This window comes from Acidovorax sp. sif0632 (assembly GCF_019218805.1).
Classification (GTDB): domain Bacteria; phylum Pseudomonadota; class Gammaproteobacteria; order Burkholderiales; family Burkholderiaceae_C; genus Acidovorax; species Acidovorax facilis.
Genome location: NZ_JAHUWW010000004.1, coordinates 1 through 228,802, shown reverse-complemented (window position 1 = coordinate 228,802; position 228,802 = coordinate 1). Strand labels below are relative to the sequence as shown.

The window sequence follows — 228,802 nt, the reverse complement described above, 5'->3', positions numbered from 1 at the left end:
ACACGGGCAACCACCCGTTCTGGTTCCAGGTGTACGTGATGCGTGACCGCGACTTCATCGAGCGCCTGATCGACCGCGCCAAGGCCGCCAACTGCTCGGCGCTGCAGCTCACGCTCGATCTCCAGATCCTGGGCCAGCGCCACAAGGACATCAAGAACGGCCTCTCGGCCCCGCCCCGCCCCACCATCGCCAACCTCATCAACCTGGCCACCAAGCCCCGCTGGTGCCTCGGCATGCTGGGCACCCCGCGCCGCTCATTTGGCAACATCGTGGGCCATGCCAAGGGCGTGGGCGATCTGTCGTCGCTGTCGTCGTGGACGGCCGAACAGTTCGATCCGCAGCTCAACTGGGGCGATGTGGAGTGGATCAAGAAGCGCTGGGGCGGCAAGCTGATCTTGAAGGGCATCATGGACGCCCAAGACGCGCGCCTGGCCGTCAACAGCGGCGCCGATGCGCTCATCGTCAGCAACCACGGCGGCCGCCAGCTCGATGGCGCCCCATCCTCCATCGCCGCGCTGCCCGGCATTGCCGCTGCGGCGGGCAAGGACATCGAGGTGTGGATGGACGGCGGCATCCGCAGCGGGCAGGACGTGCTCAAGGCCCGTGCGCTGGGCGCGCAGGGCACGCTGATCGGCCGCAGCTTCCTGTATGGCCTGGGGGCCTTTGGTGAGGCAGGCGTGACCCGCGCGCTGCAGATCATCCAGAAAGAGCTGGACATCACCATGGCGTTCTGCGGCCACACCAACATCAACACGGTGGACCGCTCCATTCTGTTGCCAGGCACCTATCCGACCTGAGTCTTGCCGACTCGCCCTTGCAAAGGCCGCGCTGCGGCCTTTGTTGTTTCTGGCTTACCGGTGAATCCATCCTCCCTTTTGTGGCGTATTCAGCTACAGCAAAGCCCCGCAAGTCCTTGAAACCCGATCCATCCCAGAGAATGGGCGCATGAGCACCCCCCAACCAGACCGTGAACTGATGGAACTCCTTGACCGCATCGCCGCGCAGGAAGACTCTGCGCTCAAAAGGCTGTACGAGCGCACCTCGTCGCCGCTTTTTGGCCTGGCCTTGCGCATTGTGCGCAACCGCGATGTGGCCGAGGACGTGCTGCAGGAGGCCTTCCTGAGCATCTGGCGCGGCGCCGGCAACTACCGCACATCACTCAGCCCGCCCATGGCGTGGATGGGGCTTATCGTACGCAGCCGGGCGCTGGATGCGCTGCGCAAGCGCAGCAGCGACCGGGCCGACCTGATGAACGAGCTGGACGACGAGCTGGCCCAGACGCTGGAGGGCGATTCGCCCAACCCCATGGACACGGCCGATGCCAGCGAGCAGTCGTTTGCGCTGCACCATTGCCTGGGCAAGCTCGACCACAAACAACGCGAGGTGGTCAGCCTGGCCTATCTGCGTGACCAGAGTCACGGCGAACTGGCCGAGCAGCTCAAGTTGCCGCTGGGCACCGTGAAGACCTGGATCCGCCGGGGGCTGGAGCAACTGCGCACCTGCATGGCGCGTTACGCCTGAGCACGGAAGGTCCACCATGAACATCACCCAACACCCCGACCTGCTCGACCGCCTGGCCGCCAGCTATGCCCTGGGCACGCTGCGCGGCGGCGCCCGCCGCCGCTTTGAAACACTGGCACGCGAACACGCCACCGTGCGCGCCGCCGCCCTGGTGTGGCAGACCCGCTGGTCGGGCCTGACCGAGCTGCAACCTGCCATCGACCCCGCCCCCGCCGTGTGGACCCGCATCGACAACCTCGTGCAGGCCGACAAGGCTGCGGCGGCCATGCAGGCTGCGCGTGTGCCCCCGGCTGCTGCGGCCCCCGGTGGCTGGTGGCGCAACCTGCTGGTGTGGCGCGGTGCAGCCGCTGCGGGGGCCATCGCCACGCTGGCGGCCGTGGTGGTCGGTGTGCAGGTCAATGGTGGCCTGCGTGCCACCACCGGCGCGCAGATTGCCACGCTGCAGCAGCAACTGCAGGCCACACCCCAGATCCAGTACGTGGCCGTGCTGGCCGACGACAAGGCGGACGCGTCGATGCTGGTCACCTTCGACCCCAAGAACAACCAGCTGGTGCTGCAGCGCGTGGGCGGCTTTCAGGAGGGGGCGGACAAGTCGCTGCAACTGTGGGCGCTGCCACCCGGCCAAGGCCCACGCTCGCTCGGTGTGCTGGGGCATGACAAGCTGCTCAAGCTGGTGGCCCAGGAAGGTGATGTGAAGGAAGTGCCCACACTGGCCATCAGCCTGGAGCCGCTGGGCGGCGTACCCAGCGCCACAGGCCCGACCGGGCCGGTGCTGTTCAAGGGCGCACTGATCCGCAAGGCCACCTGAACGGCACGCAGCGGGCTGCTGCATGGGATTGCCGCGTGGGGTTGCCGCATGGGGCGGCGGGACGCCTTCCACAAAGAATCGTCGCAGCCGCTGAATCCAGAGGGTTCTCTTCGCCGTATAGGTGGTGGGGTGCTTGGCACCTCTCTATCCACCTACGAGGAGATCTCCATGCCATTGAGAAGAATCAGTCTGGCCGTGCTGGCTGCCCTGGCGGCCAGCGCAGCGGGCGTCAGCCTGGCGTCCAGCCACCGCGAAGCACCGTTCATCACGACCCAGCCCAAGGTTGACGGCGCCGATTTCTACCTGTTCAACAGCTACGAACCGGGCCGCGCGGGCTTTGTCACCATGATCGCCAACTACCTGCCGCTGCAGGATGCCTATGGCGGCCCCAACTACTTCAGCCTGGACCCGAATGCGCTGTATGAGATCCACATCGACAACAACGGCGACGCGGCGGAGGACATCACCTTCCAGTTCCGCTTCAAAAACACGCTGAACAACGGTGGCAACGGCATCACCCTCGACATCGGCCCTGACGGTGCCCGCAAGAAGGTAGCGATCCCGCTGCGCAACGCCGGTGGCATCAGCGGCGCGGCGGCCGACCCGCTGGCCTACCGGGAAGAGTACGAGATGTTCATCGTGCGCGGTGACCGCCGCACCGGCAAGCGCGAGCAGATCAGCATGGCTGGCGGGGGCACCACCTTCACCAAGCCCATCGATTACATCGGAGAAAAATCCCTGGGCAATGCCGCTGCCTACGACGCCTATGCCAGCAAATATGTGTATGGCATCAACATCCCCGGCTGCTCCACGCCCGGCAAGGTGTTTGTGGGCCAGCGGCAGGACCCGTTCCCTGTGTCGCTGGGCACCATCTTTGACCTGGTGAATGCGCCCGCTGCGGTCATCACCAGCGAGTCGAATGCAGCGGCTTTTGGTGCCGGCCAGATTGCCGACAAGAACGTGACCTCGCTGTCAGTGGAAGTGCCCACCAGTTGCCTCACGGCTGCATCGGGCGAGAAGGTCATTGGCGGCTGGACCACTGCCAGCCTGCGCCAGGCCCGCCTGCTCAACGGCAAGCCGGACTCGGGCCTGCAGGCCAGCGAGAAGGCCGGTGGCGCATGGACGCAGGTCTCGCGCCTGGGCATGCCGCTGGTCAATGAGGTGGTGATCGGCCTGAAGGACAAGGACAAGTTCAACGCGTCCAAGCCCAAGGACGACGCCGCCAACTTTGCGGACTATGTGACACACCCCACGCTGCCCGCGCTGGTCGAGACGCTGTTTGGCGCCAAGGCCCCCACCAACTTCCCACGCACGGATTTGATGACGGCCTTCCTCACGGGCCTGCCCACGGTGAACCGCCCCGGAAACATCACCGGCCTGGGCGCAGGCGGGCCCCTGGCCGAAATGCTGCGCCTGAACACCGGCATTGCGGCCACGCCAGTGGCTGCACAAAGCTCCCTGGGCGTGGTCGCCGGCGATGCGGCAGGCTTCCCCAACGGGCGCCGCCTGGGCGACGATGTGGTGGACGTGTCCCTGCGTGTGGCCATGGGTGCGCTGTGCACGGTGACCGGTGCCTCGGACGCACTCAAGGTGGGCTGCAAGCCCGGTGACGCCCCGGCAGGAGGCGTTGCATTTGTCGATGGCTCACGCACGAAGGCCACCGACTACCGCACAGCCTTCCCCTACGTGAACCCACCGCTGCCCGGTGCCAAGAACTTCTGATCCGAAGGAGCCACACCATGCAAAAAAACCTTCGGATTCAGCACCTGGCGCTCACCTCGGTGGCGGCATTGGCCATCACCGGCTGCGGCGGGGGCGGAGGCGGTGACAACACGGCAGACCCTGGCAATGGGGGCCCCGTGATGGTGAACGCGTTCGCTTACGTGCAGCCCATTGTGGCCAGCGGCGCGTCGGACACCACCGAGCCTCAGGCGGTGGACCAGCTGGTGCTGTCCAGCACCGAGACCGAAGAGCCCGATTCGCGGCTCTGACCTTCGCGCGATGCCCCTGGCAGCGCCCTGAATGGGCGTAACCAGGGGTATCCGTGGGTGAGTCTGCCTCCTCCCATACCCGTTTGTTTTCACGAGCCCATGAAGAAACCTTCCCACCTTGTGTGCGCGGCCCTGCACCTGATGTTCTGGGCTGGCACGGCCGCAGCGGCCTTGCCGCAGGACTTGCCCCCCGGCCTGGATGCCGATGTGGTCGAGCGCCTGCCTGAACGCGTGGCTGCAGCCCCCGCAACCCCCCAGACCGCCGCCACCATCGCCCGGCGCTGGATCAGCTTGTCACGCGAGACGGCGGACCCGCGTTACCTGGGCCGGGCTCAAGCGGCCCTGGCGCGCTGGTGGGGCCAGGCCGATGCCCCCGCCGATCTGCTGGTGTTGCAGGCCACCGTGGAACAAGGGCGCCATGAATTTGCAGCAGCGCGCGCCACGCTGGAGCGTGCCTTGCAGGCCAACCCCGCGCAGGTGCAGGGCTGGCTCACGCTGGCCACGCTGGAGCGTGTGGCCGCGCGCTATGAGGCCGCCGAGGCCGCCTGTCGCAACGTGGCGCGCTATGGCGCCACGCTGCATGCCACCGCCTGCCTGCTTGAAACCCGTTCACTTCAAGGTCAGCACGATGCTGCGCGCAGCGGTCTCACCGCCCTGTGGCAGCAGGCTGCGGGGGATGCCACCCAGCGGGCCTGGATTGGGTCACTGCTGGCCGAGAGCGAAGAGCGCGCAGGGCGCGATGATGCCGCCGACGCTGCCTACCGCCGCAGCCTGGCCGATGCCCCCGACGGCTACACCGCGCTGGCCTATGCCGACCAGCTGTTGCGCCGCAACCGTGCGAGCGCCGCGCTGGAGGTACTCAGGCCCCAGCCCGACAGCGATGCCGTGCTGCTGCGGCGCGCACAGGCCCTGCGGCTGATGGGGGACGCCGCGTGGCAGCCCCTGGCGCGCGACCTGGAAGCGCGGTTTGCCGCCATCGTGGCGCGCGGTGAGGGGCTGGATGCCCATGCCCGTGAGCGCGCCCTGTTGGCGTTGTGGTTGCAAGGGCAACCCGCCGCCGCGTGGAAGGCGGCCCGCACGAATCTTGCCCTGCAAAAAGAGCCACTCGACTGGTGGCTTGCACTGCAGACCTCTGAACAATCGGGCGACGCTGCCGCCCACCAGGCGGTGCGGCAGGCCCTCCTGCAAACCGGGCTGCAGGACGTGCGCCTGGCGCGCTGGCAACCCCGGGGAGGCCAATGATGCGCTGCGAACACTGGACAACGGCCCCCCTGCGAGCCATGGTGGCGGTCGTGTTGCTTGCCGCGGCGCTGGTGCCCAGCGCACGGGCCCACAAGGCCAGCGACGCCTATCTGCGGGTGGCGGATGCCCCGGCGCCTGAGGGCGCTGCAGGGGCAGGCGCATCGGTAGGCCTGGTGCTGTCGGTGGCGTTGAAGGATGTGGACGCCGCGCTGGAGCAGCTCGATGCCGATGGCGACCGCCAGCTCACCTGGGGGGAGGTGCGGCAGTCCGTGCCCGCCATGGCCCAGTGGGTGGGCCATGGCATGTTGTGGCAGTGCGATGGAACGGCGACGGCCCCCGCCTGGCGCTTTGAAGCACTGGAGCAGCGCACCGATGGCCGTTACGCGCGACTGGCTGCCACGCTCCCCTGTGCGCCCGCCCAGGCAGTCACCCTGCGCTACGGGCTGATGCAGGGCATCGACCCCACGCACCGTCTGCTGGTGGGCGGTGTGCTCGGCGGCCAGCCGCTGGCGGCCGTGCTGGCCCCCGATGGGCGCGCCAGCACCGACCTGCGATCCGCAGGCAGCGGTGTCGCACCCCAATGGGAGCCAGGTGCGCAAGGGGCTGGAGGTGCAGACGCCCAGGAGCCCGCATCCCCACGCAGTGGTGTGGCAACACTGCTGCAATTTGTGGCCGAAGGGGTGCACCACATTCTGCAAGGCTATGACCACCTGGCCTTTTTGCTGGCGCTGTTGCTGCCCATTTCGCTGGTGCGACAGCCTCTGCCTCGCAGCCCGCAACCGATGACAAAGCAGCTGCCTGCGTCCCGGACGACTGACGCTCTGGATCGCCGTACCGGGCTGAAGGCGCTTTTGCTCACCGTCACGCTCTTTACCTTGGGCCACTCGGTCACGCTGGCACTGGCGGGCCTGGGCTGGGTGACGGTGTCGGGCAATTGGGTGGAACCTGCCATTGCGATCAGCATTGGTATCTCGGCGCTGCTGAATCTGTTCCCCGTCCGGGGCCTGCGCGGCCACTGGCTGGCGCTGGGCTTTGGCCTGATCCACGGCCTCGGCTTCTCGGGGGTGCTGGTGGAAGCAGGGATTTCAGGCAGCTCGCTGGTGTGGGCGTTGGCGGGGTTCAACCTGGGGGTCGAGGCGGGGCAGCTCCTGGTGGTGGCCCTGTGGTGTGCTGCATCCTTGGTGCTGGCGCGTTGGGCGCTTTACCGCACGGTGGTGGTGCGGGGGGGCTCGGCGGCGCTGCTGGTGTTGTCGCTGTACTGGACGGTGCAGCGGATCGCTTTTTCGGGCTGAGCCACCGCGCCAGCGGCGGCGTGGTTCAAAGACCCTCGGCAGCGCTCTGGAATGTGCATCCGCTGGAGGCGCCCTGACGTACCTCCACCGGTGTAGCATTTATTTACAACCCAGGAGCGACCCCATGAAGAATCCACGCTGGCTTGCGGTGTCCGCCACGCTTGCCTTGGCCGCCACTGTGGCCCATGCCGACACCGGCAAACTGCTGCTCACAGGGGGCGTCAGCACCATCGCCGGGTCGGCCGGTGGCGGGCTCACCCCCTGGGCGGTGATCGGCAGCAACGCCACCGAAGGCGAGGTGGGCTTTTCCGGCTACGCCACGCGCGCCGCCACGCAGGACTACGGCCTCAATGGCTACGGTGTTGCGGTGGGTTTGCATGACCGGGTGGAGCTGTCGCTGGCGCGGCAGGACTTTGACGCATCACCCGCCATCGCGCTCAATGGCATTGCGCCGTTTGGCGTGACCCCCGGGCAGCACATCCAGATGGATATCGTGGGCATCAAAGTCAAGGTGGCAGGCGATGCTGTGCTGAACGCCGACAGCTGGATGCCGCAGATCGCCGTGGGGCTGGAGCACAAGCGCGTGCGCCCTGGCTCCATCGGGTCGGTGCTCGACTTTCTGGGCACCCAAACCATCGGCACCGACGTGTATGTGAGCGCCACCAAGCTGCTGCTGGCGCAGAGCCTGCTGGTCAACGGCACGCTGCGCTCCACCAACGCCAACCAGAACGGCCTGCTGGGCTTTGGCGCTGCCGCACCCGGCAAGAACCGCCGCAGCCTGCAGCCCGAGTTCTCGGTGGCGTACCTCATCAGCAAGAACCTGGCGGTGGGCGCCGAAGTCCGCTTCAAACCCAACAACCTGCAGGCGCTGGGCGCCGCCGCCGGCCTGGGCGCCGCGTTGCGCGAGGACGACTGGAAAGACATCTTCATCGCCTGGGCGCCCAGCAAGAACCTGTCACTGACGCTGGCCTATGTAGACCTGGGCCGCATCGTGCCGGGCATCACCAACCACCGCCGCCAGACGGGCTACTACCTGTCGGCCCAGGTCGCTTTCTGAAGAGACTTTTCCATGACCCACCCCAAAACCCTCATTGCCCTTGCACTCGCCCTGGGCGGCCTGCTGGCCCAGCCAGCGTTGGCCCAGACCGGCGCCGCCAATGCCACGGCCCCTGCAGGCCTCTACCAGGCCCTGGGTGAAAAGCCCGGCATCACGCGCCTGATGGACGATTTTGTGAACCGTCTGGTGGTGGACCCACGCATCGGCGGCCACTTCAAGGACACCAAACCCGCCGCGCTCAAGGAAAGCCTGACCGACCAGATCTGCCAGCTCAGCGGTGGCCCTTGCAAATATGAAGGCGCTGACATGAAATCAGCCCATGCCGACATGGACATCACCAAGGGCCACTTCAACGCCCTGGTGGAGGTGCTGCAAAGCGCCATGGATGCCCAGGGCATACCGTTCGCACAGCAAAACCGCCTGCTGGCCTTGCTGGCGCCCATGCACCGCGATGTGATCACCATCCGCTGAGAATGTACCTATGAAAAATACTATGATTTTTGTAGCTGCTAGCGCTTTGTGGGCAAGCGCTAGCGCCGGAAATGTTCAAATCCAGGTGCTGGACCGCGACGGCAAGCCCGTGCCCGAAGCCGTGGTGGTGGTGTACCCCGGTGGCACGGGCGGCACATCGCCCAGCCTGCTGCAGGCCAACCCCACCATCGAGCAGGAAAAGATGCGCTTTGTGCCCGCCGTCACGGTGGTCGAGCCCGGTGCCACGGTGCGCTTTACCAACCAGGACCGCTGGGACCACCACGTGCGCGGTGCGGCGGCGGGCCTGGCGGCTGCGGCGGGCACAGCCAACAGCGGTTTTGAACTGCGCCTGGCGGGCAAGGCCGACGGCAAGCCTGCCAACTCCTTCGAGGTCAAGCTCGATACGCCGGGGGTGGTGCTGTTGTCATGCCACCTGCACGGCTCCATGCGCGGCCATGTGTTTGTGACGGATTCGGGCTGGACGCTGAAGACCGATGCCGATGGCATTGCCCGCTTTGCGGGCGTGCCGGATGGTGCCGCGCAGGTGCGGGTGTGGCATGCGGAACAGTTGATTGATTTGCCGCGCAAGGCGCTGAACGTGGTGCCGGGACCGGTGCTGGACACCGTGCAGTTGAGCGTGGTGCCGCGCGTGCGGCGGGCGCCACCGGCTGCGCCTCCTACTGCACCTGGAGGGCCGATGGGGGGATACAGCCAGGGGCCTGCCGGGCATCTGCAGCAGGTGGCGCATCGGCATTGATGGGCTGGTGGACCAGGCTCCGACCAGCTCAGCCCAACCGATAGAAACTAGCAATGCGATTTCGGAAATTGCTACTAATTCAATAGCTGCTTGCGCCTACTCAATAAGCGCTAGCACCACATTTACCAACAACAATCCTCACCCCAGGCCCCGCAGCGCCGCACTCCCAGGCGCCAGCTGCTTCAGCTGCGGTCCCAAAGCAGCCGCCTGCTCGCGCCGCCCCGCATGGCATAAGGCCGACACCAGCATGCCCAGCGTCTCGCCCAGCTCGGGGTGCGTGGGGGCAGTCATGTGCAAGGCGTTGAACAGCTTTTCGGCATCGCCCCATTGCTGCGCACGCGCAAAGCGGCGTGAGAGGCGGGCCATGTCGTCCGGCTGCAAACGGGCACCGGGCTTGGCCTTTTCAAAATACGTGCGGTAGCTGGCGTGCTGAAACTGCAGCGTCTGCTCGTCGTGGGCGTGCAGGCGAAAGATGCGGCGCGCGGCGCGGTGGAAGTCTTCGCCGTCGGGCCACAGCGATGCCGTTTTGAACCAGGCGCTGAGCACCGCCTGGTCTTGCGGGCGCAGCTTGGCTGCAGCGCGCCACTGGGCCAGGGCCTGTTCGAACTTCATGCCCTGCGCCAGGCGCTGGGCGTTGGCCACATGGGCGTCAAAGCCGTCGTCGAGCGCGGCGTCCTGCGTCACCGGCACTACCATCGGTTTCTTGCGCAGCAGCATGGCCAGCGCCATCAGCGATGCGCCGGTCACCAGCCCGCCCAGGTGGGCCATGTAGGCCACGCCCTTTCCGCTCAGCCAGTGCTGCAGCAACTCGTTGGCAATCCACGCGGGCAACAGCAGCAACGCCGGTGCGGTCACGTAGTTGAAGTAGAAAAACAGCTGGTAGAAAAACCGCACGCGCCGCAGCCGGTACAGCACCGCGTACATGCCCATCAGGGCCGACACGGCGCCCGAAGCGCCCAGGCCGTAGCTGCCCATGCCCGCATAGGCCCAGCCCGCCAGCAGCGAGCCGCCCAGGCCACCCAGCAGGTAAAACGCCAGGTACCAGCCCCGGCCCAGTGCCAGCTCCACCGAAAAGCCGAACAGAAACAAAAATACCATGTTGCCGATGAGGTGCCCGGTGCTGCCGTGCAAGAAGGTGGCCGTGAGCCAGGTGACGGGGCGCAACTCCGCGTCTTTTTCAAAGTTCTGCGCCCACTTGCGGGTGAAGGGGGCTGGCATCCGGGCTTCGTACTGAGTGCGCGCGGCATTCCAGTCGGTGTACTGCGGGTCTTCGGGTGGCACAAAGCGCGGGCTTTTCAGCCGCTGCTGAAAGCCGTCTTCCTGCTCCATCCAGCGCAACAGCATGCGATGGTCGCCCGCCTTTTGCAGGGCGCGGGCCTCTTTGAGGTGCTTGTCGCCGGTCTCTTCCAGCCAGGCCACAAAACGCGGGACTTCGATGGCGGGCAAGGGGCTGGCCACGTAGAAGGCGGCCGCCCGGTCCTGCGCCTTTTCTTCCGAGCGCTGCGGGCCCCAGAACACGAGCATGTTCACCAGGATCAGCAGCACCGTCATCCAGGGCGGGTTGCGCCAGGTGGGCCGGTTTTCGAGGGGGATGGCGTAGAACATGGATCAGTCTGGCAAGGGCAAAGGAGAGGGTCGCGCCACAAGGCAATGGGCCCTGCAGGATGGGCGCAAGCGTAGCAAACACCGAGAGGCTTTAGCGCACAGGCAACGGGCCATTGCCTGACGACGACGACGCCCGGATGGGGCGGCGTCCTACTCCTCGAAAAGCACGGGGGTCCAACGATGTTGGTTGGTCTTGTTTCATTACCCAGAACCCCCAGGAGCGCCCATGGCCCAAACCCCCACTTCGCGCGGCGCGGCAAAAAAATCGCCGTCTGCCCTGCCCTCTTCCACCCAGTCAGACACATTTCGCGGCAACGCAGGCGAATTGCAGCAGCAAGCCGGGGGCAAGCACCCGGTGCTGACCACGCAGCAGGGCATCCCGGTGGCAGACAACCAGAATTCCCTGCGCCCGTCGCCACGCGGCCCCACGCTGCTCGAAGACTTCGTCCTGCGCGAGAAGATCACGCACTTTGACCACGAGCGCATCCCCGAGCGCATCGTGCATGCGCGCGGCTCGGCAGCCCACGGTTTCTTTGAACTCACGCATTCGCTCAAGCAATACACCACCGCCAAGGTGCTGACGGAAGTGGGCGTGCAGACGCCCGTGTTCACGCGCTTTTCGACCGTGGCAGGCGGTGCGGGATCGGTGGACACACCGCGTGACGTGCGCGGCTTTGCCGTCAAGTTCTACACGCCCGAAGGCAACTGGGACCTGGTAGGCAACAACATCCCCGTGTTCTTCATCCAGGATGCGATGAAGTTCCCGGACCTGGTGCACGCGGTGAAGATGGAACCCGACCGCGCGTTCCCCCAGGCGGCCAGTGCGCACGACACCTTCTGGGACTTTGTCTCGCTGATGCCCGAAACCATGCACATGATCATGTGGGCCATGAGCGACCGCACCATCCCGCGCAGCCTGCGCATGATGGAGGGGTTTGGCGTGCACAGCTTCCGGCTCGTCAATGCTGCGGGCGACAGCACGTTCGTGAAGTTCCACTGGCGCCCCAAGCTGGGCATCCAGTCCACGGTGTGGGACGAAGCCGTCAAGCTGCAATCGGCCGACAACGACTTCCACCGGCGCGACCTGTTCGAAGCCATCGAGGCGGGCGACTTCCCGGAATGGGAGCTGTCGGTGCAGCTCTTTACCGAAGAAGACGCCGAGCGCTTCCCGTTCGACCACCTGGACCCCACCAAGCTCATCCCCGAAGAACTGGTGCCCCTGCAGCCTGTTGGCCGCATGGTGCTCAACCGCTGGCCCGACAACTTCTTTGCAGAAACCGAGCAGGTGGCGTTTTGCCCCGCCAACGTGCCGCCTGGCATCGACTTCAGCAACGACCCGCTGCTGCAGGGCCGCCTGTTCTCGTACCTGGACACGCAGCTGTCCCGCCTGGGCGGGCCCAACTTCACGCAGATCCCCATCAATGCGCCCAAGTGCCCGTTCCACAACATGCAGCGCGACGGTCACATGCAGATGCAGGTGCCCAAGGGCCGCGTTGCCTACGAACCCAGCAGCCTGCAGGGTGACACGCCACGCGCCTCACTGGCACAAGGCTTCCGCCACTTCGCTCAGGCCGACGACGGCGATGGCCGAGGAAAAGGCCGTATCCGCCCCGAGAGTTTTGCCGACCACTACAGCCAGGCGCGCATGTTCTTTCGCAGCCAGAGCCCGCTGGAGCAGGCACACATGGCGTCGGCCTTGGTATTCGAGCTGTCCAAGGTAGCCACCGTGCATGTGCGTGAAGCCGTGGTGGGCCACCTGCAGCATGTAGACACCGACCTCGCCCAGCGTGTGGCCGACGGCCTGGGCATGCAGGCGCTGCCCCCCGCCCCGACTGCCGCCGAGCCAGTGCAGGACCTGCCCCCTTCACCTGCGCTGCGCATCATCGACCGCATGAAGCCCACGCTGCAGGGGCGCTGCATCGGCATCCTGGTGGCCGATGGCTCCAACGGCAACACGGTGGCCAACCTGCGCAAGGCGCTGGAGAAGGTGGGCGCCACCGTCAAGATCGTGTCGCCCAAGGTGGGCGGAGCCGTGCTGAAAGACGGCACGCTGTTGCCCGCCGACGGACAGCTGCAAGGCACGCCATCGGTTGTGTTTGACGCTGTGGCCTCCATCCTGTCGCCCGACATGGGCGCACTGCTGGCCAAAGAGGCCGCCGCCGTGGACTGGTTCCGCGACGCGTTCGGCCACCTCAAGGCGATTGCCGCCTGCAAGGGCACCCAGGCCATCCTGCAAGCCGGTGGCATCGAGCCCGACGCAGGCGTGGTGGACCCCGCCGACGCGCAGGGCTTCATCGCCGCCGCACAGACCCGCCAGTGGGAGCGCGAACCCAAGGTCCGCACTCTCGCATGACGCATCCATCCCGTTGCCAACCCCACCACCCAAGGAGAAACCATGCCCAAAGCCCACTATGACAGCCACCAGCTTGATGATCTTGTGCTCCAGATGATGGAAACCGAACTCGGCGGCGAGCAGGTGTACCGCACCGCGCTCACCTGTGCCGTGAACCCCGATCTCAAGAAGGAATGGGAAAGCTATCTGGAAGAAACCTTGACCCACCAGGACGTGGTGCGCAGCCTGTGCGACACCCTGGGGCTGGACCCCGATGCGCAGTCGCCCAGTCGGGCGGTGGTCAAACACATCGGCGAATCCCTGGTCAAGGCCATGCTGCTGGCCAAACAGGGGGGCAACCCCGCCGCCGCCCAGTTGGTGGCCTGTGAATGCGTAGTGCACGCCGAGACGAAAGACCACGCCAATTGGGAGCTGCTGGGCAAGGTGGCCGAGGTGGCCACGGGCGACGTGGGCCAGACGTTGAAATCGGCCCACAAGGCGGTGGAGAAAGACGAGGACCACCACCTGTACCACACCAAGGGCTGGTGTCGCGAGCTGGCCCTGGAGGCGCTGGGCCTGCCTGCCGTGCTGCCCCCTCCCGAAGAGGTCAAGAACGTGGAGACCGCCATTGGCGCATCGCGCGCCGAGCAACAGCGCGAAACCATGCTCTGACCTCAGCGATGCCGCAAGGCGGTGGCACACCGCCCGGCATTCGCTATTAAAAATATAGCTGCTTGCGCTTTACTGATAAGCGCTGGCAGCTATTTTTCTTTGGCACTTGCCCCCCCATTCCCTATTCCTGTTTGCCTCAACGGATCGTGGCTGGGGGCGCCGACGCCAGTTGGCCCAGTGCAGCCACCCCCACCGGCGGCGTAGCCAGACAGGGCAGCACATAAGTGCGCTGCGCCAGGCCGTTGGCAATGCGCGCGGCCTGCTGTTGCTCGCCGACCAGGCGGGCCTGCAGCAGCGGGTCGCTGGTGCCCGTGGCCGCCACGCTTTTGTTGATGACCCAGGCCCATGGCTCGATGTGGGCGCGGCGCAGGTCGTCCTGCAGCGCTGCCGCCTGGCTCACGGGGGTGACTTCGGGCAGCGTGACGATGACCACATGGGTCATGTCAGCGTCCTGCAGCCGCATGAGCGGGGTGATGATGTGTTTGGAGTTTGCGCTGCCTTCGTACTGCTGCGTCATCTGCCGGTGGTAGGCGCCGGTGGCGTCCATCAGCAGCAGGCTGTGGCCGGTGGGCGCCGTGTCCAGCACCACAAAGGCGCTGCGCGCTTCGTTGACCACGCGGCTGAAGGCATGGAACACGGCCACCTCTTCCGTGCAGGGCGATTGCAGGTCTTCCAGCAGCAGGGCGCGGCCCGCGTCGTCCAGGGCCTTGCCGCGCGTGGCCATGATCTTGTCGATGTAGGCTTGGGTTTCGGCCTGCGGGTCGATACGCCCCACTTTCAGACCCGGCAGGCTGCCGTCGAGCTGGCTTTGCACATGGGCTGCCGGGTCGGTGGTGGTGAGGTGCACGCTGTGCCCGCGCTGCACCAGGCCCACGGCCAGCGCGGCAGCGATGGTGGTCTTGCCCACGCCGCCCTTGCCCATCACCATGATGAGGCCGCGGCCCTTGGCGGCCAGTGCATCAGCCAGGGACGAGAGGGGTTCGGCCTGCAACGACGCGCCGACAACGGCAGAGGGCGCGCTCAATGGCACCGCGCCACCCGCCAGCAAGGCCCTCAGCGCAGGCAAACCCACAGTGTCGAAGGCGCGCAGCGGCACCTCGTCGCGGGGCAGGTGCGCCAGCGCATCGGGCATCTGGTCCATGGCCTGACGGCCCAGGGCCTCGATTGCATCGGCCACGGCGTCATGCCCCGGCTGGCTGGCATGGAACACGCCGTTGATGGCCAGGCGCTGGTTGGCCAGGCCCAGGGCGCGCAGCTCCAGCGCGGTGCGCGCAGCCTCTTGCATGGGGCGGGGGTCGGGGCGGGTGACCAGCACCACGGTGGTCAGGGCCGGGTCGCTCAGCGCGGCCAGGGCGGCGTTGAAGCGCGCCTCCTGCATCTTGAGCCCCGAGTGCGGCCCGAGGCACGAGGCGCCCCGGTCGTTGCCCGCCAGGAATCCGGTCCAGGCCTTGGGCAGGCTCAGCAGGCGCAGCGTGTGGCCGGTGGGCGCGGTGTCGAACACTACATGGTCGAACACGTGGCCGATGGCGCTGCCCTCGCTGGCCAGCAGCGCTGCAAATTCGTCGAACGCCGCGATCTCGGTGGTGCAGGCGCCCGAGAGTTGTTCGCGCACTGTCGCGCGTTCGTCGCTGGTGGCCGTCGACTCCAGCTGCGCCAGCACACGCTGGCGGTAGGCCTCGGCGGCCGTGTCGGGGTCGATGTTGAGCATGTGCAGCCCCGGCACCCCGGGCACGGCCACCGGCTGGTTGGACAGCGGCACGCCGAGCATTTCATCGAGGTTGGAGGCTGCATCGGTGCTAACCAGCAGCACCTGCCGACCAGCATCCGCCAGGGCAATGGCCGCAGCCGTGGACAACGAGGTCTTGCCTACGCCGCCCTTGCCCGTAAAAAACAGAAAACGCGTGGGCTGGGCGAGCAGGCCCAGGGTGGCGGGGGCGGCGTGGGGGGAAGTCATCTCACCAGAATGGCACAACCACCTGGCGCGGCCTTGAGCCAGGTCAAGGGTGTCAGTGCGCGTGCGCCGCGCCGCTCACCAGCGTGACGATCACCATGCCTGCGATCAGCCAGGCGATCTGCGCAATGGTTTCGCGCGCCGTGAGGCGCTTTTGCAGCTGGGGGATCAGGTCGGCCAGCGCCACATACACAAAACTGCTCGACGCCACGGCCAGGAAGTAGGGCAAGAAGTCTTGCAGCTGCCCCACCAGGAAGTAGCCCACCACGCCGCCCAGCGCCGTCACCGCGCCCGCCAGCGACACCTTGACCAGGGCCATGCGGCGGTTGGGGCTGGTCTGGCGCAGCACCACCAGGTCGCCCATGTGGTGCGGCACCTCATGCGCCAGCACCGATACGGCGGCGATCACCCCTAGGCGGATGTCGGCCAGAAAGGCCGAGGCGATCAGGATGCCGTCGCCAAAACAATGCACGCTGTCGCCGGTCAACACGGCCCAGCCGCCCGAGCGCGGGCCATGGTGGTGGTGCGCATGGCCATGGTCATGGCCGTGGTGGGCATCGTGGGAATGCCCATGGCCGTGGGCATGGACCTGCGCGGCTGGCGCAGAGTGGCTGTGCTCATGCCCGTGGTGCCACAGCTCGGCCTTGTCCAGCAAGAAGAAAAACACCACGCCCACCAGCAAGGTGGCAAACAGGTCGTGGGCGCCCGCCTGGCTCTCGAACGCCTCGGGCAGCAGGTGCATGAAGGCCGTGGCCAGCAGGGCGCCCGCGGCCAGGCTCAGCAGGTGCTGGGGGCCCACGCTGTCGGTGCGCCCGCCCAGGCCCAGCCGCATCAGCAGTGCGGCCAGCCACACGCTGCCAATGCCCGCAGCCAGCGTGGCCAAGATGATTGCTACTAAAGTCATAGCTTCTTACGCTTTATAGATAAGCCACAGAGCTTATTTTCGTTCAAATCCCACGCCCCGGACGCGAGATTAAAAAAGCCGCCCCGGTGAGGGGGCGGCTGCGGGCGGATTGCAGGGTACCGGCTCAGAGGCTGAGAGTTTTTTGCCCGAGCCCGAACGGTGCGTCAAAACGCAGCTGATCGAGGCGCAAAGCGCAGCCATAGCTCGGGCTATGGCGAGCATTTGCAACGACGAGCAGCGGTGTTTTGGCGCACAAGGCGGGCATAGGCAAAAGACTCTCAGCCTCTCAGACTACGCCGTGCGTCTTGAACCAGGCCAGCGCCCGCTTCCAGCCGTCTTCGGCGGCTTCCTTGCGGTAGCTCGCGCGGTAGTCGGCATGGAAGGCGTGGGGCGCGTCGGGGTACACCACAAATTCCGATGCCTTGGCCTGCGGCGAGCCACTGGCCAGGGCAGCTTTCATCTTATCAATCGTGTCAAGGGGTATCCCGGTATCTTTTTCGCCATACAGGCCCAGCACGGGGGCCTTGAGGATGGGGGCGATCTCCACGGGGTGCTTGGGCGTCAGCTCACTGGCCTGGCCCACCAGCCTGCCGTACCAGGCCACGCCCGCTTTCACGGGGCCATGGGCTGCGTACAGCCAGGTGATACGGCCGCCCCAGCAAAAGCCGGTGATGCCCATGCGCGCGGCATCGCCGCCGTTGGCAGTGGCCCATTGCACCGCACCATCGAGGTCGGCCATCACCTGGGCGTCAGGCACCTTGGAGACCACTTCGGCCATGAGCTTGGCAATGTCAGTGTACTGCGACGGGTCGCCCTGGCGCGCATACAGCTGGGGCGCAATGGCCAGGTAGCCTGCCTTGGCAAAGCGGCGGCAGGTGTCGGCGATGTACTCGTGCACGCCAAAGATTTCCTGGATCACCAGCACCACGGGCAGGCCCGTCTTGCCGGCAGGTGCCGCGCGGTAGGCGGGCACCTTGAAGCCGTTGACCGTAAAACTCACCTCCCCGGCCGTCAGGCCGTCGCTGGGCGTGGCGATGGCCGTCTGCGCCATGATGGGTGCGGCTGCCGCCGCATAGCCCAGGCCAAGGGCGGTCTGTAGCGCCGTGCGTCGGGTGGCGCCCGCCTCGGTGGTGCGGCCAGGCAAAAGCGCGCGTGCGTCGGAGTGGAGGTCTTCAGTGAGCATCGGTTTCTCCAGGGTGAAAGAAGAGGGGGCCAACAAGGGCGGTAACGGGCGGAAGCCGCAGTCTAGGCGGTTTGGAGCCTTGCCGCATTTGCCGGTACCGCAAACAGGGGCGCACTGCTAGACTTTCTGCGAACCTGGGACCTACCAACCATGCCCCCTGCTCCACCGCCAGCGCGCGAAGAACCTCCGGCTCTGCTGACGGCGGTCGTGTGCGGGGTCTGCGGCATGGGTGGGCTGGGGCTGCTGGCCTGGGCGCTGGCCAGCCATGTGCTGGAGGCGCCAGTGCGCGCTGCGCTGGTGGCTGCCGGGCTGGCGCTGTGGGCCATGGCCGGCCTGCACTGGCAGCTTGCACGGCGTGCGCAGCGCTGCCAGGTGGCGGCAGAGGCTGCACAGCAGGCAGCCCTGCAGGCCAGCGCACAGCTGTCGGCCACGCTCGACATCCTGCCCGACGGCCTGGCCATCTACGACGCGGACGACCGCCTGGTGCTGTGCAACACACGCTACCGCGAGGTGGCCCCGGGCATCACGATGGCGGTGGACTATGGAACACGGTTTGAAGACGTACTGCGCCGGGCCGCCGCTTCGGGCGAGATCCGGGACGCGCGGCCAGACCTGGAAACCTGGCTGGCGGGCCGCATGGAACGCCACCGGTCACCGTCCGGCCCCGAAGTGCAGGAGGTGCGGGGCGACCGCTGGATGCAGCTGACCGAGCGCACGCTCGACGGCGGCGGCGTGGTGGTGCTGCGCACCGACATCACCGACACCGTGCACAAGGAACGCGCGCTGAAACAGGCGCTGGCCGACGCCGAACGCGCAGAGCGCCGCCTGCACGAGGCGGTGGACGCCATGCCCGCCGGCCTCGATATCTATGACGAGAACGACAGGCTGGTGCTGTGCAACAACTTCATGGCCAACCTGCGCCCGCACCTGCCCGTGCAGACATCGCTGGGCAAGACCTATGAAGAACTGCTGCGTGAAGGCCTCCAGCACGGCATTCCCGAAGAAGCGCGCGGCCAGGAAGAGCTGTGGCTGGCCCACGAGCTGGCACTGCGCGGCCACCGCCCTGGCCCCGAGGTGCGCCACTACCCCAATGGTGCATGGATGCACATGCACGAAAGCCGCACCCCCTCGGGCATGACCGTGGTGGTGCGGCTGGACATCAGCGACCTGATCGAGCAGCGCCAAAAGGCAGAGGAAGCCCGCCAGGAAAGCCAGCGCATGCGCCAGTTGCTGGAGCGCGCGGTGGAGGCCCTGCCCGTCAGCATCGAGATCTTTGACGAGCAGGACCGGCTGGTGCTATTTAACCAGCAGCTCTCGCGCATGTACCCCCACATGAACTACGCAGAGCATCTGGGCAAAAGCTTTGCCGACATCCTGCGGTATTCGGTGCAGCGGGGGCTGGTCCCCTCTGCCAACGGCCGCGAGGAAACCTGGATTGCCGAGCGCCTGTCAGAGCACGGCAGCCGCACGTCCAACCTGGTGCAGCGGCTGGCCGATGGGCGCTGGATCAACATTTACGAAACCCGCACCCCTGAAAACTATGTGGTGGCGGTGCGCCTGGACATCACCGACCTTATCGAGCAGCGCCAGGCACTCGAAGCGGCGCAGGACGAAGCCCAGCAGGCGCGGCAACTGCTGCAGGACGCCATCGAATCGCTGCCCGAGGGGTTTGCGCTGTTCGATGCCGACGACCGGCTGGTGGTGTGCAACGCGCAGTACCGACGGCTGTACCCCATCTCGGCACCCATGATCGTGCCCGGTAGCACCTTTGAGCAAATTGCCCGCTACGGCGTTGAGCGCGGGCAGTACCTGGACGCAGTGGGCAACGAAGAGGCCTGGCTGGCCCAACGTGTGGCCGACCACCAGGCCGCCATCCAGTCCGTTTTGCAGCACCTGACCGACGGCCGGTGGGTACAGGCCGACGAACGCCGCACCCCCCAGGGCGGCATTGCCGGTGTGCGCACCGACGTGACCCAGTTGGTGCGCAAAGAGCAGGAACTGGCCGCCGCCAACGCCAAGCTGGCGCTGCTGTCCACCACCGACGGTGTCACCGGCATCGGCAACCGGCGCCGTTTTGACGACCGGCTGGCCACGGAATGGATGCGCTGCGGCAGGCACGGCCTGCCGCTGACCGTCATCCTGATCGACATCGACCACTTCAAGCTCTACAACGACCACTACGGCCACTTGGCCGGCGACGAATGCCTGCGCCGCGTGGCCCAGCTGCTGCAAGCCACCATCCGCCGTGCAGACGAAGTGGCCGCACGCTATGGCGGCGAAGAGTTTGTGCTGCTGCTGCCCGACGTGCCGTTGCCCGAGGCCGTGACCGTGGCACAGCGCTGCATGGACAGCCTGCGGGATGCCGCCCTGGCCCACCCCCGCTCCCCCACGGCGCCCATCATCACGTTCAGCATGGGCATTGCGAGTGTGGTCCCACGCCCGGAGGCCGGGTCTGACACACTGGTGCAGGCGGCCGATGCAGCCCTGTACCGCGCCAAGTATGGGGGCCGCAACCGCTTTGAGGTGTTTGACCCGGGCGCATGAACAGGCCCGGCGCCGCTGGCAGCAGCGGAGCACTCAGCGTTTTTTTCGTGCACCGCTCCAAGAACCCGCACCCGCCGATGACCTTCTTTCCTTTCAAAGGCACTGTTGATGCACATCCTGCTGACCGGCTCCACCGGATTCATTGGCCACACCGTGGCAGCGGCACTGACCCGCGCAGGGCACACGGTGCATGGCGGGGTTTCGCCCCGCCAGCGCACCGCGCAGCCGCTGCAGATCCCCATGGACTTTGCCCGCGACACCACGCCCGATGCGTGGCTGCCACGCCTGGCGGGGATCGACGCCGTCGTCAACGCTGTGGGCGTGCTGCGCGACAGCAGCGCACGCCCTATCGACGCCGTCCACCAGCACACCCCCGTGGCCTTGTTCAACGCCTGTGCTCAGGCGGGTGTGAGACGGGTGGTGCACATCTCGGCGCTGGGCATTGAAGGCAGCACCACGCGCTACGCCAGCACCAAGCGCGCGGCCGACGTGCATTTACAGGCCCTGGCCGCGCGGGGCGCCCTGAACCCCGCCATCCTGCGGCCCAGCGTGGTGTTTGGCAAAGGCGGCGACAGCAGCGCCCTGTTCATGAATCTGGCCCGCCTGCCCGTGGCGCTGTTCCCCGGCCCGATGCTCACGGCGCGCGTGCAGCCCGTGTCGGTGCACGACCTGGCCGCTGCCATCGTTGCCCTGCTGGGACCAGCCATGGCCACCCAGGGCCTCATTGAATGCCCGGGGCCTGAAGCGCTGACCATGGGAGATTTCGTCGCCAGCCTGCGGCAACAACAGGGCCACGGCCCCGCCCGCGTGCTGCGCCTGCCCGACGCGCTGACGCAGCTCAGCGCCCGCATGGGCGATGCGGTGCCCAGCGTGCCCTGGTGCACCGAAACCCTGAGCATGCTGGGCAGCGACAACGTGGGCAATCCGGCCGTGTTCGAGCAGTTGCTGGAGCGCAAAGGCGTGCATTACAGCCAGCTGGTGGCTACGGCCTGGCGTTGAAGGCCCACCCCGCGCGCCACCGTGCCTACTGCGGCACGTAGTCCGACGGGTACTTGAGCGAATCCACCAGCAGGTGCGGCATGCGCATGCCCAGGTTGATGCCTTGGGGCGGAATCGGCTGAGTGAACCACTTGTCATACAGACGGTGCAGCTCGCGGGTCTGGATCAAACGGCGCAGCTCGGCATCCACCACGGCCTTGAGTTCGGGGTTGTTGCGCTCAAACGCCACCGCATAGGGCTCGATGGTCATGGGCTTGCCGATGACCTTCAGGTCCTGCGGCTTGGTGTGGCTGGCGCGCAGGCCGTAGAGCAGCACGTCGTCCATCGCAAAGCCTTCCACCTTGCCACTCACCACCCAGCCGAAGCCTTCGGCGTGATCCTTGGCGGGCTCGATGCGCACGCGCACCGACTTGGTGGCAGCCTCGCGCGCCAGCGAATCAATGTTGGTGGTGCCCGCTGTGGATGCGAGTGTCTTGCCATCCAGGTCTTCGATGCGGGAATAAGGCTTGTCGCTTTGCACCACGATGCGCGACGAGGCAATGAAATGCGCAATGGTGAACGCCACGCGCTCACGGCGCGCGGCCGTGTTGGTGGTGGAGCCACATTCCAGATCCACCTCGCCTTTTTCAATGGCATCGAAACGGCTGCTGGAAGTGACCAGGCGGTAGGCCACCTTGGTCTCGCGCAGCTTGAGATGGCGCCCCAGCGCCTGCGCAACCTGAAGGCAAACATCCACGCTGTAACCCATGGGTGTTCCGTGGGCCACATAGGACATCGGCATGGACGATTCGCGATGGCCGATGACCACCACGCCGCTGGACTGGATGCGTTGTAGCGTCTTCCCCTGGGATGGTGACGACGGCGCCGCCTGCGATGATGCCGCCGCCTGTGCCAGCACCTTGCCGCCACCCGCCATGCCGAACGCAAGCGCAAGCACGGCCGCGCTCATGCTCCCGCCCAGCCTTTTTCCGACCGTCGCAACTGTCATGGTGTTCACCTTCAATCAAGAAGTCGCCACCCCAGGCAGACTGAGGACATGGCAAGAAAAAGGATTCGGCCGCTCACCAAGCCGACGGCAGTGCGCTGGGCTCAGCCCGCAGGATGGATGTGCCAGTAGGCATGCCGGGCCAGGGCCGAGGCCAGCACCACCGAGGGATTCACCAGCGAGAGCCCTTCGAGCCGGGGGTGCTCCGCCAGCGCCAGGGGAATCTCGGTGCAGCCCATGATCAGCGTGGACACGCCGTAGCGCTCCTGCAGCGCAATCGACACGGCCTCAAAGCGCTGTCGCGCCAGCGGATAGTTGCCCGCCTTCACGCCGTCGTAGATTCCCTGCATCAACTGCTCGCGCTCATGGTCGTCGGGTACAAAGCAGGCGATGCGCGCACGCTCCAGCTCACGCTGGTACAGGCCCGCGTCGTAGGCGCCGCGTGTGGCCAGTAGCCCCACGCCCTGCACCTTGCGCGCCGACAGCTCGGCTACCACCTCCTGCACGCCGTGCAAGACCACCATCTGTGGAAACCGCTGCTGCAGGATGCCGTGCCAGGCATGGGCCGTGTTGCAGGCAATCGCCACCACCCGCGCGCCCAGCGCAGCCAGCCGCCCGGTGGCCTGCAGCATGGGGTCTGCGGGCTGGTGCGCGCCGGGGCGCGTGTCGTTCAGCGCGGCCGTGCGGTCCGGTATGGGCACCTGCGCCAGCCAGTGCTCGGGGTAGGCCTGGTCGTGCACCGGAATGCCCAGCACCTCCATGCGGTCGGTGCAGGCCTGCACGAACAGGCGCACAAAGTCAGCCCCGGCGGCCGGGCCCATCCCGCCCAGAATCCCCACCACCTGCGGGGCGTGGGGGTGGCTTGCAGACACTAAAGACATGCGCGCTCCGGCTTACTGTGCGGGCTTGTCGCTTTGGGCCACCAGGTTCTCGCGCAGCTCCTTGCTCATGGCCAGGTTCAGGTTCTGGTTGCGCGGTGGCACGGGCGACATGAACCACTTGGTGTAGAGCTTTTCGAACTCGCCCGACTTCATCATCCCGCCGATCACGCCGTTGACCAGCGCCTGGAACTGCGGGTCGTCCTTGCGCAGCATGCAGGCATAGGGCTCCACCTGCAGCGAATCGCCCACCACCGTCCAATCGGCCGGGTTGCGCTGGTTGCCCATCAGACCGAACAGCAGAATGTCATCCATCGCAAACGCTTCCGCCCGCCCCGTTTCCACCAGCAACACGGAGTCGTCATGGTCTTTGCCAAGCACGATGTCCATGTCGAGGTTGTTATCGCGGTTGTACTTGCGAATCACCTGTGCGTTGGTGGTGCCCGAGGTGCTGGCCACCTTCTTCTTGGCCAAGTCTGCGTAGTTCTTGACGCCCGATGTCTTCTTGGTCAGCAGGCGCGTGCCAGTGTAGAAGTAGTTGATGGCAAATTGCACATCCTTGCCCCGCGCCGTGTTGTTGGTGGTCGATCCGCACTCCAGATCGATGGTGCCGTTGGTCAGCAGCGGAATGCGGTTCTGCGATGTCACCGCCTGCAGTTCCACCTTGAGGGCGGGGTTGTTCACGCGCTTCTTCACGGCATCTACCACCGCGTTCGAGATGTCCACCGCAAAGCCCACCGGGGCACCGGGGCCCGAGAGGTAGCTGAAGGGCACCGATGACTCGCGGTAGGCCAGCGTGATCTTGCCCGACTCGGCAACCTTCTTGAGGGTGTCGGCACTGGCCATGGTGCTGGCCAGCAGGCCGGTGAGCACGATGGCGGCGGAGGTGACGGCGGAGAGCTTCATGGGAATCCCTTTGCGAAAAATCAGGTGGACGGTTGAAAAAGCGAGACGCAGGGGCACTGTAAAAATTCGCGCCGCACTTGAACAATTCATTTGCACGGGTACGTCATGACCAAAAGTTATGCCGCCGATCTGGTGCACACCGCCGCACCATCCAAGTGCCATTTTTCCCATTCCGCGCGGCAGTTCCGTGCTATGTGCCTTCCATCGGTGCACACGCATAACTTCTCGGCATGGCTGCGCATGGCATTGGCATTGTTCAAAGGCCCGCCCTCACCCTACATTGACTTTCAGTCAACCAACAACGTAGAACACACAAGATGCAGGTATGTGTCCTTGGCGCGGGCATCGTGGGCCTGGCCACCGCCTATGAGCTCCACCAGCGTGGCATGCAGGTGACCGTGATCGACCAAGCCCAGCCCGGTGCTGGCGCCAGCGGCGGCAACGGCGCGCAATTGAGCTACAGCTATGTGCAGCCCCTGGCCAATGCCGGCCTGTGGCGCCAGTTGCCAGAACTGCTGCTGTCGCCCCGCTCGCCGCTCAAGATGCGCCCGCAGTGGGACGTGCACCAGTGGCGCTGGGGCCTGGAGTTTTTGCGGGCCTGCAACCGGCGCACGTCCGAGCGCAGCACCCAACACCTGCTGGCCCTGGCCGCACTCAGCCGCCAAGGTTTTGAAGCCATGCTGCAAGCCGAGCAGCTGGACTGCAATTTCTCCAACACTGGCAAGCTCGTGCTGTACAGCACCCCTGCGGGCCTCGCCGCAGCGCAGCAGCAGATGGAACTGCAGCGCGCCTGGGGCAGCGAGCAGGAAGCCGTCTCGCCCCAGCGCTGTGTGGAGATCGAGCCCGCACTGCAGCACTACCAACGCAGCATTGCAGGCGCCATCTACACCCCCAGCGAATGCGCGGCCGATTGCCTGGCGGTGTGCCAGGGACTGCAGCGGCTGCTGGCGGCACGCGGGGTGCGCTTTGTGCTGGGCACGCGCGTGGAGGGCTTTGTGCACCATGCGCGGCGCATTGCAGCCGTCCAGACCAGCGCGGGCGCCATCGAGGCGCAGCAATTTGTGCTGGCTCTGGGGAGCGCCAGCCACCAGGCGGCAAAGACCCTGGGCTTTCGCCTGCCCATCTATCCGCTCAAGGGCTACAGCGTCACGCTGGATACGACGGACGCTGCCGGTGCAGCGCCCCGCGTGAACGTGACCGATGCGGCGCGCAAGGTGGTCTTTGCACGCATCGGCCGGCGCCTGCGCGTGGCCGGCATGGCCGAGCTGGTGGGGCACGACGACCACATTCCCCCCGCGCGCATTCAGAGCCTGTGCGAGGCCGCCCGCGCGCTGTTCCCCGGCTGCAGCGACTTCGGCGAACTGCACCCCTGGACCGGCATGCGCCCAGCCACGCCCACGGGCGTGCCGCTGGTGGGAAGGCACACCCACGCCCCCGGCAACTTGCTGCTGAACACAGGCCACGGCGCGTTGGGCTTTACGCTGGCGTTTGGCACGGCCGCGCAGGTGGCCGAGCTGGTGGTGCCGACAGCCTGAGCAGCCCTCCCCACACGGCGCTATTCGGCCTCCCGCAGACCCACGGACTCCAGCGTCTCGGCCACCGCTTGGCGCATGCACTGCGTCATGGCGCTGGCCAGCAGCGAGCTGGGCCGGTTCACGGTGCGCAATGACTTGATGGGCACGGCAATGTGCGGCGCCAGCGCCAGCACATCCACCTTGCTGCGGTCGGCCGAAGCAGCCGTGCAGGTGTCCACCACCGCCACCGCATGGCCGTGGTGCGCCAGGGCCAGCGCGGCGTGGTAGGTCTGCACCGTGATCGCCGTCTGTAGGCCAACGCCGGCTTCACGGCAGGCATGGCTGACCACCGTGCCGATGGGGTCGCGCACGTCGAGCCGCACGACCGGCGTATCGGCCAGATCGGCCAGGTGCGCCACGCCCGCATCCACCAGCGCCGCACCCAGCATGCCCTTGGGCGCCACACACACCATGCGGCCATCTGCCAGGTGCTCCTGCGTGAGCGCAGGGTGGGCGATGGCGCTGAACACAAAGCCCACATCCGCCTCCTGCAACACCAGGGCCGACACGATCTGCGGAGAATGGAGCGCGTCGATGGTGACCTTCACATCCGGGTGCTTCTGCCGAAAGAACCGCAGCGCGCGTGGCAATACCTCGTAGCTCAGCGCCAGCACGCTGAGGATGTGCAACTCGCCCTCGCGCTGATCGCCCTTCAAGCTATTGGCCAGGCGCTGCACATCGTCCAGCTGGGTGAACAAACGCTCGATGTGCGGGTACAGCGTCTGCGCCTCGGTGGTGGGCACCAGCTTGCCCTTGAGGCGATGGAACAGCGGAAAGCCCAACTGCAGCTCGGCATGCGCCAGGATGCGGCTGACCGCTGGCTGTGTGACGTTGATGAGGCGGGCCGCCGCACTCACGCTGCCGGTGAGCATGACGGCGTTGAAAACTTCTATGTGGCGAAGGCGCATGGGCTAACAATGCAAGGAACAGGCCCGATGCGCAATCCTTGCATCCACCCATTGCGACTCAAACGGGGACTAGTGTGCTGTCCCGTAAATAGCTGCACGAAATGAAATCGGTGGCATCGCGCCCAGGGCAAGGCGCAAACTGCAGTGATAGCCGTAGCTATCGCGAGGATTTGCAACGCAGCCCTGGGGGTGAGGACGCGATTTCATGTGCAGTTATTTGCGGGACAGCACACTAGAGCAGCGCGATGGTTAGAGCGACATCGACGGCCGCTGCGCCATGGCTGCACGCCAGCGCAGCAGGTGCGGGTGCTGCTCGCCGGGCTTGTGCTTGACCACGCGCGCAAAGTCCACCGCCACCACCGCCGTGATGTCGGCCACGCTGAAGCGGTCGGTGGCAATGAAGTCGCGGTCCGCCAAGCGCTCGTTGAGCAACTGAAAGAATTGCCCCACGCGCACCAGCCCCCGCTCGGCCAGCGCCGGTATTTGCGGGTAGTCCACCGCGCCGGGCAGCGCCCGGTTGGCCATGGCGGGTGCGCTGTTGCGCAACGCCTCGGCAATGGCCAACAGGCCCTCGAACTCCATGCGCCAGTTCCAGCTGGCGATCTCGGCCTTTTCTGCGGGCGTTTCGCCCAGCAATGCAGGCTGCGGGTAGCGCGCATCGACATACGCGGTGATGGCCGCGTTGTCGGTCAGCAGCAAACCCTCTTCGGTGCGCAGCGCGGGCACCGTGCACTGCGGGTTGATCTGGCGGTAGGCATCGCCCAGTTGCTCGCCATTGCGCAGGTCCACCTGCACGGTGTCGTGGGCCACACCCTTTTCTGCCAGCAGGATGCGCGCGCGGCGCGGGCTGGGCGCGGTGGCGCAGTCGTACAAAGTGATCATGGTGACGCCTTGCAAAAACACTCAGCGTGCGGGTGAAGAAGCTGCTGCCGCAGCCTCGATCTTGTCCTGCGTCTTGGTGTCAAAGTCGCTGGCGTCATGCCGCTCGCGCAACTGGCTGGCCAGGTCGCCGTTGACGCGGTTGACCTTGCGGCCACGCTGCACCGCCGGGCGCTTGGCCACCTGTTCGGCCCAGCGCACCACATGCGTGTACTCATGCACCTGCAAAAACTCGCCCGCGTTGTAGGCCTGCCCTTTCACCAGCAAGCCATACCAGGGCCAGATTGCAATATCCGCCACCGTGTACTCATTGCCCGCCACGTACTCGGTCACGGCCAGGCGCTGGTTCAGCACATCGAGCTGGCGCTTGGCTTCCATCGCATAGCGGTCGATCGCGTACTCGATCTTGACCGGCGCGTAAGCATAAAAATGCCCAAACCCGCCGCCCACAAATGGCGCACTTCCCATCTGCCAGAACAGCCACGACAGGCACTCCGCCCGCGCCGCGCCCTCTTTGGGCAAAAAGGCACTACCGAACTTTTCAGCCAGGTACATCAGGATGGCGCCGGACTCGAACACCCGCACCGGGTTGGCGGGGTCGGTGCGGTCCAGCAGGGCCGGGATCTTGGAGTTGGGGTTCACAGACACGAACCCGCTGCCAAACTGCTCGCCCTCGTTGATGCGGATCAGCCACGCGTCGTACTCCGCCCCGCTGTGGCCCAGCGCCAGCAACTCTTCCAGCATCACCGTCACCTTCACGCCATTGGGCGTGCCCAGCGAGTAGAGCTGCAGCGGGTGCTTGCCCACAGGCAGCTCTCTATCGTGCGTGGCGCCTGCAATGGGCCGGTTGATGCTGGCGAATTGACCGCCGTTTTCTTTGTTCCATTGCCAGATGGCGGGGGGGGTGTAGGGGGTGGGATCGGGCATGCACAGCTCCAGGCAAATGGTGTGGACAGTGGCAGGGTCGCCAGCGGTTGACGGATGAGTTTAGCGATGCGAATCGGTGTCTGCTGGACTATGGCGAATGGGCTCACAGCGATAAACCGGTTGAACATATCTGGCGCTTCGTTCTGGGCGGGTGGAATGCAGCGATTGCGCGATGCCGACCGAGCGCCGCCAACGCTAACTGGTTCAAGCCCGCTTGCAGCCGCTAGAAATTGCCGCAGCCTAGACTCGCGGTTCCTCGCCTTATCATCACGGAGAGAGGGAGTGCCCAAAATGGACGACAAAACCAAGGGCGCATGGATCATTCACCATGCGCGCAAGCTTCAATCAACGTTGAGCCAAGACTTTGATGCTATCGGCTTTGCCGGCAAGAGTGGCACCCTGCTTTCAGCGATCTCAGCCGAGCAGCAGCTTCAGATTCCGCAGGGCCGTCTCGATGCTTTGGCGAAAGCAAACCACATCAGCCCCAAGACCGAACTACCGGCCATCGTGGCTGAACTTACACGCCAACGCCTCATCCTTCCTGGCGCGGGTGCTGTCGAAGTCATCGGCCTGACCGGACGAGGCGTGCTCCAGTCGACTGCTCGAATCTTCGATGAAAGCAGCCACGAGAAGCACGAAGAAATTGTCATCACTGTCTCAGATGCGGCTTCGGAGAATCCGCTGACGGACGTGTCGGCAGTCGAAGCGCTATCCGATGAATTCAAGTTACCGAACAAAGAGATTTTGGACACCCTCCAGTTGGGATGCAACATTGGCTTTTTTGACTCGGAGACGATTTCGCCGACTGAGAAGCTGCTGTTTATCGGCAATCTTTTCCGCCGTGAGGATGCGCGCAAAATTAACGGCGTGCTGAGTTCCCTTGGTGCCGGCGAAGCAGCAACGCTGAACGAACTAAACGCAAAGCTGCAGGCTTCGGGCTGCCTTCCACTCCAAACCGCCACAGACATGCTCGGTCAGGATCTTTTTGACCGCCTGCATTCCATCGGCATGTTCGACGTGAACGTTGTCGGAAACGACAAGGGCAAGAACTTCTTTGTGACAAGGCCTGCTGCCTTCTCGAAATTCAGCGACTCCATTGCTGACGATGCGCTCGATCTTGCAAAGGCCCTCGTCGCATCGCTGACCTATGGCATGACTATTAGCAGTTACTACCGTGGGCGCATTCAGATGGTTTCCGCCTTAATGAATAAGCTGATTGCTGGTGGCATGGTCGGTCCAGCGACTGCTATCGGCAACGACTATCAAGCACTAGAGTTCAAGGGTGTAGTCGAAGTAACTGCAGCGCGCGGAGGTATGTTCAACATGAAGCTGCTAAAGCCTGAGGTCGGCCGACTGGCCCTCGCCGTGATCCAGCAAGGCGATATCACGGCAGAGGCCGTCGCCAACTTGCCAGGGGCCAAAGTTACGGAGTACCTGGGGCCAGAGGTGACGCGTGAGGTGAAGCGCAAACATTCCACAGAAGCCGTGAAACTCAAGGCGAAGAATTTGCTGCAAGAAATTAGAACAGGTGGGCTTCGCTAATGACCGAACAAATCCCCAAGGGTCCAGCTGCCGAAGAGGCTCTGCGCAACTATTTTCTGAACATCGGCTACTTCGTAGCGCGCGGCTGCAAGTTCACCTACAACCGCTTCGATGTGACCGACGTCGATCTTTGGCTGTACGCCAGGAATTCGCCGCTCAGCCGTGAGCGGGTGAACGTTGACATCAAAAACAAAAAGACGCCTCAGGCCCTCGAGCGAATTTTCTGGGCTAAAGGGTTGCAGACCGTCCTGGGGCTGGACTCTTGCGTTGTCGCCACCACGGACAGTAGGCCTGACGTCCGAGACTTCGGGCTGCAGCATGACGTGAAGGTACTGGACGGCAAATTCCTCGCTCGCCTGACCAAGAGCGCAAAAAGCCAGCAAGACCGAATCAGTGAAGAAGAATTCCTGCAGGAGTTGGACGATGGGGCTCTTGGGCGGCTAACTGGCGACTGGCGCGGCCGCTATGAACTCAGTAAAGCCAGACTCCTGCACTCGTTAAATTTCGACGGCTGCAATGCGTGGCTGGAAAACATAAGCCTGCTGTTGTCGGATATTGGCGCCGGCATTCCACGCTGGAGGCTCCTCTATGTCACCTGCGCACACCTGCTGATCGCAATCGATTTCATTCTTCGTGACCACGTCACCTCGGATCATGATCAACGAAAGGCCATCCTCGATGCCGGCATCCGCTTTGGAGAGTCCGGTCAAGCCTTCACGGAAAAGGTAAGCAGAATCGCAGCATCGCTGGTTGAAAGCGTTGCCGCCCAGCCAGGCTTAGCGTTAACGGTACAGCAAGAAATCGAGGATCAAGCATCACAGGTCAAAGCCGAAATATTGGCTGAGTTCTTTGCCAAAAACACTTCTGGCTTTTTCGACATCGCGCTACAGCTTGAGGGCGCCGCGTTTTCTCCGGCTCTGCCGATGCCCAGCGCACTACCGGCGAGCTGCCAGAGCGTCATTGGCGTGTTGGCCGACTTCTGCGGTGTGGATCGCAAGTTAGCGATTCAATAGGCATGGCAAGATAAAAACCTTCAGTCGTCATGGTTTGCTTGGCGCGAATCGCCTCCATCTCTACGTTCAGCGAACCGCCGCGCATCGCTTCCAAACATATCAAATTTGATAGCAGCTTGCGCTTGCTGAATAAGCGCTAGCGACTAAAAACACTGAATTCCTGGCCCACTACGGCTGCGTCCCAGCGTCAGTGCGCCTTATCCCAATTAGCCCCAACCCCCACCTCCGCCAACAACGGCACCTTGAGCGCAGCCACCTCCGCCATCAGACGTGGGATGTGGGTCTTGAGCCAGTCCACCTCGCCCTCGGGCAGCTCGAACACCAGTTCGTCGTGCACCTGCATGATCATCTGGATGCTGGGTTTGTGGGCATCCAGCTCCTTCTGAACCGCCACCATCGCCAGCTTGATCAGATCGGCCGCCGTACCTTGCATAGGGGCATTGATGGCGGCGCGCTCGGCTCCGGCGCGGCGGGGGCCGTTGGGGGAGTTGATTTCGGGCAGGTACAGGCGGCGGCCAAACACGGTTTCGACATAGCCCATGGATTTGGCGGCTGCCTTGGTCTCGTCCATGTACTGCTTCACGCCGGGGTAGCGCTGGAAGTACTTGTCGATGTACGCGGCGGCGGCCTTGGTTTCGATACCCAGGTTCTTGGCCAGGCCGAAGCTGCTCATACCGTAGATAAGGCCAAAGTTGATGACCTTGGCGTAGCGGCGTTGCTCGCTGGTGACTTGCTCGACCTCCACCCCAAACACTTCGGCGGCGGTGGCGCGGTGCACGTCCAGCCCGGCGTGGAAGGCGTGCAGCAGCGAGTGGTCGCCGCTGAGGTGGGCCATGATTCGCAGCTCAATTTGGGAGTAGTCGGCACTCGCAATCACTCGGCCTGCGGGCGCCACAAAGGCCTCGCGCACGCGGCGGCCTTCGGGGGTGCGGATGGGGATGTTCTGCAGGTTGGGGTCGTTGCTGGACAAGCGGCCTGTGACGGCCACGGCCTGGGCGTAGTGCGTGTGCACGCGGCCTGTGCGTGGCAGCGCCAGCTGGGCCAGCTTGTCGGTGTAGGTGCCCTTGAGCTTGACCAGGCCCCGGTGCTCCAGCAGCTTGGCGGGCAAGGGGTAGTCCTCGGCCAGCTTTTCCAGCACTTCTTCGTCGGTGCTGCGGGCGCCGGTGGCGGTCTTCTTGACCACGGGCATGCCCAGCTTGTCGAAGAAGATTTCGCCCAGCTGCTTGGGGCTGCTCAGGTTGAAGGGCTGGCCTGCAATTTCGTACGCCTCGGTTTCGAGCTGCAGGATGCGCTGGCCCAGCTCGTGGCTTTGGGCGGCCAGCGTGGGCGCGTCGATGAGCACGCCGTTGCGTTCGATGCGGTACAGGGCCTCGCTGCTGGCAATTTCCAGCTCGTAGATGAAGCGCAGTTTGTCGTCGGCCTGCAGCAGCGGCCACAGGGCGTTGTGCACGTCCAGGGTCTGGTCCGAGTCTTCGCACGAATAGGCAGCGGCCTTGTCCACCGGCACTTGCGCAAACGGAATCTGGTGCGCGCCTTTGCCGCACAGGTCTTCGTAGGTGATGCCTTTGCGGCCCGTGTGGCGCTCGGCCAGGCTGGTCAGGTTATGGGGCTTGTGCACTTCGAGCACGTAGCTTTGCAGCATGGTGTCGTGTGTGTAGCCCTGCACCTCGATGCCGTGGTTGGCGAACACATGGCGGTCGTACTTGATGTGCTGCCCCAGCTTGTGGTGCTTGGGGTCTTCCAGCCAGGGCTTGAGACGGGCGAGCACTTCATCCAGCGGCAGTTGCGCGGGCGCATCGGGGCCTTCGTGGCGCAGGGGAATGTAGGCGGCCTCGCCGGGCTGCACACTGAAACTGATGCCGACGATTTGTGCGCGCATTTCGTCGAGAGAGTCTGTTTCGGTGTCGATGGCCGCGAGTGGGGCTTTGTGCAGGCGATCCAGCCACTGGTCGAAGTCCGCCCAGTTGAGGATGGTGTCGTACACCACGGTGCGGTGCTGGGCTTCTTCGGCCACGGTGCTGGCGGAGTGGTCGGCAAACAGATCGCCGCTCTGGCCGGGCATGGCGACGGTGGGGGCTGCTGTGGCCGGGGCTGCAGCACCCTTGATCGCGCTGGCCAAGCCCTTGAAGCCATACTTTTCGTAAAACGGCAGCAGGCCGGCGTTGTCCGGCGTGTCCAGCGTGATGTCGTCAAACGCGGGCAACCCGGGGATGTAGTCGTCCAGCGCGCAATCGGTCTTCATGGTGACCAGCTGGCGGCTCAAGGCCAGTTGGCCGCTGGCGATCGCCTCGCGCAGGTTGTTGCCTGCCACACCCTTGATGGCGTCGGCGTTGGCAATCAGGTTGTCGAGCGAGCCATATTCTTCCAGCCACTTGGCGGCCGTCTTGGGGCCCACCTTGGCAACGCCGGGCACGTTGTCCACGGTGTCGCCCACCAGCGCCTGGTAGTCCACCATCAGCGTGGGTGGCACGCCAAACTCTGCTGTCACGCCCGCCACATCGCGGCGCTTGCCGCTCATGGTGTCGATGATGGTAATGTGCTCGTTGACCAGCTGGCTCAAATCCTTGTCGCCGCTGGACACGATGACCTCAATGCCCTGTGCGGCCGCCACGTGGGCTAAGGTGGCGATCACGTCGTCAGCCTCCACGCCGGGCACGGCCACCACCTTCCAGCCCAGCAGGTCCACCACCTCATGGATGGGCTCGATCTGGCTGCGCAGGTCGTCGGGCATGGGCGAGCGCGTGGCCTTGTACTCGGTGTACAAGGCATCACGGAAGGTGGGGCCCGAGGCGTCGAACACGCACACAGCGTAGTCGGCCACCACCTCTTTGCGCAGGGCCTGCATCATGTTGATCATGCCGCGAATGGCACCGGTGGCAGGGCTTGTGGGGTCGCCCGGCACCGCCCGCAGGTCGGGCATGGCATGGAAGGCGCGGTAGAGGTAGCTGGAGCCGTCCACCAGCACCAGGGTCTTTTTGTCAGTCATGCACGGATTGTGCACGGCCGGACTCCACCCAGGCAGCGCTCTACAATCGCCCGATGCGCGCTCTCTACCTCCTTTTGCTGCTGGGCATTGCCTCCGGCACCGCCCTGGCCCAAAATCCAAGCCAAAATGCCCCTCAGGGCACGACGGACAAGCGCGAAGCGCTCTCAAATCAAGAGCAATCTGCAGGCCGCACCAACCAGCGTACCGAGCGCATCCAGGTGGAAGACGCGGGCAGCCGCGTCGATGAGCTGCGTGTGGGCGGGCAAACACAGACGATTTCGGTGCAGCCCAAGACCGGCAACATGCCCGGCTATGAAGTGCAGTCGCCCGATGGCGCACGCAGCCGCGCAGGCAGCAACAGCGGCGCCGAGACCACCACCGCCCCGCGTGTCTGGAACGTGCTGAAGTTCTGAGGCCCCTGCGGCGACTGCGGTATTTGGCAGCGCCACCGCGCGGCCCCCATGAAGCCGCTGCACGCCCTGCCCTTCTTCTGCCAGTTTTTCATTTCTTTGTAACCCCCCTGAGCGATGGCCGTTTTTACCGAAGTCTCCAACACCGAGGCGCGCGAGCTGCTGCGCCGTTTGCAACTGGGTGAGCTGGTAGAGCTGCGCGGCATTGAGGGTGGCATCGAAAACACCAACTACTTTCTGACCAGCGACCAGGGCGAGTTCGTGCTCACGCTGTTCGAGCGCCTCACGGCCGAGCAGCTGCCGTTCTACCTGTACCTGATGAAACACCTGGCGCACGGCGGCGTGCCCGTGCCCGACCCGCGTGCTGACAAGAACGGCGACATCCTGCACACCGTGTGTGGCAAACCCGCTGCGGTGGTGAACAAGCTGCGCGGCAAAAGCCAGCTCGCACCCCAGGGCGTGCACTGCGCGGCCGTAGGCACCATGCTGGCCCGCATGCATCTGGCGGGGCGTGGGTTTGACCGGCACCAGCCCAACTTGCGCGGCCTGCCCTGGTGGAACGAAACCGTGCCCGTGGTGCTGCCCCACATCGATTCGGCCCAGGCCGCCCTGCTGCGGTCCGAGCTGGCCTACCAGAACCATGTGGCGGCCAGCGCAGCGTATGCCGCACTGCCCAGGGGCCCCGTGCACGCCGACCTGTTCCGCGACAACGTGATGTTCGATGGCGAGGAGCTCACGGGTTTCTTCGACTTCTACTTTGCGGGCGTGGACACCTGGCTGTTTGACCTGGCGGTGTGTCTGAACGACTGGTGCATCGACCTGGCCACCGGCGCGCACGACGCCGAGCGCGCCACCCGCATGCTGGACGCCTACCAGGCAGTGCGCCCGCTCAACGCGGCCGAACGCGAACTGCTGCCTGCCATGCTGCGCGCCGGTGCCTTGCGGTTCTGGATCTCGCGCCTGTGGGACTTTTACCTGCCGCGCGAGGCCTCGATGCTCACGCCGCACGACCCCACCCATTTCGAGCGCGTCTTGCGTGCTCGCCTTGCACACCCAGTGCACGCCTGAGCCCTTGTGCAGTGGCCGGAATGGGCTGCTGGGGTAAATTCCAAGCTATCGCACTGCCATGGGCGGCCTTCTGGCTGCCGGCAATGCCCGGGCGCAGGCCCCACCTTTCTTCAGCAGCACCTTCATGAAACTCCACATCGTCCCCGCCCGCACTGGCATGACCTGGGTCAAGCTTGGTATACGGACGTTCTGGAAGCAGCCCATGGCATTGGCAGCGCTGTTTTTCATGACCATGGCGTCCATGTCGCTGGCCTCCATGATTCCACTGGTCGGCCCTGCGGTGGCGCTGATGCTGTTGCCATCGGCCACCCTGGCCATGATGGTGGCGGCGGCGCAAGCCTCGCAGGGTCGGTTTCCCACACCGGCCGTGCTTCTGGTGGCGTTTCGTACCGGGCAGCAGCGGCTGCGTGACATGCTCGTGCTGGGCGCCCTGTACGCGGCTTGCTTTCTGGCGGTGATGGGCCTGTCGGCCCTGATCGACGGCGGGCAGTTCGCCAAGGTGTACCTGGGCGGTGCCCAGCTCAGCAAGGAAGTGGCCGAAGACCCGGCGTTCCAGAGCGCGATGTGGCTCTCCATGGTGCTGTACCTGCCGCTGTCGCTGCTGTTCTGGCACGCCCCGGGGCTGGTGCACTGGCATGGCGTGCCTCCGGTCAAGGCGCTGTTCTTCAGCATCGTGGCCTGCGTGCGCAACTTCAGCGCATTCCTGGTCTATGGGCTGGGCTGGCTGGGCGTGTTTCTGCTGGGGGGGCTGGTGGTGGCGCTGGTGTCGGCACTGCTGGCCACGGCGGGGCTTGCGGCATCGGCGGCTGGCGGCATCATGGTGGGTGCCGCGTTGATGATGGCGGCGATGTTCTTCACGTCGGTGGTGTTCACCTTCCGTGACAGCTACGAGCCCCCTTCAACCCCAGAACCCGAGCCGCCCCATGACACACCACCACCCGACTCCCCTGCTCCTGGGCCGGACTGACAACGAGCTTCTCTGGCACCGGCGGCGCAGCCTGTTGCAGGCAGCCGCCGCGTGGGTGGCCGCTGGCGGGTGGATGGCCGCACAGGCGCAATCGGGCAGCAACATCGTCGAAGTGCGCGGGGATGTGCTGCGCAATGGGCAGGCGCTGACGGCACAGGGCAGCATCGCCGCCGGTGACCGCATCGAAACGGGGCCGGGCTCCACCGCCATCTTTGCCGTGGGCAACAGCGCTTTCATGGTGCGGCAGAACACACGCCTTGCGCTGGAGGGCGACACGCCGACCGCCGTCAAGGTGCTGCGGGTGCTGACCGGCGCGGTGGCCAGCGTGTGGGGGCAAGGCACCGACCGGCAGGTGATTTTGCCCACCGCCACGGCGGGAATCCGGGGCACCGGTGTGTATGCCGAGGTGTTCCCCGAGCTGGACCACCGGGGCTACTTCTGCAACTGTTATGGAACGGTGGACCTGGCCGCTGGCAACGAAAGCGTGGTCAGCCAGTCGGTCTACCACCAGTCGTTCTGGGCCGAGCCTGCGCCGCGCGACGGCCGCCTTCTGACCCCTGCAGGTGCCATCAACCACACCGACGAAGAGCTGGAGTTTCTGGCTGGCCTCATCGGCCAGCGCACGGCCTGGCAGATTGCCGGGCGCAAGGGCACCAAAGACGGCAGCGGGCAAATGGGCTACCCCGCGCCCGGCGGCACAACGCCAGGAACCACACCGCCGGCACCCACTGCCCCCACCCGCGCCGTGCCACCGCCCCCCGGCGACACCAGCACCTACTGACCGCCGACCGCGCCCCTGGCAACGCGCCCACCGGAACGCACAAGGCCCACTGGCCAGTGGGTTGCCCTGTTGGTGGCAACCCCCTGGCCAGTGGGCCGGGTCGGTCAAAAAACGAACTAGCGGGGGATCAGGTCCCGATCACGCCGCCGTCGTTCTTGGTGATCACGATGGTGGCAGAGCGGGGGCGCTTGCCTGCGCCGTAACCTGCGTTGGCGGGCCACTGGCTCTGGTACTTGGTGGCGTCGCCCACATTGGCCAAGGCGGTGCCTTCACCGGGGTGCTGAATGTTCACGAAGATGGCCTTGCCGTCGGGCGTTTCGGCCACCCCGGTGATTTCGCTGCCCTTGGGGCCGACCAGGAAACGCTTGAGCGTGCTTTCGGTGGCAGCCTTGCCCACGGGGGTCACGATGTCCAGCTTGGTGCCGTCGGTCTTGGTGTAGCTCAGCGTCTTCTTGCCGCCGTCACCCACCTGGCCGGGCACAGCGGCCAGCATCATGCAGTTGGTCACGTCGGTGTAGGCACCGTCGTCGGTCTGGATCCAGCAGATGCCGGTGGCCTTGCTGAAGGCCAGGCCGTCGGGGCTGGAGAAGTCCTGGTCAGCAGTCAGCGACGAGATGTTGACCAGCGCCTTGTCGGCCCCGGCTTCGGCGCCGAACAGGTACACGTCCCAGGTAAAAGCCGAGACCGAGGCGCCTTCCTTCATGCGCACCAGGTGGCCATTGGGGTTGCCGGTCTGTGCCGAGGTGCCCTTCATGTCGGTGTAGGCACGCGGGTTGGCGGCGTCTGGCAGGTACTGGCTACCCGTGGGGTTCACACTGCGGTTGCTGTTGTTGGTCAGCGTGAAGTAGATCTCGCCGTTGGCGGGGTTCACGGCGTTCCATTCGGGGCGGTCCATCTTGGTGGCGCCCACGGCATCGGCCGCCAGGCGGGTGTTGATGACGATGTCGGCTGCATCAGCAAACTTGTAGGCTGCATAGCCGCTGATGGCGGTGTTGGCCAGCGCCAGCTCGACCCAGGTGCCCGTGCCATCGGCATTGAACTTGGCCACATACAGCTTGCCGCTGTCCAGGTACTTGTCGCCCACGGCCATGCGGTCGGCGGCATTGGCATCGGCGGCATTCCACAGCGCGGTGGACACAAACTTGTAGATGTATTCGCCGCGCGAATCGTCACCCATGTACACCGACAGCGGCTTGCCTGCCTCAACCTTGCCAAACGCCGCGCTTTCGTGCGCAAAGCGGCCCAGGCCCGTGCGCTTCTTGGCCATGCGGGTCTTGTCGTAGGCATCGATCTCGACGATGTAGCCCATGCCATTCATCTCGTTGCGGTAGTCATCGCTGCCGTCCACCGAGGTGCCAGTCTTGCTGTTGTTCCAGCGCTGGTACTGGTCGGCGGCACCGCCGCTCTCCCAGCCGTGGCGCGATGCAGCACCCTGGTTGCGGCCATAGCGCTTGAGGGCCGTGACGCTCTTGTCGTTGCCGCGTGCGGCATCGTCGGCAGCGCCACGCGTGAAATAGCCAAACCAGTTTTCCTCACCGGTGAGGAACGTGCCCCAGGGCGTCTTGCCCGTGCCGCAGTTGTTCAGCGTGCCGCGTGTGGTGGTGCCCGTGGGGGAGAACTTGGTGATCATCTGCGCATTGCCACGCGCAGGGCCCGAGATCTCGATGGGGCTCAGTGCCGTGAGGCGGAAGTTGAGCGCAGAGTTCTGCACGTAGGCCCACTTGCCACCCGACTTGGCGACTTCGATCACGGCAATGCCGTGGATCGCCGTTTCCTTGTCGATTTCGGCCGCAGGGCGTGGCAAGGTGGTCGTGCCGCCGTTGGCATGCAGGAAGTGGGACGACAGCTTCTCGTCGGTGGTGGCTTCGTGGTTGATGGCCAGCAGCCCGCGCTCGATGGCGTTGTCGTTGCGCTTGCCGTCAGCCCCCAGGCCAAACCATTCCATGCCGTCGTGGTGATCGCCACCGCGCTTGTCGAAGTCACCATCGGTGCCATCGTTCTTGTAGGCAGCCACGCCTGCTGCAATGGGGTCGCCCAGCGCAAACAGCACGCTGGCGGTGTAGCCCGCAGGCACGGCCACCACGTCGGCCAGGCTCTTGGGCACCGCGCCAAAGCCCAGCAGCTTGGGGCCGGCAGGGGGTGGAGTCACTGCAGGGTCGTCGCTGCCGCCGCAGGCCGACACGCCAAAGCCCGCCAGCAGCGTGGTGCCCACCGTGCCCACGCTGCCCCGCAGAAGGCCACGGCGCGACAGGCGAGCGCCCAGCACCGCATCAAAGCTGGGGTTGGCAGAGGTGTTGGAGTTCTCGTTGTTGAAGTCAATCGCCTGCTCGGGCGCAGCCACACGGTGGTTCATGGGGTTCCTCGGGTTGTTGGTTACAAAACCCATGGAGCGTAGAAACCGTGGGTGACATCGCCGTGAAGCTTTTGCGGCGGTTTGATGACAGTCGGTCCCTGCAAGCTGGTGGTCGCACCAGAGTCGGATATACACAAATACGAATCAATACTATTTGTATAATCAAAACCTGCCCTCGCCCACCCAGCCACGCCCTCGCACCTTGTGGTGCACAGGCTCCCTCAGCCAGTGCGGCCCCTTCGTTGACCACCGCAGCGCCCTTGCAGGCCCACCCGCCTTCCATGCCATGGCCTGCGCGCCCCTTTGCCCCGGAGACCTCTGCATGCCCCATTCCTTTCTGAAGACCTCGGTCCTGGTGGCCGCTTTGGCCCTGTGCACCTATGGCACTCACGCAGCAGCGCAGGCAGGTGGTGCGCCGGCCCCGTCGGCCAACGCACAGGCGGTGAACACCAACATGGTGGCCGCGCACTACGGCCACCTGGTGCATGCCAACTACACAGACACGCTGAATGCTGCCAAGGCCCTGCAGGCCGCAGTGCTGGCATTCACCGCCAAGCCCTCTGCAGAAACGCTGGCCGAAGCCCGCAAGACCTGGTTGGCCGCACGCGAGTTCTACGGGCAGACCGAAGCCTTCCGCTTCTACGGCGGCCCCATTGACAACGACAACGGCCCGGAAGGCCGCATCAACGCCTGGCCCATGGACGAATCGTTTGTGGACAGCGTGCAAGGCAAGGCCACGGCCGGGCTGGTGAACAACCGCAAGTTCACCATCAACAAGAAGAACCTGTCGGCCCAGAACGAGCGCGGCGGTGAAGAAAACATTGCCACGGGATGGCACGCCATCGAGTTCTTCCTGTGGGGCCAGGACCTGTCAGACACCGGCCCAGGCAACCGCAGCTTTGAAGACTTTGTGGATGGCAAGACCCCCAATGCCGACCGCCGCCGCCAATACCTGAACGTGGTGACAGAGCTGCTCATTGACGACCTCACCACGCTGGTGAAGGCCTGGGCGCCAGATGCCAAGAACAACTACCGCGCCCGCTTCGTCAAAGGCGGCCAGGAATCGGTGCGCAAGATGCTGGTGGGCCTGGGCTCGCTGTCGCGCGGCGAACTGGCCGGCGAACGGCTGGAAGTGGCGCTGAACAGCCAGGACCAGGAAGACGAGCACTCGTGCTTTTCGGACAACACCCACCGCGATGCGGTGACCAACGCACTGGGCATCCAGAACGTGTGGCTGGGCCAGTACAAGCAGGCCAACGGCACGGTGCTGCAAGGCCCGTCGCTGCGGGACCTGGTGGCCGCCAGGGACGCCGCGCTGGCCGACAAGACCACGCAGCAGATCGCCGCATCGGTGGTCGCCGCAGAAGGCATTCAGGCCCCGTTCGATCGCGAAATCATCGGCGGCAAGGACGCCCCGGGCCGCCAGCGCATCCAAAAAACTATCGACAGCCTCACACAACAAAGCAAAGACCTGGTCGCTGCCGCCAACGCCATTGGCATCACCAAGTTGACGCTGGTCCAGCCTTGAACATGCAGATCTCGCGAGCCAAACGCCGCCAGCGCGCTGTGCGCCTGGCGGCTGCCAGCACCGCCATCGTCGCACTCGCCGGCTTCGGCAGCCTGGGCATTCCATCGCTGACGGCAGCCCCCCAGCCCGACCCGCAGGGCGAAAAAACCGGCGGTGAGACCACCATATTCGCCACCGGGCGCAATGCCTTCTCGTTCCCAGCCGCCAACCTGACCGATGAGGAACGCACGCGCTTTGTCATCGGCAACTCGTTCTTTCGCCGCAACTGGGTCGAGGCCCCCGCGTCCACCAAGGCCCGTGATGGCCTGGGCCCGCACTTCATCGCGCGCTCGTGCGGTGGCTGCCATGTGCAGGACGGCCGGGGCGAGCCGCCAGCGATCTTCAACCGCCTGGGCGAGACCAAGGACCCGACCGTGGCCCTGCTGATCCGCCTGTCCATCCCCGGCAAAGACGCGCATGGCGGGCCCAAGCCCGAGCCGGTGTATGGAGACCAGTTCAACAACGCGGCCATCCAGGGCGTCAGCCCCGAAGGGCGCGTCACGCTGCGCTACGAAACGATCAAAGGCCAGTTTGCCGACGGTACGCCCTACACACTGCAAAAGCCCGTGTATGGCTTCGCCGACCTGGGCTACGGCCCCATGCACCCGGACGTGATGAGCAGCCCGCGCATTGCGCCGCAGATCATCGGCGTGGGCCTCCTCGAAGCGATTGCAGAGGCCGACATCCTGGCCAACGCAGCCGACCAGGCCGCCGCGCTCGGCCCCATCAAAGGCCAAGCCAACAAAGTGTGGGACGCGCCCTCGGGCAGCATGATGACGGGGCGATTTGGCTGGAAGGCCAATGTGGCCACCATCGCGCACCAGACGGGTGGCGCCTTTCTGGGCGACATGGGCATCACGTCCCGCCACTTCGCGCACGAGACCTGCACCCCCGCACAAAAGGACTGCCTGGCAGCACCCAGCGGCAAAAGTGGCAAGGAGGGCGCCAGCGTGCAAGGCCAGCCGGCTGTGGAGATCGACGACAAGACCCTCGCCGACGTGATCTTCTACCAGGCCACGCTGGCACCGCCCGCGCGCCGTAACGTCAACGACGTGCAAGTGCAACGCGGTCAGGCCTTGTTTGCCCAGGCCCAGTGCGCCACCTGCCACCGGCCCAGCTACGTGACCAAAGAGGGCCCCTTCCCCACGCTGACCAGCAAAGCCCTGAACGGCCAGCGCATCTGGCCCTACACCGACCTGCTGCTGCACGACATGGGCGAACGCCTGGCGGACAGCCGGCCCGACTTTGGCGCCAATGGCCGCCAGTGGAAGACGCCCGCACTGTGGGGCACCGGCCTGATCAAGGACGTGAACGGCCACACGCGCCTGCTGCACGACGGGCGCGCGCGCGGCGTGCTGGAGGCGGTGCTGTGGCACGGCGGCGAGGCCGAAGCAGCCAAGGACCAGGTGCTGAAAATGAAGAAGGCCGACCGCGATGCGCTGGTGAAATTTGTGGAGTCGCTATGAGTATTGACCCCCACGCTCCGCCGCTGCGCGGGTCGCTGCCCCCCGAGGGGGCGCGTTTTCATCTTGGGGCGGCCCGGTGATGAAAACATCCCTCCTTGCTGCCGCCCTGCTGCTAACCGCAATTCCCCCCGTAGCTGCGCAGGCCCAGACAGCGGCTGCCGCCCCCGCCTGGCAGCGCGATGCCGTGCCGTTCTACGACACCGTACACGCGCTGCAGGGCATCTACGGGCATTGGGCCCTGCCCCGCGCCAAAGACTTTGACCAGAGCGCCCGCGCCCTGGCGCCCGCCGTGGCCGCACTGTGCCAGGCCCCGGCCAGTGACAGCAAAACGGCTCTGGCCGCCGCGCGCACAGCCTGGCAGGCCACAGCGCGCGCATGGGAGCAGCTGACCGCTGTGTCGATAGGCCCCGTCATCGCCCGCCGCAGCCAGCGCGCCATCGACTTCACACCCACCCGCCCCGCGTTGATAGAAAAAGCCATCGTCACCCAGCCCCAGGGCGCCAAGGCCTTCGAGCGCATCGGCACCCCCGCCAAGGGCCTGCCCGCGCTGGAATGGCTGCTGTGGACCCGCCCCGTGCAGCCCGGCAGCCCTGCCTGCAGCTACGCACACGAAGTGGCGCAGGACGTGGCCCGCGAATCCGCCGCACTGCATGCTGCCTTCGGCACCGCCGCAGGCACCGACTGGGGCGCCGAGGACGAACAGGAGCAGTCCACCCAAGCCATCAGCGAGTTTGTGAACCAATGGGTGGGCGGCATCGAACGCCTGCGCTGGGCGCAGATGGAAAAGCCCTTGCGCGCCGCTGGATCGGGATCTGGCAGCCGCCCCCCCGACTACCCCCGTTCTTCCAGTGGCGACACCCTGGCCGCCTGGGCCGCCACCTGGGCAGGCCTGCGCAGCGTGACCGCCCTGCCTGCGAACGCCGCCACACCCGCGCCCGGCGAGGCGCTGGTGCCGCTGGAGATGTATTTGCGCGGCAAGGGCCTGAACCCGCTGGCGGACAAACTTCACCAGGCCACCGGCAAGGTGGATGCATCGATGGCGCAGGTGCAAAAAGCGGGCGTGCAGAACAAGGCCACCATCCAGCAGACCGCGAAGGATCTGGCCGCACTCAAGTTTCTGGCCGAATCCGAAGTGGCACCGGCGCTGCAGGTGAGCATTGGATTCTCGGACGCCGATGGTGACTAGCTTGGAAGCGCCCCCTGAGGCGCTGCGCGCCATCCCCCCAGGGGGACGCCACCCGCAGCCCGGCCAAGCCGGTTCTGCGGTGGCCCCAGCCTTGGGCCGCGCCCCCCGCTTCCCGCAGTTCCATCGCCGCCACACGCTGCTCACTCTAGCAAGCCTTGGCGCCTGGTCCATAGCGCCCAACACGGCATGGGCCAGTACCAAAGGCCTTCCCATCCACCTGGCCGCCGCGTGGGAGCGCGAGGGCAGCTTTCACATCGGGCTGCTGTCCACGCAACCGGGCGCCGGGCAGTCGTTGCAGATCCACGCATCGCTCGAGGTCCCCACCCGCGCCCACGGCCTTTTTGTGCTGCCCGATGGCTCGGTGCTGGCCACCGCCCGCCGCCCCGGCGACTGGCTGGTGCGGTGGTGGCCCGGCCAACGCACCAAGCCGCAATGGCTGTGGCAGGACGGTGAGCGCAGCTTCAACGGCCACGTTATCGCCAGCGCAGACGGGGCCCGTTTGTTCACCACCGAAACGGATGCAGAAACCGGCGCCAGCTGGGTCGGCGTGCGCGACGCCCGCACCCTGCAAAAAATGGCCGAATGGCCTACCCACGGCATCGACGCCCATGAGCTGACCTGGGACACGCGCACCACCAACCACGGCGCGCCCACCCTCATCGTTGCCAACGGCGGCGTACCCACCGCGCCCGAAACCGGCCGCGTCAAGCGCGACCTGCAAACCATGGATTCGTCCATCGTGCGGCTGGACGGCCACACCGGCCGCCTGCTGGGCCAATGGCGCCTGCAAGACCAGCGCCTGAGCCTGCGTCATCTGGCCTGGGCCCCCGATGATCGGACCCTGGGCATCGCGCTCCAGGCCGAGCATGACCACAGCACCGCCAAAGACGCCGCCCCCGTGCTGGCTCTGTTCGACGGCACCGCTCTGCGGGTGGTGCCCACGCCCGAGCACATCGCGCAAAGCATCCACGGCTACGGCGGCAGCATGGCCGCCACACCTGCGGGCTGGGCCGTCAGCTGCCCGCGCGCCAATGGCATTGCCACGTACACGCCACAGGGCGAATGGCGCGGGCTGGTGCCGCTGCCCGACGTCTGCCCGCTGGCTGTGCACGGCGGCGCGTTGTGGGCGGGCGGTTTGGGCGCCAGCCTGCAGAACGCGCAGGCCGCAGCGCCTGTGAGCCACGCGCATGGCCGCAGCCTGCGAGGCGTGCGGCTGGACAACCACTGGGTGTTGGCATCGTAGAAAATTGAAGCCAAAAGTGCCTCTAGCGCTTGTTGGATAAGCGCTAGCAGCTATAAATAACTGAGCAAACCGCCTGCACGCCTACGGCTGGCGCGCATAGCGCCCGGGCGCCAGCCCCACATGGCGGCTGAATGCGGTGCTGAAGGTGCTGGCCGAGCTGTAGCCCACGCGCGCGGCCACTTCGTCGATGCCTATGCGGCCGTCGCTGCCGCGCAGCAGCTTCTTGGCCAGCGCCATGCGCCAGGCCAGCAGGTATTCCATGGGCGGCACCCCCACGGCGCGCAAGAAGCGCTCAAAGAATGTGGATCGCGACAACGCCGCCTCGCGCGCCAGCGCGTCCACTGTCCACGACTGCTCTGGCGCGCTGTGCATCAGGCGCAGGCCCACCGCCACGCGGGCGTCTGCCAGGCCGCGCAGCAGCCCGGGGGGCGCACCCGCCTCGCCGCTCGACCGCAGGGCCTCGATCAGCAGCAACTCCACCAGACGGTCCAGCACCAGGTCTCGGCCGGGCAGCATGGCCAGGCATTCCTGCCGCACCAGTTGCACCAGGGTCGGCAGCCGCGCCACCCCGCGCACATGCAGCAGGTCTGGCAGCAGCGACACCAGCAACGCGGCGTCGGGCGAATCAAACTCAAAGTAGCCGCCCAGCATGCGCATGTCCGGCGGTCCGTCGGGCGTGCCATGGCGCAGCCCGTGCTCGCCATCGGGCGCTGGCAAACGGTTGGGGTCCATGGACATCGGCTGCGCCAGTGGCTGCTCCATGCCCGACAAGGTGAACCCCGGCGTCGCTGGCATCAGCACGAAGTCGCCAGCCTCCAGCGTCACCGGCTCTTGCCCCGCCACGGCCAGCACGCACTGGCCTTCCAGCATGGTGCAAAAGCTCGGACTGCCGAACTCCCCATAACGCACGGCCCAGGCGCCCGCGCCGCTGATCACCTTGGAGAACACGGCGCGCGGCCGCAGCAGCGCAATCACTTGGGCGAGGGGATCCACCACAGCCGGACTCCTGCAAACAAAAATTGGACGTTTGATTGTAGTTAATCCAGCCTTGGCCCGATATCGTTGCACCACCTTCCATCTGTTCCCATCCACCATCCCCAAGGAGTTTCACCATGAAGACCATTCTCATCACCGGCTGCTCGTCTGGCTACGGCCTGGCCACCGCCTGCCACTTTCACGCCCAGGGCTGGAACGTGATCGCCACCATGCGCACCCCGCGCGCTGACGTGTTGCCCGCATCAGACCGCGTGCGCGTTCTACCGCTGGACGTCACAGCGCCCAACAGCATCGCCCAAGCATTACAGGCCGCTGGCCCCATCGACGTATTGGTGAACAACGCGGGCCTGGGGCTGTTCGGCGCCTTTGAGGCCACGCCCATGACCACGATGCGTGACATCTTCGACACCAACACCTTCGGCACCATGGCGATGACCCAGGCCGTGTTGCCGCAGATGCGCGAGCGCGGTGCGGGCCTGGTGGTCAACGTCACCTCCAGCGCCACCCTGGCGCCCATGCCGCTGGTGGCGGCGTACACCGCCAGCAAGACGGCCATCGAGGGGTTCACCGCGTCGCTGGCCTTTGAACTGGCGGCGTTTGGCGTCCGCGTGAAACTCGTCGAGCCCGGCTACGCGCCCACCACCCAGTTCACCGCCAACGGCGCGGAGCGCATGCAGGGGTTGATCCCGTCCGCCTACGCTCCCTACGCCCAGTCAATCTTTGCAGCCCTGGGGCAGCCAGCCGCCGTGACGACCGAACAGGATGTGGCCGAGGGTGTGTGGGCGGCGGTGAACGATGCGTCAGACCGCCTGCGGTATGCGGCGGGGGCAGATGCGGTGGCGCTGGCGGAAGCGGCACGTGAGGGATATGCAGGCGGGTTGAAAAGCCCCGCGGGTTGATGTCAGGTCAGCTGCCGACGCTGTTTCGCTGCAGCTGTTGTTGCACCTCCACCAGCAACCGCGCGGCTGCCTGCTCTGCATCCATGCTTGCGGTATCCAACACCAGCCGCTCATCGTTCCGGCGCAAGTAATCGTGCTGCAGCACGGCCTGCCAAGTCGGCGCCAGCAGCCCTGGGACTTCCATGGCCCGCGTTTCCACCCGCCGCTGGTGCTCTGCGGCATTCGAGCAAATCACTTCCACCTCCAGCAGGGGCACCCGCGTATCACGGGCCACAGTACGCCAGGCTTCGCGCGTCACCGGCAGCGGGTTGACGCAGTCCGCCAGCACCGGCAAACCCTGCGCAAGCTGGGTGCGCGCCAGGGCATAGGCCACCCGGTAGCCCGCCGCGCCCACCTCTCCTGCCATCAGCACGCCGGAATCCCGCAGCGCCTGCTCGATGGTGTCGATACGCAGGTACACCGCAGGCCAATGCGCCAGCAGCGCGTGGGCGACCGTGCTCTTGCCCACGCCGGGCAGCCCGCCCAGCACCACCAGGATCGAGGCGGGAGCAGGAGCGGTGGCTGCGCTCAATCCACCACCGTCAACTTGGCCACGCTGAGCGCCAGCCACTTGGTGCCATGGCGCGGGAAGTTGACCTGCGCACGCGCGTCGTCGCCCGTGCCCTCGATGGCCAGCACCTTGCCTTCGCCGAACTTGGTGTGGAACACGTTGATGCCTGCACGCAGGCCGTGGGACGGCGCGGTCTTTTGCACGGGCACCGGTGGGCTGGCGAATGTCTCGGATTTAAAGCCAAATTGGCCTCTAGCGCTTGATGGACAAGCGCTACCAGCTCCTGAATTAGGAGCATACGATCCAAACCCTTGCTGCTTGGGCGTAATCCACTTGAGCGCGGCCTCAGGCAGTTCGTCAAAAAAGCGGCTCTTGATGTTGTAGCGCGTCTGCCCATGCAGCATGCGCGTTTGCGAGTGGCTCAGGTACAGGCGCTTGCGGGCGCGGGTGATGGCCACATACATCAGTCGGCGCTCTTCCTCCAGGCCATCGCGCTCGCTGGCGGAGTTTTCGTGGGGGAACAGGCCCTCTTCCATGCCGCCGATGAACACACCGTCAAACTCCAGCCCTTTGCTGGCGTGCACGGTCATCAGTTGCACGGCGTCTTGCCCGGCCTGGGCCTGGTTGTCGCCCGCTTCGAGCGCGGCGTGGGTCAGGAAGGCGGCCAGGGGTGAGAGGGTTTCGCCGGTGTCGGCGTCCACGATACCCGGCACGGCGGGTTTCAGTGGTTCGTCCAGCACCGGCGCATTGGGGTCCAACCCCTGGCTAACCGGGCTTTGGGCGCTTTGCGTGAGCGGTGTGCCATGTTCGTCTAGCGGCAGGGCCACGGCGTCGCGGCCAAATCCTTCCTGCGTGACAAAACTCTCGGCTGCGTTGACCAGTTCCTGCAAGTTCTCGATGCGGTCGGCGCCTTCCTTCTCCGTGCGGAAGTGCTCTACCAAGCCCGTGGATTCGAGCATCTGCTCGATGATGCCGCGCAGGTTCAGGCCTTGGGTCTGCTCGCGCAGCACATCGACCATGGCGACGAACGCGCCCAGGTTAGCGCCCGCCTTGCCGGGCACGGCGCTCACCGCATCGTGCAGCGAGCAACCTGCGGCGCGGGCTGCGTCCTGCAGCACTTCGATGCTGCGCGCGCCAATGCCACGCGGCGGAAAGTTGACCACGCGCGTGAAGCTGGTGTCGTCGTGTGGGTTCTCCAGCAGGCGCAGGTAGGCCAGCGCATGCTTGATTTCGGCACGCTCAAAAAAGCGCAGTCCACCGTACACGCGGTAGGGCACGCTGGCATTGAACAGCGCCGATTCGATCACCCGGCTTTGCGCATTGCTGCGATAGAGCACGGCGATTTCCTTGCGCTCAAAGCCGTCGTTGCGCACGAGTTGCTTGATCTCATCGACCATCCACTGCGCCTCCGCCAGGTCAGAGCTGGCTTCGTACACGCGCACGGGCTCGCCCGCGCCCTGCGTGGTGCGCAGGTTCTTGCCCAGGCGGCGGCTGTTGTGGCTGATGAGGGCGTTGGCCGAATCAAGAATGTTGCTGTAGCTGCGGTAGTTCTGCTCCAGCTTGATCTGGCGCTGCACGTCGAACTCGCGCACAAAGTCGGTCATGTTGCCCACGCGCGCACCGCGAAAGGCGTAGATGCTCTGGTCGTCGTCGCCCACGGCAATCACGCTGCCGCGCGCCTCAAAGCGCCCGCCCACCTCGTTGCCCGCCAGCTGCTTGAGCCAGGCGTACTGCAGCTTGTTGGTGTCCTGAAACTCGTCCACCAGGATGTGCTGAAACCGGCGCTGGTAGTGCTCGCGGATCGGGTCGTTGTCGCGCAGCAGCTCGTAGCTGCGCAGCATCAGCTCGCCAAAGTCCACCACGCCTTCGCGCTGGCATTGGTCTTCGTACAGCTGGTAAATCTCGACCTTCTTGCGCGAGTCGCTGTCGTGCGCCTCCACGTTGGCAGGGCGCAGGCCTTCTTCCTTGCAATTGGCAATGAAATACGCCAGCTGTTTGGGCGGAAAACGCTCGTCGTCCACGTTGTGCTGCTTGCACAGGCGCTTGATGGCCGAGAGCTGGTCTTGCGTGTCCAGAATTTGAAAGGACTGCGACAGGCCCGCCGCCTTGTGGTGCGCGCGCAAAAGGCGATTGCACAGGCCGTGGAAGGTGCCGATCCACATGCCGCGCACGTTCACGGGCAGCATGGCGGACAAACGCGCCACCATCTCCTTGGCGGCCTTGTTCGTGAAAGTGACAGCCAGAATGCCACCGGGCGTGGCGTAGCCGTTTTGCAGCAGCCAGGCAATGCGGGTGGTGAGCACACGCGTCTTGCCCGAGCCTGCGCCCGCCAGTATCAGTGCGTGGCCTGCGGGCAGCGTGACGGCCGCCAGTTGCTCGTCGTTCAGATTGGCCAGGAGGGGCGATGCAGCCGAGGCCGCAGCAGCGTGTGGGGGCACCAAGGCTTCGGGTGCACCCGGGAACGGGTCTTGTGGGAACATGCGGCCATTGTAGAAAGCGCCCCGGCGCCCTCCCCCACCCGACCATGAAAAACATTGCCCGCACCCTGGCCAGCGTCCTGGTCCTTACCTACACAGCCTCAGCGCTGGCCCAGGCCAGTTGCAGCAGTGACGGCATCCCACAGCCCGTGGCCATTTTCGAGCGCTTCATCAGTGCCGACTGCGAAGCCTGCTGGAGCGATGCGGCCACCCCCGCGCCTTCTGCCACCGCGGACGTGGCGGTGCTGGACTGGATCGTGCCGGGCAAGGCCGGTGACGACGCGCCCTTGTCGGCCGCCGCCACCAACGACGCCCTGGCCCGCCTGCAGACCCTGGGCCGCAAGCCCCCTGTCACCACCGATGTGCACACTGCCGCCATCGAGGCCGCCACGCCCGCCCGCCTGCGCGTGGCCCACGGCATGCCGTTCAACGACTACCTGGGCGCGGCCATCGCGTTCGCGCCCCTGCAGCGCGCTGGGCAGCGCAACGTCGCAACGCCCGGAGCCATGGACTTTTACCTGCTGCTTGTCGAATCCGTGCCTGCAGGCACCGAAGGCACGAAAGTGGCACGAAATATGGTTCGAAACATGCTCCACGGCACGTGGGAAAAGCGCGACAAGCTATCAAAAAAAGAGCTAGTGAAATGGATGGAAACCCGGTCCATGCGCATCCCGGAAGGCGCACAGGCCGAGCGGCTGCGCATGGTGGGCTGGGTGCAGGACGCCCAGGGCAGCGTCCTGGCGGCTGCGCAGTCCACCTGCCGATGACATCGGTGATACCGGTCATACCCGCACGGTTATAGGGTCTGCCAGGCAGGCGGGTAGAATCAATCACCGGGCCCAAGTTTCTTGACGCCCGGTTTTTTGTGCCCGCGCAATCTGCGGGGTTCGGAGCTGGCCACCACGCCAGTGCCCACAAAGCCGGTCCCAAGCCAAGCGCCCACGCCCGCGAAATCCTTCGCAGGCGACCTTTTCAAAGGAGCTTGGAATCTCATGGAAATCTTCGATTACGACAACGTTTTGCTGCTGCCCCGCAAATGCCGCGTGGAAAGCCGCTCGGAATGCGACGCCAGCGTGGAGCTGGGCGGCCGCTCGTTCCGCATCCCCGTGGTACCCGCCAACATGAAAACGGTGGTGGACGAAAAGATCTGTACCTGGATGGCCCAGAACGGCTACTTCTACGTCATGCACCGGTTTGACCTGGACAATATTCAGTTCGTCAAGGACATGCACGCCAAGGGCTGCTACGCCTCGATCTCACTGGGCGTCAAACAACCCGACTACGACACCGTGGACCAGTTGGTGGCCCTGGGCCTCACGCCCGAATACATCACCATCGACATCGCCCATGGGCATGCCGACAGCGTGAAGAACATGATTGGCTACCTCAAGCAGCACCTGCCCAAGGCGTTTGTGATTGCTGGCAATGTGGCCACGCCTGAAGCCATCATCGACCTGGAAAACTGGGGCGCCGACGCGACCAAGGTAGGCGTGGGCCCGGGCAAGGTGTGCATCACCAAACTCAAGACCGGCTTTGGCACGGGCGGCTGGCAGCTATCTGCCCTCAAGTGGTGTGCCCGCGTGGCCACCAAACCCATCATTGCCGACGGCGGCATCCGCAGCCATGGCGACATCGCCAAGAGCATCCGTTTTGGCGCCAGCATGGTGATGATCGGCTCGCTGTTCGCAGGCCATGAAGAGTCCCCCGGCAAGACGGTGGAGGTGGACGGCGCTCTGTTCAAGGAGTACTACGGCTCAGCCAGCGACTTCAACAAGGGCGAGTACAAGCACGTGGAAGGCAAGCGCATTCTGGAGCCCATCAAGGGCAAGCTGGCCGAGACGCTGATCGAGATGGAGCAGGATGTGCAAAGCTCCATCAGCTACGCTGGCGGCACCAAGCTGATGGACGTGCGCAAGGTCAACTATGTGATCCTGGGCGGCGACAACGCGGGTGAGCACCTGCTGATGTAAACCAGCACCCGGGCCGAGATCAACGCGAGGTCAGGCCCGCAGCAGGTTCTGCGCCATGTGGTGCAGGTCGTGCCCCGGCTGGGCCAGGGCATCGACGATGCTGAAGTGGTGCAGTCCGGGTAGTGCCACGCTACGGGGCACGAAGTGGCTGCCCCAGGCGTTCTGCATCAACTGGTTCTGCCGTAGGAACTCGGGGCTTTCATCCGCCCCCACGGCACAATAGAGCGTACCGATGGCGGGCTCCAGCAGGCGCGCCGGGCTGCACTGCAGCACTTGCTGCTCCGTGAGGTTCAGCACCGTCTGGTACATGGGGGTGTGCATGATGGGCTCCAGATCGTGGACCCCGGAGATCGACAGCGCATTGCGCACCAGCCCATCCGGCAGACCGTCACCGATCAGCGGCCACACACTGGTGAGCAGCAGGGCCGCCAGTTGGCCTCCCGCCGAATGCCCTGCCACGGTAATCCGCTTCGGGTCGCCCCCATGGGCGGCAACGTGGTGCCACACCCAACCCAGTGCTTTCTCCATTTGCCGCACGATGTGCGGAATGGTCACCGGCGCCTCGGGGGTGCCTGGGCACAGCGCGTAGTTCACCACCACCACACAAAAACCGGCCTGGGTAAAAGGCGGCGCAATGAACGAGTGATCGGATTTGTCGAGCGACCGCCAGTAGCCGCCATGGATGAACACCAGAACAGGCACCGTCCCGCCCGTGGTACGTGCAGACGGAAACACGTCCAGGGTTTCCCCTGCACCGCTGCCATAGGCCACATCCAGCACACAAGGGACGTTGGCCCGCACCTGCGCAGAATCCCGTGCCCAGCGCTGCAGGTAGTCCATGTGGTCGGGCACCAGAGCACGGTTGTTGTACATGCGCTCCAGCCAGGCGGGGTCATGCAGGGGCAAGGTCATGGGTAGGGTCTCCTGGGGCTGTGCGGCATCATCATTCCAATCTAGCCATGCTGCAAGCTCCGTGACAGGGTGATGCACCAAAAAGGCACATGATGCACACAGAGACAACGATCCCGGATGAATGACGCCATGACCACCACCCCGCTTCGCATTGCAGTCCTGGGCATTGGCATGATGGGCCGCCCCATCGCACGCCGCCTCAAGGAAGCCGGCCATCAGGTCCAGGTGTGGAACCGTACCCGAGCCAAGGCGGAGCCCCTGACAGCGTTTGGCATCACCGTCCATGCCTCGCCCACCGAAGCGGTCCAGAACGCCGATGTGGTGATCAGCCTGCTGGAAAACGGCCCTGTCGTAGGACACGTCCTGTTCGAATCCGGAACGGCCAAGGCGATGCGCAAAGGCGCCCTCTTCATCGACATGGCCTCCATCCAGCCCCGCGAAGCACGGGACCACGCCGCCCGCCTGGGCGAGATGGGCCTGGCCCACCTGGATGCACCTGTATCAGGTGGGACGGTGGGAGCAGAAAACGGCACGCTCGCCATCCTGGTGGGCGGGCGCCCTGAAGACTTTGCGCAGGCCCAGCCCGTGTTCGCCGCCTGCGGCCGCGCCACCCATGTGGGCCCGCACGGCGCGGGCCAGCTCACCAAGTTGGCCAACCAGATGATCGTGGGCATCACCATCGGCGCGGTGGCCGAGGCATTGCTGTTTGCAGCCAAGGGCGGCGCAGACATGGCCAAGGTGCGCGAAGCCATTCAGGGAGGTTTTGCAGACAGCCGCATCCTGCAACTGCATGGCCAGCGCATGGTGGAGCGTGACTTTGCCCCACGCGGCCGCATGGCCGTGCAGCTCAAGGACATGCGCAACGCCCTGGCGACGGCCGGCGAGATCGGCTTCGACGCGCCCATCACAGCCCTGTTCGAGACCCTCTATGCCGAAGGCGTAGATCATGGCCTGGGTGAACTGGACCACAGTGGCCTGTTTGTCGAACTCGCCAGCCGCAATGCCATGCAATAATTTTCTGGGTTGCTTGCCAAGCCACAAAAAACTAGTGCATAATTCGAGGCTCTGCAGCAATGCAGACAGATTTATAAAAAGTTTGGGTTCTTAGCTCAGTTGGTAGAGCAGCGGACTCTTAATCCGTAGGTCGAGTGTTCGAGTCACTCAGGACCCACCAAACAAAAGCCGCAAGGCGCACAAAGCCGGTGCTACTTCAATGTAGCGTCGGCTTTTTTGTTTTTTCTGGCTACGAAAGAGGCACAACACACCCCTTCCTCGGCCGGCTCCGTTCTCAGCAGCATCTTCAGGTTACAAAATAACCTCATCGTGCTCGCACATATGCGCTGTGCACCATAGGCTATCCAGAAGAACCCGTTCCTGTTGGTATTGCAACACGAGGATTTTCATGACTCCAATACTCCTGAGGCGGACAGCACTTCTCACAGGACTGAGCCTGCTCGCGCCCGCCACGCTGTCACGCGTGCAAGGGCAGGAGCAAGCAGTGGCAGGCTTGGCGCGCGGCGGCCAATGGCCTGCATGGGATACCTTCAAGGCCCAATTCACCAGCGAGGAAGGCCGGGTGATCTCGGACGACGGGGAGGGAGGGCGCACCTACTCGGAAGGCCAAGCTTACGGACTTTTCTTTGCCCTGGTCGCCAATGACCGCAAGGGTTTCAGCACCCTCCTGCGCTGGACCGAGAACAACCTGAGCGGTGGAGACCTGGGCGCACGCCTGCCCGCGTGGCTGTGGGGCCGTCGGCCGGACGGAACCTGGGGCGTTATTGACAGCAATGCGGCCTCCGACGCTGACATCTGGATTGCCTATGTCCTGGGCGAGGCTGCACGCCTGTGGAACGCCCCGCAATATCGCGCCTTGGGGGCTCGTCTGGCCGCCCGCATCATTGCAGAGGAGACCGCAGACCTCCCTGGCCTGGGGCCGAGCCTGCTCCCTGCGCCAAGCGGCTTTGTGGAGGCCGAAGGCCGATGGAAGCTCAACCCAAGCTACATGCCGTTGCAGGTCATGCAACGGCTGGCCACGCTCTACCCCCTCCCTGCCTGGAGGCAGCTCATTCAAAGTTCTGAAAAAATCATCGTGGGAGCCTCCCCCAAAGGCTACGCCCCTGACTGGACCTTGTACGACGCACGGCAAGGCTTTCTCATTGACGAAAAAGGCAAGGAAAAAGGCCAGGGCGCCTACAACGCGATTCGCGTCTACCTGTGGGCAGGCATGCTGCACCCTGCCGCACCTGGCCGCAAGCCCTTGCTTTCTGCATTGGCCCCCATGGCGAGATACGTGCGCGAACAGGGGTACCCACCTGAATCGATTGATGTACTGACAGGACAGGGCTCAGGCCCTGGTCCGGCAGGCTTTACGGCAGCGATGCTGCCCTTTTTGCAGGCGCAAGGCGATAGTGCTGCATTGAAAGCGCAGCTCAGCCGCCTCGTCGCGAATCCCGTGCGATCCACGGCGTACTATGAACAGACTCTGGCCCTGTTCGGACTGGGCTGGATGGAGGGTAGGTACCGGTTTTCATCCGGGGGCCAACTGCTGCCGCAGAGAACCAAGTCCTGACAGCGGCTCTTGCCGCAACAGCCGTCATCGGCCCTGTCCGAGCCCCCTGCCCACGCCCGATGTTCTACCCGTTGCCCACCCGATGAATCCCAACGCCCACACACTTTGGCGCGCGCCCCAATGGACCCTCGCTGCCCTCCTCGCCGTACTGGGCATGCTGGGGCCTTTCTCGATTGACACCTACATACCTGCCTTCACAGGCATTGCCAGTGCCCTGGGCGCCACCCCGGTGGAGATGCAACAGACCCTTTCGGCCTATCTCTTTGGTTTTGCGTTCATGAACCTCTTCCATGGAGCACTCGCAGACAGCTTTGGCCGGCGACCGGTGGTCCTGTGCGGGATCGCCATGTTCACGCTGGCCTCGGCTGGATGCGCGCTGTCACAAAGCATCGGCCAGCTCATAGCGTTCAGGGCATTGCAGGGCTTGTCTACGGGCGCAGGCATTGTGGTGTCGCGTGCGGTCATCCGCGACATGTTTCCCCCAGCGCGCGCGCAGCAGGTGATGAGCCAAGTGACGATCTACTTTGGCATAGCCCCAGCCATCGCTCCCATCGTGGGCGGCTGGCTCTTTGTACATGCAGGCTGGCACAGCATCTTCTGGTTTCTGACCTGCGTGGGTGTGGTGCTCTGGGTCGCAAACTTCAGGCTCCTGCCCGAAACATTGCAGGCCGAGCATCGCCAGCCGTTCAATGTGCCCCATCTGATGCGGGGGTACTGGCAGCTGGGGTCAAGCCCTCGATTTGTGCTGCTGGCGCTCGCAAGCGGCGTTCCATTCAATGGGATGTTCCTGTACGTACTGGCAGCACCTGCCTTTCTGGGCGAACACCTTGCACTAGCCCCCACGCAGTTCTTCTGGTTCTTTCTACTGACCATTTCGGGCATCATGGGCGGCGCGTGGCTGAGCGGGCGTCTGGCCGGCAAGATCGCTCCAAATCGACAGATACGGCACGGCTTTGTGATCATGTTTACCGTAGCCGTCTTCAATCTGGGAGCTAATCTGCTCTTTCCCGTGCACGCGGCCTGGTCACTGCTGCCGATTGCGGTCTTTGCGTTTGGCTGGGCACTGATGGTGCCGGTAGTGACCCTGCTGGTGCTGGACCTTCACCCCGAGCGCCGCGGCATGGCCTCGTCCATGCAAGCGTTTGTCGGCTCTACTGCGAACGGCATTGTGGCGGGCATCCTGGTCCCTTTGGTAATGCACTCAACGGTCTTGCTGGCCTTCGCATCGCTGCTCATGATGTGCGTGGGCATGATGGCTTGGATCTATCTGCACCATCGCTGGCCCGATATTGGAAGGACTGCAACGCCAGGTTGAGCCCTTGGCGTTCGTGAATTGCCCTGCGCGCTAGCAACAATGAGACCTCACTCTACGCCCCGCCAAGTCAGTGCGCACCCGCGAGAGTGGGATTCCAGGCGCCCGAGTACAAAGCCCAGCCTAACTGGAAGCTTGGCAAGTTTGTCGATGTCGAAGCGTTCAAGGCGGTAGAGGCACAGGTAAAGGCACAGTAGTCACCCTGGCGAAGCCTCTGGAAAGCCGCTACGCCCGCCAGGCACTGGGGCCATCGATGCCTCGGAGCGCAACTTTCTAGCCAGGGCGCCAACCGGGTGGCTCTACGGCTACGCAGTTCACGCGGGCTGAGTTCTGAAGTACACCCCACGGCACCTGACGCCAAGCTTCCGTGCAACCCGGAAGGGGTCCTATGACAGTTGCCGCCGGTCCACCCCTTTTTCCTGGTAGTACCGGATTTTTTCGGCATACATGGCCTGGTCGGCACGATGGATGGCCGCTTCCACCATGTCGCCCGAACGGCACGAAGCGACGCCCATGGCCAGGCTGATAGGCTGACCCGGATAGAACTGGTTGTTCAAGTCCAACATGGAGAGAATGCGCTCCTGCAACGCAAAGGCGCTGCGCTCGTCCATGCCGGGCAGCAACACCGTGAATTCGTCTCCGCCAATGCGCGCGGCGCAGGCTGGCGGGTCCACCGCCTTGGCCAGTACTTCGCCCACCCTGCGCAGCATGGAATCGCCCGCAGCATGGCCCTGCTCATCGTTCACAACCTTGAGCCCGTTCAGATCAATCGCAATGATGGACAGAGGCCACGGCCCCTTGCGGGTGACACGATTGAGTTCTTCCGCATAGAAGGCCCGGTTGCGCAGCTGCGTCAGGACGTCATGCTTGCCAAGGTACTCCAGGTAGGCTTCGGCCTTTTTGCGCGCCGTGATGTCCACCAGCGACAGCAGCACCAGCCCCCAGTCCGCAAGATGGTCTGCCAACACAGAAAACTGCATGTGGATATGCACCGCATCCCCCGACAGCGCGTAGTTGACCACTTCGCGCTGCTGAAAGGTCTTGCCCTCCCACAGGTCCAGCAACTGGTCCGCGAAGGACTCATGCATCTCACCCCTAAACACCCGCCCGATGTTGTTCAGAAGCATCTCCTTGCTGGACGCACCGAACATACGCAACGTCTGCTGGTTGACATCGATCACGCGAATCTCCTGCATGCAGCGCGTGACGAATTCAGGGTGCACCGTGATGAAGGTCTTGAAATCGTCAATGCCCTGCGCGCGAACACCGTCGAGCAGGCTTTTCACGGCACTGAAATCCTCGACCCACAACGAGACCGGGGAGTGCTCGAACAAATCCCGTGCATATTGTTCGCTGCGCCGAAGTTGGCTGGCACTCCGCACTTGGGCCGTGATGTCTTCCAGCGAAAGCAGAACGCGGCTCCAATCCGCTTCATACCCTGGAAGGATGCGTGCGCGAATCTGAACGTCAAGACGCCGGCCATCCAGCGCATAGTTGACAGTCTGGTTCGAAAACTCCAGCTGCCCGGACCACAGCGCCGCCAGCTCATGGAAGACCGCATCGTGCATGTCATCCCTGAAGACCTGGTCCAGATTCGCTTCAAGCACCTGTTGGTTTTCGGCCGCAAACAACTCCAGCGTGCGGCGATTGACTTTCAACACCTTGAGGGCAGCGCTGCATTGCCGCACCCTTGCGGAGTCCTGAGCAAGGTGGGCACGAAGATCGGAAACCCCCGCAGCGCGCCAGCGATCAAAAAGTTGCTTCAGGGCGCTGTAGTCCTCCAGCCAGAGAGACACAGGCGCCAGTTCGAACATGTGTTCAAAGTCTGCCTCGGAAGATAACGAAGACGACACTGCAGATTCCTCCCTAGGCAATTATTGTCGAGCTACTCTGCGCATTCTTGGTCCAGGGTCCCCACAACAACAAAAAAGGCCAGCACCTTGCGGTACCGGCCTTTGCAACAGGGGTGGCGCTAGCGCCACAGACCTGTCAGCGATCAGCGCGCGGGGCGCGCAGGGCGCTTGCGGGCATCGTGTGCCACGAACGGCTTGCCGCCGCCACCAGCTGGCTTGGCAAACGCTGGCTTGCGGGGAGCGAAATCACCACGCGGTGCACCTGCATCACCACGGGGCGCAAAGCTGCCACGGCCTGCGTCACCAAAACCAGGTTTGCGGCCATAGCCTTCACCATCACGACGCGGCGCGAAACTACGGTCACCCCCACGGTCATCACGACCCGCAAAACCGCCAGCGCCTTCACCACGTGCAGGAGCACCACGGTTGTCACGGCCAGCGAAACCACCGCCAAAGCCACCACCGAAACCACCACGGTCATTGCCACCACGTGCGGGACCACCGAAGCGGCCACGCGACTGGTTGTCACGGTTGTCGTACGAACGGCCCGGGGCGCCACGGCCACCACCAAAATCGCCACCGCGAGGTGCCTGCGGCGCGCGCTGCGAGGGCTCCATGCCGGGAATCACTTCGGCCTTGAACTGCTGGCGGCTGTACGACTCAATGTCGTAGATCTTGCGGCGATCGCGGAACTCGGCAAACGTGATGGCCAGGCCATCGCGGCCCGCACGGCCAGTACGGCCAATGCGGTGGGTGTAGTCCTCGGCCTTCATGGGCAGGCCGAAGTTGAAAACATGGGTGATCGTGGGTACATCGATGCCACGTGCTGCCACGTCGGTAGCCACCAGAATCTGCACCTGACCAGCGCGCAATGCCATCAAACGGCGATTGCGCAAACCCTGGCTGAGGGCACCGTGCAATGCAACAGCCGAAAAGCCTTCTTGCTGCAGGTCGTTGGCCAGGCCATCGCACTCCACCTGGGTGCTGGCAAAAACGATGGCTTGGTTGATCGTGGTGTCACGCAGCCAGTGGTCCAGCATCTTGCGCTTGTGCTGGGCGTTGTCGGCCCAGTACAGCATTTGTTTGATGTTGGCATGCTTCTCTTGCGGAGAGTCAATGGTGACCTTCTGCACAGACGAACCTCCGTCGTGCATCACGCGCATGGCCAACTGCTGGATGCGGGGCGCGAAGGTGGCGCTGAACATCATGGTCTGCTTGCGCTGGGCAGTCAGCTGGTTCAGTTCGGCCAGGTCGTCCGAGAAACCCAGGTCGAGCATGCGGTCGGCTTCGTCAACGACCAGGAACTGCACCTTGTCGAGCTTGATCTGCATCGAGCGCTGCAGGTCCAGCAAGCGGCCAGGGGTGGCCACCACCAGGTCGGCGTTTTGCAGCTTGGCGATCTGCAATTGGTAAGGCATGCCACCCACCACGTTAGCGACACGCAGGCCACGGCAGTGCTTGACCAGGTCGATAGCATCGTGCGCGACTTGCTGCGCCAGTTCACGCGTGGGGCACAGAATCAGGGCACCAGGGGTGGCGGCCTTGAAATTGCGCGAGCTAGTGGGGTCCTTGCGCTTGGCGCGCTTGGGGGCAGGCTCACCACGGGCGGCAGCTTCGGCCACAGCGCGCTCGAAAGCAGCGCGTTCTTCGGCTTCGGCAGCAGCCTGCTGGTTGATCAGCGTGTGCAGCACGGGCAGCAGGAAGGCGGCAGTCTTGCCGCTGCCGGTCTGGCTGGAAACCATCAAGTCGATGAACTTGGTGGAGTCATTGCCACCGCCCATGGCCAAGGGAATGGCCTTGAGCTGCACGCTGGTGGGCTGGGTGTAGCCCAAGTCAGCTACGGCTTGCACGAGTTCAGGGGCCAGGCCCAGTTCGATAAAGCCGTTGGGTTCCGCGGTCACGGCAACGTCGGCCTCGGTGGCAGCTGCTACCACGGCATCCAGAGGGGAAGACTGCACGGAAATGTCGGCAGCAAAGGAAGTGTCAGCAGGCGCGAATTCGCCCTGCACCAAAGAGGTGTCGGTCATGATTTTTCTCTCACGAAGACGATCGCAAGCGTAGCCTGCGAGTGGCTTCGTCAATGGTTAAAAAACATCAACCATCAAACGAAACCTGCATTGCTCTGGGCGGATGCTGGTGGGCGTTGTTCGCTAGTCCTGCACTGCGTTGAAAACAGTCGGCTGGCAAGCCCGGTGTGTGAGGGGAGATGCACAATCTGCGAGGAATGGATTCCTGCGCAGCCGCTGATTATGGCATGGATAGGTATTTTCCCGCAAGCCCCTCTCAGTTCTTGCGATACAAACCCACAAGGTCTTCAGCCGCCCTCCCCGGAATCCGTCACACCGAAAGCAGGTGCTTGCGGTAGTGCGCCAGTTCGTCAATGGACTCATGCACGTCTGCCAGGGCCGTGTGCTTCTGCGCTTTCTTGAAGCTGGTGTAGGCCTCGGGCTTCCAGCGCTTGGCCAATTCCTTAAGGGTGCTCACGTCCACGTTGCGGTAATGGAAGAATCGCTCCAGCTTGGGCATATAGCGCACCAGAAAGCGCCGGTCCTGGCCGATGCTGTTGCCGCACATAGGCGCAGTCCCTTTGGGAACGTACTTGCTCAGGAAGGCAATGATCTGCTTCTCTGCCTCCTCCTCCGTCACGGTCGAGGCCTTCACCTTGTCGATGAGGCCGCTGCGACCGTGGGTGCCCTTGTTCCAGGCATCCATCTTGCCCAGCAGTTCATCGGACTGGTGGATCGCAAAAACTGGCCCCTCGATGCGCGGCTCCAGGCTCGGTCCCGTCACGATGACGGCGATTTCAAGAAGGCGGTCGGTATCGGGCTCCAGGCCTGTCATTTCGCAATCGAGCCAGACCAGGTTCTGGTCGGATTTGGCAAGTGCGTGAGGGGTGGGGTTGTTGGCTTCTGACATGGCGCGCATTGTCGCCGATGGCCTAAACTCGCCGCTCATGCCCACTTCCGACGCCTTCTCTCCCGCCCTGGCGCTGACGCTTGCGTTTGCCGCAGCTCTCACCCTGGGCCTTGTGCTCAAGTTCTGGCTGGCTACGCGCCAGATCCGGCATGTGGCGCGACACCGCAGCGACGTTCCCGCACCATTTGCCGAACGCATCGCGCTGGCGGCGCACCAGAAGGCCGCGGATTACACGATCACCAAGGCGCGCCTGGGCTTGCTGGAAATGGCACTGGGTGCGGCCGTGCTGCTGGGCTGGACACTGCTGGGTGGACTGGATGTGCTGAATCAGGCCCTGCTCAGCGCCCTGGGCGGCGGGATGTGGCAGCAGTTGGCGCTGCTGACCGCCTTCGCCGCCATCAGCGGCCTGATCGACCTGCCGCTGTCGCTGTACCAGACCTTCGTCGTGGAAGAGCGCTTTGGTTTCAACAAGATGACCTGGCGCCTGTGGCTTGCCGATGCGCTCAAGGGCCTGCTGGTCGGCGCACTCATCGGCCTGCCCATCGCCGCGCTGATCCTGTGGATCATGGGGGCAACCGGCCCGCTGTGGTGGCTGTGGGCCTGGTGCTTCTGGATGGGTTTCAATCTGCTGCTGATGGTGGTGTATCCCACCTTCATCGCCCCGCTGTTCAACAAGTTCCAGCCCCTCGAAGACGAATCGCTCAAGGCCCGCGTCACTGCCCTCATGCAGCGCTGCGGCTTCTCGGCCAAAGGGCTGTTCGTGATGGACGGCAGCCGCCGCAGCGCGCATGCCAACGCCTACTTCACGGGCTTTGGCGCAGCAAAGCGCGTGGTGTTTTACGACACCCTCTTGCGCCAGCTGGCCCCGGGCGAGGTCGAGGCGGTGCTGGCCCATGAGCTGGGGCATTTCAAGCACCGCCACATCATCCAGCGTATCGTGACCATGTTCGCATTGAGCTTGGCAGGCTTTGCACTGCTGGGCTGGCTCTCCAACCAGGTGTGGTTCTACACCGGCCTGGGCGTGCGGCCGAGTATCTCGCTGGACCCCACCCTGGCCGCAGCCCCCAATGACGCATTGGCCCTGCTGCTTTTCATGCTTGTGGTGCCAGTATTCACGTTTTTCATCTCGCCGCTGTTCTCGCAACTTTCGCGCCGCCACGAATTCCAGGCAGACGCCTACGCCGTCGCCCAGGCCAGCGGCGCCGACCTGTCCTCCGCCCTGCTCAAGCTCTACGAAGATAATGCCTCCACGCTCACACCCGACCCGGTGTACGTGAAGTTCTACTACTCGCACCCACCCGCCACCGAGCGGCTGGCGCGCATGCACAACCCCTCCCATCCATGACTACCATGTTGAAGAAAAAAGACTGGTCAACGCTTACCCGTCGTGCGTTGACAGCTACCGAAGTTGTAGCAAACCTGGCCAAACTCGAAGGCTGGAGCCTGACGGGCGATGGCGCTAACGTCGCCATTGAGAAGACCTACCATTTCGCCAACTACTACGAGACCATCTCGTTCGTGAACGCCTTGGCCTTCATTGCCAATGCCCAGGATCACCACCCCGATCTGTCGGTGCACTACAGCCGCTGCGTGGTGCGCCTGAACACGCACGACGTGCATGGCATTTCATCCACGGATTTCGAGTGCGCAACGCAGTTCGATGCCCTGGTGGCCTGACCCCATGACCTTGCGCACCACAGGCTCCCATGGCTGAACGCAGCGCGCTCATGGACGGCACCGTGGTCGCCAGCCATGGGCGCCACTGCATGGTGGAGACGCCCGACGGCGAACGCCGCATCTGCCACCCACGCGGCAAAAAGAGCCAGGCAGTGGTGGGCGACCATGTGCTGTGGCAGGCGCCCCCGCCCGGCCAGGGCGAAGAGGGCACCATCGAAAAGGTCAAGGAACGGCGCAACCTCTTTTACCGACAGGACGAGATCCGCACCAAGTCGTTTGCCGCCAACCTCGACCAGGTGCTCATCCTGATCGCGGCAGAGCCGGTGTTTTCGGAAAGCCAGCTAGCCCGCGCCCTGATTGCCGCCGAGGCCGAGGGCATCAAGCCCATCATTGCACTCAACAAGAGCGATCTGGTCGAACCTTTCGCCCGCGCCTGGGAGCGCTTGCTGCCCTACCGGCACATGGGCGCCGGCAAGCACTATGGCGTGCTACCGCTGTCGCTGGCGCTCTCCAGCGACGTGGACCGCGCGCTGCTGATGGAGCACCTTCAGGGCAAGACCACGCTGGTGCTGGGGCCCTCAGGGTCCGGCAAGAGCACCCTCATCAATCTGCTGGTGCCAGGCGCTTCCGTGCTCACCGGTGAAATCTCGCAGGCGCTGAACTCGGGCAAACACACCACCACCAGCACGCACTGGTACTGGATGGACAAGGCCCGTACCACCGCGCTCATCGATTCACCAGGCTTTCAGGAGTTTGGGCTGCACCACATTGCCCCCATGCAACTGGCAGCCTGCATGCCCGACATTGCAGCACATGCGACAGCCTGCAAGTTCTACAACTGCACGCACCTGCACGAGCCGGGCTGTGGCGTGCTGGATGCATTCAAACTGGGCCCCAGCGCAGGCGGTATAAGCGCAACACGCTATAAAATTTATAGCGATTTATTTGAAGAACTGCGCCACACCCGGTACTGAGCCGAGCGCGGCCTCCACCACTGCCGCGGCGGAAACCAGCGCACCCGTGGAACTAGCTTGCATGGTTGAGGGTGCGCCCCTGTCCGATGGAAGCCGCACTGCGGTTCAGGGGGCTTGCCAGCTACCCCAGCAAACGCGCTAGCGTGAGCAACGCCAGCAGCAGCATCCACACCACCACCGAGCGCCACACCAACCCCACAACGCTGCGCAGGTGGCCCACCTCGGGCTCGCGGCCGGGGGTGGAATCGCTGTCGCCCATGTCGGCGTCGATCTCCAGGCCCTGTGGCGCGTGCAATTCAGTGCGCGCCTTCAGTGCCTCGCCCCCCAGGCGTACATTGATGGCACCTGCCGTGGCGGCCAGCACCACGCCGTCGTTGTCATTGGGGAAACGCTGTGCGTGAAACCGCCAGCCCTCAATCGCCTCTTCAAAGCTGCCCACCACCGCAAAGCTCAGTGCCGTGAGCCGGGCCGGAAGCCAGTCGATGGCAGTCCACGCCTGCGCAGAGGCCTGCTGCAGGGAGGCGCTGGCAGGCTGGGCGCCCGTGCGCTGCTTGTAATGCCAATAGCGCGATACAAACTCAGCCAACCGGTACAGAACAGCCCCGGTCGGCCCCAGGCCCAGGGCAGCCAGCACGGAGAACCATGCCAACACGCCGAACACATGCCGGTGGGCCGCCAACACTGAATACTCGATCACATGGCGCACGATCTCGCTGCGCGGCAGCGCCCCCACATCCACCTGCTGCCAGTGGGCCAGGCGCTCGCGGGCAGCATCTTCATCGCCCTCCTCCAACGCGTCGCGGATGCCCGTGAAGTGGTGGCTGAACTGCCGAAACCCGAGCGTGATGTACAGCACTGCCACACTCCACAGCACCGCAAAGGGCCACCCCAGCCCCCAAAGCAATAGCCAGTGAATGGCCAGGGTCACCAGGGCGGGAACCAGCACCGCAAGGCTCCAGGCCACCCAGCCGTGGTGCGGCTTGCCCGCATCAAAATTGCGGCTCACGGACAGCGCCCACGCTCGCAGACCCGCATGAATGGGATTGCTGCGTGCCAGCGGGCGGGCCTGCTCGATCAGCAGAGCGAACAGGATGGCGAAGAAACTCATGGGGGGCAATGATACTGGTGCTTTGCCCCGATGCACCCTATCGCACGCGGGCCCGGTTTACGCCTGCATGAAACGGTAGAAGTTGCGCAGCATGCCTGCTGTCGCACCCCAGATGTAATGGTTCTTGCCGCCGTCCTGGTAGGGCATCGAGAACCACTCCCGGTGTACGCCATCCCGGTCGAACACATGGCGCCGGTGGTTGGCGGGGTTGAGCAGAAAATCGAGCGGCACCTCGAAAAGGTCCGCCACTTCATACGGATTGGGTTGGAGCACGCAGTCCGGCTGCACCAGCGCTACCACGGGCGTGATGATGAACGATGAGCCTGTGACATAGATTGGCAACGTGCCGAGCACTTCGACAAAATCCCGAGCAAGCCCCACCTCTTCCTGCGCCTCGCGCAAGGCCGTGTCGGCAGGCGTTGCATCTCCCGCGTCTGCCCGCCCACCGGGGAAGGCCACCTGCCCCGAATGGGTGGACAGGTGGGCCGTGCGTTCGGTCAACAGCACCATGGGCTGTTCGCGCAGCACGATGGCAATCAGCACCGACGCACGGGCGGGCTCGCGGTTCATGAACTTCTTTTCCAGCAGCACCTCAGGCTCCCACTGCGGCGGGTGCGCGAAACGCGCCCGCAGCGCTTCAGCGGTCTGCGCCTGAACCGGCACCGCAGGCAGGTGCGCATCCACCCCCACCACCGGAACAAGGCGGGGGTCAAAGTCGGGCAGGTTCGACAAAGGAGCGATCACCGACGAGACAGCAGGACTGGAAGAAGGGTCCACAAGAAGGGGGAGGTGAACAAGCCAAAAAACAAAAAGCCGCTACAGGCAGACGCTGTAGCGGCTTGTGAGGTCGAGCCTGCGCCTTATGCGGCGGTGGCGGCTGCAGCCTTGTTGACACGCGAAGGCAGCTTTTCCTTGATACGTGCCGACTTGCCGCTGCGGTCACGCAGGTAGTACAGCTTGGCACGGCGCACATCACCACGGCGCTTGACTTCAATGCTGGCGATCAGGGGGCTGTAGGTCTGGAACGTACGCTCCACGCCTTCGCCGCTGGAGATCTTGCGCACGGTGAAGCCGCTGTTCAGGCCGCGATTGCGCTTGGCAATCACCACACCTTCGTAGGCCTGCACGCGCTTACGGGTACCTTCCACCACGTTCACGCTCACGATGACGGTGTCACCAGGGGCGAATTCGGGGATGGTCTTGTTCAAGCGGGCGATTTCTTCCGCTTCCAGGGTCTGAATCAGGTTCATGTTTGATATCCAACGATCTTGTCCGCGCCAAAAATGGCTGCGTCGGGATTGACGTCTCAGTGTTTTGCGGGAGAACTCCCTGTCAAAACGGCCGGCCAGAGGATCGAAAAGCCTTTGATTATAGCAATTCAGGTGAGCTTGGCCAATACTGCTTCATCCGCAGCGGCCAGATGCCCTGCTTTGCGCGCCGCCTCGATGAGATCGGGCCTGTGCCGGGCCGTGGTGGCCAGGCGCTGGTCGCGCCGCCAGCGCTCGATCTGCGCATGGTGGCCAGACATCAGCGCGGCAGGCACCTGCTGCCCTGCCCATTCTTCAGGGCGCGTGTAGTGCGGGCAATCGAGCAGGCCGTCGAGCGCCGGGTTGAAGCTGTCGAGCTGGTGGCTGCCCTCATCATTGAGCACACCGGGCTGCAAGCGCGCCACAGCGTCCAGCAGGGCCATGGCGGCGATTTCGCCACCCGACAGCACAAAGTCGCCCAGACTCATCTGCAGATCGACATGGGTATCGATGAAGCGCTGGTCAATGCCTTCATAGCGCCCGCACAGCAGGATTGCACCCGTACTTGCAGACCAGCGCTCCACGGCAGCGTGGTTCAGCGTTTCGCCAATGGGCGAAAAAAGGACCAGCGGCGCCTCACTACTCTCGGCCTCACCGCGCTCCACCCGGATAGATGCAAGACACCTGGCGAGGGGCTCAGCCATCATCACCATGCCCGGCCCGCCGCCAAAGGGCCGGTCATCGACACGGCGGTAGTTGCCATCGGCATAGTCGCGCGGGTTCCACAGGCGTACATCGACCTGGCCGCCGGCATACGCGCGGCGGGTCACGCCGCTGGCCAGGAACGGCGCAAACAGCTCGGGGAACAGGGTGATGATGTCAAAGCGCATGGTGGGCGGCGCCAAGGCGGGAGTTCCGATCAGTAGTCCGGCTGCCAGTCCACCGTGATGCGCTTTTCGGCCAAGTCCACGTTGTCAATGAAGGCCGAGACAAAAGGGATCATCCGCTCCTGTGCCTTGCCGTCCTTCTCATAAGTCAACACCAGCACCGTCTGCGGACCGGTGGACATCAATTCCTGCACCTGCCCCAGCGCCACACCTTCGCGGTTGACGACCGCAAGACCGATCAGATCGATCCAGTAGTACTCGCCCTCCGTGGTGGACGGAAAGCTGGAGCGCGGCACAAAGATGCGCGCGCCGCGCAAGGCTTCGGCGGCATCGCGGTCATCAATGCCCTGCGCCCAGGCAACCACGGTGTCCGAATGGTCCTTGGCCTGGCGGATGGACAACAAAACGGTGCCCGCAAAGGTCTTGGCGCCGCGCTCGGAAGGCTGCAGGTACCAGCGTTTGGACGAAAACAGCGCCTCAGGGCTGCTGCTGTGCGACAACACCTTGAACCAGCCCTTGACACCCCAGGCATCGGCAATGCGCCCCACTTCAACGGCGTCTGTGGGCAGCTCTGCGGGTTCGAGGGTCAGGTTGGTGGCCATGGCAGGGGATTCCAGAATAGGAAAAGGGCGGGTTTCGCCAGGCATGCCGACGAAACCCGCCCTTTTCAGGGAGCTTTAAGCAGCCTTCTTGGCGGCTTGCTTGATCAGGCGGTCCACGGTAGGGGAGGACTGGGCGCCCACGCTCTTCCAGTACGTCAGACGGTCTTGCACGATGCGCAGGCCTTCTTCGGATTCCTTGGCGGTGGGGTTGTAGAAGCCGATGCGCTCGATGAAGCGGCCATCACGGCGCACGCGCTTGTCAGCAACGACGATGTTGAAGAAAGGACGGCCCTTGGAGCCGCCGCGGGAGAGTCGAATGACGACCATGATTTATCCTTCGGGTGGTGAACTCCGGCAACATTTGCCTTGAGCCACTGTGTTCGCAACCATATTCGCAACGCTTGAGACACGCGACATGGCCACCCGGCCAGCGACACGCTGCAAAGCCCGCGATTATATCCATTTCCCTCTTCCATGCCCAAAATTCGTTCCAGCACCGACAGCGATATTCCCGCCATCACGGCCATTTACCAACACCATGTGCTTCACGGTACAGGTACCTTCGAGATCGATCCACCATCTGAAGCCGACATGGCAGGCCGCCGTGCCGACGTGCTGGCCCGGGGCCTGCCCTGGCTGGTGGCCGAAAAGGACGGCCAGGTGCTGGGCTATGCCTATGCCAACTGGTTCAAGCCCCGTCCAGCCTACCGGTTCTCTGCCGAGGACTCGATCTACGTGGCCGACAGCGCCCGTGGCATGGGCCTGGGCCGCAAGCTGCTGACCGAGCTGGCGGCCCAGGCCGAAGCAGCTGGGGTACGCAAGCTGCTGGCCGTGATTGGCGACTCGGCCAACGCGGGCTCGATCGGTGTGCACCGGGCGCTGGGCTTCACCGACGTGGGTGTCATGCGTTCGGTGGGATGGAAGTTCGGCGCTTGGCGCGACATCGTGCTCATGGAGAAAACCCTGGGCGCGGGCGACACCACATCGCCCGAATGAAAACGGACCCCATGCTCGCCCCGCAGCACAGAGCGCAGCCCTCCGAAGCGGCCCCCTTGGAGACCACTTGTTCATCTTGGGGCGGCCCGACGATGAATAATGCCCCATGAAAAACAAAACTTTGGCGGCATGGCTTGCCTTCGTGGGCGGGCCGCTGGGCCTTCACCGCTTTTACCTGCACGGGATCACCGACATGCTGGGCTGGCTGCTCCCGATACCGACGGCCCTCGGTATCTACGGCATCCAGCGCGTGCAGCAGCTCGGCCAGGACGACCACACCAGCTGGATGCTGATTCCTTTGCTGGGCTTCACGATTGCGGGCTGCGCCTTGCAAGCCATCCTGTTTGCACTCAAGACGCCCGAGGCGTGGAACGCGCGCTACAACCCCACGGCCGCACCCGACGCCCCAGCGGGCAGGACCCAATGGATCACCATCGGCGCCATCGTGGTCTCGCTGTTGGTGGGCACGGCGGTGCTGATGGCCAGCCTCGCGTTCAGCTTCCAACGGTACTTCGAGTACCAGATCGAGGAAGCTCGCAAGATCTCGCAGTGACCGACACCCACCAAGCGAACGCCCCATTGAATCCACATTCAAATGGGGCGTTGGCGCTTTTCCATATTGCCTAATTAGCTATACATTCAATAGCAAATCAGGAATCAGGGCATTCAGAATATCTGCAGACTGATCCAGTACGCCACGGCAGCCACAAACGCACTGGCGGGGATGGTCAAGATCCACGCCCAGACGATATTGCCTGCCACGCCCCAGCGCACTGCGCTGGCGCGCTGCGTGGAGCCCACGCCCACGATGGCGCCTGTGATGGTGTGGGTGGTGGACACCGGAATACCCAGCGTTGTTGCCAGGAACAGGGTCAGCGCCCCGCCCGTCTCGGCACAGAAGCCGCCCACGGGCTTGAGCTTGGTGATCTTCTGGCCCATGGTTTTCACGATGCGCCAGCCGCCGAACATGGTTCCCAGGCCGATAGCCACGTAGCAGCTGACAATCGTCCAGGTGGGTGGCGAAGCATCGCTTGCCGACGAATACCCTGTGGCAATCAGCAGCAGCCAGATGATGCCGATGGTCTTTTGCGCATCGTTGCCCCCGTGGCCCAGGCTGTAGGCCCCTGCGGACACGAGCTGCAGGCGCCGGAACCATTTGTCCACCCGGCTTGGCCGCGTTCGCCGAAAGATGTGCGCCACAGCCACCATCATGAGAGAGCCCAGCAGGAAGCCGAGCAAGGGCGAAACGAAGATGAACGCCACGGTCTTGAGGATGCCGGTGGAGATCAGCGCGCTGGCACCCGCCTTGGCGATCACCGCCCCCACGATGCCGCCGATGAGCGCATGCGATGAGCTGCTGGGGATGCCGTAGTACCAGGTGATGACGTTCCAGGTGATGGCGCCCACCAAGGCACCAAACACCACATGAGTGTCCACGATGCCAGGCTGCACGATGCCCTTGCCCACCGTAGCGGCCACGCTCAGGTGGAAGACAAAGATCGCTACAAAGTTGAAGAACGCGGCGAACAGCACCGCCTGTGCGGGCTTGAGCACGCCGGTGGACACCACCGTGGCAATCGAATTGGCAGCATCATGAAACCCGTTCATGAAGTCGAACAGGATCGCCAGTGCCACGAGCAGAACCACAACCCAGAGGGCCGTTTGTACGGTTTCCATACTGGTCAGCCTGCCGGATCAGGAGTTTTCGAGGACGATGCCCTCGATGCAATTGGCCACGTCCTCGCACTTGTCGGTGATGGTCTCCAGCAGCTCGTAGATGGCCTTGAGCTTGATCACCTCGCGCACATCGGGCTCTTCACGGAAGAGCTTGCTCATGGCGCTGCGCATCACGCGGTCGGCGTCGGATTCGAGCTTGTCGATCTCTTCGCAGGTCTTGAGCGCGGCTTCAGCCACGGCCGGATCGGCGATCTTGTCGAGCAACTTGACGGCATCACGCAGGCGTTCGCAGCACTTGAGGCTCAGGTCGGTCAGGCGGGTGATCTCTTCCGTCATGTGGCGCACGTCGTACAGCGCCATGGTCTCGGCAGAGTCCTGGATCAGATCGGCCACATCGTCCATGGTGTTGATCAGCGTGTGGATCTGCTCGCGGTCAATCGGGGTGATGAAGGTCTTGTGGATGGCCTTGTTCACCTCGTGCGTCACGCGGTCGGCAGCACGCTCGGCGTTGTCCACATCCTGGTTGTATTTGTCGCGCAGGTGCGGGTCGCTGTAGTTGGCCACCAGTTGCGAGAAAGCCCGGGCCGCCTCGACGATGCGGTCTGCATGCTGGTTGAACATTTCGAAAAAATTGCCTTCGCGTGGCAACAGCTTGGCAAACAGCATGGAGGCTCCTGGATCGGTATCGATTTTTAGAAAATGAGACAAAGCCATGACAAAACCATGACTTTTAAGTGACAGGTGAGTTTAACCGGCCGCCCTCACCCGCAGCCACGGGCGCCCGGCGCGGATACCGGGCAACACGCACCATTCATCAGGCACTGCGGAAAATGAAATACACAGCACCCACCAGGCACAGGCCTGCCCAGAGGTAGTCCCACTTCAGGGGCTGGCCCATGTAGAACACCGCGAACGGCACAAACACCGCCAGCGTGATCACCTCCTGCATGATCTTGAGCTGCCCCACGTTGAACTGGGTAAACCCGATCCGGTTGGCAGGCACCTGCAGCAGGTACTCGAACAATGCAATGCCCCAACTCACCAGCGCTGCGGTGTACCAGGGTGACGTGGCCAGGTTCTTGAGGTGCCCGTACCAGGCAAAGGTCATGAAAACGTTGCTGGCAATCAGCAGCAACACGGTCAGGAGTGATACGGGCAAGGATTGCAGAGCGGACATCGACATGCGGCGACAGGTGGTGGCGGGGTGGGCGCAAATTATGAACAAAATTGGCATCTGGCGCTGGATACACATCCGCCATAAGCTATAAAAAACATAGCAATCAATCCATACAAACACCAACGCCTGCGCCAAAAAAAAGGCACCGCCGTGTGGCAGTGCCTTGTGCGACGCACCATGCACCTGCCCCACGCAGGGCGGGCCGGGCGGGGGTGTTGCCTTATTCGCCCAGGTAGGCGGCGCGCACCTTGGGATCGTTCAGGAGTTCCTGGCCGGGGCCGGCCATGGTGATCAGGCCGGACTCCATTACGTAGCCACGGTCGGCAATTGCCAGCGCCCGGCTCGCGTTCTGCTCCACCAGCAAAATGGTGACGCCCAGGGCGTACACATCGCGCACCACTTCAAAGATCTTGTCCACCATGATGGGCGACAGACCCATGGAGGGCTCGTCCAGCAGCAGCACCTTGGGCTGGCTCATCAGCGCACGGCCCATGGCCAGCATCTGCTGTTCACCGCCCGACATGGTGCCAGCGAGCTGGTCCTTGCGTTCGCGCAGGCGCGGGAAGATGGTGAACATCTTTTCGATGTCGGCCAGGATGCCTGCCTTGTCGCGGCGCGTGTAGGCGCCCATCTGCAGGTTCTCGGTGATGGTCATGCGAGCGAACACGCCCCGACCTTCCGGCACCATCACAAGACCCTTCTTCACCAGATCCCAGGCGCCTTTGCCCTTGATGCTTTCACCCAGGTAATGGATGTCGCCATCGTTCATGCCCAGGGTGCCGGTGATCGCCTTCATGGTGGTGGTCTTGCCAGCGCCGTTGGAGCCGATCAGCGAAACCAATTCCCCCTCGCGCACTTCAAAGTCCACGCCCTTCACGGCCTGGATACCGCCGTAGGCCACTTTCAGGCCCTTGACCTGCAGCAGTATCTTGTTGGATTTTTCGGCCATTCTCAATGTCCTCCGGTGCCCAGATAGGCCTCAATCACTTTTTCGTTCTTCTGCACGGTGGCAGGCGTACCTTCGGCGATCTGCTTGCCGTAGTCGAGCACCGTCACGCGGTCGCACAGGCCCATCACCAGCTTCACGTCGTGCTCGATGAGCAAGATGGTGCGGTTGTCGTTGCGGATGCGGTCGATCAGCTCGCGCAGCAGCACCTTTTCGGTGGCGTTCATGCCGGCTGCGGGCTCGTCCAGCGCAATCAGTTGCGGATCGGTGGCCAGGGCGCGGGCGATCTCCAGGCGGCGTTGGTCACCATAGGAGAGGGTACGCGCCTTGTAGTCGGCGAACTTGCCAATGCCCACGTAGTCGAGCAGTTCCTGCGCGCGCTTGGCAATGGCCAGCTCTTCTTCCTTGAAACCCTTGGTGCGCAGCACCGCACCCAGCAGGCCGGACTTGGTGCGGATGTGGCGGCCCACCATTACATTTTCCAGCGCCGTCATTTCTGCAAACAGGCGGATGTTCTGGAAGGTGCGGGCAATGCCCGCCTTGGCCACTTCATGCACGGCCGTGGGCTCGTAAGGCTTGCCGGCGAGCTCAAAGGTGCCGCTGTCGGGGGTGTAAAGGCCGGTGATCACGTTGAAGAACGTGGTCTTGCCCGCGCCGTTGGGACCGATCAGGCCATAGACCTGGCCACGCTCGATGGTGATGCCCACGTCGGAGAGGGCTTGCAGGCCACCAAAACGCTTGGAAATACCTGCAACCCGCAGCACCACGTCGCTGGCTGATTTCTGAATGTTCTCTGCCATGTTCTAACTTTCTGCGGTGTTCAGGTCTTCTGCGTGAGGCTCTTGCCATGGTCGGGCGCTGGCCACAGACCACGGGGACGCATCAGCATGATGATGATCATGGCCAGTGCGATCAGCAGCTGGCGCAGGATGGCAGAGTCCAGACGGCCGTCCGTCATGGCCTGCAGCGGGCCTGCCACGTAGCGCAGCACTTCGGGCAAGGCCGACAGCAGCACGGCACCCAGGATCACGCCGGGAATGTGGCCGATACCGCCCAGCACCACCATGGCGACGATCATGACCGACTCCATCAGGCTGAACGACTCGGGCGACACAAAGCCCTGGAACGCACCGAACATCGCACCCGACACGCCGCCAAACGAAGCGCCCATGCCGAAGGCCAGCAGCTTCATGTTGCGGGTGTTGATGCCCATGGCCTTGGCGGCGATTTCGTCTTCACGGATGGCCATCCAGGCGCGGCCGATGCGCGAGTCCTGCAGGCGATAGCAAATAACGATGGAGACCACCACCAGAACCAGGAACAGGTAGTAGTACAGCGTGACGGAGCTGATATCAAAGCCGAACACCTCCAGGCGCTTGCCCAGGTCCAGGCCAAAAATCTTGACCGAGTCGATCTGGCCCAGGCCCTTGGGGCCGTTGGTCAGGTTGACGGGGTGGTCCAGGTTGTTCAGGAAGATACGGATGATTTCGCCGAAGCCCAAGGTCACGATGGCCAGGTAGTCCCCGCGCAACTTGAGCGTGGGCGCCCCCAAAAGCGCTCCGAAGAACGCCGCCAGTAACGCCGCCACCGGTATCACCAGCCACAGCGAGGTGTGCAAGCCGTTGGGGAACATGGCGGCAAACGCCGCAAAGTTGTCCGCAAGGTGCGGCGAGGCCATCAAGGCAAACAGGTAGGCACCCACGGCGTAGAACGCCACGTAGCCCAGGTCCAGCAGGCCGGCGTAGCCCACCACGATGTTTAGGCCCAGGGCCAGCAGCACATACAGCAGCGCCAGGTCGGCGATACGCACCCAGGCATTGCCGAAGGATTGCAGGATCAGCGGCAGCACCAGCAGCGCGACGGCGCCGATGATCCAGTTGGTTTTGGTGTTCTTCATGGTGTGAGGCTCCTCAGGCGCGATCGGCCACACGCTCACCCAGCAGGCCCGAAGGACGCAGCGTCAGGATGATGATGAGCACGATGAACGCAAAGATGTCGGTGTAGTGGCTGCCCAGCAGACCGCCCGTGAGCGTGCCGATGTAGCCCGAGCCGATGGCTTCGATGAGACCCAGCAAAATGCCGCCCACCACTGCACCGGCCAGGTTGCCAATGCCGCCGAACACCGCCGCCGTGAAGGCCTTGAGGCCCGGCAGGAAGCCCATGGTGTGCTGCGCCGTGCCGTAGTTGGAGGCATACATGATGCCGGCCACGGCGGCCAGAATGGCGCCGATGATGAAGGTGGCGGAAATCACCATGTCGGGCTTGACGCCCATCAGGGAAGCAACGCGGGGGTTCTCAGCCGTGGCGCGCATCGCGCGGCCCAGGTTGGTATGGTTCACCAGGTACACCAGCGAGGCCAGGGCAACAGCGGTCACGCCCAGGATCAGGATCTGTGTGGGGGTGATGTAAGCGCCACCCACCTCGAACGGCGCGCTGGGCAACATCGTGGGATAGGGCTTGTAGTTGGGCTTCCAGATGATCATGGCCAGCGTCTGCAGCAGGATCGACATGCCGATGGCGGTGATCAGGGGGGCGAGACGAGGACTGTTGCGCAGAGGGCGGTAGGCCACCTTCTCGATCACAAAATTGAGCGTTGCGGCAACCACGCAGGCAATGAGGGTGGCCAGCAGCAGGATGAGCCAGCCCGGGGCGCCAGGCATTGCAGCCTGCATCATTCCTATACAGCTCCAACTGGTCAGAGCCCCGATCATGAGCACTTCGCCGTGGGCGAAATTGATCAGCTGAATAATGCCGTACACCATCGTGTAGCCCAAGGCTATCAAGGCGTACATGCTGCCGAGTACCAGACCGTTGATGATCTGTTGCAGCAAAATGTCCATAAGAGAAGTCCTTCGTTTGTAACGTACCCACCGCTTTGGCACCGGAATCGGTACAGCCTTGTGGGCCCGACTGCCATCTAGCAAAAAACCCGCCAGAAGTGCAGCTGTGCGGGTTTGTGGACGGGATTGTAGCGAGTAGTCACAAGCGGCCCCCACCAAGCCGGGCGGGGTTTTCCCTCGGGTTGGCGCCACATCAGCGTGCAACGCAATCCATAAGCTCACATGATGCAAGCAGGAAAATTGATGTGCAAACTTATTACCAGCTTCATGCCAAATCAGCATGACGCGGGGTGCGCCTCCCATGGGCAGAGGTTCAGGACTTTTCGTCCGGCCCATCCTCCAGATCGGCTGAAACATTGCGCGCACGCAGCTCACGCAATTTCTGTGCAATCTTGATTTCGAGCCCGCGCTCCACCGGCGCGTAAAAACCGGGCTCCGGCATGCCCTCGGGCAGGTAGTTTTCGCCTGCGGCGAAGCCGCCCTCTTCGTCGTGCGCGTAGCGGTAGCCCTTGCCGTAGTCGAGCTGTTTCATGAGCTGTGTTGGTGCGTTGCGCAGGTGCATGGGCACGGGGCGGGTGCCGTCCTGCTTCACCCAGGCGCGGGCTGCGTTGTAGGCCTTGTAGACCGCGTTGGACTTGGGCGCCACGGCCAGGTACACCACACATTCGGCCAGGGCCAGCTCACCCTCGGGGCTGCCCAGGCGCTCGTACACCTCGGTCGCGTCCAGCGCGAGGCGCAGCGCACGCGGGTCGGCCAGGCCGATGTCCTCGCTGGCCATGCGCACCAGGCGGCGCGCCATGTAGCGCGGGTCGGCACCGCCGTCGAGCATGCGCACCAGCCAGTACAGCGCAGCGTCGGGGTCGGAGCCGCGCACCGACTTGTGCAACGCGCTGATGGTGTCGTAGAACTGCTCGCCGCCCTTGTCATAGCGGCGCATGCGCTCGCCCAGCACCTTGAGCAGCCAGGCGTCGGTGATCTCGGACAGCTTTTCCTGCGTGGCCGCCATGGCCAGGGTTTCGAGTGTGTTGAGCAATCTGCGGGCATCGCCATCGGCGTAGGCCACCAGGCGGTCAATTGCTACATCTTCGATAGCTGGTAGCGCTTTCTCCGCCTGCGCCAGAGCCACTATTTGCTTCAAATCCTGTTCGGACAGCGGCTGCAGCACGTACACGGCGGCGCGGGATAGCAGCGCCGAGTTCACCTCGAACGACGGGTTTTCGGTGGTTGCACCAATGAAGGTAAACAACCCGCTCTCCACATGCGGCAAGAAGGCATCTTGCTGGCTCTTGTTGAAGCGGTGCACTTCATCCACGAAGACGATCGTGCGCTGCTGCATCAGACCATCACGCGCGGCCTCGGCACGTTCGACCGCTTCGCGGATGTCCTTGACCCCGCCCAGCACGGCACTGATGCTGATGAACTGCGCGTCAAAGGCATCGGCCATCAGGCGTGCGATGGTCGTCTTGCCCACACCCGGCGGGCCCCAGAGGATGCAGCTGTGCGGGCGGCCCGATTCGAACGCGAGCCGCAGCGGCATGCCCGGGCCCAGCACATGCTGCTGCCCGATCACCTCGCCCAGCGTGCGGGGCCGCAGGCGCTCGGCCAGGGGCTGGTGGGCCGAGGGGTGGGCCTGGGAAGGTGCTGCGGAGGCACTGCGTGCTGCCATGTTCGTATCCTGTCTACATCACGCTGGTTTTTAAGCCAAATTGGCCTCTAGCGCTTATCTGATAAGCGCTTGCAGCTATCTTTTTCGCAGCAACCTACTGTTTCACCACATCCGCTCCAGCGGGCGGCTTGAACTGGAAGGTGCTGGCGGGCAGCGCTGCGTTGGCCTGCATGCCATTGAAACGAATCAGGGAGCGCTGGCCAAAGCTGTCCAGAATGTCGAGGGCCGCCAGTTGCTCACCCGCAAAACCCACGCGCACGCTCTTGAGCTGACCATCCTTGGTCTTGGGGCTGGCCAGCACCCACTGCAGGCCATCCTGCTCAGGCGCTGCTTCGAGCGTGAACTCGGCCTTGAGCGCCGACAGGTCGGGGGCCGATGCGAGCAGCGCGGCGGGCGTGCTGCCCAGCGCCTGTGACTGCGAACGCTGGGTGACCTGGTTCAGGTCCACGTCGTACAGCCACAGGGTCTGGCCATCGGCCACGATGGTCTGCTCGAAGGGTTTCTTGTAGACGAACTTGAAACGCCCGGGGCGCTGGAATTCAAAACTGCCGCTCGATGTCTTGGTGCGCGCGGTCTGGCCGTCCTTGGGGGGCGAAGTCACGGTCTGCGTGAAATCCGCCTTGCCCGTTTGTGTGCCCTTCATGAACGATTCAAGGCTTTTCAAGCCATCAGCGCTTGCCAGCGTTGCGCTGGCAGCTATCAAAATTGCAGTAACGGTCTTTTTCAAAGGGAACTCCTGTGGGGCACGGGCTGGGCTCATCGCCCTGCCCTTGTCATTCGCTGCGCGCGGGAACCAGCACTTCGCGCTGGCCGCTGGTGGTCAGGCCACTCACGAGGCCCGCCTTTTCCATGTCTTCCAGCAGCCGCGCCGAGCGGTTGTAGCCAATGCGCAGCTTGCGCTGCACGTACGAGATGCTGGCCTTGCGGTCCTTGAGCACCACTTCGACGGCCTGGTCGTACATGGGGTCCTTCTCGCCCCCTTCGCCACCACCGCCCTCCCCCGACAGATCACCCTCGCCATCCACAGTTCCACCTTCGAGCACGCCTTCTATGTAGTCCGGCTCCCCTTGTTCCTTGAGATAACTGACGACACGGTGTACTTCTTCGTCCGACACAAAGGCGCCATGCACCCGGATCGGCAGGCCCGTGCCGCTGGCCATGTAGAGCATGTCGCCCATGCCCAGCAGGGCTTCTGCGCCCATCTGGTCGAGGATGGTGCGGCTGTCGATCTTGGAGCCCACGGAGAACGCGATGCGGGTGGGAATGTTGGCCTTGATCAGGCCGGTGATCACATCCACACTGGGGCGCTGCGTGGCGAGGATCAGGTGGATGCCGGCCGCACGCGCCTTCTGCGCCAGGCGGGCGATCAGCTCTTCGATCTTCTTGCCCACCACCATCATCAGGTCGGCCAGCTCGTCGATGATGACCACGATGTGCGGCAGGCGCTGCAGCGGTTCGGGCTCTTCGGGCGTCAGGCTGAAGGGGTTGTAGATGAACTCTTCGCGCGCCTTGGCTTCATCAATCTTGACGTTGTAGCCCGCGAGGTTGCGCACGCCCAGCTTGGACATGAGCTTGTAGCGCCGCTCCATCTCGGCCACGCACCAGTTCAGGCCGTGCGCCGCCTGTTTCATGTCGGTGACCACCGGGGCCAGCAGGTGCGGAATACCTTCGTAGACCGACATTTCCAGCATCTTGGGGTCGATCATCAAGAGGCGCACATCGCGTGCCTCGGCCTTGTACAGGAGCGAGAGGATCATCGCGTTGATCCCCACCGACTTGCCTGAGCCCGTGGTACCCGCCACCAGCACGTGCGGCATCTTGGCAAGGTCCGCCACCACCGGGTTGCCCACGATGTCCTTGCCCAGGCCCATGGTGAGCATGCTCTTGGCCTCGTGGTAAACCTGCGAGCCTAGGATTTCGGACAGGCGGATGGACTGCCGCTTGGCGTTGGGCAGCTCCAGCGCCATGAAGTTCTTGCCGGGGATGGTTTCCACCACGCGGATCGACACCAGGCTCAGCGAACGCGCCAGGTCCTTGGCCAGGCCCACGATCTGCGAGCCCTTCACACCCGTGGCGGGCTCGATTTCGTAGCGCGTGATCACCGGGCCGGGCATGGCCGCCACCACGCGCACTTCCACGCCAAAGTCCTTGAGCTTTTTCTCGATGAGGCGGCTGGTCATCTCCAGCGTCTCGGGCGCCACGGTTTCCTGGCGCTGCAGCGGGCCATCGAGCAGGTCCACCAGTGGCAGCTTGCTGTCGGGCATCTCGGTGAACAGCGGCTTCTGGCGCTCCTTCACCACGCGGGTGCTCTGCGGCACGTCTACCAGCACGGGTTCGATGATCTGGATCGGTTGGGGGTGGTGCACCTCGCTCTCGGTGCGTTCCTCGAGCACCACCACTTCACGCTCGCGCGCGGCCTTGCGGCCCACAGCCACATCCTTGGCCACTTCGCGCTTGGCCAGGCGCGACTGCACCAATGCGTCGATGCGCCCTCCCACAATTTCCGCGACATGGCCCCAGGAGAAACGGAACACCAGCGCCGCCCCCAGCACAGCCAGCACAATCGCCAGCAGGCCCGAGCCTGTAAAACCCAGCCACTTCACACTGGCAGGCCCCGTGATGTAGCCCAGCACGCCACCAGCATGCCCCGGCAGGAACGCTTCAAACCGGTACAGGCGCGACCACTCCAGCGCAGTGCTGGCACACATCAGCACCACCAGCCCCACCCAGAACATGGCCCGCCTGCGCATCGGGCTTACCGCGCCCGGGGCCGATTCGCCGCCACGCATCCACCGCGCCAGCGACGACAACCAGGCCCGCACACCGGCCGCCACACACCACCACACCGAAAAACCCAGTGCAAAGTAGCTGCCATCGGCCAGCCACGCACCAAACCGGCCCGCCCAGTTGGCGACCAAACGCCCACCCCGGGCGCCCGAGGTGGACCATGCGGCATCCTGCGCGGAATAGCTCAGCAGGGCCAGCAACCAGAAAACCAGGGCCAGCAGCCCCACCATCAGGCCAATTTCGTGGCCAAAACGGGCAGCGCCCGTACGCGGCGGCGACTTCGCCGCAGCCGATGCATTCAGGGTATTGAGGGAATAGGTCATAAGCGTGCCGGGCGAGCTTACCGCAAGCCCCCCGGGCATGACACCCGGGCTGAAGCGTTGCTAACTCAACGCGTTCAATCGGTCCTTGAGCACAGTGGCGCCACTGGGCAATGCCTCGATAAAGCCACGCTCTTCCAAATCTTTCATCACGCGGCTGACCATCTCGCGGGAGGCGCCCACCATCTTGGCCAGGTCCTGCCGGGAGATTTTGTCTTTGATCACCAACTGGCCTTGAGCGTCGGGCACCGCAAAGTCCAGCAGGGCATGGGCCACACGCCCATACACATCCAGCAACGCCAGTGACTCAATCTTGCGGTCGGCATGGCGCAGGCGCTTGACCAGCCCCCGCATCACCACCAGCGACATGGAGGCGTTCTCTGTGAGGCAACGCGCGAACTCTGCGCGCCCGAGCATGAGCACATCGGTCTGCACCTCGGCACGCACCGTGGCCGAGTGGGGTTCGTTGTCGATGATGCTCATCTCGCCGAGGTAGTCGCCCTGCGCGAGGGTGGCCAAAATCACCTCACGCCCCCGGCTGTCCGATGTCATCACGCGGGCGCGCCCCGTGAGCAGGATGAACAGGGCGTTGGATTTTTGCCCTTGCTCCACCAGCGCCTCGCCACGCTTGAAGCGGCGCTTGATCACCGCACCACTGATCACCTCGGCCTGGGCCACCGTGAGCAGCGAAAACAAGGGCACCCGGCGCAGCAGGTCCAGGTTGGACAACATCGTCGACATGAAAACTCCTTTCTAGGGCGACCCAACCGGAGCCGCACGGGTTGTGCAAGGGGTATCAATGGGTTCTTACAATCGCCGTGATTGAAAAAGGGACCGCTCGCGTGAGCGGTGCACGGTTGATACTTGCCAGTTCAACCCCCAGCTTCCCCAACAGCGCCGCATGTAGCAGGCGCAAAACACAGGCTTTTACCATGTCTACCACCCAACACGCGAAAGTTCTGATCCTTGGCTCTGGCCCTGCGGGCTACACCGCAGCGGTTTATGCCGCCCGCGCCAACCTGAACCCGGTGCTCATCACCGGCATGGCCCAGGGTGGCCAGCTGATGACCACGACCGAGGTGGACAACTGGCCGGCCGACGTGCATGGCGTGCAGGGGCCGGAGCTGATGCAGCGCTTTCTGGAGCACGCGGAGCGCTTCAAGACCCAGATCATCTTTGACCACATCAACAAGGTCGATTTCAGCCAGCGCCCCTTCACCCTCACCGGCGACAGCGGCACCTACACCTGCGACGCGCTGATCCTGGCCACTGGCGCATCGGCCAAGTACCTGGGCCTGCCTTCGGAAGAGGCCTTCATGGGCAAAGGCGTGTCGGGCTGCGCCACCTGCGACGGCTTCTTCTACCGCGAGCAGGACGTCTGCGTGGTCGGCGGCGGCAACACGGCGGTGGAGGAAGCGCTGTACCTGTCGAACATCGCCCGCAAGGTCACGCTGGTGCACCGCCGCGACAAGTTCAAGGCCGAGCCCATCCTGGTGGACAAGCTCAACGAAAAGGTCGCCGCCGGCAAGATTGAGCTCAAGCTGTTCAACACGCTGGACGAAGTGCTGGGCGACAACACGGGCGTGACCGGCATCCGCATCAAGAGCACCAAGGACGGCAGCACGGAAGACATCAAGCTGCAGGGCTGCTTCATCGCCATTGGCCATGCCCCCAACACCGAGATCTTCCAGGGTCAGCTGGAGATGGAGAACGGCTACATCATCACCCAGGGTGGGCTCAAGGGTTTTGCCACCCAGACCAGCGTGCCCGGCGTGTTTGCCGCAGGCGATGTGCAGGACCATGTGTACCGCCAAGCGATCACCAGCGCAGGCACGGGCTGCATGGCGGCACTGGACGCCCAGCGCTTCCTGGAACAAGAGTCTTGATGAAAAACTGGGCAGCAGGCTATAATTTGCGGCTTTGCTGAATTCGGCCCGTTTTTGCGGTCCTCCGAAACAGGCAAATCAATCGGGTTACCGCCACCCTTTCTGGCGAGGTGAGGCCGCAAGCCAACCTGGGCACACAAGCCCAGGGCCCAGCGAACGGCCGTTAAAAAGTATCGGAGTGTCCTCATGGCACGCGTCTGCGACGTAACGGGCAAGAAGCCCATGGTCGGGAACAACGTTTCCCACGCCAACAACAAAACCAAGCGCCGGTTCCTGCCGAACCTGCAATACCGCCGTTTCTGGGTCGAGACCGAAAATCGCTGGGTTCGCCTGCGCGTTTCGAGCGCTGCCCTGCGTTTGATCGACAAGAACGGTATCGACTCGGTGCTCGCAGACCTGCGCGCACGTGGTCAGGCTTAAGGAGAAGCACCATGGCAAGCAAAGGCGGACGCGACAAGATCAAGCTGGAATCCACTGCGGGTACCGGCCACTTCTACACCACGACCAAGAACAAGAAGACCATGCCCGAGAAAATGCTGATCATGAAATTTGATCCAAAAGCTCGCAAGCATGTGGAATACAAGGAAATGAAGCTGAAGTAATTCGGCCCGTTCCCCAAAAAAAACCGCCCGTCCAGGGCGGTTTTTTTATGCCTGCTGCGCAGACCTTTCACCCAGACTCTTTGCTCAAGCAACCTTGCGCGGCACGGGCAACTCGGCCATCTGCGCAGCCAGCAAGGCGCCCAGCGTGCGGTAGCCCGCCTCCACTTCGGCCGTGAACGGCATCCCACAGCTCAGCCGCAAGAAGTGCTCATACCGCCCGGTGTTGGAGAACATGGGGCCCGGGGCCACACGGATACCGTTTTGCAGCGCCTCGTCGTACAGGCGCGTGGAAGAGATGCCGACCGGCAGCTCCAGCCACAGGCTCAGGCCACCCGGCGGCAGGCTCAGTCGTGTGCCCATGGGAAAGTAGCGCGCCACGGCCCTCGCCGCCTGTTCTCGCTGGATGCGCAGCTGCGCCCGCATGCGGCGCATGTGGCGCTCGTAGGCCGGAGAGTCCACACTGCGCGCCGCCAGCAGCTGCGACCACGTCTGCATGTTGCGCGTGCGAGCGAACTTGATCATCTGCACACGGGCCTGCCAGCGCCCCGCGCTCATCCAGCCCTGGCGCAAGCCGGGAGCAAAGCTCTTGCTGAGCGATGCGCAATAGATCACCTGCCCGGCATCGCCCTGCCGGTCCCAGGCCTTGGCGGGCCGCAGCACGTGCGGCGACTCCACGAACTCCCGGTAGATGTCGTCCTCAATGAGGGCTAAGCCATGCTCCACGCACAGCGCTACCAGTCGCTCCTTGTGCGCATCGGGCATCACGCTTCCCTGCGGCATCTGCAGGTGGGGCACCACCACAACACCCTTGAGCCGTGGTTCGTTGCGCGCGGCCAGTTCCAGGGCTTCGAGCGACATGCCGGTGTGCGGGCTGCAGGGGATCTCCAGCGCGCGCAGCCCGCGCACCTCGATGGCCTGCAGGATGCCAAAGAAGGTGGGTGATTCGACGGCGATCACGTCGCCCGGCTCGGCGACGGCGTCCAGCGCCAGGTTCACCGCTTCGGAGTTGCCAAGTGTTGCGCCAATGTCGGCTGGCGCGACGCACACGCCGAAGGTGAGCGCATGCCGGGCCATGGCCTGCTGGAATTCGGGGTGGGTGGTGGGCGCGGACGGGCCGTACACCAGGACGTCGGGTTGCTCGCGCAACAGGCCATGGGCCAGGCGGTTGAGCGCAGCCGCATCAAACAGGCTTGGCGCGGGCATGGCGCTGCCTAAGTCCAGCGGCAGCGGGCCTGCGCGGCGGGCTTTTTCGAGAAAACCGGAAATGCGCTCGTTGATGCCCGCAAACACCCGCGGGTCGTGGGCCAGCGGCTCGTGCAACTCGGGCTCGCGCGCCCGGGGCAACGCCACATCGCCCGGCTCCCGCACAAAGTAGCCCACCCGCTCGCGCGCCTCCACGCAGCCCAGGGATTCGAGATGCCGCAACACCTGCAGCGCGGTGGTCAGGCTCACTTGGTGCCGCTGGCACAGCTCCCGCACCGACGGCATGCGCATGCCAGGCGTCAGGCTGCCAGCGGCTATGGCCTGTTCGTACAAAGCTGCCAGTTGGCGGTAGAGCGGGGCATCCCGCGAATCGGAAGAATGTGACATGGCGGGTATGGGGTACTGCTGCCGAGCCGTGGCGCAGGCTCAGAAGCCTAGAGGCGCATCGTGCCCGAGCCCTCTCTGCGGGTACAGATACAGGAACGCACAGATCGGACCATAACAGCACGCCAGTAATCTGCGCTGTTCTACCCGTTCCTGCACCGCCGTGTACCTGCCGGGGCAACGCTGCTTTTTTTACGCTACAGCCTCACAGCAGCCCTTCCTTCAGGAGCCCCGCACCATGCCACAGCGCAATCCAACCACCATCCCGCCCACCACCCCATCGGCCGCAGTCACCTTGGGCCTCACACCCGGCCAGAGCCTGTGGCTGTGCCTGCCGCCCGGCAGCGCAGTGCACACCACTCAGGGAGAGGTGTCACTTCGCTTTGCTCCACGAGACTTCGGGCACGCGTTGCACACTCTGCCGCAAATGCGGCTTGGGGCGGGCGAACATCTGCCCGAGGGCTGGAACACCAAGGCCGCCTGGGTGCAGGTGGGCAACGCCCTGCACTGCCGCTCTGAGATCCAGGTGACCGAAGGCACTCCCAGGCCGGGACTTTGGCACCAAGTACGGCACCTGCTGCGCTCAGCCTTTGCAGGCCGGGACAAAACCGCAAAGAACCGCGCTTTTGGCAAGGTGCCCGCAATGCGGTAACCGCTGCACCAAAGAAAAAGGCCTTGCCAGATGGCAAGGCCTTGGACAATGCGCGGCCCGCTTCAGGCCTGCGCCGCACGCAGCCGTAGCGAGAACTCACGCAGGGCGGCTATACCGCTTTCTTCCGCGCGGCGGCACCAGGCTTGCAGGTCCGCGGTGAGCTGCTCGCGCGATTGCGAGGTGTTGAGCCAAAGCTGGCGCAGCTCTTCGCGCATGGTGACCATCTTGTCGAGCGCGGGGTGCGCGGCACGGGCCTGGGCCAGTTGCGGCAATGCGATGGCCGGCACCTTCTCGGCATCGCGGTGCAGCCAGCGCTTGGCGGCCTGGAGCACCGAGGCATCGGCATTGCGTGCCTTGAGCGCTGCGATTTCGTCCTTGCAGGCCTGGCGCACGCCACGTGCATAGCCAGCCATCACCTCATAGCGGTTGGCAATCAGGGCCTCCAGCGTCTTTTCATCGGCCACAGGCTTGACGTCACCCAACTGGAGCTTGGGCGGCACCTTCTTGACCGTGGCCCAGCCAATCTTCTTCATCATGGTGATGTAGACCCAGCCGATGTCGAACTCATACGGCTTGACCGAGAACTTGGCCGACGTGGGATAGGTGTGGTGGTTGTTATGCAGCTCTTCGCCGCCAATGATGATGCCCCAGGGCGAGAGGTTGGTGCTGGCATCCTGCGCCTCAAAGTTGCGGTAGCCCCAGTAGTGGCCCACACCGTTGACCACACCCGCCGCCCAGAACGGAATCCAGAGCATCTGCACCGCCCACACTGCGGCGCCCAGAGCGCCGAACAGTGCAAGGTTCAGGATCAGCATGAGGCCCACACCCTGCCAGCCGTAACGGGTGTAGACGTTGCGCTCCATCCAGTCATCGGGCGTGCCGTGGCCGAACTTCTTCATCGTCTCCTGGTTCTTGGACTCGGCGCGGTACAGCTCGGCGCCACGCCACATCACGGTGTCCAGCCCCCGGGTCTGGGGGCTGTGGGGGTCGTCCACGGTTTCGCACTTGGCGTGGTGTTTGCGGTGGATAGCGACCCATTCCTTGGTGACCATGCCCGTACCGATCCACAGCCAGAAGCGGAAAAAGTGCGAAGGGATGGCGTGTAAGTCCAGCGCGCGGTGCGCCTGCGCGCGGTGCAGGAAAATCGTGACCGCCGCAATGGTGATGTGGGTCGTCGCCAGGGTGTACAGAATGATCTGCCACCAGGCCAGGTTCCACAACCCATGGCCCAGCCAGTCAATGGCAGCGTTCAGTACAGCCCAATCGGGTAACAGCATATTCAGAAAGCCTTACTTCTACAGAGAACCCGTTCGCCAACGGACCGGGTGTCTGATTTTAGAGTGGTACCCGCGAAATAGGTTCGGGGGTATCCATGGTATTTACGCTGATTTAGCGCCTTTAGAGGGCCAAGTCAGGCCTTTTTGGACCAGATTGCGGCAAAGAACCCATCCGTTTGGTGCACATGGGGCCACAGGCGCAAATAACCACTGCCCGACTCGCCACCGCTGCACAGAGCCTTGGCCCCCTCCACCTTGAGCTGCTCCAGCAGTTCGCCCGCGTCGAGCAGTTCATAGTCCGGGTGCGATGCGCTGAATGCCTCTGCGATGGCCTCGTTTTCCTGCGGCAGGATGCTGCAGGTGGCATACACCAGACGGCCGCCGGACTTGAGCAGGCGCGCTGCGCTGTCCAGAATGGCGGTCTGTTTGGCCACCAGCTCTTCGATGGCTTTGGGCGACTGGCGCCATTTGAGGTCCGGGTTCCGCCGCAGAGTCCCCAGGCCCGAGCACGGAGCATCGACCAGCACGCGGTCTATCTTGCCCGCCAGCCGCTTGACGCGGTCATCGCGCTCGTGGGCAATGGCGGCGGGGTGCACGTTCGACAGGCCGCTGCGGGCTAGGCGCGGTTTCAGAGCATCCAGACGGTGCGCCGAGACATCAAACGCATACAGGCGCCCGGTGCTGCGCATGCCCGCGCCGATGGCCAGGGTCTTGCCACCTGCACCTGCGCAAAAATCCACCACCATCTCGCCGCGCTTGGCGTCAAGCAGCAGGGCCAGCAACTGCGAGCCTTCATCCTGCACCTCGATGGCACCGCGCGTGAACGCATCCAGCTTGGTCAGCGCAGGCTTGTCGTCAATGCGCAGGCCCCAGGGCGAATACGGCGTTGGGCTGGCCTTGATGCCGGCCTTGGCGAGCTCCTTTTGCACGTCGGCACGCTTGTCTTTGAGGGCATTGACGCGCAAATCCAGCGGGGCGCTCTGCGCCAGGCTTTCCACCAGCGGCCAGAAGCCGTCACCCAACTGGTCCTTGAGGGGCTTCACCAGCCATTCGGGCAGGTTGTGACGGTGGCGCTCCATCAGGTCATCGACCGTGACCGCATCGCACTGATCCAGCCAGTTCTTTTCCTGGTCAGTCAGTGCGCTCTTGAGGAAGTCGCGCGGGCCGTAAAACCCCAGGATGGCCAGACGGCGCTCCTTGGGTCCCGAGCCCGAGGGCGCCATGTGGTCGAACAGGAGCTTCTTGCGCAGCACGGTGTAGACCGTTTCGGCCAGGGTGGCCCGCTCGCGGGGGCCCAGGCCCCGGTTGTCGCGGAAGAATCGTGACACCACCGCGTCGGCGGGGTGTTCAAACGTGAGGGTGAGCCTGACCAATTCGGCACAGGCGTCGAGAAGAACTTTGGGATGCATGCCCCGATTGTCCCACTCTGGTCTGATCAACAGCCAACCACAAGGCTCCTTCAAACGACCCGCATCGATCCGTTCGGTTTGTCAACGCGTGTAGACCGGATCAAACGCATAGCGCTGAATCTCCTTCAGGCTGGGCGATTCACCCGCCCACAGCGCCAGCGCGGGGCCGGGAAGGCTCAGATTGCGCTCCAGGGCGCGGCACAGGTGGTAACGGCTTTCATCGTCCATCCCCGGCAGCTCGACAAAGATCAGGTACGCACGGCGCTGCGGATGCTCGCGCAGGTTCTTGCGCACTAGCCAGCAGCGGGCAAGGGGCGCACAGCGGGCCAGTTCCGATTGCAGCTCGGCCAGTTCGAAGGGACTCAGGTCGTGACGCGTGATCTGGCTGAAGAAGGAGGTGCCCGACAGCTCTTCCCAGGCGCGCTCTTCGGATTCCTGCGCGCGCTCCAGCCGCTTGCGCCACTGTTTGAAGGCCGCCGCATCATGCTCCATGCCCATGCGGGGAGTTTCCAGCTCGGCCAGCGCGGTGCGCGCGGCCCAGTAGCGGTCGTTGCTGCCCGCTTCCCACACCCGGTGGAGCAGCAGAAGCTTGCCGTCGCGATCGTCCTCGGGCAGGCAAGGCACCAGTCCACACAGGGCGGGCGCGTACTCGGGGCTGCGCTCCAGCGCCAGCTCATACAAGGCGCGCACATCGGCACGGGGGTCCAGATGGCGCTTGAGGCGGGCCAGCTCCACCAGCTCAGCCGCACTGTTCTGAGCGATGGAAGCCTGCAGCGCCTGGGCGCGTGCGCGCACACGTTCCAGCCACGCGTGGTGCTGCTTCCACTCCGTAGCGTTGTCGCGGCACCATTGTTTGTCGAAGTGTTTGACCCACCGTTTGGCCTCATCGCCCAGCAGGGTCAAGGCATTGCCACGCGACCAGTCGGGCAGTGTAGGCGTGGCATCCAGCGCTTCGATGCGGTCCCGCAAGCCGGGGTGGGTGTCGTCCACACTGCTCAGGCGCTTGAGCGCCTGGCGCAGTGCGTCGTTGGCAAAAGCGGCATCTGGGGCCTCGGCCAGGAAACGACGCATGCTGCGATAAGGCCCCACCGGCAGCGGATTGCCAGCGGCACCGCACCAGTGGTTGCCCCAGAACTCTGCCTGCAACGCTGCGCCCCGGATCTCGATCTCGGCCAGGGCGGCGGCGGTCACATCACGGCCCAGCAGCTTGCCCGCAATGCGGTCGGCCTCGTATTCGTCCTGGCGGGCCAGCGCAAACGTCTTGGCCGAAAAGCGCGGAAAGTACCAGCGCATGAACGCCTGCGTGGCCGCGGCCACCGGGCCTTCGTCGTCGGCCAGACTGTGGTTCAGGCGCATCCACGACAGGCGTGTGCGATAGATCCAGGCCGCAAACCGGCCATGGTCGCCGCGCAAGTGGCCGTACTCGTGTGCCAGCACGGCGAGAAAACGCGGCCGGTCCAACGCCATCAGCAAAGGCAGCCCGATGCTCAGGTGGTTAACGGCGCCACCCAGCAGGCCGTACTTGGGCAGCTGCTGGATGCTCGCATTGAACTCGTCGTTCAGCGTGACCTTGTGGATGGGCGGGCCCTTGATCTTGCGGCGGATGCGCTCCAGCGCCTCAAAAAGCTCCGGTGCCTCCAGCGCCGTGATCTCCACGCCCTCAGGCGCGTCAAAACGCACCCACAGCGCCCGCAGGCTGACCCACAGCAGGCCCGCAGCCCCCAGCAGCAGCCACACCATGGCAAAGCGAAACTTCCCCTGCAACATCTGCGGCACCACCCACAGCACAATGCCTGCGGCAAGTCCCAGGCACCCCAGCACCCAGGCATAGCCCAGCGCCGCAAACACGGCCACACTGCGGCGGTATGCGCGGCTGTTGTCAGCACTGGCATGCTCGCTCATGCGCACCAGATGCACAAAATCTGCCTGATCCACGGGCTTCCCTCACTCTTGGGTTGTTTTCAACCGCCATCCTAACCACTCACGACCCCACACCCACCACCATGACCGACGACGACCTGCCAGCACTCATTCGCACACCGCCCGGCCTGTACCGCCACTACAAGGGCATGCTCTACGAGGTGATTGATACCGTGCGCCACAGCGAAACGCTGGAGCCCATGACGCTGTACCGCGCGCTCTATGGCCAGCGTGGGCTGTGGGTGCGACCCGCCGCCATGTTTGAAGAGCAGGTGCTCGTTGACGGTGTGATGCGGCCACGGTTTGAGAAATGCGGGGATGAAACCCCAGCGGGCTGAGCCCGGTGGGCTCACGCCGCAGTGCGCGGAAAAATGGCTGCTGCCACCAAACCACCACCCGCAGCATTGCGCAAGACCAGCCTCCCTCCGTGCCGCCGCACGATATCGCTGGCAATGGTGAGCCCCAGCCCGGCCCCGCCACTCTGGCGGTTGCGCGAGGCCTCGACGCGGTAAAACGGCTCCATGACCCGCTCCAGCTCTTCGGCAGGCAAACCGGGGCCATGGTCGCGCACCTCGATGGTCAGCGCATCAACCGCATCGTGCAGCGTGACCTCGGCGCTGCCGCCGTAGCGAATCGCGTTGCCCACCAGGTTATCCAGACAGCGCCGCAGCGCCACGGCCTGCACCCGCAGCGGGGCCGCCTGCCCCGCCACCGTGACCCGATGGCCCATGGCGAGCTGGTCGTCGGCCATGCTGTCCACCAGGGCCTGCACATCCAGCAGCACCCAGGCCTCGGCGCCAGCGACGCCGCGCAGGTAGTCCAGCGTGGAGGTGATCATGGCGTCCATCTCGGCAATGTCGCGGCGAAACAGCTGCTGCGCGCGGCTATCGTCCAGGCATTCGGTGCGCAGGCGCAGCCGGGTCAGCGGCGTGCGCAGGTCATGCGACACCGCCGCCACAAACCGGTCGCGCTCGGCCAACTGCTGGCGGATGCGCGCCTGCATCTGGTTGAACACACGGCTGGCGTCGCGGCATTCCAGCGTGCCGTCCTCGGGCAGCGGGGGCCGGTCGATATCGCGGCCCAACTCTTGCGCCGCCGTGACGAGCCGGTGCATGGGGCGCGACAGCCAGCGTGCCGCCCACCAGGCCACGGCCACCAGCGCCGCCAGCCGCACGCTGATGTCGAGCAGCAGCCCCAGTTGCAGCGACGGCGGGGCATTCCACAAGCCCTGCTCTGGACCCGGCGGCGGCAACGGCAAAGTGTGCCCATCGGCTGCCACCCCGGGGGGCTGCGGGCCAGGCGGGTGCCCGGGGTGCGCGGGGCGCAGTTCAAACATCAAAGTCAGCGCCAGCACATGGCTCACGATGACGGCCACGATAAGCAGCAGAGCGAGCCGGCCAAAAAGGGTGTCAGGCAGCCAGCGCTGCAGCGCCGCAGGCCATCGCGCAACCATCAATGCGGCCATCCCACCTGCCCCTGCAGCGACTGCACGTTGAACACGTAACCAGCGCCCCGCACAGTGCGGATCATCGAGGGCGAGCGCGGGTCGTCCGAGAGCTTGCTGCGCAGGCGCGAGACCAGCAGATCGATGCTGCGCTCGAATGCGTCCATGGCCCGGCCTCGCGCCTGCTCCATGAGCTGGTCGCGGCTGAAAACGCGGCGCGGCATGCGCAAGAAGGTGCAGAGCAGGCGAAATTCGGCGTTGGACAGCGGCACCACCACACCCTGTGGGGATACCAGGTGCCGCTCGATGCTGTGCAGGGTCCAGCCATCAAAGCGCACCAGCCCGTCAGGCTCCTGGGGGGCCGGGGCACTCTCGCCGCGCGTGCGGCGCAGCACGGTCTGGATGCGTGCCACCAGCTCGCGCGGCTCGAAGGGTTTGCCCATGTAGTCGTCGGCCCCCATCTCCAGCCCCAGCACGCAGTCGTAGGGGTTTGCGCGGGCGGTGAGCATGATGATCGGCACCCGGGAGCGTTCACGCAGCTCCCGCGCCAGGGTGATGCCGTCGGTGCCGGGCAGCATCACATCCAGCACCACCAGGCCGATGGGGTGCGCGAGCATCTGCGCGCGCATCGACGCCGCATCACACGCCGCGTGGGCGGCGTGGCCAAAGCGGGCGAGGTATTCGGTGAGCAGTGTGGTGATCTCCACATCGTCGTCCACCACCAAGATGTGTTGCATGGGCTCTGTCGTGCAAAAGAACACCCAAGTTTAGGCAGCTACAAACCACCGCTGGCCACGATCTGGCGGGCATTTCCGCCATTGTTCGGTCCTTGTGGACGCCCTTTGTATCGACCTTGGTACAAAGCAGACAAACCCCGGAGACACGCACAACCAAGAATGGTTACGGGCCATGGCTGAGGGCTTCCGTTTTGGGGGACCAGGCACCGACCCACCCTTGGAGCGAAAGGAACGACGATGACGACCATCAGTAGCGTCAGCAGTGCCTGGTCCAGTGCAAGTGTGCAGCGGGCATCACGCCCGGCGCCCACGCCGGAGCGGCTGCTGTCCAAAATCGATACCGACGGCAACGGCGGCGTGAGTGACACCGAACTGCAGGGCCTTCTGGACGATGTGGCCCAAAAAACCGGCGTCAGCAGCCAGACCAGCGCTGCAGACCTGGTCAAGCGGTACGACAGCAATGGGGACGGCAACCTCAACGCCGACGAGCTGGGCAAGACGATGCAAAGCGTGTTGCCCCCGCCACCGTCCACCATGGCTTTTGCCCAGTCGCGGGGCGACAGCGACACCGCCACCGGCCAGGCGGGCGACGACCTCTTTGGCAAGGTGGACAGCGACGGCGATGGCGCCGTGAGCAAGACCGAGCTGCAGGCCCTGCTGGAGGCGATGTCGGGCGGCACGGCGAGCCAAGCGGGCGTCAGCAGTGACGACGTGTTCAGCCAACTGGATGCAGACGGCGACGGCAGCCTGACCCAAGCCGAATTCGACGCGGGCCGCCCTTCCGGCGCGGCGGGTGAAGCAGGCGGCGGCATGCAGGCCATGGGCGGCATTCCACCGCCACCCGGAGGCCCAGGTGGTGCAAGTGCTTCCGCCGACAGCACCACCACCTACGACGCCCTGGACACCAACGAGGATGGTGAGGTCTCGCTGACAGAACGGCTGGCTGGCAGCACCAGCAGCGTGGAGCAGGACGCGATCACCGCGCTGTTCAACGCCATCGACACCGATGGCGACGCCAGCATCAGCGCCAGCGAATCCAGGACTTTCATCGACCAGTTGACCAGCCAGCTCCAGCAGCCCCCCAGCCAGGCATCGACATCGGACACCAGCCAACGCAACGACCTGGCGCGACTGGCCGACTTTGCCCGGCAGCAGTACGCGCTGGCCGCCAATGACTGGAACACCGCATCGTCCAACACCAGCAACCTGAGCGCGCTGGCCTGACGCGGCCGGGGAGACACGCGCAGCCCCTGGAAGGGGGCGGACGGAGCCCCTTCCAGCCCCTTGGCACGCGCAGTGCGATTCGCCCGTCAGTTGACGAGCTGCGCGCGCCAGTGGGTTTCAGGCAAAAAACAGGCCTCTGCGCGCGGCCATATTGCCTTTAAAGCTATTGTTTTTATAGCATTCGCGTCACAAGGGCACTACAGCGCCTGCACCAGCGCCCGCACGGCGCGGGGGTAGATCACATGCTCCTGGGTCAGCACCCGGGCCGCCAACGTCTCGGCCGTATCGCCGGGGAGCACGGGCACCACCGCCTGCTCCAGGATGGGGCCCACATCCAGCTCGGCCGTCACCTGGTGCACCGTGACGCCCGCAAACTTGCAGCCTGCATCGATAGCGCGCTGGTGCGTGTGCAGCCCGGTAAAGGCGGGCAGCAGCGAGGGGTGGATATTGATGAGCCGCCCCGCGTAGTGCGCCACAAACCCCGGGGTGAGGATGCGCATGAAGCCGGCCAGCACCACCAGGGCGGGTTGGTGGCGGTCAATGGTGGCGGCCAATTCAGTGTCAAACGCTTCGCGGCTGGCAAAGGCCTTGTGGTCCAGCGCCTCGGCGGCGATGCCCTGCTCCCGCGCAAACACCAGCCCGGCGGCATCGGGCTTGTTGCTGATGACGGCCGCGACGCGGGCGCCGTAGCGCTGCTCCCAGTGCTCCTGTTGTGCGGTACGCACGATGGTGGCCATGTTGGAGCCGCCGCCAGAGATCAGAATGACGATGTTCTTCATAAATTGCCATGGATTATCTAGGAGGCTGTCGAGCATGGGGTTGGCTCTGCGCCACCGCCTGGGGGTGCCAGGCAAGGCGCGGGTGAGGCCGTGTGGCCCAGCCACACAACGAACCCGCAACGCAGCATGGCGGCCCCAGGCGGCGGCCCGAAGGGTTGTGCGACAGAGCACGCAGGCGGCGTTGCCCATGCTCGCTGCACAGCCAGTGCAGCTTGCGCTGGGCGCCTAGCCTGCATACTCTGTCGCACAACGCAGCGCCAACCCCAAGCCCGACAGCCTCCTCATGCCCTTCGATCCCGCCACCCGCCCCCTCACCCCCCACGAAGCCCGCGTGCTCGCCACGCTGATGGAGAAGGCCCGCACCGTGCCCGACAGCTACCCCATGTCGCTCAATGGCTTGGTCACCGGCTGCAACCAAAAAACCAGCCGCGACCCGGTCATGAACCTGAGTGACGCCGAGGCGCAGGAAGCGCTGGATTCGCTCAAGCTGCTGACCCTGGCGTTTGAGAGCAGCGGCAACCGCACCACGCGGTGGGAACACAACTTTCAGCGCGGCGTGGGCGTGCCCGAGCAGTCGGCCGTGCTGCTCGGCCTGCTCATGCTGCGCGGCCCGCAGACGGCGGGTGAACTGCGCATCAACGCCGAGCGCTGGTACCGTTTTGCCGACATTTCCTCGGTCGAGGCATTTCTGGACGAACTCCAGGAGCGCAGCGCCGAAAAGGGCGGCCCGCTGGTCGTGCAGTTGCCCCGCGCGCCGGGTGCCCGCGAGCAGCGTTGGGCGCATCTGATGTGTGGCCCTGTTGACACCAGCGCCGGTGTGTCAGCCCCCAGCAGTGGCGGCGGTGGCAGCACCGGCACGTCTGCCGCACTGCAAGCGCGGGTGGACGCACTGGAGACAGAGGTGGCCAACCTGCGCACCACGGTGCAGCGGCTGTGTTCTGAACTGGGCATTTCCCCAGACTCCGCGCCGATGTCGCCACCCGGACAGGACTAAAACGAACGACCGTGCTACAAATGCGGATCACTTGGAGACAAACCGATGGATCTCGCATTCACCCCCGAAGAACAGGCGTTCCGCGAAGAAATTCGCGCCTGGGTTCAAGCTAATCTACCGAAAGAAATTTCGCACAAGGTCCACAACGCCCTGCGCCTGACCCGCGACGATCTGCAGGGCTGGGCCAAGATCCTGGGCAAGAAAGGCTGGCTGGGCTTCGGCTGGCCCAAGGAGTTTGGCGGCCCCGGCTGGACGGCCGTGCAAAAGCACCTGTTCGAAGAAGAATGCGCCCTGGCCGGTGCGCCCCGTATCGTGCCGTTTGGCCCGGTGATGGTGGCCCCGGTGATCATGGCGTTTGGCAACGCCGAGCAGCAAAAGCGCTTTTTGCCTGGCATCGCCAGCGGCGAAGTCTGGTGGAGCCAGGGCTACAGCGAACCCGGATCGGGTTCTGACCTGGCCAGCGTCAAGACCCGCGCCGAGCGCGTGGGCGACAAATACATCGTCAACGGCCAAAAGACCTGGACCACCCTGGGCCAGCATGGCGACTGGATGTTCAACCTGGTACGCACCAGCACCGAGGGCAAGCCCCAGACCGGCATCTCCTTCCTGCTGCTCGACATGAAGTCCAAGGGCGTCACCGTGCGCCCCATCAAGCTGCTGGACGGCGAATGCGAGGTGAACGAAGTGTTCTTCGACAACGTCGAAGTGCCTGCCGAAAACCTGATCGGCGAAGAGAACAAGGGCTGGACCTACGCCAAACACCTGCTGAGCCACGAGCGCACCAACATCGCCGACGTGAACCGCAGCAAGCGCGAGCTGGAGCGCTTGAAGCGCATCGCCAAGACCGAAGGCGTGTGGGATGACCTGCGCTTCCGCGACCAGATCGCACTGCTCGAAGTGGACATCGTCGCGCTGGAAATGCTGGTGCTGCGCGTGCTGTCGGCCGAGAAGTCGGGCAAGAACTCGCTCGACATCGCGGGTCTGCTCAAGATCAAGGGCAGCGAGATCCAGCAGCGCTACGCCGAGCTGATGATGCTGGCCGCAGGCCCCTTTGCCATGCCCTTCATCGAAGAGGCCATGGAAGCTGGCTGGCAGGGCAACTTCCCCGGCGGCGTCACTGCCAACGCGCCGCTGGCGTCCACCTACTTCAACCTGCGCAAAACCACCATCTACGGTGGCAGCAATGAAGTTCAACGCAACATCGTCGCGCAGACGGTTCTGGGCTAAGGAGACAAGAACATGGATTTCGATTTTTCTGACGACCAGGAGCAACTGCGCGACGCCGTGCGCAAGTGGGTGGACAAGGGCTACACGTTCGAGCGCCGCCGCGCCGCCGTGGCTGCCGGTGGTTTTGACCGCGCCGCCTGGGGCGAACTGGCCGAGCTGGGCCTGACCGCCCTCACCGTGCCCGAAGCGCACGACGGCATGGGCCAGGGCGCCATTGATGCGATGGTCGTGGCCGAAGAACTGGGCCGCGGCATTGTGCTGGAGCCGATTGCCCAAGCCTTCATTGCCAGCAGCGTGCTGTCGCACTACGCACCGGCCGACGTACAAGGCGCCTGGCTGCCCCGCGTGGCCAGCGGCGAAGCCCTGGTGGTGCTGGCCCAGCAGGAGCGCAAGGCGCGCTACCGCCTGGACGTTTGCGATGCAAAAGCGGCCAAAGCGCAATCAGGATATGCGGTAACAGCTATCAAAAGCGTAGTGCTCGCTGGCGACAAGGCCGACGCCTTCATCGTGCCTGCGCAACTCGACGGCAAGATCGCCCTCTTCCTGATCGAGCGCACGGCTAGCGGCGTGACCACGCAAGGCTACGTCACGCAAGACGGCAGCCGCGCCGCCGAGGTGCAGCTGGCCAACGCGCCTGCCACGCTCATCACCACCGACGGCCTGGCCGCGCTGGAACTGGCCGTGGACACCGGCATTGCCGCCGCCTGCGCCGAAGCCGTGGGCGTGATGGACAAGACCGTGGCCATCACGGTCGAATACATGAACCAGCGCAAGCAGTTTGGCGTGTTCATTGCCAGCTTCCAGGCGCTGCGCCACCGCGTGGCCGACATGAAGATGCAGCTGGAGCTGGCCCGCTCGATGAGCTACTACGCCAGCCTGAAGCTGGGCGCCCCCGCCGCCGAACGCCGTGCCGCCATGGCCCGCGCCAAGGTGCAGCTGGGCCAGTCGATGCGCTTTGTCGGCCAGCAAGCGGTGCAACTGCATGGTGGCATTGGCGTGACGGACGAATACATCGTGAGCCACTACTTCAAGAAGCTCACGCAGCTGGAAGTGACTTTTGGCGACACGCTGCACCATCTGGGCGAACTGTCCGCCCGCATGCAAGACACGGCGGGCGTGTTTGCCTGATGTGAACTGACGCAGGCGCGTAACACCCGCAAACGATGCTCGTGGATTCCCCAGCCCACGGGCATTTTTTCTTTTTGGAGACTCCCCCATGAATCACGCATTCCTGTTGCCACGCCGATCCCTCTTGCTGGCAGCCGCTGCGGCCGCCGGTCTGGCGCTGGCAGGCTGCGCCACCCAGAGCCCCAGCCTGGCAGAAGCACCGCCCATCGTCTTTGTGCATGGCAACGGCGACACCGCCGCGCTGTGGCAGACCACCGTCTGGCGGTTTGAGTCCAACGGCTGGCCCCGCGAGCGACTGCACGCCATCGACGTGCCTTACCCCCTGTCGCGCGATGAGGACGCCAAGCCCCAGCCGGGCCGCACCTCGGCAGCAGAGCACATGGCCTACCTCAAGGCCGAAGTGGACAAGGTGCTCAAAGCCACAGGCGCCCGCCAGGTCGTGCTGGTCGGCAACTCGCGCGGCGGCAATGCCATCCGCAACTACATCTACAACGGGGGCGGCGACAAGACGGTGAGCCACGCGATCCTAGGCGGCACACCCAACCACGGCGTGTGGGCGATACCGGGGTTCCGAGAAGGCAACGAGTTCTCGGGCACGGGCCCTTTCCTCAAAGCCCTGAATGCTCCCAAGAACGCGGCGGGCGACGAGGTGAGCGGCCCCGTGAAATGGATGACGATCCGCTCGGACAACAACGACAAGTTCGCCCAGCCCGACGGCCTGTGGATAGGCCAGAAAGGCAAGCCCACCTACGTGACCGCCGCAGGCCCCGAACTCAAGGGCGCCACCAACGTGGTGATTCCGCGCATCGACCACCGCGAGACGTCGTACTCCCCCGCTGCGTTTGAAGCCACCTACCGCTTCATCACCGGTAAGGCACCACAGGTCACCACCATTGCGGCTGAAAAGCAGGTGGTGCTCAACGGCAAGGTCACCGGCCTGGGCGTGGACCCGGCCGACCCCAAAACCGGCAACTTCAGCAACAACCTGCCTCTGGCGGGCGCGCAGCTGGAGGTGTATGCCACCGACCTCGCCACGGGCGCCCGCACGGGCAATGCCTTGCTGCGCAAAACCTTGGGTGCGGATGGCCAATGGGGACCGCTGACGGTGCCCAACGGCTCGCCCGTCGAGTTCGTGATCAGCGCACCCGGCTATGCCACCACCCACATCTACCGCAGCGGCTTTCCACGCAGCAGCAACCTCATCCACCTGCGCGCAGAACGCATGGCCGATGCCGACAAAAGCGCCGAGAGCGTGGTGACACTGACCCGTCCGCGCGGCTACCTGGACCCGGCGCGCGACAAGATGCTGCTGGATGGTGCAGTGCCTGCGGGCGTGCCCGCTGGCGCTGGCGTGGCATCTGCCAAGGTCAAGCCCGCGGGGGGCGTGCGCAGTATTGCGGGTGAATTCAATGGCGAACGCGTGGTGGGACAGACCTGGCCCGCTGCCAGCGGCCATCTGGTGTTCCTGGAACTGACTTACTAAAGGAATAGGCGCTGCACCGTGTCTTTGCACCGTGTAGCACGCCCCCAAGAGCGGTCAAGACGGCCCCGATGGCTAGGCGCTCCGTCGCAGACAGTACGAAGGACCTGTCAACCCTCTTTTCGGGGTCGCGAAGGCCCTTGCGGGCGTGCCAATCTAGGCGCGCGACGCAGCGTGCGCTCTTGCGCAAGTAAGGAGCGGAACGACGAGTGGCGCGCCCGCAGGGGCCTTCCCTTCGGGTTGCCCGGCCTGGGGGCCGTCTGCGGCGTTGCCCGCGCTTGCAAGGTGCCTACCTTGCTGCGCACAGGCGCCTTGCATCCCACCCCCAGGTCGGGCAACGCGATCCCCGAAAAGAGGGTTGGCAGGCCCTCACGGCAAGACGGAGCAACGACGCCAGTGGGGTCCTATTGGCCGCTCTACGCCAAAAGACGCGAGGACTTGGGGACGTGGGCCATCAGGAACTCCATCTGATCGGCCAGGATGCGCCGGTTACGCAGGATGAAGTCCTCCCACAGACTCGGCACATAGGGCGCATACAGCAGCGGCATGTGTGCCTGCTCTGGAGTGCGGGGGCCCTTGCGGTGGTTGCAGGGGCGGCACGCCGTGACCACGTTCATCCAGTGGTCCTGGCCGTTGCGCGCAAACGGCACGATGTGCTCGCGCGTCAGGTCTTCCTCATGAAAATGCCCGCCGCAGTAGGCGCACACATTGCGGTCGCGGGCAAAGAGCTTGCTGTTGGTCAGGCTGGGCTTGAGCTCGAACGGATTGATGCTGGGCACGCCCTTGGTGCCGATGATGCTGTTGATGGCGATCACCGATTGCTCACCCGAGATGGCGTTGTGCCCGCCCCGGAACCGGGCAATCTGTGCACCAGACTCCCAGCGCACTTCCCCGGCGGCGTAATGAATCACCGCCTGCTCCAGCGAAATCCACGATTGGGGCAGCCCTTGGGCTGACAGCTTCAAGACCTTCAAAACACGCCTCCTGGAACACAAAGTACACAAGGATCGGAACGCAGATGTCTCGCGGGCAGCCCTGCGCGGGGCCAGCCGTGGGTCACAATATACTCCGTTTTCATGACAAATTGGCGTCCTGCGCTTGATGGACTTGCGCATGCTGCTATCAAAAAGATAACAAACCGATGAAGATCTTTCGCGGATTCCACCACCCTGGCATTGCCAATGCCTGTGCGCTCACCATCGGCAATTTCGATGGTGTGCACCGGGGCCACCAGGCCATGCTGGCCTTGCTGAACAGCGAGGCTGCACACAGGGGCGTGGAAAGCTGCGTGCTGACGTTCGAGCCCCACCCCCGCGACTACTTCGCGGGCGCCCACCAAAAGCCCGAGCTGGCACCCGCACGCATCGGCACCCTGCGCGACAAGCTCACCGAACTGGCCCGCTGCGGTGTGCAGCAGACCGTGGTGCTGCCGTTTGACGCGCGGCTGGCCGCCCAGTCGCCCGACGCTTTCATCGACGAGGTGCTGGTGCGTGGCCTGGGGGCCCGGTATGTGCTGGTGGGCGACGATTTCCGCTTTGGCCGCCAGCGCGCCGGCGACTACGCGATGCTGGACGCCGCCGGGCAAGCCAAGGGTTTTGACGTGGCGCGCATGAACAGCTACGAGGTGCATGGGCTGCGCGTGTCCAGTTCCGCCGTGCGCCAGGCGCTGGCCGCAGGCGACATGGAAGCCGCGGCACGCCTGCTGGGACGGCCCTACACCATCAGCGGCCATGTGGTGCATGGCCGCAAGCTCGGGCGCGAACTGGGTGCTACCGCCGCCGGTGCAGGCGACGGCTTTCGCACCCTGAACCTGCGCTTTGCCCACTGGAAGCCTGCCGCCAGCGGCATCTTTGCCGTGCTGGTGCATGGCCTTGCCGCCGAGCCGTTGCCAGGGGTGGCCAACCTGGGCGTGCGCCCCTCGCTGGACCCGAACGACGTCAACGGCGGGCGCGTGCTGCTGGAAACCCATTGCCTGCATTGGCCCGCCGATCTGGGGCCCGAGGGGGCGTACGGTAAAATCGTGCGCGTGGAACTGCTACACAAACTGCACGACGAGCTGAAATACGACGGTCTGGATGCCTTGACGAAGGGCATCGCCAAAGACTGCGCCGACGCGCGTGCCTACTTTGCCTCGGCCCAGGCACCCAACCACACCGAAACCCGGCGCCAGACCACCCGCGACCGAATTTGAGGGAGCTGCTTCTCGCAGCGCCCGCCTGACGGGCCCGCCATCCTTCGCGCTCCAACCCCGTTCTTGCTCCGGGCCTTGCCCCGGAATGCCCCGTTTTTAAGGCTCCCTCATGTCCGACGACAACGCCAGCACTCCTTCCACGGATTACCGCAGCACCCTCAACCTGCCCGACACCTCCTTCCCCATGCGTGGCGACCTGCCCAAGCGCGAGCCGGGCTGGGTCAAGGACTGGGAAGACCAAGGCATCTACAAGCGCCTGCGGGATGCCCGTCGGGGTGCGCCCAAGTTCATCCTGCACGACGGCCCGCCCTACGCCAACGGCCAGATCCACATGGGCCACGCGGTCAACAAGATCCTGAAGGACATGATCACCAAAGCGCGCCAGCTCGAAGGCTTTGACGCGCTGTACGTGCCTGGCTGGGACTGCCACGGTCTGCCGATCGAGAACGCGATCGAGAAGAAACACGGCCGCAACCTGAGCCGCGATGACATGCAGGCCAAGAGCCGCGCGTTTGCCACCGAGCAGATCGCGCAGCAGATGGTGGACTTCAAGCGCCTGGGCGTGCTGGGCGAATGGGACAACCCCTACAAGACCATGAACCCCGCGAACGAAGCGGGCGAAATCCGCGCCTTCAAGCGCGTAATGGAGCGTGGCTTTGTGTACCGGGGCCTCAAGCCCGTGTACTGGTGCTTTGACTGCGGCTCGTCGCTGGCCGAGTTCGAGATCGAGTACCAGGACAAGAAGAGCACCACGCTGGACGTGGCATTCAAATCGCATGAGCCTGCCAAGCTCGCCGCCGCCTTCGGGCTGCCCGCACTGGCCAAGGACGCGTTTGTGGTCATCTGGACCACCACCGCCTGGACCATCCCTGCCAACCAGGCGCTGAACCTCAACCCCGAGATCAGCTACGCGCTGGTGGACACGGGCGAGCGCATCCTGCTCGTGGCCGAGCCGCTGGTGGCCTCGTGCCTGGAGCGCTACGGCCTCACCGGCAGCGTGCTGGCCACCACCCTGGGCAAGAACCTGGGCGGCCTGGAATTTGAACACCCGCTTTACGACGTGAAGAGCGAGGACGGAACCCAGGGTTACAAGCGCCTTTCGCCCGTGTACCTGGCCGACTACGCCACGGCCGACGACGGCACGGGTATCGTGCACTCCTCCCCTGCCTACGGCCTGGAAGACTTCAACTCCTGCCGCGCGCATGGCATGGCACTGGACGACATCCTGAACCCCGTGCAAGGCAACGGCACCTACGCGGCCGACTTCCCTCTGTTTGGCGGCCAGCACATCTGGAAGGCGGTGCCCGTCATCATCGAAGCCCTGCGCAACGCGGGCCGCCTGATGACCACCAAGGACATCACGCACAGCTACCCGCACTGCTGGCGCCACAAGACGCCCGTGATCTACCGCGCCGCCGCGCAGTGGTTCATCCGCATGGACGAGGGCGAAGGCGTGTTCACCCAGCCCGGCATGAAGCCCGCCAAGACGCTGCGCCAGATCGCGCTCGACGCGATCGAGCACACCAGCTTCTACCCCGAGAACGGCAAGGCCCGCCTGCACGACATGATCGCCGGGCGGCCCGACTGGTGCATCTCGCGCCAGCGCAGCTGGGGCGTGCCCATCCCGTTCTTTCTGCACAAGGATTCGGGCGAGTTGCACCCGCGCACCATGGAAATCATGGACCAGGCCGCTGACATCGTCGAAAAGGGCGGCATCGAGGCCTGGAGCCGCGTGACGACCGAAGAAATCCTGGGCGCCGAAGACGCGCCGCATTACACCAAGAGCACCGACATCCTGGAGGTGTGGTTCGATTCCGGCTCGACCTTCAGCCACGTGCTGCGCGGCACGCACCCCGAGGTGCACCACGACACCGGCCCCGAGGCCGACCTGTACCTCGAAGGCCACGACCAGCACCGGGGCTGGTTCCACAGTTCGCTGCTGCTGGCATCGGCGCTGGAAGGCCGCGCGCCCTATCGCGGCCTGCTGACCCATGGCTTCACCGTGGACAGCCAGGGCCGCAAGATGAGCAAGTCGCTGGGCAACGGCATCGACCCGCAGGAAATCAACAAGAAGCTGGGTGCCGAAATCATCCGTCTGTGGGTGGCCGCCAGCGACTACTCGGGCGACATCGCGGGCGACGAGAAGATCCTGGCGCGTGTGGTGGACGCCTACCGCCGCATCCGCAACACACTGCGCTTCCTGCTGGCCAACGTGAGCGATTTCGACCCGGCCAAGGACGCCGTGCCGTTCGACCAGGTGCTGGAGATCGACCGCTACGCGCTCACCCGCGCATCCGAGTTCCAGGCCGAGGTGCTGGCGCACTACAAGGTCTACGAATTCCACCCCGTGGTGGCCAAGCTGCAGCTGTACTGCTCGGAAGACCTGGGCGGCTTTTACCTCGACGTGCTCAAGGACCGCCTGTACACCACGGCGCCCAAGAGCCTGGCCCGCCGCAGCGCGCAGACCGCGCTCTACAACATCACGCACGCCATGCTGCGCTGGATGGCGCCGTTCCTGTCGTTCACGGCCGAAGAGGCGTGGAAGGTGTTCGGCAGCTCCGACTCCATCTTCCTGGAGACCTACGGCAACGTGGCGGGCGTGGGTGCCGGTGCCGACGAAGGCCTGCTGGCCAAGTGGTCGCGCATCCGCGAGATCCGTGATGCGGTGAACAAGGAGATCGAAGCACTGCGCGCCGATGGCAAGGTGGGCTCGTCCCTGCAGGCCACCGTTACCCTCACGGCGGCGCCCGAAGACCATGCGCTGCTGGCCAGCCTGGGCGATGACCTCAAGTTCGTGTTCATCACATCCGCTATCGAATTGGTAGCTGGTAGCGCATTACAGATAAGCGTCAAGCCCAGTTCTGATGCCAAATGCGAGCGCTGCTGGCACTACCGCAGCGATGTAGGGCAGGACGCCGCCCACCCGACGATCTGCGGCCGCTGCACCAGCAACCTCTACGGCGACGGCGAGAGCCGGGAGCACGCCTGATGGACCGCACATTGCAGGCCGGGCGTTCCGGCGCGAGCATGTGGCCCTGGCTGGCCTGGGCTGTGGTGCTTGTGGTGGTCGACCAGATCACAAAGACCCTGATCCTCAACCACTACCAGTTGGGCGATTCCACGTTCATCACCAGCTTCTTCAACATCGTGCGGGCGCACAACACGGGTGCTGCATTTTCGTTCCTGTCGGACGCGGGGGGCTGGCAACGGTGGCTGTTCACCGGCATCGGCGTGGCAGCCACGATCTTCATCGTGTGGCAGCTGCGTGCCCACCCGGGGCAAAAGCTCTTCGGCTTTGCGCTGTCGAGCATTCTGGGCGGCGCGGTGGGCAATGTGGTGGACCGGCTGATGCACGGCTATGTCGTGGACTTTCTGGACTTCCATGTGAGCGGCTGGCACTTTCCGGCGTTCAACGTGGCGGACTCGGCCATCACGCTGGGGGCAGCGTGTCTCATTCTGGATGAGCTGCTTCGCGTGCGGCGCGAGCGCTGACGCCACCGGCATCCCCCTGCAAGCCTTGCAACAGCCCGCCTCGTGCGGGCTGTTTGCTTTGTAGCGCCAGTTCCTCTTGCCGCATGCCGTGTCATGCGCATGTCACGGTCAGCGGTTGCAATGTAAACGTTTACATCAAACGTATTGCACCAAACTGCCATGAGCATTCTGGAAGTCGCCCGCGAGGCCGGTGTGTCGGTTGCCACCGTGTCGCGTGTTTTCAACGTGCCTGACAAAGTGGCCCCGGCCACGCGTGAGCATGTGGAGAACATCGCCCGCACCCTGGGCTATCTGCCCAACGCCAGCGCGCGCACCTTGCGCACCCAGCGCAGCCGCGTGCTGGGCGTTGTGTTGCCCACGCTCACCAACCCCGTGTTTGCCGAATGCCTGGAAGGCATTGCCCAGGCCGCCGTAGCGGGTGGCTACGCCATCTCGCCGTTCACCACCGACTACCGCCTGGACCAGGAAGACCGCGCGGTGAACCTGCTGCTGGCGGGCAACGTGGACGGGATGATCCTGGTGGTTTCGAACCCCGCCACCTCCACCGCACTGCAGCGGCTGGCCGAGGTGGGTCTGCCCTATGTGCTCGCCTACAACCACCACCCCGATCACCCCTGCGTGTCGGTGAACAGCGAGCTGGCTGTGGCCGACGTGGTGACCCATCTGGCCACGCTGGGGCACCGCCGCATCGCCATGGTCAGCGGGCTGCTCAGCGCCTCTGACCGCGCGCAACAACGCTGCCGGGGCTACACGCGCGGCATGGAGCAGGCAGGCCTGCAGGCCCAGCCTGTGTTGCAGGTGCCCTTCGTGGCCGCTGCGCCAGAGGTGCTGGGCGAAGCCCTGAACAGCCAAGACCGCCCCACGGCCCTGGTGTGCTCCAACGACCTGCTGGCCATCCGCAGCATCCGCGCCGCGCACCTGGCGGGCCTGGCGGTGCCGCGCGACCTGAGCGTGGTGGGGTTCGACGGCATTGCGCTGGGGCAAGACCTCACTCCGCAACTGAGCACCGTGGTGCAACCCAATGCCGACATCGGCCGCCACAGCGTGGAGCTGCTGGCCCAGGCCGTGGCCAGTGGCAACCCGCTGGGGCCCGACATGGGTCAGACGCTGGCGCACCAGTTCCGCGCTGGCGAGTCCTGCGCACCGCCCGCCTCTTCCCTTGTTCCTCCCCTCACCTGAACCCAAGGAGCTGATCCATGAAAACAACCCTCAAAAACTTCACCCGCGCCACGTTGCTGGCTTGGGGCCTGGCAGCCGGTGCCACGGCCATGGCGCAAAACGCCATCTGCTACAACTGCCCGCCCGAATGGGCCGACTGGGGCAGCCAGATCAAGGCCATCAAGGCAAAGACCGGCATCACCGTGCCACCAGACAACAAGAACTCCGGCCAATCGCTGGCCCAGCTGGTGGCAGAAAAAGCCAGCCCCGTTGCGGATGTGACCTACCTGGGCGTGACCTTCGCCATCCAGGCGCAAAAGGACGGCGTGGTGGCTGCCTACAAGCCCGCTGCATGGGCCGAGATTCCCGATGGCCTGAAGGACCCTGCAGGCCACTGGTTCACCATCCACTCGGGCACCCTGGGCTTCATGGTCAATGTGGATGCACTCAAGGGCAAGCCCGTGCCGCAGTCCTGGGCCGACCTGCTCAAGCCCGACTACAAGGGCCTCATCGGCTACCTGGACCCGGCATCGGCCTTCGTGGGCTATGTGGGCGCTGTGGCAGTGAACCAGGCGCGCGGCGGCACGCTGGACAACTTCGGCCCTGGCATCGACTACTTCAAGGCGCTGCAGAAGAACGAGCCCATCGTTCCCAAGCAAACGTCTTACGCCCGCGTACTGTCGGGCGAGATCGCGATCCTGCTGGACTACGACTTCAACGCCTACCGCGCCAAGTACAAGGACAAGGCCAATGTGCAGTTTGTGATCCCCACCGAAGGCACGGTGGTGGTGCCCTACGTGATGAGCCTCGTGGCCAACGCGCCGCACGCCGACAACGGCAAGAAGGTGCTGGACTTTGTGCTGTCGGACGAAGGCCAGGCGCTGTGGGCCAATGCCTACCTGCGCCCCGTGCGCTCCAGCGCCATGTCCAAGGAGGTGCAGGCCCGCTTCCTGCCTGCCAGCGAATACGCACGCGCCAAAACGGTGGACTACAGCAAGATGGCCACAGTGCAAAAGGCCTTCTCGGACCGCTACCTGAAAGAAGCCCAGTAAGCCGGGGCGAGCTGGAGAGATGCACATGCGCCACAACAGCTTTGCTCCATCCCGCGCGCTGCTGCTGGCGTGTACCGCACCTGCCGTGGCATTCTTTGCAGCGTTCTGGCTGCTGCCCATCGTGCAGCTGATTGCGCTGCCCGCCAGCAAGGGCTGGGAGACCTACTTTGTGGTGCTCACCCACCCGCGCTACCTGCAAAGCCTGCTGCAGACACTGGGGCTGTCCCTGGCGGTGACGCTGGCCACCCTGGTGCTGGGCGCGGCCGTGGGCATCACGCTGGCGCGGCACCGTTTTACAGGGCGGCAGCTGCTGCTGTCGCTGCTGACGTTGCCGCTGTCGTTTCCAGGCGTGATCATTGGTTTTTTCATGATCTTGCTCGGTGGCCGCCAAGGCCTGGTGGCCGACCTGACGGACGCGCTGGGCCTGGGCCGCATCACGTTTGCCTACGGCCTGGCCGGGCTGTTCCTGGCCTATCTGTACTTCTCGCTGCCACGGGCCGTTGCGACCTACACAGCGGCGGCCGGGGCCATGGATGCGGCACTGGAAGAAGCCGCCCGCTCGCTGGGCGCGCCGCGCTGGCGGGTGGTGCGTGACGTGTGGGTGCCCGAACTCGCGCCCACCACGCTGTCGTGCGGGGCCATTGTGTTCGCCACGGCCATGGGCGCGTTTGGCACCGCGTTCACGCTGTCCAGCAAGTTCGAGGTGCTGCCCATCACCATCTACAACGAGTTCACCAACTACGCCAACTTTGCACTGGCCGCCAGCCTGTCGATCACCCTGGGGCTCATCACCTGGGTGGTGCTGTGGCTGTCCCGCCGTGTTGCGGGCCCGGCACCGGCTGCCGGGGCGTAACCACCACCATGCGCACGACCCAACAAGCCTCCTTCCCCCTGCTGGCGCTCACGGCGCTGGTGGCGGCGTTCATGCTCGCCCCCATCGCGCTGTCGGTGATGGCGGGGCTCGTCAACAACTACAGCACTGGCATTTCCAGCGGGCTCACCACACGATGGCTGCACGAGGTGTGGGACCTGTACGGTGGCACCGTGGGCTGGTCGCTGGGCCTTGCGCTGCTGTGTGTGCTGGGCAACCTGCTGCTGGGCGTTCCCTGCGCGTATGCGCTGGCACGCAGCCGCTCGCGCGCCGCACGCCTGTTTGAAGAACTGCTGACCTTGCCAGTGGCCGTGCCCGGCCTGGCCAGCGCGCTGGCCTTGATCCTGGCCTACGGCACGCTGCAAGGCTTTCGCACCAGCTTTGCATTCATCCTGGTGGGGCACATGGTGTTCACCCTGCCGTTCATGGTGCGCACCGTGGGCGCTGCATTCCAGCGCAAGGAACTGCTCTCGCTTGAAGAAGCGGCACGCTCGCTGGGTGCCAGCTTCGGGCAGCGCTTTCTGGGTGTGCTGGTGCCCGCCGTGTTGCCCGCCATCGTGGCGGGCAGCCTGATGGTGTTCACGCTGTCGGTGGGCGAATTCAACCTCACATGGATGCTGCACACGCCGCTGACCCGCACCCTGCCGGTAGGTCTGGCCGACAGCTATGCGTCCATGCGCATCGAGATCGGCTCCGCTTACACGCTGGTCTTTCTTATCGTCATCCTGCCCGTGCTGTGGGGCCTGCAGGCCGTCGGCACCCTGATCGAAAAACACCATGGAACTTGAACGCACGCGCGTGGAGATAACCCAATGCGCCAAAACCTACCCTGACGGCACGCGGGGCCTGCGGCCGACCGACCTCACTGTGGAGCCCGGCGAGGTCGTCGCCTTGCTGGGGCCATCGGGCTGCGGCAAGACCACACTGCTGCGCCTGATTGCCGGGCTGGAGGCACCCGATGAAGGCAGCCGCATTGCCTTTGGCGGCACCGACGTGACGCGCCTGCCCATCGAGCAGCGTGGCATCGGCATGGTGTTCCAGCACTACGCCTTGTTCCCGCAAATGACGGTGGCAGCCAACATCGGCTACGGCCTCAAGATCCGCAACGTGCCCGAGGCCGAGCGCCGCCGCACCGTGGGCGAGCTGGTGGACCTGGTGCGCCTGCAAGGGTTGGAGCACAAGCGCCCCACTGAACTCTCCGGCGGGCAACGCCAGCGTGTGGCCCTGGCCCGCGCCGTGGCGGTGCGCCCCCGCGTGCTGCTGCTGGACGAGCCCTTGACCGCGCTGGATGCCAAGCTCAAGGAGTCTCTGCGCGACGAGCTGGCCGACCTGCTGCGGCGCCTGCACATCACCGCCATCCACGTCACCCACGACCAGCAGGAAGCCCTGGCCATTGCCGACCGCCTGGCGGTGATGCACGCGGGCCAGATCGTGCAGGTGGGCGATGGCGAGACGCTGTACCGCGCGCCCACCCACCCCTTTGTGGCGCAGTTTCTGGGCCGCGTGAACCGGCTCCAGCGGGACGCCGCCGCAAGCGCCCAAGCCGTGTTGATGCTGGGTGGGCTGCCTCTGCCCTGCCCTGCCGCCGTGCAGGCCCACACGGCCTTGCTCGTGCGGCCTGAAGACATCGAGGTGTCGGCCCTTCAAACTGGCTGGGGTCAGGCCGAAGTCACGCGCCGCAGCTTTCTGGGCGACCGCGTGCAACTGGTTCTGACCCTGGCCGACCAGCCCCCGCTGATGGCCGATGTGCCGCGCGACCACCCCGCCCGCACGGGCGACACCGTGGGCGTGCGCATCGCCCCCGAGCGCCTCATGCCCTGCCACGAAACCAGCGACTGACCCAGCCAGCCCTACCCCGCCTGCACGCCTTTTAGCCATGACCACCACACTGCTGCTCCAACTGTCTGACCCCCACATCCGCGAGCCCGGCCGCCTGGCCTATGGCCGCATCAATACTGCGCCCTATCTGGCCGAGGCCGTGGCCAGCGTGAACCGGCTGCCGCAGGCGCCCCATGCCGCCGTCATCACCGGCGACCTGACAGACTTTGGCCGCGCCGCCGAATACGAGCACCTGCGCGCCCTGCTCACGCCGCTGAACATGCCGGTGTACCTGCTGCCCGGCAACCACGACAGCCGCGAGCAGATGCGCGCGAGCTTTCCGCAGCACCACTACCTGGGGTCCGAGGGCTTCATCCAGTACAGTGTGCCGGTGGGCGGCATGCAGCTCATCGCGCTCGATACCGTGGTGCCCGGCGCCAGCGAGGGCAGCCTGTGCACAGAGCGCCTGCAATGGCTGGAGGAAGAGCTGGCACGCCACACCAGCCGCCCGGTGGTGATCGCCATGCACCACCCACCGTTTCGCACGCTGATTGGCCACATGGACGACATCGGCCTGCGCGAAGGCGCCGATGCGCTCGAAGCCATCGTGGCCCGCCACCCGCAGGTGGAGCGTGTGATCTGCGGGCACCTGCACCGGGCCATCCAGGTGCGGTTTGGCGGCACCATCGCGGCCACCGTGCCATCGCCCGCGCACCAGGTGCGGCTGGACCTGGCGCCCAACGCCGCCTCGGCCTGGATGCTGGAGCCGCCCGGCTTTGCGCTGCACGCCCTGCCTGCGGGGGGGCGGCTGGTCAGCCACACCGTGGCCAGCGGCCAATACGCGGGGCCCTACCCGTTTCATGACGGCGGGCAGCTGATCGACTGAAAAAACGGGCCCTGGCGACAAGACCTCCACCGCCGAGCACCCAGCCGCGACAGGGTCATCGCTGCACAACTCCTCAATCAGGAGTATGCTTATATGTCAGTTTTGTGACAAATGGTCCGGGTGCCGCAGTATTTTCTGCGCGCTCTTCATCCCGGAAGCCGAGCAGCCAGGCTCATGCCTCCCCGCCTGCCGCCGCCTACGGGCACAGAAATGAATGAAACCGCTTCCCTGCACGGGCGCCAGCTTTAACGCTTGCGTCGGCGCAGTGCATGGCGCATGCTCGTTTGGGTGGACACAAGAAGAAGAAACAACGGTTTTTCATGAAGCATCTCTTGAATCTGTTGGCAGCGGTGTCGCTGCTGATCTGGGGCACCCACTTGGTGCGCACCGGCATCCTGCGTGTCTTTGGCGCCAATTTGCGCCAGTTGATCGCGCACAGCGTCAGCAACCGGTTCACGGCCGTGCTGTCGGGCATCGGGGTGACCGCCGTGGTGCAGTCGAGCACGGCCACGGCGCTCATCGTGTCCTCCTTCGTGGGCCAGGGCCTGGTGGGCCTGCCCGCCGCGCTGGCTGTGATGCTGGGCGCCGACGTGGGCACGAGCGTGATGGCGGTGGTGTTCTCGATGGATTTGTCCTGGCTGTCGCCCCTGTTCATCTTCGCAGGTGTGGTGCTGTTCATCTCGCGCAAGGACACGGCCGTGGGCCGTGTGGGCAGGGTGCTGATCGGCCTGGGGCTGATGCTGCTGGCGCTGCGCCTCATCACCGAATCGACCACGGTGCTCACCCAGTCACCCACGGTGCGTACGCTGCTCGGGGCGCTGACCAGCGACCTGCTGCTGGAGATCTTCACCGGCGCCATCCTGGCCATCGTGGCGTATTCGAGCCTCGCCACCGTGCTGCTCACCGCCGCGCTGGCAGGCTCCGGCGGCATCCCGCCCGACGTGGCGCTGGGCCTGGTGCTGGGTGCCAACCTCGGCAGCGGCGTACTGGCGGTGCTGACCACGATGAAGGCCAACGTGCAAACGCGCCAGGTGCCACTGGGCAACTTGTTCTTCAAGATCATTGGCGTCATCATCATGACCCCGCTCACCGGGCTGTGGCTGCAGCATGTGCGCCCCTACGTGCCCGAAATCGCAGCACTGGTGGTGCTGTTCCACCTGGCATTCAACGTGGTGGTGGGCATCATCTGCATCGGCCTGACGGGCACAGTGGCGCGCGTGGTGCAACGCCTGCTGCCGAAGGAAAAGGCGCAGGCTGCGGGCACCCGCCCCCAGCATCTGGACCCCTCCGCCCTGGCCACGCCCTCGCTGGCCATCTCGTGCGCCGCGCGCGAGGCCCTGCACCAGGCCGACGTGGTCGAATCCATGCTGCTGGGCCTGCACAAGGTGATCCGCACCGACGACCTGCAGCTGGCGCAGGACCTGCGCAAACTGGACGACGAGGTGGACGGCCTGTACTCGGCCATCAAGTACTACATGACCAAGATTTCGCGCGAGGCCCTGGATGAACGCGAGGGCCGCCGCTGGGCCGACATCATCAGCTTCACGATCAACATGGAGCAGATCGGCGACATCATCGAGCGCGTGCTGATCGACATCGAGGACAAGAAGATCAAGAAGGGTCGCCAGTTCTCCGAGGCCGGCATGGAAGAAATCAACGAACTGCACGCCCGCCTGATCGACAACCTGCGCCTGGCGATGAGCGTGTTCCTCAACGGCAGCGTGCGCGATGCGCAAAAGCTGCTCGAAGAAAAAGCCCGCTTTCGCGACCTGGAACACGCGTATTCCGCCACCCACCTGGCGCGCCTGTCGGACAACACGGTGCAAAGCATCGAGACCAGTTCGCTGCACATCGACCTGATCAGCGAACTCAAGCGCATCAACTCGCTGCTGTGCTCGGTGGCCTACCCGATTCTGGAATCGGCCGGAGCACTGGCGCCCAGCCGGCTGCGGGCGATGGCGGACCAGGCTTGAGAAGCGCCTTCAGCAGAAATTCAAGCCTTTTCTGGTCTCTAGTGCTTTATCCATAAGCGCTAAAAGCTATTATTTTTATAGCAACACCTCACCACCGCCGCTGTGCGGCGTTGTCTCGCCGTCACTCCACGTCCGCCACGTAGCGCTGCAGCCCCGTCCACAACGCATCCAGCGTGACCTTGCAGCGCGGGCTGGCGCGCAGGTCCTCGTGCATCACCACCCAGGTTTCCAGCCCGTACACAAACTGCTGTGGCAACACATGCACCAGCGCCGGGGTGCTACGGCGCGCCAGTGCCACCTGGCAAACGCCAATGCCGCCCCCGGCGCGCATGAAAGCCAGTTGCGCCACATCGCTGTCGCTGCGCACTGCAAACTGATCGCGCCGCCACGCGGGCACCGCCTTTTGTGCGGCGCGCAAAAAGGGCGTTTCTGCGTCAAAACCAATCAGGCGGTGGTGCGCGAGGTCGGCCAGCGTCTCAGGCACGCCGTGCGCCTGCAGGTAGCTGGGGTGGGCGTGCAGTCCCAAGGGAATGCTGCCGACGCGGCGGGCGATCAGCGCGTCCTGGCGGGGCTCGGTCATGCGGATGGCGATGTCGGCCTCGTGCTGCAGCAGGTCCTGCACGCGGTTGCTGAGCACCAGTTCCACCGTCAGCGCCGGGTGCTCGGCCTGCAGTTGCGCCAGAATGGGCGGCAGCACCTCCACGCCGATCACCTCGCTGGCCGTCACCCGCACCGTGCCCCGCACGCCGCCGCCATGGCTGTCGGCTGCGCGCACCAGAGCAGCGGCGGTGTGGCCCATGGCTTGCGCGTAGGGGCGCAGCGCCAGCGCCGCCTCGGTCGGCAGCAGGCCCTGCTGCGAGCGGGTGAACAGCACCAGTCCCAGCGCCTGCTCCAGCGCCGCAATGTGGCGCCCCACCGTGGGTTGTGTCACCCCCAGCGCGCGGGCTGCGCCCGAGAGCGATCCCTCTTGCACCACGCCCAGGTACGAGCGGTACAGCTCCCAGCCAATGTCTTTGTGTGCAGGTTGTGTCATACATAAATGTATAGCCATGCGCTGATTTTCGGTAATTCCATTTCACAACACCCACGACCAAACTGCATCCATCACCACTTTTTTTGGAGCAAAACATGGCAAACACAGGCAATACGGTTCTGGTTCTCGGTGCGACCGGGGGCATCGGTGGCGAAGTGGCGCGGCAGCTGCGCGACCGGGGATGGCAGGTGCGCGCACTGCACCGGGGCGTGGCGCAGGCCGGGGAGCAACGCGACGGCATGGCCTGGATTCGCGGCGACGCGATGCGGCGCGAGGACGTGGTGGCCGCTGCCGCAGGCTGCGACGTGATCGTGCACGCGGTCAACCCGCCCGGCTACCGGCGCTGGAGCGAGCTGGTGCTGCCGATGATCGACAACACCATTGCGGCGGCCACCGCAGTGGGTGCCACCGTGGTGCTGCCCGGCACGATCTACAACTACGGGCCCGACGCCTTCCCGGTGCTGCGCGAGGACTCACCGCAGCGCCCCCACACCCGCAAGGGCACTGTGCGCGTGGAGCTGGAGCGGCGCCTGCAGCAGGCGACCCAGCCCCACCCGCTGAGTGCGGGCACCTGCCGCGTGCTCATCGTGCGGGCGGGGGACTACTTTGGCCCCCAGGTGGGCAACAGCTGGTTCTCGCAAGGCCTCGTCAAGCCCGGCCAACCCGTGAAGGCGGTGAACCTGCCCGGCGCACCCGGCGTGGGCCACCAATGGTCATACCTGCCCGACGTGGCGCGCACCATGGTGCAGTTGCTGGAGCGCCGCGCCACACTGCCCGCGTTTGCACGCTTTCACATGACCGGGCACTGGGACGCCGACGGCACGCAGATGGCCGCCGCGATTGGCCGCACCGTGGTGGCACATGGTGGTGCGGCCCCGCACGTGCGGGCCTTTCCGTGGTGGCTGGTCACACTCGCCTCGCCGTTTGTGGCCACGCTGCGCGAACTGCGGGAGATGCGCTACCTGTGGAGGCAACCGGTGCGCATGGCCAACGACCCGCTGCGCGCCGTGCTGGGCGAAGAGCCCCACACGCCGCTGGACGCGGCGGTGCAGGCCACGCTGTTGGGTTTAGGCTGCCTGTCAGGGGCCAAAGCGCCGCTCACAGCCCCAGGAAACCCGCAATCACCAGCCCGGCTTCCAGCGTGAACCGACCCTGGGCAACCTGCGCGCGCACCTCTTCCAAGGGCAGCAGTGCAAACTCGTCCACCTCGCCGTCCTGGTTGTCGGGCGCCATGCCCTCGGGCACCACGGCGCGGAACCAGTCGATGCGCTCGACCATGTACCCCGCGCCGCCCCCCTCGCTGCTGGGGCGGCTGAACAGCACATGGCCACCGTGCGCCACGCCGGCAAGGGTGTGCACATGCAGCCCGGCTTCTTCCCAGGTCTCGCGGACCAGGGCTTGGGGCAACGAGTCGGCGGCCGAGATCATGCCGCCCATCAACGTGTCCCACAGGCCTGGGTCGTTGGGTTTGTTCAGCGAACGCTTTTGCACCCACATGCGCGCATCGGGCGCCAGGCCCACCAGGTGCACGGCGCAGGTGGTGATGCCCAGCACACGCACGGCACCCCGCTCCACGGTGCCCACGACTTCGCCGCTGGGGTTGGTCACCGCCAGTTGCTCGTTACGCCACGGGCCACACAGGTTGGCGTCGCGCAGCGCTTCGGCCAGGGTGTTCAGGGCATCGGTGGTGGCGTTGACGTTGGCATCAGAGGCCGCTTGGGGCGGCAGGTGCAGACTCCATGCAGGGGCGCCGCCATGCTCACCCATTGATAGCTGGTAGCGCTTATCCAATAAGCGCTGGAGGCTTATTTTGCTTAGAAATCCTTCCGCCACCGACCCTACCACCTGCCCCGCCACCCGCAGGGGTTGGCGTGGCTGGCGGGCGGGCTGGTGCGCCAGTTGCCGCGCGCCCACCAGCCACTGGTCGAACGATGCGCCGGGGTAGGAGGCTGTCACAGCGTGAGGATGGTGCAGCCCGTGGTCTTGCGTGCTTCCAGGTCGCGGTGCGCCTGCTGCACGTCGGCCAGCGGGTAGCGCTGGTCGATGTGGATCTTCACCTGCCCACTGGCCACCACGGCAAACAGGTCGTCGGCCATGGCCTGCGTGCTTTCGCGCGTGGCGATGTGGGTGAACAGCGTCTGGCGCGTGACGTAGAGCGAGCCCTTGGCGCCCAGCGAACCCGGCGCAAACGGTGCCACGGGGCCCGAGGCGTTGCCAAAGCTGGCCATGAGGCCAAAGGGACGCAGGCATTCGAGTGACTTGTCCCAGGTGTCCTTGCCCACCGAGTCGTACACCACCTTCACGCCCTTGCCGCCGGTGATCTCTTTGACCCGGGCTGCGAAATCTTCTTTTTGATAGTTGATGGCGTGCGCCGCGCCGTTGGCCAGGGCCAGCTGGCACTTGGCATCGGTGCCTGCCGTGCCGATGAGCTGCAGGCCCAGCGCCTTGGCCCACTGGCTGGCGATCAGGCCTACCCCACCCGCAGCGGCGTGGAACAGAACATGGTCGCCGGGCTGCAGGCCTTCCACGGGCAGCGTCTTCTTGAGCAGGTACTGCGCCGTCAGGCCCTTGAGCATCATGGCCGCGCCCGTCTCAAAGCTGATGGCATCGGGCAGCTTGCACACACACTTGGCGGGCATCACCCGCACTTCGCAATAAGCGCCGGGGGGCTGGCTGGCGTAGGCAGCGCGGTCGCCCACCTTCAGGTGCGCAACACCCTCGCCCACGGCTTCGACCACGCCCGCGCCTTCCATGCCGATGGTGGCGGGCATGTTCAGGGGGTACAGCCCCGTGCGGTGGTACACGTCGATGAAGTTCAGGCCGATGGCGTGGTGGCGGATGCGGATCTCGCCGGGGCCGGGCTCGCCCACGGTGACGTCAACGATGTGAAGTTCTTCGGGACCACCGTGCTGGCGGATCTGGACGGCAAGGCTCATGGCAAAACGCTCCTGGATAACGGGTGTTGAACGGGTCCCCAACGGGCATGGATAGGGCCTGTAACGGGCGAGACAAACGGCGGCCATCCTGCCATGAATCTGAAAGCCTTGTCCTGCCCTGCACCGTTACAGTGCAGCCCATGACTCAAAGACTCACGCCCGGTACGGCGGCGCTGCTGGTGATACCGCCGCTGCTGTGGGCTGGCAACGCCGTCACAGGCCGGCTGGTGCACGACCTGATCCCGCCCATCACGCTCAATTTCATCCGCTGGGTGCTGGCTTTCTTCATCCTGCTGCCGCTCGCGTACAACGTGCTGCGCAAGGACAGCCCGCTGTGGCCCCACTGGCGCCGCTATGCACTGCTGGGGCTGCTCGGCATTGGCCTGTACAACGCGCTGCAGTACATGGCGCTGCAGACTTCCACGCCCATCAACGTGACGCTGGTGGGCTCCAGCATGCCGGTGTGGATGCTGGCCGTGGGGGCGCTGTTCTTTGGCGCGACGGTCACGCGGCGGCAGCTGCTGGGCGCGCTGCTGTCGATGTGTGGCGTGCTGCTGGTGCTCAGCCGGGGCGAGTGGTCGCAGCTGCTGGCTTTTCGCCTCGTGCCAGGCGATGTGTTCATGCTGCTGGCCACCATCTCGTGGGCGTTCTACAGCTGGCTGCTGTCGCGCACCAGCGAGCCCGCCCGCATCCGGGGCGACTGGGCCGCTTTTTTGATGGCGCAGATGGTGTTTGGCCTGGCATGGTCGGGCAGCTTCGCGGGCGTGGAATGGACGATGGGCCACACCCACATCGCATGGGGCTGGCCGCTGATCGCAGCGCTGGCTTTCATCGCCGTGGGCCCCGCCGTGCTGGCCTATCGCTGCTGGGGCGTGGGGGTGGAGCGCGCCGGGCCTGCGGTGGCGGGCTTCTTCGTGAACCTCACCCCGCTGTTTGCGGGCATCCTGTCGGCCGCCTTTTTAGGGGAAACCCCACAGCTATTCCACGGTGTGGCATTCGCACTGATCGTGGGCGGGATCGTGGTTTCGTCGCGGCGATAGCGACAGGCGGGGTCAACCTGCTGCGCCTTCGGCCGAGGCTTGTGTTGCGGCCTGCTGCAACAAGACTTCGAGCTCCGATACCGGCCCGGGCATGCCCAGCAAATAGCCCTGAAAGAGCTGGCAGCCATAGTCTGCCAGCAGGGCTTTCTGCTGTGCGGTTTCCACACCTTCGGCAATCACATCCAGCTCCAGGTTGCGCGCCATGCCGATGATGGTCTGCACGATCACGTCGTCGGTGTGCCGCACACCCAGGTTGCGCACAAAGGACTGGTCGATCTTGAGCTGGTCCAGCGGCAGCCGCGTGAGGTAGGCCAGCGACGAGTAGCCCGTGCCGAAGTCGTCCACCGAAAAGCGCACACCCTTGGTCTTGAGCAGGCCCATCTTGGCAATGGTGTCGTCCACGTTGTCCAGCACCAGCGACTCGGTCAGCTCCAGCTTGAGCAGGTGGGGCCGCGCGCCGGTCTCGCGCAGCACCTCGACCACGCGGGCCACGAAGTCGCGCTGGCGGAACTGCCGGGCGCTCACGTTGACCGACAGCGGTACGTGCCGGTAGCGGGCATCGTTCTCCCACGCCGCCAGCTGCTCGCACGCGGTGCGCAGCACCCAGTGGCCCATGGGCACGATGAGTTCGCTTTCTTCTGCCACGCCTATGAAGGCGCTCGGCGCAATCAGGCCGCGCTCGGGATGGATCCAGCGGATCAGCGCCTCGGCGCCCACGATGCGCCCGTCCAGATGGAACTGGGGCTGGTAGTGCAGCGCGAACTGCCGCGCGGCCAGCGCGGCCTGCAGATCCCCCTCCAGCTGCGCGCGCACGCTGATGGCAATCTGCATCTGCGGATCGAAAAAACACAGCGCATTGCGGCCCTGCGACTTGACCTGGTACATGGCGATGTCGGCCTGTTTGAGCAGATCGACCGAGGGCTGCAGCGCCCCGCCCATGAGCGTGGCCCCAATGCTGGGCGTGCTGTGGTGGCTGAGCCCGGCCAGCGAGTACGGCATGTTGAGCGTGCGCAGGATCTTTTCGCCCACGCGGCGCGCATAGGCAGCCGCCTCTTCGCTGTGCAGCGACAGCTCGTGCAGCATGACCACGAACTCGTCTCCCCCCAGGCGCGCCACGGTGTCCTCGCGGCGCACGCAGGTCTTCAGGCGCTCTGCCACCTGGCGCAGCAGCATGTCGCCCACCTCATGGCCCATGGTGTCGTTCAGCGTCTTGAAGTGGTCCAGATCCAGGAACAGCAAGGCCCCGTACTGCCCGCTGCGCACACTGGCCGCAATCACCTGCTGCATGCGGTCCATCAGCAGCCGGCGGTTGGGCAGATTGGTCAGAGGGTCGTAGAAGGCCAGGCTCTCAATCTCAGCGCTGGCGCGGCGCAGGGCCGTCACGTCGTGGTAGGTGATGACCAGCCCGCCTTCGGGCGTGGGCCGTTCGGTGATCTGGATCGTGCGGCCATTGGGCAGCACCTGCTCATGGGGCTCATGGTGCTGGTTCTGCTTGAGCAGCCGCAGCTCCACCCAGCGCATGCGTTCTTCCTCGCTGGCGCGCGGCAGATGGTGCCGGGCGGTTTCTTCCATCACGCGCCGAAACGGCACCATGGGCGCCATCACGGCGCGCAGCCACGGGAAAATTTCCTCAAACCGGCTGTTCCATTGCACCACGCGCTGCTCGCCATCGAGCAGTACAAAACCACTCACCATCGACTCCAGTGCCTGGTCGAGGGTGGCCTTGGACTGCGCAATGGCAAGCCGCGCCTGGGACATGCGGTCCAGGTAGCGCAGCGCCAGGTTGCCCGCTGCCACGATCATGGCCACAAACAACAGCCCCGTCAGTGCAATGGCGTTGCGCTGGTCGCGCCAGCCTGCCAGCGCATCGCGCAGCGGAATGCTCGCCGAGATGCGCAGGTCCTGGTACAGGATGGGCCGGTAGACCACCAGCGCCGACTCGCCACTCAAGCGGGCGGGTGCCTTCCACGCCTGCCCCAGGGCGGCCACCTCCTGCAGTGGCGGGGACAGCACGGGCGTGATCGCCTCTTCGCGGTTGGGCGCACTCAGCAGCAGCAGCCCTCCGGCACGCTCCAGCGTCACTTGCAGGCCTGTGATGTCCACACCCTGGACCAGCACCGAGCTGAGCGCCCCCACCGGCAATTCGGCAATGGCCACCACAAGGGAGCTGTCGGCCATGCGCAGGTGGCGCGCAAAATACAGCACGCGCTCGGCAGTCGCAAAGCTCACCACCGGCGGGCTGATCATCAGGGTGGAAACGGGCTGCTCCAGCACAGACGCCAGAAAACCGGGAGGCAGCTGCAGCGGCAGCGCGCTGCCAGCCGCATCGGAAGAGGCGATGGTCTTGCCGTTCGCGTCCAGCAGCGCCACATAGCGCACCATCAGGTTCTGCCGGGCGGAGCTGCGCAGGCGCTGGCTTGCAAGATCAGGGTCCACCCATTCGCTCATCGAACCCGACAGGCCCAGCAGTTCGTCCATGCTGGCCAGCAGCACGTCCACCGCCAGCAGGGAACGATTGAGCGCCGCTTCGGCACCCGCCACAAAACGGGTGGCCTGGGCTTCGTAATCGTCCAGCGCCACCTTGCGGGCGTTCCATACCAGCGCGGCAGACACCATCACCACCGCCGCAATGAACACCGCCGCCCCGGCCCATACAAAGGCCCTGATGCGCAGTGGGGTCGTGGTATCCCTCATTTCGCCGGGGCCGCAGCCAGGCCACGGACGGGACCGATCGTCTGGTTCCACACCTGGGCGCAACGCGGCCCGCAGCGCTGCACCCAGCGCGGCAGCACGGTGGAGGCAAGGATCTCCTGGCGGCTGCGTTCATCCTGCGCAGACACCGGCACCACCACCATGCTGCCCTTGCGTCCCCCCACACAGGCGGGGATGCCACGGTTGCAGGCCATGCCGTCGGAGGTTTCGCGCTCGGACTCCTCCCAGATGGCGGCCTCCAGCCGGGGCAGCTCGCGCCGCAGCAGGGCCCGCAGATCGGGTGGCAGCGCCTCCCAGGCGGCCTTGTTGGCGCTGAACACCGCCAGTCCCCAGGTCACGGGCAGCGCATGCACATGGAAGGTCATGGTATGCAGCCCCAGCGTGTTGCCCGACATGGTGCCGGTGATGGCGCACTCGGTATTGCCCGCCGTGAGGCTGGGCACGATCTGCGCGAAGCCAGTCAGCACGGGGATGCCGCCGAGCGCCCCGACAAAATCCGCCTGGGTGGATGACGACACGCGCGTGCGGCGCCCGGCCAGATCGGCCAGCCCGCGCAGGGGCTTCTTGCAAAACACCACCTGGGCCGGATACACATACATCGCCAGCGCCTCCACGCCGTGCTGGTCACGCAGACTCTTCTCCAGGTAAGGGCGAAACGCCGCCAGCGTGGTCTTGAGCGTGGCAATGTCGGGGTTCAGCCCCGCCAGATCGGGTGCGGTGTACTCGGGGTACTGGGCCGTGAACGAGCTCATGAGCGTGGTGCCAAAAGGCACCACACCCAGCTGCAGCAGGCGCAGCATTTCGGCGCCAGGCACGCCCGCTCGGTCAAAGGGCACGATTTCAGCGTCGAACCGGCCACCGCTCAAGCGGAGCAGTTCCTTGCTCCAGAAGGGCTCTTCCTGCCGGGTGTACTGGTTGATACCTGCCAGCCCCCCCACGATGCGCAGCTTGTAGGGCGCAGTGGCCGCTGCCGGGGTGGCCGCAGGCTGGCCCACAGCCTGTGGCGAACAACCCAGCGCGGCCCATGCCACGCACAGTGCAGCGATGCGGTGCAGAAGGCGGGAAGTCACAGCGGGTTTGGGCTGCATGGCAACTTCTGGCTCGTCAACCGGGGTGCAGTGGACGGCCACCGCCGCGCACCCTTCATGCCCAGGGCCATGCCAGCGCCCCAGCGGCATCCATGGATCGCATAGAGGTCTGGAAGGCCGCCCTGGGGAGGGATGCGCGGTGTCATGTTCCGGTACTTTCGGGTTGGAATGCTGGGGCACCATTCTTCACCAAGTTTTCCCCCTCGGCGGGCAAAGCTGTCTGCAAAACGCCACGCCCTGCCGCCAGGGAATCGCCTTCGCCCGCCAGTGACCACAGACGACGGGTTGACCTTCTGTCTCAACCCGGGTCAGAAGGTCCCAGGATAAGCGCCGCCGTCCGCCAGCACGTTCTGCCCGGTCATATAACCCGCCTGCTGGCTGCACAGGAAAGCGCAGATGGCACCAAACTCCTGCGCCGTGCCATACCGCCCTGCCGGAATCTGGGCCTGCTGTTGCGCGCGAACATCGTCCACGCTCTTGCCAGCCTTACCGGCAGCAGCGGTCACGGTGGCGGCCAGTCGGTCGGTGTCGAACTTGCCGGGCAAGAGGTTGTTGATGGTGACGCCCCGTGCAGCGATCTTGCTGCGCGAGACCCCCGCCACAAAGCCCGTGAGCCCGCTGCGCGCGCCGTTGGACAGACCCAGGATATCGATGGGCGCCTTCACCGCGCTGGAGGTGATGTTGACGATGCGGCCAAAGCCTCGCGCAGCCATGCCGTCCACTGTGGCCTTGATCAGTTCGATGGGGGTGAGCATGTTGGCGTCCACGGCCTTGATCCATGCATCGCGGTCCCAGTCGCGGAAGTCGCCCGTTGGCGGGCCGCCGGCATTTGTCACCACGATGTCAAAGTCACGGCCCGGGCCACCTGTCACGGAGAACACGGCAGCACGGCCCTCGGCGGTGGTGATGTCAGCAGCTACCGCCAGCACCGTCGGTTTGGAGCTTTTTTGGCCGCCAGCGCTTTCCTGTATTGCGCCTTCAGCTACCAATTGTGTAGCAGCCTGCTCCAGCGCATGGGCATTGCGGGCGTTGATGACCACGTTGACGCCCTCACGCACCAGGGCCAGCGCACAGCCATAGCCCAAACCCTTGCTCGCGCCACACACCAGCGCCCATTTGCCTGCGATACCCAAATCCATAACAATCTCCGGTTCTGCTGCAAGCCGCAGCATTCACAGATCATCATAAGTGGAGAGCTGCAACATGAATTGGCTGCACCGCGGAGCCCTGGCCACCTGGCTGGCATGGGCCGCATTGGCACCCCTGGCAGGTAGCGCGCATGCGCAGGAGGCGGCCGTGGTCAAGCGTGCCACCCAGTTGCGCGACACCCCCGCCGACAGCGGTGCGAGCGTGGCCCCGCTGGAGGCCAACACCGTGGTCACGCGCAGCAACGAGCGCAAGGGCCCCTGGACCAAGGTGAGCACACAGCAAGGCGCCACCGGCTGGGTGCACATGTTCGACCTGGGACCGCAGTCGGGGTCGGCCACGCCCACCAACAACGCCGCCACCAGCGGCCTGCGAGGCCTGGGCGGGCTGTTTGGCGGCAACAGCGGCTCCACCACCACGGCCACCTCCACGGTGGGCATTCGTGGCCTGGATGCTGAAGACATCGCCAATGCGCAGCCCAATCCTGCTGCTGTCGGCCGGGCAGAAAGCCTGCGGGTGAATGCCGACCAGGCGCGCCAGTTCGCCAGCTCGGCGTCCCTGCAATCCCGGGATGTGCCCGCCCTGGCGCAGCCAGCACTGCCCACATCCAGTCGGGGCTCCGGCAGCGGGTCCAGCAACCCCTCCGACCCCAACTACAGCCCTAACTGAGGAAATGGCCATGAACCGGAATTCCACCTGGAAACGCCGCGCGCAGACGGCAGCCTTGTGCGCGCTGCTCGCCGCAGCGCCCCTGGCCGCCCACAGCCAGAACGTGATGAACATCCTCAACTCCCTGGGGGGCGGGCTGGGCTCGGCCATCACGGGGGGCAAAGCCGCTCCGGCGGCGCAGGGTGACGATCTGATCAGCCTGCTCACGCAGTCGATGGAGAACATCGACGAGGCCAAGGAAATCGAGATCGGCCGCCAGCTGGCCGCCCTGCTGCTGGGCGCCAAGCCCGCCCACCCGGACATGGCGCTGCAGCGCTATGTGAACCGCCTGGGCCGGTGGGTGAGCCTGCAGTCGTCGCGCCCCGGACTGCCCTGGACCTTTGTGGTGCTGGACGACGCAGGCTACAACGCCTTTGCCGCGCCGGGCGGCTATGTGTTCGTGACGAAGGGGCTCATTGACCGCTGCGCCGACGAGTCCGAGCTGGCGGGCATCCTGGCGCACGAGATCACGCACGTGACCTCCAAACACCACCTCCAGGCCATCCGGCAAAGCGCCATGGCGGGGGTCGGCACGCAACTGCTAGCTTCGCAGATCCGCACCAGCAACATCGCCGGGCAGCTCGTCAAGGACCAGCTGCTGTCGCTGTTCCGCACCGTCTACACCAAGGGGCTGAGCCAGTCCGACGAATTCGAGGCGGACCGCACCGGGGTGTCGCTGGCGGCCAAAGCGGGTTTTGACCCCTACGGTCTGGTCTCGGTGCTGCAGCAGCTGCGCACCGTCACGCCGGACAACCCCATGTTCACGCTGACGATGTCCACCCACCCCGCCGCACAGGCCCGCCTGGACTACCTGGAGCAATCCATGGGCCGCCAGCTCGATGGGCTGGGCGGGTCGCGCGCGTCGATTGCACAGCGCCTGGGCGGCAGTGCGCCTGCCAATGCTCCGGCACCTTCTGCCCGGCCTGCAGCGGCAAAGAAGGCGGGATAAGTCACCCCCAAGGAGAGCGCGCACCCGCTCTCCGCTGCCAGGTCACGGCGCTTGGCGGCGCGCCAATTGGGTGAACACAAAAATACCCGTGATCACCAGTGCCGTGCCCGCAGCCACCCACACCGTGAACGGCTCACCCAGAATCCAGACCCCCATGAGGATGGTGGACAGCGGCCCCACCATGCCGGTCTGTGCGGTCATTCCAGCGCCCACGCGCTCAATGGCCATCATCACCATGAGCACGGGCGCAGCCGTGCAGAGCGTGGCGTTGAGGATAGACAGCCAAATCACCTCGGGCGCCACCACGGCAGCGCTGAAAGGCCGCAGCACCACAAACTGCAGCAGACACAGCAGGCACGCCACGGTGGTGGCCAGTCCCACCAGCCGCAGCGAACCCAGGCGCCGCACCATCTCGCCGCTGTAGACCAGATAGATGGCATAGCTCACCGCACTCAGGAACACCAGCAGGGTGCCCCAGGCTGCGTTGGTGCCCTGCAGGTTGGCTTCGTGGCCGAACACCAGCACCACGCCGCAGTAGCTGATCAGCATGCCCACCGCCTGCCCCCAGTGGATGCCGCGCCGATACAGCACCCAGCCCAGCATTACCACCAGCGTGGGGTTGAGATACAGGATCAGGCGCTCCAGGCTGGCACTGATGTAGGCCAGCCCTGCAAAGTCCAGAAAACTCGCCAGGTAGTAGCCCGTGAGCCCCAGCCCCAGCACGCCCAGCCAGTCCTTGCGGGTCAGGGGGGGCTTGCCCCGGCTGGCCCACCAGGCCATCACGGCGAAGATGGGCAGCGCAAACAGCATGCGGTACATGATGAGCGTGACCGCATCAACACCGTGGCGGTACGCCAGCTTGACGATGATGGCCTTGCCGCTGAAGGCGATGGAGCCCAGCAGGGCCAGGGCAAGACCGGTTGCTACGTTTTTTGTAGCTGCTTGCGCTTGTTCAGATTGCGGTGGAGCCACTTTTTCTTCAAATCCTGATCTGGCGGCAGCCGGTCAATACCCCGCCACCTGGCCGTCGCGACGCGGATCGCTGGCGGCCACATAGCCCTGCACTTTGGGATCGCCCATGCGCCAGATGAACTGGCCGGCGCCAAAGTCCTGGTAGGAATCCTGGATCACCTCCATGCGGTGCCCCAGGCCCAGCAGGCCCTGCACCGTCGCGGCGGGCATGGCGGCCTCGACGTTGATCGACAGCCCTTCATTGAAGCGCCAGCGTGGTGCGTCGCAAGCCACCTGTGGGTTCTGGCCGTAGTCCAGCATGCGCACCAGCGTTTGCATGTGGCCCTGCGGTTGCATGTTGGCGCCCATCACTCCGTAGCTCATCACGGGCTGGCCGTTTTGCGTGAGGAAGGCGGGGATGATGGTGTGAAACGGTCGCTTGCCGGGTGCCACCAGGTTGGCTGGGTTGGGGCCCGCCGGGTCGGTGCTGAAAGCCTGGCCCCGGTTCTGCAGGCTGATGCCAAAGGTGGGCTCCACACAACCCGAGCCGAAGCCCATGTAGTTGCTCTGGATGAAGCTCACCATCATGCCGTTTTCGTCGGCCGCAGTGAGGTAGATCGTGCCACCCTTGACCGGATTGCCAGCCCCGAAATCCTGCGCCTTGTTCATGTCGATGAGTTTGGCACGGGAGGCCAGGTACGCGTCATCGAGCATTTGCGCGGGGGTCAACGCCATGGACGATGGCTCGGCCACATAGCGGTACACATCGGCAAACGCGAGTTTCATGGCCTCGATCTGCAGATGCTGGGACGCTGCGCCATCCACGGGATGGCTCGCCAGATCGAACCGGTCCAGGATGCCCAGCGCAATCAGCGCTGCGATGCCCTGCCCGTTGGGCGGGATCTCGTGCAGGGTATAGCCCCGGTAGTTGCGGGCAATGGGCGTAACCCATTCAGGGCGGTGTGCTGCCAGATCCGCCAGCGTCAGGCTGCCGCCCTGGCCCTGCGAGAAGGCGACCAGCGCCTGGGCAATTTCGCCCGTGTAGAACGCCTGGCCCTGTGTGGCCCCGATGGCGCGCAGCGCACGGGCTGCGCCGGCAAACTGGAACAGCTCCCCCACCTGCGGCGCGCGGCCCCAGGGCATGAAGCTTTCCGCAAACCCCGGCTGCGACTGCAGCTCAGGCACTGCAGCGGCCCATTTTTGCTGCACCACCACCGGCACCAGGTAGCCACGCTCGGCAATCTCGGCGGCGGGCTCCATCAGCGCGGCAAAGGGCAGCTTGCCGAAACGCTCGGACAGAGCGACCCACGCGCTGACGGCACCCGGCACGGTGACGGAATCGATCCCGCGTTTGGGAGGGCTCGCCGGGCTCTTGCCGTAGCGGCTGTGAAAGTACCCGGGTGTCCAGGCCGCAGGGGCGCGGCCCGAGGCATTGAGCCCGTGCAGGGCCTGTCCGTCCCACAGGATGCAGAACGCGTCGCTGCCCAGCCCATTGCTCACGGGCTCGCAGATCGTCATGGCCGCTGCCGCCGCCACAGCAGCATCGACGGCATTGCCGCCCTGCTGCAGCATGCGCAGGCCCGCCTGGGCGGCCAACGGATGCGAGGTGGAAACCACATTGCGCGCAAACACCGGCAGGCGGGTGCTGGCATAGGGGTGGGTGTAGCTGAAGTGCATCGAGCCATTATGGGTCGCGTGCCAGGTCCGCACACCGGGCGTGCGACAAGGGCCTGCCTGCCCGTCGGGCTTGGCCCCACCCCCTGCATCCCTGCTCAGCACTCAGCACGCCGCGGTGCGCTGAGCTGTCTTCTTGTGGATCCCTGCTAGCCGTGCTTGCGGAACACCCGGTGGTGCAGCCGCCTCAGCGACCACCACACGCCCCCCGCCACCACCGGAATGGCGATGGCCGCCGTGGTTTCCGGCGACAGGGGCCAACCAAGCTTCTGCGCCCCCTTGGCCAGGTAGCTCACCAGGCCCACGATGTAGTACGTGATGGCCGCCACCGACAGGCCCTCCACCGTGGACTGCATCTGCAGCTGCAAATCCTGCCGGTGGTTCATCGTGGTCAGCAGCGCCTGGCTGCTTTGCTGCTGCTCGATCTCCACGCGGGTGCGCAGCAGGTTGCTCATGCGGGAGACACGTTGCGACAGCGCATCCTGGCGCCGCGCCGCCCATTCGCAGGTGCTGCGTGCAGGCGTGAGGCGCCGGTCCATGAATTCCCGAATCGTCTGCATCCCGGCCAGGCGCGATTCGGCAATGTCCTGAATGCGCTTGTCCAGCAGTTCGAAGTACGCGCTGCTGGCCGAAAAACGCGAGTGGGTGGCCGCATACTGGCTCTCCACCTGCCCGGCCAGACGGGTCAGGCGGTCCAGCAGCGCAGGCTCTGCGTCGCGGTTGGCGGTGCGGATGGCGTCGGCCAGTTCGGCCAGTTCGCGTTCGGCAAAAGCCAGCACACTGGCGGCCTCGCGCGCAGCGGGCAGGCCCAGCAAGGCAGCCATGCGGTAGGTCTCGATTTCGAGCAGGCGCTGCACCAGGCGGCCCAGGCGGCGCTGCGTCATGCCGCCCGCGAGCAGCACCATGCGCGAGAACCCATCGGCGTGGATCGCAAAATCGGTGTAGACCTCGCCATGCCCGTCGGCCACCGTGGAGGCCACCAGCGTGTCCTCATGCAGCACATGCTTGACCAGCGACCCCGAACCAAAGGTGTGGGTGGGCAGTACCCACAGGTTCAGGCTGCACAGACAGTGCCCGGGCAAAGCCGCCAGCCACCCGCGGGGCACCGCGTCTGCGGCGCTGGCCGGCTCCCGCTCGCCAAAGGCGTCGGCCGCCATGGGCACCATGAAGGTCCAGGACACAAACTCGGTGTGCAGCTCCCAGCGCATACGGTAAGCCCCCAGGTCCATGCGCAGGTGCGTGGTGTCCGCATCGGGCAATGCCAGGTGGTGGTCGCGCAACAGAGCCGCCACATGGGCCCGGCTCGCTTCACGCCCTGCGGCATCGGCCAGCATCACGATGTGTGCAATGGCCAGCGGGGCCGTCATGGCCTCGGGCGGACGGGCGTGGATTTCGTTGTGCAGCATCGCCCGGTGGGGATGCTGTGGCAGATGGAATGGAGTGGACATGCGGGCCTCTTGCCCGCCATTGTGTACTGGCGCTGAGGGCGTGCTGCGGCTGCAGATCACCAAAAAACAACGGCACCCGAAGGTGCCGTTATTCTGGAGTCGGATGGAAAAGGCCGTGCCGTCAGTCTTCGACGAAGGCTTCCTCGCGCTTGCTCTTCACCGAAGGCAGCAGCACGATGATGAGCAGCAGTGCCGCAGCAGCCAGCAGGCCTGCCGACAGCGGACGCGTGACGAACACGCTCCAGTCGCCACGCGACAGCAGCAGCGCGCGGCGCAGGTTCTCTTCCATCATCGGGCCCAGGATGAAGCCCAGCAGCAGAGGTGCGGGTTCGGTGCCCAGCTTGTGGAAGATGTAGCCCACCAGACCAAACGCACCCACCATCCAGATGTCCCAGGTGTTGTTGTTGGTCGAATACACACCCACGGCGCAGAACAGCACGATGGACGGGAACAGCCAGCGGTAGGGCACCGTGAGCAGCTTGATCCAGATGCCGATCAGCGGCAGGTTCAAGATGATCAGCATGGCATTGCCCAGCCACATCGAGGCGATCAAGCCCCAGAACAGCTCGGGATTGCTCGTCATCACCTGGGGACCAGGCTGGATGTTGTGGATCGTCATGGCACCCACCATCAGCGCCATCACGGCGTTGGGGGGGATACCCAGCGTCAGCAGCGGGATGAAGGAAGTCTGCGAACCGGCATTGTTGGCCGACTCGGGCGCTGCCACACCACGGATGTTGCCCTGGCCAAAAGGCACTTCACCGGGCTGGAGCTTGGTCTTCTTCTCCACGGTGTAGGCCGCAAACGCAGCCAGCAATGCCCCACCACCGGGCAGGATACCGAGGGCGGCACCCAGCGCCGTACCCCGCAGCACGGCAGGAATCATGCGCTTGAAGTCGTCCTTGGTGGGGAACAGGCCTTCCACCTTGGCAGTGAACACTTCGCGCTCATCGTCAGGGCGCGAGAGGTTGGCAATGATCTCGCCGTAGCCGAAAACACCCATGGCGATGGTCACAAAGCCGATGCCGTCGGTCAGTTCAGGAATGTCGAAGCTGAAACGGGCCACACCCGAGTTCACGTCGGTACCCACCAGGCCCATCAGCAGGCCCAGCACGATCATGGCCACGGCCTTGAGCAGCGAGCCCGAAGCCAGCACCACGGCGCCAATCAGGCCCAGCACCATCAGCGAGAAGTACTCGGCAGGGCCGAACTTGAATGCCACTTCGGTCAACGGAGGTGCGAAGGCCGCCAGGATCAGCGTACCCACGCAGCCGGCAAAGAACGAGCCCAGGCCCGCCGCCGCCAACGCAGGGCCCGCACGGCCCTTGCGCGCCATCTGGTAGCCGTCGATCACGGTTACCACCGACGAGGACTCGCCCGGCAGATTCACCAGAATGGCAGTGGTCGAGCCACCGTACTGCGCACCGTAATAGATACCGGCCAGCATGATCAGCGCAGCCACGGGTGGCAGCGCGTAGGTGGCGGGGAGCAGCATGGCGATGGTTGCCACCGGGCCGATGCCGGGCAACACACCAATGAGCGTGCCCAGCAAGCAGCCCACAAAGCAGTAAATGAGGTTTTGGAACGTGAACGCGACGCCAAAACCCATCGCGAGGTTGTCAAATAATTCCATGGTCGGTGCTCCTGCTCAACCCGTGATGAAACTCGGCCACACAGGGAACTGCAGCTTGAGCGCCCAGACGAATGCCACGTAACTGCCAATGGCCAACACGGTGGCCAGGATGAACACGGACTTCGCGTGGAACTCCTGGCCCGCCAGGCTTGCAATGAAGGTCAGTGCATAGATGCCCACGATGAGGCCCATCGCCGGGACACCTATGCTGGGCAAGCCGCCCAGCAGGATACCGAACGCAAAGTTGGCAGCCAGGATGAAGAACAGCGGCTTCCAGGCCCACTTTCCAATCTTGTCACCGTCCTGGGTTTCGACCGTGGTGGCCTTGAAGGTGATCGCGCCGCCGATGATGGCCAGCAAGATACCCAGCAGCAGCGGGAAGTAACCCGGGCCCATGCGGGCCCCGTTTCCGACGTTGTACGTGGTGGCTCCCCACGCAAACGCAACACCAACCCCCATGAACATGAGGCCGGCAAAGAAGTCTTTTTGACTTTTGATTTTCACGAATTGTCTCCTTGGCGGGAAATCTCGACTGCGCGATTGTGCGTGCAACCAAGGCCCGCGCGGATGTGGATTCCACCTACATCCGGTAACGCTTGGGATGTCCTGCATAACCCTCGCGCGTCGGTGGTAGTGCGGATCGGGAAAGGCCGCAAGGCGTCTTTTTGCGGCCAATAGCATGGCTATTGGCAAGAAAAGCAACGCAGCGGACTGCCCGAGGCCGCGCTATCACAGACCGCAGGGAGTTATGCAGGACATCCCTTGCTCCTGCGGAGCTGGTTCAAGGTCTTACTCCAGCGGCGGTGTCGCAGCAATCACCTCGTCCAGCGTGGTCAGGCCCTCTGCCACCCGCAGAGCGCCTGCCAGACGCAAGGGCCGCATGCCATCCTGCACGGCCTGGCGGCGCAGCTGGTCGATCGAGGGCGCCTGGTTGATCTTCTCCTTGAGTGCCTCGGTCACGGTGAGCAATTCATACAGGCCCATGCGCCCCCGAAATCCACCCATGCGGCAGTCCACGCAGCCCACGGGCTTGTAGGGGTGGTAGCCGCCACTGAGCTTCCAGGGCTTGACCACCTCCACCAGCGTTTCGCGCTGCGCCGTTTCGTCCTTTTGTTTGCACTGCTTGCACAGCGTGCGCACCAGCCGCTGGGCCAGCACCCCCAGCAGCGTGGCATTGAGCAGATAGGGGGGCACCCCCAGTTCCATCATGCGGGTGATGGCCGACGGGGCGTCGTTGGTGTGCAGTGTGGAGAACACCAGATGCCCGGTCAGCGCGGCCTGGATGGCCATCTCGGCCGTCTCCAGATCGCGGATTTCGCCCACCATGATGATGTCCGGGTCCTGGCGCATGAGGGCACGCAGGCCCTCGGCAAAGTTGAAGTCGAGCTGGGGCTGCACCTGGGTCTGGTTGAAGCTGGGCTCGATCATTTCGATCGGGTCTTCCACCGTGCTCACGTTCACCTCTTCGGTCGCCACCCGCTTCAAGGTGGAATACAGCGTGGTGGTCTTGCCCGAGCCCGTCGGCCCCGTCACGAGAATGATGCCGTGCGGGCGCTTGACCAGCGCCTCCCAGCGCTCGGCATCGTGCTGGGCAAAGCCCAGGGCGTCCAGATCCTTGACGGCATTGTCCGGGTCAAAGATCCGCATGACCATCTTCTCGCCAAACGCCGTGGGCAGAGTGGACAGGCGCATTTCCACCTCGTCCCCGCGCTGGTTGCGCGTCTTGATGCGGCCGTCCTGCGGACGGCGCTTTTCCACCACGTCGATGCGGCCCAGGAGCTTGATGCGCGAGACCATGGCGTTGTGCACGCCCATCGGCATCTGGTAGACCGGGTGCAGCACGCCGTCGATGCGAAAACGGATCACGCCCTGGTCGCGCCGTGGTTCCAGATGGATGTCGCTCGCGCGCTGGTCAAAGGCGTATTGCCAGAGCCAGTCCACCACCTTGACCACGCCCTGGTCGTTGGCGTCGAGCTGCTTGTTGCTCTTGCCCAGTTCCACCAGCTGCTCGAAGCTGCTGCCCCCGGAGTTGCCCCCTGCCTTCTGCGCGGCGCGCACGGACTTGGCCAGGGCAAAAAACTCTGCAGTAAACCGGTGAATGTCCAGCGGGCTGGCCACCACGCGGCGCACCGTGCGCCGGGACTGGCGCTCCACCTCCGCCACCCAGTCCTCGATGAAGGGCTCGGCCGTAGCCACCACCACTTCCTTGGGGGTGACCTGCACGGGCAGCACCCTGTGGCGCTCTGCATAGGTGGCGCTCATGGTTTCGGCCACGCGCCCCACGTCCACCTTGAGCGGGTCAATCCGCAAATAAGGCAGGCCTGCCCGCTTGGCAAGGTACTCAGACAACGCCTCGATGTCCAGCGGCTTGCCATCGCTGGCACGTTCCATGGCCACGTTGGCCAGGCGCACCAGCGCATGCTGGGAGCTTTCCGCCTGCGAGCAGCGGGCGATGGTGCGTTGAGCTTCTTCCTGGGAGATGACTTCGTCATCGCTGAGCCACTGCACCATGCGTCGCCAGTCCACGGGACCGACGTAGGGTCGCGCCGCAGTGCTGGCCAGGGAAGCGGAGATTGTTTTCATCAGATACCTTTCCGAAACGGGGCTGTGGGCGGCCCGGGGGCTCAGGCCGCGACGGGCTTGAATGCCCGCAGCCATTTGGTGGTCGGCAGGTCCCAGCGCGCCTGGATGGCCTGCGCCTGCACGTCGAGTTCCGCCCGCTTGGGGCGCGTTGGCGTCTTCTGGGCCAGCACCACGGTGTTGCCTTCTCGCGTGGGCTTGAAGGCCCAGAGTGCCTTGTCACCAAAGGCCGCCGCCATGCTCTGCAGGCTGCGCTCAAAGCTGGACGCCCGCCCGAACAGGTTGACCGTCATGCACCCCGTGTCGGTCAGCAAGGCGCGGCAGTCGGCGTAGAAGTCTGCGCTGTCGAGCACCGGCGCTGCGGCCTCATGGTCGTACAGGTCCACCGCCAGCGCATCCACCGTGCCCTGCCACATGGGGTTCTTGATCTCTTGCGCCGCATCGGCCAGCACCACCCGCAGCTTGGGGCCATCGGGCGGCAGCTTGAACCACTGCCGGCACACCGCCAAGACCTGTGGGTTGAGCTCGATGGCCGTGGTGCAGATGCGCAGCTTCTTGTGGCAGAACTTGGTGATGGCACCGGCCCCCAGCCCGAGCTGCATGGCGTGCCCCTTGGACACCTGGGGCAGGTCGGCAAACAACAGCCACGCCATCATGCGCTGCACGTACTCCAGTTCCAGTTCAAAAGGCTCTGCAACGCGCATGGACCCCTGAATCCACGGGGTGCCCAGGTGCAGGTGGCGCACTTCGCCGTCATCAGAGACGCTGACTTCGGGCAGTTCTTGTGATTTTTCTTTTTTGCGGGTCATTCACAACAATCAAAGCAGGCGGTGGGCCGCCATCAGGTCCGCCCAGGCAGCCAATTTACGTTCAAAACTCCAGGAGGCATTGGCCGGGCTGGTCGAGGGCAGACGGTGCGATGCGATAGAGCGGGCGGAACCAGGCCCGGAACCCGTGCCCACGCGCTGATCGGAAAGCACATCATCATGCGCCGCAGCGCGGGGGGGCCGGAAGCTGCTGAGCACCGCCGGGGCATGCTTGAAGCTCTCACCCCCATTGTGGGCGACGGCGGCGAGCTGCGGACACACCGCCTGCAAGCGCGCAAAGTCGTTGACCTGCGCATTGCGGATGCTGGTGTCCAGGCTGCCCTCCCGCTCGCAGCTCTCATACACATCCCACAGGCCAAGCCCCCTTGCCAGCAACCAGTCGCAACGTGCGGCATACCCTTCGGCCCCTGCGGGCGGCAAGGGATGCTGCGGCCACAGCGCTTGCAAGATCTTCCAGAAATGGTTTTGCGGGTGTGCGTAGTACTGGCGCAGCCGCAAGGAGGCAGCCCCCGGAAAACTTCCGAGGACCAGCACCACCGTGCCTGCAGACACCACCGGCGGCAGCCCCTGGAGGCGCACCGGCGGGGCTGGCGCCGGAGCATCAGGGAGCGGAGGGGGCTGCGTCAGAGCGGCGTCGGGCATCCGCCGATTCTGAACCGAAACCCGTCAGCAACCCCGCGACATCCTCAAAAAAAACGATAGCTGTAAACCCTTTACCACAAAGCGCTGGCCTCCTAAAAACCTACCAATTGGTGGATCAGACGGAGACCAGAGCCTGCAACCGGGGCAGCGCAACCAGCGCATTGGCACAGGTGATACCCGCCAAATCCTCCAGCGGCTGACTGCGCAGCTCGGCCAATGCGCTAGCAATGCGCGGGAGTTCGCCGGGTGCATTGCGCCCTTGGGGCAGGCCTTCGAGCCGCTGGGCGGCGGTGGCATACAACCAATGGGGCGGGATGTCCGGCGCATCGGTCTCCACCACCAGGGCCTCTGCGGGCAGTTCTGCCGCCAGGCGACGCAGCTGCAGCGCCCGGTCGTAGGTCATCGCGCCGCCAAACCCCAGCTTGAAGCCCAGGGCGATGAACGCCTGCGCCTGCTGCAGGCTGCCGTTGAAGGCATGGGCGATACCGCCTTGTACCGGCAGCTCCCGCAAGCCCTTGAGCAATTTGTCGGACGAGCGGCGCACATGCAGGATTACGGGCAGGTCAAACCGCCGTGCCAGCTGAAGCTGCGCGCGATAGAACCACTCCTGCCGTTCAGGGTCCAGGCCGGGCACAAAATAATCTAGGCCAATCTCTCCGATGGCCACCAGACGCTGGTCAGCCCGGTGTTGCTCCAGTTCCTGCGCCAGCAGCTCCAGATCTGCGTCGTGCGCGCGCCCTGTGTACAGGGGGTGAATGCCCAGCGCATAGCTATCGCCATGCCGAAGGGCCAGGGTGCGCACCGTGGCCCAGTTGCTGCGCTCCACCGCCGGAATCACACAAAGGGCTACGCCCTGGGCCCGCGCCTGGGCACGCACGGCATCGCGGTCGGGGTCAAATTCGGGTGCATCCAGGTGGCAATGGGTATCGATCCAGACAGTCATGGAGTGATGATGCCCCATCAGCCCCGACCGCTTCCTCGGCGTGAAACCTTGCAAGTGCACTCTGCAGCGATCCGTGCTAACGTGAAAACCGTGCGCCGTCTCGCGGCGTCTTCCGTAGAAAAGGTGACAGGATGCCCCGGCCCGCCCTCTACAGCAGCTCCCGCCACACCCGCCGCTCCCCACCCGAGCCGGTTGAAAAAGTGCCTGCGCCCACCGAACAACCAGCGGCCAGTGTGATGGAGCCCTCTCCAAACCCTGCCACCAAGCCTGTGGCGGGCACGGCTCTGTCGCGGCGCCATCTGTACGCCCTGTGGGCACTGATCGCGCTGCTGACCACATTGCTGCTCTACAGCCTGTGGCTGCACCAACGCCCCGCCGCCCAGCGGATCACCCAGGAAGACATTGACGCCGCCGTGCTGCGCACGCTGGAGACGACCACCCCGCCCTCCGCCGCCGCCCGCGCTGTGGAATCGATCTCTCCCTCGATCGTGCGCGTGGTGGGCTACGGCCGCAGCAAAAACGGCAAGGAAGAGGTGGAACGCGGCATCGGCACGGGCGTGGTGATTGTGGACAAAGGCATCATCCTGACCAACCTGCACGTGGTGGCGGGCGCGGACCGCATTGCCATCACCTTCCACGATGGCCTGGAAACCACCGCCAGCATCACCGGCGCCCAGCCCGAAAACGACCTGGCCGTGCTGCAAGCCCACAAAGTACCCGATGACCTCTTCGCAGCCCCGCTGCGCTCCACCCAGGACCTGCGCCCCGGCGACCACGTGGTGGCCGTGGGCTTCCCGTTCGGAATCGGGCCTTCGGCCTCAGCGGGCGTGGTCTCGGGCCTCCAGCGCGAATTCACCTCGCCCGAAGGCAAGCGCCAGCTCAGCAACCTGATCCAGTTCGATGCTGCGGCCAACCCCGGCAACTCCGGTGGCCCACTGGTCACGCTCGATGGCGAGGTGGTGGGCATCGTCACCGCCATCCTGAACCCCACGTCGGCACGCACCTTCATCGGCATCGGGTTTGCGGTGCCCATCGAGAACGCGGCTTCTGCCGTTGGCATGCCCCCCTTCTGATCCCGACCCTTCACAAGGAGCACCATGGAAACCACCCCATCGCCCTCTGCCATGAACAACGCCGCCACCGCCACCCTGATGGAGCAGGTGCTCTACGAAGTCAAGCGCGTGGTGGTGGGCCAGGACCGCTTTCTCGAGCGGGTCATGGTGGCCATGCTCGCACAGGGCCATCTGCTGGTCGAAGGTGTGCCGGGCCTGGCCAAGACGCTGACGGTGAAGACGCTGGCCAGCACCATCCAGGGCAGCTTCAAGCGCATCCAGTTCACGCCCGACCTGGTGCCTGCCGACCTGGTCGGCACGCGCATGTACAACCAGAAGACTGGCGAGTTCAGCACCACGCTGGGCCCGGTCTTTACCCACCTGCTGCTGGCCGACGAAATCAACCGCGCGCCCGCCAAGGTGCAAAGCGCCCTGCTGGAGGTGATGCAGGAACGTCAGGTGACGATTGCAGGCGAAACCCACAAGGTGCCCGAGCCCTTCCTGGTGATGGCCACGCAGAACCCCATCGAGACCGAAGGCACTTACGCGCTGCCCGAAGCCCAGGTGGACCGCTTCATGATGAAAGTGCTGCTGGGCTACCCCACCGAGGAGGAAGAGTTCGTGATCGCCCAGCGCGCGCTCGATGTGCCCGTGCAGGTGCTGCCCGTGGCCACCACCGCGCAGCTGGCGGCGCTGCAGGCCGAATGCCGCACCGTGTATGTAGACCCGTCGATGCTGCAATACGCCGTGAAGCTGGTGGCCGCCACCCGCGAGCCCACGCGGCATGGCCTCAAGGACCTGACCGGCTACATCAGCTGCGGCGCCAGCCCGCGCGCCACCATTGCCCTCGCAGAGGGCGCCCAGGCCCTGGCCATGCTGCGCGGGCGCAACTACGTGCTGCCCGAAGACATGACCGACCTGGCGGCCGACGTGCTGCGCCACCGCATCGCGCTGTCGTACGAGGCGCTGTCCGAGGGACTGGATGCCGATGCCCTCGTCAAGCGCATCATGGCCAAGATACCGGCGCCTGCCCGGCCTCTGCATCATGAGCAAAAAGTTGCCTGACACCACTTCAGCCGCGGTCCACACGCTGCCCACCCTGCCGGGGCAGGCGGACCGGTTGCTGCGCGAGCTGGAGTGGAAGGTGATCCGCCGCCTGGACGGCCTGCTGCAGGGCGACTACCGCACGCTGATGCGCGGCAGCGGCCTGGACCTGGCCGACCTGCGCGAGTACCAGCCGCATGACGACGTGCGCCACATCGACTGGAACGTGACCGCGCGTCTGAACATCCCCCACGTGCGCGTGTTCACCGAAGACCGCGAGATGTCCGCCTGGTTTTTGCTGGACCTGAGCCCGTCCATCAACTTCGGCCCGCAGGGCAACGCCAAGCGCGACATCCTGACCGGCTTTGTGGCCGTGCTGTCGCGCCTGCTGACGCGCCACGGCAACCGCGTGGGCGCCATGCTCTACGGCGCAGGCAATGCACCCGCCCGCGCTGTGGATGCGGTGTTACCGCCCCGCAACAGCCGCGCCCATGTGCTGCATCTGGTGCACAGGCTGTTGACACCGCCCGCCCCTGCCACCGGCACATCCAAACCCGGCGGAGGCGCCACAGAACTGCACCGTTTGCTGCAAACGGGCCTGGCCAACCTGCGCCGCCGCTCCACGGTGTTTGTGGTGTCCGACTTCATCAGCGCACCCGGCTGGGAAAAGCCCCTGGCCCAACTCGCCCAGCGGCACGACGTGGTGGCCGTGCGCCTGCTCGACCCGCTGGAGTTGGAACTGCCCGATGTGGGCCTCATCACGCTGCGCGATGCCGAAAGCGGCGAGCAGCTGCAGGTGGACACCCACGACGCGGGCTTTCGCCGCCGCTTCGCCCGCTTGGCGGCCGAACGCGAGGCCGTGCTGCGCGAAGGCCTGACCCGCGCGGGCGCCGACACGCTGGAGCTGTGCACCGACGACGATCTGGTCGATGCCCTGCTGCGTTTCATGGACCTGCGCCAGCGCCGGGTACGCACCTCCCGAGCCGCGCCCTCCCGCGCTGCAGACCCGGCGCAGCACGCCGCCTGAACGAACCAAAACGCGCCCCGCCCGAAGGAACACACCATGGTTTTTCTCTGGCCCACCCTGCTCTGGCTGTTGCTGGTCGTGCCCCTGCTGGTACTGATGTACTGGTGGCTGCTGCACCGGCGCAAGAAAACGGCGCTGAGCTATTCGAGCCTGTCGCTGGTGCGCGAGGCCATGGGCCCCGGCCAGAACCTGCGCCGCCACATCCCGCCCGCACTCTTTCTGCTGGCGCTGGTGGCGCTGCTGCTGGCCACCGCACGCCCGCTGGCCGTCATCACCCTGCCCTCGCAGGACCAGACCATCATGCTGGCCATGGATGTCTCGGGCAGCATGCGCGCCGCCGATGTGGAGCCCGACCGCCTCACTGCTGCGCAGAACGCCGCCAAGGCCTTCATCGCCGAGCTGCCCCGCCATGTGCGTGTGGGCATCGTGGCGTTTGCCGGCAGCGCCCAGCTGGCCCAGCTGCCCACGCAAAGCCGCGAAGACCTCGTCAAAGCCATCGACAGTTTTCAGCTCCAGCGCGGCACGGCCACGGGCAACGGCATCATGCTGTCGCTGGCCACCATCTTCCCCGACGCGGGCATCGACATCTCCGCCCTGGGCGGCCGCCAGGCCATGCGCCCCAAGCCCATTGACGAAATTGGCAAACAAGACCCGGCCAAGGCTTTCACACCTGTGGCGCCTGGCTCCTACACCTCGGCCGCCATCATCATGCTGACCGACGGCCAGCGCACCACTGGCGTGGACCCACTGGAGGCCGCCAAATGGGCGGCCGACCGGGGGGTGCGGGTGTACACCGTGGGCGTGGGTACGGTGGCGGGGGAGACCATCGGCTTTGAAGGCTGGTCCATGCGGGTGCGGCTGGACGAAGAAACCCTGAAGGCCGTGGCCACGCGCACAAACGCCGAGTACTTCCACGCGGCCACCGCCGCGGATTTGAAGAAGGTGTACGAGACGCTCAGCTCACGGCTGACGGTGGAGAAGCGGGAAACCGAAATCTCGTCATTGCTGGCGTTGCTGGGGGCGACTTTGGCGTTGCTGGCAGCCGGGCTGTCGGTGTGGTGGCACGGGCGGATTTTGTGAGATTTTTGGCTCTACCGCTTACTAGACAAGCGTAAATAGCTACCATTTTTATAGCATATAGCCTGTAGTGCTTGTCTCAGGCGTGCTTGGGATGCGAGTAAGCGCCACCGTGCACTCCTCAGCATTCTCCAAACCATAGACTTCAAAAAAGATAGCTTTCAGCGCATTACCAGCCAGCGCTACACCCCAAAATCTTTTGGAATCTGCTCACGCCGCTCCCAGCGCCATCCGCCCCGACGCCGTCGCCTGGCTCGCATGGCGCGTCTCTACCCGGTTGCGCCCCGCGCGCTTGGCGTCGTAGCACGCCATGTCGGCCGCATACAGCACCGACGGCACATCCTGCAGACTCGCATCCAGCACCACCAACCCGATGCTCACCCCCAGCGTGAAGCTGCGCCCCTGGTACGAAGGCTCCCACGCCTGTACCGAGGCGCGCAGCTGCTCCGCCACCGCCTGGCCCCGTGCCAGCGCGCACCCGGGCAGCACCACCGCAAACTCGTCGCCGCCCAGCCGCGCGGCCCAGCCAATCTGGCGCACCTGGGATTCGAGCAAGCGGGCCACATGGCGCAGCACGTCGTCGCCCGCGTCATGCCCGGCAATGTCATTGACCACGGTGAAGTGGTCCAGATCCAGAAACAGCACCACGCCGTCCCCGGCTGCTTCGCTGCTGTCTGCATCCGGTGCGCGCGGGCGCATCGAGCGTTCGGCCAGCAGCAGGCCCAGGCGCTCGTCAAACGCATTGCGGTTGTAAAGCTGGGTCAGGGCATCGTGCGTGCGCTCCCACGCCTGCTGCATCTGTGCCTCGCGTGCGGCGGTGATGTCCTCCAGAATCCAGACGGTGCCTCCCGCCATCTCGTCGGGCCGCACACCACGGCCCTGCACGCGGGCCCACACGGGGGTGCCATCCTTGCGCATGAAGCAGACGTCGCCATCGAAGGCGCCATGTGCGGCGAACTCGGCCTGCACACGCTCGCCAATGCGGCCGTATTCGGCATCGTTGGCATACAGGGTGCGCGCCGGATGGCCCTGCAGTTCGCCCTCGGTGTAGCCCAGCATCAGGCAGGCCTGCCGGCTCACCACCTCCAGGATGCCGTGGCGCGAGATGACGATGCCCACCGAGGCACTGTCGAGCACGGCCTGGAACTGCCCGTCCAGCGTGGCCTTGTGCTGCTGCTGCAGGCTGCCCTGCTGCACCATGCCCTGGAACATTTGCACCAGTTCGCCCACTTCACCCCCCGCACGCGGCCAGGCGACGGTGCCTTGCGGCGGGCCAGCACGCGTGCTGCGCCGCAGCAGCTGGCGGGCACTGTGCGTGAGCTGCGCCAGCGGCTGCGCCATCCAGGCCATCAGCCCGGCCACGAGCAGCATGCACAGCGCCATGCTGGCGGCGGCCAACCACCAGGCTTCGCGCTGTGCGCCCTGCAGTGGCGCCAGCAGCGCCTGCGAGGGGCTGACCCGCGCCACGATCCATTGCGGCAGCGGCATGCCCGCCATGCTGACGATGTGCTGGTCTTCAAGATGGGTCGTGCCCCGCCCTACCACTGGCTGGGCCTGCTCCAGCCAGCGGCTGTAGACGGGCGCCAGGCCCGTCTCGTCGCTCACCTTGCCCATGATGCGGGTCGGGTCCGAGTGCGAGAGGATGGTGCCGTCGCGCGTAAACACCAGCAGCCGAGAATCATCGCGCGCGGGCAGTGTCATGGACGGCGGCAGCAGGCCCTGCGATTGCAGGCGCAACGCACCCGCCACCACACCCAGCACAGTGCCGTCTTCGCGGTGCAGCGGCATGGTGAACATCACACGCGCGTCGCTGGTGCGCCCGGCAATCAACTCGGACACCAGCGGCTTGCCGTCGATGAGCGTGCGGCGCAGCGCATCGCGCTCGGCGGGGTCCAGGTTGGAGGCCTTGTCCAGCCGCCCCCCACGCAAGTTCAGCCGCAGTTCTCCATTGTCGCGGGCGACCTGCATCGCATCAAAGAACTGAACGGCGGGCAGGCCCTGCTGCAGCAGCCATTCGAGGGCCGAGGGTGATTCGAGCATGGCGGGCGTAATACCAGCAGCCACCGTGCGCAACACCTTCTGGCTTTGCTCGATCTTGCTGGCCAGCAGGCGGGCCACCACCTCGACCTCATCGGTCTGCTGGCTCACCACCCGCCGCATGGCCTCTTGCCCGGAGGCCCGCGTAACCAGCCACGCCGACACCGCCCCCGACAGCCCCACGGCCAACACCGCCACCAGCACCAGCCGCAACACCAGCGGACCGGGCATTGACCAGCCCGGCGCGTCCTGTGGCGGCGCAGGGTGGGTCGGGGGCGTCATGGACACTCCGCGCAGGGAGCGCCCGATGGGCGCAAAGGGGTGGCGTTGGGCATGGGGACAGGTCAAACCGGACAGGTCCCAACAAATATACGCAGCCCCTGCAGCCCAGGGCTTGGGTAGAACCCTCAGTGAAACCCAAGGACAAACCCTGACGAGGAAGCCCCCCTGAGCCGCTGCGCGGCTTCCCCCGGAGGGGGACGCACCCAGTGGCCTGGCAAAGCCAGTTCCACGGGTGCGCTCGCTGGCGGCGCGCCAGTAGCAGAGGCGGTGCGCGCTATTTTTCGCGCGGCACCGAAGCCATCCACACTGGGTTCAGTTCAGCAACCGGCCATCGACTGCAGCGCCCGGGGCTGAGGCAGGTTCAGCACATTGCCCGTGCCATGGATCAGGCCCAGTTCCCGCAGATGGCGCAGCACGCGCGAGAAGGTTTCGGGGGCGATACCCAACTGCGCCGCAATCAGGCGCTTGCGCTGGTGCAGCGTGACCTGCATGGTGCCGCTGTGGTCGGGCTGGGCGTGGTTGAGCAACCACTGCGCGCAGCGCGATTCGGCATCCTGCGCGAGGCGGCTCACGGCCAGCTCGGACTGCTGGCGGTAGCCCTGAGCCATGTCGAGCAACAGGCCCCGTGCACCCGCCGGCATTTCTGCAAGGCTGCGGCGAAACTCCTCGATGGGAAGGCGGCGCACCTGCACACGTGTATCGGCCACCATGTCCACCGGCAGCGGCATGCCCATCAGGGCCGACGCGGCGTCCAGCCAGAACGGCCCTTCCACGGCCCCCAACTGGTGGCGCAGGTAGCCATCGTCGAGCACACCGCGCAGCACGCGGCCACTTTCGAGGTGCAGCACAGACGTCAGCACCTCGTTGCGCCTGCGCAGCACTTCACCGGCGGCAATCACCTCGGTTTCGGCGGGCAGTGAGAAATAGGTAGAGGGCAGCATGGGACGGACTGTGCCGCGCCCCGGACCGCTGGGCATTGAGCAAGATCAAACCGAACCCTCGCGGCAGCCCTGCCGCTGCGCCAAGGTTGAGCCAACGCATGAACAACCTGCATGCCCCCCAACGTCCACCCCAGGGAATGGCCTGCCACCTGACGGAAACAGTGTGTAACAAGGTTGTCACACCCGGCCGATATCGTGGGCTCCTTGCTCAGAGCCCCCCCATCTACCGTGACGCACAACCCCCTTTGGAGCCGACTGGAGGCGATGATGGCCTTGCTGTCCCCGGCTGCGCGCCATGGCAAGGGCCCTCTGGCACAACTCATGCGCGAAGGGGGCCTGCACTGCGTGTTTCAGCCCCTGGCCGATCTGCGCGAGGGCAGCGTGTATGCCCACGAAGCCCTGATCCGGGGCCCCGAGGGCACCCCTTTGCACACGCCCGATGCCTTGCTGGAGCTGGCGCGGCGCGAGCACATCCTTCAGGACTTCGAGCTGCTGTGCGTGTTCACCGCCTTGCAGCAGTGGGGCGTTCAGAAGGCGCCGGGCCGCCTGTTTGTGAACATCAGCGCCGACGCGCTGGTGCACGGGGTGGCCCTGGTGGGCGCGCCGATGCTGGGCGAGGCCGTGCGCAGCTTTGGCGTGAGCGCCCGCCTTCTGGTGCTGGAAATCACCGAGCACGAGCGCGTGACCGACATGCCCCAGCTGCGCCAGGCCATCAAGGCGGTGCACGCCTGCGGCGCGCGGCTGGCGCTGGACGACTTTGGCGACGGCCGCTCCAGCCTGCGGCTGTGGTCCGAGGTGAAGCCCGACTTCGTGAAGATCGACAAATACTTCATCCGCGACATCAGCAACCAGCCCGAAAACCTGCAGATGCTGCAGGCCATCAAGGGCATAGCCCATATGTTTGGCACCAAGCTGATTGCCGAAGGCATCGAGACACGCGACGACCTGCGCGCACTGCGGGACCTGGACGTTCCTTACGGCCAGGGCTGGCTGCTGGGCCGCCCTGCCAAGGCCCCGCGTGAGGCCGTGGAGAGCCCGGCACAGGAAGTGATGCAGGACCGCCGCGTGGCTGTGCTGCCGCACCTGGGCCAGACCGCACGCCCGGGCATCCTGCGCAGCCTGCTGGTGGTGCAGGCGCCCACCGCCGCGCCCGCCACCAGCAACGATGCAGTGGCCGCCATGTTCCATGAGCGCACCGACCTGCACGCGCTGGCCGTGGTGGACGGCACGCGCCCCGTGGCGCTCATCAACCGCCAGCAGTTCATGAACCACTACGCCACGCTGTACTTTCGCGAGGTGCATGGCCGCAAATCGTGCCTGGCGTTTGCCAACCAGGCACCGCGCGTGGTCGAGCTGGACTGTGACGTGGACCAGCTCGTGGGCATCCTCACCTCGCAGGACCAGCGGTATCTGAACGACGGCTACATCGTCACCGACAACGGCCGCTACCTGGGCCTGGGCACGGGCGACCAACTGGTGCGGGCCGTGACCGAGACCCGCATCGAAGCCGCGCGCCACGCCAACCCGCTGACCTTTCTGCCCGGCAACATCCCCATCAGCCTGCACATGCAGCGCCTGCTGGACCACCACACCGAGTTCGTGGCGTGTTATGCCGACCTGAACAACTTCAAGCCCTTCAACGACCACTACGGCTACTGGCGCGGCGACCAGATGATCCGCCTCGTCGCCCGTCTGGCCACGGCGCACTGCGACGCGCGGCGCGACTTTGTGGGCCATGTGGGTGGGGACGATTTCATGCTGATCTTCCAGAGCAGCAACTGGCTGCAGCGCTGCAAGAACATCGTGGACGCCTTTGCCCGCGAAGCGCTCACGCTGTTTGACGACGAGGCCCGGCGCGCCGGTGGCATCCAGGCCGAAGACCGGCATGGGGTGCCACGGTTCTTTCCGTGCACCACGCTGGCCATTGGTGCGGTGCGCATCACGCCGGGGCGGTTTCGGCATGCCGAGGAAGTGGCCAACCTGGCAGCCGTGGCTAAACACGAGGCCAAGCAGGCAGCGACCGGGGTGGTGCTGCATGGTGGGTTTACGGAAGCCAGCCTGGGCGCGCTGGCCGCCACGCGGGCGCTGCAGGATGTGCTGGCGGCATAGGAGGTGGAGGGAGCAGCGTAGTTTCCGTCGTGTATAGGGACTGGGCGATTCACGCCGCAAGCCAGTCCGCTTCGGTTTCAAGCGTGCATATGAGCACCGCCCCATCGGTTCATGGTTTCCGTGCGTAGCTCAAACCGGAGTCTCAGTCACTCTGCCGTTCGATCTCGCAGGCTATAGTTTGTCCGGCTGAGGAATGCCGTATTTCGCGGAATTTCTTTATCTGGGTATCTTCGGCAGTCCGAGGCTGCAAGCCATTTCCATAAGCATTCCGTGTCCAGAAGACCCCGCACTGCCCAGCTTATTTCGCTAGGTTTGCAGGGTGCATCACGTTAGACCTCCATGCGACCCATCCTGAATTTCGCAAGAGCCATCGCGATTGCGAGCGTCCTCGCAATACCTGTCGCTTATTCCACTGCAGAGCCAGCAGGTGAGTTCAGCAAAGCCCTCGGAAAGTTGGTTCGATCCGAGAAGGTCCACGAGGTAGATCTGGCAAACGTACTCCCACTGGACTGGAGTGAACTGTTCACCTTTGGCCCGTACTCAACCCGCGAGAGCAACTGCCAGGCGTTGCAACTTGGCTGGTTCAAGTGCCGCATGACACTCCCTGCCGAAGTGAATGAGGGCGAATTCGTCCTGGTCTTCCGATCAAACTCCAAAGTCGTGCATGTGGAGCATCATCGGCGGTGGAATGGCGACTTCAGCTCGCGGGCCAGTCCGCGACCCCAACCGATACTGCGGTCAGCTGCAAAGTTCTCTGTCAGTCTGGTGTCCAACCGGGCGCCACAGGGTGAGCAGTGGTACCAACTTGAGCATCAAGCCCATGACTGATCACCTGCAATGACGAGGCCTAAACCTCATGCCAAACGCTAGGCGTCACAAAAGAGCTCTCGCCACATCTCCCTCTGCACTACCCATGAACGAAGCCGAAATCGCCGCAGGCCTGCCCAGCACGCCGAACTATCAATACGCGCAGCGCGTGGGGAGTCAGCTCTTTCTTGCGGGCCAAGTGCCGCAAGCGACCGATGGTTCGATCGTGGCGCCAGGAGAGCCGCACGCCCAAGCATTGCAGTGCTTGGCGAATCTGAGCAAGGTGCTGGCGGTTCACGGGTTTGACGCACTGGACATTCGCCGCCTTGTTGTCTACGTCGTTGGCGAACAGGCCGACCTTTCAGCGGCCTGGGGCGCCGTGACCGAGCACTTTGGGGGGCAAGTGCCTCCGGCAACGCTCTTGGGCGTCGCCCGCCTGGGATACCCGGGGCAGGTGGTGGAGATCGACGCCACCGTCGTCAAGGGCTAGGAGTCTGCACGGCTTCGCTGGAGTGCAGAGTGACGCCTCCTCCACAACCCTCAAGGTCCTGTAGGCGCCCCAGCCTCAAACCATCGCCCGATCAGCGCCCGCTCCGCGTCGGTGATCTGCGTGGCGTTGTTCATGGGCATGAGTTTTTGCACCACCACCTGCTGGTAAATCGCCTGGGCGTGCTGCTTGACGCTGTCGGGTGAATCGAGCCGCAGGTTCTTCATCTGCACCGCCTCGCCGTGGCACAGGTAGCAGCGCTGCTCCAGCACGGCTTGCACTGATTTATAGCCATTTTGGCCGCCAGCGCTTATTCCACCTGCGCTAGCAGCTCCTGAAACAGGAGCACCACTGACAGCAGCCATGGGCGCGGGGCGCATCCACACGATGGCGCCGACGATGACGGCCACGCCCACCAGCGCATAGGGCAGCGGGTTGCCGTTGCGGCCCAGCTTGTAACCGTGGCGCATCACAAAGAACTGGCGGATGGCCGCGCCCGCAAACATCATCAGGATGAGCACCAGCCAGTTCTGCGGGTGGCTCCAGGTAAAGCTGTAGTGGTTGCTGAGCATCGCAAACAGCACCGGCAGCGTGAAGTAGGTGTTGTGCACGCTGCGCTGCTTGCCGCGTTTGCCGTGGATCGGGTCCACCGGTTCGCCCGCCTTGATCTGTGCGATCACGGTGCGCTGGCCGGGGATGATCCAGAAGAACACGTTGGCACTCATGGCCGTGGCGATCATCGCACCCACCAGCAAGAAGGCTGCGCGGCCAGCAAACCAGTGGCAGGCCAGCCACGAGGCAATGCACACCAGCACGAAGACGAGCGCACCCACGATGGCGTCGCCGTTCTTCCTCTGGCCAAAGATGCGGCAGATCGCGTCGTACAGCAGCCAGAACACGACGAAGAACGCGAGCGCCACCACGATGGCCGTGGCAGGCGCCCAGTCCATCTTCGACTTGTCGATGAGGTAGGTGCTGGCGCTGTACAGGTACGACACTGTGAACAGCGCAAAGCCGCTGATCCAGGTGCTGTAGCTTTCCCAGAAGAACCAGTGCAGGTGGCCGGGCAGCTTGGGCGGCGACACGGCGAACTTGACCGGGTGGTAGAACCCGCCGCCGTGCACGGCCCAGAGTTCGCCGCTCACGCCCTGTTTCTTGAGGTCGTCGTCCTCAGGCGGCGTGAGGCTGCTGTCGAGGAAGACGAAGTAGAACGACGAGCCAATCCAGGCGATGGCGGTGATGACGTGGACCCAGCGCAACAGCAGGTTGGCCCAGTCGAGAAAGTAGCTTTCCATATCTCAACCTTGGCAGCGCGGATGCGCTGCAATTAGCAAACCTGCTCACCACTGCGGGCGCTCTGAGCAGAAATTTTGGTCGCGCACCTTGGCGGGCAAACCCGCCGGGGCACCGCTGCGACCCGTAAACCGTCAACAAATCCGTTGAAAAGTGTATGCAGGAATTGTTCCCGACTCCAGCCCCAATCCGAGGCATGGAGGCCCGGAATTACCCTCAGCCCGCCCCCTTCAGCGTCTGCAGCAGCTGCGCAGCCACCGCCACGGCGATCACTTCGGGCTCCTTGCCCTCAATGCCGGGGATACCAATGGGGCAGGTGACCTGGGCCAGTTCGTCCTGTGCAAAGCCGCGCCCATGCAGGCGATTGCGAAACGTCGCCCATTTGGTCTTGCTGCCGATGAGGCCGATAAAGGGCAGGTCGCCCTGCTCGCGCTGGCGGCGCAGGCAGGCGGCCACCACGTCCAGGTCTTCGGCATGACTGAAGCTCATGATCAGCACGCGGCTGCCCGGCGCCAGGCGGGGCACAGCCAGTTGCACGGGCTCGGAGTGTTCGCAGACCACGCCCTCGGGCGTGGGGCTAGGGAAGATGCCGTCGCGGCTGTCGATCCAGGTCAGCGCAAACGGCAGCGGCGCCAGCACCCGCGCCAGCGCGTGGCCCACATGGCCGCCACCGAACAGTGCCACCGGGTGCTGGTGCGGCGACAGGCGCGCGCGCAGACCCGCAGCGGGGGCCAGGTCGGCAGCGGTCAGCACCTCAAAACCCAGGTACACCACGCCCCCGCAGCATTGCCCCAGCGCCGGGCCCAGTGCAAAACGCATGGGTGGCTGCCCCGGGGTCGGGCCGGGCACACCGCCCAGGCGGCGGCGCGCTTCGGCAATCGCCTGCAGCTCCAGATGGCCGCCGCCGATGGTGCCCACGATACGGTCTGCGAACACGGCCATCCACGCGCCGGGTTCACGCGGGGCCGAGCCTTCGGTAGACTCCACCCTTACCAGACAGGCGGGGGCGGCTGCAAGGCCGTCCAGCAACAAAAGTACATCAGTCAATCCAGATCCTTCACGCCACCAAGGGTCGCCCGCCCCACGGGGCATCGTTCAGTTCACAAAAGCCATCATGCCGCCCACCCCCACCGAGCGCTCCTCCAGCCACCGCAGCCACTGGCTGCTTGCCGGACTCATGGCCGCCGTTGCATCGCTGGTGGCGGCCTGTAAGTCGGCCCCCGAGCCACCAGCCCCGGCGCAGGACAGCACCATGCCCAGCCCGGACACCGCCAGCGTCAAGGGGCCTGTGCCCGCTGCCGCAGGCTCGGCCCGCGCGTCTGCCGCCAGCACGGCACGCGCCTACCGCGAAGACGCCGCCACCCACCTCTATGGACTGAACGCACAGCGTGTGTACAAGGGGAAACTGCCGCCCATGCTGTATGCCATCGGCGTGCTGGAGGTGGATATCGACCGCGCCGGCAAGGTCACGCGCCTGCGCTGGATGCGTGCTCCCAAACACGCCCCCGAAGTGGTGGCCGAAATCGAACGCACCGTGCGCGCCGCAGCCCCCTTCCCTGCGCCCACGCGCATGGGCAAGGTCACTTACACCGACACCTGGTTGTGGGACAAAAGCGGGCATTTCCAGCTCGATACGCTCACCGAAGGGCAACTGTAGGTACACCCCCCTGAGGCGCTGCGGGCCTTATGACCCACGGTAGGTCGAATAGCTCCACGGGCTCACCAGCAAGGGCACGTGGTAGTGCTGGTCGGCGTGCGCAATGCCGAAGTCCAGGCTCACCTGGTCCAAAAAATTGGGTTCGGGCAACTCCACACCCCGGGCCTTGAAGTACCCCGCCACATCAAACCGCAGCCGGTAGGTGCCGGTGCGCAGGCTGGCGTTGTCAAACAGTGGGGCATCGGTGCGGCCATCGTGGTTCAGCACCAGGCGCTTGATGAGGGTGGCGTTGTCGCCGTCGGTGGAGTACAGGGCCACCTCCATGCCAGCGGCGGGGCAGCCGTTCATGGTGTCCAGAACGTGGGTGCTCAATCCCATAGGGAATCTCCTGAAGTGGGGACCACGGCCCGTCAGCGAAGGCTGCCGGACTGCAGTGTGTAGACCAAAAGTGTATACACTTTTCACCATCCACCGTATCATGCCGCCATGGAATCCTCATCCACCAGCGCCATTGTTGACGCTCTGACCCGCGCCATCGTAGAGCATCGCCTGCAGCCGGGCACCAAACTGGCCGAGCAGAAGCTGGCCGACCACTTTGGCGTGTCGCGCACGCTGGTGCGCCAGGCGCTGTTTCAGCTTGCGCAAAACCGCCTCGTCACGCTGGAGCCTGCGCGCGGTGCGTTCGTGTCCACCCCCTCGGTCGAAGAAGCCCGCCAGGTGTTCGCCGTGCGCCGCATGCTGGAGACCGAGATGACCCGCGCATTCGTGCAGAGCGTAACCCCCGCCAAGATCAAGGCGCTGCGCACCCATGTGGCCAGCGAGAAGGCCGCCATGGACACCGCCGACGCCAGCAGCCGCACCGAGTTGCTGGGCGACTTCCATGTGCGCATGGCCGAGCTGATGGGCAACGAGGTGCTGGCGCAGATGCTGGGCGACCTGATCTCCCGCTGCGCCCTGATCACGCTGATGTACCAGTCGGCCAGCGCCGCGGAACACTCGCACGAGGAGCACGCCGACATCGTGACAGCCCTGGCCGCGCGCGACGAAGAACGCGCCGTCGCCCTGATGCAAAGCCACCTCGAACATGTCGAAGCCAGCCTGACCTTTGACCGCAAGCGCCCGGCCAGCGACCTGGCCGCCGCCCTGGCCCCCATCACTGCCTGACCTTCCGACGTTTTCCGCATTCCCATGATCTACGACTCCACCCAAGCCTACCCCCGCGACCTCATCGGCTACGGCAAGACTCCGCCCCACGCGCAGTGGCCGGGCGGTGCGCGCATTGCCGTGCAGTTTGTGCTGAACTACGAGGAAGGCGGCGAAAACGCCGTGCTGCATGGCGACGCGGGCAGCGAGCAGTTCCTCTCCGAAATGTTCAACCCCGCCAGCTACCCCGAGCGGCACATGAGCATGGAGGGCATCTACGAATACGGCTCGCGCGCCGGCGTGTGGCGCATCCTGCGCGAGTTTGAAAAACGCAATCTGCCGCTCACGGTGTTTGGCGTGTCCACTGCTCTGCAGCGCCACCCCGAGCTCACAGCCGCCTTGGTGGAGCTGGGCCACGAGATCGCCTGCCACGGCCTCAAGTGGATTCACTACCAGCACATCCCTGAAGAGGTGGAACGCGCCCACATGCAAGAGGCCATGGCCATCCTCCAACGCATGATGGGCGCGCGCCCCCTGGGCTGGTACACCGGCCGCGACAGCCCCAACACCCGCCGCCTGGTGGCAGACTTTGGCGGCTTTGAATATGACAGCGACTACTACGGCGATGACCTGCCCTTCTGGATGAAGGTGCGCAAAACCGATGGCAGCACGGCACCGCAGCTCATCGTGCCCTACACGCTGGACTGCAACGACATGCGCTTTGCCCTGCCACAGGGTTACTCGCACGCCGACCCGTTCTTTCAGTACATGAAGGACACCTTCGACGCACTGTATGCCGAGGGCGACCCCGACGGTGACAACGCCCCCAAGATGATGAGCATCGGCATGCATTGCCGCCTGTTGGGCCGCCCCGGCCGCATCACGGCGCTGCAACGTTTTCTGGACCACATCGCACAGCATGACAAGGTGTGGGTGGCGCGGCGCATCGACATTGCGCGCCACTGGGCGCAGCGCCACCCTGCGCCCGCCGTGTGAGCCACATTGATGAATCAAATTGCCCCCAGCGCTTATCCAACAAGCGCAAGCAGCTCACTTTTTTGAAGCACCCACCATGCCACTGACCCTGGAACAACTCAACGCCGCCAGCCCCGCCGAGGCCTTGGCGCTGCTGGACGGGCTGTACGAACACTCGCCCTGGATTGCCGAGCAGGCCCTGGCGCAGCGGCCCTTCCGAACGCTGGCGCACCTGAAGCACGCGCTGGCGCAGGTGGTGCGCACTGCCGAGCTGGACGCTCAGCTGGGCCTGATCCGCGCCCACCCCGAGTTGGCGGGCAAAGCCATGGTGGCAAAAAACCTCACGGCCGAATCCACCAACGAGCAAAGCACGGCGGGCCTGACCCACTGCACGCCCGAGGAGTTCGAGCGCATCCAGCAGCTCAACGCGGCCTACAACGAGCGCTTCGGCTTCCCGTTCATCCTGGCCGTGCGCGGGCCGCGCGGCACGGGCCTGCCCAAGCGGGAGATCATCGACACCTTTGCGCGGCGCCTGGACAACCACCCCGAGTTCGAACTGGCCGAGGCCCTGCGCAACATCCACCGCATTGCCGAGATTCGCCTGAACGACAAGTTCGCCGCCGAGCCCGTGCTGGGCAACGACGTGTGGGACTGGCAGGAAAAACTGGCCGAACACTCGGACCCCGGCTTTGCCGAAAAAGGCCAGCTCACCGTCACCTACCTCACCGACGCGCACCGCGCCTGCGCACAGCGCATCAGCCACTGGATGCGCGACTGCGGCTTTGACGAGGTGGAGATCGACGCCGTGGGCAACGTGGTGGGCCGCTACCACCCGGCGGCCACAGGCGCACGCTACCTCATGACCGGCAGCCACTACGACACTGTGCGCAACGGCGGCAAATACGACGGCCGCCTGGGCATCTTCGTGCCCATGGCCTGCGTGCGCGAGTTGCACCGCTCCGGCAAGCGTCTGCCCTTCGGCATCGAGGTGGTGGGTTTTGCCGAAGAGGAAGGCCAGCGCTACAAGGCCACCTTCCTGGGCTCGGGCGCGCTCATCGGCGACTTCAACCCCGCATGGCTCGACCAGAAGGACGTGGATGGTGTGACCATGCGCGCGGCCATGCAGCATGCAGGCTTGTGCATTGATGACATCCCCAAGCTGCAGCGCGACCCGGCGCAGTACCTGGGTTTCATCGAGGTGCACATCGAGCAGGGCCCTGTGCTCAACGAGCTGGACCTGCCCCTGGGTGTGGTCACCTCCATCAACGGCAGTGTGCGTTTTCTGTGCGAGATGATCGGCACCGCCAGCCACGCTGGCACCACCCCGATGGACCGCCGCCGCGACGCGGCCGTGGCCGTGGCGGAGCTGGCGCTGTATGTGGAGCAGCGCGCCGCGCAAGATGGCGACTCGGTGGGCACCATCGGCCAGCTGCAGGTGCCCGCTGGCTCCATCAACGTGGTGCCGGGGCGTTGCCTGTTTTCACTGGATCTGCGCGCCCCTACCGATGCCCAGCGCGATGCGCTGGTGAGCGATGTGAAAGAGCAGCTCGCCCACATCGCGGCCCGGCGTGGCCTGCGCTACACCCTGGAAGAATCCATGCGCGCCGCCGCCGCGCCCAGTGCGCCCGCCTGGCAGCACCAGTGGGAGCGCGCCGTGGACACTCTGGGCGTGCCCGTGTTCCGCATGCCCAGCGGCGCGGGGCACGACGCGATGAAGCTGCACGAAATCATGCCTCAGGCCATGCTCTTTGTGCGCGGCCAGAACTCCGGCATCAGCCACAACCCGCTCGAATCCACCACCAACAACGACATGCAGCTGGCCGTGGACGCCTTCACCCAGGTGCTGCGCCAACTTGCCGAGGAACCACAACCATGACAACGAATAACAACTACGCCGCGCTGGACGCCTGGATCGACCAGCACTTCGACGAGGAAGTGCGCTTTCTGCAGGCCCTGGTGCGCGTGCCCACCGACACACCACCCGGCAACAACGCACCCCACGCCGAACGCACGGCCGAGCTGTTGACCGAGTTCGGCTACACCGCCGAGAAGCACGCCGTTCCGGCCGCCGACGTGTTGGCCTATGGTATGGAGTCCATCACCAACCTCATCGTGCGCAGACCGTACGGCGACGGCGGCAAGACCATTGCCCTGAACGCCCACGGCGACGTGGTGCCCCCCGGCGAAGGCTGGACACACGACCCCTACGGCGCCGAGATCGTGGACGGTGCCATGTACGGCCGCGCCACCGCCGTGAGCAAGAGCGACTTCGCGAGCTTCACCTTCGCAGTGCGCGCGCTCGAAGCCGTCGCCAAGCCCGCCCGGGGCGCGGTGGAACTGCACTTCACCTACGACGAGGAATTCGGCGGCGAACTCGGTCCCGGCTGGCTGCTGCAAAAGGGCCTGACCAAGCCCGACCTGATGATCGCCGCCGGCTTCAGCTACGAAGTGGTGACTGCCCACAACGGCTGCCTGCAGATGGAAGTGACCGTGCACGGCAAGATGGCCCACGCCGCCGTGCCGCACACCGGCGTGGACGCGCTGCAGGGCGCTGTGCACATCCTGAACGCGCTGTATGCGCAGAACGACGAGTACAGGAAGGTCACGTCCAAGGTCGAAGGCATCAAGCATCCGTACCTGAACGTGGGCCGCATCGAGGGCGGCACCAACACCAACGTCGTGCCCGGCAAGGTCATGTTCAAGCTCGACCGCCGCATGATCCCCGAAGAAAACCCGGTGGAAGTGGAAGCCGCCATCCGCCGCATCATCGAGCAGGCGGCGGGCGAACGCGCTGGCATCAGCGTGGAGATCAAGCGCCTGCTGCTGGCCAACGCCATGACCCCGCTGGCGGGCAATACACCGCTGGTCGATGCGATCCAGAAACACGCCCAGGCCGTGCTGGGCGAGCCCGTGCCCGCCGTGGGCACGCCGCTGTACACCGACGTGCGCCTGTATGTGGAGCGCGGCATCCCCGGCGTGATCTACGGTGCCGGGCCACGTACGGTGCTCGAATCCCACGCCAAGCGCGCCGACGAGCGCCTGCAGCTGGAAGACCTGCGCCGTGCGACCAAGGTGATTGCGCGGGCGCTGTGCGATCTCCTGGCGTGAACTGTCAGGCAGAACCTGGGTGAAATTAGCCTCTAGCGCTTATCCATCAAGCGCTGGCAGCTACAAAATCAATAGCACACGGAAATCATTCACATTGGTGTGGGTAGGCCCCGTCACCACCAGATCCCCCAGGGGCTCAAAGAAGCCATAGGCGTCGTTGCGGTCCAGGTGGGCTGCGATGCGCAGGCCCGCTGCCTCGGCCCGCGCCAGCGTGTCGGGCGCCACGCGGGCACCCGCGTTGTCCTCCACGCCGTCGATGCCGTCGGTGTCTGCGGCCAGCGCCCACACACCCGGCTGCCCCTGCAGCGCCTGCGCCAGGCCCAGGCAGAACTCGCCCGCGCGGCCACCCCGCCCCCGGGGTGTGCCTGGCGGCTGTGGGCGTACCGTCACGGTCGTCTCGCCGCCCGACAGGATCACGCACGGCCTTGTAAAGGGCTGACCACGCCGCGCCACGGCCCGCGCCAGTGCGGCGTGCACCTTGCCCACCTCGCGCGATTCGCCTTCGATTTCGTCCGACAAGATGTGCGCCTGCACACCCGCCGCCCGCGCGGCCTCGGCCGCAGCTTCCAGCGACTGCTGGGGCGTGGCGGTCATGTGCACCACATGGTGGGCAAACACGGCGTCGCCGGGCTTCGGGGTTTCCGGCGTGCCCGCTTCGAGGGCTGAGCGCACTACAGTGGGCACCTCGATGCGGTAGCGGTCCAGGATCGCCAGCGCATCAGCGCAGGTGGTGGCGTCAGGCACCGTGGGGCCGCTGGCAATGACCGAAGGGTCGTCCCCCGGCACATCGCTGATGGTGAGCGTGACCACCCGCGCAGGCGCGCAGGCCGCCGCCAGCCGCCCGCCCTTGATGCGCGAGAGGTGCTTGCGCACACAGTTCATTTCGTCGATGGCAGCGCCGCTTTCGAGCAGCGCCTTGTTAATGCGCTGCTTGTCCTCCAGCGTGAGGCCGTCGCCCGGGAGCGTGAGCAGGGCGGAGCCCCCGCCCGAGATGAGGCACAGCACCAGGTCGTTTTCAGTCAGCCCCTGCGTCAGCGCCAGGATGCGCTGCGCAGCAGCCAGGCCCGCCGCATCGGGCACGGGGTGGGCGGCCTCGACCACTTCGATGCGCTGCGCCAGGCCTTGCGGCCGGGGGGGGGTGTGGTGGTAGCGCGTGACCACCAGCCCCGACAAGGGTGCATCCGCAGGCCACAGTGCCTCGACGGCCTGCGCCATGGCACCGCCCGCCTTGCCCGCGCCCAGCACCAGCGTGCGGCCTCCGCTTTCGCGGCTGGGCGGCGGGGGCAAAAAGGCTGCGGTGTTGTGCAGCGGCAGCGCGCGGCGCACGGCAACACCATAGAGATATTCGAGGAATTCGCCGCTCTGGCGAATGGGGTTTGGCACGGTGGGGGGGGTGGTCATGAATGGTCGTCTCCGCGAGCGATTGTGCGGGCACGGCCAGGGCATGACCGTGCGCAGAAGTCAAAACTACTTCAACCCAGCCCCCGGCGGCATGACGCGGTGGCGACGCGGTTACCACGCGCAGCGCGGGATAACCCCATGTTCTGGCCCGCAACTGTTGTCTACAGTTCTTGTATGCAAGATTGACCAACAGTATCGCCTTCCTATCCAAAGGGTTCACATGCTCCGCTTTCTCAACTCCTTGTTTGGCCGGGTGGTCCTGGCCTTGATTGCTGGCGTGGCCATCGGGCTGCTCTGGCCCGACACGGCCGTGCAGCTCAAGCCGCTGGGCGACGGTTTCATCAAGCTCATCAAGATGCTGATCCCGCTCATCGTCTTTTGTGTGGTGGTTCACGGCATCGCGGGCACGGGCGACCTGAAGCGTGTGGGCCGCGTGGGCATCAAGTCGCTGATCTACTTCGAGGTGGTCACCACCATCGCGCTGGTGCTGGGCCTGGCGCTCGCGTTCTGGTTTGAACCCGGTGTGGGCATGAATGTGGACCCGAAGGCGCTCGACCCCAAGGCGATGGGCGCCTATGCAGACAACGCCAGCAAGCTCACGGGTGGCGGCTTCAGCGACTTTTTGCTCAAGCTCATCCCCACCACCGCCGTGAGCGCCTTCGCCAATGGCGATGTGCTGCAGGTGCTGCTGTTCTCCATTGTGTTTGGCTGCGCGCTGGCGCTGATGGGCGAGCGCGGCGCGCGCGTCACCAGCCTCATCGAAGACCTGTCGCACGTGCTGTTCAAGACCATGGGCCTGATCATCAAGCTGGCGCCGCTGGGTGTGCTGGGCGCGATTGCGTTCACGGTGGGCAAGTACGGCATTGGCTCGCTCAAGCAGCTGGGCATGCTGGTGGTGCTGTTCTATGCGGCAGTGGCCATCTTCGTGGTGGTGGTGCTGGGCCTGATCATGCGGTTTTCGGGCTTCAGCCTGTTCAAGCTGCTGCGCTACCTGCGCGAGGAGCTGGCCGTGGTGTTTGCCACCACGTCGTCCGACAGCGTGCTGCCGCAGATCATGGCCAAGCTCAAGCACATGGGCATCCGCGACTCGACCGTGGGCCTGGTGATCCCCACGGGCTACTCGTTCAACCTGGACGCGTTCTCGATCTACATCACGCTGGCGGCCGTGTTCATCGCCCAGGCCACGAACACGCCCATCTCGATGGCCGACCTGCTGACCATCCTGGCGATCTCGCTGGTCACGTCCAAGGGCGCTCACGGTGTGCCGGGCTCGGCCATTGTGGTGCTGGCCGCCACGCTGCACGCAATCCCGGCCATCCCCGCCATCGGGCTGGTGCTGGTGCTGTCGGTGGACTGGTTCATGGGCATTGCCCGCGCCCTGGGCAACCTGATTGGCAACTGCGTGGCAACCGTGGCCATCGCGGCCTGGGAGGGCGACATCGACCGCGAGCGCGCACATGCCGTGCTGGACGGCCGCAGCACGCCGCCGCTGGCCCCCGAGGTCTCGCCAGAGATGGCGCCCCCGGTAGCGCCACAATCGGCCGCATGAGCATCAACCAGACCCAGATCGCCCAGCAGGTGGTGGAATCCATCCTTGCGCAAAAGCTCTCACCCGGCGAGCGCCTGGGCGAGCAGGAACTGGCCGACCTCTTCGGTGTGAGCCGTACCCTGGTGCGCGAGGCGCTCATGCAGCTGCAGGCCCGTGGTTTTGTCGAAGTGCGGCCACGCCGGGGCTGGTATGTGGTGGAGCCTACGGTGGAAGACGCACGCGATGCGTTCTCGGCCCGGCGCATCATCGAGTCGGGCATCCTGGCCGATGCGGGCCGCCCGCTGCAGAGCGTGACCCGCCGCCTGCGGGCGCACATCGCCGAAGAACAGCAGGCCATCGAAGGTGCAGATGCCGCCACACGCGCCTTTCTGCTCGCAGACTTCCACGTCTGCCTGGCCGAGGCGATGGGACACCGCAGCCTGAGCGACATCCTGCGCGACCTCACGGCGCGCACCACTTTGGCGGCCTCGCTGTACCAGTCGCAGCACGCGGCCAGCCAGTCGTGCGCCGAACACGCCTCCATCGTCGAAGCGCTGGAAGCAGGCAACACCACGCTGGCCCGCGAACGCATGCTGGCCCACATCGGGCATGTGGAAGGCGCCCTCAACCCCGGCCAGCCGCTGGTGCGGGACCGGCTGCGTGAATCCCTCGCACCGCTGACCAGCCAACGCACCAAGGCGGCATCGACAGCCCTGAGCTAGCCCAAGCCGGTCGCGCCCCGGCCACAAACCTTCCAATCGCCTGCATCCACTGCAGGCGGGTATTTTGCTGCGCCCCTCTAAGGGTTTACCGGGATAAGCGCGTCCGGTCATTTTGTATACGATTTTTGTATGGACACTTGTGCACCATCCGGCTCAGGTGTCCCTTCCGTATTCATACCCCCAACCCCCGAAAGACTCGCATGAACCCGCCTGTACACCCCGTGGACGAACACCTACCTTTGGGGCGACTCACGGCGCTAGGCTTGCAGCATGTGCTGGTGATGTATGCGGGCGCTGTGGCGGTGCCGCTCATCGTGGGCCGCGCCCTCAACCTCACGCCCGACCAGGTGGCCAAGCTGATTTCGGCCGACCTGTTTGTATGCGGGCTGGTCACGCTGATCCAGGCGCTGGGCGCCTCGCGCTGGTTCGGCATTCAGCTGCCCGTGATGATGGGGGTGACCTTCGCATCGGTGGCGCCCATGGTCTCGATGGCGCAGACCACGGGCGGCACGGCCGGGGCCGGGCTTATCTTTGGCTCGGTGATTGGCGCGGGCGTGATTTCCATCCTGATCGCTCCGCTGGTCAGCCGCATGCTCCGGTTCTTCCCGCCGGTGGTCACGGGCACCATCATCGCGGTGATCGGCATCAGCCTGATGCGCGTGGGTATCAACTGGATCTTTGGCAACCCCGTGGGCCCCACGGCGCCCAGCGTGCCCAACCCCGAGCACCTCAAGTGGCTGGCCGATGCCCAAGCCGCTGCCGGAGCCCCTGGCTCTTCGCTGCCGCCGGTGCCCAAGGGCTTTGCGGTGGTGCCCACGGTGCCCAACCCCAAGTACGCCGACCTGACCGGTGTGGGCATCTCGGCCCTGGTGCTGCTGTCCATCCTGCTGATTGCCAAGTTCGCCAAGGGCTTCATTGCCAACATCTCGGTGCTGCTGGGCATCGTGATCGGCGCGGTGGTGGCCGTGGGCATGGGACTGATGAACTTCGACAAGGTGGCCAAGGCACAGTGGTTTGACCTGGTGCTGCCGTTCGAGATAGCCAGCCCCGTCTTCGACCCCATCCTGATCCTGACCATGACCCTGGTGATGATCGTGGTCATGATCGAATCCACCGGCATGTTCCTGGCCCTGGGGGAGATGACCGACCGCAAGGTGGACCAGGCGGCCCTCACGCGCGGACTGCGCACAGATGGCCTGGGCACGCTGCTGGGTGGCATCTTCAACACCTTTCCGTACACCAGCTTCTCGCAGAACGTGGGGCTGGTCGCCGTCACCGGCGTCAAGAGCCGCTTTGTGTGCGTGGCCGGCGGCGTGATCCTGATCGTGCTGGGCGTGCTGCCCAAGATGGCCGCGCTGGTCGAGTCGCTGCCCACCATGGTGCTGGGCGGCGCGGGCCTGGTGATGTTCGGCATGGTGGCGGCCACAGGCATCCGCATTCTGGGCGGGGTGGACTTCAAGACCAACCGCTTCAACGCCATGATCGTGGCCGTATCCATCGGCGTGGGCATGGTGCCGCTGATCGCGCCCAACTTCCGCCAGTGGATGCCGCATGCCATCCACCCGCTGATCGAATCCGGTATCCTCCTGGCCTCGATCACGGCGGTGGCCCTGAACGTTTTCTTCAATGGCGCCAGCCGCGACACCTCCGCCGCTGTCAACGCCGCACGCCAGGCCGACGCCCACTAGCGTCCCGCTTGCACGCTGCCGAAAACCTGACACCGCCCGCGTGGCTCCGCCCCCTGTCCGCCATGGCTGCCAGGGGGTTTTGGCTTCATGCTGCATACGCATAAACCTGCATGCCAGCCGCCCACGCCATCGGGTACCCTTGTTTTGCATTCCGCCGAGGACTTCCAGGATTTCCGTATGACACAGAACATTTCCGCCGCCGAACAGGCCCTGCGCGACGCTGCGCGCGAATACCACCGCAATCCCACCCGGGGCAAGATTTCGGTCACCCCCACCAAGCCGCTGTCCAACCAGCGCGACCTGTCGCTGGCCTACTCGCCAGGCGTGGCCTATCCGTGCCTGGACATCGCGGCCGACCCCTCCAAGGCGTTTGACTACACATCGCGCGGCAACCTGGTGGCCGTGATCACCAACGGCACGGCGGTGCTGGGACTGGGCGACATCGGGCCGCTGGCGAGCAAGCCGGTGATGGAAGGCAAGGGCTGCCTGTTCAAGAAGTTTGCCGGTGTCGATGTGTTCGACATCGAACTGGCCGAGCGCGACCCCGACAAGCTCATCGAGATCATCGCGGCGCTGGAACCCACGCTGGGCGGCATCAACCTCGAAGACATCAAGGCGCCCGAGTGCTTTTACATCGAGCGCGAACTCAGCAAGCGCATGAACATCCCGGTGTTCCATGACGACCAGCACGGCACGGCCATCATCAGCAGCGCGGCGCTGCTCAACGGCCTGGAGCTGGTGGGCAAGCATATCGACCAGGTCAAGATCGCCGTGTCGGGCGCGGGTGCGGCCGCCATTGCCTGCCTGAACGTGATGGTGGGCCTGGGCGTGAAGATCGAGAACGTCTTCGTGTGCGACTCCAAGGGCGTGATCTACGAAGGCCGCCCCGGGGGCTACGATGAGTCGAAGGCGCGATACGCGCAAAAGACCGATGCCCGCACGCTGGCCGATGCCGTCAACGGCGCCGACGTGTTCCTGGGCTGCTCGGCCCCCGGCGTGCTCACGGCCGAGATGGTCAAGACCATGGGCCCCAAGCCCATCATCCTGGCACTGGCCAACCCCGAGCCCGAAATCCGCCCCGAACTGGCCAAGGCCGTGCGCCCCGACTGCATCATTGCCACGGGCCGCTCGGACTACCCCAACCAGGTCAACAACGTCCTGTGCTTCCCGTACATCTTCCGGGGCGCACTCGATTGCGGCGCCACCAAGATCACCGAAGCCATGAAGCTGGCCTGCGTGCGCCAGATCGCCGACCTGGCCAAGGCCGACATCAGCGAAGAAGTGGCCAGCGCCTATGCGGGCAAAGAGCTGACCTTTGGCCCCGACTACCTCATCCCTACACCGTTCGACTCGCGCCTGATCCTCAAGATCGCGCCCGCCGTGGCCAAGGCCGCAGCCGAATCGGGCGTGGCCACGCGCCCCATCGAAGACATGGAGGCCTACAAGGAAACGCTGTCGCGCTTCGTCTACCAGACCGGCATGCTGATGCGCCCCGTGATCATGGCTGCCAAGGCCCTGCCCGACGCGCAAAAGCGCGTGGCCTACGCCGACGGTGAAGACGAACGCGCCCTGCGTGCCGCGCAGATGGCCATCGACGACAAGATCGCGCAACCCATCCTCATTGGCCGCCCCGCCGTGATTGCTGCGCGCATCGCCAAGGCCGGCCTGCGCATGCAGCTGGGCAAGGATGTGGAGGTGTGCAACCCCGAGGACGACCCACGCTTCCGACAGTACTGGGAGCACTACCACCAGCTCATGAAGCGCAATGGCGCATCGCCCGAAGTGGCCAAGGCCGCCGTGCGCCGCTCCAACACCATCATTGCCTCGCTGATGGTCAAGCTGGGCGATGCCGACGCGATGATCTGCGGCCTGGTGGGCACGTATGAAACGCACCTGGAACGCATCCACAGCATCATCGGCCGCCAGGAAGGTGCCCACAACTACGCTGCCCTGAACGCGCTGATGACCAACCGGGGCACGCTGTTCATTGCCGACACCTACGTGAACGAAGACCCCACGGCACAGCAGCTGGCGGACATCGCCTGGATGTCGGTGCAGGAGGTGCAACGCTTTGGCATCCCACCCAAGGTCGCCTTCCTGTCGCACTCCAGCTATGGCTCGTCCAAGCGCGCATCGGCCCGCAAGATGCGCGAGGCGCGCGACCTGTTCGTGGCCGCCCACCCCGAGATCGAGTGTGACGGTGAGCTGCACGGCGATGCCGCGCTGGAGCCGAACATCCGCAACGCCTACATGGCGGATTCGACCCTGACGGACTCGGCCAACCTGCTGATCTGCCCCAACCTGGATGCTGCCAACATCCTCTACAACGTGCTCAAGACGACCACCAGCGGTGGCGTCACGGTGGGCCCCATCCTGATGGGTGCCGCTGCCACGGCCTACATCCTGACCCCGGCTGCCACCGTGCGCCGGGTGCTCAACATGACGGCCCTGGCCGTGGCCAGCGCTGCCGCCCGGCCACGCTGAGCGCGCTGTGCCGTGCTGACCGTGCGCAGTCCATGATCAGGCCTGCCCACACACCGTTGCAACGGGGCCCACGGGCCCCGTTTTTCATGGGCAAGCCAACCCCTCAACCGGCGCATGCACCATTTCGGGAAACCCAGCATGCTGGCATGCACCACTTCGGTGAACAATGGGGCACAGCGAAACACCCGCGTACACAAACCGGGCATCGTTTTTGCTGACTGCAGGTGTATGGCCCCTGGATGGGGCCCATGCCTTCCCTCACCGCATTTCCCCTCGCCCGACAGGAGCCCCCGATGAAAAAGAGACTGTTCATGCAAACCGCTGCCGCCCTGGCCCTGATCGGCAGCACCTCACTGGCCCAGGCGCAGGCCACCACGCCCATCAAGTTCCAGCTCGACTGGCGCTTTGAAGGCCCCGCCGCGCTGTTCCTGCAGCCCGTGGCCAAGGGTTACTTCAAGGCCGCAGGCCTGGATGTGGCCGTGGATGCTGGCAACGGCTCGGGTGGTGCAGTGCAGCGCGTGGCCTCGGGCACGTACGACATGGGCTTTGCCGACCTGGCCGCCGTGATGGAGTTCCACGCCAACAACCCCGACGCGCAGAACAAGCCCGTGGCGGTGATGATGGTCTACAACAACACGCCCGCCTCGGTCATGGCGCTCAAGAAGAGCGGCATCACGAAGCCCGCCGACCTGGCAGGCAAGAAGCTGGGCGCCCCCGTGTTTGACGCGGGCCGCCGCGCATTCCCCATCTTCCAGAAGGCCAACGGCATTGGCGCCGTGACCTGGACGGCCATGGACCCGCCCCTGCGCGAAACCATGCTGGTGCGCGGCGATGTGGACGCCATCACCGGCTTCACCTTCACCTCGCTCCTGAACCTGGAAGCCCGTGGCGCCAAGGCCGCCGACGTGGTGGTGCTGCCCTATGCCGATTTCGGCGTGAAGCTCTATGGCAACGTGATCATCGCGTCTCCGAAGCTCATCAAGGAGAACCCGGCCGCCATCAAAGCGTTCCTGTCGGCCTTTGCCAAGGGTGCCAAGGAAGTGATCGCCAACCCCGCAGCCGCTATCGAGCATGTGAAGGCGCGCGACGGCATCGTGAACGTGCCGCTCGAAACCCGCCGCCTGCAACTGGCCATCGACACTGTCATCAACAGCCCCGACGCCCGCGCCGAAGGTTTTGGCCAAGCCAAGCCCGGCCGCCTGTCGCTGATGGCATCGCAGGTGTCGGACGCGTTCAACACCAAGACCCGCGTGAACGCCGACGATGTGTGGAACCCCAGCTTTCTGCCCCCTGCAGCCGAGCTGAACATCCTGCCGAAGAAGTGACACCCCCTGAGTCGCTTCGCGCCTTCCCCCTCTCTCGACTCGCTGCGCGAGTCGGGAGGGGGACGCCCCCGGTGCGGCGGGGCGGCCCTTGCACGGGGGCGCTGGCCTGGGCCGCGCCCAGCATCAACCTCGGTGCACAAACACTACTCACTACGGACCTCTGATGCAGGCTGCTGATTCCTACTTTGTGGACTTCCGCGATGTCTGGCTCGCCTACAACGACGAGCTGCGCGCCAAGAACCAGTTTGCGGTGGAGGCCATCGACCTGCAGGTACGCCAGGGCGAATTCATCGCCATCGTGGGCCCCTCGGGCTGTGGCAAGTCCACCTTCATGAAGCTGGCCACGGGGCTGAAGATGCCATCGATGGGCAAGATCCTCATCGACGGCCAGCCGGTGACGGGGCCGCTCAAGGTCTCGGGCATGGCGTTTCAGGCGCCCTCGCTGCTGCCCTGGCGCACCACGGTGGACAACGTGCTGCTGCCGCTCGAAATCGTCGAGCCCTACCGCAGCAACTTCAAGCAAAAACGCAAGGAATACGAAGAACGCGCCCGCAAGCTGCTGCAGAAAGTGGGCCTCGCGGGCTACGAAGACAAGTTCCCCTGGCAGCTGTCGGGCGGCATGCAGCAACGCGCCAGCATCTGCCGCGCGCTGATCCACGAGCCCAAGATGCTGCTGCTGGACGAGCCGTTTGGCGCGCTCGACGCATTCACCCGCGAAGAGCTGTGGTGCATCCTGCGCGACCTGTGGACCGAGCAGCAGTTCAACGTGATCCTGGTCACGCACGACCTGCGCGAGTCGGTCTTTCTGGCCGACACGGTGTATGTGATGAGCAAGAGCCCCGGCCGGTTTGTGGTGCGCAAGGAGATCGGACTGCCCCGCCCTCGCGACCTGGAGGTGACCTACACCAAGGAGTTCACCGACATCGTGCATGAACTGCGCGGCCACATCGGTGCCCTGCGAAAAGCAGGCGCGCCCATCCAGCAGTAACCCGAAGACCTTCCCACCATGCACAAGAAAACCGTAGAGCGCTGGTCCCCCTGGCTGCTGCTGACCGCCACCATTCTGCTGTGGCAAATCATCTGTTCGGCCTTCAGCGTCCCCGAATTTCTCTTCCCCAGCCCCTGGGTCATTGCCACGCAGCTGGTCGAGTTCAGCGGCGTGATCGCCGCACACGCTTGGCGCACCTACTGGGTCACGATGGCGGGCTTTGGCATTGCCATCGTGGTCGGCGTGCTGCTGGGTTTTGTGATCGGCAGTTCTCGCCTGGCCTATGCCGCCGTGTACCCGCTGATGACAGCCTTCAACGCACTGCCCAAGGCGGCCTTTGTGCCCATCCTGGTGGTGTGGTTCGGTATTGGCGTGGGGCCTGCCATCCTCACGGCGTTTCTCATCAGCTTCTTCCCCATCATGGTCAACATCGCCACCGGCCTGGCCACCCTGGAGCCCGAGCTGGAAGACGTGCTGCGCGTGCTGGGCGCCAAGCGCTGGGACGTGCTGACCAAGGTGGGCCTGCCGCGATCCATGCCGTACTTCTACGGCTCGCTCAAGGTCGCCATCACGCTCGCGTTTGTGGGCACCACGGTGTCGGAGATGACCGCCGCCAACGAAGGCATCGGCTACCTGCTCATCAGCGCGGGCTCGTCCATGCAGATGGGCCTGGCCTTTGCGGGCCTGATGGTGGTGGGTGCGATGGCCATGGTGATGTACGAGCTGTTCAGCTGGATCGAAAAGCGCACCACAGGGTGGGCACACCGGGGTTCGCAAGGCGAGTAGGTAGGGTACATCCCCCTGAGTCGCCTTCGGCGCCGTCCCCCTTCTCTCGAATCGCTGACGCGACTCGAGAGAAGGGGGACACCGCCAGCGCGGCGGGGCGGACCTTGCGCGGCGGTTCTCGACCAGGCCGCGCCGGTTTCGACGATTGCGCTCCTTGCCAGTGCAAAGGATGCGCCGGCACTCCCTCTTCAGAAGCAATGGGCCGTCTTTCCAGCGCTGCCAAAACGCCGCCGATATACTGCCCGCCCGTTGACCGCAGGACTCCCGGCATGCACCTGACCGCCCTTTTCCACCCCATCGCGGCGTTTGCAGCGCCCCCCGCCATCCGGATCGCCATCGTCACGGCGGCGACCCTCTGTCTGGCGGCATGCGGCAGCACGAGCACGAGCACCAGCACCGCCCCCGCGCGCGCCGACGATTCCCCCAGCGCGCCGCTGGTGACATCTACCCCCGCCCCCATCCGCATCGGCATCGCCCTGGGCGGCGGCGCAGCCAAGGGTTTTGCGCACATCGGCGTGATCAAAATGCTGGAAGCCAACGGCTTCGCGCCCGCTGTGGTCTCTGGCACCAGCGCAGGCAGCGTGGTCGGTGCGCTGTATGCCAGCGGCATGAATGCGTTCGAAATGCAGGAAAAGGCTGTGGCGCTGGACGAAGCCAAGATCCGCGACCTGCAGCTCTCGTCTGGGGGCCTGGTGCTGGGCCAGAAACTCGAAGACTATGTGAACGAGCAGGTGCGCCGCAAGCCGCTGGAGCAGATGGCCAAACCGTTTGTGGTGGTGGCAACGCGCCTCGAAGATGGCGAGCGCACGGTGTTTGCACGCGGCAACACGGGGCAGGCGGTGCGTGCATCGAGCAGCGTTCCCGGCGTGTTCCAGCCCGTCACCATCGGCAAGTACCACTTTGTGGACGGCGGCATCGTGAGCCCGGTGCCGGTGGACGCCGCGCGCCAGCTGGGCGCCGACATCGTGATTGCGGTGGACATCTCCAACAAGGCCCGGGGCCAGACGCCGGGCAACATGCTGGGCGCGCTGAACCAGTCGATTGCCATCATGGGCCAGAAGCTGGGCCAGGCAGAACTGGCGCGGGCCGACGTAATCGTGCGCCCGCAGGTGCTGGACATCGGCGCCGCCGACTTCAGCCAGCGCGCCAACGCCATCGTGGAAGGCGAGAAGGCCGCGCTGGCCGTGATGCCGCAAATCCGCGAGCGTGTGGCCCAGCTCCAGGCCGAGCGCAGCAAGGCGGCGGTGCAGGCCCAGCAGAAGGCGACCGAGGTGCAGCACCAGGCCTGCCTGGACAACCGCAGCCGGCTGCAGAAGCTGGCGGGCCTGGCCAAACTGGACGACTCCTGCCCGGCGCCCAAGTAGCGCGGCAAACAAACGATTCCGGCGCAGTGCCCTTCGGGTAAAGTCACCTGCGCCCCGGCCTGCCCGCACATCCCGGCACCGACTTCACGCCCCACTGCCCGCCCCGCCCATGTCTTCGCCGTTCTCCGCCGTCAAACCCAGCGCCAAGCTCTCCGACCAGGTGGCCAGCGCGCTGGAGGCCGAGATCCGTGCGGGCCGCATCCAGGCGTCCGACAAGCTGCCCACCGAGGCGGTGCTGGCGCAGCAGTTTCAGGTCAGCCGCACGGTGGTGCGCGAGGCCATCTCGCGCCTCAAGTCGCTGGGGCTCGTGGACTCGCGGCAGGGTAGCGGCGTGTATGTGCTCGCGCCTGGCATCGAGCCGCTGCAGTTCGATGTGCCCCTTGCCGCATCGCGCGAGGCGGTGATGCAGATCGTGGAAGTGCGCCGTGCGCTGGAGGCCGAGGTGGCCGAGCTGGCAGCCCTGCGTCGCACCGATGAAGACATTGCCGCCATCCGCGCCGCCATGCAGCACATTGCCGACGCCGTGCGCGCAGGCCGCGACGGGGTAGAGGAAGACGTGCTGTTCCACCGCGCCATCGCCCAGGCGGCAGGCAACCCGTTCATGATCAGCACGCTGGACTATCTGGCGCAGTTTCTCAAGGGCGCCACCCGCGTGACCCGCGCCAACGAGGCGCGGCGCGCCGACTTTGCCGACGCCGTGACCCATGAGCACACGCAGATCGTGCTGGCCATCGAGGCAGGCGATGCAGTAGCTGCCCGCGCTGCGGCGGCGCAGCACATGAAGAACGCACTGGCCCGCATCGAACAGGCCGACCTGGCCTTCTGGGCCCAGGACGGCGCGCGGCTGGCACAGCCGCTGGTGGCGGCATCCGGTCCACTGGTCTTCTGACCTTGTTGGCCGCCCTGCGGCGCGGGGACCTTGAGGCGGGAAAAGGTCTCTCCGAATTGCTATTAAATCAATAGCTATTAGCGCTTAACAGATAAGCGCTAGATAGCAAAAAACCTTGCAAACACGAGCGTAGCGCCCGCCGCAGATGGCTACCGATACGGGTTAACCCGAAGCGGAATAGAACGCGGTAATTTGTATGATAACCATATAAACACATCAATCAAGATGCCGACAGGAGCTGCAAATCGGCCGCTTGCACTGACCCGTTGCTCCGTCTGCCACCCTTCCATCCCGGAGATATCCCTCACATGTCCACCCTCGCACTTCTCGGAATCGGCGCCGGCAGCATCGCCCTGCTTCTGTTGCTCATCATCCGTTGGCAAGTCCACGCCTTCGTGGCCATGATGCTCGTGAGCTTTCTCGTCGCCTTCGCCACGGGCATGCCCATCGGCGACATCATCAGCACGCTGATTGCGGGCATGGGCGGCACGCTGGGTTCGGTCGCCATCCTGGTGGCGCTGGGTTCCATGCTGGGACGGATGATCGAGGTCTCGGGCGGCGCAGCCAGCCTGGCCAACCGCTTCACGCAGCTGCTGGGGCCCACGCGGGTGCCCACGGCCCTCACGGCCGCCGCGCTGGTGCTGGCCATCCCGGTGTTTTTTGATGTGGGCTTCATCATCCTGGTGCCCATCGTCTACGGCTTTTGCAAGGCGGCGGGGGTCAACCCCATCAAATTCGGCCTGCCCGTAGCGGGCATCATGCTGGCCGCACACGTGGTGGTGCCACCGCACCCCGGCATCGTGGGTGGGGCAGCCATCGTCAAGGGCGATATTGGCTGGATCACCATCATTGGCCTGGCCATCTGCATCCCGCTCGCAGCGCTGTCGCAGGTCGTGTCGGGCTGGCTCAACCGCAAGGGCTACCCCATGCTGCCAACCACGGCAGAGCAGTTTGCGGCCTTTGGCAGCAGCCAAGAAGGCGCGGACTCCAAGGCCCCCAAGGCTGCCGTTGCCCCCGGCGTGGGCACCATCATGGCGCTCATCCTGATCCCACTGGCCCTCATCATGGCTGGCACCACCGGCGCCACGCTGCTGCCCAAGGGCGACAGCCTGCGCAACGTGCTGGGCTTCATCGGCTCGCCCATCTTTGCGCTGATGGTGGCCGTGGGCCTGGCCATGTTTCTGCTGGGCCGCAACCAGGGCTGGAACCGTGAACGCACCAACGCCATCATGGAATCCGCCCTGCCCCCTGCCGCCACCGTGATCCTGGTGACGGGCGCAGGCGGCGTGTTTGCCAAGGTGCTCACCGCCAGCGGCATTGGCACGGCGCTGTCGCAAAGCCTCACCGCTACTCATCTGCCGCTCATCCTGCTGGCGTTCATCATCTCTCTGGCCCTGCGCGCCGCCCAGGGCTCGGCCACCGTGGCCATCATCACCACCTGCGGCCTGCTGGCCGATGCGATGGCGGGTGGCGGGTATTCCCCCTTGCAAGTGGCGTTGCTCACGGTTGCCATCGGCTTTGGCAGCCTGGGCCTGTCACACGTCAACGATTCGGGCTTCTGGATCGTGACCCGCTACCTGGGCCTGAGCGTGGGCGATGGCCTGCGCACCTGGACCGTGCTGACCACCGTGCTGGGCCTGGCGGGTTTTGCCCTCACGGCTTTGCTTTGGGTGCTGGTCGCCTGAGTGCCCTCGTATTGAATTTCTTTGAAGGACTGACAACATGACAAAACCCACCGTCGGCATCATCGGCCTGGGCGCCATGGGCGCTGGCATTGCCAAGACCCTGCGCAACAACGGTTTCACCATCCACGTCTGCGACGTGCGCCCCGGCGTGGCCGATGCCTTTGTGGCAGACGGTGGCACGGCCCATGCCACCACGGCTGGTCTGGCAGCGGCGAGTGATGTGGTGGTGTCGGTGGTGGTCAACGCCGCGCAGACCGAGAGCGTGCTGTTTGGCGACGATGGTAAAAGCGGCGCGGCCAGCGCCATGCGCCCCGGCAGCACCTTTGTGATGTGCTCCACCGTGGACCCCAACTGGTCCGTGGCGCTGGAAGCGCGCCTGAACGCCCTGGGCCTGCACTACGTGGACGCCCCCATCTCCGGCGGCGCAGCCAAGGCAGCGTCGGGCCAGATGACCATGATGACCTCGGCCAAGCCCGAGGCCTATGCTGCAGCGGGCGCCGTGCTCGATGGCATGGCTGGCAAGGTGTACCGCCTGGGCGAAAAGGCGGGCGCGGGCAGCAAGGTCAAGATCATCAACCAGCTGCTGGCCGGTGTGCACATTGCCGTGGCCGCCGAAGCCATGGCCCTGGGCCTGCGCGAAGGCGTGGAGGCCAGCGCCTTGTATGAAGTGATCACGAACAGCGCGGGCAACAGCTGGATGTTTGAAAACCGCATGGCCCATGTGCTGGCGGGCGACTACACGCCGCTGTCGGCCGTCGATATCTTCGTGAAGGACCTGGGCCTGGTGCTGGACACCGCACGCGCCAGCAAATTCCCCCTGCCGCTGGCCGCCACGGCGCACCAGATGTTCATGCAAGCCTCCACCGCAGGCTTTGCCAAGGAAGATGACAGCGCAGTGATCAAGATCTTCCCTGGCATCACGTTGCCAAATAGCGAAGGTCCAGGGAAGGACAAGGCATGACACGCGCACGAGCCCTGCTGGGCTGCATTGCCGATGACTTCACCGGCGCGACCGACCTGGCCAACAACCTGGTGCGCGCGGGCATGCGCGTGGTGCAGGCCATGGGTGTGCCCACGGCACCTTTGGATACCGAGGCCGATGCCATCGTGGTCGCGCTCAAGTCGCGCACCATTCCCAAAGACGAGGCCATCGCCCAGTCCCTGGCCGCGCTGCAATGGCTGAAAGCGCAAGGCGCCGAGCAGATCTACTTCAAATACTGCTCCACCTTTGACAGCACGGCCGAAGGCAACATCGGCCCCGTGACCGATGCGCTGATGCAGGCCCTGGGCACCGACTTCACCATCGCCACGCCCGCGTTCCCCGACAACAAGCGCACCGTGTTCAAGGGCTACCTGTTTGTGGGCGATGTGCTGCTGAACGAGAGCGGCATGCAAAACCACCCACTCACGCCCATGACCGACCCCAACCTGGTGCGCGTGCTGCAGGCGCAGACACCCAGCCGCGTGGGCCTGATCGACCACAGCGTGGTCGCACAGGGCGAGGCCGCCATCCGCGCGCGCACCGATCAACTCAAGGCCGAGGGCGTGCGCATGGCCGTGGTCGATGCGGTGTCCAACGCCGACCTGCTGCGCCTGGGCCCTGCGCTCAAGGGCATGCCGCTGGTCACCGCAGGCTCCGGCGTGGCCATTGGCCTGCCGGGCAACTTTGGCGTGGCCCCCAGCAACGAGGCAGCCCGCCTGCCCGCCGCGCAAGGGCTGCAGGCCATCGTGTCGGGCAGCTGCTCGGTGGCCACCAACCAGCAGGTCATGGATTTCATCAAGGCGGGCAAGCCAGCCCTGGCCATCGACCCGCTGCGCATCGCCGCAGGCGTGGACGTGGCCGCCGAAGCGCTGGCCTGGGCCGAAGACCACATCGGCCAGGGCCCGGTGCTGGTGTATTCCACCGCCGAGCCCTCGGCCGTGCGCGCCATCCAGGGCAAACTGGGCTCCGAAAAAGCCGGTGCCATGGTGGAGGAAACCATTGCCGCCATTGCACGCGGCCTGGTGCAGCGCGGTGTGCGCCAGCTCATCGTGGCGGGTGGTGAAACATCCGGAGCCTGCGTGCAGGCACTGGGCATCACGCAGATGCGCATTGGCGCGCAGATTGACCCCGGCGTGCCGTGGTGCCATGCGGTGGCCCCGGACGCCAAGGACGGGCTGCACATCACGCTGAAGTCGGGCAATTTTGGTAGCACCGATTTTTTCACCAAGGCTTTTGCACAATTGTTGGCATGACCTCTACCCCCGCCTTCATGGATGAGCGCCAAGCCCGCGACGAAATCTGCCGCGTGGGCCGCAGCCTGTTTGAGCGGGGCTATGTGCATGCCACCGCAGGCAACATCAGCGTGCGCCTGGCCGACGGTTACCTCATCACCCCCACCGATGCCTGCCTGGGCACGCTGCAGCCCGAGCGGCTGGCGCGCCTGGACGCACAAGGCCAGCAGGTGGCGGGCGACCGGGCCAGCAAGACCATTGCGCTGCACCGGCAGATTTACGAGGCATCGGCATCGACAGCCGCACCGGCCCGCTGCGTGATCCACACGCACAGCACGCATCTGGTGGCCTGCTCGCTGCAAGCCGACACCGCTGCAGGTGGCCAGCTGGCGCCCGATGCGCAATTGCTACCGCCCATCACGCCCTACTTCGTCATGAAGGTGGGCCGGGTGCCGCACATCCCCTACCACCGCCCGGGTGACGCCGCAGCGGCAGCACTGGTGGCGCAGACCATCACCCGCTATGCCACACAGGGCAGCCCTGTGCGCGCCGTGATGCTGGCGCGCCTGGGGCCCAATGTGTGGCACGACACGCCTGCCGCCGCCATGGCTGTGCTGGAAGAGCTGGAAGAAACCGCCCGCCTGTGGATGCTGTGCCACCCCCGCCCCACGCCGCTGACCGAGCCCCAGATCGAGGAGCTGCGCCAGAGCTTTGGTGCCCACTGGTAGCTGGGAACGGACAGGCTGCGCCCATGGCGCGGGGACGAAAGAACACACACAAGGAGACAAACCATGACCCTTTCTTTCTGGCGCAAAGCCTTTGCCCCCGTGCTGCTGGGCGTGCTGGCCACAGGCGGCGCATCGGCTGCGGACTACCCCGCCCCCAAGCATGGGGAATGGGTTGTCAAAGACTTCCGCTTCCACACCGGCCAGACCTTGCCCGAACTCAAGCTGGCCTACTCCACCGTGGGCGAGCCCACCGGAGAGCCCGTGCTGGTGCTGCATGGCACCAATGGCTCGGCAGAAAGCATGCTCACCCCCGGTTTTGCAGGCACGCTGTTTGGCCCCGGCCAACTGCTGGATGCACGCAAGCACTTCATCATCCTGCCAGACGCCATTGGCACCGGCCGCTCCAGCAAGCCGTCGGACGGCCTGCGCGCCGCGTTTCCGGCCTACAACTATGACGACATGGTGCAGGCCCAGTACCGCCTGCTGACCGAACACCTGGGCGTGCGCCATGTGCGCGCCATCATTGGCAACTCCATGGGCGGCATGCACACCTGGGCGTGGGCCCAGCGCTACCCCGACTTCATGGACATTGCCGTGCCCATGGCCTCGCTGCCCGCCGCCATGTCGGGCCGTAACTGGATGATGCGCCGCCTGCTGGTCGAAGCCATCCGCAACGACCCCGAATGGCAGGGCGGCAACTACACCCGCCAGCCCCGCAGCCTGCAACTTGCGTCGGTGTTCTTTGGCACGGGCACCAACGGTGGCAACCAGGGCCTGCAAAAACTGGCCCCCAACCGCGCTGCGGCAGATGCCCTGGTGGAGCAACGGCTCAAAGCCCCTTTCCGCGGCGATGCCAACGACCACATCTACCAGTGGGAAGCATCGCGCGACTACGACCCCGAGCCCGGGCTGGAACGCATCACCGCGCGCGTGCTGGCCATCAACTCAGCAGACGATGAGCGCAACCCGCCCGAGCTGGGCGTGCTGGACAAAGCCATCGCCCGCATCCCGCACGCCCAGGCCTACGTGATCCCTGCCAGCGCCGACACCCTCGGCCACAGCACAGTGGGCCTGGCGCGCTTTTACCAAGACCGGCTGGCGCAGGTGCTCAACAGCGCACCGCGCCGCTGATCTTCTCTTTTCAGGAACATTTCATGCCCCGCTTTGCCGCCAACCTGTCCATGCTCTACAACGACGTGGACTTTCTCGACCGCTTTGCCGCCGCTGCCCGCGATGGCTTCAAGGCGGTGGAATACCTCTTCCCTTACGCCTACCCGGCGCAAGAACTGGCCACACGCCTGCAGGCCAACGGCCTGCAGCAAGTGCTGTTCAACGCCCCGCCCGGCAACTGGGACGCGGGCGAACGCGGGCTGGCCTGCCTGCCCGGACGCGAGGCCGAGTTCCGCGAAGGCATTGCCAAGGCGGTTGAATACGCCCAGGCGCTGCAGTGCCCCCGCATCCACGTGATGGCCGGTCTGGTGCCCCAGGGCGCGGACGCAGCCACCGTGCGCGCCACCTACATCGCCAACGTGCGCCACGCCGCCGAACAGGCTGCACCGCACGGCATCCAGATCCTGCTGGAGCCCATCAACGGCCGCGACATGCGCGGCTTCTTCCTGAGCCGCCAGGACCAGGCCCATGCGCTGATCGCCGAGATCGGTGCCCCCAACGTCAAGGTGCAGATGGACCTGTACCACTGCCAGATCGTGGAAGGCGACCTGGCCATGAAGGTGCGCCAGTACCTGCCCACCGGCAACGTCGGCCACTTCCAGATTGCCGGTGTGCCCGAGCGCCACGAGCCCGATGTGGGCGAGCTGAACTACACCTATTTGTTCAAGCTGCTGGACAGCCTAGGCTACGACGGCTGGATTGGCTGCGAATACCGCCCGGCACGCGGCGCGGCGCCCCATGCCACATCCGACGGGCTGGGCTGGCTCCAGCCCTGGCTGTAAGCCGCACGGCCACCGGCGGCCTACGCGCCATCAGTACGCCTTGAAGTTGGCCGCCACCCGCTGGTTCAGGTAGTCACCCGCAGCAATCGCCGGGTACTTCTTGCCTGGCCCTTCGATGATGGCGTCGCGGTTGGCCTGGGCAAAGAAGGCGATGCTGTAGCGCGGCCCCATGTACTCGCCCGGCAACGGGTTCTTGACGCGGTGGAAGTTGCTGGGCAGCTGGTCGTCGCTCCAGCGCATCAGCATGTCGCCGATATTGCAGGTGATGGCCTGCTCGTCGGGCTCCACCGAGGTCCAGGCCTGGGTGTCCATTTCCTTGCCCGGGCACACCTGCAGGCCGCCCTGGCCCTGGCGCTGAAAGAGCAGGGTCAGGCAATCAAAGTCGGTATGCGCCCCGGCGCGCCACAGGCCCAGGCTGGCTTGTTGCTCGGGCGGAGTCGCAAAGTAGTGCAGCAGGCGCAAGGTGCTTTGGTAGCTGGCCTGTGCAGGGTCGTGCGCACGGGCAAAGAAGGCCTCGTCAAACCCCAGCTTCCACGCAAAACACGACAGCACCTGCATGGCCACCTGCCAGCACTGGCCCTCAAAGTTCAGCATGGTGGATTGAAAGCCCGCCAGCTCCTCGTCGGTGGGCCACAGTCCTGCCATGTGCGGGCGGGTGATCTGGTACGACTCCTTCTGGTCCGGTGTACCGGTGGAGGGGCGCACCTGCGCGCGGCTCTCCCAGCCCACGTTGAGTGCCTTCTTGAGCGGGTACTGCGCCTTCACGGCATGCGGCAGCGCAAAGAAGCGCTCGGTCATCGCAAAGGCTTTGTGCACCTTGGCCAGGTCAATGCCGTGGTTCACGATCTGGAAAAAGCCGACATCGACTGCGGCGTCCCATAGCTGGTCGGCAATCTCGGCCTTGCGCTGAGCAAAGTGGCTGAGGTCGATGCGGCGGATCTCGCGGCTCGCGGTTTCCGAGCCCATCGCGCCCATGCGCGTTTCTTTTTGCAGCTCGGCGAGGTCGTAGGTGGCGGTGGTGGTGGTCATGCAGTTCTCCTGAAGACAAGTGGAAGGAAGAAAGGCCCTCCCGCTGGGTGCTCCAAGAGCGTCTGGCACCGCCTGCAGCGGCCGTCCGTTCAACCCTTGAAGCCACGGTGTGCAAGCGCACACCGCTGTGCGCACAGCGGGCTTCAAGAGCAATTTCCGACTGGCATCGCGTCGTGCAGGACTGCACAGGGGGCAACGCAGTGAACGCTTCTACTCGTGCCAATGGCGATGCAAGAAGAATGCCCACAACGCCTTGCGTTTGTGCCCGCGCAGAGTCAGAGCGCTTGTGTACAGCGCGCCGAAAGCCATGCATACATGTCACTGATTGTGATTGGCATGCCAAATGCATAGCGCCCCGCACCACAACGGCGGGCGTGCAGACGGCCTGGCGTTGAACAACGAAGAGCACACCACTACACCATCGACGGAGACACACCATGTACGCGCTCATGTCTGCACGCCCTGCCAGTTTCGACGACCCCACGCCCATCAACGACACCGACGGCACCTACCTGCGCCAGGCCATCGTCTGGTCCTGCACGGCACGCGCGCGCGGCAATCGTCCATTTGGCGCCGTGGTGGTGGGCGCAGGCGGCGAACTGCTTGCCGAGGCCTACTGCAACACCACCGAAACCGGCGACTGCACGGGCCATGCCGAAACCAACGCGGTGCGCCAGCTCAGCCCCCGCGTGGGCCGCGATGCACTGGCCAAGGCCACGCTGTACTCGTCGGCCGAGCCCTGCGTGATGTGCGCAGGCGCAATTTTCTGGTCTGGCATCGGTCGCGTGGTGTTTGGCATTGACGCCGTTCGCCTGCGGGTCTATCGCGGCGAGCGAGCGGAACAACGCGATGCAGAGCTGTCCTGCCGCGATGTGTTCGCAGCATCGCCCCATTCCATCGAGTGCATTGGCCCCGCGCTGATCGAGGAGGCCAGCGTTCCCCACATCGGCTTCTGGAAAGCGTGAAGCGAGCAGTAGCGCGCAAAATCGCTATCTTCTACCTGTTGTCTCTTGCAAGCCGCGCATCCCGCACCCCGCCCGTCCATGACTGAAACCGAAACCGATGTCGCCTCAGGCGCACTCCTGGGCCGCGCCAAACAAGGGCGCGAGCGCATCCTCACCGCCATCCGCGAGGCGGCGGTTGCCGAGTTCAGCCGCCATGGGTTCAAAGGGGCATCCACCAAGGCCATTGCCGAGCGCGCGGGCCTGACCAAGCCCCAGCTGCACTACTACATCAGCAGCAAGGAAGAGCTGTATGAAGAGCTGCTGTACTCGGTGCTCAACGGCTGGTCGGGCGCCTTCATTTTTGACAGCAACAGCGACGATCCCAAGAAGGTGTTGAGCAGCTACGTGCGCAAGAAGCTCGACTACGCGCTGGACAACCCGGGCCTGTCGCGCATCTTCACCACCGAGGTGCTGGGCGGTGGGCGCAACCTGGGCAAATACTGGCCCGTGGCCGTCAAGTCCACCCAGCAAAAGGTGGACCTCATCAACCGCTGGATTGCCGAAGGCCGCATGCGCGCCGTCAACCCCACGCTGCTGCTCATGCAGATCTGGGGCATGACGCAGCACTACGCCGACTACGGCGTGCAGGTGCACATCATGCTGGGCCTGGCGCCCGACGAGCCCATCGACCGCGAGCCCATCGTGCGTGAACTCACCAGCTTTGTGCTGCTGGGCTGCGGCCTCGCACCAGACTAAGGCCCCCGCCCCATTCTGGGCATCCCTCGGGTGCCCGAGGGGCGAATCCCGGGCAATTTGCACCAGCACGCGGCGTCAAAAGCCCCTTTCAGGCCGCGTTGATCCACCACAAAGACGTTTGACCGTTTTCTGTGGCTGGCACAGCCATTGCAATAGTTTGACCAATCGATCAAATCACATGGTCAAACAATGCAGACAGCCCCTGACACCGCCAGCGCCACCCGCACAGAACACACGTTCGAGCTGATCCTGCAGCGCAGCCAGATGCGCTTGCCCGTTGGCCCCGGCGAGAGCATGGCCGACGTGCTGCAGCTCGCTGGCGTGCCGCTGGAAACCCTGTGCGAGCAGGGCGTGTGCGGTACCTGCGTGACCCGCTGGCTGGACGGCGAGCCCGACCACCGCGACAGCTGCCTGAGCGCTGCAGAGCAAGCCACCCACGTCGCCGTGTGCTGCGCGCGCAGCCACAGCGCCACGCTCACGCTGGACCTCTAGGCCCATCCCCCACAACCCGAAGGACACCCGCCATGCGCATCCTCGTGATCTATTGCCACCCGGTAGAGACCAGCTACAACGCCGCACTGCACACCGAGGTGGTGCAGCAGCTGCGCGGCGCGGGCCACGAGGTGGACGATTGCGACCTGTACGCCGAGGGCTTCAACCCCGTGATGACACGCGAAGAGCGCCTGGGCTACCACGAGGTGCCCAGCAACCAGTTGCCCGTGCAGGGCTACGTGGACCGCCTGCTCTGGGCCGAAGCCGTGGTGTTCTGCTTTCCCACCTGGTGCTTTGGCATGCCGGCGATGCTCAAGGGATTTTTCGACCGCGTGCTCATGCCCGGCGTGGCCTTTGACATCAGCGACCCGCACAACGTCAAGCCGTCACTCACGCACATCAAGCGCATCTCGGCTGTGGTCACTTACGGGCGCCCGCGCTGGACGGCCCTGTTCATGGGCGACCCGCCACGCAAGTCCATCACCCGCTACATGCGCCTGCTCACGGGCGGCAAGGCGCGGGTGGACTACCACGCCTACTACCACATGAACGTGGCCACACCGCTCCGGCTGGCGGCCTTCAAGGCCCGTGTGGGCCAGGCGATGGCGCGCTTTGCATAAGACCACGTTCTAAGGGCCACGGCATGCACGCATCCAACACCCCCGACCACATCCTGCGCGCCCGGTTGCCGCGCTGGCTGCTGCCCTCTGCGTGGCCGCAGCAGGGCCACCAGCCCGCACTGGCCGACCTGCACCTGGCCCAGGGCCGCATCGTGCAGGTGGTGCCCCACGGCACCCAGCCTGCGCTACACGGCACAGTATGGGATGTGGCAGGCGCGCTGGTGCTGCCCGGCCTGGTCGATGCGCACACCCACCTGGACAAGGCCTTCACCCTGCCGCGCATGGGAGAGGTCAAACCCGGCCTGCTGGGTGCCATCGAGGCCATGATGGTGGATCGCCAAAGCTGGACCGAAGCAGACATCCACGCCCGCGCCAGCCGCGCGCTGCAATGGGCCTACGACGCAGGCACCGTCCACCTGCGCACCCACTGCGACTGGTGGGAGCCCGACGCGCAGCCACTGGCCTGGAACGTGTTGCGCGCACTGGCCCACGACTGGGCCGACCGCATCACGCTAGAGCGTGTGAGCCTGATCCCCTTGCACCTGTACGCAGACCGCAGCGCCGCCCTGCGGCTGGCCGCCACCGTGGCCGCCAGCGGCCCCGGCGCATTGCTGGGCGGCTTTGTGCACTCCACCAACTGGGACCCGCAAGCGCTGCGCCACCTGTTGGAAGCCGCACAACACCACGGGCTGAACGTAGACCTGCATGTGGACGAAGAACTGCACCCCGGCGCCCAGGGCTTGGCGACCACGGCCGCACTGGTCAAGGAACTGCGCTTTGAAGGCCATGTGGTCTGCGGCCACACCTGCGCCCTGGCCGCACAGGACGAGGCCACGGCCCTTGCCACGCTCGACGCGGTGGCACAAAGCCCGATCACGCTGGTCACGCTGCCCATCACCAACCTGCTGCTGCAGGACGCCACCACCGGCCGCACACCGCGCCAGCGTGGCCTGACGCTGGTGAAGGAAGCCCGTGCACGTGGCATCCCGGTGCTGGTCGCCAGTGACAACGTGCAAGACCCGTTCTGCCCCGTGGGCAGCTTCGACCCGCTGGAAGCCCTGGCCACGGGCGTTCTGGCTGCGCAGCTGGATGCACCTTTCGACCAATGGAGCGAATCGCTGTGCCGTACCGACTGGCTGCGCACCGGCCGCACTGGCACCACGGCGCTGCCGCTGCAGCCTGGCACTTTGGCTGACCTGCTGGTCTTCACGCAGGCCGACCACTGGGGCTTTCCATCGCGCGCACAAAGCCGTGTGGTGCTACGCCAGGGCCGCGTCGCCAGCGGCCATGCACCGGCTGCCTGGCATGTGCCAACCACCCAATCCGCAAGGAGCCTCGCATGAGCCCCACATCTGCGCCCGTACCTGCGCCAGGTATCGCCCAGCCCCTGGCCCGCTACGCCGCGTGGCGCCGCGCAGGCGACTTCATCTACCTGAGCGGGATCATCGCCGTGGACCCTGCCGCTAGCCGCATCGTGCGCGGCTACGACGACATCCCGCATGAGGCCGCTACGCTGATTGGCCGCACGGGCGAGTTCAGCAGCGACATCAAGGAGGGCCCCATCCTCGCGCAGAGCTGGTATGTGCTGGACCGCATCCGCCAGACCATCGAGGCCGCAGGCGGCCAGATGTCCGACGTGTTCAAGCTGGTGCAGTACTTCAAGAACCTGGACCACTTCCCGCAGTACAGCCGCGTGCGCAAGCTGTTCTTCCCCGGTGAGCCCCCCGCATCCACCGTAGTGGAAGTGAGCGGCATGTTGCCCACGCCCGACATCCTCATCGAGGTGGAGGCCACGGCCTACCTCCCCTTGCGCTGACAACGCCTTCCTTCACGAAAGAACCACCCATGCTGCACGGCTACAACCCGCCCCACCGCTACCTGCCCTACCTGAGCTGGACCGAGATCGCCGACCTGCCAGACAAGGAAAACACCGTCATCGTGCTGCCCACCGGAGCCACCGAGCAACACGGCCCGCACCTGCCGTGTGCGGTGGACACGGTGATCAGCGCGGGCGTGGTGGGCCATGCACTGGCGCGCCTGCCGGATGATGTGCCTGCGTTTGCGATGGCCCCCATCACCTACGGAAAGTCCGAAGAGCACCTGCACTTCCCCGGCACGGTCACGCTGAGCGGCGAGACCCTGCTGGCCACCATGAACGAGGTGGGTGAGTCGGTCTACCGCGCGGGTTTTCGCAAGCTGCTGTTCGTCAACGGCCACGGCGGTCAGCCGCAGGTGATGGAGATGTGCGCGCGCGAGCTGCGCCTGCGCCATGGCGACTTCATCGTGGTGCCCAGCTTCACCTGGCGGGTGCCGCATGTGGCGGGCAAGTTCCTCTCCGACAAGGAAAAACGCCTGGCCATGCACGCCGGTCATGGCGAAACCGCACTGATGCTGGCGCTGGCCCCCGACACCGTGCACATGGAGCGTGCGGTAGTCAACTACCCGCCCGTTTTTGATTCGCCCCTGCTCTCACCCGACGGCCGCCCGGCCTGCGCCTGGAGTGCGCGCGACTTCGGCCCCAGCGGAATCATTGGCGACCCGCTGCCCGCCACGGCCGAGCAGGGCCACGCCATCCTCGACTCGCTGGCCGTGAGCTGGGCCGCCGCCATCACCGAGCTGCACAAGCTGCAGTGGGCACCGCGCGCTGAGCCCACCTGGGGCCGCGCCCATCACACCGGCCACATCGAGCACCCGTCCGCACTGGCCTGAAACCTGCGAACGCCACCGCAAAACCTTTTCGCCTTCCCCTTCGTTGTCCCTTCGTTCCACCTCCACCACCCTACCGGAGTACCACCATGATGAAGACCGCCTCCCGCCTTTCCAAACTTGGTGCAGCCGTGCTGCTCGCTGTTGGTGCCGTCGGCACCATGCAGGCCCACGCGCAGGAAAAGTTCACCTACATGACCAACTGGTACGCGCAGGCCGAGCATGGCGGCTTCTACCAGGCGGTGGCTACGGGCCTGTACAAAAAGTACGGGCTGGATGTGACCATCAAGATGGGCGGCCCGCAGGTCAACATCGTGCAGATGATGGCCGCCGGCCAGGCCGAATGCGTGATGGGGTCGAGCGACCTGCAGATGATCCAGATGCGTGAAGGCGGCGTGCCCGTGGTCAACGTGGCGGCCGTGTTCCAGAAGGACCCGCAGGTGCTCATCGCCCACGAGGACGTGAAGAAGTTCGAAGACCTCAAGGGCAAGACCATCCTGATCGCCTCGTCGGCCCAGCGCGGCTACTGGCCCTGGCTCAAGGCCAAGTACGGCTTCACCGATTCGCAGACCCGCCCCTACACCTTCAACATCCAGCCCTTCGTGGCCGACAAGAACACCGCCCAGCAGGGCTACCTGACATCCGAGCCGTTTGCGATTGCCAAGGCGGGAGTCAAGGCCAACACGCTGATGTTCAGCGACCAGGGCTACCCCGCCTACGCCACCACCATCTCGTGCATGGAAAAGACAGTAAAGGACCGCAGCGCCGCCGTGGCCTCGTTCGTGAAGGCGTCGATGGAAGGCTGGAAGAGCTACCTCGCCGACCCGGCCCCCGCCAACGCGCTCATCAAGAAAGACAACCCCAACATGAGCGACGAGCAGCTCGCCTACAGCGTGGCCAAGCTCAAGGAAATGGGCATGGCCACGGGTGGCGACGCAACCACCATGGGCATCGGCATCATGACCGACGCCCGCGCCAAGGCGAGCTACGACTTCCTGGTGGACGCCAAGCTCATCGACCCCTCCAAGGTCAAGCTGGCCGACACGTACACCACGTCGTTCGTCAAAGACCTCAAAGTCCTGCCCTGAGACCTGCTGCCCTGAAACAACGGCCGGTGCGTCACCCGTTCCGCCCGGCCGCGTCCATCGAAAGGCGACCATGACATCCCCTGCTGACTCTCCGCCGCTGGCACACGCCCACGCACCAATAACCCATTCCACGCCCGCCGTGGAGGTGCTATCCGCCGAGAAAACCTACCCCAACGGCACCCAGGCACTGCTGCCGGTGGACCTGACCATTGAGGAAGGCGAATTCGTCACCCTGCTCGGCCCCTCGGGTTGCGGCAAGAGCACGCTGCTGAAAATGGTGGCGGGCCTGCTGGAGCCCACCGACGGCCGCCTGCACCTGTGGCGCAAGCCCGTGGCGCAGCTGGACGAAAGCGGCAAGAAGATGGCGTTTGTCTTCCAGTCGCCCACGCTCATGCCCTGGGCCAGTGTGCAGACCAATGTGCGTCTGCCACTGGACCTGGCGGGCGTGCCGCGTGCAGAGGCCGATGCCCGCGTGACCGAGGCGCTGGCTCTGGTGGGGTTGTCGAAATTTGCCCATGCGCTGCCCCGCGCGCTGTCCGGCGGCATGCAGATGCGCGTGTCGATTGCGCGCGGCCTGGTCACCCAGCCCGACCTGCTGCTGATGGACGAGCCCTTTGGCGCACTCGACGAAATCACGCGCCACAAGCTCGACGCCGACCTGCTGGATCTGTGGCGCAAGAAGAAGCTCACTGTGATCTTTGTGACGCACTCGATCCACGAGGCGGTGTTCCTCTCCAGCCGCGTGGTCATGATGGCCGCGCGTCCCGGCCGCGTGGTCGAAGAGTTCTGCATCGACGCGCCCTACCCCCGCACGGCCGACTTCATGGTGTCGCCCGAATTCAGCCGCTACGCCAAGCTGCTGCAAGACAGCCTGCTGCGCGCCAGCGTGGACACCGAGGAGACCGTGGCATGAGCACCCCTTTCCCTTCCGCACCGATGGCGTCGCCCGTGGTCACCGCCCACCCGGCAGCCGCCCCGCGCTCAGCGCCCGCAGCAGTCGCTGCCAAACCTGCCGCCAAGGCCACACCCAAACGCCCGCCGCTCATGGCCCAACCCCGCGTGCAGCGCGTGGTCTACCCCGTGCTGGTCGGCCTGGTGCTGATCGCGCTGTGGCAGGGGCTGGTCACGGCCATGGAGCTGCCACCCTACCTGGTGCCCTCGCCCATCCTGATGATGAAGACGCTGTTCACCGACTGGGCCGCCCTGGGCGGCTCGCTGTGGGTCACCGTCAAGATCACGGTGCTGGCCTTTGTGGTGGCCACCGTGGCGGGTGTGCTCATCTCGTTCCTGTTTGTGCAGAGCAAACGCATCGAGACCGCGCTCTTCCCCTACGCCGTGCTGCTGCAGGTCACGCCCATCGTGGCCGTGGCGCCGCTCATCATCATCTGGGTGAAGGACCCGACCGCGTCCATGGTGATCTGCGCCGCACTGGTCGCCCTGTTCCCCATCATCAGCAACACCACGCTGGGTTTGCGCAGCGTGGAGCCTGACCTGCAAAGCTACTTCCAGCTCAACCGCGCCACGCGGCTGCAGACGCTGCTGCGCCTGCGCATCCCGAGCGCGCTGCCCTACTTTTTTGGCGGGCTGCGCATTTCCAGCGGCCTGGCGCTCATCGGCGCCGTGGTGGCGGAGTTTGTGGCGGGCACCGGGGGCCAGGGTGCGGGGCTGGCGTACCAGATTCTGCAGGCCGGCTTTCAGCTCAACATCCCGCGCATGTTTGCTGCACTGCTGCTGATTTCGCTCACTGGCGTCGCCTTGTTCGTGCTGATGGCCTGGCTCACCCGTGTCGCCCTGGGCGGCTGGCACGCCAGCGAAACGTCGCACGACTAGCCCTTTCAACCCCATCGCCAACACACCGCGCGCAGCCACTGGCGCGCGGCAAGGGCTTCCTTTTGCCCAAAACGGCCACCAGCGGCCAAGGAGATACCGACATGACCACCACCGCCCATCAACTGCCCGACCTGCTGCCCGACCTCGACTGGATCGCCGACCCGCTGCGCGTGGGCCGCCTCTCACAGGACTTTGCCTGGTTCAGCCCTGTGCTCAAACGCGACCTGGCGGGCAAGCGTGGCGACATCGCCGTGCGCCCACGCACCGAAGAAGAAATCCGCCAGGTGGTGGCCGCATGCGCCAGCGCGGGCATCCCCCTCACCGTGCGCGGCAGCGGCACCGGCAACTACGGGCAGAGCACACCGCTGTACGGCGGCGTGATCCTGGACCTGTCGGGCTACAACGGCTTTGGCTGGGTGCGCGGCGGCGTGGGCCGCGCGCAGTCGGGTATCCGGCTGGCAGACTTTGACGCGCAGGCCAAGCCCCACGGGCAAGAGCTGCGCTGGCTGCCCAGCACCTACCGCAGCGCCACGCTGGGCGGGCTGTTTGGCGGCGGCTTTGGGGGGGCAGGCTCCATCAACCACGGCCCGCTGGCCGCGCCTGGCAACGTGCTGGCCGTGCGTGCGATGACGGTGGAGCCCGAACCGCAGATCATCGAACTGCACGGCCCCGAAGCCATGCTGCTGCACCACACCTACGGCACCAACGGCATCGTGCTGGAGCTGGAAGTGGCCCTGGCCCCGGCCGTGGAGTGGACCGAATGCATCGCTACCTTCGACAAGTTTGACGACGCGCTGGAATTCGCCGACCGCTTTGGCAGCGCCCCCGGGCTGGAGAAAAAAGAGGTGTGTTTTCTGGCCGCACCCATCCCGCAATACTTCACCAGCCTGGCCGAGCACTTGCCCGTCGACCAGCACGCGGTGCTGATGCTGGTAGCCCCGCACTCCGAAGCCGGCATGCGCGATATGGTGGCTCAGCACGGCGGCCAGATTACCTACCGCAAGACCGCCGACGAAGTGGCCGGCAGCCACAAGACGCTGCTCGAATACACCTGGAACCACACCACCCTGCACGCCCTCAAGGTGGACAAGGGCCTGACCTACATCCAGAGCGGCTTCAACCCCATGCACCGCCTCAAGCAGGTGAAGGCACTGGAGGCTGCGCTGAAGGGCGAGGTCATGATGCACCTGGAGTTCTTGCGCACCAAGGAAGGCGCCTTCAACTGCAGCGGGCTGCAGATCATCCGCTACACCACCGAGGAGCGCCTGAACCAGATCATGCAGATCTACCGCGACCACGGCGTGCAGATCAACAACCCGCACGTATACATCGTGGAAGACGGCAAGCAGAACCACCTAGACCCGGCCGTGGTGGGCATGAAGCGCCGCTTCGACCCGCAGGGCCTGCTCAACCCCGGCAAGCTGCGCAGCTGGTATGCGGCAACACAATTGGCGCCCGAGACAAAGCCAGCGCGACAAACTGCCTGAGAGCGCCTCACAAACTTCCCTGGCGTCGTTGTCCCACCTTGCCGTACTCCTTGTACTGCCTGAGGCCGAACGCCTAGGGATGGCCGCTTCGCTGAGTTTTTTGAGCCGCTCTAAGTCCATCCCGCCCACCACTGCGCCCTCGTCCACAAGGCGAGAGGAAGGAAGCTCAGGTCAGATCCATCCGCTGCGCGCCAACCACTGCACCAGCAGCCGTGTCACCGTTTCAGGTTGCTCCATGGTCAGCATGTGGCCGCTGTCCGGCAAGAGGTGGTGCTCAGCACCGGGCACCAGCGCCGCAATCTCAGCCGAACATTCGGGCGGCGTGAGCTGGTCAGCCTCGCCGCATACCACCAGCACCGGGCAGGCCACGCCGGGCAGGTGCTGGCGGGCATCGGGCCGATGGATGACGGCGCGGTTCTGGCGAACCAGGTGGGAGGCGCCTGCGTCCAGCACAAAGTCGAGATAGGCCTGCACCAGCTCAGGCCGCGTGGCGTTGTCAGGATGAAAGGCAAAGGCCACGTTGGGCTCGATCACTTCGCGCAGGCGGCCTTGTTCAAAGAGTTCGATAGCGGCTTCGCGCAGCGCCCGCATATCCGGCGTCTCGGGCCGCGCGGTGGTGCCCAGCAGCGCGAGCCCGGCCACACGCTGCGGCGCTTGGCGCGCGGCTTCCATGGCGATCATGCCGCCCATCGATGCACCGGCCAGCACCAGTGGCCCCGCGTGCTGTGCCAGCAGCCGGGCGGCAAAGTCCTCGATGGTGTGCAGACCCACATCCTGGTGGGCGGTGGCGACCTCGGGGCGCAGCGCGGCGGGCAGCAGCGGCAGCACGCCGCGCCACATGCGTTCATCGGCGGCCAGGCCCGGCAGGAGCAGTAGTTGGGGGGAATGGGACATGGGTGAATCAGGGCATCACCAAGTTGGTGCGCGATAAGCGAAAGAGAGACAGCCCCAGCAGCGGGGTACGGACCGCACATTGTGAACAGCCGATGACCGCTTGTCACCGCCCCCGGAATAGTTGCCCGCGATGGCTCGGGACTTGCTAGCATGGCCTGCATATGCCTATCCACGCCGCGCTCCACCACGTCACGCATTACCAATACGACCGGCTGGTAGGCCTCGGGCCGCAGACCATCCGATTGCGGCCCGCGCCCCACTGCCGCAGCAATGTGATTTCGTATTCGCTCAAGGTCGAGCCTGCACAGCACTTCATCAATTGGCAGCAGGACCCGTTTGCCAACTACCAGGCGCGGCTGGTCTTCCCCGAGAAGACGCGCGAGTTCAAGGTCACGGTGGACCTGGTGGTGGAAATGGCGGTGTACAACCCCTTCGACTTCTTCCTGGAGCCCGAGGCCGAGAACATCCCTTTCAAGTACAGCAGCGATGTGCAGCAAGAGCTGGCGCCCTACCTGGCCACCGACCCGATGACACCGCTGGTGCAGGCCTATCTGGACAAGGTGGACCGCAGCAAGCAGCGCACCATCGATTTCCTGGTCAAGCTCAACCAGCAGGTCTCGCAAGACATCCGCTACCTGATCCGCCTGGAGCCCGGCGTGCAGACACCCGAGGAAACGCTGCAAAAGGCCAGCGGCTCGTGCCGCGACTCGGGCTGGCTGCTGGTGCAGCTGCTGCGCCACCTGGGGCTGGCGGCGCGGTTTGTGTCGGGCTACCTGATCCAGCTCACGCCCGATGTGAAGGCGCTCGATGGCCCCAGCGGCACCGACCACGACTTCACCGACCTGCACGCCTGGTGCGAGGTCTACCTGCCCGGCGCAGGCTGGATCGGCCTGGATGCCACCAGCGGCCTGATGGCGGGCGAGGGCCACATCCCGCTCGCTTGCACACCCCAGCCCTCGGGCGCCGCGCCGATTGAAGGCGGCGTGGACAAGGCCGAGGTGGAGTTCAGCCATGAGATGCGCGTCACGCGCATCTATGAATCGCCCCGCGTGACCAAGCCCTACACCGAAGACCAGTGGCAGGCCGTGCTGGCGCTGGGCGAGCAGGTGGACGCCGACCTGGTGGCGGGCGACGTGCGGCTGACGATGGGCGGCGAGCCCACCTTTGTGGCCGTGGGCGACCGCGACGCGCCCGAGTGGAACACCGACGCGCTGGGCCCCACCAAACGCGGCTTTGCCACCGAACTCACGCACAAGCTGCGTGCCGAATATGGACAGGGCGGCTTCCTGCACTTTGGCCAGGGCAAGTGGTACCCGGGTGAGCAGCTGCCGCGCTGGGCGCTGTCCATCTGCTGGCGCGCCGACGGCCAGCCCGCGTGGCAGAACCCCGCGCTTTTTGCTGACGAACGCAACCCCTCGCACTACACCAGCGCCGACGCCGAGCGTTTTGTGCGCCACCTCACGCGCAAGCTGGGCGTGACGGACCGCTACATCCAGCCCGGTTACGAAGACACCTTCTACTACCTGTGGCGCGAGCGGCGCCTGCCGGTCAATGTGGACCCGTTTGATGCGCGCCTGGACGATGAGCTGGAGCGCGCACGCCTGCGCCGCGTGTTCGAGCAAAAGCTCGACAGCGTGGTGGGCTATGTGCTGCCGCTGCAGGCAGGCGAAGGCGCGGGCACGCTGGCGGGCAGCGTGTGGAGTACCGGGCCGTGGTTCTTCCGCGACGACCGCATGCTGCTCATCCCCGGCGATTCGCCCATGGGCTACCGCCTGCCGCTGGACGCCCTGCCCTGGGTGAAGGCATCGGACACCGAGCACCTGATCCCGCAAGACCCGACCGCGCCCCAGAGCCCGCTCGCCGCTGCCACCACGCTGCGGGCGCGATATTCCGTGCCAGCAGGCCCGGTCACTGGCGACCGCGACCTGCCCTACCTGGCAGGCGCCACCGCACCGGGCGAGGCACGCCGCATGGCGCAAGGCACTGCGGGCGGCGACCACGCGCGCCAGGCAGGGCAGCCCGACCCCCATGCGGGCGTGCAGCCCCCGGGCAAGTTCCAGTCGGCCGCAGGCCTGTCACGCACCGCCCTGTGCGTGGAGGTGCGCGACCCGCGCCGCGCCAGCGGCCCTAAGGCCGAGAAGGTGGGCGAAAAGTACGGCGTGCTCTATGTCTTCATGCCGCCGCTGTCGCGCCTCCATGATTACCTGGACCTGCTGGCCGCCATCGAAGCCACGGCCGAAGAGCTGGGCATGAAGATCGTGCTCGAAGGCTACCCGCCCCCGCGCGACGCACGCCTGAAGGTGCTGGCAGTCACGCCCGACCCGGGCGTGATCGAAGTGAACATCCACCCCGCCAGCCATTGGAAGGAGCTGGTGCAGCACACCGAGTTTCTGTACCAGGCCGCGTGGGAGACGCGCCTGTCGGCCGAGAAGTTCATGACCGATGGGCGCCACACCGGCACCGGTGGCGGCAACCACTTTGTGATGGGCGGCGCCACACCGGCCGACTCGCCGTTCTTGCGCAAGCCCGAGTTGCTGGCCAGCCTGCTGCTGTACTGGCACAACCACCCCAGCCTGAGCTACCTGTTCAGCGGCCTGTTCATCGGCCCCACCAGCCAGTCGCCGCGCGTGGACGAGGCGCGCAACGACCAGCTGTATGAGCTGGAGATTGCACTGCGCGAGATCGAAACCAACCGCGCAACCTATGGCCAGGACATGCCGCCCTGGCTGGTGGATCGCACACTGCGCAACATCCTGGTGGACGTGACGGGCAACACGCACCGCAGCGAGTTTTCCATCGACAAGATGTTCTCGCCCGACAGCAGCACCGGCCGGCTGGGCCTGCTGGAGTTGCGCGCGTTCGAGATGCCGCCCCACGCCCACATGAGCGTGGTGCAGCAGCTGCTGCTGCGCGCCCTGATCGCCCGCTTCTGGAAGGCGCCCTACCGCGCGCCCGCCGCCCGCTGGGGCACCGAGCTGCACGACCGCTGGATGCTGCCCACCTTCATCCAGCAGGACATGCACGACGTGGTGGCCGAGATGAACGCCGCAGGCTACGCGTTTGACGCGGCCTGGTTTGCACCGCAGTTCGAGTTCCGCTTCCCCATGGTCGGCACCGTCCAATCGATGGGTGTGGAGCTGACCCTGCGCAACGCGCTGGAGCCCTGGCATGTGATGGGCGAGGAAGGCTCCGCCGGGGGCACCGTGCGCTATGTGGACTCGTCGCTGGAGCGCATCGAGGTGCGCGTGACGGGCATGAACGAAAGCCGCCATGTGGTCACCGTCAACGGCCAGCCGCTGCCGCTGCAAAGCACCGGCACCACCGGCGAGTTTGTGGCCGGTGTGCGCTACAAGGCCTGGAACCCGCCCTCGGCCCTGCACCCGACCATTGGCGCCCATGCGCCACTCACGTTCGACATCGTGGACACCTGGATGAACCGCTCGCTGGGCGGCTGCCAGTACCACGTGGCGCACCCGGGCGGGCGCAATTACGACACCTTCCCGGTCAACGCGTACGAGGCCGAAAGCCGCCGCCTGGCGCGCTTCTCGCGCATGGGCCACACGCCGGGCAAGCTGGCGGTGCCGCCTGCGACGATTGAACTGCCGGGCAGCCGGGAGTTTCCGTTCACACTGGATCTGCGGCGAAAGATGCGGAGGTAGAGAAGCCCCCCTTGAGTCGCTGCGCGCCTTCCGCCCAGGGGGACGACGCCCTTGCTGCAGGGCGGCCCTTGCTTGGCGTCTCTGGCATCGGCCCCGCCAGTTTCGACGGTGCGGGTTACCCGCAGAGTGTTGTCGACCAAATGCCCGAAAATCGAGCGCAGTGAACCACCTCAACGACAGCCTCCCCACCCCCGACCCTTCTGACAGCGCAGCCCAGTTGGCGGCTGCACTGGCGCCTGCTGCGGCGGCCGGGCATTTTGACGAGTTGCGGGGTGCCAGCGTGGCGGACGCCCCCGGCGCTGCCACTGCATCAACCACTCCCAAATCAATAGCAAACAAGCCAGATATCACTAGCGCCTGGGGCCAATTCTTTGATCAATTAGGGCCCGAGGGCTTCCAGGACCTGGACCGGCGCATGCAGAGCCTGCAGCGCCAGGTGCGCGACAACGGCATCACCTACAACGTCTATGCCGACGCCGACGGCCCGCAGCGGCCCTGGTCGGTGGACCTGTTTCCGCTGATCCTCTCGCAGGGCGACTGGGCACACATCGAGCGCGGCGTGCTGCAACGCGCGCGCCTGCTCAACCGCGTGATGGCCGACGTGTATGGCCCGCAGGAGCTGCTGCGCAAAGGCCTGCTGCCCAGCGCGCTGGTGCAGGGCCACCCGGGCTACCTGCGCGCCATGCATGGCGTGCAGCCCGTGGGCGGCACCCATTTGCACATCGCGGCGTTCGACATGGCGCGCGATGCGCAGGGCGACTGGTGGGTGGTGACGCAGCGCACGCAGGCGCCCTCAGGCCTGGGGTATTTACTGGAGAACCGGCTGCTCATCTCGCGCCTGTTCCCCGAGGCGTTCAGCCAGATGCATGTGCAGCGCTTGGCCGCCACCTACCGCGCGCTGCTCGACGGGCTGCGGCAGATGAGCCCTGCGGGAGCGGATGCACGCATCGTGCTGCTCACACCCGGCCCGTACAACGAGACCTACTTCGAGCACGCCTACCTGGCGCGCTACCTGGGCCTCACGCTGGTCGAAGGCAACGACCTCACCGTGCGCGACGCGCGCCTGTACCTCAAGACGCTGCACGGCCTGCAGCCGGTGCACGGCATCCTCAAGCGCCTGGACGACGAGTTTCTGGACCCACTGGAGCTGCGCAGCGACTCGCGCCTGGGCGTGCCTGGCCTGCTGCAGGCCATCCGCGCGGGCAACGTGCTGGTGGCCAATGCGCCGGGCTCGGCGTTCCTCGAATCATCGGCGCTGCTGGGCTTCATGCCTGCCCTGTCGCGCCACCTGCTGGGCGAAGAGCTGGCCCTGCCGTCGCTGCCCACCTGGTGGTGTGGCGAGCGCTCGGCCATGCAGGCGGTGCTGCCGCAGCTCGCGCACAGCGTGATCCGCCCCACCTGGCCCATGGCGCAGCGCGTGCCCGTGCTGGGCGGTGCGCTGTCGGCGCAAGACCTGGCGCAGTGGTCCGCTCGCATCGAAGCGCAGGGCGATGAATACACCGTGCAGGCCCACCTGCCGCTGTCGCAAATGCCCACCTGGCGCAGTGAAGCCGCTGAGGGTGCGGGCCAGGACAGCGGCCCCATCGCCCCCCGCTCGGTGATGCTGCGCGTGTTTGCGGTGTGCGACGGCCCCGGCTCGTGGCGCGTGTTGCCGGGCGGGCTGGCCCGCCTGGCCCAGGGCGACAGCGGCATCACGTCGATGCAGCGCGGCGGCAGCAGTGCCGATGTGTGGGTGCAGACCGATGGCCCCGTGGACACCACCACGCTGCTGGCCCACAACCAGGCCGCGCCCGCCGTGGTGCACCGCAGCCGCCAGGTGACCAGCCGCGCGGCCGAAAACCTGTTCTGGCTGGGCCGCTACACCGAGCGCACCGAGAACGTCACGCGCCTGGCGCGCATCACGCTGCAATGCCTCAATGGGGAGGACCAGACCTCGCAGCCGCTGCTGACCTGGCTGAGCGCCATGGGCGTGAGCCAGGGGCTGGTGCTGCCGACCGTGCCTGCGGCCGGGCAAGCACGGCGCGTGTTTGAGCGCTCGCTGATCGCCGGGCTGACGCAGCCCGCGCAGGTGACCAGCGTGGGCTACAACCTGCGCGGCATCCTGGGTGCAGCCTCGGCCGTGCGCGACCGTTTGTCGCAGGAACACTGGAACCTCATCGTGCGCGCCGAGGCGGAGTTTTTTGCGCCCCGTACAGGAGCCGAAGACGACGGCGACTATTCGCCGCTGGACGCGCTGCGCCAGCTGGAAGGGCTGAGCGGCCACACCGCAGCCATGACGGGCCAGCAGACCGACCGTATGACCCGCGACGACGGCTGGCGCCTGCTGTCCATCGGGCGCCATCTGGAGCGCCTGGGCTTTCTGGCCTCGGCGCTGGAAAGCGGCCTGCAGACCGGCGCCGTGCACGATGAAGGCGGCTTCGAGGCCATGGTGGCGCTGTTTGACAGCACCATCACCTTCCACGCGCAGTACCAGCAGCGGCGCGACATGCCCGCCCTGCTGGACCTGCTGGTGATCGACCGCGACAACCCCCGCTCGCTGGCCTGGGTCGCGCAGACGCTGCGCGGGCGCATTGCCAAGATCGAAGCGGCCGCGGGCACGCCCGGCGAATCCGCCGCCACGGGCATCCCTGAGGCGTCCGACCTGTCGCTGGTGGCCCTGTGCGCACAGGATGCCGAGGGGCGCCATGCCGCTCTGGAGGAATATCTGGGCCGGTGTGTGCGGGGCGTGATGGGCTTGTCGGATGTGCTGGCCACGCGCTACTTCACGCATTCGGCGGATGCACTTCGGCACAGCGTAGGAGCTTGACCATGAAGCTGCGCGTCATCCACGAAACGGTGTACCACTACAGTCCGGCGGTGCAAAACGCCCAGCACATGGCCCATCTGCGTCCGCGCACCGGCGTGGTGCAGCGCGTGCTGACCCACAGCCTACAGGTGGACCCCGCCCCAACACAGTGCAACATGGTGCAGGACGTGTTTGGCAACACCCGCGCGTTCTTCAGCCTGCCGTTCACCCACGAGCAACTGAGGGTGCGCGCCGAAAGCCTGCTGGAGACCCTGCCCGTGCCTGCCGCACCGCCCGGTGAGCCCTGGGAGGCCGTGCGCGAGCGACTGGGTTATCGGCGCGGCCAGCCCTATCACGCGGCCACCGAGTTCAGCTTTGCCTCGCCCTACATTCCCCGGCATGCCGACTTTGTGGCCTATGCCGCCGAGAGCTTTGCACCCGGCCGCCCGCTGATGCAGGCCGCCCGCCACCTGATGTCGCGCATCCATGCCGACTTTGCCTACACATCCAACGCCACTGACGCGGGCACGCCCGCGCTCGAATCGCTGCGGCTGCGCCGGGGCGTGTGCCAGGACTTTGCCCACGTGATGATCGGCTGCCTGCGCAGCCTGGGCCTGGCGGCGCGGTATGTGAGCGGCTACCTGCTGACCGAGCCCCCGCCCGGCCAACCCCGGCTGGTGGGGGCCGATGCATCGCACGCCTGGGTGTCGGTGTGGTCACCGGCAGCCGACGAAAGTGATGGCGCATCAGACGACAACACCTGGTTTGACCTGGACCCCACCAACGACCGCGCGGCGGGCGAGGACTACGTGACCCTGGCCATCGGCCGCGATTTTTCGGATGTGTCGCCGCTGCGTGGCGTGATCCACGGCGGCGACCACCATGTGCTGCAGGTGGGCGTGACGGTGGAGCCGGTGCCCGCCGCCACGGCCGCTACGGCCGCTGCGCCAGATGCACCAGATACGCCCCTCACACCGCCGCAGGCACCAGAAAATCCCGGCTGATCCTGGCACCCAGGTCGTTCACCCTCTCCAGGAACTGGGTGAGGTAAGCATGCAGTCCATGGGTCAGGATTTCATCGATGCGTGCGAACTTCAGGTGCGCCAGCAGCCGCCCCGCGTGCCGCTGGGTCTCGGCCGACTGGCCGCTGCCCAGCATGTCGAGGTTGCCCAGCACCTCTTTCATGCAAGCGTGCAGTGAGCGGGGCATGTCGGCCCGCAGGATCAGCAGTTCGGCCACACGTTCGGGCGTGATCACGTCGCGGTACACCTTGCGGTAGGTCTCGAAGCCCGACACGCTGAGCAGGATGGCGCTCCAGTGGTAGAAGTCGTAGTCTTGGTCCTGCGCCGTGGCCGCGCCCATGAAGTCGCTCTGCACCGCGTGAAACTTCACATCCAGCAGCCGCGCCGTGTTGTCGGCCCGCTCCAGAAAGGTGCCCAGGCGCATGAAGTGCAGCGCCTCGTCCTGCAGCATGGTGCCCACTGTCACACCCCGCGAGAGGTGCGAGCGGAACTTCACCCATTCGAAGAATCGCGCCGGGTCCTGCTCCAGTGCACCGCTGGCGATCAAGCGGTTCACTTCGAGCCAGGTCTGGTTCTGGATCTCCCAGGCCTCGGTGTTGAGCGCACCGCGTACGGCCCGCGCGTTCTCGCGCGCGGCCTGAAGACAGGCCAGAATGGACGAGGGGTTGGAAGGGTCCTTGACCATGAAGTCCAGCACCTTGGCAGGGGTCACTTCGCCATGCTGGGCGGTGTAGGCGGGCAGCAGCTCGCTGATGGACAGCAACCCTTGCCAGCCCTGCTTGGCGACTTCGGTCGATTGCGGCAGCAGCGCGCTCTGGTAATTCACATCCAGCATGCGCGCCGTATTTTCGGCGCGCTCGGTATAGCGTGCCATCCAGAAAAGATGGTCAGCGGTGCGGCTCAGCATGGTCGCGCCCTCCCTTGGCGTCGTGTGTGGCTCGGTACTGGCTGCACACGGGGTTTCAACAGACCCATGGCAGACACCTAGCAAATTCCAGGCCGCCACCCTTGTCGCTCTTTGATGCAGACAAAAAAACCAGGAAAAAGTGGCGCTAGCGCACGTCCTTGCTGGTTGTTTTGCTATTTTTTTTGACGTTTTGTTTGGGAGCCGGTGCGGGCTGCGGAGCCGGAGCGGCGACTGGGGCGGGCCGCCGGGCGGCTTCGCGCACCACGTCATGCACAAACCGCAGCTTGGCCAACACCTCGCCTGCCAAGGCAAACGGATAGGCATCTGGCTGCCCCAAGCTGCGGGTGAGGCTGTTGAGCAGCAGTGTCAGCGGCACCAGGTGCTGCACCATCGACTGGAAATCAGGCGCCGGGCTGGCAAACGGGTCGATGGCGCTGCTGCGCTGCGCCCCATAAATGCCCGGGATCGTGACCTCGGTCGCGTAGCTGGCCGACGTCTCCAGCAGATCGATCATGTGCAGGTAATGGGCCCATGTTTCGGCCCAGTCTTCCCAGGGGTGGGCAGCGGCATAGGCGCTGACATGGTGGTCGACCCAGTCGCCCAGGTCGTTGCCCTTGGCGTAGTGAGCCTCCAGCGCGGCAGCGTAGTCCTGGCGCTCATCGCCAAACATCTGGCGAAAATCTTCCAGGCGGCCGCCGTCGCGCACCAGCTGGTCCCAATAAAAATGGCCGGACTCATGCCGCAGGTGGCCAATCAGCGTGCGGTAGGGCTCACCCAGCGCGATGCGGCGGCGTGCGCGCTCATCGTCATCGGCCTCGGCCACATTCAGCGTAATCGTTCCGCTGTGGTGGCCCGTCAACACCGGCGGACCACCGGGCACCTCGGCCAAAAATTCAAAAACGGGTCCGGTACGCCCGGGGGCGGGCTCCAGGCCCAAGCGGGCCAGGCTGTAAAACAGGCGCCGCTTGGCGGCCTCGATCTGCATCCAGCGGCCCATGTTCGCGGGCTCCGACAGATCAGGCAACACCCGGGTCTGGCGGCACGAGACACACAGTTCTGCATAGTCGTTGGCAGGCACGGCAAAGTTGCAGGCCTGGTGTTCGGTATGGTTGCGGCACATACGGTACAAGCGACCGCTGTAATCCGAGCCACCGCGCCCGCCCCGGCGGCGCCACAGGTCGGCGCCATCCTGCGGCGCAGGCGCCAGGGCCGCGATGGTCAACACATCGGGCAAAAATGCCAGCGCGCTGCCACAGTGCAGACACTGCACGCTGTCGAAAAAAACCAGATGACCGCAATGGTCGCAATTGAATACCCGCATGGTGTGGAGCTTATACCCGGTAGGGTGTGGCAAACGAGCAAGACCCAGGGGTATGCCTGCTGGCGCCCCATGAAAAAAGCAGGCTCCAGGAGGTACCCGGAGCCTGCTCAGCGGTCAGTGCCTATGCGCTACCGGCAGGAAGCCCGCAGCGCAATGTTCAGGCAATCCGGTCAGGGACGAACCACGATGCTGTTGCGCACTTCACGCACATTCTTGGTGTTGCGTGCAATGGCTTCAGCCTGGTTCTTTTCAGCCTGCGACTTGGCAAAGCCCGAGAGCTGCACCGTGCCGTTGAGCGTTTCCACGCTGATCGACGTGGCGGAGACGGATTTGTCTTCAGCCATTTTTGCCTTGACGGCGGTGGTGATGCCGGCGTCATCTACATAGGCGCCAACGGTCTGTTGTTCACGGGCCACCGAGCAGCCCGTGGCCGTGATGATGGTGATGCCAGCGACAGCGGCAAAGGCGAGTGCACGTGCGTATTTCATGGTGTTGTCCTTGTTTGAAAATGGTTGGGAACGCGGGTGCTGGAAGATTGCAATCTGCCGGTCTGTTGCACCCTCCGCGACCGGCGGACTGTAGGGATAGAGACAGGCTTCAGTAGGCGTGCTTGCGGCGCGACATCCAGAGCACCAGGGTTGCGAGTACGGCACCCGATGCTGCGGCGATCACCATCGATTTGCCGGGTTGCTCCGCCACATACTTGGTGGTGGCGTCTGCTGCATGCTGCATCTGGCGACGGGCACGGGCACTGGTTTCTGCGCAATAGCCGATGCTGCGGGCTGCCAGATCCTGGGCACGCGCTGCCAAGTCGTCAATGACGGGGTCGGTCTGGCTGCGAAGGGCACGTACGCCTTCTTCTGCTTTTTCCAGCGAGGTGTTAGCGGCCGTGCGGGTGGACTGCACGGCGTCTTGGGCGCTTTGCAGCACATCATCTGCGAGATGGCGTGCGCCGTTGGCAACTTTGTCGGTAGCGGTCTGGATACTCATGCGGAAACTCCTTGAAGGGGTGGATGCGGAATGCTTGGTTTCACGGCCGGGGCGTCAGCCCTTTTTGAGCAGACCCAGTACAAAGGTCACAACCGCCATGATGACGAACACGAAGAACAGAATCTTGGCGATGCCCACGGCACCGGCAGCAATACCGCCAAAGCCGAACAGGGCTGCGATCAGCGCGATCACCAGAAAAACGACTGCGTAGTGCAACATTTCTTTCTCCTTCTCCTCTTGAGGGGGCCGGTTGCCGGCGGGTGGGTTGGCACATGAATTTCAGCGCCTGGAGTCCACTGTAAGGAGCATGGAGAGTCAAAGATGCCGGTGCCCGGCGCGCAAGCCTGTCGGCGGTGCAGCGGGCCGCCTGTAGGACGGCGCGCTGCGGCTCGCTATCCCTGGCCCAAGGCCGCCAGGTCAAGCGGCCAGAGAGGGCGGCTGCGACGACGCCTCGCCGCCATGGCGCTGCAGCGGGAGCACGGCAGAGACCAGGGTGCCGTTGCCCGGGCGCGAGGTGATGGACAGCCTGCCGCCCGCAGACTCCACGCGGTGGCGCATTCCCGACAGCCCGTGCGAGGTAGGACGCACCGTGGCGGGGTCGAACCCCTCGCCATCGTCGCGCACCTGAACTGCCACATGCGTGGGGTAACCGTGTACCGACACCAGCACCTTGCTGGCTTTGGCGTATTTGCCGATGTTGGTCAACGCCTCCTGCACCATGCGGTACACCGTGAGTTGCGAGGCATCAGGCAACTGCACGGATTCCAGGCTCGTTTCCACTTCGATACCTGCGCGTTCGGCATATTCGCGGGTGAGGATCTCGATCGCGGCCGTCAGTCCGAGGTTGGAGAGCGATGAGGGCCGCAGGTCTTCAATGATGCGGCGCTTGAGCGCAATACCGCTGTTGAGCGTTTCGGTCAGGTGCTTGAGCCGCTCTGCCACCTCGGGGGCGTTGGCGTCGATCCTGGACTTGAGCCGCGCAACATCCAGCTTGGCCGCAGTGAGCAGCGCCCCCAGCTCATCGTGCAGCTCGCGCGCAAGGTGCCCACGCTCATCTTCACGTACTTGCTGCAGATGGTTTGCCAGCTCGGAAAGAGTTGCGGTACGGGCCTTTACAAGGCCTTCGAGGCGGTCCCGTTCGCGCTCCAGCAGGGCCTGTTCGCGCTGGTTGACGACCTGCAGCGCCTGCGCCTGGCGCAGATACATGTAGAACGCCAGCAAGCCAATGACCGTCACCGTGGCAATACCAATGCGCGACAGCATGAGCGACTGCTCGATCTGGTCCTGGCCTTGTTTCACGTGCATGTCGCTGCGGGCAATCAACTCCAGCGCGTGCTTGCGGATGGCCTCCATGTGCTCCTTGCCCACATCGGTATGCAGGATGAACTTCCAGGCATCTTCATTGCCCTGCCGGCGCAAACGCAGGCTCAGTTCCATCTCCGCGAGCTTGCGGGATATCTGCCGCGACAGCAGCGCAAATTCCTGCATGTCTTCGGGGGCATCCATGAACAGCCCGCGCAAGCCGTCCAGGTTGGTCTGCACGGTAGCCACTGCCTTGTCGTAAGGCTCCAGATAAGTCTCGTTGCCGGTGAGCAGGTAGCCACGCTGCCCGGTCTCCGCGTCCAGCATGCTCTGCAGCAACAGGTTGACGGCCTTGCGCGTGTTCTGACCGTGGCTCATCTGCTCCACCGCATCTTGTGAGCGCATGTGACCCGTTTCGTTGATACCCACCAGCACCATCGCCGCCAGCAACGCCATGGGCAGGCTCAAGGCCATCTTGCGGACCTTGGGCAGCCAGATGCGGGTGTTTTCTTTAAGACTCATACGCGGTATTCTGGATAATGTGTGAAGACCCGGGCACCACCCTGCCAACAAGGGTGACGTGCCGGAGAAGCTTTCCAACCAACAAACATCAGGAGCGGCATCACCGCCCTGCGAAAGAAAGATCGATGATCAAGATTGGCATTGTGGATGACCACGCGATAGTTCGTTCCGGGCTGCGGCAGTTCCTGTCCGAGCATGTGGATCTGCGGGTGGAGGGTGAGGCCTCCAACGGCCGTGAAGCCATCGACCTGGTGCGCAACAAGGAAATTGATGTCCTGCTCATGGACCTGTCGATGCCCGGACAGAGCGGGCTGGATGCGCTGGCCATGCTGCGGGCCAAAGCCCCGGACATGGGCATCCTGATTCTGAGCGGCTACCCCGAAGAGCACTATGCGATCAACCTGATCCGCCAGGGCGCGAGCGGCTACCTGAACAAGGAGTGCGAACCCTCTGAAATCGTGGAGGCGATACGCACCATTGCGCTGGGCCGTCGCTACCTGACGCCTGCCGTGGCCGAACTGCTGGCCCAGCAACTCAATCGCAAGGACGACGCACCGCCCCACGAGCAGTTGTCGGAACGCGAGTTCCAGGTGTTCCTCAAGCTGGCCAAGGGAGAGACGGCAGGCGATATCGCCAAGGCCTTGTCGCTCAGCGTCAAGACGGTGAGCACCTACCGCACGCGATTGATGGAGAAGATGAGCCTGTCGTCCAACAGCGATCTGACCTACTACGCGCTCAAGAACCGCTTGATTGACTGACATGGAGCAGTGGCCTCAGTCCGGGGTCATTGGGCCTGACTCAGCCCGCTGGCGAGAAGAGTAGAAAATAAAAAGCCCCGCCGCGCGCACCCGCGTTGCAGGGCGCAGCATCACAGCGAATGGCCGGGCGACGACAGGGACTGGCCAGCTTCCATTCCCGCAGGACTGCTGCTGTGCTGGATGCAGTAGTCCACCAGCGCATCAATTTCGTTGGATTTGTCGAAGACCGCATCCACCCCAAGCTGTGCACAACGCATGCGCACATCGGGTGTCGCGTAGTTGCTCAGCACCACCATCTTCTGGCCAGGGCGGCGCGAGCGGCATGCTGCCAAGACCCCCAGCCCACTGCCTTGGCGCAGAAAAAGATCCACTATTGCCAGATCCCACTGCTCACCATGGGTGGCGAGCCAGTTCTTGCCCTCGTCTTCGGTCTCAGCGACTCCTACCGCCTCTACGGACGCCAACTCTTCGAGCGTCCCGATCAGGTTCTCTCGAATGGTGGCGTTGTCTTCAACGATATAGGTGCGGAGTTTCACAGAAGGGTCCCGTTTCACTACCAACGCACATTTACGCTGGTCGAGCCTCAAATTTAGTGGCTCAGCTGAGCGGATTCTGCCAGCCGCCGCACGCGGACGCTGTAGGAGTAATCCTACCGAGCAACACACACCGTGCAGTGCGGCGCACGCGCCACGTTCATCGTGCTCCACTCCATGGACCGTCCATCCAGCATCAACAAACGCCCAGCCAGTGACGTTCCGATGCCCGCAAGCAGCTTGAGCGCCTCGGCCGCCTGCAGGGCACCCACCACGCCCACCAGCGGGGCAAACACGCCCATGGTGGAGCAACGCACCTCTTCAAAATCCGCCTCAGGCGGAAAAATACAGGCGTAACAGGGCGACGCAGCCTGGCGCGGGTCCACCACCGTGATCTGGGCATCAAAGCGGATGACGGCCCCCGCAACAAGGGGCTTGCGATGGCGCACACAGGCCGCATTGACGGCGTGGCGTGTTGCGTAGTTGTCGCTGCAATCGAGCACCACGCAGGCGTCTTGCACCAGGGTATCGAGCACAGCGGCATCTGCGCGCGCCTGGAGCACGGTCACCTGCACTTCGGGGTTGATGGCTGCCATGGCGCTGGCTGCAGACGCCACCTTGGGCTGGCCGACGCGCGCGGTGGTGTGTGCGATTTGGCGTTGCAGGTTGGTCAGGTCCACCACATCGTCGTCCACCAGGGTGATGTGCCCCACACCGGCAGACGCCAGGTACAGCGCGGCAGGCGAGCCCAGGCCACCCGCACCGATGATGAGGGCATGGGACGCCAGCACCTGCTCCTGCCCCTCGATGCCCATCTCATCGAGCAGGATGTGGCGGGAGTACCGCAGGAGCTGGTCATCGGTCATGGCGAGAGTCTCAAGAAAAGAAGAGCAAGAAGGACAAGAAAAAAGGCCGGACTTCGCTGGAAATCCGGCCTTCAGCACAGGGAGCGAAAGCTCAATTTTCTTTCTTTTCGTCCTTGCGTTCCGTCAGTGTCTTGCTGACCAGCACGGGGCGGCCCTTGAGCTGGTTGAGCGCCTGCACGAGCTGGAAGTCCTTGTCCGAACCGAACTCTGGAGCCTTGCGTTCTGCTGCAGGCTTTTTGGCTTCTTCTTCCATGCGCTTGAGGGCGCTTTCGCGGGCCTTTTCACGGGCCTCATCCTTCTTTTCCTCGCCTTGGCCGCTGCCCAGGTGCTTGTCCAGATCGGCCTCGCGCATGCGCAACGCAGCGAAGATGTTGCCTTCTTCCGATTCGTCGATCATCACGTCGGGCACGATGCCCTTGGCCTGGATCGACTTGCCGCTCGGGGTGTAATAGCGCGCGGTGGTCAGCTTGATGCCAGTATCAGGCCCCAGCGGACGCACGGTCTGCACCGAGCCCTTGCCAAAGGTCTGGCTGCCCATGATGGTGGCGCGCTTGTGGTCCTGCAGAGCGCCCGCCACGATCTCGCTGGCCGACGCAGAGCCTTCATTCACCAGCACCACGAGTGGCACGGACTTGAGGGCTGCGGGTAGGCGGCGCAACGGGTCACCCCCGCCACGGCGCTGGTAGAAGTCGGGCGAGGCCTTGTAAGTGGCCTTGCTGTCCGCCAGTTGTCCGTTGGTCGTTACCACCGTGACGTTTTCTGGCAGGAACGCGGCCGACACGGCCACAGCCGCATCCAGCAGGCCGCCGGGGTCGTTGCGCAGGTCGAGCACCAGGCCCTTGAGGTTGGGTTCCTGCTTGTAGACCTCTTCCACCTTGCGCACAAAGTCATCGACCGTGCGCTCCTGGAACTGCGACAGGCGGATCCAGGCGTAACCTGGCTCCACCACCTTGCCCTTGACGGACTGGGTCTTGATCTCTTCGCGCGTGATGGTGACCGGGAAGGTGCGGCTCTCGTCCTTGCGGAAGATGGTGAGCGTGACCTTGGTGTTGGGCTCGCCACGCATGCGCTTGACGGCATCGTTCAAGGACAGGCCTTTGACCGCCGTTTCGTCGATCTTGGTGATCAGGTCATTGGTCTTGAGGCCAGCGCGGAAGGCGGGAGAACCTTCGATGGGCGACACCACCTTGATCAAGCCGTCTTCCTGGGTGATTTCGATGCCAACCCCCACAAAACGGCCCGAAGTGCCTTCGCGAAATTCCTTGAAGGACTTCTTGTCGAAATACTGGGAGTGCGGGTCCAGGCTGGCGACCATGCCGGAGATGGCGTCGGTGATGAGTTTCTTGTCATCGACCGGTTCGACATAGTCGGTCTTTACGAGGCCAAACACTGCCGACAGCTGCTGGATTTCTTCCAGCGGCAGCGGAGTCATCGCACCACGCGCGACCGTCTGCAACGAAACCGTCGTCAGAGCCCCAGCCACGACACCAACCGATACCCATCCCGCAATTTTGAGTTTGTGGCCCATACAACACCTTTACCGCTTCAAAACCAATATACACCTTGGAAGGACCAAACCCGCTGCAGTTCCGCGCAGGCACTCACTTTAGACAGGGTATCGGCGGGTTTTCCCCGTCTTTACCCAGGCTTTACGCCTTGCCTTGCGAGGCGACTGCCGCAGCTGCCTTGGCAGCCGCTTCTGCATCGCCCAGATAGTAGTGGCGGATGGGCTTGAGGTCGGCGTCCAGTTCATATACCAACGGGATTCCGTTGGGAATGTTCAGGCCCACGATGTCCGACTCGGAGATGTTGTCCAGGTACTTCACCAGGGCGCGGATGGAATTGCCGTGCGCGGCGACCACCACGCGCTTGCCTGAGCGGATGGCCGGTGCCATGGCATCGTTCCAGAACGGCAGCACGCGGGCCACGGTGTCCTTCAGGCATTCCGTGAGCGGCACGCTGCCTTCGGCCAGAGCGGCGTAGCGGCGGTCGCTGCGCTCGCTGCGGGGGTCGGTGGCTTCCAGCGCTGGCGGCGGGGTGTCATAGCTGCGGCGCCACACCAGCACCTGCTCGTCGCCGTACTGCTTGGCCATGTCGGCCTTGTTCAGGCCCTGCAGGGCACCGTAGTGGCGCTCATTCAGGCGCCAGTCCTTGACCACGGGCAGCCAGGTGCAATCCATTTCGTCCAGCGTGTACCACAGGGTGTGGATGGCGCGCTTGAGCACGCTGGTGAACGCCAAGTCGAACTCGTAGCCCTCGGCCTTGAGCAGCTTGCCGGCCGACATGGCCTGGGAAACACCGGTGGGCGTGAGATCCACGTCGGTCCAGCCGGTAAAGCGGTTTTCAAGGTTCCAGGTGGATTCGCCGTGGCGAATCAGAACGAGCTTGTACATGGTTTCCCCAGGAAAGGCAGGTCAAAAAAATGCGGGCCAAAACCCAGCATTCTAGAATTACGCTGTTCGCCAACCCAAGGAAGCTTCGTGAAATTCATTATTGATAACTGGTATCTGTTCCTCGTTGCACTGGCTTCGGGCAGCATGTTGCTGTGGCCGGTCCTCAAGAACGCCAGTGGCGGCTCGCTGACGCCAGCGCGCGCCGTGCAGCTCATCAACCGCGAAAAAGCGGTGGTCATCGACGTCTGCGAAACCGAGGAATTCGCCGCCGGCCACGTGAACGGAGCCAAGAACGTGCCCCTGGGCCAGCTCGAAGAGCGCCTGCCCACCGTGGTCAAGAACAAGGCCCTGCCCGTGGTGCTGGTGTGTGCCAGTGGCGCCCGCTCCAACCGCGCCGTCGCCATTGCCAAAAAGCTGGGCTACGAAAACGCCCAGTCGCTCGCTGGTGGCCTGAAGGCCTGGCGCGAAGCCAGCCTGCCTGTGGAAAAAGCCTGATCCGCCCCCAGTTATTGGGTCCGCGATAGTCTTGCCACTGATTTTTAGCCCCACAGGAAGAAAGAGGAAGGTCCGCCATGCAACCCGTGAAGATGTACACCACCGCCGTTTGCCCCTACTGCATCCGGGCCAAGCAGATCCTCAAGTCCAAGGGTGTGGAGCAGATTGAGGAGATCCGCATCGACACCGACCCCGCCGCGCGCAGCCACATGATGGAGATCACCGGCCGCCGCACGGTGCCGCAGATCTACATCGGTGACACCCATGTGGGCGGCCACGACGATCTGGTGGCGCTGGACAGCCGTGGCGAGCTCATGCCCTTGTTGGGCGCCTGACCCCCTCCCCGGGCGCTGCATAATGCAGCCCCATGTGCCCGCTGCGGGAGCTGCTCCCCGGCGGGTTTTGTTTTGCTAGCAATTTTGTAAGCTCAAAGAGACTTCACCATGGCCGATCAAGAAAACCCCGTGTTCCAGATCCAGCGCGTCTACCTCAAGGACCTGTCGCTGGAGCAACCCAATTCCCCCGGCATCCTGCTCGAACAAGAGCAACCCAGCGTGGACATCCAGCTGGGTGTGGAAGCCACTCCCGTGGCCGAAGGCATTTTTGAAGTGGCCGTGACGGCTACCGTGCAGACCAAGATCAAGGACAAGACCGTGTTCCTGGTCGAAGCCAAGCAGGCCGGCATCTTCGAAATCCGCAACGTGCCCGAAGACCAGATGGGCCCCATCATGGGCATCGCCTGCCCACAGATCGTGTACCCGTACCTGCGCGGCAACGTGGCCGACGTGATCAACCGCGCTGGCTTCCCGCCCGTCCACCTGGCCGAAATCAACTTCCAGGCCATGTACGAGCAGCAGCAAGCGCAGGCTGCCGGCCAAGCCTCGCCCATCATCACGCAGTGATGTAAAACGCCCCCTGAGTCGCTTCGCGCCTTCCCCTCTCTCTACGCGCTGCGCGCTACGGGAGGGGGACGCAGCCAGCGGCCTGGCAAAGCCAGTTCCGCGGCTACCGCGCTTGGGCCACGGCGGTTCCACGGACGGCCGACGAAGCACAGCGCAGTGGGCCCTTGAAATCAATGCTATTTTTGGCCTCTACCGCCCGATAGATAAGCGCAAGCAGCTATGAAAATCATAGTATTGGGCGCTGGTGCCTGGGGCTCTGCGGTCGCCATGAGCGCAGCCCAGCACCCTGCCGGGCACGCGGTCACCCTGTGGGCCCGCGATGCAGCCCAGGCGCAAAGCATGCGCGCCCAGGCACAAAACGCCCGCTACCTGCCGGGCATTGCCCTCCCCCCGTCCCTCTCAGTGGTCGATGGCGACTTCCGCGCGCTGTTGCCAGGTGCCGACCTGGTCATCGTGGCCACGCCCATGGCGGCCCTGCGCGGCATGCTGCTGGCGCTGCGCGGGTGCACGGCACCTGTGGCCTGGCTGTGCAAGGGCTTCGAGGCGGTGCCTGCCGGTGCCAATTCAGCATCTTTTGGGCTGCTGGCGCACGAAGTACAAGCCCAAGTAGCTCCTGATTTAATAGCAGGCGTATTCAGCGGCCCGAGCTTTGCGCAGGAAGTCGCCCTGGGGCAGCCCACAGCCCTGGTGGCCGCCAGCGCCCATGCGGCCGTGCGCGATGCGCTGGTCAAAGCCTTTCACAGCCCGAGCGTGCGCGTGTATGCCAACGAAGACATCGTGGGCGTGGAAGTGGGCGGCGCGGTGAAAAACGTGCTGGCCATTGCCACCGGCCTGTGCGACGGGCTGGCGCTGGGTCTCAACGCCCGCGCCGCACTCATCACGCGCGGCCTGGCTGAGATGACACGGCTGGGCCTGGCGCTGGGCGCGCGGCCCGACACGTTCATGGGCCTGTCCGGCCTGGGCGACCTGGTGCTCACCGCCACCGGCGACCTGTCGCGCAACCGGCGCGTGGGCATGCTGCTGGCACAGGGCCAGACCCTGGCGCAGGCGGTGGAATCCCTGGGCCATGTGGCGGAAGGCGTCTACAGCGCCCGCACCGTGGTGCAGCGCGCACAGACCCTGGGTGTGGACATGCCCATCGCCGAGGCCGCCGTGGCCTTGCTTGACGGCCGCCTGCAACCAGCCGAAGCCGTGGCGCAGCTCATGGGGCGCGGCCCCCGGGGCGAGCTCTGACGGTAGAGGCCCCGCGCAAGACCTGACCGCTACCCCACTGAAAGGCGCCGCAGCAGCCCCTCTTCATCGTCGGGGTGGAAGAAATAGGGGTAGAAGCTGCGCTCCACGCTGGCCAGCTTGGGCTGGCCGCCAAATTGGTCGATGAGCCGGCGCCCCTTGTCGGCGCCGATGTGCAGCAGCACGGCGGGCGCACCCACACGCTCGCACATGCGTTCGGGGCCGATCTGGTCAAAACACAGCATGCGCCGGTAGAACGGGGCGTGGCGCGGGTTCACCTCGATGACGATGTCGGTGGCGCGCCGGGCGCGGAAGGCCACGATCCACGCAATGTGGAAGATGGCACCCAGCACATGCTTGGAACGCACCCCGGGGTCCATTGCAAGCTTGCCCATCTCGCAGATGCGCGCGCCGCGCTGGCGCAGTTCGGCGATGAACTCGGGGTACTGCTCCTCGGCCGCCAGGTGCCCGTCATCCATGCGGACCGAAATCGTCCCCTGCGACTGCCCATCAATCTGCACCACCAGGCTGCTCAGGTCGCAGTCGTGCGACAAGGTGGCCTGCATGCTGTAGCCCTTGCGGGCGTACATGCGGGCCAGCAGCCCCTGGCCCTTGCGGGACAGGCGGATCTTGCAGGTCTTGGTTTCGGCACAGCCCAGGCGGCTCAGGTATTCGCCGGGGTAGTCCAGCTCGACAATGGTCTGTTCTTCGGCGTCCATGGCGGCTCCAGGGGTGGGCAAAGTGGCCTCTACCCGCCCGCGCGCCGTGCGTGGCGCGAGGCAGCCGGGGCCTCGTCGCTCTGTTGAAAACAGGGCGAAAGGCCAGCTTAGCGGCTTCTCTCGTTCCCTGGAGCCCGGGTTGGCATGGCAAGCGGACGAACGGACGCACGACCTTGGCGAAAGGCATGCCCATCAAAAAAGCCGCAGGGCACCATGGATAGGCGCCCTGCGGCTTTTTTTGGCAATCCCCTTGCGGGGCAGGATCAGAACACGCCGAACAGCATGAGCAACAGAACAACGGACAGTGGGACGCCGAGCAGCCAGGCAATGATGGGCATAGTGATCTCCTGAAAAGGGTTGAAGGGGATAAGTGATTTCACTGTATGGCCCTCCTTTTCCCGCCCGTGTGCGCCAGCACGGCGCGTGGCCGTAGGCGCGCGCCTACCGGCTGTGGGAGCGGCGCCCGCCCCACAGCACGATCAAAGCCCCAGTTCCAGCGCCAGCAGTTCGTCCACCGTCTGACGGCGGCGGATCAGGCGCGCCTGGCCACCGTCAACGAGCACCTCGGCAATCAGCGGACGCGTGTTGTAGTTGGAGGACATCGATGCGCCATAGGCCCCGGTGTCGTGGATCACCAGCAGATCGCCCACCTGGGCGGCGGGCAGGTCGCGTGGCAGCACCACGCCGCCGTCGCCCTGGGTGAACACGTCGCCCGATTCGCACAACGGGCCTGCCACCACCGTGGGTTGCTCTGCCGCCGTCGAGCCATCGCGACGCAGCACGCTCATGCCGTGGTAGCTGCCGTACATCGAGGGGCGCATGAGTTCATTGAAGCCGGTATCGACCAGCACAAAGTGGTTGTTGCCCGCGTTCTTGGTGGCGCGCACCTGGCCCAGCAGCACGCCGGATTCGGCCACCAGGTAGCGGCCGGGCTCGATCTCCAGGCCCAGCTTGTGGCCCACGATGGCCTCGGCCTGCTGGCGCGCGGCGTCCCACAGGCCGTGGTAATGCTGCGTATCGACCACAGGGTCGCCACTGCGGTAGGGGATGGACAGGCCGCCACCGGCCGAGATGGCGTGCAGGTCATGCCCGGCCGCATGCGCCGTGCGCACCAGGTTGACCATGGCGCCACACACCTCCTGCAGGTGGCTGTAGTCCACGCCCGAGCCGATGTGCATGTGCAGGCCCACCAGCTTCAGGCCATGCTGCTGGATCGCCGCCAGCGCCGCAGGCAGGTCGGTGTGCCAGATGCCGTGCTTGCTGTGCTCGCCACCCGTGTTGGTCTTGTTGCTGTGGCCATGGCCAAAGCCGGGGTTGATGCGCAGCCACACCGCATGGCCCGGCAAGCGCGCGCCCAGCTGGTGCAGCATGTCGATCGAGCCAGCGTTGACGGGCACGCCGTGTTCCACCACGCAGTCGAGCGTGGCGGCGTCGAACAGGTCGGCGGTAAAGACGATCTCCGACGACTCTCCGCCGGCCGTGTAGCCGGCCGCCAGCGCACGCAGGATCTCGCCGCGCGAGACCGCATCCACCTTCACGCCCTGCTCGCGCATGAGCTTCAGGATGTGGATGTTGGAGCAGGCCTTCTGCGCGAACCGGATGGTCTCGAAATTGGACACCTGCGCAATGCGCTGGCGGATGGTGGCCGCGTCATACACCCACAAGGGGGTGCCGAACTGGTCGGCCAGGGACCACAGCTGGGCGGGCGAGAAGGGGTTGGACATGGGGACTCCGAAGGCACAAAGACTGATAGGACTTACGCAAATCGGGATGCAACAACCGCCTCGCCCTGGGGTGAACCGCTTGCCTGAACCCTGTTTTGCGTAAGTCATGACTGAATGGAAGCGCGGATGATGCCCTTTCCAAGGTATTTGGTCGAATGCTTTGATTTACATCCTCTATTCAATATGGATATGCTTTGCCCATGACCGACCCCGCACTGGCCCACCGCATCACCCACCGGCACATCGAGGTGTTCCGCGCCGTGATGACCGCTGGCAGCGCCACCGGCGCCGCCGACCTGCTGCACAGCTCGCAGCCCACGGTGAGCCGCGAGCTGGCCCGGCTTGAATCGTTATTGGGCTATGCGCTGTTCGAGCGCATACAGGGCCGCCTGCGCGCCAACGCGCGGGCGCTGGCGCTGTGGGACGAGGTACAGCGCTCGTGGCAGGGGCTGGAGCGCGTGGTGGACCGCGCCGTGGCGCTGGGCCGGCCCGACGCCGTGCAGCTGGCAGTGCTGTGCCTGCCCGCGCTGGCGCATGCGCTGCTGCCCGGCGCGGCGGCGCGGCTGATGCAGGGGCAGCCCCACGCGCGCCTGTCGGTCACGCCGCAGGATTCTCCGCTGCTCGAAGAATGGATGAGCGCCCAGCGTTTTGACCTGGGCCTGTGCGAGCAGACCGCCGCCCCGCCCGGCACCCGCGCCGAGGTGCTGCTCACCCTGGACGAAGTGGCCGTGCTGCCCGCAAGCCACGCCCTGGCCCGGCAACCCGTGCTGCAGCTGGCGGACTTTGCCGACCAGCCCTTTGTGAGCCTGTCGGCCGACGACCCCTATCGCCGCATCATTGACGCGCGCTTCGCCGAAGCCGCCGTGCCACGCACACTGCGCATGGAAACCCACAGCGCGGCTGCCGTGTGCGCGATGGTGGAGCACGGCCTGGGGCTGGCCATCGTCAACCCGCTGACGGCCCTGACCGCCGCAGCCAATGGCCGGCTGGTGGTGCGGCGGCTCGCGTTGTCGATCCCGTTCAGCGTGGCGGCCGTGCTGCCGCTGTACCGCCCACCGCTGCCCGAGGTGGCGCCCATGCTGGAGGCCCTGCGGACAGAGGCGGCGGAGGTGGCGCGCCGCCTGGAGGCCGTGGCGTGACCACTGCCGTCGCAGAGAGTTTGCTACTATTTATATAGCATCTCGCGCTTACCAGATAAGCGCCAGAGGCTATTTAGGCCAAAAATCAGGGCGGCGTGAGCGTGCGCACCTTCTCGGCCAGCCGCTGCTCCACCGAGGGCGACACAAACTTGGTCACCTCGCCGCCGAGCACGGCGATCTCGCGCACAAAGGTGCTGCTGATGAACTGGTACTTGTCGCTGGGGGTGAGGAACACGGTTTCCACCTGCGGCATCAGGCTGCGGTTCATGCCCGCCAGCTGGAACTCGTAGTCGAAGTCGGTCACGGCGCGCAGGCCACGCACCATGGCCTTGCCGCCACGCTCCACGACAAAATCGCGCAGCAGGCCCGAGAAGGCTTCGACCTGCACTTGTGGGTAGCTTTTGACCGCCTCGCGGACCATGTCGATGCGTTCTTCCAGGGTGAACAGCGTCTTCTTGTGGTGGCCCGCAGCCACGGCCACGATCACGCGTTCGAACAACTGGGTGGCCCTGCGCACCACGTCTTCATGGCCCAGCGTGATGGGGTCAAAGGTTCCGGGGTACACGGCGAGCACGTTCTGGGCCATGGCTGGTTGTCTCCTGTCTGGCTGTATAGACGTTGGCCCGGGCCCTGGGAGCGGATGAACCACCCGTGCCGCAGGGCCTGCGGGCCGCGTGCGCGCATTATGCAGTGCACTGCAACATGAACCGGCGGGCCGCCCTCTCCCCACGAGATCACACCACCGCAATCCCCTGCAGTGCCACGTTGCCCGGTGCCAGCAGCATCAGCCGGGCCACCAGCGCCACCAGATCCTGCTGGCGCTGGGTGCGCGTCTTGGCCAGCAGCGCGCTCATCTGCGTGCGCACGGTCGAGATGCGCGAGCCGCGTGCGTCAGCAAAATCCTGCGGGGTCTGGCCGCGCATCAGCGCCAGCAGCAGGTCGGCCTCGGACGGGCTCAGGCGGTAGGCCTGGCGGGCCAGGGCGACGGCGGCCTCGCCGCACAGGCTGCGCTCCAGCACCACCCAGGCGATGCCTGGCGCGCGGTGGCACAGGCCCAGCGCGGCCAGGTCGCTCAGGGGCAGCGTCACCAGCAGCAAGCCGCCCTCGGTGCCGGGCAGCTCCACACAGCCGCTGCGGCCCTGCAGCGATTGCTGGAACAGCGCGCGCAGCGCGGCATCGGCCGTGCTGGTCAGCACCGGGCGGCGCAGCAGCGTGCGCAGGGCCACGCTTTCGGGCCGGGCGCTCAGCAGCCGGGCGCGTGCATTGGCGTGCAGCAGGCGGCCGGCAGTGTCAAAAAACAGCAGGCCCATGGGCATCTGCTCCATCAGCGACTCCAGGCCCTGGGTGCGCGCGCGCAGCGCCACCATCTCGCGGTGCAGAAAGGCCGCGCGCTGCACGCCGCCAAACTCTGCGCGAAAACGCGCGACTTCCTCCGGTGTGAAGCCCTCGTCGTCCCCCTGGCGGTACACCGACATGAACAAATTGCCCACCGGGTGCGACGCGCCCTGGCTGCCGCCAAACATGCGGGTGCCGATGCCGTACTCGCGCAGGAAGTCGCTGTAGATCTCGCTGCGGCGAAAGCCGCGCGTGGCGTGCACGGGCGCATCCGTGGCCACCCAGGCACCCGACGGGCCGGTGCGCGCACGCTGCGCCATGGCGTCGTCCCACAGCGGGTCTTGCAGGCGAAAGTGCGTGGCATAGCGCTGCGCCGCCTCGGGCGTCACGCCCATCGCCAGCAGCGCGGGCGCGCCGTCGCTCGATGGCGACTGCAGCCAGTAGTCCACCTCGGGGTGCGCGGCAAACTCCGCGCCCCACTGCGCCAGCTGGTCCAGATCGCTGGCCAGGAAGGCTCCGCCGAGCAGGTCCGCGCGAAAGCTGGCGGCGTAGCGGGCCAGCGCGTCGCCAAACCGGGTGCCGTCCGACACCGATGCCAGCAGATCGCAAAAAGCAGGATGCAAACCCATTCCCTTTATGCAGAGCCTGCGCCCGCCGGAATGCTGCCCCAGCGTTTGCCCCCTGCCCGTTACCTTTTGCAAAAGGCAGGCAGGCGGGCCGGACGCAGGCACCCGGCTTCGCACAGGCCATGTGTTTCATAGAAAGCGGCGGATCGTAGGAGCCGCCCCTGGCTGCCGTCATCATCTACCCGAATGAGAACATAGCGAGCGAGGCTCCTCCAGGTAGCGGATGGGCAAGGGCGCCGGGGCTTTCTACAGTCCCTGCGTGTCGCCGCTCGCGCCAGCGGGCGGCATGGTCCATTTTTTTCCAAGCCTCGCACCCATGAAACTCCGCCGCCGCATTTTCCGCGTTGCCCTGTTCCGCTCCGTGTCCGTCAGCGCCTGCCTAGCCGCAGGAAGCGCCCAGGCCCAGTGGGCCACCATCAACACCATCAGCAACCCGCCCGGCGCGTTCACCATTACCTGCACCGATTTCCCGGTGCCCGGCCCCCAACAGGTCTGCGCCGTTTCGCCGCCACTCCCCGTGGGCAGCACGGTCCGCGGCAACTGCGGCGGCAACGTCCGCATGGTCGATGACCCGGCCCGCCCCAACACCTGGCTGTACCAGGTGGGCCCCCGTCCCGCCAACCCACCCACGGCCACCTGCGACTTCACGGTGAACGCGCCCAACGTTCCCCCCGTCGGCGCCACCGCCGTGCCCACCCTGGGTGAATGGGCGCTGATCCTGCTGTCGCTCGCGGCGGCCACGCTGGGCATGGGGGCACTGCGTCGCAAGAAGTTTTAAGGTTTTTTGGGCGCTAGCGCATATCCATCAAGCGTTATTAGCTACACATAACATAGCAAACCCACGCAGCGCCGTCGCTCATCGTCGTTCATGTGAACGATGGCGGCTGCCGGGCCACAGCCTACGATCCGCAGCCCACCCCAGCCCGGCCTGCGCCGTTCCTTCCTTGTGATTCCCCGTCCGCCCCAGCCCACTCCCACCACCGTCAGCGACGCGCTGTTCGACACCCAGGCCTGCCTGAACTGCGGCGCGGCGCTCTCTGGCCCGTTTTGCGCGCAATGCGGGCAGAAGAAGGCCGCGCGCATGGGCAGCAGCACCGTGCGCAAGGAAGCGTGGGAGCGTTTTCGCTGGTTTGAATGGAACACCATCCGCAACGCACTGCGCGTGCTGCCCCAGCCCGGCACCACCGCACGCGAATACGTGCTGGGCCAGCGCAAGGACCACCCCCACCCGCTGACCCTGCTGTGCCTGGCCATCGGCTTCCTGCTGATCGTGCTGGGCCACACCGACTACTTGCGGCCCGAGCTACCCAGCGAAGAGGCGCAGCGCATGGTCGCTCTGGTCACGGGCTACTCCAAGTGGTCGTTCTCGCTGGGCGCGGTGGCGGCGTTTGCCAGCATGTGGCTGGTCTTCCGCCGGTGGGACTACAACGTGGCCGAGCTGCTGACCCTGGCACTGTATTGCCAGGCGGTGTTCATTGCGCTGCAGATGGTCAACCAGCTGCCGCTGGTGCTGGCGTCGTCGCCCGAGCTGTTCAGGTGGCACAAGGCCTGGTCTCCCTGGTACATGACGGCGCTGCAGACGCTGATGCTCATGGTGGCGCTGCGGCAGTTTTTGGTGCTGGATTGGCGGCGTGATGGCTGGCGGCTGCTGCTGGCCGGTGCGCTGTTCGCGGCGCTCAAGTGGCAGGCCACCCAGCTCTATGCCCGCGCAGTGGTCGAACTCGTGCTGTGGCAAATGGGCGCGTGAAAAGCGTGAACAAGTTCATGAAAACCTGTCGGGCCGCAGCCACATCCTTCACCTGAATGATGTTACGGCGCAGGCATCAACCCTACCATCCGGCGCAGTTCATTCAACCTGATGAGGAGCACCCATTGAGCGGTGAAGAGCGGGACCCGCAGCCTGTAGGAATACCGGGTTTCGAGACCCTGATGGCTGAAAGCCTGGAGGCCCTGGGCGAGCCCGGCATGGTGGAGCGCCTGCTGCACCGCGTGGGCGAATCGCTGGGCAGCCACAAGGTGGTGCTGTTTTGCCCCCTGCCCGGCTCGGACGACCCGCTGGCCGCCTACCAATGGGGCATGCCCGATGATTTTCTGGCGCGCTATGCAAACCTGATCCAGGGCAGCGATGCGTGGAGCGAGGCGCTCGTGCGCCAGCAGGGTGAGGCGCTGGCACGCGGCGGTTCGCTGAGCCAGCAGCTCGTCAGCACCCCAGCCCTGCGCCGTGGCGCGTTTTATGCCGACTACCTCAAGCCCCTGGGCATCGATGCCATGGTCAACAGCATCGTGGAGGCCTCGCCCGAGGTGGGCATGCACGTGCTGGCGATGTACAACGACCTGGGCCAGAACGAGTTCACGCCCGAGCAATTTGCCCGGCTGCGCGCCGTGACGCCCTGGGTGCGCAGCCTCATGCGCGCCCAGCGCCGCCTGCAGCAGGCCCGCCGCCACAGCAGTGCGCTGGAGCGCACGCTGGACCAGCTGCCGCTGGGGCTGATGCATGTGAACCAGCGTGGCGAGGTGCGCTACCTGAACGAACACGCCCGCGCCTGGCTGGGGGTGGAGGACGAATGCCGCATCCTGCTGCGCAACGCCACGGGCTGGCAGGCGCGCCAGCCCTTGCAGCTGGCGCAGATCCACCCCGGGCTGACGCCACTGCTCACCGCCAGCCTGAGCACACGCTCGCCCGTCTCGGCCCGTCTGCAGACCCAGCACGACACCGCGCCGGGGACGCTGGTGGCACTGGCCGCGCCGCTGCGCAATGGCCCGGGGCCCGCCGCCGAGCCGCTGGCCCAGTTCATCCTGGTGCCCGAGGCGCCGCCGCACGCGGGCGCCACGGTGTCGGTGTGCAGCGCGCTCTATGGCCTGACCCCTGCCGAAGCCGCCCTGCTGCCCCTGCTGCTGCAAGGCATGACGCCGCGCGAAATGGCCGACAACCGGCACGTGAAGATGCCCACCGTGCGCTCCCAGCTGGCCAGCCTGTACGCCAAGACCGGCACACGCGGCCAGGCCGAACTGGCCCAGCGCGTGCTGCGCGTGGCGGCCCTCGTGACAGCATGAGACACCCCCTGAGTCGCCTTCGGCGCCTTCCCCCCCGCTCTCGCATTGCTACGCAATGCGGGCAGGGGGACGCTGCCCTCACTGCGGGGCGGCCCTTGCTCGGCCGCCCTGGCTTGGGGCGCGACAGTATCGACGGCTGCGCGCAACACGCAGCGCAACCGGCCACCGCATTCACTGATCCCAACCCAAGGAACCCATCCCCATGAAACACCGCATTGTTCGCCCTGTCGCCTTCGCCTGCGCCACCATGCTGGGCCTGGCCGTGGGCGGCCTGGCCATGGCCCAAAAGACGGCTGCCGTGGCCAAGCCCAGCAAGGCCCAGCTGGCGGCCGAGCTGGCCGCCACGCTGCAGGCCTGCTCGTACGACGGCAGCCCGCTGGCCTTCTCGCCACCCGACCTGTCCAAGGGCGGCGGCACCGGCAAACAGGTGGTGGCCGAGATCATGAAATACACCGGCCTGCCCGCCAACTTTGTGGTGGTGGAGGGCAAGGTGCCCAACGCGGCGGCGGTGATCATGCAGGGGCCTGACAAGGTGCCGCGCCGCGTGATTGCCTACAACCCGGCCTTCATGGGCGAAGTCATTCAGGCCACCAAATCCAACAACTGGGCGCCCGTGAGCATCATGGCCCACGAGATCGGGCACCACCTCTCGGGCCACACCATCGTGCCCGGCGGCAGCCAGCCGCCCATCGAGCTGGAGTCGGACAAGTTCAGCGGCTTTGTGCTCTACAAGATGGGCGCGCCGCTGGCCGACGCCCAGCGCGCCATTGCCACGCTGATCCCCGAGAAGGACGGCGAAACCCACCCGGGCCGCAAGAAGCGCCTGGCCGCCATTGCCAGCGGCTGGACAGAAGCCTGCGAGCTGCAAGGCGGTGGGCCGCAGTGCTCTGGCGGATTGCCGGTGCGCACCGCAGCGGCTGCCCCCGCTGCACCGGCACCGGCTGCCGCATCGCCCGCCCCGGCACCCGCCACCACGATCGCCAAGGCGCCAGCGCCCACGGCAGCACCGGCGGTCCCCTCGGCCAAGACGCCCGCCCCAGCCCTCGCCGCCGCGGCCGAAACCCTGCCCAAGGTGGACGCGGCCGCCATCCCGTCCAAGGGCACCCAGTTCATCTACGACGAGTTCGGCATCCTGGACCCGGCCATCCGTGCTCAGTTTGAAAAGCAGATGTACGAGCATGCGCAGAAAACGGGCGTGGAGATCGTCACCCTGCTGGTGAAAGACCTGGGAGGCAAGAGCGCCAATGAATATGCCCACGCCATGATGCGCCAGCTGCGCGTAGGCAAGCTCGATGTGGGCAACGGCGCCGTGCTGGTGGTGGCGCCCGAGCAGAATCAGGCCGCCGCCGTGCTGGGCGCGGGCGTGGCGCTGGAGATGGACGGCCACCAGGACAAGGCCGAGCAGCTCAAGCGCTGGATCAGCACAGCCTGGCCGCTGTGCAAAAAGAAGAACGCCTGCGGCGGCTGGACCGAAACCCTGATACTCGCCGCCGACCACCTGCGCCGCGATACCAGCCACGCGGACTGGACCATCGCCTACCAGTCGCTGGGCGACATTCAGAAGGCCGATGCCGCAGAAAGCGGCAAGGTCACCAACCCGAAGGACAGCAAGGTCTGGCGCAAGATCGTGCGCCTGTCGGGTACCGTGGAGAGCCTGAACCCGCCCACCGGCAACAAGGCGGCCTGGGTGAGCGATATCAAGGTGAAAAACGGCAAGCAGGCCGTGCTGCTTCGCAGCGCCGAAGGGTTCACGGCCATGCTCTACGTAGACCCGCGCACCGCCGCCCTGCAACCTGGCGGCAAGCTGGAACAGGGCAGGGTGTACACGGTGATCGCCCGTGCGGACTGGATCTCGGGCAACCCCCAGCACACGCAGTCGCTGGATGTGCTGAGCTACGCCGTCACGGAGTAAGCCGCAGGCCCACCGCATGTCAGCCACGACCCTCACCATGCTCCTGGCGGGCGCTGCCAATCTGCTGCCCGCGCTGTTTTTCATGTTTACGGCACTGCTCGGCAGCAACGGGATGAACTCCACCCAGGGCGGAAAGCTGCTGGGCGCCCTGGCCGTGCTGCTGGTGCTGGGCTGGCTCGCCGCGCTGGGGCTTGCTCGCCACCTTGCCCACTGGGGCCAGGCGCGCGGCTGGTCCACCGTGGTCAGCGTGGCAGCGGCCAGCGGTGGCGCGGTAGTCGCTTTCACCGTGCTGGCGCTGCTGTCCACCCTGGCAGCGCTCCTGTGTGTGGGCGCATGAGCTCCGTGCACTCCCCCTGAAAAGAGAAGAACGCCAGAAAGAAGGACACCCCCCCATGCACCACCCCCTGCACCAGCCCTTGTACAACACCACCCTTGCGCTGCTGGCCGCACTCACCCTGCTGGCCGCCGGGACACACACAGCCCACGCCGCCGAACACTTCTGCGGCCAGACCTCTGCCCACCCCATCGACAAGACCCTGGCTGCAGCCGCCGAACGCAGCGGTGGCGTGACTGTGGACCTGCGTGACGCGCAGTCGGCCGCCTACGCCGCGTGGGACAAGGAGCTCAACCGCGTCTACGCCCAGGCCCTCAAGGCCGCTGGCCCCGCACGGCGTGACGCCCTGCGTTCGGCGCAGCGCGCATGGCTGGCGTTCGACACCGCGCAGGGCCAGTGGGACGCCATGCTGCATGCCGACCAGGGCACGTCGGCCGCGCTCAACATCGCCGGTGCCGCGCTGGAACGCCGACGCGCGCGGGTGTGCGACCTGAGCAGGGACCTGCAAAGCCTGAAGGATTCGGAATGATGCGTCGCACACTCCTGCGGCTGCTGCCCGTGCTGGCACCCGGACTGGCCCACGCGCAGGACCACCCCACGGTGTGGCTGCGCGTACGCAACAACAGCCAGGAGGTGTTCGAGCATGTCTGGCAAGGCCTGCCGCGCACCCGCAGCGATGTGGACCTGGGTCCCTTGCGGCCCGGCCAGACCAGCCGGTGGCACGCCGTTCCGGCCACGCTGGCGCACTACCGCAAGACCCGCATCCAGCTGGCCCAGCGCCAGCTCACCTACGTGACCGACACCTCCTTCCCACAAGGCCGCGCCACCCTGGAGCCGGGCCGCTACACCTTCGCCTACACGCTGGAGGGAGATGCACTGCGGTTGACGGTGATCCCGGAAGCCGAGACCACCGCGCCTGACAGATCACATCAAAAACAATAGCTGCTAGCGCTTATCAGATAAGCGCTAGAGCCCAATTTCATTCAAAAAATGGCGTCCATGAACACCTTCAGCACCTTGAACCCCGTCCGCATGGCGCGGCTCACGGCCCTGGCGGCCGCCCTGTTTGCGGCGGCCTGTGGCGGCGGGGACGCCAACGAGGCACCCACTCCCACTCCCACTCCCACTCCCACGCCAGCCCCAGGCACGGCGCCCGCACCAGGGCCCACGCCGGAACCCCCACCACCGCCCCCGCCGGCCCCCACAGCACCGCCGGTGCAGCCCCCGTCTGCACCACCCCCATCGCCGCCGCCGTCGCAGCCACCCTCGGTACCACCGCCGCCGCCACCTCCTGCGCCCCCCCCGCCCAGCGCGGGATGGAGCGTGGTTTCAGTGAACTCCCTGCTCGCGCCCCTGGCCATCGCCAGCGACCTGACCCCCAACCCCGGCCGGGGCTACTACCAGTGGCGCTCGGACCCGGGTGACGTGCCGCTCGCACAATCGGCACCACCCCAGGCCGCCTACCAGCGCTACCTCTGGAAAGACCTGGAAGGCAACACACCCGGCCAATACACCCTCGGCAACCTGGTGGCCGCGCGCGATGCCGCCCGGGCCGCTGGGCGGCAGTTTGCGTTTCGCATCCAGGCCATGCGCGGCTACGGCACCAACACGCTGGACGTGCCCACCTACCTGCACGGTGCGGGCACGGCGCAGCCGCAATGCTCGGCACCCAACCCCGCCTGTGTGTGGGCGGCCCCGATGCCCGCCCCCACTCCGCCCGCGCCCGCATTGCCTCCCACGCTGGTGCCCAACTGGAACCACCCCTATGTGCTGGAGCGCATGCAGGCCCTGCTGCAGGCGGTGGCCGCCGCGCTGGGCGACACGTCGGACCTGGCCTGGATCGACGTGGGCCTGTACGGGCAGTACGGCGAGTGGGCCATGAACACCACCAACGTGGTCTACACACCGGCCCTGGAAACCCAAGGCATCACCCCGGCCTCCAACGCCACCAAGCGCAGCATTGCGCAGATGCATTTCGACAGGCTCCCGGATGCGCAGCATGCGATGTTCATCCCGCATGCCAACCTGGACACGCTGCAGTACGCGTTCTTCCAGCAGACCACCACCACGCTGCCAGTGGGCCTGCGCTGGGACTGCCTGGCGCAGGACGGCTTCATGAAGCAGTGGACCGACCGCCCGAGCGACTGGGCACAGATCTCGGACCGCTGGAAGACCGCCCCCTGGATCGCGGAGTTCTGCCCCTTCGGCCCCGGCGAGTCCAAGACCAACGCCGCCACCGCGCTGCAGCAGGTGCGCGACTTCCATGTCTCCACCGTGGGCAATGGCAACCTGAACGCGCCGTGGTCCAGCTTTACGGGCACCGAACAGGCCCACCTGGCGGCCGTGGGGCGCGAGGCGGGCTACCGCTTTGCGCTGGGGCCCATCACTGTCACGGCCCCCACGCCCAGCACGGTGCAGGTGCAGGTGCGCGTGGACAACACGGGTAACGCACCGCTCTACACCCCTTGGCAACTGCAGGCTCAGCTGCGCGATGGCACCGGCCAGGTGGTGGCCAGCCGAGAGCTGCTGAGCACCGCCCAGGCGCGTGCCATTCTTCCGGGTGTGCCCACACAGATCAACACTGCCTGGACCTTGCCGAGCCCACCTGCGGGCAGCTACACGGTGCACCTGGCCTGGGTGCGCCAGCCCACGCTGGCGGGGCTACCGCAGACGCTGCGCTGGAACATGGCGGGCATCGAGGCCGACGGCAGCATCCGGCTGGCGACGTTGAAACGGTAGGTCGCTGCGGGCCTGCTGCGGCCCGCAGATCCGGCTCAGGCGCTGAATTACTTCAGGCGCTGCGCTGAAGCAGGTGCGCGTGCACGGCACCCGCCTTGAGGTGGCGGTACAGCACCAGGCCACTCGCGGCCAGCTCCTCGTCCGTCCAGGCGCGGGGCGCTTCGAGGTAGACAAAGCCCTGGGCGGCCACAGCCTTGGAGGCGGCCTGCAGGGCAGCGACGAACAGGTCGCTGTCAAACGGCGGGTCCAGCAGCACGAGGTCGATGCTGGCGGGCGCCGCCTGTTTGAGGGCGGCAATCCCGTCGCCACGCTGCACACGCACGGCCGTGGCCGAAAGGCGCTGCTGCAGGGTGTGCAGCTGGGCCACCAGGGCGGCATCGCTTTCCACCAGCTGCACGGCGGCCGCTCCACGCGACGCGGCTTCGAGCCCCAACGCGCCAGTGCCCGCAAAGGCATCCAGGCAGCGCCAGCCGGTCAGGTCCTGGCCCAACCAGTTGAACAGCGTTTCGCGCACGCGGTCGGGCGTGGGGCGCAGGCCGGGGCGCTGGGCCACGGGCAGGCGGGTGCGTTTCCATTGCCCGCCAATAATGCGGATTTCGCCCGCGCCCTTGGGCGCTGCTGCGGCAACGGCCTTGTCCTTGGGCGCGCCCTTTTTGCCAGCGGCAACCGGCGGGGTGGCCGCTGCGGCCTGGGCTTTGCGGATCTCGGCGTTGATGGCGGTGGTTTTCAGGGTCGAGCGGCTCATGGCTTGCCCCCCACCACCACGGTCACCATGCGCTCGGGTTGCAGCTTCTTGGCCATGGCCGTGCGCACATCGGCTACGGTGAGGGCTTCGACCTTCTTCGTCCACTGGTCCAGGTAGTCCAGCGGCAGCTCGTTCCAGGCGATGTTGGCCACATTGCCCAGGAGCTTCTTGTTGCTGTCGATGCGCAGCGCAAAGCCGCCGATGAGGTTGTCCTTGGCGGCACGCAGCTCGGCCTCGGTGGGGCCTTCGGCCACAAAACGTGCGATCACGTCGCGCGAGACCTTCACGGCCTGGGCCGCCTGGTCGGGGCGCGTCTGCAGGCCCACGGTGAAGGCGCCGGCGTGCATGCCAGCGGCAAAGTAGCTGTACACGCTGTAGCTGAGGCCGCGCTTTTCACGCACCTCGTTGGTCAGGCGCGAGACAAAACCGCCTCCGCCCAGGATGTGGTTGCCCACCAGCAGCGCTACAAAGTCCGGGTCGCGCCGCTGGAAGCCCGGCTGGCCAATCAGCACATGGGCCTGGGCCGAGGTGAAGGGGATGTTCTGCTCGGCGGGGGCGGTGAGCGCTGCGATCTCGCCCACGGGCGGCAGCGGCGCGCAGCCGGTGCTGGCGGGCAGGCGCGACAGCAGCGTGGCCACCAGCGCCTGGGCCTGTGTGCGCGACACGGCGCCCACAATGCTGACCTTGGCGCGGCAGGCGCCGATGTGCTGGGTGTGAAACGCCTGCATGTCGGCCACGCTGATGCGCGCCAGCGTCTCTGCGGTGGTCTGCACGCCGTAGGGGTGGCTGCCGTACACGGCGGCTTCAAACGCGTGGTTGGCCACGGTGGCCGGGCGTGTCAGCGACTCTTTGATGCTGGCGCTCCAGCGGGCGCGGTCGCGTGGCCACACGTCGGCCGGAAAACTGGGCTCGCCGATCTGGCGCGCGGCCAGACGGGCGGCCTTGTCGAGCAGCGGCGGGTCGGTGAGCGAGCGCAGTGAATACTGCAGCCTGTCGTTGTCAGCGGCCACCTCGAAATTGGCGCCCAGGTCGGCCCAGGCCTCGCCCAGGCCGTTTTCGTCCAGCGCGGGTTCGGTGCTTGTGTCGCGCCCGGCCTTCACGCCCTTGCTGGCCATGGCGGCCACAGCGCTGGCCAGGCCCGACTGGCCCGCCGGGTCGCGGCGGCTGCCAGCATCAAAGTCGATCTGCACGTCCACCATCGGGATGACCGGGCTTTCGACCAGGTAGACCTTGGCGCCGTTCCCCTCCGTCCAGTGCTGGATGGGCAGCAGCGCCCAGGCAGAGTTTGAATAAAAAATGGCTCCAGCGCTTATCAGTAAAGCGCGAGCAGCTATGTTTTTAATAGTAATCATGAAATAGGGCGCAAAGCGGGTTCAGTGGCGGGACGCACCGGGTGCGGGCTGTGCGCGGGGGCGGGGGGAATCCAGCGGCTGGGGCAGCAAGGTGGCCACCGTGAGCTGGTCGTCGCCAAAATATTTGGCGGCCACGGCCTGCACCTGGGCGGGCGTCACGGTGCGCAGCAGTTCCAGAAGGCGTTCGTTGGCGTCGAGCGGAAATCCCTGAATCCAGTTGCCCCCCAGCTCCTGCGCCTGGTTCATCACCGAGTCGCGTTCGTACACGGTCGAGGCGATCCACTGCGTCTTCACGCGGGTCAGCTCAGCCTCGCTGACCCCATCGCGGGCGACGCGGATGACCTCGGCGCGCAGCGCGTCTTCCACCTGCTGGGCCGTCTTGCCTCCAGCGGGCACACCGCTGAGCATGAACAGGCTGGGGCCACGGCCCGTGACCATGGCGCCGCTGCTGGCGCTGTCGGCCACGCGGTTTTCGCCCTGGGTCAGCGCACGGTCGAGCCGCGCGCCGTCGTAGCCGTTGAACACCGCCGACAGCACCATGAGCGCCAGAGCATCGCGGTCGGTTTCGGTCAGGTTCTCCACGCGGTTCAGGCTGGGCGCACGAAACGCCAGCGCCACGTAGGCCTGCTCGGCCGGAGCCTTGACGGCAATGCGGCGCAGGCCCTGCTGCGCGGGCTCGGTGCGGGGCTTGCGCTCGGGCAGCGCGTGGGCGGGCAGGCTGCCGTAATACTTCTCGGCCAGTGAGCGGACCTGGGCCACGTCCACATCGCCTGCCACCACCACGGCGGCGTTGGTGGGCGTGTACCACTGGCGGTAGAAGGCGCGCGCATCATTCGGTGTCATGGCATCCAGGTCGCTCATCCAGCCCACGATCGGGCGGCGGTAGGGCGATGCGGTAAAGGTGGCGGCAAACAGCTGCTCGGCCAGCATGGCGCGGGGCTGGTCTTCGGTGCGCAGGCGGCGCTCTTCCTTGACGACCTCCAGCTCCTTCTTGAACTCGTCATCCGGCCAGTGGTTGTTGGCAAACCGGTCGGATTCGAGCTTCATCACATCTTCGAGCCGGTTGGACGGGATCTGCTGGTAGTAACCCGTGTAGTCGCGGCTGGTGAATGCGTTTTCGCGCCCGCCCAAAGCCGCCACGCGCCGCGAGAACTCGCCCGGCGGCAACGTCTTGGTGCCTTTGAACATCATGTGCTCCAGCACATGGGCAACTCCCGTGGTGCCGTCCACCTCGTCCATGGAGCCCACGCGCACCCACACCATGTGCACCGCAGTGGGGGCACGCCGGTCGGGCTGCACGATGAGCTGCATGCCGTTCTTGAGCGTGAACTGCTGCGCGCCAGAGGCCGTGGCGGACGGCGTGGTGGAAGGCGCAGCGGGGGGTTGAGAGGCGGGAGGCGTTGCCGCAAAGGCAGCCCCGGACGAGAGGCAGGCCAGCAGGCCCAGTAGGGTGAAAGCGCGTTTCATAGAATGGATGATTCTAAGAACCCTCCAATGTTCAGTTTTTTCAAGAAAAAGCCCGCCGCTCCGCCATCGACGCCCGCACCGTCCGATGCGCCCTCCCCGGCCGTTTCGCACGGCGCTCCGGCGCCTGCCGCCCCCCACACCCCGGTCGTGCCAGCGGCGACAGCTGCGGCGGCGCAGCCGCCGTCTCCGGCCCCTTCGCCCGCCCCAGCGCCCGTGCCCGCGCCACCGCCGGTCGAAGCCCCGGCTGCAGCACCGGCAGCGTTTGGCTGGCTGCGCAACCCGTTTGCCCCCAAGGCGCCCGAGGCAGCTCCGGCGCCCACGCCCGCAACAGCGCCAGCCCCACCGCCTGCGCCAGTGCCAGCCGCAGCGCCCCCAGCCACACCCGTTCCCACACCTGTGCCGGTGGCAGCCCCGGTTCAGGCAACTCCTGCGGCACCCGTGCCGGTGGCAGCCCCCGCCATCGCTGCCCTAGCACCCGCTTCCGCACCGGCAGCCGCCCCCACGGAACGCAAGGGCTGGCTGGATCGCCTCAAGGCCGGCCTGCGCAAAACCGGCAGCAGCATCACCACGGTGTTCACCGGCACGCAGATCGACGATGCGCTGTATGAAGAGCTGGAAGAGGCCCTGCTGATGGCCGACACCGGTGTCAAGGCCACCACCCACCTGCTGGCCGACCTCAAGCGCCGCGTGAAGGAGGCCAAGGCCACCGACCCCGCCGCTGTCAAGGGTTTGCTGGCCGACGCACTGACCGACCTGCTGCGCCCGCTCGAAAAAGCCCTGGTCATCGGCGAACACACCCCCACGGTGATCATGGTGGCGGGCGTCAATGGCGCGGGCAAGACTACGTCGATTGGCAAACTCACCAAACACCTAGCAGGCGAAGGGGCGGCCGTGCTGCTGGCGGCGGCCGACACCTTCCGCGCGGCAGCGCGCGAGCAGCTCGGCGTCTGGGCCGACCGCAACACGGTCGAAATCGTGAGCCAGGAAGGCGGCGACCCGGCCGCCGTGAGCTTTGACGCCGTCACGGCCGGCAAGGCGCGCGGCAAGGATGTGGTGCTGGTGGACACGGCGGGCCGTTTGCCCACCCAGCTGCACCTGATGGAAGAGCTGAAAAAGATCCGCCGCGTGGTGACCAAGGCCGACGCCACGGCGCCGCACGAGGTGCTGCTGGTGATCGACGGCAACACTGGCCAGAACGCCCTGGCCCAGGTGCGGGCGTTTGACGACGCGCTACAGCTCACAGGCCTCATCGTGACCAAGCTCGATGGCACGGCCAAGGGCGGTGTGCTGGCCGCCATCGCGCAGGAGCGCCCGATTCCGGTGTATTTCATCGGCGTGGGCGAAAAGCTCGAAGACCTGGAAACCTTTAACGCGCGCGAGTTCGCGCAGGCACTGCTCACCTGATGCAGCCCGGCGGTCCGGGCCGCCCCCTTCCCCCGCCAGCGTGATCCATGGCCCCTTCGGGGGCCATTTTCACGTTTACGAACTGCGGCAATTCCCCCATGATGGGCTTCCCCCTGGAAAGGCACGGAGGCCCATGTTCATTGAGCTGGTCAAAGGTGTTGCCCTGCTGTTGGCGCTGTGCTTTCTGCATGGGTTCAACATCCGCGTCTGGCGCCAGCATCCGCGCACCGGGCAGGTGTTCTCGGGCATTCTTTTTGGCACCATCTGCGTGGTGGGCATGCTCACACCGGTGGTGCTGATGCCAGGGGTGATCTTTGACGCCCGCTCGGTGGTGCTGAGCATGGCGGGTCTGTTTGGCGGCCCTCTGGTGGCCTGCATCGCCGCCGCCATGGCCGCCACCGGCCGCCTGTGGCTGGGCGGTGCGGGGGCGGAGGTGGGCTTGATGGTGATCGCACTGTGCACCGCACTGGGCCTGGTCTACCGCGAGGGCCGGGCGCGCGGGCGCCTGGGAGTGGAACCCGTGACGCTGGCGCTGTTCGGGCTGCTGGTGCACACCGCCGTGCTGGCGGTGTTCCAGCTGCTGCCGACCGAAGTGGTTCAGCGCGTCAACCAGACCCTGGCCCTGCCCTTTCTGCTGACCTTCACACCCGCCACGGTGGCGCTGGGCCTGCTGCTGCACGACGTGGAAGAACGCCTGGCCACCGAACGCGCACTGCACGGCACGGCCGCCCGGCTTCGGGCCATTGCGCAGGCCATTCCCGACGTGCTGCTGGTGCTGGATGCCCAGGGGCGCTATGTGGAAGTGCTATCGCCCGACGACGCCCCGCTGGCCGCCAGCCCCGCCCAACTTGTGGGCAAGCGGATGCATGACGTGCTGCCCGCAGAGCAGGCCGACAGATTTGTGGAACTGATCCGCAGCACCTTGCTGTCGGGCCAGACGCAGAGCGCGGAATACGAGATGCAGACACTCTCGGGAACGCGGCAATTTGAAGGGCGGGCGCAGCCCCTGGGTGTGAAAGTGGGGGGCCAGGCGGCCGTGGTCTTCCTGGCGCGGGACATCACCCAACGCAAGCGCGCCGAAAGTGCGCTGCGCGAGTCAGAGCTTCGCTTTCGCTCGCTGCTGCGCAATATCCCGTCCATCTCGGTGCAAGGCTATCTGGAAGATGGCACCACGAGCTACTGGAACCAGGCCTCCGAGGAGCTGTATGGCTACACGGCCGAGGAGGCACTGGGCAGCAACCTGCTCGACCTCATCATTCCGCCCCCCATGCGCGACGCCGTGCGTGAACACGTACGCCACATGTTCGCCACGGCCGAGGTGATTCCCGCCGGCGAGCTGCAGCTGCAGCGCAAGGACGGTACGCCCGTGCATGTCTTCTCGAGCCATGCCTACATCCGGGTGCCGGGCCACCCACCGGAGATGTTCTGTATCGACATCGACATCTCGGGCCGCAAGGCGGCCGAGGACGAGGCCCGTTACCTGGCCTTCTACGACGCCCTCACGCAGCTGCCCAACCGGCGCCTGCTGGTAGACCGTCTGCAGCAGGTGCTGGCCAGCGGCGCACGCTCGGGCTTGACCACAGCCGTGCTGTTTGTGGACCTGGACAACTTCAAGACCCTGAACGACACCCGGGGCCATGAGGTGGGCGACCTGCTGCTCAAGGAAGTGGCCCTGCGCCTGCGCGGCTGCGTGCGCGAGCAGGACACGGTGGCCCGGCTGGGGGGCGACGAGTTTGTGGTGGTGCTGCAGAACCTGAGCAGTGACCCGCCGGAAGCCGCCGCCCAGGCGCGCACGCTGGGCGAACTGATCCTGGCCCAGCTGCGCCAGCCCTACGACCTGGCCGGGCATGAACACCACTTCACAGCCAGCATCGGGGTGACGCTGCTGCGCGAGCACCGTGACTCGGTGGACGAGGTGCTCAAACAGGCCGACATGGCCATGTACCGCGCCAAGGACGCGGGCCGCAACACCCTGCGCTTTTTTGACCCTGACATGCAGCAGGCCGTGAACCGCCGCGCATTGCTGGAAACAGAGCTGCACAACGGCCTGCGCCAGTCGCAGTTCCTGCTGCTGTACCAGCCCCAGGTGAACGCGCAGGGGCGGGTTACCGGCGCAGAGGCGTTGGTGCGCTGGCAACACCCCGCGCACGGCATGGTGCCGCCATCGGAGTTCATCCCGCTGGCAGAGGAATCCGGCCTCATCCTGCCCTTGGGTTATTGGGTGATGGAAACCGCCCTGCGCCAACAAGCCCGGTGGCGGCTGGACCCGGCAATGGCCCACCTGAGCCTGGCCATCAACGTCAGCGCGCGGCAGTTTCTGCAGGAAGACTTTGTGACACAGGTGCTGGCCTTGCTGCAGCGCACTGGCGCCGACCCGGCGCACATCAAGCTGGAGCTGACCGAAAGCCTGCTGCTGGACAACGTGGACAGCGTGATCGCCACCATGCGCGCACTCAAAGCCCAGGGCCTGGGCTTTTCGCTGGATGACTTTGGCACCGGCTATTCGTCCTTGAGCTACCTCAAGCGCCTGCCGCTGGACCAGATCAAGATCGACCAGGGTTTTGTACGCGACGTGCTGCTGGACCCCAGCGACGCGGCCATCGCACGCTCCATCATCGCGCTGGCCGGCAGCCTGGGTCTGGACGTGATCGCCGAGGGGGTCGAAACGGCAGCGCACCACCAGTTTCTGCTGGCGCACGGCTGCAAGGCGTTTCAGGGCTATCTGTTTGGCAGGCCGATGGCGCTGGAAGACTTTGAACGGGTCGCGCGGGAGGTGCTGGGCCCGGAAGGCACCTCCAGCTGACCTTGGGCCGGTATCGGGATTGCATTCAAGGTACCGCGCAGAAGTGCCGATAACCAGGGGCCACGCCAGCCCGCACCGCGCCGGACCTCCGTGGAAACCATGGAGGTGCCCCATGAGAATCGAGTCGTACACCCTGCAGATGCAGTCCCAGCATGTCGCAACGCACATGCACAGCCAGACAAGCCGCCTGGAAATGTGGGTGGGCGACCGCCCCGCCAGCACGCCCCTCGCCCGCCAGGCACCGCCGCTGCAAATCTCCACCGCTGCCCGCCTGGCCCAGGCCGCCCATGCACCCCATGGGGTCAACACCTCGGTCGAGCCTCTGCCGGAGCGCGCCCGCGACGAGGGCCTGACGCCCCAGCTCGCCATGATCCGCGATCTGATCGAACGCATGACCGGGGTGCTCGTCCGCGTCTATGCCGGGCCGCAGTCCACCGACGCGCCCTCAGCTCCCCCGCCCCCCTTGGCCCCAACGAACAGCACGGCCGCAGCCCCGCGCCAGCGCGCGGGCTTTGGCCTGATCTATGAGCAGCGCGAAGTGCTGGAAGAAACCGAGCGCACCCAGTTTGCTGCAGCGGGCACTGTGCGCACCACCGATGGCCGGGAAATCCGGTTCACGCTGCAGCTGGATATGCAACGCAGCTACCGCGAGGAATCCTCCGTGAGCCTGCGGCTGGGCGACGCCGTGGCGGTGGACCCGCTGGTCATCAACTTCGACGGCACCGCCGCCCAATTGCAGGACCTGCGCTTTGCCTTCGACCTGGACGGCGACGGGCAGACCGAACAAGTGCCGCTGCTTGCCGGCAACCGGGGTTATCTGGCGCTGGACACCAACCAGAACGCGCGCATCGACAGCGGCCTGGAACTCTTCGGCCCGGACACGGGCAACGGCTTTACAGAACTGGCCCGGCATGACAGCGACGGCAACGGCTGGATCGATGAAGCCGACCCGGTCTTCCATCAGCTGCGCGTGTGGACCCCGAATGCAGATGGCAGCGGTAGCCTGCAGACCCTGGAGGAACTGGGCGTGGGCGCGGTGCAACTCACCGCCCAGGCAACGCCCTTCGCCCTGCGCACGGCGGACAACCACAACCTGGGCGCCGTGCGCTCCACCAGCATCTACCTGCGAGAAAACGGCAGCGCGGGCACGGTGCAGCAGATCGACCTGAGCGTGTGATCGCGATCCAAGAGTTTGAGCGACCCGTACCAGCGGCCGAGACGTCCGCAAACTGGGGAATGCCCAAGCTTCAGGCCAACACCGTAGCGTGGGCCACCTGCGCATCCACCCAGTCAGCATATTCCGCAGACCCCTGCAGCGCGTGCGTGACCAGCTGCGGCAGCGCATAGGGATGCTGCGCCCGCAGCAGCGCCAGCAGCGGGTGCAGCGCACGGGGCACGGTCTTGCACACCAGCCGGAGCTCGCGGTCCTCCTGCAACGCGCCCTGCCAACGAAAGTAGGCCGTGATGGGCTCCACCTGCACACAGGCCGCCAGCCGCGCCTGCAACACCAGCTGTGCCAGCCGCCGCGCTTCCGCTTCGGTGGCCACCGTGGTAGTGACAACGAGAATGTCGCAAAGTGCGGTCGGCTCAGTCATGCGCGTCTCCCGAAGGCGTTGGGCGGTGCAGTCTGCCATAGCGGGGGATGCAATGCCAGCGGCGCGAAAACCGCTGGATCATGAAAAGACTGCTCTATTTTTCGCAACAATCGCAAAAAACTTGGCTACAAAGGGCTGGAACCCCGTACCGGGAACACGCTCTGACAACGAGATATTGGATTCGCCGCGACCTCTGCAGCCATCAAATTCCCCTTTGAATCAATGGCTTAGTACAACCATCCTGCCATAGCGCCTTGTGATTCCTGGGCCGATGGCCCAGGCGACTGTCGATGTGCACTGAGCGTTGTACTGCCGAATTTGAGAAATCAACCGCTTAGAACAACAAGAGGTGCATACCTTTGTACTTTTTTATCCCTTCAGGGTTGTACTTTTCCGATCGGTCTTCACTGAGTCTTGTATTTTTCGTGCAGGTCAATTCGTTGCGCCTTCCGCACAGGATTTTTCCACGCTGCACTGTGCTTAAACGCTTGCCGCAAAGGCCTTCGATTTGGCCTTGCGGCGGCTTCAGGCTGATCTGAGTCATCCTCAGGTGCTGGACTGAGCGACCGCTTCGGCCGCAAATGGACGATGGACTAAACCGCTCGCGCGGTAGGCCGCCGCGAAGGCCCTGACGCCAAGTAAACATCGCGCCCCTGTCTATGTTGGCGAGCGAGACAATCGGCCTCGTTCTTGGACAGGAGCGCGATCCTGATCCCTTCGACCCCCTCCATCTCGCCGCTGCGCAAATACCGGCTGAGAAACACCACCTAGTTGGCGGCAAGGCAGCCGTCCAACTTCTGGGGGTCAGTTCAAAACTGGAGCGATTCAGGACAGCATTTGGCAAGGGAGAACTGCTGGTGTTCGAGCAAGGTCGGCGGTTGCCTCTCTGAGCCCAGGCGGACACTGTGAGTGTCACAGCTCCAAAGAATCTCGTACTCCCAAAGCAAAAAACCCCAGTCTTTATGAGACTGGGGTTTTCTGGGCTGTAAGAGCCTGACGATGACCTACTTTCACACGGGAACCCGCACTATCATCGGCGCAAAGTCGTTTCACTGTCCTGTTCGGGATGGGAAGGAGTGGTACCAACTTGCTATGGTCATCAGGCAT

Annotated in this window: 204 protein-coding genes, 1 tRNA gene and 1 rRNA gene (1 of these 206 cut by a window edge); 119 read left to right on the top strand and 87 right to left on the bottom strand. The window is 65.4% G+C overall.

The window, feature by feature from the left end; all coding sequences use genetic code 11:
• The 10 genes from KW832_RS14720 to KW832_RS14675 form a co-directional block, all read left to right on the top strand.
• Positions 1-797, top strand: partial view of an L-lactate dehydrogenase gene (locus tag KW832_RS14720; RefSeq protein WP_370628713.1) — the 3' portion only. Its footprint begins 367 nt before the window's first position; 797 of the gene's 1,164 nt are visible here — the last part of the coding sequence; its start codon lies off the left edge, out of view; it ends in the stop codon at positions 795-797.
• Positions 798-945: 148 nt separating this feature from the next.
• A complete protein-coding gene (locus KW832_RS14715) occupies positions 946-1,521 on the top strand; it encodes an RNA polymerase sigma factor (RefSeq protein ID WP_218300517.1) in 576 nt (191 codons plus the stop codon).
• A 16-nt stretch (positions 1,522-1,537) separates the two neighbouring features.
• A complete protein-coding gene (locus tag KW832_RS14710; RefSeq protein ID WP_121420811.1) occupies positions 1,538-2,329 on the top strand; it encodes an anti-sigma factor domain-containing protein in 792 nt (263 codons plus the stop codon).
• Positions 2,330-2,497: 168 nt separating this feature from the next.
• Entirely contained in the window at positions 2,498-4,051 is a 1,554-nt protein-coding gene (locus KW832_RS14705; RefSeq protein WP_218300516.1) for a DUF4331 domain-containing protein, read from the top strand.
• A 17-nt stretch (positions 4,052-4,068) separates the two neighbouring features.
• The gene (locus KW832_RS14700) at positions 4,069-4,320 is read left to right on the top strand and encodes a hypothetical protein (RefSeq protein ID WP_218300515.1); all 252 of its coding nucleotides are present in this window, start codon (positions 4,069-4,071) and stop codon (positions 4,318-4,320) included.
• 99 nt (positions 4,321-4,419) lie between these two features.
• Positions 4,420-5,562 (top strand): hypothetical protein, encoded by a 1,143-nt coding sequence (locus KW832_RS14695; RefSeq protein ID WP_218300514.1) that lies wholly within the window; start codon positions 4,420-4,422, stop codon positions 5,560-5,562.
• Positions 5,562-6,854 carry a HupE/UreJ family protein gene (locus KW832_RS14690; RefSeq protein ID WP_218300513.1) on the top strand — a complete coding sequence of 431 codons (1,293 nt, stop codon included), beginning with the start codon at positions 5,562-5,564 and terminating at the stop codon, positions 6,852-6,854. The genes KW832_RS14695 and KW832_RS14690 overlap by 1 nt, the downstream gene beginning before the upstream one ends.
• Before the next feature lie 124 nt (positions 6,855-6,978).
• The gene (locus tag KW832_RS14685; protein WP_218300512.1) at positions 6,979-7,911 is read left to right on the top strand and encodes a DUF3034 family protein; all 933 of its coding nucleotides are present in this window, start codon (positions 6,979-6,981) and stop codon (positions 7,909-7,911) included.
• Between the two features lie 12 nt (positions 7,912-7,923).
• Positions 7,924-8,382 (top strand): group 1 truncated hemoglobin, encoded by a 459-nt coding sequence (locus tag KW832_RS14680; RefSeq protein WP_121420816.1) that lies wholly within the window; start codon positions 7,924-7,926, stop codon positions 8,380-8,382.
• 85 nt (positions 8,383-8,467) lie between these two features.
• Positions 8,468-9,139 carry a plastocyanin/azurin family copper-binding protein gene (locus KW832_RS14675; RefSeq protein WP_121420817.1) on the top strand — a complete coding sequence of 224 codons (672 nt, stop codon included), beginning with the start codon at positions 8,468-8,470 and terminating at the stop codon, positions 9,137-9,139.
• A 138-nt stretch (positions 9,140-9,277) separates the two neighbouring features.
• On the opposite strand, the gene KW832_RS14670 is transcribed toward KW832_RS14675, so the two are convergent.
• Entirely contained in the window at positions 9,278-10,744 is a 1,467-nt protein-coding gene (locus KW832_RS14670) for a rhomboid family intramembrane serine protease (RefSeq protein WP_218300511.1), read from the bottom strand.
• A gap of 226 nt (positions 10,745-10,970) precedes the next feature.
• Here KW832_RS14670 and KW832_RS14665 point away from each other — a divergent pair, with 226 nt between their 5' ends.
• Together KW832_RS14665 and KW832_RS14660 are read left to right on the top strand one after the other, a co-directional pair.
• Positions 10,971-13,097, top strand: coding sequence for a catalase (locus tag KW832_RS14665; protein ID WP_218300510.1), 2,127 nt, complete (start codon positions 10,971-10,973; stop codon positions 13,095-13,097).
• Positions 13,098-13,139: 42 nt separating this feature from the next.
• Positions 13,140-13,748, top strand: a complete 609-nt coding sequence (locus KW832_RS14660; protein ID WP_055400597.1) for a hypothetical protein — start codon at positions 13,140-13,142, stop codon at positions 13,746-13,748.
• A 136-nt stretch (positions 13,749-13,884) separates the two neighbouring features.
• Here the strand turns inward: KW832_RS14660 and arsA are convergent, their stop codons facing one another.
• The 3 genes from arsA to KW832_RS14645 form a co-directional block, all read right to left on the bottom strand.
• Entirely contained in the window at positions 13,885-15,702 is a 1,818-nt protein-coding gene (gene arsA / locus KW832_RS14655; RefSeq protein ID WP_218300509.1) for an arsenical pump-driving ATPase, read from the bottom strand.
• Between the two features lie 52 nt (positions 15,703-15,754).
• Positions 15,755-16,603 carry a ZIP family metal transporter gene (locus KW832_RS14650; protein WP_218300508.1) on the bottom strand — a complete coding sequence of 283 codons (849 nt, stop codon included), beginning with the start codon at positions 16,601-16,603 and terminating at the stop codon, positions 15,755-15,757.
• Between the two features lie 286 nt (positions 16,604-16,889).
• Positions 16,890-17,786 (bottom strand): dienelactone hydrolase family protein, encoded by an 897-nt coding sequence (locus tag KW832_RS14645; protein ID WP_218300507.1) that lies wholly within the window; start codon positions 17,784-17,786, stop codon positions 16,890-16,892.
• 150 nt (positions 17,787-17,936) lie between these two features.
• On the opposite strand from KW832_RS14645, the gene KW832_RS14640 reads away from it, so the two are divergent.
• Both KW832_RS14640 and KW832_RS14635 read left to right on the top strand, forming a co-directional pair.
• The gene (locus KW832_RS14640) at positions 17,937-20,330 is read left to right on the top strand and encodes a GGDEF domain-containing protein (protein WP_218300506.1); all 2,394 of its coding nucleotides are present in this window, start codon (positions 17,937-17,939) and stop codon (positions 20,328-20,330) included.
• A gap of 108 nt (positions 20,331-20,438) precedes the next feature.
• Positions 20,439-21,329 carry an NAD-dependent epimerase/dehydratase family protein gene (locus KW832_RS14635; RefSeq protein WP_218300505.1) on the top strand — a complete coding sequence of 297 codons (891 nt, stop codon included), beginning with the start codon at positions 20,439-20,441 and terminating at the stop codon, positions 21,327-21,329.
• A 25-nt stretch (positions 21,330-21,354) separates the two neighbouring features.
• Here the strand turns inward: KW832_RS14635 and KW832_RS14630 are convergent, their stop codons facing one another.
• The 3 genes from KW832_RS14630 to KW832_RS14620 all read right to left on the bottom strand — a co-directional run bounded on the left by KW832_RS14630 (position 21,355) and on the right by KW832_RS14620 (position 24,098).
• Positions 21,355-22,317 carry an amino acid ABC transporter substrate-binding protein gene (locus KW832_RS14630; protein WP_218300504.1) on the bottom strand — a complete coding sequence of 321 codons (963 nt, stop codon included), beginning with the start codon at positions 22,315-22,317 and terminating at the stop codon, positions 21,355-21,357.
• 101 nt (positions 22,318-22,418) lie between these two features.
• Complete coding sequence (locus tag KW832_RS14625) at positions 22,419-23,195, bottom strand: aspartate/glutamate racemase family protein (RefSeq protein ID WP_055401531.1); 777 nt, start codon at positions 23,193-23,195, stop codon at positions 22,419-22,421.
• Positions 23,196-23,207: 12 nt separating this feature from the next.
• A complete protein-coding gene (locus tag KW832_RS14620) occupies positions 23,208-24,098 on the bottom strand; it encodes an amino acid ABC transporter substrate-binding protein (RefSeq protein WP_121420826.1) in 891 nt (296 codons plus the stop codon).
• Between the two features lie 317 nt (positions 24,099-24,415).
• Between KW832_RS14620 and KW832_RS14615 the strand changes: the two genes are divergently transcribed.
• Entirely contained in the window at positions 24,416-25,633 is a 1,218-nt protein-coding gene (locus KW832_RS14615; RefSeq protein WP_218300503.1) for a D-amino acid dehydrogenase, read from the top strand.
• 20 nt (positions 25,634-25,653) lie between these two features.
• Here the strand turns inward: KW832_RS14615 and KW832_RS14610 are convergent, their stop codons facing one another.
• The 3 genes from KW832_RS14610 to yghU form a co-directional block, all read right to left on the bottom strand.
• Positions 25,654-26,580 (bottom strand): LysR family transcriptional regulator, encoded by a 927-nt coding sequence (locus KW832_RS14610; RefSeq protein ID WP_121420828.1) that lies wholly within the window; start codon positions 26,578-26,580, stop codon positions 25,654-25,656.
• 249 nt (positions 26,581-26,829) lie between these two features.
• Positions 26,830-27,462, bottom strand: coding sequence for a glutathione S-transferase family protein (locus KW832_RS14605; protein WP_218300502.1), 633 nt, complete (start codon positions 27,460-27,462; stop codon positions 26,830-26,832).
• 21 nt (positions 27,463-27,483) lie between these two features.
• The gene (gene yghU, locus KW832_RS14600) at positions 27,484-28,386 is read right to left on the bottom strand and encodes a glutathione-dependent disulfide-bond oxidoreductase (RefSeq protein WP_218300501.1); all 903 of its coding nucleotides are present in this window, start codon (positions 28,384-28,386) and stop codon (positions 27,484-27,486) included.
• Between the two features lie 291 nt (positions 28,387-28,677).
• Between yghU and KW832_RS14595 the strand changes: the two genes are divergently transcribed.
• Complete coding sequence (locus tag KW832_RS14595) at positions 28,678-29,928, top strand: hypothetical protein (protein WP_218300500.1); 1,251 nt, start codon at positions 28,678-28,680, stop codon at positions 29,926-29,928.
• Positions 29,928-30,941, top strand: coding sequence for a hypothetical protein (locus KW832_RS14590; protein ID WP_218300499.1), 1,014 nt, complete (start codon positions 29,928-29,930; stop codon positions 30,939-30,941). Before KW832_RS14595 ends, KW832_RS14590 begins: the two co-directional genes overlap by 1 nt.
• A 187-nt stretch (positions 30,942-31,128) precedes the next feature.
• Here the strand turns inward: KW832_RS14590 and polA are convergent, their stop codons facing one another.
• Positions 31,129-33,927 (bottom strand): DNA polymerase I, encoded by a 2,799-nt coding sequence (polA, locus tag KW832_RS14585; RefSeq protein ID WP_218300498.1) that lies wholly within the window; start codon positions 33,925-33,927, stop codon positions 31,129-31,131.
• A 53-nt stretch (positions 33,928-33,980) separates the two neighbouring features.
• Here polA and KW832_RS14580 point away from each other — a divergent pair, with 53 nt between their 5' ends.
• The 4 genes from KW832_RS14580 (at position 33,981) to KW832_RS14565 (ending at position 37,153) form a co-directional block, all read left to right on the top strand.
• Entirely contained in the window at positions 33,981-34,340 is a 360-nt protein-coding gene (locus KW832_RS14580) for a hypothetical protein (RefSeq protein ID WP_055401044.1), read from the top strand.
• 114 nt (positions 34,341-34,454) lie between these two features.
• A complete protein-coding gene (locus KW832_RS14575) occupies positions 34,455-35,405 on the top strand; it encodes a homoserine kinase (protein ID WP_218300497.1) in 951 nt (316 codons plus the stop codon).
• A 124-nt stretch (positions 35,406-35,529) separates the two neighbouring features.
• Positions 35,530-36,372: a BPSS1780 family membrane protein gene (locus tag KW832_RS14570; RefSeq protein WP_121422818.1), complete on the top strand. Its 843-nt coding sequence runs from the start codon at positions 35,530-35,532 to the stop codon at positions 36,370-36,372.
• Positions 36,329-37,153 (top strand): FecR family protein, encoded by an 825-nt coding sequence (locus KW832_RS14565; RefSeq protein WP_218300496.1) that lies wholly within the window; start codon positions 36,329-36,331, stop codon positions 37,151-37,153. The genes KW832_RS14570 and KW832_RS14565 overlap by 44 nt, the downstream gene beginning before the upstream one ends.
• A gap of 127 nt (positions 37,154-37,280) precedes the next feature.
• Here the strand turns inward: KW832_RS14565 and KW832_RS14560 are convergent, their stop codons facing one another.
• Positions 37,281-39,506, bottom strand: a complete 2,226-nt coding sequence (locus KW832_RS14560; protein ID WP_218300495.1) for a PhoX family phosphatase — start codon at positions 39,504-39,506, stop codon at positions 37,281-37,283.
• A gap of 322 nt (positions 39,507-39,828) precedes the next feature.
• On the opposite strand from KW832_RS14560, the gene KW832_RS14555 reads away from it, so the two are divergent.
• From KW832_RS14555 to KW832_RS14540, 4 genes are all read left to right on the top strand, one after another.
• Positions 39,829-41,034: an imelysin family protein gene (locus tag KW832_RS14555; RefSeq protein WP_218300494.1), complete on the top strand. Its 1,206-nt coding sequence runs from the start codon at positions 39,829-39,831 to the stop codon at positions 41,032-41,034.
• Between the two features lie 2 nt (positions 41,035-41,036).
• Entirely contained in the window at positions 41,037-42,539 is a 1,503-nt protein-coding gene (locus KW832_RS14550; RefSeq protein ID WP_218300493.1) for a di-heme oxidoredictase family protein, read from the top strand.
• A gap of 79 nt (positions 42,540-42,618) precedes the next feature.
• Positions 42,619-43,725: an imelysin family protein gene (locus tag KW832_RS14545; protein ID WP_218300492.1), complete on the top strand. Its 1,107-nt coding sequence runs from the start codon at positions 42,619-42,621 to the stop codon at positions 43,723-43,725.
• Between the two features lie 91 nt (positions 43,726-43,816).
• Positions 43,817-44,968, top strand: a complete 1,152-nt coding sequence (locus tag KW832_RS14540; RefSeq protein WP_370628725.1) for a DUF1513 domain-containing protein — start codon at positions 43,817-43,819, stop codon at positions 44,966-44,968.
• 81 nt (positions 44,969-45,049) lie between these two features.
• Here KW832_RS14540 and KW832_RS14535 read toward each other — a convergent pair whose 3' ends face one another.
• Entirely contained in the window at positions 45,050-45,964 is a 915-nt protein-coding gene (locus KW832_RS14535; RefSeq protein ID WP_218300490.1) for an AraC family transcriptional regulator, read from the bottom strand.
• Positions 45,965-46,080: 116 nt separating this feature from the next.
• Between KW832_RS14535 and KW832_RS14530 the strand changes: the two genes are divergently transcribed.
• On the top strand, positions 46,081-46,863 hold the full coding sequence (locus tag KW832_RS14530) for an SDR family oxidoreductase (RefSeq protein ID WP_218300489.1): 783 nt from the start codon (positions 46,081-46,083) through the stop codon (positions 46,861-46,863).
• Between the two features lie 7 nt (positions 46,864-46,870).
• On the opposite strand, the gene KW832_RS14525 is transcribed toward KW832_RS14530, so the two are convergent.
• Both KW832_RS14525 and KW832_RS14520 read right to left on the bottom strand, forming a co-directional pair.
• On the bottom strand, positions 46,871-47,434 hold the full coding sequence (locus KW832_RS14525; RefSeq protein ID WP_255577759.1) for an AAA family ATPase: 564 nt from the start codon (positions 47,432-47,434) through the stop codon (positions 46,871-46,873).
• Entirely contained in the window at positions 47,431-49,893 is a 2,463-nt protein-coding gene (locus KW832_RS14520) for a UvrD-helicase domain-containing protein (RefSeq protein WP_218300488.1), read from the bottom strand. The genes KW832_RS14525 and KW832_RS14520 overlap by 4 nt, the downstream gene beginning before the upstream one ends.
• Positions 49,894-49,937: 44 nt before the next feature.
• Here KW832_RS14520 and KW832_RS14515 point away from each other — a divergent pair, with 44 nt between their 5' ends.
• Complete coding sequence (locus tag KW832_RS14515) at positions 49,938-50,657, top strand: hypothetical protein (protein WP_218300487.1); 720 nt, start codon at positions 49,938-49,940, stop codon at positions 50,655-50,657.
• Positions 50,658-50,882: 225 nt separating this feature from the next.
• Complete coding sequence (locus tag KW832_RS14510) at positions 50,883-51,860, top strand: GMP reductase (RefSeq protein WP_121420842.1); 978 nt, start codon at positions 50,883-50,885, stop codon at positions 51,858-51,860.
• 30 nt (positions 51,861-51,890) lie between these two features.
• Here KW832_RS14510 and KW832_RS14505 read toward each other — a convergent pair whose 3' ends face one another.
• Positions 51,891-52,772, bottom strand: a complete 882-nt coding sequence (locus KW832_RS14505) for an alpha/beta hydrolase (protein ID WP_218300486.1) — start codon at positions 52,770-52,772, stop codon at positions 51,891-51,893.
• Positions 52,773-52,901: 129 nt separating this feature from the next.
• Between KW832_RS14505 and KW832_RS14500 the strand changes: the two genes are divergently transcribed.
• From KW832_RS14500 to KW832_RS14485, 4 genes are all read left to right on the top strand, one after another.
• A complete protein-coding gene (locus KW832_RS14500) occupies positions 52,902-53,786 on the top strand; it encodes an NAD(P)-dependent oxidoreductase (RefSeq protein ID WP_218300485.1) in 885 nt (294 codons plus the stop codon).
• An 84-nt stretch (positions 53,787-53,870) separates the two neighbouring features.
• Positions 53,871-53,946 (top strand) — tRNA-Lys (locus KW832_RS14495).
• Between the two features lie 228 nt (positions 53,947-54,174).
• On the top strand, positions 54,175-55,341 hold the full coding sequence (gene bcsZ / locus KW832_RS14490; protein ID WP_218300484.1) for a cellulose synthase complex periplasmic endoglucanase BcsZ: 1,167 nt from the start codon (positions 54,175-54,177) through the stop codon (positions 55,339-55,341).
• A gap of 82 nt (positions 55,342-55,423) precedes the next feature.
• Positions 55,424-56,656 (top strand): multidrug effflux MFS transporter, encoded by a 1,233-nt coding sequence (locus KW832_RS14485; RefSeq protein WP_218300676.1) that lies wholly within the window; start codon positions 55,424-55,426, stop codon positions 56,654-56,656.
• Positions 56,657-57,039: 383 nt separating this feature from the next.
• Here the strand turns inward: KW832_RS14485 and KW832_RS14480 are convergent, their stop codons facing one another.
• The 3 genes from KW832_RS14480 to orn all read right to left on the bottom strand — a co-directional run bounded on the left by KW832_RS14480 (position 57,040) and on the right by orn (position 61,422).
• Positions 57,040-58,506 (bottom strand): sensor domain-containing diguanylate cyclase, encoded by a 1,467-nt coding sequence (locus KW832_RS14480; protein ID WP_305000483.1) that lies wholly within the window; start codon positions 58,504-58,506, stop codon positions 57,040-57,042.
• Between the two features lie 143 nt (positions 58,507-58,649).
• Complete coding sequence (locus tag KW832_RS14475) at positions 58,650-60,533, bottom strand: DEAD/DEAH box helicase (RefSeq protein WP_176886719.1); 1,884 nt, start codon at positions 60,531-60,533, stop codon at positions 58,650-58,652.
• 310 nt (positions 60,534-60,843) lie between these two features.
• Positions 60,844-61,422, bottom strand: a complete 579-nt coding sequence (gene orn / locus KW832_RS14470; protein WP_218300483.1) for an oligoribonuclease — start codon at positions 61,420-61,422, stop codon at positions 60,844-60,846.
• A 37-nt stretch (positions 61,423-61,459) separates the two neighbouring features.
• Here orn and KW832_RS14465 point away from each other — a divergent pair, with 37 nt between their 5' ends.
• The 3 genes from KW832_RS14465 to rsgA are packed head-to-tail and all read left to right on the top strand — an operon-like array spanning position 61,460 to position 64,073.
• Complete coding sequence (locus tag KW832_RS14465; RefSeq protein WP_218300482.1) at positions 61,460-62,767, top strand: M48 family metallopeptidase; 1,308 nt, start codon at positions 61,460-61,462, stop codon at positions 62,765-62,767.
• Positions 62,764-63,099, top strand: coding sequence for a 4a-hydroxytetrahydrobiopterin dehydratase (locus KW832_RS14460; protein WP_218300481.1), 336 nt, complete (start codon positions 62,764-62,766; stop codon positions 63,097-63,099). Before KW832_RS14465 ends, KW832_RS14460 begins: the two co-directional genes overlap by 4 nt.
• Before the next feature lie 29 nt (positions 63,100-63,128).
• Positions 63,129-64,073: a ribosome small subunit-dependent GTPase A gene (rsgA, locus tag KW832_RS14455; RefSeq protein WP_218300480.1), complete on the top strand. Its 945-nt coding sequence runs from the start codon at positions 63,129-63,131 to the stop codon at positions 64,071-64,073.
• A 121-nt stretch (positions 64,074-64,194) separates the two neighbouring features.
• Here the strand turns inward: rsgA and KW832_RS14450 are convergent, their stop codons facing one another.
• From KW832_RS14450 to rpsP, 6 genes are all read right to left on the bottom strand, one after another.
• Positions 64,195-65,181 (bottom strand): CobD/CbiB family protein, encoded by a 987-nt coding sequence (locus tag KW832_RS14450; RefSeq protein WP_055403047.1) that lies wholly within the window; start codon positions 65,179-65,181, stop codon positions 64,195-64,197.
• Between the two features lie 57 nt (positions 65,182-65,238).
• Positions 65,239-65,958 (bottom strand): CoA pyrophosphatase, encoded by a 720-nt coding sequence (locus tag KW832_RS14445; protein WP_218300479.1) that lies wholly within the window; start codon positions 65,956-65,958, stop codon positions 65,239-65,241.
• 83 nt (positions 65,959-66,041) lie between these two features.
• Positions 66,042-66,431 carry a 50S ribosomal protein L19 gene (gene rplS, locus KW832_RS14440; protein WP_055403050.1) on the bottom strand — a complete coding sequence of 130 codons (390 nt, stop codon included), beginning with the start codon at positions 66,429-66,431 and terminating at the stop codon, positions 66,042-66,044.
• Positions 66,432-66,559: 128 nt separating this feature from the next.
• Positions 66,560-67,318 carry a tRNA (guanosine(37)-N1)-methyltransferase TrmD gene (gene trmD, locus KW832_RS14435; protein WP_218300675.1) on the bottom strand — a complete coding sequence of 253 codons (759 nt, stop codon included), beginning with the start codon at positions 67,316-67,318 and terminating at the stop codon, positions 66,560-66,562.
• A gap of 29 nt (positions 67,319-67,347) precedes the next feature.
• The gene (gene rimM, locus KW832_RS14430; RefSeq protein WP_218300478.1) at positions 67,348-67,917 is read right to left on the bottom strand and encodes a ribosome maturation factor RimM; all 570 of its coding nucleotides are present in this window, start codon (positions 67,915-67,917) and stop codon (positions 67,348-67,350) included.
• Between the two features lie 75 nt (positions 67,918-67,992).
• Positions 67,993-68,244: a 30S ribosomal protein S16 gene (gene rpsP, locus KW832_RS14425; RefSeq protein ID WP_008904984.1), complete on the bottom strand. Its 252-nt coding sequence runs from the start codon at positions 68,242-68,244 to the stop codon at positions 67,993-67,995.
• 147 nt (positions 68,245-68,391) lie between these two features.
• Between rpsP and KW832_RS14420 the strand changes: the two genes are divergently transcribed.
• Positions 68,392-68,913, top strand: a complete 522-nt coding sequence (locus KW832_RS14420; RefSeq protein ID WP_055403054.1) for a GNAT family N-acetyltransferase — start codon at positions 68,392-68,394, stop codon at positions 68,911-68,913.
• Between the two features lie 106 nt (positions 68,914-69,019).
• The gene (locus tag KW832_RS14415) at positions 69,020-69,466 is read left to right on the top strand and encodes a TM2 domain-containing protein (RefSeq protein ID WP_055403056.1); all 447 of its coding nucleotides are present in this window, start codon (positions 69,020-69,022) and stop codon (positions 69,464-69,466) included.
• 113 nt (positions 69,467-69,579) lie between these two features.
• On the opposite strand, the gene KW832_RS14410 is transcribed toward KW832_RS14415, so the two are convergent.
• The 11 genes from KW832_RS14410 to KW832_RS14360 all read right to left on the bottom strand — a co-directional run bounded on the left by KW832_RS14410 (position 69,580) and on the right by KW832_RS14360 (position 81,067).
• Positions 69,580-70,590, bottom strand: a complete 1,011-nt coding sequence (locus tag KW832_RS14410) for an inorganic phosphate transporter (protein WP_055403058.1) — start codon at positions 70,588-70,590, stop codon at positions 69,580-69,582.
• Between the two features lie 18 nt (positions 70,591-70,608).
• The gene (locus KW832_RS14405) at positions 70,609-71,256 is read right to left on the bottom strand and encodes a DUF47 domain-containing protein (protein WP_055403060.1); all 648 of its coding nucleotides are present in this window, start codon (positions 71,254-71,256) and stop codon (positions 70,609-70,611) included.
• 148 nt (positions 71,257-71,404) lie between these two features.
• On the bottom strand, positions 71,405-71,767 hold the full coding sequence (locus tag KW832_RS14400) for a DMT family protein (RefSeq protein ID WP_218300674.1): 363 nt from the start codon (positions 71,765-71,767) through the stop codon (positions 71,405-71,407).
• A gap of 220 nt (positions 71,768-71,987) precedes the next feature.
• Positions 71,988-72,716, bottom strand: a complete 729-nt coding sequence (locus tag KW832_RS14395) for an ABC transporter ATP-binding protein (RefSeq protein ID WP_218300477.1) — start codon at positions 72,714-72,716, stop codon at positions 71,988-71,990.
• Between the two features lie 2 nt (positions 72,717-72,718).
• A complete protein-coding gene (locus tag KW832_RS14390; RefSeq protein ID WP_055403064.1) occupies positions 72,719-73,513 on the bottom strand; it encodes an ABC transporter ATP-binding protein in 795 nt (264 codons plus the stop codon).
• A gap of 20 nt (positions 73,514-73,533) precedes the next feature.
• The gene (locus KW832_RS14385) at positions 73,534-74,610 is read right to left on the bottom strand and encodes an ABC transporter ATP-binding protein (protein ID WP_218300476.1); all 1,077 of its coding nucleotides are present in this window, start codon (positions 74,608-74,610) and stop codon (positions 73,534-73,536) included.
• A 13-nt stretch (positions 74,611-74,623) separates the two neighbouring features.
• Positions 74,624-75,553 carry a branched-chain amino acid ABC transporter permease gene (locus tag KW832_RS14380; RefSeq protein WP_055403068.1) on the bottom strand — a complete coding sequence of 310 codons (930 nt, stop codon included), beginning with the start codon at positions 75,551-75,553 and terminating at the stop codon, positions 74,624-74,626.
• Positions 75,554-75,866: 313 nt separating this feature from the next.
• Positions 75,867-77,219, bottom strand: a complete 1,353-nt coding sequence (locus KW832_RS14375) for a replication-associated recombination protein A (protein ID WP_121505669.1) — start codon at positions 77,217-77,219, stop codon at positions 75,867-75,869.
• Between the two features lie 94 nt (positions 77,220-77,313).
• On the bottom strand, positions 77,314-77,946 hold the full coding sequence (gene lolA, locus KW832_RS14370) for an outer membrane lipoprotein chaperone LolA (RefSeq protein WP_218300475.1): 633 nt from the start codon (positions 77,944-77,946) through the stop codon (positions 77,314-77,316).
• A 46-nt stretch (positions 77,947-77,992) separates the two neighbouring features.
• A complete protein-coding gene (locus KW832_RS14365; RefSeq protein ID WP_121420853.1) occupies positions 77,993-80,329 on the bottom strand; it encodes a DNA translocase FtsK in 2,337 nt (778 codons plus the stop codon).
• 60 nt (positions 80,330-80,389) lie between these two features.
• Positions 80,390-81,067: a Crp/Fnr family transcriptional regulator gene (locus tag KW832_RS14360; RefSeq protein ID WP_121505666.1), complete on the bottom strand. Its 678-nt coding sequence runs from the start codon at positions 81,065-81,067 to the stop codon at positions 80,390-80,392.
• 191 nt (positions 81,068-81,258) lie between these two features.
• On the opposite strand from KW832_RS14360, the gene trxB reads away from it, so the two are divergent.
• The 3 genes from trxB (at position 81,259) to rpmG (ending at position 82,814) form a co-directional block, all read left to right on the top strand.
• Positions 81,259-82,212 carry a thioredoxin-disulfide reductase gene (trxB, locus tag KW832_RS14355; protein WP_218300474.1) on the top strand — a complete coding sequence of 318 codons (954 nt, stop codon included), beginning with the start codon at positions 81,259-81,261 and terminating at the stop codon, positions 82,210-82,212.
• A 186-nt stretch (positions 82,213-82,398) separates the two neighbouring features.
• The gene (gene rpmB, locus KW832_RS14350; RefSeq protein WP_007859763.1) at positions 82,399-82,632 is read left to right on the top strand and encodes a 50S ribosomal protein L28; all 234 of its coding nucleotides are present in this window, start codon (positions 82,399-82,401) and stop codon (positions 82,630-82,632) included.
• 11 nt (positions 82,633-82,643) lie between these two features.
• Positions 82,644-82,814 carry a 50S ribosomal protein L33 gene (gene rpmG / locus KW832_RS14345; protein WP_008904999.1) on the top strand — a complete coding sequence of 57 codons (171 nt, stop codon included), beginning with the start codon at positions 82,644-82,646 and terminating at the stop codon, positions 82,812-82,814.
• An 84-nt stretch (positions 82,815-82,898) separates the two neighbouring features.
• On the opposite strand, the gene KW832_RS14340 is transcribed toward rpmG, so the two are convergent.
• Complete coding sequence (locus KW832_RS14340; protein ID WP_121505665.1) at positions 82,899-84,404, bottom strand: PLP-dependent aminotransferase family protein; 1,506 nt, start codon at positions 84,402-84,404, stop codon at positions 82,899-82,901.
• Between the two features lie 235 nt (positions 84,405-84,639).
• Between KW832_RS14340 and KW832_RS14335 the strand changes: the two genes are divergently transcribed.
• The gene (locus KW832_RS14335) at positions 84,640-85,053 is read left to right on the top strand and encodes a hypothetical protein (RefSeq protein WP_218300473.1); all 414 of its coding nucleotides are present in this window, start codon (positions 84,640-84,642) and stop codon (positions 85,051-85,053) included.
• 62 nt (positions 85,054-85,115) lie between these two features.
• Here KW832_RS14335 and KW832_RS14330 read toward each other — a convergent pair whose 3' ends face one another.
• The 3 genes from KW832_RS14330 to KW832_RS14320 form a co-directional block, all read right to left on the bottom strand.
• The gene (locus KW832_RS14330; RefSeq protein ID WP_121505663.1) at positions 85,116-86,330 is read right to left on the bottom strand and encodes a fatty acid desaturase; all 1,215 of its coding nucleotides are present in this window, start codon (positions 86,328-86,330) and stop codon (positions 85,116-85,118) included.
• A gap of 134 nt (positions 86,331-86,464) precedes the next feature.
• Positions 86,465-87,739, bottom strand: a complete 1,275-nt coding sequence (locus KW832_RS14325; RefSeq protein ID WP_218300472.1) for an RsmB/NOP family class I SAM-dependent RNA methyltransferase — start codon at positions 87,737-87,739, stop codon at positions 86,465-86,467.
• An 81-nt stretch (positions 87,740-87,820) separates the two neighbouring features.
• Positions 87,821-89,674 (bottom strand): M48 family metallopeptidase, encoded by a 1,854-nt coding sequence (locus KW832_RS14320; protein ID WP_218300471.1) that lies wholly within the window; start codon positions 89,672-89,674, stop codon positions 87,821-87,823.
• Positions 89,675-89,742: 68 nt separating this feature from the next.
• Between KW832_RS14320 and KW832_RS14315 the strand changes: the two genes are divergently transcribed.
• Positions 89,743-89,997, top strand: a complete 255-nt coding sequence (locus KW832_RS14315) for a DUF1653 domain-containing protein (RefSeq protein WP_121420860.1) — start codon at positions 89,743-89,745, stop codon at positions 89,995-89,997.
• An 11-nt stretch (positions 89,998-90,008) separates the two neighbouring features.
• Here the strand turns inward: KW832_RS14315 and KW832_RS14310 are convergent, their stop codons facing one another.
• Together KW832_RS14310 and KW832_RS14305 are read right to left on the bottom strand one after the other, a co-directional pair.
• Positions 90,009-91,124 carry an ATP-binding protein gene (locus tag KW832_RS14310; RefSeq protein ID WP_218300470.1) on the bottom strand — a complete coding sequence of 372 codons (1,116 nt, stop codon included), beginning with the start codon at positions 91,122-91,124 and terminating at the stop codon, positions 90,009-90,011.
• The gene (locus KW832_RS14305) at positions 91,112-91,840 is read right to left on the bottom strand and encodes a response regulator (protein ID WP_121420862.1); all 729 of its coding nucleotides are present in this window, start codon (positions 91,838-91,840) and stop codon (positions 91,112-91,114) included. The genes KW832_RS14310 and KW832_RS14305 overlap by 13 nt, the downstream gene beginning before the upstream one ends.
• Positions 91,841-92,077: 237 nt before the next feature.
• On the opposite strand from KW832_RS14305, the gene xopAW reads away from it, so the two are divergent.
• Complete coding sequence (gene xopAW, locus KW832_RS14300) at positions 92,078-93,064, top strand: XopAW family type III secretion system calcium-binding effector (protein ID WP_218300469.1); 987 nt, start codon at positions 92,078-92,080, stop codon at positions 93,062-93,064.
• 197 nt (positions 93,065-93,261) lie between these two features.
• Here xopAW and purN read toward each other — a convergent pair whose 3' ends face one another.
• A complete protein-coding gene (purN, locus tag KW832_RS14295) occupies positions 93,262-93,843 on the bottom strand; it encodes a phosphoribosylglycinamide formyltransferase (protein ID WP_218300468.1) in 582 nt (193 codons plus the stop codon).
• Positions 93,844-94,126: 283 nt separating this feature from the next.
• On the opposite strand from purN, the gene KW832_RS14290 reads away from it, so the two are divergent.
• From KW832_RS14290 to KW832_RS14275, 4 genes are all read left to right on the top strand, one after another.
• Positions 94,127-94,837 carry a YceH family protein gene (locus tag KW832_RS14290; protein ID WP_218300467.1) on the top strand — a complete coding sequence of 237 codons (711 nt, stop codon included), beginning with the start codon at positions 94,127-94,129 and terminating at the stop codon, positions 94,835-94,837.
• Positions 94,838-94,882: 45 nt separating this feature from the next.
• Positions 94,883-96,064 (top strand): acyl-CoA dehydrogenase family protein, encoded by a 1,182-nt coding sequence (locus KW832_RS14285; RefSeq protein WP_008905006.1) that lies wholly within the window; start codon positions 94,883-94,885, stop codon positions 96,062-96,064.
• Between the two features lie 12 nt (positions 96,065-96,076).
• A complete protein-coding gene (locus KW832_RS14280) occupies positions 96,077-97,192 on the top strand; it encodes an acyl-CoA dehydrogenase family protein (protein WP_218300466.1) in 1,116 nt (371 codons plus the stop codon).
• 88 nt (positions 97,193-97,280) lie between these two features.
• Entirely contained in the window at positions 97,281-98,675 is a 1,395-nt protein-coding gene (locus tag KW832_RS14275; protein WP_218300465.1) for an alpha/beta fold hydrolase, read from the top strand.
• A 413-nt stretch (positions 98,676-99,088) separates the two neighbouring features.
• On the opposite strand, the gene KW832_RS14270 is transcribed toward KW832_RS14275, so the two are convergent.
• Positions 99,089-99,646: an HNH endonuclease gene (locus tag KW832_RS14270; RefSeq protein WP_055401504.1), complete on the bottom strand. Its 558-nt coding sequence runs from the start codon at positions 99,644-99,646 to the stop codon at positions 99,089-99,091.
• Between the two features lie 167 nt (positions 99,647-99,813).
• On the opposite strand from KW832_RS14270, the gene KW832_RS14265 reads away from it, so the two are divergent.
• The 10 genes from KW832_RS14265 (at position 99,814) to KW832_RS14220 (ending at position 112,113) form a co-directional block, all read left to right on the top strand.
• Positions 99,814-100,863, top strand: coding sequence for a bifunctional riboflavin kinase/FAD synthetase (locus KW832_RS14265; RefSeq protein ID WP_218300464.1), 1,050 nt, complete (start codon positions 99,814-99,816; stop codon positions 100,861-100,863).
• Positions 100,864-100,972: 109 nt separating this feature from the next.
• Positions 100,973-103,852: an isoleucine--tRNA ligase gene (gene ileS, locus KW832_RS14260; RefSeq protein WP_218300463.1), complete on the top strand. Its 2,880-nt coding sequence runs from the start codon at positions 100,973-100,975 to the stop codon at positions 103,850-103,852.
• Positions 103,852-104,355, top strand: coding sequence for a signal peptidase II (lspA, locus tag KW832_RS14255; RefSeq protein ID WP_121420870.1), 504 nt, complete (start codon positions 103,852-103,854; stop codon positions 104,353-104,355). Before ileS ends, lspA begins: the two co-directional genes overlap by 1 nt.
• A gap of 159 nt (positions 104,356-104,514) precedes the next feature.
• Positions 104,515-105,534, top strand: a complete 1,020-nt coding sequence (locus tag KW832_RS14250; RefSeq protein WP_218300462.1) for a LacI family DNA-binding transcriptional regulator — start codon at positions 104,515-104,517, stop codon at positions 105,532-105,534.
• 17 nt (positions 105,535-105,551) lie between these two features.
• Entirely contained in the window at positions 105,552-106,565 is a 1,014-nt protein-coding gene (locus tag KW832_RS14245) for an ABC transporter substrate-binding protein (RefSeq protein WP_218300461.1), read from the top strand.
• A gap of 19 nt (positions 106,566-106,584) precedes the next feature.
• Positions 106,585-107,418: an ABC transporter permease gene (locus tag KW832_RS14240; protein WP_176886744.1), complete on the top strand. Its 834-nt coding sequence runs from the start codon at positions 106,585-106,587 to the stop codon at positions 107,416-107,418.
• An 8-nt stretch (positions 107,419-107,426) separates the two neighbouring features.
• Entirely contained in the window at positions 107,427-108,224 is a 798-nt protein-coding gene (locus KW832_RS14235) for an ABC transporter permease (protein ID WP_121420874.1), read from the top strand.
• Positions 108,214-109,275, top strand: a complete 1,062-nt coding sequence (locus KW832_RS14230; RefSeq protein ID WP_218300460.1) for an ABC transporter ATP-binding protein — start codon at positions 108,214-108,216, stop codon at positions 109,273-109,275. Before KW832_RS14235 ends, KW832_RS14230 begins: the two co-directional genes overlap by 11 nt.
• 37 nt (positions 109,276-109,312) lie before the next feature.
• The gene (locus KW832_RS14225; protein ID WP_218300459.1) at positions 109,313-110,140 is read left to right on the top strand and encodes a phosphodiesterase; all 828 of its coding nucleotides are present in this window, start codon (positions 109,313-109,315) and stop codon (positions 110,138-110,140) included.
• 320 nt (positions 110,141-110,460) lie between these two features.
• Positions 110,461-112,113, top strand: coding sequence for a Na/Pi cotransporter family protein (locus KW832_RS14220; protein WP_121422825.1), 1,653 nt, complete (start codon positions 110,461-110,463; stop codon positions 112,111-112,113).
• A 121-nt stretch (positions 112,114-112,234) separates the two neighbouring features.
• On the opposite strand, the gene KW832_RS14215 is transcribed toward KW832_RS14220, so the two are convergent.
• The gene (locus KW832_RS14215; protein ID WP_218300458.1) at positions 112,235-113,146 is read right to left on the bottom strand and encodes a LysR family transcriptional regulator; all 912 of its coding nucleotides are present in this window, start codon (positions 113,144-113,146) and stop codon (positions 112,235-112,237) included.
• Between the two features lie 95 nt (positions 113,147-113,241).
• Here KW832_RS14215 and KW832_RS14210 point away from each other — a divergent pair, with 95 nt between their 5' ends.
• The gene (locus tag KW832_RS14210; RefSeq protein WP_218300457.1) at positions 113,242-114,291 is read left to right on the top strand and encodes an NAD(P)H-binding protein; all 1,050 of its coding nucleotides are present in this window, start codon (positions 113,242-113,244) and stop codon (positions 114,289-114,291) included.
• Here KW832_RS14210 and KW832_RS14205 read toward each other — a convergent pair.
• On the bottom strand, positions 114,245-115,102 hold the full coding sequence (locus KW832_RS14205; RefSeq protein ID WP_218300456.1) for an NUDIX domain-containing protein: 858 nt from the start codon (positions 115,100-115,102) through the stop codon (positions 114,245-114,247). The genes KW832_RS14210 and KW832_RS14205 overlap by 47 nt on opposite strands.
• On the bottom strand, positions 115,099-116,082 hold the full coding sequence (locus KW832_RS14200; RefSeq protein ID WP_121505643.1) for a quinone oxidoreductase: 984 nt from the start codon (positions 116,080-116,082) through the stop codon (positions 115,099-115,101). The genes KW832_RS14205 and KW832_RS14200 overlap by 4 nt, the downstream gene beginning before the upstream one ends.
• A gap of 140 nt (positions 116,083-116,222) precedes the next feature.
• Here KW832_RS14200 and KW832_RS14195 point away from each other — a divergent pair, with 140 nt between their 5' ends.
• Positions 116,223-117,122, top strand: coding sequence for a DMT family transporter (locus KW832_RS14195; protein ID WP_218300455.1), 900 nt, complete (start codon positions 116,223-116,225; stop codon positions 117,120-117,122).
• Positions 117,123-117,134: 12 nt separating this feature from the next.
• On the opposite strand, the gene KW832_RS14190 is transcribed toward KW832_RS14195, so the two are convergent.
• The 3 genes from KW832_RS14190 to KW832_RS14180 all read right to left on the bottom strand — a co-directional run bounded on the left by KW832_RS14190 (position 117,135) and on the right by KW832_RS14180 (position 122,061).
• Positions 117,135-119,816, bottom strand: a complete 2,682-nt coding sequence (locus KW832_RS14190) for an EAL domain-containing protein (RefSeq protein WP_218300454.1) — start codon at positions 119,814-119,816, stop codon at positions 117,135-117,137.
• Positions 119,813-120,922 carry a TRAP transporter substrate-binding protein gene (locus KW832_RS14185; protein ID WP_255577757.1) on the bottom strand — a complete coding sequence of 370 codons (1,110 nt, stop codon included), beginning with the start codon at positions 120,920-120,922 and terminating at the stop codon, positions 119,813-119,815. The genes KW832_RS14190 and KW832_RS14185 overlap by 4 nt, the downstream gene beginning before the upstream one ends.
• Positions 120,923-121,230: 308 nt before the next feature.
• The gene (locus tag KW832_RS14180) at positions 121,231-122,061 is read right to left on the bottom strand and encodes an SDR family oxidoreductase (protein ID WP_218300453.1); all 831 of its coding nucleotides are present in this window, start codon (positions 122,059-122,061) and stop codon (positions 121,231-121,233) included.
• Positions 122,062-122,125: 64 nt separating this feature from the next.
• Here KW832_RS14180 and KW832_RS14175 point away from each other — a divergent pair, with 64 nt between their 5' ends.
• Positions 122,126-122,737, top strand: coding sequence for an SH3 domain-containing protein (locus KW832_RS14175; protein WP_121505639.1), 612 nt, complete (start codon positions 122,126-122,128; stop codon positions 122,735-122,737).
• Positions 122,738-122,747: 10 nt separating this feature from the next.
• The gene (locus KW832_RS14170; protein WP_228896545.1) at positions 122,748-123,725 is read left to right on the top strand and encodes a M48 family metalloprotease; all 978 of its coding nucleotides are present in this window, start codon (positions 122,748-122,750) and stop codon (positions 123,723-123,725) included.
• A gap of 42 nt (positions 123,726-123,767) precedes the next feature.
• Here the strand turns inward: KW832_RS14170 and KW832_RS14165 are convergent, their stop codons facing one another.
• The 9 genes from KW832_RS14165 to KW832_RS14125 form a co-directional block, all read right to left on the bottom strand.
• Positions 123,768-124,697 (bottom strand): DMT family transporter, encoded by a 930-nt coding sequence (locus KW832_RS14165; protein WP_218300452.1) that lies wholly within the window; start codon positions 124,695-124,697, stop codon positions 123,768-123,770.
• A 33-nt stretch (positions 124,698-124,730) separates the two neighbouring features.
• Positions 124,731-126,353: a gamma-glutamyltransferase family protein gene (locus KW832_RS14160; protein WP_218300451.1), complete on the bottom strand. Its 1,623-nt coding sequence runs from the start codon at positions 126,351-126,353 to the stop codon at positions 124,731-124,733.
• A gap of 146 nt (positions 126,354-126,499) precedes the next feature.
• Positions 126,500-127,756 (bottom strand): DUF3422 domain-containing protein, encoded by a 1,257-nt coding sequence (locus KW832_RS14155; protein ID WP_228896822.1) that lies wholly within the window; start codon positions 127,754-127,756, stop codon positions 126,500-126,502.
• Positions 127,757-127,919: 163 nt separating this feature from the next.
• The gene (locus KW832_RS14150; protein WP_055401467.1) at positions 127,920-129,431 is read right to left on the bottom strand and encodes a tripartite tricarboxylate transporter permease; all 1,512 of its coding nucleotides are present in this window, start codon (positions 129,429-129,431) and stop codon (positions 127,920-127,922) included.
• A 15-nt stretch (positions 129,432-129,446) separates the two neighbouring features.
• A complete protein-coding gene (locus KW832_RS14145; RefSeq protein WP_055401465.1) occupies positions 129,447-129,935 on the bottom strand; it encodes a tripartite tricarboxylate transporter TctB family protein in 489 nt (162 codons plus the stop codon).
• 285 nt (positions 129,936-130,220) lie between these two features.
• Positions 130,221-132,014 (bottom strand): GspE/PulE family protein, encoded by a 1,794-nt coding sequence (locus KW832_RS14140; RefSeq protein WP_218300450.1) that lies wholly within the window; start codon positions 132,012-132,014, stop codon positions 130,221-130,223.
• 41 nt (positions 132,015-132,055) lie between these two features.
• Positions 132,056-132,820 carry a hypothetical protein gene (locus tag KW832_RS14135; RefSeq protein WP_055401461.1) on the bottom strand — a complete coding sequence of 255 codons (765 nt, stop codon included), beginning with the start codon at positions 132,818-132,820 and terminating at the stop codon, positions 132,056-132,058.
• A 9-nt stretch (positions 132,821-132,829) separates the two neighbouring features.
• Positions 132,830-133,480 (bottom strand): DNA-deoxyinosine glycosylase, encoded by a 651-nt coding sequence (locus tag KW832_RS14130; protein ID WP_055401459.1) that lies wholly within the window; start codon positions 133,478-133,480, stop codon positions 132,830-132,832.
• Positions 133,481-133,595: 115 nt separating this feature from the next.
• Positions 133,596-134,423 carry a TatD family hydrolase gene (locus tag KW832_RS14125; protein WP_218300449.1) on the bottom strand — a complete coding sequence of 276 codons (828 nt, stop codon included), beginning with the start codon at positions 134,421-134,423 and terminating at the stop codon, positions 133,596-133,598.
• A 131-nt stretch (positions 134,424-134,554) separates the two neighbouring features.
• On the opposite strand from KW832_RS14125, the gene KW832_RS14120 reads away from it, so the two are divergent.
• Genes KW832_RS14120 through KW832_RS14105 form a run of 4 tightly spaced genes read left to right on the top strand, consistent with a single transcriptional unit; the run spans position 134,555 to position 138,626 of the window.
• The gene (locus tag KW832_RS14120; protein WP_055401457.1) at positions 134,555-135,496 is read left to right on the top strand and encodes a S1C family serine protease; all 942 of its coding nucleotides are present in this window, start codon (positions 134,555-134,557) and stop codon (positions 135,494-135,496) included.
• 24 nt (positions 135,497-135,520) lie between these two features.
• On the top strand, positions 135,521-136,540 hold the full coding sequence (locus KW832_RS14115; protein ID WP_055401455.1) for a MoxR family ATPase: 1,020 nt from the start codon (positions 135,521-135,523) through the stop codon (positions 136,538-136,540).
• Positions 136,521-137,546, top strand: a complete 1,026-nt coding sequence (locus tag KW832_RS14110; protein ID WP_199726965.1) for a DUF58 domain-containing protein — start codon at positions 136,521-136,523, stop codon at positions 137,544-137,546. Before KW832_RS14115 ends, KW832_RS14110 begins: the two co-directional genes overlap by 20 nt.
• 36 nt (positions 137,547-137,582) lie before the next feature.
• Positions 137,583-138,626, top strand: a complete 1,044-nt coding sequence (locus KW832_RS14105; protein WP_121420892.1) for a VWA domain-containing protein — start codon at positions 137,583-137,585, stop codon at positions 138,624-138,626.
• Between the two features lie 207 nt (positions 138,627-138,833).
• On the opposite strand, the gene KW832_RS14100 is transcribed toward KW832_RS14105, so the two are convergent.
• Both KW832_RS14100 and KW832_RS14095 read right to left on the bottom strand, forming a co-directional pair.
• Complete coding sequence (locus tag KW832_RS14100; RefSeq protein WP_218300448.1) at positions 138,834-140,942, bottom strand: diguanylate cyclase domain-containing protein; 2,109 nt, start codon at positions 140,940-140,942, stop codon at positions 138,834-138,836.
• Positions 140,943-141,259: 317 nt separating this feature from the next.
• A complete protein-coding gene (locus KW832_RS14095) occupies positions 141,260-141,883 on the bottom strand; it encodes a Crp/Fnr family transcriptional regulator (protein ID WP_055401449.1) in 624 nt (207 codons plus the stop codon).
• Positions 141,884-142,147: 264 nt separating this feature from the next.
• Between KW832_RS14095 and KW832_RS14090 the strand changes: the two genes are divergently transcribed.
• From KW832_RS14090 to KW832_RS14080, 3 genes are all read left to right on the top strand, one after another.
• Positions 142,148-143,992, top strand: coding sequence for a phosphodiesterase (locus KW832_RS14090; RefSeq protein ID WP_218300672.1), 1,845 nt, complete (start codon positions 142,148-142,150; stop codon positions 143,990-143,992).
• A gap of 339 nt (positions 143,993-144,331) precedes the next feature.
• Positions 144,332-144,820: a hypothetical protein gene (locus tag KW832_RS14085; RefSeq protein WP_218338454.1), complete on the top strand. Its 489-nt coding sequence runs from the start codon at positions 144,332-144,334 to the stop codon at positions 144,818-144,820.
• Between the two features lie 85 nt (positions 144,821-144,905).
• A complete protein-coding gene (locus KW832_RS14080; RefSeq protein ID WP_218300447.1) occupies positions 144,906-145,289 on the top strand; it encodes a RidA family protein in 384 nt (127 codons plus the stop codon).
• Positions 145,290-145,339: 50 nt separating this feature from the next.
• Here KW832_RS14080 and KW832_RS14075 read toward each other — a convergent pair whose 3' ends face one another.
• Complete coding sequence (locus KW832_RS14075; RefSeq protein ID WP_218300446.1) at positions 145,340-146,581, bottom strand: urate hydroxylase PuuD; 1,242 nt, start codon at positions 146,579-146,581, stop codon at positions 145,340-145,342.
• A 214-nt stretch (positions 146,582-146,795) separates the two neighbouring features.
• Positions 146,796-147,626: a xanthine dehydrogenase accessory protein XdhC gene (gene xdhC, locus KW832_RS14070; RefSeq protein WP_121420897.1), complete on the bottom strand. Its 831-nt coding sequence runs from the start codon at positions 147,624-147,626 to the stop codon at positions 146,796-146,798.
• Positions 147,627-147,693: 67 nt separating this feature from the next.
• On the opposite strand from xdhC, the gene KW832_RS14065 reads away from it, so the two are divergent.
• A complete protein-coding gene (locus KW832_RS14065) occupies positions 147,694-148,236 on the top strand; it encodes an energy transducer TonB (protein ID WP_218300445.1) in 543 nt (180 codons plus the stop codon).
• Between the two features lie 27 nt (positions 148,237-148,263).
• Here KW832_RS14065 and uraH read toward each other — a convergent pair whose 3' ends face one another.
• Positions 148,264-148,614 (bottom strand): hydroxyisourate hydrolase, encoded by a 351-nt coding sequence (uraH, locus tag KW832_RS14060; protein ID WP_218300444.1) that lies wholly within the window; start codon positions 148,612-148,614, stop codon positions 148,264-148,266.
• Positions 148,615-148,722: 108 nt separating this feature from the next.
• Here uraH and KW832_RS14055 point away from each other — a divergent pair, with 108 nt between their 5' ends.
• From KW832_RS14055 to KW832_RS14040, 4 genes are all read left to right on the top strand, one after another.
• Positions 148,723-149,400 (top strand): GntR family transcriptional regulator, encoded by a 678-nt coding sequence (locus KW832_RS14055; protein WP_055394876.1) that lies wholly within the window; start codon positions 148,723-148,725, stop codon positions 149,398-149,400.
• A 24-nt stretch (positions 149,401-149,424) separates the two neighbouring features.
• Positions 149,425-150,375: an allantoinase PuuE gene (gene puuE, locus KW832_RS14050; RefSeq protein WP_218300443.1), complete on the top strand. Its 951-nt coding sequence runs from the start codon at positions 149,425-149,427 to the stop codon at positions 150,373-150,375.
• A gap of 76 nt (positions 150,376-150,451) precedes the next feature.
• Positions 150,452-152,230 (top strand): 2-oxo-4-hydroxy-4-carboxy-5-ureidoimidazoline decarboxylase, encoded by a 1,779-nt coding sequence (gene uraD / locus KW832_RS14045; RefSeq protein WP_218300442.1) that lies wholly within the window; start codon positions 150,452-150,454, stop codon positions 152,228-152,230.
• Positions 152,227-153,462, top strand: a complete 1,236-nt coding sequence (locus KW832_RS14040; protein ID WP_218300441.1) for an ArgE/DapE family deacylase — start codon at positions 152,227-152,229, stop codon at positions 153,460-153,462. Before uraD ends, KW832_RS14040 begins: the two co-directional genes overlap by 4 nt.
• A 60-nt stretch (positions 153,463-153,522) precedes the next feature.
• Here KW832_RS14040 and KW832_RS14035 read toward each other — a convergent pair whose 3' ends face one another.
• On the bottom strand, positions 153,523-154,863 hold the full coding sequence (locus KW832_RS14035; protein WP_218300440.1) for a glycerate kinase: 1,341 nt from the start codon (positions 154,861-154,863) through the stop codon (positions 153,523-153,525).
• Positions 154,864-155,083: 220 nt separating this feature from the next.
• Here KW832_RS14035 and KW832_RS14030 point away from each other — a divergent pair, with 220 nt between their 5' ends.
• The 15 genes from KW832_RS14030 (at position 155,084) to otnI (ending at position 173,216) form a co-directional block, all read left to right on the top strand.
• On the top strand, positions 155,084-156,412 hold the full coding sequence (locus KW832_RS14030; protein WP_055394897.1) for a C4-dicarboxylate transporter DctA: 1,329 nt from the start codon (positions 155,084-155,086) through the stop codon (positions 156,410-156,412).
• On the top strand, positions 156,409-157,113 hold the full coding sequence (locus tag KW832_RS14025; RefSeq protein ID WP_121505618.1) for a GntR family transcriptional regulator: 705 nt from the start codon (positions 156,409-156,411) through the stop codon (positions 157,111-157,113). The genes KW832_RS14030 and KW832_RS14025 overlap by 4 nt, the downstream gene beginning before the upstream one ends.
• Before the next feature lie 200 nt (positions 157,114-157,313).
• Positions 157,314-158,801 (top strand): nucleobase:cation symporter-2 family protein, encoded by a 1,488-nt coding sequence (locus tag KW832_RS14020; RefSeq protein WP_055394864.1) that lies wholly within the window; start codon positions 157,314-157,316, stop codon positions 158,799-158,801.
• 177 nt (positions 158,802-158,978) lie between these two features.
• The gene (locus KW832_RS14015) at positions 158,979-161,285 is read left to right on the top strand and encodes an NADP-dependent malic enzyme (RefSeq protein ID WP_121420906.1); all 2,307 of its coding nucleotides are present in this window, start codon (positions 158,979-158,981) and stop codon (positions 161,283-161,285) included.
• Positions 161,286-161,578: 293 nt separating this feature from the next.
• Complete coding sequence (locus KW832_RS14010; protein WP_218300439.1) at positions 161,579-162,610, top strand: ABC transporter substrate-binding protein; 1,032 nt, start codon at positions 161,579-161,581, stop codon at positions 162,608-162,610.
• 163 nt (positions 162,611-162,773) lie between these two features.
• Entirely contained in the window at positions 162,774-163,598 is an 825-nt protein-coding gene (locus KW832_RS14005) for an ABC transporter ATP-binding protein (protein WP_055394858.1), read from the top strand.
• Between the two features lie 18 nt (positions 163,599-163,616).
• On the top strand, positions 163,617-164,384 hold the full coding sequence (locus KW832_RS14000; protein WP_055394856.1) for an ABC transporter permease: 768 nt from the start codon (positions 163,617-163,619) through the stop codon (positions 164,382-164,384).
• A gap of 269 nt (positions 164,385-164,653) precedes the next feature.
• Entirely contained in the window at positions 164,654-165,748 is a 1,095-nt protein-coding gene (locus tag KW832_RS13995; RefSeq protein WP_255577756.1) for a patatin-like phospholipase family protein, read from the top strand.
• A 109-nt stretch (positions 165,749-165,857) separates the two neighbouring features.
• Entirely contained in the window at positions 165,858-166,637 is a 780-nt protein-coding gene (locus KW832_RS13990) for a FadR/GntR family transcriptional regulator (RefSeq protein WP_055394854.1), read from the top strand.
• 308 nt (positions 166,638-166,945) lie between these two features.
• On the top strand, positions 166,946-168,322 hold the full coding sequence (locus tag KW832_RS13985; protein WP_218300438.1) for a GntP family transporter: 1,377 nt from the start codon (positions 166,946-166,948) through the stop codon (positions 168,320-168,322).
• Positions 168,323-168,359: 37 nt separating this feature from the next.
• The gene (gene ltnD, locus KW832_RS13980) at positions 168,360-169,283 is read left to right on the top strand and encodes an L-threonate dehydrogenase (protein WP_218300437.1); all 924 of its coding nucleotides are present in this window, start codon (positions 168,360-168,362) and stop codon (positions 169,281-169,283) included.
• Positions 169,280-170,557 (top strand): 3-oxo-tetronate kinase, encoded by a 1,278-nt coding sequence (gene otnK, locus KW832_RS13975; protein WP_218300436.1) that lies wholly within the window; start codon positions 169,280-169,282, stop codon positions 170,555-170,557. Before ltnD ends, otnK begins: the two co-directional genes overlap by 4 nt.
• Before the next feature lie 17 nt (positions 170,558-170,574).
• Entirely contained in the window at positions 170,575-171,264 is a 690-nt protein-coding gene (locus KW832_RS13970; RefSeq protein WP_218300670.1) for an aldolase, read from the top strand.
• 63 nt (positions 171,265-171,327) lie between these two features.
• Positions 171,328-172,395 (top strand): alpha/beta fold hydrolase, encoded by a 1,068-nt coding sequence (locus tag KW832_RS13965; protein WP_218300435.1) that lies wholly within the window; start codon positions 171,328-171,330, stop codon positions 172,393-172,395.
• Between the two features lie 23 nt (positions 172,396-172,418).
• Positions 172,419-173,216, top strand: a complete 798-nt coding sequence (otnI, locus tag KW832_RS13960) for a 2-oxo-tetronate isomerase (RefSeq protein ID WP_218300434.1) — start codon at positions 172,419-172,421, stop codon at positions 173,214-173,216.
• A 30-nt stretch (positions 173,217-173,246) separates the two neighbouring features.
• Here the strand turns inward: otnI and KW832_RS13955 are convergent, their stop codons facing one another.
• Entirely contained in the window at positions 173,247-174,245 is a 999-nt protein-coding gene (locus KW832_RS13955) for an isopenicillin N synthase family oxygenase (protein ID WP_218300433.1), read from the bottom strand.
• A 437-nt stretch (positions 174,246-174,682) separates the two neighbouring features.
• On the opposite strand from KW832_RS13955, the gene KW832_RS13950 reads away from it, so the two are divergent.
• From KW832_RS13950 to KW832_RS13900, 11 genes are all read left to right on the top strand, one after another.
• Positions 174,683-175,210, top strand: coding sequence for a nucleoside deaminase (locus KW832_RS13950; RefSeq protein WP_121420914.1), 528 nt, complete (start codon positions 174,683-174,685; stop codon positions 175,208-175,210).
• A 78-nt stretch (positions 175,211-175,288) separates the two neighbouring features.
• Positions 175,289-175,945: a TetR/AcrR family transcriptional regulator gene (locus KW832_RS13945; RefSeq protein ID WP_218300432.1), complete on the top strand. Its 657-nt coding sequence runs from the start codon at positions 175,289-175,291 to the stop codon at positions 175,943-175,945.
• Between the two features lie 189 nt (positions 175,946-176,134).
• Positions 176,135-176,437 (top strand): 2Fe-2S iron-sulfur cluster binding domain-containing protein, encoded by a 303-nt coding sequence (locus KW832_RS13940; RefSeq protein ID WP_209817392.1) that lies wholly within the window; start codon positions 176,135-176,137, stop codon positions 176,435-176,437.
• Between the two features lie 32 nt (positions 176,438-176,469).
• Positions 176,470-177,057, top strand: a complete 588-nt coding sequence (locus tag KW832_RS13935) for an NAD(P)H-dependent oxidoreductase (RefSeq protein WP_218300431.1) — start codon at positions 176,470-176,472, stop codon at positions 177,055-177,057.
• A 23-nt stretch (positions 177,058-177,080) separates the two neighbouring features.
• Positions 177,081-178,400, top strand: a complete 1,320-nt coding sequence (locus KW832_RS13930) for an amidohydrolase family protein (protein ID WP_218300430.1) — start codon at positions 177,081-177,083, stop codon at positions 178,398-178,400.
• Positions 178,397-178,873: a RidA family protein gene (locus KW832_RS13925; protein ID WP_218300429.1), complete on the top strand. Its 477-nt coding sequence runs from the start codon at positions 178,397-178,399 to the stop codon at positions 178,871-178,873. The genes KW832_RS13930 and KW832_RS13925 overlap by 4 nt, the downstream gene beginning before the upstream one ends.
• A gap of 29 nt (positions 178,874-178,902) precedes the next feature.
• Positions 178,903-179,766: a creatininase family protein gene (locus KW832_RS13920; RefSeq protein ID WP_218300428.1), complete on the top strand. Its 864-nt coding sequence runs from the start codon at positions 178,903-178,905 to the stop codon at positions 179,764-179,766.
• 86 nt (positions 179,767-179,852) lie between these two features.
• Positions 179,853-180,851, top strand: coding sequence for an ABC transporter substrate-binding protein (locus KW832_RS13915; protein WP_218300427.1), 999 nt, complete (start codon positions 179,853-179,855; stop codon positions 180,849-180,851).
• A 70-nt stretch (positions 180,852-180,921) separates the two neighbouring features.
• The gene (locus KW832_RS13910; protein ID WP_255577755.1) at positions 180,922-181,764 is read left to right on the top strand and encodes an ABC transporter ATP-binding protein; all 843 of its coding nucleotides are present in this window, start codon (positions 180,922-180,924) and stop codon (positions 181,762-181,764) included.
• Entirely contained in the window at positions 181,761-182,681 is a 921-nt protein-coding gene (locus KW832_RS13905) for an ABC transporter permease (RefSeq protein WP_082565090.1), read from the top strand. Before KW832_RS13910 ends, KW832_RS13905 begins: the two co-directional genes overlap by 4 nt.
• 101 nt (positions 182,682-182,782) lie before the next feature.
• The gene (locus tag KW832_RS13900) at positions 182,783-184,168 is read left to right on the top strand and encodes an FAD-binding oxidoreductase (protein WP_218300426.1); all 1,386 of its coding nucleotides are present in this window, start codon (positions 182,783-182,785) and stop codon (positions 184,166-184,168) included.
• A 171-nt stretch (positions 184,169-184,339) separates the two neighbouring features.
• Here KW832_RS13900 and KW832_RS13895 read toward each other — a convergent pair whose 3' ends face one another.
• Positions 184,340-185,062, bottom strand: a complete 723-nt coding sequence (locus tag KW832_RS13895; RefSeq protein WP_218300425.1) for an alpha/beta fold hydrolase — start codon at positions 185,060-185,062, stop codon at positions 184,340-184,342.
• A gap of 161 nt (positions 185,063-185,223) precedes the next feature.
• On the opposite strand from KW832_RS13895, the gene KW832_RS13890 reads away from it, so the two are divergent.
• The 3 genes from KW832_RS13890 to KW832_RS13880 all read left to right on the top strand — a co-directional run bounded on the left by KW832_RS13890 (position 185,224) and on the right by KW832_RS13880 (position 192,510).
• Complete coding sequence (locus tag KW832_RS13890) at positions 185,224-188,721, top strand: DUF2126 domain-containing protein (protein WP_218300424.1); 3,498 nt, start codon at positions 185,224-185,226, stop codon at positions 188,719-188,721.
• A gap of 160 nt (positions 188,722-188,881) precedes the next feature.
• Complete coding sequence (locus KW832_RS13885) at positions 188,882-191,527, top strand: circularly permuted type 2 ATP-grasp protein (protein ID WP_218300423.1); 2,646 nt, start codon at positions 188,882-188,884, stop codon at positions 191,525-191,527.
• 2 nt (positions 191,528-191,529) lie between these two features.
• Positions 191,530-192,510, top strand: a complete 981-nt coding sequence (locus KW832_RS13880; protein ID WP_218300422.1) for a transglutaminase family protein — start codon at positions 191,530-191,532, stop codon at positions 192,508-192,510.
• Here KW832_RS13880 and KW832_RS13875 read toward each other — a convergent pair.
• The 6 genes from KW832_RS13875 to KW832_RS13850 all read right to left on the bottom strand — a co-directional run bounded on the left by KW832_RS13875 (position 192,476) and on the right by KW832_RS13850 (position 197,570).
• Complete coding sequence (locus tag KW832_RS13875; protein WP_055395479.1) at positions 192,476-193,435, bottom strand: alpha-E domain-containing protein; 960 nt, start codon at positions 193,433-193,435, stop codon at positions 192,476-192,478. The two genes, KW832_RS13880 and KW832_RS13875, sit on opposite strands and share 35 nt — an antisense overlap.
• A gap of 145 nt (positions 193,436-193,580) precedes the next feature.
• Positions 193,581-194,756 carry a putative zinc-binding metallopeptidase gene (locus tag KW832_RS13870; RefSeq protein WP_055395481.1) on the bottom strand — a complete coding sequence of 392 codons (1,176 nt, stop codon included), beginning with the start codon at positions 194,754-194,756 and terminating at the stop codon, positions 193,581-193,583.
• A 170-nt stretch (positions 194,757-194,926) separates the two neighbouring features.
• On the bottom strand, positions 194,927-195,244 hold the full coding sequence (locus KW832_RS13865) for a BON domain-containing protein (RefSeq protein ID WP_055395483.1): 318 nt from the start codon (positions 195,242-195,244) through the stop codon (positions 194,927-194,929).
• 109 nt (positions 195,245-195,353) lie between these two features.
• Positions 195,354-195,746, bottom strand: a complete 393-nt coding sequence (locus KW832_RS13860; RefSeq protein ID WP_055395485.1) for a hypothetical protein — start codon at positions 195,744-195,746, stop codon at positions 195,354-195,356.
• A 54-nt stretch (positions 195,747-195,800) separates the two neighbouring features.
• Positions 195,801-195,965 carry a DUF1328 domain-containing protein gene (locus tag KW832_RS13855; protein WP_010463174.1) on the bottom strand — a complete coding sequence of 55 codons (165 nt, stop codon included), beginning with the start codon at positions 195,963-195,965 and terminating at the stop codon, positions 195,801-195,803.
• Positions 195,966-196,163: 198 nt separating this feature from the next.
• On the bottom strand, positions 196,164-197,570 hold the full coding sequence (locus KW832_RS13850; RefSeq protein ID WP_218300421.1) for a CHASE3 domain-containing protein: 1,407 nt from the start codon (positions 197,568-197,570) through the stop codon (positions 196,164-196,166).
• A gap of 125 nt (positions 197,571-197,695) precedes the next feature.
• Here KW832_RS13850 and KW832_RS13845 point away from each other — a divergent pair, with 125 nt between their 5' ends.
• Positions 197,696-198,328 (top strand): response regulator transcription factor, encoded by a 633-nt coding sequence (locus KW832_RS13845; RefSeq protein ID WP_010463169.1) that lies wholly within the window; start codon positions 197,696-197,698, stop codon positions 198,326-198,328.
• Positions 198,329-198,438: 110 nt separating this feature from the next.
• Here KW832_RS13845 and KW832_RS13840 read toward each other — a convergent pair whose 3' ends face one another.
• From KW832_RS13840 to gpmA, 4 genes are all read right to left on the bottom strand, one after another.
• Positions 198,439-198,864: a response regulator gene (locus KW832_RS13840; protein WP_055395489.1), complete on the bottom strand. Its 426-nt coding sequence runs from the start codon at positions 198,862-198,864 to the stop codon at positions 198,439-198,441.
• A gap of 113 nt (positions 198,865-198,977) precedes the next feature.
• Complete coding sequence (locus tag KW832_RS13835) at positions 198,978-199,727, bottom strand: HesA/MoeB/ThiF family protein (protein ID WP_055395491.1); 750 nt, start codon at positions 199,725-199,727, stop codon at positions 198,978-198,980.
• Positions 199,728-199,818: 91 nt separating this feature from the next.
• Positions 199,819-201,255: a S41 family peptidase gene (locus KW832_RS13830; RefSeq protein ID WP_055395496.1), complete on the bottom strand. Its 1,437-nt coding sequence runs from the start codon at positions 201,253-201,255 to the stop codon at positions 199,819-199,821.
• 121 nt (positions 201,256-201,376) lie between these two features.
• Positions 201,377-202,120: a 2,3-diphosphoglycerate-dependent phosphoglycerate mutase gene (gene gpmA, locus KW832_RS13825; protein WP_055395498.1), complete on the bottom strand. Its 744-nt coding sequence runs from the start codon at positions 202,118-202,120 to the stop codon at positions 201,377-201,379.
• An 87-nt stretch (positions 202,121-202,207) separates the two neighbouring features.
• Here gpmA and KW832_RS13820 point away from each other — a divergent pair, with 87 nt between their 5' ends.
• The 4 genes from KW832_RS13820 (at position 202,208) to KW832_RS13805 (ending at position 204,750) form a co-directional block, all read left to right on the top strand.
• The gene (locus KW832_RS13820) at positions 202,208-202,615 is read left to right on the top strand and encodes a rhodanese-like domain-containing protein (protein WP_121420926.1); all 408 of its coding nucleotides are present in this window, start codon (positions 202,208-202,210) and stop codon (positions 202,613-202,615) included.
• Positions 202,616-202,692: 77 nt separating this feature from the next.
• A complete protein-coding gene (gene grxC, locus KW832_RS13815; protein ID WP_015015481.1) occupies positions 202,693-202,950 on the top strand; it encodes a glutaredoxin 3 in 258 nt (85 codons plus the stop codon).
• A gap of 108 nt (positions 202,951-203,058) precedes the next feature.
• Positions 203,059-203,517 carry a protein-export chaperone SecB gene (secB, locus tag KW832_RS13810; RefSeq protein WP_055395502.1) on the top strand — a complete coding sequence of 153 codons (459 nt, stop codon included), beginning with the start codon at positions 203,059-203,061 and terminating at the stop codon, positions 203,515-203,517.
• A 219-nt stretch (positions 203,518-203,736) separates the two neighbouring features.
• Positions 203,737-204,750, top strand: a complete 1,014-nt coding sequence (locus tag KW832_RS13805; protein ID WP_218300420.1) for an NAD(P)H-dependent glycerol-3-phosphate dehydrogenase — start codon at positions 203,737-203,739, stop codon at positions 204,748-204,750.
• Between the two features lie 29 nt (positions 204,751-204,779).
• Here the strand turns inward: KW832_RS13805 and KW832_RS13800 are convergent, their stop codons facing one another.
• Positions 204,780-205,466 (bottom strand): long-chain N-acyl amino acid synthase, encoded by a 687-nt coding sequence (locus KW832_RS13800; RefSeq protein WP_218300419.1) that lies wholly within the window; start codon positions 205,464-205,466, stop codon positions 204,780-204,782.
• A 479-nt stretch (positions 205,467-205,945) separates the two neighbouring features.
• Positions 205,946-207,190 (bottom strand): diaminopimelate decarboxylase, encoded by a 1,245-nt coding sequence (gene lysA, locus KW832_RS13795; protein ID WP_218300418.1) that lies wholly within the window; start codon positions 207,188-207,190, stop codon positions 205,946-205,948.
• A 200-nt stretch (positions 207,191-207,390) separates the two neighbouring features.
• On the opposite strand from lysA, the gene KW832_RS13790 reads away from it, so the two are divergent.
• Entirely contained in the window at positions 207,391-208,329 is a 939-nt protein-coding gene (locus KW832_RS13790; RefSeq protein WP_218300417.1) for a LysR family transcriptional regulator, read from the top strand.
• 85 nt (positions 208,330-208,414) lie between these two features.
• On the opposite strand, the gene coaD is transcribed toward KW832_RS13790, so the two are convergent.
• Both coaD and KW832_RS13780 read right to left on the bottom strand, forming a co-directional pair.
• Positions 208,415-208,915, bottom strand: coding sequence for a pantetheine-phosphate adenylyltransferase (gene coaD / locus KW832_RS13785; RefSeq protein WP_218300416.1), 501 nt, complete (start codon positions 208,913-208,915; stop codon positions 208,415-208,417).
• 148 nt (positions 208,916-209,063) lie between these two features.
• The gene (locus tag KW832_RS13780) at positions 209,064-210,293 is read right to left on the bottom strand and encodes a helix-turn-helix transcriptional regulator (protein ID WP_218300415.1); all 1,230 of its coding nucleotides are present in this window, start codon (positions 210,291-210,293) and stop codon (positions 209,064-209,066) included.
• Between the two features lie 313 nt (positions 210,294-210,606).
• Here KW832_RS13780 and KW832_RS13775 point away from each other — a divergent pair, with 313 nt between their 5' ends.
• The 8 genes from KW832_RS13775 to KW832_RS13740 all read left to right on the top strand — a co-directional run bounded on the left by KW832_RS13775 (position 210,607) and on the right by KW832_RS13740 (position 218,329).
• Positions 210,607-211,068 (top strand): IPTL-CTERM sorting domain-containing protein, encoded by a 462-nt coding sequence (locus KW832_RS13775; protein WP_218300414.1) that lies wholly within the window; start codon positions 210,607-210,609, stop codon positions 211,066-211,068.
• Positions 211,069-211,236: 168 nt separating this feature from the next.
• Entirely contained in the window at positions 211,237-212,037 is an 801-nt protein-coding gene (locus KW832_RS13770) for a DUF3667 domain-containing protein (protein ID WP_218300413.1), read from the top strand.
• 182 nt (positions 212,038-212,219) lie between these two features.
• Positions 212,220-213,344, top strand: a complete 1,125-nt coding sequence (locus KW832_RS13765) for a helix-turn-helix transcriptional regulator (RefSeq protein ID WP_147433713.1) — start codon at positions 212,220-212,222, stop codon at positions 213,342-213,344.
• A 202-nt stretch (positions 213,345-213,546) separates the two neighbouring features.
• Entirely contained in the window at positions 213,547-215,256 is a 1,710-nt protein-coding gene (locus tag KW832_RS13760; protein ID WP_218300412.1) for a YgcG family protein, read from the top strand.
• Positions 215,257-215,272: 16 nt separating this feature from the next.
• On the top strand, positions 215,273-215,593 hold the full coding sequence (locus KW832_RS13755; RefSeq protein ID WP_218300411.1) for a hypothetical protein: 321 nt from the start codon (positions 215,273-215,275) through the stop codon (positions 215,591-215,593).
• Positions 215,594-215,648: 55 nt separating this feature from the next.
• On the top strand, positions 215,649-216,119 hold the full coding sequence (locus KW832_RS13750) for a lysozyme inhibitor LprI family protein (protein ID WP_218300410.1): 471 nt from the start codon (positions 215,649-215,651) through the stop codon (positions 216,117-216,119).
• The gene (locus KW832_RS13745) at positions 216,119-216,532 is read left to right on the top strand and encodes a hypothetical protein (RefSeq protein WP_218300409.1); all 414 of its coding nucleotides are present in this window, start codon (positions 216,119-216,121) and stop codon (positions 216,530-216,532) included. The genes KW832_RS13750 and KW832_RS13745 overlap by 1 nt, the downstream gene beginning before the upstream one ends.
• 57 nt (positions 216,533-216,589) lie before the next feature.
• On the top strand, positions 216,590-218,329 hold the full coding sequence (locus tag KW832_RS13740; protein ID WP_218300408.1) for a DUF4832 domain-containing protein: 1,740 nt from the start codon (positions 216,590-216,592) through the stop codon (positions 218,327-218,329).
• A 52-nt stretch (positions 218,330-218,381) separates the two neighbouring features.
• Here the strand turns inward: KW832_RS13740 and rsmD are convergent, their stop codons facing one another.
• The 3 genes from rsmD to KW832_RS13725 are packed head-to-tail and all read right to left on the bottom strand — an operon-like array spanning position 218,382 to position 221,893.
• Complete coding sequence (rsmD, locus tag KW832_RS13735) at positions 218,382-219,074, bottom strand: 16S rRNA (guanine(966)-N(2))-methyltransferase RsmD (protein WP_121420944.1); 693 nt, start codon at positions 219,072-219,074, stop codon at positions 218,382-218,384.
• Positions 219,071-220,426 carry a pitrilysin family protein gene (locus KW832_RS13730; protein ID WP_218300407.1) on the bottom strand — a complete coding sequence of 452 codons (1,356 nt, stop codon included), beginning with the start codon at positions 220,424-220,426 and terminating at the stop codon, positions 219,071-219,073. The genes rsmD and KW832_RS13730 overlap by 4 nt, the downstream gene beginning before the upstream one ends.
• Before the next feature lie 21 nt (positions 220,427-220,447).
• On the bottom strand, positions 220,448-221,893 hold the full coding sequence (locus KW832_RS13725) for a pitrilysin family protein (protein ID WP_218300406.1): 1,446 nt from the start codon (positions 221,891-221,893) through the stop codon (positions 220,448-220,450).
• A 27-nt stretch (positions 221,894-221,920) separates the two neighbouring features.
• Here KW832_RS13725 and ftsY point away from each other — a divergent pair, with 27 nt between their 5' ends.
• From ftsY to KW832_RS13710, 3 genes are all read left to right on the top strand, one after another.
• Entirely contained in the window at positions 221,921-223,297 is a 1,377-nt protein-coding gene (ftsY, locus tag KW832_RS13720) for a signal recognition particle-docking protein FtsY (RefSeq protein WP_218300405.1), read from the top strand.
• 133 nt (positions 223,298-223,430) lie between these two features.
• Positions 223,431-226,100: an EAL domain-containing protein gene (locus tag KW832_RS13715; RefSeq protein ID WP_218300404.1), complete on the top strand. Its 2,670-nt coding sequence runs from the start codon at positions 223,431-223,433 to the stop codon at positions 226,098-226,100.
• Positions 226,101-226,212: 112 nt separating this feature from the next.
• Positions 226,213-227,277, top strand: coding sequence for a hypothetical protein (locus tag KW832_RS13710; protein WP_218300403.1), 1,065 nt, complete (start codon positions 226,213-226,215; stop codon positions 227,275-227,277).
• A 70-nt stretch (positions 227,278-227,347) separates the two neighbouring features.
• On the opposite strand, the gene cutA is transcribed toward KW832_RS13710, so the two are convergent.
• The 3 genes from cutA to rrf form a co-directional block, all read right to left on the bottom strand.
• A complete protein-coding gene (gene cutA / locus KW832_RS13705) occupies positions 227,348-227,695 on the bottom strand; it encodes a divalent-cation tolerance protein CutA (RefSeq protein WP_121508607.1) in 348 nt (115 codons plus the stop codon).
• 334 nt (positions 227,696-228,029) lie between these two features.
• Entirely contained in the window at positions 228,030-228,239 is a 210-nt protein-coding gene (locus KW832_RS13700; RefSeq protein ID WP_218300402.1) for a hypothetical protein, read from the bottom strand.
• A gap of 447 nt (positions 228,240-228,686) precedes the next feature.
• Positions 228,687-228,799 (bottom strand): 5S ribosomal RNA (gene rrf / locus KW832_RS13695).
• Positions 228,800-228,802 lie beyond the last annotated feature (3 nt).

What these genes read in the sequence shown, in the direction of transcription:
- KW832_RS14390 (WP_055403064.1), bottom strand. Translation starts at nt 73,513, where the DNA reads ATGGCAGAGAACATTCAGAAATCAGCCAGCGACGTGGTGCTGCGGGTT.
- KW832_RS14020 (WP_055394864.1), top strand. Translation starts at nt 157,314, where the DNA reads ATGAACCCGCCTGTACACCCCGTGGACGAACACCTACCTTTGGGGCGA.
- KW832_RS14420 (WP_055403054.1), top strand. Translation starts at nt 68,392, where the DNA reads ATGCCCAAAATTCGTTCCAGCACCGACAGCGATATTCCCGCCATCACG.
- KW832_RS14125 (WP_218300449.1), bottom strand. Translation starts at nt 134,423, where the DNA reads ATGACTGTCTGGATCGATACCCATTGCCACCTGGATGCACCCGAATTT.
- KW832_RS14375 (WP_121505669.1), bottom strand. Translation starts at nt 77,219, where the DNA reads ATGGCAGCACGCAGTGCCTCCGCAGCACCTTCCCAGGCCCACCCCTCG.
- puuE (WP_218300443.1), top strand. Translation starts at nt 149,425, where the DNA reads ATGATCTACGACTCCACCCAAGCCTACCCCCGCGACCTCATCGGCTAC.
- KW832_RS13755 (WP_218300411.1), top strand. Translation starts at nt 215,273, where the DNA reads ATGTCAGCCACGACCCTCACCATGCTCCTGGCGGGCGCTGCCAATCTG.
- KW832_RS13710 (WP_218300403.1), top strand. Translation starts at nt 226,213, where the DNA reads ATGAGAATCGAGTCGTACACCCTGCAGATGCAGTCCCAGCATGTCGCA.
- KW832_RS14225 (WP_218300459.1), top strand. Translation starts at nt 109,313, where the DNA reads ATGACCACCACACTGCTGCTCCAACTGTCTGACCCCCACATCCGCGAG.
- grxC (WP_015015481.1), top strand. Translation starts at nt 202,693, where the DNA reads ATGCAACCCGTGAAGATGTACACCACCGCCGTTTGCCCCTACTGCATC.
- KW832_RS14130 (WP_055401459.1), bottom strand. Translation starts at nt 133,480, where the DNA reads ATGCCCGACGCCGCTCTGACGCAGCCCCCTCCGCTCCCTGATGCTCCG.
- KW832_RS13850 (WP_218300421.1), bottom strand. Translation starts at nt 197,570, where the DNA reads ATGAGTCTTAAAGAAAACACCCGCATCTGGCTGCCCAAGGTCCGCAAG.
- KW832_RS14395 (WP_218300477.1), bottom strand. Translation starts at nt 72,716, where the DNA reads ATGGCCGAAAAATCCAACAAGATACTGCTGCAGGTCAAGGGCCTGAAA.
- KW832_RS13780 (WP_218300415.1), bottom strand. Translation starts at nt 210,293, where the DNA reads ATGGGTTTGCATCCTGCTTTTTGCGATCTGCTGGCATCGGTGTCGGAC.
- KW832_RS14485 (WP_218300676.1), top strand. Translation starts at nt 55,424, where the DNA reads ATGAATCCCAACGCCCACACACTTTGGCGCGCGCCCCAATGGACCCTC.
- KW832_RS14140 (WP_218300450.1), bottom strand. Translation starts at nt 132,014, where the DNA reads ATGAAAACAATCTCCGCTTCCCTGGCCAGCACTGCGGCGCGACCCTAC.
- KW832_RS14305 (WP_121420862.1), bottom strand. Translation starts at nt 91,840, where the DNA reads ATGCAACACATCTTGGTGGTGGACGACGATGTGGAGATCACCACACTG.
- cutA (WP_121508607.1), bottom strand. Translation starts at nt 227,695, where the DNA reads ATGACTGAGCCGACCGCACTTTGCGACATTCTCGTTGTCACTACCACG.
- orn (WP_218300483.1), bottom strand. Translation starts at nt 61,422, where the DNA reads ATGTCAGAAGCCAACAACCCCACCCCTCACGCACTTGCCAAATCCGAC.
- KW832_RS14605 (WP_218300502.1), bottom strand. Translation starts at nt 27,462, where the DNA reads ATGATCACTTTGTACGACTGCGCCACCGCGCCCAGCCCGCGCCGCGCG.
- KW832_RS13775 (WP_218300414.1), top strand. Translation starts at nt 210,607, where the DNA reads ATGAAACTCCGCCGCCGCATTTTCCGCGTTGCCCTGTTCCGCTCCGTG.
- uraH (WP_218300444.1), bottom strand. Translation starts at nt 148,614, where the DNA reads ATGGGATTGAGCACCCACGTTCTGGACACCATGAACGGCTGCCCCGCC.
- KW832_RS13870 (WP_055395481.1), bottom strand. Translation starts at nt 194,756, where the DNA reads ATGCGGGTATTCAATTGCGACCATTGCGGTCATCTGGTTTTTTTCGAC.
- rpsP (WP_008904984.1), bottom strand. Translation starts at nt 68,244, where the DNA reads ATGGTCGTCATTCGACTCTCCCGCGGCGGCTCCAAGGGCCGTCCTTTC.
- KW832_RS14110 (WP_199726965.1), top strand. Translation starts at nt 136,521, where the DNA reads ATGAGCAAAAAGTTGCCTGACACCACTTCAGCCGCGGTCCACACGCTG.
- KW832_RS13895 (WP_218300425.1), bottom strand. Translation starts at nt 185,062, where the DNA reads ATGTCCCATTCCCCCCAACTACTGCTCCTGCCGGGCCTGGCCGCCGAT.
- coaD (WP_218300416.1), bottom strand. Translation starts at nt 208,915, where the DNA reads ATGGCCCAGAACGTGCTCGCCGTGTACCCCGGAACCTTTGACCCCATC.
- secB (WP_055395502.1), top strand. Translation starts at nt 203,059, where the DNA reads ATGGCCGATCAAGAAAACCCCGTGTTCCAGATCCAGCGCGTCTACCTC.
- otnK (WP_218300436.1), top strand. Translation starts at nt 169,280, where the DNA reads ATGACACGCGCACGAGCCCTGCTGGGCTGCATTGCCGATGACTTCACC.
- KW832_RS14340 (WP_121505665.1), bottom strand. Translation starts at nt 84,404, where the DNA reads ATGTCACATTCTTCCGATTCGCGGGATGCCCCGCTCTACCGCCAACTG.
- KW832_RS14235 (WP_121420874.1), top strand. Translation starts at nt 107,427, where the DNA reads ATGCGCACGACCCAACAAGCCTCCTTCCCCCTGCTGGCGCTCACGGCG.
- xopAW (WP_218300469.1), top strand. Translation starts at nt 92,078, where the DNA reads ATGACGACCATCAGTAGCGTCAGCAGTGCCTGGTCCAGTGCAAGTGTG.
- KW832_RS13890 (WP_218300424.1), top strand. Translation starts at nt 185,224, where the DNA reads ATGCCTATCCACGCCGCGCTCCACCACGTCACGCATTACCAATACGAC.
- lspA (WP_121420870.1), top strand. Translation starts at nt 103,852, where the DNA reads ATGGACCGCACATTGCAGGCCGGGCGTTCCGGCGCGAGCATGTGGCCC.
- KW832_RS14610 (WP_121420828.1), bottom strand. Translation starts at nt 26,580, where the DNA reads ATGCGCCTTCGCCACATAGAAGTTTTCAACGCCGTCATGCTCACCGGC.
- KW832_RS14040 (WP_218300441.1), top strand. Translation starts at nt 152,227, where the DNA reads ATGACAACGAATAACAACTACGCCGCGCTGGACGCCTGGATCGACCAG.
- rplS (WP_055403050.1), bottom strand. Translation starts at nt 66,431, where the DNA reads ATGAACCTGATTCAGACCCTGGAAGCGGAAGAAATCGCCCGCTTGAAC.
- KW832_RS14575 (WP_218300497.1), top strand. Translation starts at nt 34,455, where the DNA reads ATGGCCGTTTTTACCGAAGTCTCCAACACCGAGGCGCGCGAGCTGCTG.
- KW832_RS14555 (WP_218300494.1), top strand. Translation starts at nt 39,829, where the DNA reads ATGCCCCATTCCTTTCTGAAGACCTCGGTCCTGGTGGCCGCTTTGGCC.
- rsmD (WP_121420944.1), bottom strand. Translation starts at nt 219,074, where the DNA reads ATGAGCCGCTCGACCCTGAAAACCACCGCCATCAACGCCGAGATCCGC.
- KW832_RS14640 (WP_218300506.1), top strand. Translation starts at nt 17,937, where the DNA reads ATGCCCCCTGCTCCACCGCCAGCGCGCGAAGAACCTCCGGCTCTGCTG.
- KW832_RS14325 (WP_218300472.1), bottom strand. Translation starts at nt 87,739, where the DNA reads ATGCATCCCAAAGTTCTTCTCGACGCCTGTGCCGAATTGGTCAGGCTC.
- KW832_RS13905 (WP_082565090.1), top strand. Translation starts at nt 181,761, where the DNA reads ATGAGCACCCCTTTCCCTTCCGCACCGATGGCGTCGCCCGTGGTCACC.
- KW832_RS13760 (WP_218300412.1), top strand. Translation starts at nt 213,547, where the DNA reads ATGAAACACCGCATTGTTCGCCCTGTCGCCTTCGCCTGCGCCACCATG.
- KW832_RS14450 (WP_055403047.1), bottom strand. Translation starts at nt 65,181, where the DNA reads ATGAGTTTCTTCGCCATCCTGTTCGCTCTGCTGATCGAGCAGGCCCGC.
- KW832_RS14025 (WP_121505618.1), top strand. Translation starts at nt 156,409, where the DNA reads ATGAGCATCAACCAGACCCAGATCGCCCAGCAGGTGGTGGAATCCATC.
- KW832_RS14500 (WP_218300485.1), top strand. Translation starts at nt 52,902, where the DNA reads ATGACCACCACCCCGCTTCGCATTGCAGTCCTGGGCATTGGCATGATG.
- ileS (WP_218300463.1), top strand. Translation starts at nt 100,973, where the DNA reads ATGTCCGACGACAACGCCAGCACTCCTTCCACGGATTACCGCAGCACC.
- KW832_RS13875 (WP_055395479.1), bottom strand. Translation starts at nt 193,435, where the DNA reads ATGCTGAGCCGCACCGCTGACCATCTTTTCTGGATGGCACGCTATACC.
- KW832_RS14275 (WP_218300465.1), top strand. Translation starts at nt 97,281, where the DNA reads ATGAATCACGCATTCCTGTTGCCACGCCGATCCCTCTTGCTGGCAGCC.
- trmD (WP_218300675.1), bottom strand. Translation starts at nt 67,318, where the DNA reads ATGCGCTTTGACATCATCACCCTGTTCCCCGAGCTGTTTGCGCCGTTC.
- rimM (WP_218300478.1), bottom strand. Translation starts at nt 67,917, where the DNA reads ATGGCCACCAACCTGACCCTCGAACCCGCAGAGCTGCCCACAGACGCC.
- KW832_RS14415 (WP_055403056.1), top strand. Translation starts at nt 69,020, where the DNA reads ATGAAAAACAAAACTTTGGCGGCATGGCTTGCCTTCGTGGGCGGGCCG.
- KW832_RS14550 (WP_218300493.1), top strand. Translation starts at nt 41,037, where the DNA reads ATGCAGATCTCGCGAGCCAAACGCCGCCAGCGCGCTGTGCGCCTGGCG.
- KW832_RS14705 (WP_218300516.1), top strand. Translation starts at nt 2,498, where the DNA reads ATGCCATTGAGAAGAATCAGTCTGGCCGTGCTGGCTGCCCTGGCGGCC.
- KW832_RS13830 (WP_055395496.1), bottom strand. Translation starts at nt 201,255, where the DNA reads ATGGGCCACAAACTCAAAATTGCGGGATGGGTATCGGTTGGTGTCGTG.
- KW832_RS13730 (WP_218300407.1), bottom strand. Translation starts at nt 220,426, where the DNA reads ATGATTACTATTAAAAACATAGCTGCTCGCGCTTTACTGATAAGCGCT.
- KW832_RS14465 (WP_218300482.1), top strand. Translation starts at nt 61,460, where the DNA reads ATGCCCACTTCCGACGCCTTCTCTCCCGCCCTGGCGCTGACGCTTGCG.
- KW832_RS13900 (WP_218300426.1), top strand. Translation starts at nt 182,783, where the DNA reads ATGACCACCACCGCCCATCAACTGCCCGACCTGCTGCCCGACCTCGAC.
- KW832_RS14570 (WP_121422818.1), top strand. Translation starts at nt 35,530, where the DNA reads ATGAAACTCCACATCGTCCCCGCCCGCACTGGCATGACCTGGGTCAAG.
- KW832_RS14230 (WP_218300460.1), top strand. Translation starts at nt 108,214, where the DNA reads ATGGAACTTGAACGCACGCGCGTGGAGATAACCCAATGCGCCAAAACC.
- lysA (WP_218300418.1), bottom strand. Translation starts at nt 207,190, where the DNA reads ATGTCCAACCCCTTCTCGCCCGCCCAGCTGTGGTCCCTGGCCGACCAG.
- KW832_RS14530 (WP_218300489.1), top strand. Translation starts at nt 46,081, where the DNA reads ATGAAGACCATTCTCATCACCGGCTGCTCGTCTGGCTACGGCCTGGCC.
- KW832_RS13800 (WP_218300419.1), bottom strand. Translation starts at nt 205,466, where the DNA reads ATGGACGCCGAAGAACAGACCATTGTCGAGCTGGACTACCCCGGCGAA.
- KW832_RS14595 (WP_218300500.1), top strand. Translation starts at nt 28,678, where the DNA reads ATGGACGACAAAACCAAGGGCGCATGGATCATTCACCATGCGCGCAAG.
- KW832_RS14665 (WP_218300510.1), top strand. Translation starts at nt 10,971, where the DNA reads ATGGCCCAAACCCCCACTTCGCGCGGCGCGGCAAAAAAATCGCCGTCT.
- KW832_RS14660 (WP_055400597.1), top strand. Translation starts at nt 13,140, where the DNA reads ATGCCCAAAGCCCACTATGACAGCCACCAGCTTGATGATCTTGTGCTC.
- KW832_RS14510 (WP_121420842.1), top strand. Translation starts at nt 50,883, where the DNA reads ATGGAAATCTTCGATTACGACAACGTTTTGCTGCTGCCCCGCAAATGC.
- KW832_RS14590 (WP_218300499.1), top strand. Translation starts at nt 29,928, where the DNA reads ATGACCGAACAAATCCCCAAGGGTCCAGCTGCCGAAGAGGCTCTGCGC.
- KW832_RS13750 (WP_218300410.1), top strand. Translation starts at nt 215,649, where the DNA reads ATGCACCACCCCCTGCACCAGCCCTTGTACAACACCACCCTTGCGCTG.
- bcsZ (WP_218300484.1), top strand. Translation starts at nt 54,175, where the DNA reads ATGACTCCAATACTCCTGAGGCGGACAGCACTTCTCACAGGACTGAGC.
- KW832_RS14075 (WP_218300446.1), bottom strand. Translation starts at nt 146,581, where the DNA reads ATGGAAAGCTACTTTCTCGACTGGGCCAACCTGCTGTTGCGCTGGGTC.
- KW832_RS14565 (WP_218300496.1), top strand. Translation starts at nt 36,329, where the DNA reads ATGACACACCACCACCCGACTCCCCTGCTCCTGGGCCGGACTGACAAC.
- KW832_RS14210 (WP_218300457.1), top strand. Translation starts at nt 113,242, where the DNA reads ATGGCAAACACAGGCAATACGGTTCTGGTTCTCGGTGCGACCGGGGGC.
- KW832_RS14410 (WP_055403058.1), bottom strand. Translation starts at nt 70,590, where the DNA reads ATGGAAACCGTACAAACGGCCCTCTGGGTTGTGGTTCTGCTCGTGGCA.
- KW832_RS14315 (WP_121420860.1), top strand. Translation starts at nt 89,743, where the DNA reads ATGACCGACGACGACCTGCCAGCACTCATTCGCACACCGCCCGGCCTG.
- KW832_RS14090 (WP_218300672.1), top strand. Translation starts at nt 142,148, where the DNA reads ATGATGGCCTTGCTGTCCCCGGCTGCGCGCCATGGCAAGGGCCCTCTG.
- KW832_RS14615 (WP_218300503.1), top strand. Translation starts at nt 24,416, where the DNA reads ATGCAGGTATGTGTCCTTGGCGCGGGCATCGTGGGCCTGGCCACCGCC.
- KW832_RS14460 (WP_218300481.1), top strand. Translation starts at nt 62,764, where the DNA reads ATGACTACCATGTTGAAGAAAAAAGACTGGTCAACGCTTACCCGTCGT.
- polA (WP_218300498.1), bottom strand. Translation starts at nt 33,927, where the DNA reads ATGACTGACAAAAAGACCCTGGTGCTGGTGGACGGCTCCAGCTACCTC.
- rpmB (WP_007859763.1), top strand. Translation starts at nt 82,399, where the DNA reads ATGGCACGCGTCTGCGACGTAACGGGCAAGAAGCCCATGGTCGGGAAC.
- KW832_RS14715 (WP_218300517.1), top strand. Translation starts at nt 946, where the DNA reads ATGAGCACCCCCCAACCAGACCGTGAACTGATGGAACTCCTTGACCGC.
- KW832_RS14365 (WP_121420853.1), bottom strand. Translation starts at nt 80,329, where the DNA reads ATGACCTATTCCCTCAATACCCTGAATGCATCGGCTGCGGCGAAGTCG.
- KW832_RS13845 (WP_010463169.1), top strand. Translation starts at nt 197,696, where the DNA reads ATGATCAAGATTGGCATTGTGGATGACCACGCGATAGTTCGTTCCGGG.
- KW832_RS14250 (WP_218300462.1), top strand. Translation starts at nt 104,515, where the DNA reads ATGAGCATTCTGGAAGTCGCCCGCGAGGCCGGTGTGTCGGTTGCCACC.
- KW832_RS14290 (WP_218300467.1), top strand. Translation starts at nt 94,127, where the DNA reads ATGCCCTTCGATCCCGCCACCCGCCCCCTCACCCCCCACGAAGCCCGC.
- KW832_RS13945 (WP_218300432.1), top strand. Translation starts at nt 175,289, where the DNA reads ATGACTGAAACCGAAACCGATGTCGCCTCAGGCGCACTCCTGGGCCGC.
- KW832_RS13990 (WP_055394854.1), top strand. Translation starts at nt 165,858, where the DNA reads ATGTCTTCGCCGTTCTCCGCCGTCAAACCCAGCGCCAAGCTCTCCGAC.
- KW832_RS13955 (WP_218300433.1), bottom strand. Translation starts at nt 174,245, where the DNA reads ATGACCACCACCACCGCCACCTACGACCTCGCCGAGCTGCAAAAAGAA.
- KW832_RS13805 (WP_218300420.1), top strand. Translation starts at nt 203,737, where the DNA reads ATGAAAATCATAGTATTGGGCGCTGGTGCCTGGGGCTCTGCGGTCGCC.
- KW832_RS14690 (WP_218300513.1), top strand. Translation starts at nt 5,562, where the DNA reads ATGCGCTGCGAACACTGGACAACGGCCCCCCTGCGAGCCATGGTGGCG.
- KW832_RS13915 (WP_218300427.1), top strand. Translation starts at nt 179,853, where the DNA reads ATGATGAAGACCGCCTCCCGCCTTTCCAAACTTGGTGCAGCCGTGCTG.
- KW832_RS14240 (WP_176886744.1), top strand. Translation starts at nt 106,585, where the DNA reads ATGCACATGCGCCACAACAGCTTTGCTCCATCCCGCGCGCTGCTGCTG.
- trxB (WP_218300474.1), top strand. Translation starts at nt 81,259, where the DNA reads ATGTCTACCACCCAACACGCGAAAGTTCTGATCCTTGGCTCTGGCCCT.
- KW832_RS13790 (WP_218300417.1), top strand. Translation starts at nt 207,391, where the DNA reads ATGACCGACCCCGCACTGGCCCACCGCATCACCCACCGGCACATCGAG.
- KW832_RS13910 (WP_255577755.1), top strand. Translation starts at nt 180,922, where the DNA reads ATGACATCCCCTGCTGACTCTCCGCCGCTGGCACACGCCCACGCACCA.
- KW832_RS13995 (WP_255577756.1), top strand. Translation starts at nt 164,654, where the DNA reads ATGCACCTGACCGCCCTTTTCCACCCCATCGCGGCGTTTGCAGCGCCC.
- KW832_RS14685 (WP_218300512.1), top strand. Translation starts at nt 6,979, where the DNA reads ATGAAGAATCCACGCTGGCTTGCGGTGTCCGCCACGCTTGCCTTGGCC.
- KW832_RS14545 (WP_218300492.1), top strand. Translation starts at nt 42,619, where the DNA reads ATGAAAACATCCCTCCTTGCTGCCGCCCTGCTGCTAACCGCAATTCCC.
- KW832_RS14175 (WP_121505639.1), top strand. Translation starts at nt 122,126, where the DNA reads ATGAATTGGCTGCACCGCGGAGCCCTGGCCACCTGGCTGGCATGGGCC.
- KW832_RS14085 (WP_218338454.1), top strand. Translation starts at nt 144,332, where the DNA reads ATGCGACCCATCCTGAATTTCGCAAGAGCCATCGCGATTGCGAGCGTC.
- KW832_RS13985 (WP_218300438.1), top strand. Translation starts at nt 166,946, where the DNA reads ATGTCCACCCTCGCACTTCTCGGAATCGGCGCCGGCAGCATCGCCCTG.
- KW832_RS13880 (WP_218300422.1), top strand. Translation starts at nt 191,530, where the DNA reads ATGAAGCTGCGCGTCATCCACGAAACGGTGTACCACTACAGTCCGGCG.
- KW832_RS14010 (WP_218300439.1), top strand. Translation starts at nt 161,579, where the DNA reads ATGAAAAAGAGACTGTTCATGCAAACCGCTGCCGCCCTGGCCCTGATC.
- uraD (WP_218300442.1), top strand. Translation starts at nt 150,452, where the DNA reads ATGCCACTGACCCTGGAACAACTCAACGCCGCCAGCCCCGCCGAGGCC.
- KW832_RS14710 (WP_121420811.1), top strand. Translation starts at nt 1,538, where the DNA reads ATGAACATCACCCAACACCCCGACCTGCTCGACCGCCTGGCCGCCAGC.
- KW832_RS13865 (WP_055395483.1), bottom strand. Translation starts at nt 195,244, where the DNA reads ATGAAATACGCACGTGCACTCGCCTTTGCCGCTGTCGCTGGCATCACC.
- KW832_RS14265 (WP_218300464.1), top strand. Translation starts at nt 99,814, where the DNA reads ATGAAGATCTTTCGCGGATTCCACCACCCTGGCATTGCCAATGCCTGT.
- KW832_RS14560 (WP_218300495.1), bottom strand. Translation starts at nt 39,506, where the DNA reads ATGAACCACCGTGTGGCTGCGCCCGAGCAGGCGATTGACTTCAACAAC.
- KW832_RS14005 (WP_055394858.1), top strand. Translation starts at nt 162,774, where the DNA reads ATGCAGGCTGCTGATTCCTACTTTGTGGACTTCCGCGATGTCTGGCTC.
- KW832_RS14195 (WP_218300455.1), top strand. Translation starts at nt 116,223, where the DNA reads ATGACTCAAAGACTCACGCCCGGTACGGCGGCGCTGCTGGTGATACCG.
- KW832_RS14160 (WP_218300451.1), bottom strand. Translation starts at nt 126,353, where the DNA reads ATGCACTTCAGCTACACCCACCCCTATGCCAGCACCCGCCTGCCGGTG.
- KW832_RS13950 (WP_121420914.1), top strand. Translation starts at nt 174,683, where the DNA reads ATGTACGCGCTCATGTCTGCACGCCCTGCCAGTTTCGACGACCCCACG.
- KW832_RS14115 (WP_055401455.1), top strand. Translation starts at nt 135,521, where the DNA reads ATGGAAACCACCCCATCGCCCTCTGCCATGAACAACGCCGCCACCGCC.
- KW832_RS13740 (WP_218300408.1), top strand. Translation starts at nt 216,590, where the DNA reads ATGAACACCTTCAGCACCTTGAACCCCGTCCGCATGGCGCGGCTCACG.
- rpmG (WP_008904999.1), top strand. Translation starts at nt 82,644, where the DNA reads ATGGCAAGCAAAGGCGGACGCGACAAGATCAAGCTGGAATCCACTGCG.
- KW832_RS14695 (WP_218300514.1), top strand. Translation starts at nt 4,420, where the DNA reads ATGAAGAAACCTTCCCACCTTGTGTGCGCGGCCCTGCACCTGATGTTC.
- rsgA (WP_218300480.1), top strand. Translation starts at nt 63,129, where the DNA reads ATGGCTGAACGCAGCGCGCTCATGGACGGCACCGTGGTCGCCAGCCAT.
- KW832_RS14185 (WP_255577757.1), bottom strand. Translation starts at nt 120,922, where the DNA reads ATGCAGCCCAAACCCGCTGTGACTTCCCGCCTTCTGCACCGCATCGCT.
- ftsY (WP_218300405.1), top strand. Translation starts at nt 221,921, where the DNA reads ATGTTCAGTTTTTTCAAGAAAAAGCCCGCCGCTCCGCCATCGACGCCC.
- KW832_RS13835 (WP_055395491.1), bottom strand. Translation starts at nt 199,727, where the DNA reads ATGACCGATGACCAGCTCCTGCGGTACTCCCGCCACATCCTGCTCGAT.
- KW832_RS14065 (WP_218300445.1), top strand. Translation starts at nt 147,694, where the DNA reads ATGCCGCCCACCCCCACCGAGCGCTCCTCCAGCCACCGCAGCCACTGG.
- KW832_RS14635 (WP_218300505.1), top strand. Translation starts at nt 20,439, where the DNA reads ATGCACATCCTGCTGACCGGCTCCACCGGATTCATTGGCCACACCGTG.
- KW832_RS14105 (WP_121420892.1), top strand. Translation starts at nt 137,583, where the DNA reads ATGGTTTTTCTCTGGCCCACCCTGCTCTGGCTGTTGCTGGTCGTGCCC.
- KW832_RS14405 (WP_055403060.1), bottom strand. Translation starts at nt 71,256, where the DNA reads ATGCTGTTTGCCAAGCTGTTGCCACGCGAAGGCAATTTTTTCGAAATG.
- gpmA (WP_055395498.1), bottom strand. Translation starts at nt 202,120, where the DNA reads ATGTACAAGCTCGTTCTGATTCGCCACGGCGAATCCACCTGGAACCTT.
- KW832_RS13855 (WP_010463174.1), bottom strand. Translation starts at nt 195,965, where the DNA reads ATGTTGCACTACGCAGTCGTTTTTCTGGTGATCGCGCTGATCGCAGCC.
- KW832_RS14220 (WP_121422825.1), top strand. Translation starts at nt 110,461, where the DNA reads ATGAAGCATCTCTTGAATCTGTTGGCAGCGGTGTCGCTGCTGATCTGG.
- KW832_RS13745 (WP_218300409.1), top strand. Translation starts at nt 216,119, where the DNA reads ATGCGTCGCACACTCCTGCGGCTGCTGCCCGTGCTGGCACCCGGACTG.
- KW832_RS14155 (WP_228896822.1), bottom strand. Translation starts at nt 127,756, where the DNA reads ATGCTGCACAACGAAATCCACGCCCGTCCGCCCGAGGCCATGACGGCC.
- KW832_RS13765 (WP_147433713.1), top strand. Translation starts at nt 212,220, where the DNA reads ATGGCTGAAAGCCTGGAGGCCCTGGGCGAGCCCGGCATGGTGGAGCGC.
- KW832_RS13725 (WP_218300406.1), bottom strand. Translation starts at nt 221,893, where the DNA reads ATGAAACGCGCTTTCACCCTACTGGGCCTGCTGGCCTGCCTCTCGTCC.
- KW832_RS14120 (WP_055401457.1), top strand. Translation starts at nt 134,555, where the DNA reads ATGCCCCGGCCCGCCCTCTACAGCAGCTCCCGCCACACCCGCCGCTCC.
- KW832_RS14170 (WP_228896545.1), top strand. Translation starts at nt 122,748, where the DNA reads ATGAACCGGAATTCCACCTGGAAACGCCGCGCGCAGACGGCAGCCTTG.
- KW832_RS14630 (WP_218300504.1), bottom strand. Translation starts at nt 22,317, where the DNA reads ATGACAGTTGCGACGGTCGGAAAAAGGCTGGGCGGGAGCATGAGCGCG.
- purN (WP_218300468.1), bottom strand. Translation starts at nt 93,843, where the DNA reads ATGAAGAACATCGTCATTCTGATCTCTGGCGGCGGCTCCAACATGGCC.
- KW832_RS13920 (WP_218300428.1), top strand. Translation starts at nt 178,903, where the DNA reads ATGCTGCACGGCTACAACCCGCCCCACCGCTACCTGCCCTACCTGAGC.
- KW832_RS13925 (WP_218300429.1), top strand. Translation starts at nt 178,397, where the DNA reads ATGAGCCCCACATCTGCGCCCGTACCTGCGCCAGGTATCGCCCAGCCC.
- KW832_RS14520 (WP_218300488.1), bottom strand. Translation starts at nt 49,893, where the DNA reads ATGTTCCCACAAGACCCGTTCCCGGGTGCACCCGAAGCCTTGGTGCCC.
- KW832_RS14330 (WP_121505663.1), bottom strand. Translation starts at nt 86,330, where the DNA reads ATGCTGTTACCCGATTGGGCTGTACTGAACGCTGCCATTGACTGGCTG.
- KW832_RS14620 (WP_121420826.1), bottom strand. Translation starts at nt 24,098, where the DNA reads ATGAAGCTCTCCGCCGTCACCTCCGCCGCCATCGTGCTCACCGGCCTG.
- KW832_RS14385 (WP_218300476.1), bottom strand. Translation starts at nt 74,610, where the DNA reads ATGAAGAACACCAAAACCAACTGGATCATCGGCGCCGTCGCGCTGCTG.
- KW832_RS14515 (WP_218300487.1), top strand. Translation starts at nt 49,938, where the DNA reads ATGAAAAACATTGCCCGCACCCTGGCCAGCGTCCTGGTCCTTACCTAC.
- KW832_RS14625 (WP_055401531.1), bottom strand. Translation starts at nt 23,195, where the DNA reads ATGTCTTTAGTGTCTGCAAGCCACCCCCACGCCCCGCAGGTGGTGGGG.
- KW832_RS14360 (WP_121505666.1), bottom strand. Translation starts at nt 81,067, where the DNA reads ATGTCGACGATGTTGTCCAACCTGGACCTGCTGCGCCGGGTGCCCTTG.
- KW832_RS13860 (WP_055395485.1), bottom strand. Translation starts at nt 195,746, where the DNA reads ATGAGTATCCAGACCGCTACCGACAAAGTTGCCAACGGCGCACGCCAT.
- KW832_RS14245 (WP_218300461.1), top strand. Translation starts at nt 105,552, where the DNA reads ATGAAAACAACCCTCAAAAACTTCACCCGCGCCACGTTGCTGGCTTGG.
- KW832_RS14215 (WP_218300458.1), bottom strand. Translation starts at nt 113,146, where the DNA reads ATGACACAACCTGCACACAAAGACATTGGCTGGGAGCTGTACCGCTCG.
- KW832_RS14670 (WP_218300511.1), bottom strand. Translation starts at nt 10,744, where the DNA reads ATGTTCTACGCCATCCCCCTCGAAAACCGGCCCACCTGGCGCAACCCG.
- KW832_RS13965 (WP_218300435.1), top strand. Translation starts at nt 171,328, where the DNA reads ATGACCCTTTCTTTCTGGCGCAAAGCCTTTGCCCCCGTGCTGCTGGGC.
- ltnD (WP_218300437.1), top strand. Translation starts at nt 168,360, where the DNA reads ATGACAAAACCCACCGTCGGCATCATCGGCCTGGGCGCCATGGGCGCT.
- KW832_RS13930 (WP_218300430.1), top strand. Translation starts at nt 177,081, where the DNA reads ATGCACGCATCCAACACCCCCGACCACATCCTGCGCGCCCGGTTGCCG.
- KW832_RS13935 (WP_218300431.1), top strand. Translation starts at nt 176,470, where the DNA reads ATGCGCATCCTCGTGATCTATTGCCACCCGGTAGAGACCAGCTACAAC.
- KW832_RS13715 (WP_218300404.1), top strand. Translation starts at nt 223,431, where the DNA reads ATGTTCATTGAGCTGGTCAAAGGTGTTGCCCTGCTGTTGGCGCTGTGC.
- KW832_RS13940 (WP_209817392.1), top strand. Translation starts at nt 176,135, where the DNA reads ATGCAGACAGCCCCTGACACCGCCAGCGCCACCCGCACAGAACACACG.
- KW832_RS14285 (WP_008905006.1), top strand. Translation starts at nt 94,883, where the DNA reads ATGGATCTCGCATTCACCCCCGAAGAACAGGCGTTCCGCGAAGAAATT.
- KW832_RS14310 (WP_218300470.1), bottom strand. Translation starts at nt 91,124, where the DNA reads ATGGCCGCATTGATGGTTGCGCGATGGCCTGCGGCGCTGCAGCGCTGG.
- KW832_RS13970 (WP_218300670.1), top strand. Translation starts at nt 170,575, where the DNA reads ATGGATGAGCGCCAAGCCCGCGACGAAATCTGCCGCGTGGGCCGCAGC.
- KW832_RS14135 (WP_055401461.1), bottom strand. Translation starts at nt 132,820, where the DNA reads ATGACCCGCAAAAAAGAAAAATCACAAGAACTGCCCGAAGTCAGCGTC.
- KW832_RS14035 (WP_218300440.1), bottom strand. Translation starts at nt 154,863, where the DNA reads ATGACCACCCCCCCCACCGTGCCAAACCCCATTCGCCAGAGCGGCGAA.
- KW832_RS14280 (WP_218300466.1), top strand. Translation starts at nt 96,077, where the DNA reads ATGGATTTCGATTTTTCTGACGACCAGGAGCAACTGCGCGACGCCGTG.
- KW832_RS14095 (WP_055401449.1), bottom strand. Translation starts at nt 141,883, where the DNA reads ATGCTGCCCTCTACCTATTTCTCACTGCCCGCCGAAACCGAGGTGATT.
- arsA (WP_218300509.1), bottom strand. Translation starts at nt 15,702, where the DNA reads ATGACTTCCCCCCACGCCGCCCCCGCCACCCTGGGCCTGCTCGCCCAG.
- KW832_RS14700 (WP_218300515.1), top strand. Translation starts at nt 4,069, where the DNA reads ATGCAAAAAAACCTTCGGATTCAGCACCTGGCGCTCACCTCGGTGGCG.
- KW832_RS14080 (WP_218300447.1), top strand. Translation starts at nt 144,906, where the DNA reads ATGAACGAAGCCGAAATCGCCGCAGGCCTGCCCAGCACGCCGAACTAT.
- KW832_RS14475 (WP_176886719.1), bottom strand. Translation starts at nt 60,533, where the DNA reads ATGACCGACACCTCTTTGGTGCAGGGCGAATTCGCGCCTGCTGACACT.
- KW832_RS14650 (WP_218300508.1), bottom strand. Translation starts at nt 16,603, where the DNA reads ATGACTTTAGTAGCAATCATCTTGGCCACGCTGGCTGCGGGCATTGGC.
- KW832_RS14200 (WP_121505643.1), bottom strand. Translation starts at nt 116,082, where the DNA reads ATGAGCCTTGCCGTCCAGATCCGCCAGCACGGTGGTCCCGAAGAACTT.
- otnI (WP_218300434.1), top strand. Translation starts at nt 172,419, where the DNA reads ATGCCCCGCTTTGCCGCCAACCTGTCCATGCTCTACAACGACGTGGAC.
- KW832_RS14000 (WP_055394856.1), top strand. Translation starts at nt 163,617, where the DNA reads ATGCACAAGAAAACCGTAGAGCGCTGGTCCCCCTGGCTGCTGCTGACC.
- KW832_RS14335 (WP_218300473.1), top strand. Translation starts at nt 84,640, where the DNA reads ATGCCACAGCGCAATCCAACCACCATCCCGCCCACCACCCCATCGGCC.
- KW832_RS14645 (WP_218300507.1), bottom strand. Translation starts at nt 17,786, where the DNA reads ATGCTCACTGAAGACCTCCACTCCGACGCACGCGCGCTTTTGCCTGGC.
- KW832_RS14180 (WP_218300453.1), bottom strand. Translation starts at nt 122,061, where the DNA reads ATGGATTTGGGTATCGCAGGCAAATGGGCGCTGGTGTGTGGCGCGAGC.
- KW832_RS13700 (WP_218300402.1), bottom strand. Translation starts at nt 228,239, where the DNA reads ATGACTCAGATCAGCCTGAAGCCGCCGCAAGGCCAAATCGAAGGCCTT.
- KW832_RS14580 (WP_055401044.1), top strand. Translation starts at nt 33,981, where the DNA reads ATGCGCGCTCTCTACCTCCTTTTGCTGCTGGGCATTGCCTCCGGCACC.
- yghU (WP_218300501.1), bottom strand. Translation starts at nt 28,386, where the DNA reads ATGCCCGATCCCACCCCCTACACCCCCCCCGCCATCTGGCAATGGAAC.
- KW832_RS14380 (WP_055403068.1), bottom strand. Translation starts at nt 75,553, where the DNA reads ATGGACATTTTGCTGCAACAGATCATCAACGGTCTGGTACTCGGCAGC.
- KW832_RS14150 (WP_055401467.1), bottom strand. Translation starts at nt 129,431, where the DNA reads ATGGAATTATTTGACAACCTCGCGATGGGTTTTGGCGTCGCGTTCACG.
- KW832_RS14055 (WP_055394876.1), top strand. Translation starts at nt 148,723, where the DNA reads ATGGAATCCTCATCCACCAGCGCCATTGTTGACGCTCTGACCCGCGCC.
- KW832_RS14030 (WP_055394897.1), top strand. Translation starts at nt 155,084, where the DNA reads ATGCTCCGCTTTCTCAACTCCTTGTTTGGCCGGGTGGTCCTGGCCTTG.
- KW832_RS14400 (WP_218300674.1), bottom strand. Translation starts at nt 71,767, where the DNA reads ATGTCCGCTCTGCAATCCTTGCCCGTATCACTCCTGACCGTGTTGCTG.
- KW832_RS14015 (WP_121420906.1), top strand. Translation starts at nt 158,979, where the DNA reads ATGACACAGAACATTTCCGCCGCCGAACAGGCCCTGCGCGACGCTGCG.
- KW832_RS14190 (WP_218300454.1), bottom strand. Translation starts at nt 119,816, where the DNA reads ATGAGGGATACCACGACCCCACTGCGCATCAGGGCCTTTGTATGGGCC.
- KW832_RS14100 (WP_218300448.1), bottom strand. Translation starts at nt 140,942, where the DNA reads ATGACGCCCCCGACCCACCCTGCGCCGCCACAGGACGCGCCGGGCTGG.
- KW832_RS14680 (WP_121420816.1), top strand. Translation starts at nt 7,924, where the DNA reads ATGACCCACCCCAAAACCCTCATTGCCCTTGCACTCGCCCTGGGCGGC.
- KW832_RS14505 (WP_218300486.1), bottom strand. Translation starts at nt 52,772, where the DNA reads ATGACCTTGCCCCTGCATGACCCCGCCTGGCTGGAGCGCATGTACAAC.